Raw genomic sequence first — 166866 nt, 5'->3', positions numbered from 1 at the left:
CGTGAGGCCAAAAAGAACCGGAAGCGCTTACTTTGTAGCGCAGCCCGCCCTCAAACCTCAGTAGTGTTCGTTGCCGTTCGTGTCAGCGTTGCTGTCCCTTCCGGCGCCCCGTTGCGGTGTGTGCCGCTTCGGTGAGGCGGTATTTACGGATCACTCCCGGGAGTCGCAAGTGCCTTTTTCGAAAAACTGTCACTTTTCTCGAAAGAACAACGCAACACACTGAAATCGCTACGCTTTCAACACCGCCGCAAATGCACCCAATTCACACCAAACCAGCCCAGGGAAGAATCTTGCGCAAATCACCCGCCCTCGCGAAACCTCCTGAGGACCCTGCCCCAAGGGCAGCACCCCAAACCGCCCGAGTCACCAGCGAAACGTACGGAATCGAACAGCCATCAAAGCGATGAAGACGCCGAGCCAAGACTAGGCTCAGGGCCTATTGGTCGGCATGCATCCCTTGGGGCGGCCTCCTCCTGAGGGCAGGACACCTGACCCACGCGCGGCATGACATTCCTGCCGCGCGCGCCGTTTGGGTCAATCGGCCAGCCTGATCGGCCCGCGCTCGGGATAGAGGTCGCCGGGGCCGGGGTTTGCCACGGGGCTGCGTCCTCCGAGATGCGTCATGATCCCCCACACCGCATTGAGCGACGTCTGCACCGCGCCTTCGACCCAGGCGGGGGTCCAGCTCACACCATCACCGGCGAGGAATACGCCCTTCTGACTCGCGGCCATGCCTTGCTGCATGAAGTGGCCGTAGATGCGGTGGTTGTAGCGATAGTGGCCCGGCAGCGCGCCCTTGAAGGCTCCGAGGAAGTTTTCGTCCGCCTCCCAGCTCACGCAGATCGGCTGGCCGCGGATATGCGAGGCGATGTCGATGCCGGGGTAGATTTTGCCCAGCGCCTGCAGCGACAGTTCGACCCGGCGCTCCGCACTAAGCGGCAGCACCTTGAGCGCGTCGCTCATCCAAGCGTAGCTGAGACAGATCACACCGGGCCGGTCGGGTCCGTTGTCGAAGAAATAGGTGCCGCGCGTCAGCCGGTCGGTCAGCGTCATCGACATCAGCGGCTCGCCGGTTTCCGGATCGATGTCGTTCCAGAACGGCCGGTCGGTCATGACGAAGGTTTTCGCGGCCTGCATGTAGCGGGTCCGGTCGAGCGCCATCCACATCTTCTGATCGAACAGATCCTCTTCGGTCTCGATGGCCGTCGTCAGCAGGTGCGTCTGGCAGGTCGCGAGCACCGCCGCATAGTCGTCCTCGTTGCCCCATTGGTCCCGAAGCCGGATCATCTCGCCTTCGCGGCTCAGGGCGGTGGCGCGGCTGCGCGTCGCGCCGCCATGCAGGCTCGCGAGCGTCGAACCCTCCGGCCAATGCGCGCAGACAGGCGCCGCGTTCCAGAGGCGATGCAGGACAGTTTCCACCCCGCCCACGATGTAGCGCTGATCGTCGTCGAGCCCGAGCAGGTTCACCCGCAGGATTTCCAGCATCGAGTTCGGGAAGTCCGAATCCCAGCCGCCGGTTCCGAAGCCGACCTGACCGAAAATCTCCCGGTGCGAGAAATCGAGCTTCTGGAACGCATCCGAATGGGCCACGAAATCGTAGAAGGTGCGCTCATCCCAGTCTTGGACGAGCGGATCCCAGATCGCCTTGATGGCCTCGATGTCCTTGGCGCGCACCGCGGCTTGCAGGTCTGGAAAAGCCGCCTGACTGCGCAGCGCTTCGTCATAGGCCTCTGCAATCTGATGGTATTGCTCGGGCAGGTCCTCGAGGCTGCGGGCGAAATGCCGTTGGCCTTCGAGCTCGATGACGGTCGACCCGGCGGCGGGCGTCAGCGGGTTGGGAAAGGGTCGGCTCTCGCATCCGACGAGATCGACATAGTGGTAGAACCCACGCGAGGAGACGGGGAAGCGCATCCCGCCAAGCTCCGCCACGACCCCATTCGTTCCTTCGAAACTCTGCGAACGTAGCCGCCCGCCGAACTGAGAGGACTCGTAGACAACGGGCCGCAGTCCCAGCTTCATCAATTCGTAGGCCGCGATCACCCCGGCCGCTCCGGCGCCGATGATGGCGACAGGCGCGCCAAGCATGTCTTTGGGAATAGTGCCGAGACCCGCGGGATGACTGATCCAGTCCTCATAGGAAAAGGGGAAATCCGGTCCAAAGGCTGTCAATTGCTGCATAGCTGTCTCCTGCTCCGCCAGTCGTCACCGCAACCCGATGGATGCGGTAAAGAAGACCTCTACGAGAATATCAGGGTCTGCAAGCAGGCATTCCGCGGGCGCTCGGGCCGGCGGGTTGACCAGATCGATCCGGCCTTTCAAGCCCGAGTCACCGGAGCGAAATCCGCGACGGCTCTCACCCGGGAGGCGCCATCGGGCCGGCGGCTTCCGTCGCCGCGATGTATCCCGGCTGCGCTCGCAGCGCCGCCCAATAGGCCGCGGCCTTCGGATGATCCGCGAGCAGGTCGAACCGCGCCAACAAGGCAATGACATAGGACATCTGGATATCGGCCAGCATCGCCTTGTCGCCGAACAGCAGAGGCCCCGTACCGATCGCCCGTGCGATGAAATTGAGATGGGCATCAAGCGCCGCCTGCGCCTGAGCGGGGACCGGCTTGTCGCGAAAGGCTGGCAAAATCGCTTGCAGCACGACCTCGGCGAAGGAGCTCTCGACGTAATCGAGGAGCTCCTCGTGCTGCCAGAATTCCGGAGTGCCCCGCGGCGGTGTGTGGGTCTCGTCGCCGTATTTCGCGACGAGGTAGCGAAGGATCGTCGCGGACTCCGCGAGTATCCGATTGCCGTCCTCGATCACCGGAGACTTGCCCAAGGGGTGAACCCGGGACAGGGCCTCCGGCGCGCGAAAATTCTCGGTGCGCTGATAATCGACCCGGTGGCAAGGCTCGCCAAGATCGGCGAGCAGCCACAGCACCCGGGTCGCGCGGGAATAGTGCAGAGCGTGAAGCGTGATCATGGCAGGAACACCGCTTTTGCGTTGACGAATTCCTTCATGCCGAAGCCGCCATGCTCGCGTCCGTAACCGGAATCCTTGACCCCGCCGAAGGGCATGTTCGGATCGGCGGTCCCGAAGGAGTTGATCCGGACCATCCCGGTGTCGAAGTGATCGCGGGCGAGTTTGAGGGCGCGGTCTTCATCCTTGCTGAAGATCCCGCCGCCAAGGCCATAGCGGCTATCATTGGCGATGCGCATCGCATCCTCGTCATCCTTGGCGCGGATCACCGCAGCGACGGGACCGAAGATTTCGTCATCATAGGCGGGCATGCCGGGGACCACGTCGACCAGCACCGTCGCGGGGTAATAGGCGCCGGTGCCGCCCGGGGCCTCGCCACCGCAAAGAGCCTTTGCACCCTTGGCGAGGCTCTGCTCCACCTGCTCCTTCACGGTTTCGAACTGATCCTCGCTGGACAGCGGACCAAGCTGGGTGTCGTCTTTCGTGGGATCGCCCATCTTCACGCCTTTCATCTGCTCCACAAAGGCCTCGACAAAGGCGTCATAAACCTTGTCCGCCACGACAAAGCGCTTCGCCGACACACAGGTTTCGCCGTTGTTATACAGCCGCCCCATCAGCGAGAATTTCACCGCCGTTGCGATATCGGCATCTTCCAACACGAGATAGGCGTCGTTGGAGCCCAGCTCGAGCACGGTCTTCTTCAGCGCCTTCGACGCCACGCTGCCCACATGCCGACCCGCGCCATCGCTCCCGGTCAGGGTCACACCGCGCACCAGCGGATGCTCGATCAGATTGTCGCTGGTCTCGTGGTCGATCAGGATGACCTGGAACAGATCCTCCGGCAGCCCAGCCTCGATGCACAGCTCGCGCAGGCGCAGCCCGGAGCCGGTGCAGATGCTCGCATGTTTGAGCACGCAGGCATTCCCCGCTATCAGGTTCGCCGCCAATACGCGCACCGGCTGATAGAGCGGGAAGTTCCACGGCTGGATCGAGTAGATCACGCCAATCGGCTGATAAGTGACCACACCACGCGATCCCTTCGCGCCATGGGTGCGTTCCTCGTCGGCCAGCGCATCTGGCCCGTTCTTCGCGGTATATTCGAAGATCGCGGCGCAGATCTCGACCTCGGCCTTGCCGTCCTTCAACAGCTTTCCGGTCTCGCGCGTCATGAGCTCGGCCAGCTCTTCCGCATTCTCGCGGAGCGTCGCGGCGATCTTGGTCAGGTAGGGCGCGCGTTCGGAATGGGACAGCTTACGCCACTCCAGAAAAGCGGACTGCGCGGCCTCGAGTTTCTCGACGGCCTCCTGCTCGGACATCAGCGGATAGGTCTGGATCGTCTCGCCCGTCGCAGGGTTGGTGGTGGTGATCGTGGACATGAGAACTCCTTCGATTTCACCAGGGCAACTTGCACCGCAGTCGAGGAGTTCCAGCGCCCGCGTCGGTAACGCGGCGTCTTTCGGCCCGCGAAACGGTCACTGCTGACCACGAAAACTTGTCCCTAGCCCGGTCTTGTCGCTCTCACCCGGGGCCAAGCATTTGAAGACCCCGGAAAAGACGCAGCGGAACGTAGCCGCGCGCCTTTTCGCTGCACGCTTTGCGGTCGCCTCGAACGCAGGGCGCTCTATCTGGCAATGCAAGCGCGCCCTCGGAAACCCCCGGGCGTGAACCAACCTATTCCCGACGACATTCAAATCTGGAGATCGACATGGCGACCACTGGCAAGCAACTGTTCACGACGCTGGAGGCAGACGGTACGCTCACCGTCGCGATCGAGGACGTGGACTTCCCCGATCCGACCGGCAATCAGGTCCTCGTGAAGATGGAAGCGGCTCCGATCAATCCGTCGGACCTCGCCATCCTCGTCGGCGCGGCGGATATGGAGAACGCGGAATATTCCCCCGGCAAATTCGTGGCCAAGATGCCCGAGCCGTTCAACGCGGGTTCGAAAGCGCGGCACGGCCTTAAGCTACCCGCCGGGAACGAGGGCGCGGGCACCGTGGTCGCGACCGGTGACAGCGACGCGGCCAAGGCGCTGATGGGGCAACGCGTGTCCTGCGTGCCGGGCAACGCCTACAGCCAATATTGCACCGCCGACGCGCAGATGTGCCTGCCGCTGGGCGATCACTCCTCCGAGGAGGGCGCGAGCGCCTTCGTCAATCCGATGACCGCGCTGGGGTTCGCCGAGAACGCCAAGATGGATAAGCAGGACGCGATCCTGCACACGGTCGGGGCGTCGAACCTTGGCCAGATGCTGACCCGTATCTGTCAGGAGGACGGGCTCGGCCTCGTCAATATCGTGCGCAAGGACGATCAGGTCGATCTGCTCCAGAAGATCGGCTCCACCCATGTCGTGAACTCGTCGCAGGATGACTTCATGCAAAAACTCAGCGCCGCGATCGACGACACCGGCGCGTTCTACGGCTTCGATCCGATCGGCGGCGGCCACGCGGTCGACAACGCGTTCAAGGCGATGGAGCAGGTCGCAGTAAGCCGGATGACGGAATACTCGCGCTACGGCTCGAACCAGCCCAAGCGGATGTTCATCTACGGTCGGCTCGACACCGGCCCGACGACGCTTTCCCCGAGCTACGGCTTCGGCTGGACGCTCTCGGGCTGGCTGCTGTTCCCGTTCCTGCAAGCGGCGGGGCAAGAGACCGTTGGCCGCATGCGCAAGCGCGTGCGTGACAATCTCACGACCACCTTCGCCAGCCATTACAAGACGCGCGTCAATCTCAACGAGATGCTGACGAAGGAAGCCGTGACCGACTACCGGAAGATGAAGACCGGAGAGAAATACCTCGTGACCCCCTGGTCCTGATGATGCATCGCCGAAGTGGCCCGGATCCGATCCGGGCCGCTTCGGCCTCGGACAACCGGCAGTCGCAGGGTCAAACCATGGTCAGCTCACGCTCCACCCGTGTCGGCGCGGCGGCAAAAGCAGCCTGATGCAGAACGCAGTCTCTGCGAGGATCGTCAGCCCGTATGCCGGGGCGAAAGCCGCCGAGAGGTCGGGGGCGAGAAACCGGATCCCGCTGCCAATCAGATAGACCAGACCGGCCAGCGCGAGCCCCACCCCGAAAGCTTTCGCGAAGAGGCCCGAGCGCCAGACCAGAACGCCCATCATCAGACTGTTCACACCGAAGAAGACCAGCCCGAGATCGTAGCCATGGCCATGCAGGTCGAGAAAGATCAGCGCCAGCGACTGGGCGTCGGCCAGATCATGTGCGTTTGACAGAAGCAGCCAGGCCGTCTGCAAGGCCATCAGATTTGCCGCGATGAGGACGGCCTGAATCAGCCGAAACACCATAGCCGATAGGGCAAGACCCGGAGCGACGTTGCGGAAAATCAGATAAAGCAAGACGGCAAGGCCCGCATCGCTCAGCGCCATCACCAGATCGGCGATGATCGCCAGCCGGAACTGGCCCGGTGCCGCCAGTATCGCTGCGGCCGTGCCCGCGGCATCTGAAAGGTCGATCAGCGGAGCGCGCAGGCCAAGCTCCGCGCCGAGCCCCATGACGATGATGATGAGGTAAAGCAGCCCGGCGAGGCGCGACTTTCGGATCAGGTCGTCGGTCAGGGAAAGTTGGGCCACGCGGAAGCTCCTCCGTTGATTGACGCTCACGCCGCTCTCGATTGCGCCACGTGCGACGGGCGGAAGCTATTGGCAACGCGCGGACGGTTCGCGCGCTGCCCTGCCCAGACCGAGATCAGAACGATAGCCGCGCCGCTCATCTGGAGCAACGACAGGCCCTGCCCCAGCCAGAGCCAGCCGAGGGAGACCGCCGTGACCGGGCTCATCATCCCCAGCATCGAGACCGCGCCGGGCTCGAGACGGGCGATGCCTCGGAACCAGATCGCATAGGTCGCGCCCGCCCCGATCAGGCCAAGCCAGATCAGACCTGACAGGTTCAGCGCGGTCAGCGGCGGCAGGGACGGTTCGACGATCAAGGCCACTGGCACCAAAATCAACCCGCCCGCCGTCAGTTGCCAGCCGGTGAAACTCAGCGCCGAGACAGGTGGCTGCCATTTGCGGCTGAGCACGGTGCCCGCCGCCATCGACGCGGCCCCGCCAATACCGGCGATGACACCGACAGGATCGAGCGCGGCCTCGGGCCCCAGCAGCAGAAGCGCGACGCCCAGCACGCCTGTCGCCGCAGCGATCAACGCACCGGCGCGCACCGGCGTGCCAAGCCAGCCGCGCGCCATGAGGATGACCATCATCGCCTGAAACGAGCCGAGCGTCGCCGCGACCCCGCCGGGCAGGCGATAGGCCGCCACGAAGAGAAGGCTCCAGAACAGGGCGAAGTTCAGGCCTCCAAGGAGGAAAGTGCGACCAAGCCATGCACGCGGCGGCAGCGACCGCGTGAGCGCGACCAGCAACAGCCCCGCAGGCAAGGCGCGCAAGGCCGCAAGCGTAATGGGGTACCCAGCGGGCAGCGCCTCGGTGGTGACGAGATAGGTGCTCCCCCAGATAGCCGGGGCGAGCGCCGTGAGGAAAATATCGGTAGTGCGTGACATCGGGTGACTCGTATTCAGGGGCAAGCGAGAGAGAGAAGACGGGGCCTTGGAACGGTATCGGCGGGCGGCGTCAGGGCCCTTCCGAATGCCTCACCTCATGGAAACCCTCCTCCGGCGTGGGTTCGACGAAATGGCGGGTGAACTGACGAAACTGGGTTTCGGAAACCTCGAACGGGTGATCCCCGCGATGATTGCGCGCCTGCAACCGCGCCAGGCACATAGCATCGGACACGTCGAGCACATGAAGCTGATGCGCCGCATCGGTCTGGTCGAGGATACCGCGTAGCCAGTCCCGTTGCGTGACGGTATTCGCCGGGAAATCGAGGACCACCGAAAGCCCCGCATTCAGCAGTTTCACGACATGCGGCGCGACGACCCGCCGGAGCCTCGAAGAATAGTCGACGTAATCGGACGGTGACCGCAACGCATCGGCGAAAAGCACATGGAGCCACTCGTCCTCGGCGATGAGTACCGTTCCGGGCGCACGCACCAAGCGTGCCGCCAGAGTGGATTTGCCAGAGGCGATCTTGCCGCACAGCATGTAGAGGGTCGGAGATGGATAGGTCATTTTGGCGCCTTCGGTCGGGTCGCTCAGCGGAAGTGGCGCGGCGAGAGACAGGGGCGCTCGGGCCAAGGCTCGAGCCCGATATCGCGCATCAGATAGGGCGAGAGATCGCGCGGCACGCGTCGCGGGTGGAAGCGCCGAAGCCGGAGACCACGGAAGAACAAACGGATCTTCATCAGGGGCATTCCTCAGGCGACGAGTTTCAGGGAACTGCGCAGCTGTGCCGCGAGGTCGTCGCGCGTCCCGTTCACGAGCCGCGCGCCCGTTTCCCGGACGATCAGCGCAGGAATGGAGCGGACCTGAAGCGCGCGGGCGCGTTGACGATCGGCTTCGACGGCCTCCGCCGTGGCCGGATCGTCGAACGCCTCTGCGAAGGCCGCTGCCTCGAACCCGAGGCTTCGCGCGACATCGCGCACGATAACCGGATCGGCGATGTTCCGGGCCTCGGTGAGATGCGCGCGCTGCAGCCGGTCGAACATCTCCCAATGGGCGTCCTGCCCGCCCAGCGCCTCTGCGGCCTTGCATCCGAGCGCGGCGGTCATCCCGTGCGGATAGTCGAAATCAGCGGCCCGCATGGCCTCGATATCGACAAGCTCTGGCCGATCGCTGACCTCTCTACAGACCGTCCAATGCCCGAGGATGGTCTCGCGGGCGGATTCGGGTGAGCCCCAGCGCGCGGCCATTTCGGCGCGATCTGCCTGCAGGACGAATGTGCGATGCCGGATGTCGAGATCGAACTCGGCGGCGAGGCTGCGCATCCGCGACGAGATATTGAAACACCAGCAGCAGACCACGTCGTGAAAGAAATCGATGGTGAGCTTGGGCATCATGCGGCCTCCTCGTTCAGAGCGGCCCCTGCCAGCCGCGCCGCGATTCGTGCGACATGAGCGCCCTGAAACCGTGCACCCGCGAGATCGGTTTCGGTCGGTGTCCGTGATCCGTCCGCTCCGGCGATCGTGCCAGCGCCGTAGGGCGCACCGCCGACGATTCCGTCCGCCCTCGTCTGATCGGCGAAAGTGTAGGGCATCCCGGCGATGAGCATCCCGAAATGCTGCAGCGGGATCTGCGTGGAAAGCAGCGTCGCCTCGTGCCCGCCATGCTGCGAGCCGGTCGAGGTGAACACGGCGGCAACCTTGCCGACCAGCGCATTGCGCGCCCAGAGTCCGCCCGCCTGATCGAGGAAGGACTTCATCTGCCCGGCCATCATCCCGAACAGCGTGGGCGTGCCGAAGATGATCGCATCATAGGCTTCGAGATCGGCGGGGCTGGCGACGGGCGTATCGTCTGCGGCGAAGCCAGCCTTCTGCCGGATGTCGTCAGGCAGGGTTTCGGGAACGCGGCGCAGATCGACATGCGTGCCGGGCACGCTGCGTGCGCCCTCCGCCTCGGCTTGGGCGAGCGCACGGACATGGCCGTAGCTGGAGTAATAGAGAACGAGAACGCGGGTCATTTGATCCTCTCAGGGCATGGGTTTCATTGCCTGAGAAGATCGCGGATCAGCCGCGCCGGAATAAGCGGCCGACGCGCAAATCACTCTTTACGCCGGTTGAAGAATGTCAGGGCGCCATCGCCGCCCGCAGGTGATCGAGAAACGCCGTCACTTTCGCATCCATGCCCAGCCGCGAGGCGGTCACGGCGAAAATCTCCGGCGCGGGCAGTTCCCACTCGGGCAGGACGCGCACCAGATCGCCGCGCCTCTCTGGCTCGTTCGAGACGAAATCCGGTAAGGTGCCGATGCCTTGCCCCGCGATCAGCAGATCCCGTAGCACGAGGCTGTTGCCCACGCGAATGGCGGGATCGAGATCGAGGCTGATCGCGCCCTCCGGCCCGTGCAGCGCCCATTTCGTCAGATGGTCGGCCAGCAGGAAGCCGGTGACCCTGTGCCCCGCGATGTCCTCCGGTCGCTCGGGACTGCCAGCCTGCGCGAGATAGGCAGGCGAAGCGAAGATGCGCTGCCGCATCGTGCCGATCTTGCGCGCGACCAGAGCCGAGTCCGGCATCGCCGGTCGGATGCGGATCGAGACATCGAACCCGCCCTCCACCATGTCGACCACTCGGTCATCGAGCGAGAGCGACAGCCGCAGATCGGGATGCGCCTCCAGAAACTCCGGCAGGATCGGGGAGATTACCGTCTGCCCGAAAGAGCTCGAGGCGTTCACTTTCAGATGCCCGCGCACAGCCCCGGCCCCGTCGCGGATACGCGTCTCGACCGAGGTCACCGCGTCGAGGATGCCGCTCGCCTCGTCGTAGTAGACACGCCCGGCATCGGTCAGAGACATCGAGCGCGTCGTGCGTGTCAGCAGTGAGCTCCCGAGGCTTTCTTCCAGCAGCTTGATCTCGCGGCTCAAAAGCGCGGGCGACACCCCGAGATCCTCCGCCGCGCGCGCGAAACTGCCGCGCTCGACAATGCGGCGGAAGGCTTGCATGACGGAAAGCTTGTCCATTTCGGAAAACCCTCGGGGCGATCAGGTAGCGCTCCGAATAGCACGAATTTCGCGACACGCGAACGCCCTCGCAGAAAGCGGTCGCAAGCGCCGCCGCTGCAGGGCGCATCGCGGGAGACGAAGGCGACCTTCACGACCGCGGCCCAAAACTGCGACCGGAGGGCGCGCTCACTCGGCGGGCCGCTCCTCCAGATCCAGCCGCATCGTGGCCATGCCCTGACGCCGCGACAGCTCCTCATAACCAGCCGAGAGATAGGCGTTGTGGGCTGGCGCGTTGTCGACTTCCACCTTCAAGGTCAGGGTCAGCGCCCCGAGGTCGCGCGCCGCCTGCTCCACATGGCTCGTCAGCTCCGCAGCGGCGCCACCGCGTGCCTCTTCGACGAGATAGACATAGGTCAGGTGCCGCACTTCCGGCCCGACACCCTCACGCAGCGCGAAGAAACCCACGTCTCGCCCCGCGGCATCCTGCAGGTAGAAGGAAACATCCTCGCGGTCTCCGAGCCACTTCTGATGCCATTCCATCTCGTCGAACGGGACTTTCGCATTGGGATTGAGCAGCGGGATTTCGGCGTCCGAAAGCATTGCTGCCAAGGGTGCCAGATCGCGGTCGCGGTTGCGGCGCAGGGTAAGTGCCATATGTCCTTCCTTCGGCTGGGCCCGGCACGTGCGCCGAGGGTCCTCATGAAAGGTCGCGTGCCTGACACAAAAGTCCAGTCCGGGTCAACCGGAGGGGCCCCGCAACTGCGTCCATGTCCACGGTGCGGGCAGGCCCGAGCGGCGGGCCAGCAGATAGCGGCGCTCGGATATTCACTATTTCGGAGCTTTGGAGAATAATCGAGCGAGCTTTGTGAGGGGTGTGGGGACGGCACAACAAAGCTCGCTCGATACCCCGCGGCTCAGGTCAGGCGTGTTTGCGGCCGGTGACCATGGCTCTCGCGAGGTGTTCGGGATGGGAGTGGCCCGCGAGGTGCACGCCTCCCAAATGTAGGACACTCAAATCGAGTGTCAGGTGGGCGGTGGCGAATCTCGCCACCAGCCCGCAGTATCCGAAGCGGACGAAAGGGCCTCAGACCCGCCTGGCCGCTCCTTCGCTCATCAGTCCAGCTCGGAGCCGATGATCTCGCCCGACACCGGGTCGAGCTTCAGCTCAAGCCGACGACCGTCGCGATCGCGAACCTTGGCTTCGTAGCTGTAGCGCTCCATCTCCATCTTGCTGATCTGGTAGCCCTCGGCACGCAGGTCGCTGGCGACCTCGTCCATCTTCTTCCACTGCTCGCGCGCCTGATTCATGTTGCGAACTTCCTCGCGGTAGTTCGACGGCATGCCATATTCGCCCTCGGACTCGCCATTGCGATACGAGTTGCGATATTCGTTCCGGTATTCGTAGGTCTCGCGGTTCTGGGACTTGGTCTGCGTGGCATTCTTCTGCGGCAGCATGACCTGACCGCCCGACTGCCCGCCGCCGCCATTCCCATTGCCACCAGGACCCTGCGCCTGTGCGGCACCGAGGCTGAATGCGCCGACAGCGGCACCGAGGGCGGCGGTGAAGAGAAGAGTGCGTTTCATCTTTAACTCCTGTGATCGGATAGGGGCGAGTTGCCCGGATGAGACGACATTGGCAGATTCACTCTGACGCCGTACTGACGGGCTTTGTCAGCGTTCTGTCAGCTTGTTTGCGCTAGGAAAGCCGCATGAAAACGCTCACGACCCTCCTCCTTCTTTCGCTGGCCATGGCCACGCCCGCCCTCGCCGATCGCGCGGGCGGCGGCGGCGGCTCGGGCCGAGGCGGCTCGGATCACGACCGGGCGCGCAGCGCGGTCGAGCGCGAAGAGATTCTGCCGCTGTCGAAAATCCTCGGCGGTGTGCGCAACCGTTTCGGCGGCCGCGTCATCAAGCTGGATCTCGAATCGGATGACGGTCACTATGTCTACGAACTCAAGCTGATCACCCCGGAAGGCCGGATCATCGAGCTTGAGGTTGACGCGGCGACCGGTTTGCCGATTGGTGGTCCCGAAGACAGCGAGCGCGACGAGGACAAGTAATGCGCGTATTGGCGGTCGAGGACGACCAGAGGATCGCGGCGGATCTCAAGGCTGCGCTCGAGGCGGCGGGATTTCTCGTCGAGACCTGCGCGGACGGGCTCGATGCGTGGTTTCTGGGCGATACCGAAGATTACGACCTCGTCATTCTCGATCTGGGCCTGCCGAAGATGGACGGGCTGAGCATCCTCAAGAAATGGCGCGCCAATGATCGCGAGATGCCGGTGCTGGTGCTGACCGCGCGCGGCGCCTGGACCGAGCGGGTCGAAGGCATCGACGCGGGCGCGGATGACTACCTGCCCAAACCGTTCCGCATGGAAGAGCTGGTCGCCCGTGCGCGCGCCCTGATCCGGCGCTCGGCGGGGCGGGCCTCGGCGAACCAGAGTGTGGGCGATTTGACGCTCGACGCGAACCGGATGAGCGTGTCGATCCGCGGCGTGCCGATAGCGGCGACGGCGCTGGAATTCCGGCTGCTCTCCTACCTGATGCTGCATCGCGACCGCGTCGTGCCGCCGACCGAACTGCTCGAACATCTCTACGGCGATGACGACTCGCGCGAGGCCAATGCGCTGGAGGCGCTCGTGGCGCGGCTGCGCCGTAAGCTGGGCCCCGGCGTGATCGGCACGCGGCGCGGCTTTGGCTATTTCCTCGAAGGCGGCGGCGCGTGATGCGGTTGTCGCTGCGCCTCCGGCTCGCGCTCGGCGGCGCGCTCGCGGTGGTGCTGGCGCTGGCGATTGCCTCCGCCGCGCTGACGGCACTGTTTGCCGCCCACGTTCAGCGCCGGGCCGAGGCCGAACTGTCGGTGCAGCTCGATCAGGTCGTGGCGGCGCTCGGACGCGATGCCGACGGGAGGCTGGCGCTGCAGACGCCGCCCGCCGATCCGCGGTTCGACCAGCCTCTGAGCGGGCTTTATTGGCAGATCGACCTCGGCGACACGCTGCTGCGGTCGCGCTCGCTTTGGGATTACGCGCTGCCGCTACCGCCCGATGAGCTGCCCGACGGACATATCCACGTGCATCGTCTTCCCGACCAGACAGGCGACACCCTTCTGACGCTGGAGCGCAGCGTGACCCTGCCGCCCTCGCTGGGCGAGGGCCGAGTGCGCGCGGCGGTCGCGCTGACGACGACCGATCTGGATCAGGCGCGCAGCGATTTTCTCAAGGAACTGCTGCCCTATAATGCGATCCTCGCCGCTGCCCTGATCGTCGCCGGATGGGTTCAACTGTTCTTCGGCCTGCGCCCCCTGTCGGAAGTCGGGCGGCGCGTGCTCGCCGTGCGCTCGGGCGAACAGCGCCGCCTCGGCAGCGATTTCCCGAAAGAGGTGCAGCCCCTCGCCAATGAGGTCGACGCGCTGATCGACGCCCGCGAGGCCGAGCTGGACCGCGCGCGCCACCGCGCCGCCGATCTCGCGCACGGGTTCAAGACCCCGCTGCAGGCGCTGATGGGCGAGGCCGACCGGCTGCGCCAGACCGGCCAGACCGAGCCTGCCGCCGCCATCGAGGAGATCGCCGAAGCGATGCGCCGCCATGTCGATCGCGAACTGACGCGGTCGCGCCTCGCGGGACGCGTCGTGAAAGACAAGGCCACGGTGGCCCCTGTCGTGCAGCAGATTGTCTCGGTGATCCGGCGCACCCCCACGGGCAGCGCGGTGGAATGGAACATCGCCGTGCCCGAGGATCTGCAGGTGACGCTCGACGCCAGTGATCTTGCCGAAGCCTTGGGCGCGCTGATCGAGAATGCCAGCCGCCACGCCACGTCGCAGGTCACGATCCGCGCAAGCCGACGCGCGGAAATGATCGCCATCGACGTGCAGGACGACGGCCCCGGCATCTCGGCGGACCGCATCGAGCATCTTCAGAAACGCGGCGCGCGCGCCGATGAAAGCGGTCATGGTTTGGGACTGTCGATCAGCGCCGAGATCGCGCAGGCCGTCGGCGGTACGCTGAGCATCGCGAATGCCGAGACCGGGCTGCGTGTAACCCTGATCCTGCCCGACGCCCGCGCTGGCGTTCCCGGGACGCGTCTCTCCTGAACACCTGAAACGGGCATCATCCTCACGCATCGTTTATGAGCGATGTCCTGCCCACATATTCAAGTTTTGGAACATGAATCGATCGCGACGCATTTCTCCGGCAATCCCGAGCTGACGGAAATTCGGAGGCAAATGACATGACCATGCGTTTTGAACAGATCCTTGCGGAAGGGATCGCCCAGTGTTCCTACCTCTTGGGCGACACCGGCAGCGGCACCGCCGCCGTCGTCGACCCCCGCCCGGATTGCGATATCTATATCGAGCGCGCCAAGGCGCTCGGCCTGACGATCACCCATGTGTTTGAGACCCATATCCACGCCGACTTCCTGTCGGGCGCGCGCGAATTGGTGGACCGGCTGGATGGCACGCCCAGGCTTTGCGTCAGCGTCGAGGGCGGCGCCGAATATGACTTCGCACATGAGGGCATCCGCGATGGCGACACGTTCACCTTCGGCCAGCTCACGCTCGAAACGCGGCACACGCCGGGGCACACGCCCGAACACGTCTCCTTCCTGCTCTACGAGAAGGAGAATGACGACCCGTGGGGCGTGCTCAGCGGCGATTCCTTCTTCGTGGATTCGGTCGGTCGGCCCGACCTCTTGGGCGACGACAAGACCGAGGAACTGACCGAGGCGCTCTTCCGCACGACGCAGGAATTCTACATGCAGCTGCCCGATGGCGTTCTGGTCTACCCCTGCCACGGCGCGGGCTCGGCCTGCGGGCCGAATATCGGCGACCGGATGTCTACGAGCATCGCCTATGAGAAAGCCCATAATAAATATGTCCAGATCACCGATCTGCAGGCCTTCAAGGACGAGATGACGAAGGACGCCCCGCCGGTGCCCACGCATTACCCGCGCCTCAAGAAGGTCAATGCGGCGGGCCCCGAGGTGATGCACGGATTGCCGCGCTGCATCGGCAAGACGCCGGAGGAGTTCGAGGCGCTCATCGCCAAGAATGACGTGCAGCTCGTCGATCTCCGCGACATGCTCGCCTTCGGCGGCGGCTTTATCGAAGGGTCGCTCAATATCGGGCTGCAGCCGATCCTGTCGGTCTGGGCGGGCTGGATACTCGATCCCGACAAACCCATTGCCTTAGTGAGTGAAAAAGCTGCCGACATCGACGAGGCCGTGCTGCGTCTCTGGCGCGTGGGTTTCACGAAATTCGCGGGCTACCTGAACGGCGGCATCGCCGCGTGGCGCACCTCCGGGCGACCGCTTGCGCATATCCCGCAGGTCACGGTGCAGGCGCTGAAGGGCAGCGATCTGACCCCGCTCGACGTGCGCAAGAATGAGGAGTGGGACGGCGGCCATATCCCCGGCGCCATCCACCACTTCCTCGGCACGCTCGAAGACGAGATGGACCAACTCGACCGATCGACCGACTATGCGGTCTATTGTCAGGGCGGCTACCGTGCCAGCGTCGCCGCGAGCCTGCTGCACCGCGCCGGGTTCAAGAACGTCTCCGCCGTGCCGGGCAGCTTCGGCGCATGGTCCGCGCAGGACTACCCGGTCGAAACCTGAACCGCTTTCAACTCAAGGAGCCAACACCATGAGCTACACCATCGATAAACGCCTCACCAACACCACGCTGGAAGAGGCCGACACCCGGACCCGCGAGGCCCTCAAGGAACAAGGCTTCGGCGTGCTCACCGAGATCGACGTGCAGGGCACGATGAAGAAGAAGCTCGACGAGGACATGCCCGGCTACCTGATCCTCGGCGCCTGCAATCCGAAGATGGCGCATCAGGCGATCCAGCTGGAGCCGAATGTCGGCGCGATGCTGCCCTGCAACGTCATTCTGCGGCAGGATGGTTCGGACATCCTCGTCTGCGCGATCGATCCGGAGGCCTCGATGACGGCGATCGACAATCCGCAGCTGAAATCGGTCGCGGGCGAAGTGCGCGACATGCTGGCAAAGGCGATTGAAGCCCTTTGAGTTGGAATGCCCCCGGCAGCGAGGCCTCCTCCGCTGCCGGGGGACCCGCGCGCGCCTCCCGCGCAGCCCTTGCATTCGAGAGCCGTTTTGCGGGATATCACGGCCCGACGACCTCCCAAGCGAGGTCCCGTTAAGCGAAGGCCAGAATGTCCCAGACCGATCGTCTCAAGACCGACTGTTCGCAATGCGCAGCCCTGTGCTGCCTGGTGCTGGCGTTCGACAAGGGCAAGGATTTCGCCTTCAGCAAGAACCCCGGCGAGCCCTGTCGGCACCTCTGTGGGCACGATTGCTCGATCCACGACAAGCTGACGCAGGAAGGCATGGCGGGCTGCGTCGCCTATGACTGCCTCGGCTCGGGCAACCGTGTCGTCCAGGAGGTCTTCGGCGGGCAAACCTGGCAGAGCGAGCCGCGCCTGATGCCGGTTATGATGGAAGCCTTCTCCGCCATGCGCGAGGTCCATAAGCGGATCGACCTGCTGCGCGCCGCCGAGACCCTGTCGCTGGATGCGAGCGACGAGCGCAAACGGCACGACTTCCTCGACCATCTCGAACAGCACGAATGGACCCATCCCGAACTGACTCAATTCGAGTTCGGACTGGCGCTGGAAATCGACCTCTTCTTCCACAGCCTCAGCACGTAACGCGCCCCTGCGCCTCGATGCGCCGGCGTCACGCTGAAGCGCTCAACTCTCCGCCAGAGCCGACAAATTTTGACTGCCTGACGAAGCTGTGATCTGATCCGGATTGGGCGACGCGCCCGATCTATCTCAAGAGGCCGAGCGTGCAGCCTGCCTTTCGCACCGAAGCATTGTCGAAGACCTACGGCGAAGGTCCTGCCGCGGTTCACGCGCTCCGAGAGGTGACGCTCGAAATTCCGCGCAGCGAGGTCGTCGTGCTGCTGGGCCCCTCGGGCAGCGGCAAATCCACCTTCCTCAACATCATCGGCGGGCTCGACAGGCCAAGCTCGGGTCAGGCGTGGTTCGGCGATCAGAACCTGACCGAAATGTCCGACCGCGCGCTGACGCAATATCGGCGCAGCCATGTCGGCTTCGTCTTCCAGTTCTACAACCTGATGCCCAGCCTCACCGCGCGCGAGAATGTCGATCTGGTGACCGAGATTTCGCATGACCCGATGGATGCGGGCGAGGCGCTGCGGCTGGTGGGGCTGGAGGAACGGCTCGACCACTTCCCGGCGCAGATGTCGGGCGGCGAGCAGCAGCGCGTCGCCATCGCGCGCGCCATCGCGAAGCGCCCGGCGGTGCTGTTTTGCGACGAGCCGACCGGGGCGCTCGACAGCACGACGGGGCGGCGCGTGCTGCAGGTGCTCAACGATGTGAACCGCGAGCTGGGCACGACCGTGCTGATCGTCACCCATGCGGCGGCGACGGCGGCGATGGCGCATCGCGTGCTGCATTTCACCGATGGCCAGCTGCGCGAGACGATCGTCAACGAGACCCGCGCCGATCCTGCCGAGATCGAATGGTGAGCCGATGGTCCTGACCGTCCTCCATCGCAAGCTGTTCCGCGACCTCTGGCGCATCCGGGCGCAGGCGCTCGCGATCTCGGCGGTCGTCGCTCTGGGCGTGATGGTGCAGGTGATGATGGCGGGGCTGACCGATACGCTCACCGTCACCCGCGACGCCTATTTCGAGCGGCACCGGCTGGCGCAGGTTTTCGAGCCGCTCACCCGCGCGCCCAGCTCGATGATGGAACAGGTCAACGCCATTCCCGGCGTGCTGGCCGCCGAAGGCCGGATCAGCGGCTTCGGTCGGATCGATGCGGATGGCGGCGAGCCGGTGCAGGCGCGCATCCTGTCGCTGCCCGGCCCGGCGGGGCTCAACGGCATCCTAATGACGGCGGGACGCAAGCCCATCGCCGGGCGCAGCGACGAGGTCGTGCTGCTCGACACATTCGCAGCCGCCCGCGGGATCGCGCTTGGCGACACGCTCGGCGTCACGGTCGAAGGCCGCCACCAAAAACTGCAGGTCGTCGGTTTCGCCCGCGCGCCGGAGTTTCTGTTCATGCCCGCGCCGGGCGAATTCTTCCCGACCGATGGCCGCTTCGCCGTGATCTGGATGGAGCGCAAGGCCGCTGCCGCCGTGCTCGATCTCGACGGCGCGTTCAACGAGGTGCTGGCGCTCACCACGCGCGAGCGGCCCCGCAAGGCGGTGCTCGCCGATCTCGACCGGCTGATGGCGCCCTATGGCGGCGGCGCGGGCTATGTGCAGGACCAGCAGACCTCGGCGCGCTTCATCGAGGAAGAACTCAAAGGCCTGCGCCAGTCGCGGGTGTTTCTGCCGCCGATCTTCCTCGCCGTTGCGGCCTTCCTGCTCAACGTCACGATCACCCGGATCGTGCAGGCCGAGCGGCGCGAGATCGGGTTGATGAAAGCCTTCGGCCATAGCGGCGCGGAGATCGCCGGGCACTACCTCGAAATGGCACTGATGATCGCCTTCGCCGGCGCGCTGCTCGGATCGGCACTGGGCGTGATGCTCGGGCGCTCGATCACCGGGCTCTACATGGAATTCTACAAATTCCCCTATCTCGTCTTCTCGATGCATCCCGGTCCCTTCGCCGGGGGGCTCGCCTTCTCGCTGATCGCCGCCGCGCTCGGTGCGGCGATTGCGCTGCGCACGGTGTTCCGCCTGACGCCCGCCGAGGCGATGCGCCCGCCTGCCCCGCCGGATTTCACCCATGGCCGCGTCGGCTTCCTCGCGATCGTCACGAGTTTCTTCGACCAGCCGGGACGGATGATCCTGCGCCAGATCACGCGGCAACCGGTGCGCAGCCTCGGCACCGTCGCGGGCGTGGCCGCGGGGCTCGCGCTGAACATGGCGATGCTGATGATCTATTCGGGCTTCGATCACACGATGGATGTCACCTTCGGCTTTGCCGACCGCTCGGATGCGACGGTGAGCTTCATCCACCCCGTCTCGCGCGATGTGACGCATGAGATTGCGCACCTGCCCGGCGTGCTGGAGGCCGAGCCGACGCGCTATGTGCCGGTCCTCTTCCGCAACGGCGTCATCACCCATCGCGGCGAACTGACCGGCCTGTCCGAGGATGCGCAGCTCAACCGCGCGCTGCGGCCCGATCTGGAGCCGATCGCCTTGCCCGCGCAGGGCGTCGTGATCTCGCGGGGGCTCGCGGATGTGCTGAAACTTCAGCCGGGCGAAAACCTCACCGCCGAAGTCACCGAAGGCCGCAAGCGGACCCTGTCACTGCCAGTCGCGGCGATCTCCGACACCCTGCTGGGCGCTCCGGCCTATATGCGCCTCGACTCGCTGACCCGGGCCGTGGGCGAGGCGGACCGGATCACCTCGGTCTCGATCCGCACCGAAGGCGCCCCGTCGCCGGAGCTTCTGCACGAGCTGCGCGAGCGCCCCAAGGTCGCGGGCGTCTCGATCAAATCCGACAGCCTGGCGGCGTTCCGGGAAATCGCCGACGAGGGCGCGGGCCAGATGCGCTTCGTCTTCGGCGCGATCGCCTTCGTGCTGAGCTTCGGCATCGTCTACAACGCCGCGCGCAACGCATTCGCCGAACGCGCGCATGAACTGGCGAGCCTGCGCGTCCTTGGCTTCACCCGCGGAGAGGTGACGCTGATCCTGGCCGGGGAGATTACCCTGCTGGTCGCCTGCGCGCTCCCGGTCGGCATCTGGTTCGGCTGGACGCTTGCCAAGTTGATCGCACGCGTTTTCTCCAATGAACTCTACCGGGTCAGCGTCAGCTTCGATCTGCCCAGCATCGCAACGGCGGTGCTGGTCGTGGTCTCGGCGACACTGGCCTCGATCCTGATGTTGCGCCGCGCGCTGGATCGGTTGAACATGATTTCGGCGCTCAAGGCGAGGGACTGACCCGTGACACCAAAACCCCGGACCAGATGGCTCATTCTCATCCTGATCGGCCTGATCGCGGCGGGCGCAATTGCCGCGCTGCTTTGGCCGCAGCCGCAGACCGTCGACATGGGCGAGGTCACGCGCGGCCCCATGAAGCTCGTCATCGAGGATGATGGCCGGACCCGCGTGAGCGAAAGCTACACGGTCTCGACCCCGGTCAGCGGCAGGCTGCAGCGGCTCGATATCCATGTCGGCGATCATGTCGTCGCGAACGAGACGGTCGTCGCCCGGATGCGCCCTGCCCTGCCCGCCGTGCTGGATGCGCGCAGCCGGGCGCAGGCGGAGGCCGCGCTGGCCGAGGCCCAAGCCGCGCTGAGTGCGGCCGAAGGCGATTACCGCGCCGCCGTCGCGATGCGCGAACAGGCCGATAGCGATCTCGCGCGGTCGCAGCGGCTCGCGCTCTCCGGCACGATCAGCCAGTCGAAACTGGACCGCGATCAGATCAATGCCGACTACGCCGCCGCGCAGGAAGCCGCCGCGAAAGCCGCCATCGCGATGCGCGAGGCGGCGCTGGCCTCGGCGAAATCCGTGCTGCAGAACGATGCCGCCGCGAACAACAGCGACGGGGTCGAGCCGATCCCGCTTTATGCGCCCGCGACCGGAACGGTGCTACAAATCCTGCAGGAAAACGAGACCGTGCTGTCCGCGGGCTCCCCGATCATGGAGATCGGCGACATCTCGGAGGGGCTCGAAGTGGTGGCCGATCTTCTCTCGCGCGACGCGGTGCGCGTGCGCCTCGGCGATCCGGTGGAGATCACCGATTGGGGCGGGCCGGATGTGCTCGAGTGCAAGGTGGTCCGCATCGATCCATCGGGCACGACGAAGGTCTCCGCCCTGGGCGTCGAGGAGCAACGCGTTGGCGTGGTCATCGCCTTCACCGGCGATGCCGCGCAGCGGGCGGGGCTGGGCCACGGCTTTCAGGTGACCGCCCGGATCGTGGTCTGGCAGAACCCCGACGCGCTGCGGGTGCCGTCGAGCGCCCTGTTCCGGCGCGGCACCGGGTGGGCCGTTTTCAAGGTCGAGGACGGGCGCGCGCGGGAGGTGAACGTGAAAATCGGGACCGACAATGGCACCTATGCCGAGCTTCAGGACGGCCTCAGCGAGGGCGACAAGGTCGTACTCTATCCGGTCGAGACGCTGGAAGACGGCGCACCGGTGGAGGCCCGATCGGGTGGGTGAGGTGCGCCTCACGCCCCGCCCCAACCACCTCGCGAGGAATCACGAAGCCGCACGAAAAGCGCACCAACCGATCAAAAATGCTTGGGGCGACGCTCAAAAAACCATCACTTGAGAGTTTTTTGCGCCCAATTGCCATGCGGGGCGCAATCCGGGCGGCTTTTGCCCCCTCTCCACCTTTGGAAACGCACCAAGGTCATGCCCGAATGAGGATGCAGGGCGCTTAGGGTTCCGTTGCCGACAAGGCAGGTCTGGTCCGAGAAGTGCCACCCACGCGGCAAATTCCGTGCGGGCACACGGCGGGCCAAAATCCCGGGAGATTACTGCGCAGGTCTGACCCGCGCCTCATCTCTTGTTCCGCCAGCGGGTCGGCCTCTACGCCATACAAAGGCGGGACGCATGCCAACGGGGAAGACCATGACCAGAACGAAATTCCTGTCCGCCACGGCCCTCAGCTTGGGCGTTCTCGCCGCCTCTCTCTCGCCCGCGATGGCCGAGCAGAAAACCGATTTCAAACTCGCATGGTCGATCTATGCCGGCTGGATGCCCTGGGGCTATCTGGACAGCTCGGGGATCATGGACAAATGGGCCGAGAAATACGGCATCACGGTCGATATCGTTCAGATCAACGACTACGTGGAATCGATCAACCAATACACCGCGGGCGGCTTCGATGGCGTCTCCGCGACGAACATGGACACGCTCTCGATCCCGTCGGGCGGCGGCGTCGACACGACCGCGCTGATCGTCGGCGACTATTCCGACGGCAATGACGCGATCATCTCGAAGAAAGCGACCTCGATCGAGGAGCTGAAGGACACCAAGGTGAACCTCGTCGAGCTGTCGGTTTCGCATTACCTGCTGGCGCGCGCGCTCGATAAAGCCGGGCTGGCCGAGAAGGATCTGGCCGGTGTCGTGAACACCTCCGACGCCGACATGATCGCCGCCTTCGCGACCCCCGAGGTCGAGACCGTCGTGACGTGGAACCCGCTGGTGTCGGAAATCCTCGATTCCAACCCCGATGCGAACAAGCTCTTCGACAGCTCGCAGATCCCGGGCGAGATCCTCGATCTGATGGTGGTGAATACCGAGACGCTCAAGGACAATCCCGATTTCGGCAAGGCCGTGGTCGGCGCCTGGTATGAGGTCATGTCGAAGATGGCCGCAGGCGACGAAGAGGCCCTGACCGCGATGGCCGAGGCTGCCGGCACCGATCTCGAAGGCTACAAGGCGCAGCTCGCCGCGACGGCGATGTTCTACGATCCGGCCAAGGCGGTCGAGCAGGCTTCGAGCGCAGAGATGCCCGAGACCATGACCACGGTCGCGAACTTCCTGTTCGACAAGGGCATCCTTGGTGTCGATGCACCCTCGGCCGATTTCGTGGGCGTCGAATATCCTGACGGCAAAGTCACGGGCGACGAAGCCAATGTGAAGCTGCGCTTCGACACGACCTACATGCAGATGGCGGCCGACGGCGCGCTTTGATCTGACTTGCCCGGCCTTCGGGCCGGGCCCTTTTCCGACAATTGCCGAAAGCGCCCATGCGTTTGCTCAACCGACATCCGACCCGGCCCACCGGCATCCTGCTGGCCGCGCTGCCCTTCGTGGCAGTGCTCATCGCCTATTGGATCGGCTCGGAAATCCGGCTCGCGGCGAACCCGCAAGACAAGCTTCTGCCCGCGCCCGAGACCATCATGAACACCGCCGGGCGGCTCTTCACCGAGCCGAACAAGCGTACCGGCGAAATCCTCCTCTGGGCCGATACTTTCGCGAGCCTGCGGCGTCTGGCCTTCGGGGTCGGCATCGGGGCGCTGATCTCGCTGACGGTCGGGGTGGGGATCGGGTTGCTGCCTTACGTGCGACGCGGATTGTCGAGCTTCGTCGCGGTGCTCTCGATGGTGCCGCCGCTGGCGCTGCTGCCGATCCTCTTCATCGTTTTCGGGTTGGGTGAGACCTCGAAAATCGTGCTGATCGTCATCGGCATCACGCCCTTCCTGATCCGCGATCTCTCGCAGCGGGTGCTCGACATTCCACACGAGGAGATCGTGAAGGCGCAGACGCTGGGCGCCTCCACATGGGTCATCGCGCTGCGTGTGGTGCTGCCGCAAATCCTGCCGCGCCTGATCGCGGCCATCCGCCTGTCACTCGGCGCGGCTTGGCTGTTCCTGATCGCCGCAGAAGCCGTCGCGGCCGAGGTCGGCCTTGGCTACCGCATCTTCCTCGTCCGGCGTTACCTCGCGATGGATATCATCCTGACCTACGTCATCTGGATCACGCTGCTCGCCTTCCTGATCGACTTTGCGCTCAAGACGCTCTCGCGCAAAGCCTTCCCGTGGCTGGGAGGTGGGCTATGAGCTTCGTCACCGTCCGCGATGTCTTCCAGGAATACGACGGTCGTCCGATCATCGAACGCGTCAATCTCGACGTGGCCGAGGGCGAGTTCGTCTCGATCGTCGGCGCATCCGGCTGCGGCAAATCCACCTTCCTGCGGCTTCTGCTGGCCGACGAGACGCCCACGCGCGGGCGCATCACCGTCGATGGCGGCACGCCTGCTCGCGAACCGGGGCGCGAGCGCGGCGTGGTGTTTCAGAAATACTCGGTCTTCCCGCATATGAACGTGCGCGACAACATCGTCGCCGCCGAGAGTTTCCCGAAAGGCTGGGGCTGGTTTCGCGGCGCGAAGCTGCGCGAGGCCCGGGCGCGCGCCGATGAGGTTCTCGAACGGATCGGGCTGGCCCATGTGGCGAAGAACTACCCCTCGACGCTGTCGGGCGGGATGCAGCAACGCCTCGCCATCGGGCAGGCGCTGCACGCACGCCCGCGCATCCTGCTGCTCGACGAGCCCTTCGGCGCGCTCGACCCGGGCACGCGGCTCTCGATGCACGAATTCCTAACGCAGCTGCGCGCCGAGACCAGCATGACCGTCTTCATGGTCACGCATGATCTGGGCGAGGGCTTCAAGCTGGGCGACCGCGTTCTCGTGTTCGACAAGACCCGCTGGGATCCGGATTATCCCGAACGTTACGGCGCGACGATCACCTATGATTTCGACGCCCGCGATCACGGCATTCCGTATCAGCACATCCTCGACAAGATCCCCTCTCTGGCCGCGCAAAGCGACCCTGCACCCGCGCCGGACTGAGATCAAAGTTTCACCGCGCGCGCCGCTGGGCCCCGCGCGCGGGCCGCCGCCAAGGTCCAGACAGCCTGCCCCGATCCGGGGCTTCGATAGATTGGAGACAGAGATGTTCCATGACCTGCCAGGCGGGCGATCGCGCCCGCACCACCCGCAAGCGGCCATCGCGGCGCATGCTCTGCGCGAGCGCCGCCAGCACCACCCGGACCTGACCAAGCTCGCCGGCTGGAAGGCGATGCGCAAAGAGGCGGAACTCCCCGAGGGCCGCTGGGACGAGGAACGCCGCTGGGCGCTGCGCATGGGTCTGACCGGCGCGGACAGCATCGAGGACAAGTCGATCCCGACCTTCGCGCGCGGCGAGCTGCCCCATTACGCGGGCATCAACACTTTCCTGAAGGCGCCCTATGCCGAGGACGTGCTGGAGGTCTCGCACTACGACGCGACCGTGCTGGGCATCCCCTTCGACGGCGGCACCACCTACCGCGCCGGCACCCGCTTCGGACCGCAGGGCGTGCGCAAGATCTCCGCGCTCTACACGCCTTACAACTACGAGATCGGCGTCGACCTGCGCGAGCAGATGACGCTCTGCGATGCGGGCGACGTGTTCACCATCCCGGCGAATATCGAGAAGAGCTTCGACCAGATCAGCCGCGCGGTCAGCCACGTCTTCTCCTCGGGCTCGCTCCCGATCATGATCGGCGGCGACCACTCGATCGGCTTCCCTTGTGTGCGCGGTATCGCGGAATGCACCTCGAAGAAGATCGGCATCGTCCATTTCGACCGCCATGCCGACATTCAGGAAAAAGACCTCGACGAGCGGATGCACACCACGCCGTGGTTCCACTCGACCAACCTGCCCAACGTGCCCGCGAAGAACCTCGTGCAGATCGGCATCGGCGGCTGGCAGGTCCCGCGCGAGGCGGTGAAGGTCGCGCGCGAGCGTGAGACCAACATCATCACCATGGGCGACATGGAGAAGATGGGCATCGACAAGACGATCGAGATGGCGCTGGAGATGGCGTGGGACGGGGTCGACATGGTCTACATGTCCTTCGACATCGACTCCATCGACTGCGGCTTCGTGCCCGGCACCGGCTGGCCCGAACCGGGCGGCTTCCTGCCGCGCGAAGCGCTGGCGCTGGCCTCCGGCATCGCCGCCGAAGGCATCTGCGGGATGGAACTGGTCGAGGTCGCGCCGCCCTACGACGTGTCCGACATCACCGCGCTGATGGGCACGCGGGTGATCGTGGACGTGCTGGGCTCGCTGGTGGCCAATGGCAAACTCGGCGCGCATCGCAAGCATATCGACAAGCCCGTTTCGCTGCCCCATGGCGAATTCGAGGGCAAGCGCTGGTCGAATTCCGAACCGCATAAGGTGGGCTGAGCCATGCCGCACGATCACGCCCCCCACGGGCACCATCACCACCACGATCACGGGCACAGCCACGGGCATTCCCATGACCACGCGCATCACGGGCATGGTCACAACCACGCCCATGGCGAGCATCTGCACAGCCACATGCATCATGAGGACGAGGCGGCGGACCTGCAGGTTCTGGCCACCCAGTTCATCGACGGCTTCATGCAGGCCTCCGACAAGACGAGCTATCTCAAGCTCGCGGGCGTTCCCTTCGAGCGTCCTTCGTCCACGGGGCCGAAATCGCTGAAACTCGTGGATGTGGAGTTGAAGACCGAATGGCAGGTGGGCACCGCCTCGCCCTCCTTCGGTTCGCGCGAACTTTCCTACCTTCCGTTCCCGGGCGAGATGGTCCGCGAACGCACCAACATGTCGCTGATCTACGTGTCGATGGACGAGAAATCCGTCCTCGACATCCGCGACTTCCTGACCCAACGCAAGAAAGAGATCGACCAATGAAGACCAGCTTCGCAACGCTTCTGGGCGCAACGCTCGCCACCCCCGCGCTCGCGCATTCCGGCACGCAATTCCACACGCACGGTGTCGAGCCGATGCTGATTGTCGGCGTCGCCGCCCTCGCGGTCTATGGCATCGTCGAATTCGTCAGATCGCGCCGCTGATTTTTCGAAACGACCTTACAAGGCGCCTCGATGGGCGCCTTGTTCACTCCGGCTCCCCGAGCCCCGCGAGCTTGCGCATATGCCAGGCCAGCGCCTGATTTGAGCTGAGCACCGGCATCCCGAGCTCCGCTTTCAGCTCCGGCAAAATCCGCCGCGTACGCAGGTTGGTGCAGGACAGGAAAATGCCGTCCAGCTTGGCCTGCCCCGCAAGGCTCCGCGCGGCCTCCGCGATCGAGGCCGGATCGATCCGCGCCACCCGCGCCTCCACCTCCTCACCGAAAGACAGCGTCGCGGGCACGGTGATCCCTTCAGCGACGAAGGCCGCCCGCAGAGGCTCCGCGACCGAGGCGACATAGGGCGAGACAATCCCCACCCGCTCCAACCCCAGATCTGAGATCGCCGCCAGCGCGGCGCTCAGCGGATCGGTCACATGCCGCGTGGTGACGCCCGCCATGACATTCGCCCGTACCTCGTCCGGCCCGATCAGCGCCGCGCCAGAGGTGCAGCCATAGCCCACCACATCGAACTTCGCCGCAGGCGGCAGCAGCGCCGCCGCGCCGCTCAAAGCGCGCTCCATCTCGGCGATACTCGACGGTGTCAGATCGTCGCCGGAAAAGACGCGCGTGACATGCATCCGCGCGTCACCCGGCGGGATGTAGCGGTGGAATTCGTCCTCGATGGTCTCGTCCACACGTAGCACGATCAGCCCCATCGTGGGCGCGGCGTCTTCGCGAAGACGATAGGGGAAATCGGCCATCAGCTCAGCTCCGGCAGGGTTTCGGGGGCGCGCGGCGACAGCAGTTCCGCCCCGGTCGCACGCAGGACGATGTTTTCCTCATGGACCAACAGGCGGCGCGGGCCATCCGCAGTCTCGACCCACGCGCCGGGTTCCAGCGTCAGCACCATGCCCTCGCGCAGCTCCGTGTCGTCGCGCGGAGTGAAGGACGGCCATTCCGTCAGCGTGACCCCCAGCCCGTGGCCCAGACGCCCACCGCCCGCCGTGACACCACGCGCCGCCAGCCCTTCGACAAGCAGACGATGCGCATCATGCGCCCGCATCCCGGGCCGTAGCTCCGCCATCACCGCCTCGGTCACCTCCCAGAGCGCGGCATGGGTGCGCCGCACCGTCTCCGACGCCGGACCGACCGAGAAATTACGATCGAAATCGCAGAAATACCCGTCGCGCACCGCGCCGGTATCCAGCATCAGCACATCGCCGGTTTGCAGCGGCTCGGGCCCGGCGGGCGAGATCACATCGTCATAGCCCGACGGCCCCGCCGCCCCGGCGACATAGCTGACCCAGTCGGCCCCCTCCTCCAGAAGCGCCGATTGGAAGGCGCGGAAGATGCCGTCGAGCGGGCGCCCCGGCCCCGCGAATTCCGGCACACGGGCGAAGGCGCGGCCCGCGATGGCGCAGGCCGTGCGGATCTTCTCGATCTCGGCCGCGCTCTTGATTTCGCGCACCCGCTGGATCGCGGCGGTGCCGTCGATGAAGCGCCGCGGCGCGATACGCTCCCCGAGCCGCGCGTAATCCGCCAGCGGCATCCGCAGCTGCGTCTCCAACCCCATCGGCACCCCGATCCGCGCGCTCTCGGGCAGCAGATCGCAGAGCGTCTCGGCAAGCAGGCTCACCCCGTCATCCTCAGGGTCGGGCGCATCCCAAGTGCGAACCTGCGTCATCCATGTGCGGCCCATCAGTTCCGCCCCGATGGAGGGGATCACCGCGACCGGCGCACCGCTGGCCGGAACGATCACGAACCACGGGCGCGCGGGGCTTTCCCAGAACCGGGTCAGGAAGCCCGTGACGTAGAAGATATCCGCAGCCGAGGTCAGGAACAGCGCATCCAGACCCTGTGCGCTCATCTCGGCCTGTAGGCGGCCGACGCGGGCGCGAAACTCCTCCGCCGGGAAGATGAGCGAGCGCTCAGCCATCTTCCGGGCCTTCGCTGAGGATCGCGAGAACTCGCGCCTCCGGTCCCAGCGACAGTCTGGCAAGCAAAGCCGCCAGCCCGGCCCCGCCCGAAGGCGTCGTGGCCAGCCCGTGCGCTGCGAGGACATCCACGCCGGACTGCGCCTCGGCTTCGGTGATCGTGGCGAAGCGATCCGCATCGCGCGACAGCCCGGCCAGCGCCACCATCGAAGGCGTCTTGCAATCGAGCCGCCCCATCGCGGAGACCGGCCCTTCCGTGCTCACCAGATGGCCTGCGCGAATGCTCTCGATCAGCGCAGGCGCCGCATCGGGTTCGACCACGATGATCTCAGGCCCGTCGCCCCAAGCGAGCCGCGCATGGGCGGCCACGGCGGTCGCGAGACCGCCCACCCCGGCCTGCAAAAGAATATGCGTCGGCGGCGCGTCGATCTGCGCGACGGCCTCGGCGGCAAGCTGGGTGTAGCCCTCCATCACCCGCAGCGGCAGATCGACATAGCCCTCCCACGAGCTGTCCGACAGAAGCGTCCAGCCATTCTCCGCGGCGGCTGTCTCGGCGGCCTCCATGCTCGCTTGATACTCCGCGCCAGCCCGCACGACCTCGGCCCCGCGTGCCTCCAACCGTGCGGCGAAGGCGGCGGGCACGGTCTCGGCCAGATAGATGATCGCGCGGGCCCCGAAAATCCGCGCGCCTGCCGCGACCGAGAGACCGTGGTTGCCTGCACTGGCCGCGACATAGGTCTCACCGGAGAGGGCCGTTTGCAGGTCACCACCCTCGGCGCGCGCCGCCGCCTCCCGGGCGATCGCATGGACCGCGCCCAGCGCCTTGAAGCTGCCGAGCCCCATGCGCTCACGCTCGTCCTTGATCCAGACCTCGCTCACCCCGGCAAGCTGCGCAATCTCGGGCGCCGCACGCAGCGGGGTCTCGCGATGTGCCGGACATTGGGCGAGCAGGCTGGCCACGCCCGACGCATCCGCGATGGGCTGGATGCCATCCGGGTCGAGCCCGTCACCGCGCCAGGGATTGTCTATGATGATCGGCATTTCGGCCCCTCGCTGCGATGGAAGCAGGCCCATAAGGCAACGAGACGTCCGCGCACGCAATGACCTTTTCAGAAAGGCCATTGCGCGAAATCGTGAGGCGCGTCAGTCGGCCTCTTTCACCGCCGAGAGGAATTGCTGCGTGCGCTCTTTCTGCGGGTTGCCGAACAGATCCTCGGGGGCGCCCTGCTCTTCGATCTTGCCGTCGAAGAAGAAGCAGACCCGGTCCGAGATGTCCTTCGCGAAGCCCATCTGGTGCGTCACCATCAGCATCGTCAGATTGTGCTTCTCCACCAGCGACCGGATCACGTTGGTCACCTCGCCGATCACCTCCGGGTCGAGCGCGGAGGTCACCTCGTCAAACAGCATCACCTTGGGGCGCATCGCCAGCGCCCGCGCGATTGCGACGCGCTGCTGCTGACCGCCCGAAAGCCGCGAGGGATGCTGGTCGCGCTTGTCGGACATGCCCACGAGCTCCAGCAGTTCCTCGGCCCGTTCGCGCGCCTCGGCCTTCTTCATGCCCAGCACCTGCACCGGGCCTTCCATGCAATTCTCCAGCGCGGTCATATGCGGGAAGAGGTTGAAATGCTGGAAGCACATGCCGATCTGGCTGCGCGCCTTGCGCAGATATTTGCGGTCCGCGGGCACCAGCTTGCCGTTTTTCTCCATATGAGTCAGCGGCTTGCCGTCCACGTAGATCACGCCCTCGTTGATCGTCTCGAGCGTCATCAGCATCCGCAGCACGGTCGTCTTGCCCGAGCCGGAGGGGCCGATGATCGTGACCATTTCCCCCTCGGCCACGTCGAGATCGAGCTGGTCGAGCACCACCAGATCGCCATAGCGCTTGGTGACTTTCAGGAACCGCACCATCGGCACATTGTCGCCCGTCAGTTCGAGCGGATAGTTCGAAAGGTCTTCCATCATTTCAATCCGAGTTTACGCCGCACGCGATCCTCGAAGACGCGGATCAGGGCAGCGGTGGGAAGCGAGATGGCGAGGAAGATGACCCCCACCAGCGTATAGGGTTCGAGATAGCGATAGCTCGACGAGCCGATCGCATTCGCGGTGTGCATCAGTTCGGCCACCCCGATCACCGAGAGCATCGGCGTGTCCTTGAAGATCCCCACGAGGTAATTGCCCATCCCCGCCAGCGCGGGCGGAATGGCCTGCGGGATGACGATGCGCCAATAGGTGTCGCGGGTCGACATGTTCAGCGCGGTGCAGGCCTCCCATTGGCCTTTCGGCACCGCGTCGAGACCGCCGCGATAGACCTCCGACAGATAGGCCGAATAGTGCAGACCGATCGCGATCATGCCCGCCGTCCACGGCCCCAGCTTCAGGCCGAATTGCGGGCCGACGTAATAGACGAAGAAGATTTGCAGGATCAGCGGCGTCGAGCGGATGAACTCGATGAATTCGCGCACGACCTTGGTCAGCACCCAGTAGGGCGTGCGTTGGGCGAGCGCGAAGATCATGCCCAGCACCACCGCGATCGCATAGCCGAAGCCAGCCGCCATCAGCGTGTTGAGCGTCGCATGCAGCAGCTTGGGCAGGATTTCCCAGGTGAATTCCCAATTCCAGTTGAACCCCATGGATCAGGCCCTCCCCAGCTTGCGCCGCATGACCAGCTCCAGCCAGCGCATGAACGGCGTCACGATGAAGCGCGCGAAGACGTAGTAGATGATCAGCGCGGTGCCGAAGGTCTGCGCCGACAGGAAGGTGGAGCCGTTGATCTGCTTCGCTTCGAACATCAGGTCCGACACGGAGATCAGCGCAACCAGCGCGGTGTTCTTCAGCAGTTCGATCAGCAGGTTGCCCCAAGGCGGCAGCATATTGACGAAAGCCTGCGGCAGGATGATCCGCCACATCCGCCTCATCGGGCTCATCGACAGCGCATAGGCCGCCTCCCATTGCCCTTTCGGCACGGATTGGATGCCACCGCGCACCAGCTCGGCGCCGTATGCCCCGAGGTTCATCCCCACCGCGACGAAACCTGCGGTGAATTTCGGCAGCGTCAATCCGAACAGCGGCAGCACGAAGAAGATCCAATACAACTGGACCAGCAGCGAGGTGCCGCGGAAAATTTCGATATAGACGACGGCGATGCCCCGGATCAGCCCGTTGCGCGAGAGCTTCATCAGCCCGGCAACAAGCGCGATGACGATCGCCAGGGCGGACGCCAGGAAGAACTGCCCCGCCGTCACGAGCGTGCCGTCCCAGAAGCGCGGCCCGTATTCTTTCAAAAATTCTATGTAACTCATTCCCGTCCCGCCCCGGCGGTGAATGTCAAAATGGACGGGCCATGCGCTGGCCCGTCCATGTCTTCAGCAGCTGCGCTTAGCGCATCTCGCAGACTTCTGCGGCGGTCTTGTCGCCCGGCAGGTTGCCTTTCGAGTAGCCGTACTCGCCGACCGCTTTCATCATCGCATCCGAACCGAGATACTTCTTCTGGGCTTCATTGAACTTGTCGACGAAGTCCTGATCCGCCTTGCGGAAGCCGATGCCGACCCAGTTCTGGGTCCATTCGGGAAGCTGGCTCACATCCGACACTTCAACCGAACCGTCCGATTGCTTGGCGAGGTTCTGCGCGGTGAAATAGGTCACGCCACCTGCATCCGCACGACCCGCTTTCACGGCGGCGAGGATTTCGGTCGGGCCCGGCACGGTCATGACATTGCTGTCTTCGATTCCGCCCTTGGCTGCGGATTCCACCTGGTTGTAGCCCGCACCCGTCACGAAGGTCGCGCCAGCCTTGGCGACCTGCTCGTAGTTGTTCAGGTCCTTCGGGTTGCCCTTCGGCACGATGAACGCATCGCCCACCTTCGCCATCGGCTCCGAGAACGCGACGTTCTGGCAGCGCGAGTTGAGGATGTAGAGACCGCCGGTGACCATGTCGAAGCGGTTCGCGTTGAGGCCCGGGATCAGCCCGCCCCAATCGGTCACGACGGGGGTGATGTTGTCATAACCCATCTCGTGGAGCACACCCAGAACATAGGCGTTCACGAAGCCCAGCGGCTTGTTGTCTTCGCCCGGATAGGCCCACGGAACTTCGTTCGCAAAGCCGATGCGGATCGGCTCGCCCGAATTGATACGGTCCATCAGGGGTCCGGCCAGTGCGGCGGTGGCGCTCATGGCGAGGCCCATACCGGCAGCGGCGACAGATTTCCAAATCGATTTCATGCGTCTCTCCTGTTGGCTCTTGTTTATGGAAAGCCGAAAGCCTTCCACGCTTGATGTACACAACACCTATGAGATTTCCCGGAGTGTCAAGCCGATCACATTGATTATACTAGGTTGTCATGCAGATATCGTGTGCTCGAAGTGGGCTGCGCGCAAATGTTGTGCACCAATGCTGGAGCTTTGAGGAGGGAAGCGGCGCGCGCCTGCACCTGCGCCGGCCCTCACTGCCGCCTCGCGCGGTTTACGCTGCGCAATGAAACTCCGTATGTGCGGACAAAATCCGCCTTGGGCAGCTGATACGAAGCAGATTGACCTGCGCGCCGCCGCCGCCGATCATGGCCCTCGCGCGAAGAGACAGCAAAACCCTATGCAAGAGACACCCCTGATCCCCCGGCAAACCGACCCGGAGCGGCTGCGCGCCCGCGACCGCTACGACCTGATCCACGACGAAGTTCGCAGCCGCATCTGCCTGCTCGACTACCCGCCCGGCATGCGCCTGTCGGAGACCGCGCTGGCCTCCGAATTCGGCATCTCGCGAACGCCGCTGCGCCGCGTTCTGGCGCGTCTCGAGGATGAAGGGATGCTGCGCTCGATGCATGGGGTCGGCACCTTCGTCACCGATGTCGATTACACCGAACTAGGACAGGTTTTCCGGCTGCGTCGCGAACTCGCGGTGCTGCAGACGACCCTCGATCCGGTGCCGCCCAGCGCCGCGCTGATCGCCCGTTTCGTCACGCTGCAGGAGCGCGGTCGCGCCCTTGCCGACGCGCCCACCGCCCGCGCCTTCTCGGAGCTCGACCGCGACACGTTCCTCGGCCTGCTGGAGCTGACCGCGAATGCGCCGCTCCGGGCGATGTCGGCGGCGCTGTATTTCCGCACGGCCCGGATCTGGCTGCAGCAGGTCACCGCCTCGCAGATCGACCTGATGCAGGAGATCGAGATCTACAATGACGAGCTGCGCGACATCCTGCGCGCCTTGCGGCTCGGCGATCTCGATGCGCTCGGCCATATGCGGCGCGGCCATATCTCCATGAGCTTCGCGCGGATGCCCGTCCTGATCAAAGCGCCCTAGCGGACGACTGGGGCCGCAGCCCCCACGACCGGGTTTACCCCGCGCGCGGCTCTCGAACGCACACGGTTTGTTCAAGGAACTGCGGCGCGGCGGGTCCGTTCGATCACTGAGAGGGATGTGATTGTCTCCGGGGGCGACGCCCGGAGGCGCCGACGAAGGACATGCATTCCATGACCGATCTCACCCACCCTTCCGCCGACCGATCCGCGAAGACCACGCCCGATCCGGACAGCCCGCCGCTGCGCTTTCTCGAAGGGCGCCGGGGCTATCTCCCGATTGGCGATTACGCGGTGATCGGGGACACGCGCACGGCGGCGCTGGTGGCCCGCGACGGCGCGATCGACTGGCTCTGCGGCCCCGATTTCGACGGCGATCCGGTCTTCGGGCGGCTGCTCGACCAGTTTCGCGGCGGGACGTTCTACGTTGGCCCGGTGCCGGATGCAGCTCGCCCAAGCGCGGCGAAACGCGCCTATGAAGACCACGGCCCGATCCTGACCACGACCCACCCGACCGAGGGCGGCCAACTCAAAGTCACCGACTTCATGAACCTCCCGGACTCGCTCGAAGAGGCGGCGAGTTTCGGGCGCTCCGTCGTGCGGCTGATCGAGGCGCAGGAAGGCGCGGCGGAGGTCGAAATCTGCATCGCCCCACGCTGCGATTACGCGCTGAACACCCCCGATTTCATCCGCCGCGGCCCAGGCAGCTGGCAATTCACGCAAGACGGCGACATCGTCCTGATCGACAGCTCCATCGAGTTGGAGATCGAAGGCTCGGGCCGGCTCAACGGGCGTGGCACCCTCGCCGCCGGAGAAGAAGGCTACGTCACCCTCACGATCACCCAAGGCGGCCACGGTCACGTCGGGGGAATGGACGCGGCCCACAAGGCGCTCGCCGCGACCCGCGAGGCATGGCGCAAGCGGCAGTCCAAGACGGATTTCGGCGACGGGCCGTTCTCCGGGGCGCTCAAACGCTCGCTGATGGTGCTGCAGCTGCTGATCCACGCCCCCACCGGCGCCGTGATCGCCGCGCCGACGATGGGCCTGCCGGAGGTGGTCGGCGGTATCCGCAATTACGACTATCGCTATTGCTGGCTGCGCGATGCTTACTTCGTGCTGCATGCCTTTCTCGATCAGGGTCTGACCGGAGAGGCCGACGCCTTCTTCCGCTGGCTGATGGCGGCCACGCGCGAAACGGCGCCAGAGCTGGGCACGCTCTACACGGTGCGGGGCGACAGCGACGTCTCGCTGCACAGGCTGCAGACGGTCGAGGGCTATCGCCGCTCGGCCCCGGTGCAATTTGGCAACGGCGCTGCGACGCAACTGCAACTCGACGCTTACGGCTCGATGATCATGGCCGCGCGCGCCTATGTCGAAGCGGGCGGCGAATTGCATCCCGGCGAGGGTATCCGGCTTGTGAATTTCGCCGATGTCGTGGTCTCGCAATGGACCCGCCCCGATAACGGCATCTGGGAAATGCCCGACCCACGCCGCCATCATACCTATTCCAAGGCGATGTGCTGGGGCGCGCTGAATGCCGTCATCGCGCTGGTCGAACGCGGCGTGATCGATGCCGACACGAAGCTCTGGAAGGCCGAGCGCGCCGCGATCGAGGCGCTGATCCGGGAAGAAGCCTGGAATGAAGCGATCGGCGCCTTCACCGGCGCGATTGGCGAGGACTGGCTCGATGCGAGCGTTCTGCTGATGCCGCGCATCGGGGTGATCGCCGCGGACGATCCGAAGATGGCCGCGACCTACACCGCGATCCGCGAGCGGCTCGGCACGGGCGTCCATCTGCGGCGCTACGACCTGCGGGAAGACGGGCTGCCTGGCGTCGAGGGGTATTTCAACGCCTGCGGCTTCTGGGCGGCGGATTACCTCGTGCGGGCGGGGCGGATCGACGATGCGAAGACCCAGATCGAGGGGATGCTGAAAGCCATGACCGATCTTGGCCTGATGGCGGAGGAACACGACCCGGAGACCGGCGCGCAGTTGGGCAACTTCCCGCAAGGCCTGTCCCACGCGGGGATGATCGCGGCGATCACCGCCTATCGTTCGGCCGTGAAGGGCTGATCGCCTTCACAAAAAGCCGCACGACCCGCATGTGAAAAAAAGGCAGCCCCGATCCCCGGAGCCGCCTTTTTCATGTGTTTCGCCTGATCCCGCCGTTAGGCCGCAAGCGTCTCCGTGGAGGAGAAGAACATCGCTTGGCTGACCGCCGACTGCACTTGGCTTTCGGTGTAGGGCTTGGTGATCAGGAAGGCGGGTTCCGGCCGCTCGCCGGTCAGCAGACGCTCCGGGAAGGCCGTGATGAAGACTACGGGAAGTTCGTTGCCGAACTGTGCGAGAATGTCGTTCACCGCATCGATCCCCGAGGAATTATCCGCCAGCTGAATGTCGGCAAGGATCAGGTCGGGCTTGTCGGTCGAAGCAAGCTCCACCGCTTCGGTCCGGGTCCGGGCGATACCGGTGATCTGGTGCCCCATATCCTCGACGATGGCACGAATATCCATCGCGATGATGGCCTCGTCCTCGATGATCATCACCTTGCCCGCGACGGAGGTTTCCATCTCGCGGATCGCGATGTCGATCAGTTCCTTCGCCTCGTCGGTGTCGACCTGCATGATCGTGCCGATCTCCTCGACGCGGAAACCCTCGATCGAGTGCAGCAGAAGCGCCTCGCGCGTGTTCGGCGTCAGCGTCGACATGTGATCCTGCGCGCGTGCCGACAGCCGGTTGTCCGGCTCGCCCAGCGGTGCGCCCGCGGAGGCCCAGACCAGATGGAAGGCGTGGAACAATGCGAGCTTCGGATCGTTATTCTCGAAAGGCGAAGTGTCTTCGAGGATAGCCTCGAGCGTAGCCGCGGCGTATCTGTCGCCGCTGTCCTGGCTGCCGGTAAGGGCTCGGGCGTAGCGCCGCAGATACGGCAGGTTGGCTCCGATGGTGCCGGCGATGTCTTCGGACATGAAAACCCCCTTTTGCGTTTTTTCGGGAACCAAACTCTCTGGCCCCGCGTTCGGTTCCGTGCAAAATGAGTGGGATCGAAACCGGATGTATAGTGATATGGCAGACGAAAAGCCTAAGTCCAGTATCAGGGACCAGATCAATCAAAACCTGAAGAAGGTTTATGAGGAGGCGCTTCAGGAAGAAGTGCCAGATCGGTTCAAAGACTTGCTGGCGCAACTCAAGGCGAAGGAGGGCGAAAAATGACTTCGTCCTCCAAAGCCAACTCGTCTACCGAAGCCCGCGATCCGCGTGAGGAACTGCCCGATCATCTCGGGGCCCTGCGCGCCTTCGCCCTGTCGCTGACCCGGAATTCGGCCTCTGCCGACGACCTCGTGCAGGACACGATCGTCAAGGCATGGTCGAATATCGAGAAATTCGAGCGCGGCACGAACCTGCGTGCGTGGCTCTTCACGATCCTGCGCAATACCTTCTACTCGGACCGCCGAAAGCGTAAGCGCGAGGTTGCAGACCCCGAGGGTATCCACGCGGCTTCGCTCTACGAGAAACCTGCGCATGACGGACGTCTCGCGATGAACGATTTCGTCGTGGCCTTCGATCAGCTCAGCCCCGAACACCGCGAGGTTCTGACCCTCGTCGGCGCATCGGGCTTCTCCTACGAAGAAGCCGCCGGAATGATGGGCGTCGCAGTCGGGACGGTGAAAAGTCGTGCCAACCGAGCCCGCGCCCGGCTTGCGGAGATGCTCGGGCTGGAAGAAGGTGAAGACATTCTGTCCGGCTCGGATCGAAATTCGCTGGCCGTGATGGGCAAATCCGGAGTTGCCGCCGCATGAATTCGGAAGCCGCGAAAGCGGCAGACGACGAGCACTACAGTGACCACGCCCCGTTTCAAGCTCGGAAACGGGGCGTCATTCCCTTTTTTGACGGGCTTGGCGTGCGTCTGGCCTTCATGCTGGCGGTCGCGCTCTTCCCCCTTCTGATCATCGCCGTGCTGCAATCGACCTCGGTCGTTCGCGAAGCGCAGGCGCGCTCCGAGGCTGCCCTGATGGGCGAGACGATGCGCGCCGTCGCAGGCGAGACGCGGGTGATCCAGCACGCGCAGGATGCAGCCCGCGTCCTTGCCAGCACCGTCCAACCGCTCGTCGGTAGTGACGAGGCCTGCTCGAACTGGATGCGGCAAATCTCGGGCGCTTTCCCCGAGTTCTCGCTGGTCGCCTTCATTCCCGACAGCGGCAAGATGAGCTGCTCGAACTCGGGCAAGAGTTACGATTTCAAAGGTCAGGACATCTTCGAGAGGATGATGACCGCGGATCGCACCAGCTTCTACGTCAATCGCGATGCGCCGGTGTCGGGCACCTCGGTGCTGGGCGTGGCCCATCCCGTCTACAACGCGGCCGGCGATCATATCGGGATCATCGCGATCTCGATGAGCCACTCCTCGCTTTCGCTGGCGAAGGACGGACCGAAGCTCGCCGATGACCGGCCGCTGGTGATCATGACCTTCGACCGGGAGGGCACGATCCTGACCTCCTCGGACGGGCTGGCGAACACGCAGTCGCACCTGCCCGTCGACCGCTCGCTGAAACTGCTGGCGGGCAATGGCGCGGTGACCTTTTCGGGAGATTCCAACCGCGGCATAGAGCGGGTCTACTCCGTCGTCGAACTCGTCCCCGACCAACTCTACGCACTCGGCAGCTGGCCCGCACAGGCGGCCTCCGCGCTGAGCCCCTTCGCCGATATCTCGCCGGTGCTGTTCCCCGCGCTGATGTGGATGGCGAGCCTGCTGGTCGCCTATTTCGCGATGCAGAAACTGGTCATCGGCCATGTCCGCAAACTGTCGAGCGCGATCACCAGCTTCGCCACCGGCAGCCGGATCGTGGGCAATCTCAACCTCTCGACCGCCCCCTCGGAAATCCGCGACCTCGCCGAAGCCTATGACCGGATGACCGAGACCATCCTGCATGACGAGGCCGAACTCGAAGACATGGTGCACCACAAGGAAGTGCTGCTCCGCGAGGTCCACCACCGGGTGAAGAACAACCTCCAGCTCATCGCCTCGATCATCAACATGCAGATGCGGCAGGCGCGCACGCCCGAAGCCAAGGGGCTGATGAAATCGCTGCAGGAGCGGGTCATCTCGCTCGCGACGATCCACCGCGGCCTCTACCAGACCTCCGGGCTCACCGATATCCGCGCGCAGGAGCTGCTGCCCGATATCGTGCGCCAGATCACCCGTCTCGCGACTGGGCCGGGCCGCCATGTCTCGGTCGACTGCCATATCGACGACATTCACCTGACGCCCGATCAGGCCGTGCCGCTCTCGCTTCTACTGACCGAAGCTATGACCAACGCGATGAAATACGCCTCCGCCCGCGATGGCGAACCGAAACTCGATATCTCGCTTACCAAGCTCGAAGGGATGCAGGCGCGTCTCAGCGTGCGCAACACCGTCGATAAGGACGCCCCGCCGCTGGAGGCTGTGGACGGCACCGGGCTGGGATCGCAACTGGTCAACGCCTTCGTGCAACAGCTCTCCGGCACGATCGAGATCGAGACCACAGACGACGAGTACCTGCTCAATGCGGACTTCACATTGCGCCCCCTGGTCGAGAGCGAATTGCGTCACGAAGAGCGCTTGAAATCTCGGAAACACGAAACAGTTTCTGAAGAGAGCAATTGAGTGAGATACCTGCCGCGGCGACCTCTGGTCACCTTCGCGGCCGTTCAGAAAAAACGAGCCGCATGGAACGTCTTAAACAAGCCGGAGTTCACGCCGAGAGCCGCGTAAGACTGCTTTTGACAGCAGCCGAGGCTTACCCTGTGCTCGAGGATGCTTTCCTCGACTCGCGTCATTCTATCCACGCCTCCTTCCGCGTCTTCGACCTCAACACGAAGCTGAAATCGGATCGCGGGCGCGCCATCGGCGCGACCTGGTTCGACCTGATCATCCACCTGCTGAAACGTGGCGTGGCGATGCAGATCGACCTGACCGACTTCGACCCCTGCGCCAAGCCCGAGCTGCACCGCATGACGTGGTCGTCGATCCGCATGTTCTGCGCCGCGCGCGAACTGGCCGGGCCGAACGCCAATCTGCGGCTGCGCGCACTGATGCACCCGGCGCAATCGGGCATCCTGCCGCGCACGATCTTCTGGCCCTATGTCTATTACAAGCTCGGCAACCACGCGAGCTGGCTCAACGGGATGGACGAGGCCAAGCGGCTGACGGCGATGCGCGACATGCCGGGGCTGCGGGAATATCTCAAGGCCGGATCGGACAAGAAAATTCACCGCAAGTTCCGCGGCGCGCCGCCGAAACTGTTCCCGGCGACGCATCACCAGAAGCTTGCCGTGTTCGACGACAAGAAGCTCTATATCGGCGGGCTGGATCTCGACAATCGCCGCTTCGACACGCCCGTGCACGAGCGCGACGGCGAGATGACTTGGCACGATGTGCAGCTGATGATGACCGGCCCCGTGGTCGCCGAGGCGAAGGCCCATCTGGAGACGTTCCACGAAAGCTGCGCCGGCGACAAACTCGCAAAACCGCCGCGCCGCCTGCTCCGCACGATTTCGCAGCGGCGCAAATTCGCGACCTTCCGGATCGGGCCGAAGCTCTATCGGACCGAGATCGAGAACGCGCATGAGATGCTGATCGCGCGCGCGCAGAAGCTGATCTATCTCGAAAGCCAGTTCTTCCGCTCGCGCAACCTCGCAAATCATCTGGCCCGCGCCGCGCGCGAGAACCCCAATCTCAACCTGATCCTGATGCTGCCCGCCGTGCCCGAGACGCTGATGCTGGCCGACCGCCCGACCAGCGACGTGCGCTATGGCGAGTATCTTCAGGTCCGCGCGCTGGATACGATCCGGGAAGCCTTCGGCAGCCGCCTGTTCATCGGCTGCCCGGCGGAGCCGCGCCTCGCCGCTCCCGACGATGACGGGGCGATGCGCACCGGTGGCGCGCCGCTGATCTACGTCCATGCGAAAGTCTCGATCTTCGACGAGGACGCGGCGCTGATCACCTCCGCGAACCTCAACGGCCGGTCGCTGCACTGGGACAGCGAGGCGGGCGTCTATCTACGCCGCAACGACGGCATCCCGGCCATGCGCCGTCGCCTGATGCGCCATTGGCTGCCGCCCGCGCCGGAAGAGGCGTTCTTCGACCCGACGCGCGCGGTCTCGGCCTGGACCGAACTCGCACGCGAGAACGGCACCAAAGCCCCCGAGGACCGGGAAGGCTTCGTGCTCCCCTACGACATGGAAGCCGCGCGCAAAATTGCGCGCAAGCTGCCATTCATTCCCGAAGAGATGGTCTGATCCGCACTGGCGGATCGCGGGCCACGTCGCCTCATCTGGGGCGGGCCGCGCCGGATCAGTTCTGTTTTCAGTTGGTTTCGAGCTTCTGCTCCGCCTCGGATTTCGGATCCGGCAGGCTGTCGGTCAGCACCAACGCCCAGAGCAGCAGCGGAATCGCCACGATCCCGCCCAGCGGCCCCCAGAGCCAGATCCCGAAGGTCAGCGACAGGAAGACCAGAAGCGGATTGAGCCGCATCTGCCGCCCGATCGCGGCCGGAGTCACGAATTGCGCCTCGGTCGCGTTGAGCATGACGTAGATCAGCGGCGGCAGGATCACCCGGATCCCGTCAAACGTGGCCACGCCCGCAAATCCCAGCGCAATAATCAGCGCCGCGGGGCCGAGATACAGGATGTAGTTGATCAGGAAGGCCACCAGCCCCCAGAGCGGCGCATTCGGCAGCCCGATCAGCTGCATCGCGACGCCCACCGCCAGCCCGAGGCCGGCATTCACCACGGTGATCGTGAGGAAATAATGCGACACCCGCGTCTCCGCCTTGCGCAGCCGCGCAGCCGTCGCGCCGCGGCTCGCCGGCTCCGCAAGATGCTTTGCGATCCAGTTGTAAATCTCGGTCCGCGAGAGCTGGAAAAAGAACAGCGCCCCGATATAGATCAGCCCCTGCGCAATGATGGCCGGGGCGAGCATGACGAGATCCTTGGCGTCCGGCACGGCGCTCTTGTCGCCATTGCCACCGCCATCCTGCGCGGCATCCTTTGCCGGCGTGATCGCATCGCTCACCTCCTTCGAGGCGTCCTGAATGCCTTGGAACATGTGGCGCATGTGAATGATGGTGGAGCGCATGTCGTCCATCACCTTCGGCGCCTGACGCATCAGCTCCGCGATCACCGGCTGGATCACGAGAACCAGCAGCACGGCGATCATCAGAGAAATAACGAGCGAGGTAAGTGCCCCCCAGACAGGCGACAGACCTCTTTTCTCCCATGCATCGGAAATTGGTGAAAGCACGATCCCAACGACGAGCGCGAGCACGACGGGGGCGAGCAAGCTTTCCACCTGGCTAAGCGCAGCCACGACAGCGATTACAGCGATCGCGATCATGGCGATGCGCGACAGGGTCTCCAGGCGATGCATTTCGAGAATTACTTCCCTCTTGGGTTTCGCGAGCTAACGCCGCTGGAGCCCCCGCAGTTCCCGAGTTTTTGCGCCCTCACCCACAGGAACATCGCCCCCGGCGAAACGTTGATGGACGACGCCGAGACCCGCGTCTTCATCTTGAAAGGAGCGACGCCATGAATTGGGATCAGATTAAAGGCAGCTGGAAAGAAATGAAGGGCAAGGCCCGCGAGAACTGGGGCGAGTTGACCGACGACGAGCTTGAGGAGGCCGCAGGCCATCGCGAGCAGATGGTCGGCCTGATCCAGAAGAAATACGGCAAGACGAAAGAGGACGCCGAGCGCGAAGTCGACACCTGGTCGAGCTCGGTCTGAGCTTCGGAATTAGACCCTATTCCAGCGTAAAACAGCATAAACCGGCGTCGCAGAGATTGCGGCGCCGGTTCTCTTTTGCGGGTCGGTCACGCGCAGCGAGCGCCATGAGCCACCAAGCAAAAAGGCCGGGCGCGAGGCCCGGCCTTTTCCAATCAGGTCCACCGATCGGATCAGTGGGTGGTTTTCGGCGCCGACGAGGACGTCGGGTTGGTCGAGGACGCGCTCGACGTGGACGAGGAGGAGGAGGAGGAGGAGGAATGGTTCGCCTTCACCTTCTCGGCCGCCTCGTGAGTCTTCGCCTCAGCCTTGGACGCGACCTCTTCGGCCTTGGACTTCGCGGCATCCTTGGCCTCTTGGGCCCCGGCGCGCACTTCCTCTTCGCCTTTCTGCAGCGACTGGCCGACATCACGCAGCGCGCGGTTGGCTTCCTGAGCAAGCTGGCGCGAGAGGCGGTCGATCAGCTGCTCGCCTGCGGCCATCGCCTGATCGCCGAAGTCGCGTGCAGCACTGCGCGCCTCGTCACCCGCCGAGCTCATCACCGAACGTGCGGTCCGCTTCAGCTCGTCGGTGAACTGGTCGGCAACCTTTCCCGCGCGGCGCTTCTCGTCGCGGTAGAGGCGCTCGGCCTCGTCGAACAGACGGTTCGCCCGCGGGCCGAAGCTGCGGCGGCTGACATTGACGTCCGGCTTGGGCACCGCGTTGAAGATCGCGGCACCGATGGCGAAGCCGATAGCGGCGGCGATCAGCGGGTGATCCTTGACCATCTGCTTGCTCGTCGACCCGGCTTGGGTCGCACCGTCCTGCAGGCGAATCCGGGCGGAATAGGCTCTTTCACGGGCCCGCACCACGCGGTCGCGCGCATCTTCGTTGAGGTCGCTCAGACCCGAGGACAGCGAGTTGCGCAGGTCGCTCGCGAACTTCTGCATCACCTCGGAGCGCTCCTTGACGAAGTCGCGCGCCTTGTCGGTCGAGCTGCGCTGTTCGGCCTCGAGATCTTCGAGACGCACCGACGCATCGTGGCGCAGCGTGTCGATCTCGTCGATCCAGCCATCGGCGCCCGCTTCGCTCGGCATCACGAGCGGATCGGCATCGGCGACCAGATTTTCTTCCTCGACGGTGGCGGAGTTGCGCTGGCGCAGCAGGAACCATGCGATACCGGCACCCGCGAGGGCGAAGGCCACGGGGTTCTTGCGCACGGCCTGTTCGGCACTGCGCGCAGCCGGCGCCGCGTAGTCGCGCACGACTTGCGACACTTGATCGGAGAGATAGTCCGGCGCGATGCGGCCGGTCAGATCGCCGAGCGTCGATGCGAGATCGGCACGGTCCTGGCGCAGACGGTTCTCGATTTCCTCAATGGTTTTCTTCTCGGTCATTTGAAGCTCTCCTTAAGCGCCTGCGCGTCAGCAGACAGGTTTTCCTTGAGACGGGTGGGTGGGCTCGACACTTTGCGCAGCTTCGACGCGGCAATGAGCGCCGCGATGATGCCGAGGATCAGAAGCACCACGCCGACGATCAACGTCGCGGGGCCCCGGTCGAGGCCGGCCCATTCCAGCCCGTAGATGGCGGATTGCGTCAGGGGGAAGATCGCACCGAGCGCGAAAACCAGGGCGACCGCGCCGAGAATGACGGCATTGCGCGCAAGACCCGCCCGATGGGCAGCTTCGGCGCGCACCAATTCCGCCTCGGTCCGTGCGATCTCGCGCGTCTGCTCGATCACCCGGTTCAGCAAATCGGTCACCGTTCCCCGGCCCTCGTGGCCGTCAGGTTCTTCGGTCTCGTGGTAACTCATCGACCTCTCCCAAACATGTCACGGCCTCTTGCCGCGATTTCTGTGGTTCCAACGCGGGTTGGGGAATGCGGTTCCTTGAGGCTCTCCGCAGCCGCCCCCCTTGATTTCGTCACTTCGAGGCGCGCGGCCCGGCCACCAGCCAGATCAGGAAACCGATCAGCGGCAGGAAGAAGACGAGAAGCGCCCAGAGCACTTTCTTGCCGGTGCTGGAATTCGACCCGACGATCGAGACCAGCGCCCAGATATCAAGTGCGAGAAGTAAGATACCCCAAAAGCCGCCGAGGCCCGTCATATTCATTTCCATGTCCCCATCTCCCTTTTTCGTGAGGTTGTGAATCGCCGCCCAAACGCCGGAAAGCGCACGATGTTCCGCGGATTTACTGACTCAGGGTAATGGAACTTTCGGGAAAACGGCACGTTTGGATGTCATGAAAGCGCAGCACTCAGCGCTAATGTACGCAACATCCGAAGGAGAATACCCATGCTTGGTTGGGCTCTGACCTTTCTCGTTATCGCGCTGATTGCCGCGGCGCTCGGTTTTGGCGGCATCGCAGGCGCATCTGCCGGGATCGCACAGATCCTCTTCGTGGTCTTCCTGATCCTGTTCGTGGTGGCCATGGTCGCCCGGGCGGTAAAAGGCAAACCGCCGGTATAACTGCGAAGACGCTAGGAATTTTCGAGGCCGCTCCCGTCGGGGCGGCCTTTTTCATGTGTCGGGGGCGGTCTTGGCGCGCGCCTGCGCCAGCATCGCATCCAGATTGTCTGCGACGACCCGGGAAATCTGCGAAGCCTCCGCCGCGCCGATCTCCGACCATCCCATCTTGCGGCGCACGACCTCCGCGCCAAGCCGGAAATAAAGCACTTGCCCGATCATCGCGAAAACCCGCAGCGCGCTCTCCGCATCGTCCTCCGAGGTTCCGCTCGCCCGTGCCCCCAGCGCCAGCAGACGCCCATGCACGATCGAGATCAGGCGATCATAGAAAATATCGAGCGTCTCGCCGCCTTCGGTCACTTCGCGCATCACGAAGCCGATCATCGAGGCCGCATCCGGCTGCGTAAGGATGCGCGAGATCATCGCCTCCATCAGCGCCTTGAGCTCCGCCTCCGCCGCCTCGGGCGACAGCGCCTCCGGGGGGCCAAGAGGCCGCATCACCTCTTCCATGCGCCGCACGAATTCCAGCGCACAGGCGCGGCGCAGCCCTTCCTTGCCTTGGAAATGGTAGGATATCGCGGCGACATTCGCGCCCGCCGCCTCGGCCAGTTCCCGCGTCGAGGTGGCCGCGAACCCTTTCGTCCCGAACAGGCGCATCCCGGCTTCGATCAGGGCGCGCGCGGTGCCATCGCGGGCTTGCGGCTGTGTCTGGGTCATCGGCGCATCACGTCTGGAGAGGAAATCTGCCGCCAACATGCGCGGCGACGCCCGAAAAAAGCAAGCCGCACGGGCGACCCATGCGGCTTGGCTTTACGTGTCTCGTAGGAAGCTTTGGCCCGATCAGAACGGGAAGCTCACCCGGCGGGTCAGCATCAGCGAGACCGAGCTTTGCTCGCGCGAGCCTTGCTGCACGATCGGGCTGTCCGCCGCATCGCCCTGCAGGCGATCGTAGTTCAGCTTGCCCTCGACCGCCCAGTCATTCCCGAGCTGGTAGGTCGCCGACAGTTCCAGACCGGTCGAGACGAGGCCGCCATCGGGCGAATAGGCCGCCAGACCGCTCGCCGTGGATTCCGACGGGCTGATGCCGAAATAGGTGCGGTTGTAGAGGCCCGAGCCATAGAAGACGCGCGGACCGATGCTCAGCTTGAAATTGTCGGTCTTGATCGGCTTCCAGTCGGCGCCGATTTCGGCGACCACGGCGTTATGCCCGACCACGCCGTAGCGCATATCGGCAAAGGCGCCCCATTGCGGCGCCTGATAGCCAAGCCCGAGCCCCAGTTCGAGCGAGGTGGTGACATCGTCGAGACCCGCGATCTCCGAATAATCGCTGGAATTACGACCGCCGACGAGGCGGAAGGAGCCATGCACGTTCGGGCCCAGCTTTTCGTAATTCGGATCATCCGAGCCGAACCGCATCCCCTGCAGCGTGAAGCTGTTGAGCTTCACCTTCGCGGTGGGGCTGGTGTCGTAATGATCCGCGCCGAAATAGGACGGGGCATAGCGTGCGCCCGCGCCGATGGTGAAGGTCACGCCACTTTCTGCCTGCGCGCTCGCGGCGGTGCAGACAGCAGCGACCGCGATTGCGGCGCTTGCGGAAAGTTGGCGGATGACTTTTGCCATGATGGCGCTCCCGAAAAAATGTACCGATTTGCGCAAACACTGCCAATTGGCGGCGAAAAACGCAATCGGCTGGCGCAGATTGGTTCAGATTAGCGGCGCTTATACCACGGCTGGGCGATTTCCTCGATCCCTGTGGGCTGATCCTGCTCCACTTCACGCCAGACTGTGCCGTCCACCGGGGCGACCGTCGCATCGCGTCCTTGGGTGAAACTCTGGTCGCGCACGATCATCCGGTAGGCCGCATTCAGTGCATCGGCACGCTCCGGCGTGGGCAGGATCAGCGGGCCGATATCCTCGGCCAAAGCCGCCTCTTTCTCGGGCGGCAGCTTGCCCGCCTCCAGCCAATCCTCGATGAGCTCGGCATTGGCGCGGAACTCGTCCCCTGCCCCGTTGGTCTTCAGGTAATGGGCGTAATCGCCGCTGCCATCGGCGCGCACTCGGTCGGGCGTGCCAGCCAGCCCCTTCTGCGTCCAGTGATACCAGCCGCCGCGATAAGCCTCCTTGCCCAGCTTGCGCGCGAAGGCGAAGGTGGAATCGTCGTTCACGCCCAGCGTGCCATGACAGCCGACGCAGAACACGGTTTCCTCGAAGCTCTGCGGGCGCAGATCGCCCGTCGCATCCTCGATGAACCCCTGCAGCCGCCAGCCGAACGTGTTGGGGACACCGGTTTCGGAACTGCCGAAGAACTGCTTGGTCCGGTCGGGAAAGGCGCTGTCTTCCTTCAACTCGGCCAGCGCGGTCTCTTCCAGATCGGCATAGCTCTCCCAATCCGTCTTGACCATGTAGCGCAGCTCTTTCAGCCGCGCCGCCAGTTCGATGCCCTCGGGCGTCGGGTCGATATAGCGCACCGAATGCACGAATTCCGTGCCCTTGGGATAAAGCCCGGCGGCAAGCTGAGCACCTTCGGCACCCGCGCGCCCGGCCCAATGCATCGTGATCCCACCGAGCGGCGCGAAGGCGAATTTCACCGCCTCCGCCCGCCCCATCACCCCGTCGCGGTCCAGATCGAGGCCCATCGCGGCCTCATCAGTGGGCTCGATCGCGACATCGGCACGGGTGATCAGCGCCTGCACGATCGCGAGGTTGGTCTTGTAGATGGTGACATCCTCGCCCCCCTCAGCGGTCTGACGAAACGCCTCCGGCAGACGGATCATCACGTCATCGGTCGAGCCATTGGTCGGCCAGAACGTGCCGGGCAGCGGCTGATAGGCAAAGGCGCGCCAGCCGGTCAGGCTGCCATCGGGTCTGCGGTCGAACCCCTCGTCGTCGAAGGCGAATTGCACGTCGGGGATATAGCCGTCCCATTCGCCATTGTCGTTCACGTCCCAGGCCGCAGGCGGATCGGCGAGCCTCGTAGCCAAGGCGATCCCGCCCGCCGCATCGTGGTAATTGTCCTGCCGCACATAGGCGCGGATCTCGGCACTGTCGGTCGCGGCCACCTCGGCGCGGCGATCCACGAAGAGGTTGCGCCACGGGTTCTCGAGCGCCGGGCCCGGAAACGCATATTCGGTTTGCAGATCGGCATCGCGCACATAATTGGGATGACGCGGATAGGTGTGACAGGTCTGGCAGGGGTTATGCACCTCGCCCGCCGTGTCTTCCGTCTTGGTATAGCATTGCGGAGGAATATAGGCCGTCGGATTGTCCAGCACCGTGGTCTTCAGATCGACCGCCCCCGCCATCGTGGTCGTGCTCAGCAGCGCCAAAATCGAAATCCGCAGCATGCGTCAGTCCTCAGTCTTGAAAGAAAAGGCGAGGCCCGGGTCTCCGCCGGGCCTCGCCAGAAATGTCTCGCGAGCGCCCGTTACTGGGTCTTCGCGGTGGCATCCATCTGCGGGAACGGACCGACGTAACCCACATAGGCACGCGCCTGCGCCGGGTCGGTCAGCTTGTCTTCGTCGCTCTCGCCATAGGGGTGCTGGATGACCGCCATCAGGTAGCCGTGGCCGTTGACGTTCGGGTACCAGTAGGTCGAGGTGGTTTCCGAACCGTAGGGCGTCGACACGATGCGGGTCAGCTCCTTGGTGTCGGTGTTCATCGCCCAGATCGCGTCGTTCTGGTGGCCCGAACCGGTGTCTTCACCGATGATCAGCGTGTTGTAGCCCGGGATGTAGGTGATGTTGTCCGGGTTCGCGATGCCATTGATATCGCAGCTGTTCAGCTCGGCCGTGTCGCCGCACATGTCATGGGCCGGATCGCAGCTTGCGTCCTGTGCTTTGACCTTGTGCTCTTCGGTGAGCGGCTTGCCCGAGATCAGACCCATCATCTTCGTCGCGGTGAACTTGTCGTCCAGCGAGAGCGAGTAGACCGTGCCGCACTTGTTCTTCGGCAGCTTGATCGCGTTCATCCCGCCCAGATCCTGCTTGGCACCGTCTTCCATGCCCTTCTCGACAGCCGACATCGACAGATACATCTGATGCTTGTCGGCATCGTAGGTGATGCCTTCCATCTTGCGGAACTCGGTCGTGGCGCCCTTCATCGAAGCGTAGCGACGGGTTTCCAGACGCGAGGCAATCGCATCCATGCCGTCCTTGACCTTCAGACACTCGGGATTGCCTTCGGCGTTCGAAGCAGAGAACCCGTCGGCGCAGGAACCGTCTTCGCCCATCTCGGCGGTCTCGAAGAGATCCGAGAACTGGGTGCCGGCTTCGATCGCCTTCTGGATCGTCGCATCGTCGGCATGGCCCAGATCGACCCATTCCAGATCGGCCGCGCCGCCATTTTCTGCCGAGGTCTGGTTCCACTTGGCCGCGTACAGCGTCCCGGCGCTCAGGTCGCCTGCGGTGTCGGCTTCAAAGCGGAACAGGCCCACATTGGTGCCGTCATCCGAGATATAGGCGGTTTTCTGGTCGGGCATGACATAGGCCAGCTCGACAGCCACGCGGCCCATCGCGAAATGCTTGTCAGCCTTGGCCGAGCCGTCTTCCGAGACGGTGATCTCGGTCGGGTAGCCATAGCGATAGGGCTTATACGCGTCGCGGAACTGCTCGAGGCTCATGCCCTCGGGGTTCACGCCCGCATAGCGCACCATCGGGAAGTCGTAATCGTCGATCTCGTCGAGCGAGGTCGCCGCTTCGATCGCGCGCGCATCGGCCGGGTATTCTTCCGAGCCCAGATGGGTCTCCCACGGCGTCACGGACCCCGCGCAGGGCACCCAGAGACCGTGATATTCGGAAAAGTCGATCGGCTTGGTGGAGACCAGCTTCAGGTTGCCGTCCGCATCCTGCTCGACTTCGCTGAGATACATCGCACCGGGGCGCGATTCAAAATGCGTCACCGAATAAAGCTTGTCGCCCTGGCGGAGGAGCGAGGTGAAATCGGCGGAATCCGAGATATGCTCGGAGCCGTCGGCCGACTTGACCGGGTTGCCGTCCTTGTCGGTCAGCAGGGCGAAGGTGTTGTCACCGATCTTGTCGCCCGAGCGCGCCATCACGTGATAGCCGATCTTGTAGTCCTTGCCGTCGATGGTGACCGTGTCGGAGGCGATAGCCTGACGTTTGGCGGCGTCGTCCTTGGCGAAAGGAACGGGCGAGAAAGAGATGTCACCGGCATGCGCCGCAAACGGCAGCACAGCGATAGCGGTGGCTTGGAGGAGGGTCGTACGAAGCGACATGGCTGATCCCTTGGCTAGTTGCGTTCACGACGCTCCTAACGGCGAAGTGATTCCCTTTTGTGACAATCTGGCGCTTTCGTGATCCTGGCCTCGACCACGGGCGGAGGGCCCGCGTGGCTCGGCCCGCACTGACATCAGCGGTCGCTAAAAATAGACCCTATTCCAGCATGATTTTGTGTTTTCGGCCCTGGCTGGCACAGGCACGATCCTGCCCGCGCGACGCCAAGCGCCTGAGACGCAACAGCTTTCAGCAAAGCGCGGGCGCCGCGTTGCGATCACGCGGGGCTTGAGCAATGGTGAATGAAACGAGGAGTAGCGCGTGAGAGAAACGGCGAAATTCGCGGTCAGCCTGTTCGGGCGGCTGTTCCAATCGAATATCACCCTCGTGTCAGCGGGGGTCGCCTTCTATTCCATGCTCGCGATCTTCCCCGGCATCTCCGCAACCATCGCGCTCTGGAGCGCGTTTGCCGATCCGACCGTGATCCGCACCTATCTCAACGTGGCGGATGATTTCATTCCGCCCGAAGCCTATGCGCTGATCAACGACCAGATCCAGAACTGGCTGATCGGGCCGCGCGCGACAATCGGGCTCGGCGTAATGTTCTCTGCCGCCGTGACCCTGTTCTCGGCCCGCGCGGGCGTCGCCGCGCTGGTGCTCAGCCTCAACGTGATCCACGGCACCCGGCCTCGGGCTACGATCTGGAGCTTCATCATGGGCTACCTGATGACGATCGCGCTGGTCGGCGTGATGCTGGCCGCGATGGCGACGGTCGTCGTCGTGCCCGTCGTCATCAACTTCCTGCCCTTCCACGAATATTCCAAGATTCTGCTCTCGGGTCTGCCTTGGGCGGCGATGCTTTTGCTGATGCTGACCGCGCTCGGAATTCTCTATCGCTACGGGCCCAATACCGAGGGCAAGCGCGATCCGATCCTGACGCTCGGCGCGGTGCTGGCGACGGCGCTCTGGGGGCTCAGCTCGATCGGGCTGACCTTCTACCTGTCGAATTTCGGCAATTACAACAAGATCTACGGCTCGATCGGGGCGGTGATCGCGCTTCTCGTCTGGCTCTATCTCAGCGCCTTTTCGGTGCTGATGGGGGCCGCGCTGAACGCCGAGCTCGCCGCCTTTCGCAAGCGTCGCGCGCAAGAGAAACTCCGCGACGCGATTGAGGGCGACGACGAGGCTAAGGCCAAGGAAGCATCCTCGTCATAAGTTTCACTTATTTCCGGGCGCGGAAATGAAGTGAAACTTATGGATCAGTAGTTCTTCTCGAAATAGAGGCCGACCCCGCTCTTGCCGTCAGAGCCGACGGTGCCGCGCGCGGTGAGGCTCTTGGTCACATCCAGATTGAGGTTGATCTGCGAGGTGCCGTCGCCGCCCACCGTGACATCGGTATAGATATTGTCCGAAAGGTATTTCCCGACCTTGAGCTGGGTATTGCCCTGCGCATCGGTCGAGACGTCGAAATCATCCAGCCCGAAATTCTTCCGCAGCTTGCCGATGATCCCTTCGCCGCCCTTGCCCGCGAGCGTCGCGACTGCCGAGGCCAACTGCGCCGCCTGCAAGGGCGAGAGATTGTCGATGGACCGCCCGAAGATCAGCCGCGCCAGAACCTCGTCCTGCGGCAGGTCGGGCGAGGACGCGAACGTCACCAGCGGCGCATTCGCCTGCCCCTGAATGTTGATCGAGATCGTGTAATCTTCCTGCGTCGTCGTCGCGGTGAAGTCGATATAGGGTACCAGCGCGCCTTGCAGCGCGATCCGGCCCTGATCGAGCGTGAAGCGCTGGCCCAGAATGTCGAGCCGACCGCGCACAAGCGAGAACTGCCCGATCGGGATCACGTTCGCCGTGGTGCCGGTGATCCTCAGCGAACCGCCAAGCTCCGCATCCAGACCCCGGCCGCGCACGAAGATGCCGCGTTCGGAGGCGATGGTGACATCGAGCGGGAACGACGGACCGGAGGCCTTCGCACCACCGCTCGCATCGCTCTGGCCATTGTTCAGCAGGCTCGCACGCTTCAGCGTCTCGCGCACCGCACCGCTCTCGCCGACATGCTGGATCCCGTCGGGGACCGAAGCCCCGCCGCCGACGCCCGAGGAGGGCACCCGCAATTCGGTATCGCTCAGCGTGATGCGCCCGGCGATTTTCGCACCGCCGGTCAGCGGCCCGTCCATCGTGATCGTGCCCGAGGCGCGCGTGTCATACAGCTCGGGATCCTTCAGCCGCGCGCGGTCGAAACGGATCGTCAGATTGCCGTTATAGGGCGCGGAGAGGTTGATCGGGCCGTTGACGGTGATTTGCCCGCCCGTGCCCAGCCGCCCGGTCACGCCAAGCTGCGCGCTGCCATTCGAAAGCTGCACGCGCGTGTCGACGTTTTCCAGAACCATGCCGAGATTGGGCGCGACAACCTTCGCGCCATTCGACGTCACCGTGCCCGACAGTGCCGCGAGCCCCGGTTTGCCGTTCATCCGCAGATCGAAGCTAAGCGGGCCCTGGACCGAGCGCGGCTCGATGAAGCTGTTGGCGAGCGCGGTCTGCGCCTGCCCGGTGATCGAGAGATCGGCATCGGCGAAATTCGTCGCCATGCGCCCCGAGACCTTCGCGTCCAAGCCGCCCGGCCCGGTGCCCGAGAGGTTCAGATTATACCCAGAGCCATCCTCGGTGACCGTGCCCGACACCGTCACCGGTCCCGGGAAGCCCGGCGCGAGCAGCGCGGCATTGGCGAGGCGCGCGTTCAGGTCGACCTTGCGCGAGGTCTCGCCCGCGGTCCCCTTGGCGGAGACGTCGAGCTGCGGGTTCTTCAGGTCGAGGTTCTGCACTTCGACCGCGCCGTTCGCATATTTGGCCTGCAGCGAGAGGTTCGTCGTGCCCGCCAGCAACTTGTTCGCCTCGGCCTGACCCACGGCGAGGGATTTACCGGTGCCGTCGAGCGTCAGCCCATAGGTCGCGCCATCCATCGTCGCCGTCGCGTCGGCCACGAGCGTGCCGCCATATTTCGCGCCCAGCACCGACAGGTCCTTGGTGTCGAGATGAGCGGTCACCTTGCCCTTGTCGCCGTCGAGATTGCCCTGCGCTTGCAGCTCGCCCGCTGCGGTTTTCACGTCGAGCGAGTCGAGCGTCATGCTGGCATCGCTGCGCGAGCCCGAGACCGAAATCTCCGACCGTCCGGCCAGCGCGCGGTCCACCTCGGGGATGCCGATCGCGAGGGAATTGCCGGTGCCTTTGAGCGTCACGCCATAGGTGCCACCATTCAGCGTCACGGTCGCATCGGCGGCCAACTTGCCGCCATATTGATCGCCCAGCAGCGACAGGTCATTGGTGTCGAGCGTGGCGGTCAGTTTGCCGTTCTCGCTCGCCAGATCGCCCTGCGCCTGAAGCGTGCCGGCGCTTGTCTGCACGTTGAGCGAATCCAGCGTCAGCCCGGTCTCGTCCCGCTTGGCCGAGATCGCGATTTCCGACCGGCCCGCCAGCGCACGATCCGCCTGCGGCTGGTCGATCGAGATGTCCTGACCGACGAGGTTGAGATTGGCGTCGAAGGCACCGCTGAGAACGGTGTATTTCCCCGCGACCGTCATCCGCGCCGACCCGCCGAGATCACGCCCCGCCAGACCCGACAGCATCGAGAGGTTCGAATGGTCGACCTGCGCCGCGCCCTCAATGGTGACGCCCTCGCTGATATTGTCGATCGTGAGGTTCGAATTCAGGCTGTAACCGGTGCCTTTCAGCGCCAGTTGCGACAGGCGCAGCGGCTTGTCCTGCTGCCACGAGAACACGGTGCGCAGGGTGACGGCGCTGCCCGCGGCGGCGCTCAGCTTCGGATCGGACAGCTCCAGCCCGTTGATGCCCAAGAGCACGGTACCCCCCGCAGAGGGCGGCGAAGCCTGCCGGATGCGGCCCGAACCCGAGAGGTTCGCGGTCAGCATCTTGGTGCCATCCTCGCGACGCAGCTGGTTCAGACGGCCCGTCAGCTTCCAGCCATCGCCTTCGGCCTTGTCATAAGAGAGATCGAGCGTGCCCGATTGCACATAGGTTTTCGGCCCCGAGATCGGCAGCAGCACCTCTTGGCCATCGCCGAGGCCGAGCTTGGCGGTGAGGTCGAATTTCACCGGCATGTTGTTGGCGCCGGTCTGCGCCGAGCCGTTCAGCTGCAGCGCGCGCGATTTCAGATCGAGCGTATTGAGCGTCGTCTGCCCCGAGGCCGTGCGCGTGCCATCCGCGACCAGCGCGACCTCGTTGCCGAAGAATTCGTGGTAATCGGGCGGCAGGAGCGGACGGATATCGCCGCCCAGCGCGACGGAGAAGGTCGTGACCTTGTCGCTGCCTTCGGGTGCGCCCTCGGGCAGTTTGCTGCCCACCGAGACCTGCCCCGCCAGACGCTGCTGACCTTCGGTGCTCAGCACGATATCGGCGGTGAAATCGTCGAGCGGGCCCTTGCCCGAAACGGCGAGCGTCATCGCCGGATTGCCCGGCAGGCCGATCTTCTGCACGATGATCCCGTTCTTGCCCTCGTCCACCAGCAGGTCGAGGCCCAGTTCGCGCGTGGCGTTTTCGTAGGATGCGGTAAGGGAGAACTGGCCCTTCTTGTTGTCGATCCGGGCGATGTCGAGCTTGGCATTGCCCTCGCCGCCTGCGAGCGACATCGAACCAGAGACTTTGACCGTCGCCTCTTGCCCGAGGATCGGCTGGCCGAGGATCACCTTCTGCGCGTCGATCTTGCCGATCTTCACCGAGACCGGTAGATCGGGAAGCTGGAACGGCTTGGCCTCGGGGCTGGGGGCGGTCGAGCTGCCCTCGGAGGTCGGTAGGCGCGGCAGGTCGATCTCGGCGGCGGAAAGCTCGTCGATCTCGATCTTGCCGGTCAGCAGAGCCGTGCGGTTCCACTGGAGCGCGCCGTCCTTGATCGTGATCCACGCGCCGTCCTTGTCGGAGATCGTCAGCTGATCGAAGGTCGCCCGCGAACTGAGCGCCCCCGAGAATCCGTCGAGCCGCACAGTGCGCCCGGCGCCCGAGAGGTTATCCTCGATCAACCCAGTCAGATAAGAGCGGTCGCGCTGCGTCTGCTCGTCGGTCGCGGCCCCTGCCCCGTCCGCGGTCTGCGGCGCGCTGTCCTGCGCGGTGGCGACCAGCGGCGTGAGGCAGAAGGCGAGAAGGATAGCGAAACGTTTCATCAGAAAGCCTGCCCGATACCGATATAGAGTTGCGCCCCCGATCCGGTGCCGCCCGAGACCGGGAAGCCGACGTCGAGGCGGATAGGGCCGATGCCCGTCTTGTAGCGCAGGCCGAGACCCGCGCCTGCCTGCGAGCCCGAGTCGCCGCCGCCCGCGATATAGCCGTAGTCGTAAAAGGCGACCGCGCCGATCTTGTCGGTGATGCCGATGCGGGCTTCGCCCTGGAAGCCCACGAATTCAGTGCCGCCGGTTTTCAGCGTGCCGCCGTCGAGCACTTCGACGCCGAGCGACTGGTAGGGCTGGCCGCGCACGGTGCCGCCGCCGCCCGAGTAGAACAGGTAGTCGCGCGGGGTTTCCTCGAGATCGGAGCCATAGACCCCGCCAAGCTGCACGCGGCCCGCGAGCACGAAGCGATCGTTCTGTCCGAAGCCCCGATAGGCGCGCAGATCGCCCGTGACCTGAGCCCCGGTGCCGGTATCGCCGCCAATCCCCACGAAGGGCGTCACGCCCGCCTGAATGAAATAGCCCTTGGTCGGATCGAGCTTGTTGTCGCGATCGTCCCAGGTGAGTTTCGTCGGCAGATAGACCTGACGGAAATAGGTTTGCCCCGAGTCGTCGGTCACCTTGGACCAGCCGTAATTGATCGAGACGTCGCCGGTCAGCTTGTCGTTGAAGATCCGCGTCAGACCGAAGCCGATATCGAAGGCGTTCTCGGTGTAATCCTCTTCGTTCTTCTGGCTGATCTCGGTCGTGATGTAGGCGCTGGTTTCCGGGTTGAAGGTCGCCGGGCGGTCGATCCGCGCGCCGATCGAGTAATCCGTGCCGCCCGTCGCGCCGCCGATGCCGGAGATGCCCGCATCGACGCGGAAGCGTTCGCCGCCGCCGAAGAGGTTGCGGTGCAGCCAGTAGCCGTTGAGGCCGAGCCCGTCGCTGGTGCTGAGTTCCGCGCCGAGGCCGATCTTGCGTTTCTTCTGCTCGACCACGGCGAGGTTCACATCGAGGCTGTCATCGGGGTTGAGCGTCTTCGCCTCGGTGATCGCGACCGAAGAGAAAATCCCGGTGCGCTGCAGTCGCGACTGAACCTGATCGAGTTTCTTCGGATCATAGACCTCGCCGGTGGGAAAACCCGCGATCTCGCGCAGGCGTTTCGTGCGCAGGCGCTTGTTGCCGGAGGTCTCGAGCCGCCCGAAGGTCACCAGCGGCCCCGGTGCCAGACGCACGTCGGAGGCCAGCTGATTGGCGCGGTGATCCGCGACGATGTTCTGATAGGAGACTTCCGCCTTGGCATGGCCCGCATCGCGCCAGCCGGTCGTCGCCGCGCTTGCGGCATCGACGATCACGCCCGATTTCGCGACCGCACCGACCTTGTAGCCCTCGGGCAGATTGGTTTTCGGCGCGACCGGAGCGATATCGGCACGCGAGAAGGTAAACTCGGGGCCCGGCGTCACGGTCACGGTGACGTTGTTCACCGTGGAAGGCGCATCGAGCGGCGGAATCGTGGCGGCCTCGCGCCCGTCGAGCTTGATCGACACGACGCCGGAATACCGCCCCTCGGCGAACAGCGCCGAGACGATGCGGTTATAGTCGGCGCGCGCCTCGGAGAGCACGTCCTGCGCGTCCTTGCTGTCGTCATCTGCGGATTGCACCAGAAGCGATGCGCCCTTGATCGCTTTGCTCAGATCGTCCGACGCGCCGGGAGTATTAAACTTTAACGAATATGCGAGTGCCGGGGTCGCGAGGATCGCAAGCGCCGCCACGCTCAAATGAAAAACTCGGATGGTCTTCGGTCCCATTACTCATGCCCCCGCCCAATCGAGAGCAGAGTTACAGGTAAGCGATGCGAAAGCTAGGGCAAGCGCGGAATTCCGCGTAGCAATTTAAGGCAATCGGCAGAAATCCCCGCCGATCAACAGATCAGGGCGGGCAGGATGCGGGAGATATGCTCATGCATGTAAAACCGGAGCCAACGCGAGAACCGATCGGGATAGCGCCGCACCTCGGCCCCGAGGTCGTAAAGACCGATCCAGCGGGTCTCCGAGACCAGTTCGGGATCGGGGGTCACGGTGAGGCCGCGCTGCGCATAGGCGATGTAGATATCGGTTACTTCGTGCTCGACCAGCCCGTCGCCGATATCCATCCGATATTCGATGCGGTCGGCATGGGCAGGATAGAGCCCTTCGATGCCCAGCTCCTCACGCAGTCGCCGCAGCGCGCAGGTCTCAGGACGCTCCCCCCAATCGGGGTGACTACAGCAGGTATTCGACCAGAGACCGGGGGATTGCAGGCAGTTTTCCGAGCGCTTCTGCAGAAGGAGCTTTTCGCCATCCATGACGAAAATGGAAACCGCCCGGTGGCGGATCCCTTCGCGATGCGCATCCATCACGTCGACAGGGGCGAGCGTGCCCTCGATCCATGCCTGTATCTGGCCCATGATACCTCTTCTGAATCCGATGATCCTGCCCGGGTCGCGGACGGGATCACCGTTACAAAATGGGTCCGTGACAGGCCAGAGTCACGGTGTCAGCTTGTCCCTGAGGCACGATGCCGCGCCTCAGGCCAGCTTGACGAATCAGACCGTCGTGGGCGCCTCGGTCTGCTGACGACGCGCCAGTTCATTGCGATACAGCGCGACGAAATCGACGATCTCTAGGTTGAAGGGCGGGAAGCCACCGTCGCGGGTCACATCCGAAACGATGCGACGCACGAAGGGGAACAGCTGGCGAGGACATTCGATCAGCAGGAACGGATGAAGCTGATCTTCCGGCACGCCCTCGACGTGGAAGATGCCGCCGTAATCGAGCTCGAGCAGATAGAGCGTCGCGCCGTCCGACTTGTTGTTCGCGGTGATCTTGAACTTGGTGATCACCTCGTATTGATGCTCGGCGTTGCGCTTCTTGGCATCGAGCGACACCTGCACCTGCATCTCGGGCTGGATGTCGCTGGTCTGCACGCCTTTCGTGGCGACATTGTTCTCGAAGGACATGTCGCGCGTGAATTGCGCGAGGATGTTGATACGCAGCCCTTGTTGCTCTTGCTGCGGATCCGCGGCGCCGTTGGTCTCGCCATTTGCTTCGTCAGTCATCGACCTCTCCCAAAATTATTTGTGCGAGGTTTAGCACCGGCAGAAAGAAGCCTCAATTCTCAATGAAGCGTCCAGCCGGACGGCCCGCCCGAGGGCTTGCCGTTGGGATCGTCGCGATGGGTCATCTCCTCGACCTCTTCGGCATCGAGGATCTCCGGATCGCGCGGACGGTTCGGAGGTTCGCGGCGCGGATCGTATTGGGTCGTTGTCCGGTACGCGCCGCCCATCTCGAATCGCTGCACCTTCACCCGGCTCGCCGCGGCTTTCATCACCCAGTCGCGAATCCCGGGGATCAGCAGCAGGATCCCGACCGTGTCGGTAAAGAAGCCCGGAGTCAGCAGCAGCACCCCGGCCACGAGGATCATCGCGCCATGTGCCAGCGGCCGCGACGGGTCGCTCAATTCATTGAGAGAGCTGCGCAGATCGTTGAGCGCACGCGCCCCTTCCCGGCGTACCAGCGATGTGCCGACGATCGCGGTCAGCAACACGATCCCCAGCGTCGGCCACAGGCCGATGAGCCCGCCCACTTGAATGAACAGACCGATCTCGATCAGCGGCACGGCCAGAAAGGCCAGAAAGATCCACATGGCATCCTCTTTTATCGCGTCTCCGGGCAAGCTGCGCCGGTGGACTTGAACTAGTTGACGCCTTACATAAGTAGCCATTGACCTAGAAACAAACATGAAGCCAAACACAGGGGTCTCGATGTCCGGTGCCGTCATTCAGCTTATCGTCCTCGCGGCGATTGCGATCTTCCTGATTTTCAAGCTGAAAAGCGTGCTCGGGACCCGTGAGGGCTATGAAAAGCCGATCGCGCCCGAAACGCCTGACACGCCGACGCCGAAGCGCGATTTCGACGTGATCGAAGGCGGTCCCGATCACGATATCATCGACAATGTGCCCGAGGGCTCGACGGCCGCCGTCGCGCTTGCCGCGATGAAACGCGTCGAGCCGAGCTTCTCGGTCTCGGAATTCCTGCAAGGGGCGCGCGGCGCCTACGAGATGATCCTGATGGCTTTCGAGACCGGCGATCTGGAAAAGGTCCGCCCCTTCCTGTCCGCCGAGGTCTACGAGGCCTTCGAGGGTGCCGTGGAAGCGCGCAAGGAGAAGGGTCTCGACGTTCAGGCGGAATTCCTCGGCCTGCGCGAGTTGGTGCTGAGCAATGCCGACTTCGACCACTCAACGAAGGAAGCCGAAGTGACCGTGCGCTTCGGGGCCGAGATCATTTCGGTCGCGCGCGATGCCGCCGGAGAGGTGGTCGAGGGCGATCCCAAGTCGCCGCGCAAGCAGCGTGACATCTGGACCTTCGCACGCACGATGGGTGCGAATGACCCGAACTGGCAGCTCGTCGCCACGGGCGGCTGAAGCCGGTGGCGCTGTCCTTCGCCGATATTCCCGGCTGGACCCGGGACGATCACGCCGCCGCTTGGGCGGCGTTTTGCGTTACGGCCGATCTCTATGGGATGGACACCGCCGGGCTGGACGATGCCAGAACCGCTTTCGAGACCTATTTCGCCCCCTATGAAATCGCCCCCGAGGGGGCCGCGCATTTCACCGGATATTACGAACCCGAACTGCCCGGTGCGCGGCGGAAATCCGACCGCTTCGCCTGGCCGCTTTATGCGAAACCCGCTGAAATAGGGTCTAATTCGCCGTGGCATACCCGCGCCGAGATCGAGGCGGGCGATTTGCTGGCGGGGCACGAACTGGTCTGGCTGGAGAGCCCGATCGAGGCCTATCTCGCGCAGGTGCAGGGCTCGCTACGGGTGCGGCTTGAGGACGGCGGCAGCCTGCGGCTGGGCTTCGACGGCAAGAACGGGCATCCCTATCGCTCCATCGGCAAGGAGCTGATCGCGCGCGGCGCAGCCCCGGCCGAGGAGATGACGCCCGAGTTCATCCGAAGCTGGGCCGCCGCAAACCCCGATCAGCTGCAAGGGTTGCTCGATCACAACCCCTCTTTCGTGTTCTTCCGAGTGTTGGATATCCCAGGTGACACCGGCCCCCTGGGCGCGATGGGACGTCCGGTAAGCGCGGGGCGCAGCCTCGCCGTGGACCCCGAGGTCGTGCCGCTGGGCAGCCCGGTCTGGATCGACTGCCCCGGCTTCGGGCAGCGCCTGATGGTGGCGCAGGACGTGGGCTCTGCGATCAAGGGCGCGGGGCGCGGTGATCTCTTCATTGGCACCGGTGACGAGGCCGGGCGCATCGCAGGCGCGATCAACGCCAAAGGCCGGATGATCGGCTTGCGGAGGCGCGCATGAGCCGCAAACGCAAACTCAGCCCCGAGGAACGCGCGCTGTGGGATCGCGTAGCGTCGACCACGGAGAATTACCGTCCGAAAAAGGCCGATCCCGCCGAATTAGAGTCTTTTCTGGCGCCCAAACCCAAGCCGAAAACGAGGGCCGAGGGGCTGCGCAGTTTCGAGATGGGTCAGCACGCGAAACCCTCGCCGGGCCGTCACGATCTTGCCCCGGAGCCGGGCGAGCATCTCGCGCGACAGCCCGTCACGATGGACCGCAAGGCGCATAAGGCGATGACGCGCGGCAAGCTGAAGCCCGAAGGCGTGCTCGATCTGCACGGTCTGACGCTGGCCGAGGCGCATCCTGAACTGATCCGCTTCATCCTGAATTCGCAAAGCCACGGCAAGCGGCTAGTGCTTGTGATCACAGGCAAGGGCAAGCGCGGTGACGATGACGGTCCGATCCCGCGGCGTGTCGGCGTGCTGCGTCATCAGGTCCCGCAATGGCTGCGGATGATGCCGCTCGCGCCCGCCGTCATGCAGATCAACGAAGCGCATCTGAAACATGGCGGCGCGGGCGCCTATTACGTCTATCTGCGCCGAATCCGCTAACCGCCCGAGATCGGCGCGAGGATGATCTGCGTCGTATTCTCGACCGTCAGCACCACCGCATCGCCCAGCCCCGTGCGCCCGAACTGCTCGACCTCGAGCACCTCGGCCACTTTCTGCGCGCTGTCGAGCAACCGGATCAGCGCTGGCGAGGTGACGACGTTGAAATGCCCGTCGCCGGTGTTGAAGGCCGAAACATTGATCAGCGTCACCTTGTAATGCGCGATACTTGAGACGTTTTCCAGATTGCCCAGCCGGTCGCGCTTGCCCGACAGCCGTGCCGATAGCTGAAGCGCGCGATCCTTCGCGGAGGTGAAGATAATGAACGGCTGCGGCAGCGCGCCGATCGCGTCGGCCTGTGTCTTGAACACGTCCACCGCGATATCCGGCGAGATCAGGACCACCCCGGAAATCGTCGAAAATCGACCCTGTTTCTGCGTAATCGCCTCCTGACGCAGCACCTCCATCACCAGTTCCGCGCCCAGCGAATGCCCCACGATCAGGATGCGTTTCGCCCCCGCCGCGTTCAGATCGTCGATCAATTTCTCCAGCCCGTCGCGCGCGAAGAGCACCGAATCCCGGTCATAGGCATAGCCCAGCACATTCGCCCGCGACGGCCAGGAATAATGCACCAGCACGCCGGGCAGATCGAAATCCGCGCCCATCTGCGCCATCCGGTAGAGGCCCTCGGCGAAGGAGTTGTTGAAACCGTGGACGAACAGCACCGCCTGCCCGTCATGTTTGCGCAGCGCCGTGCGCAGCTCCGACTGGAACGCAGGGCGCTCCATGTCGATCTCGGATTGCGAGACGAGGAACTGCTTGTCCGGGTCGACCGGCGAGGTGTCGGTCATCGGATAGGCGATCTCGGCCACCTCGCGGTCCGGCGGCGTGGCGACGTCGAAGCGCGCGAGCCGCAGCTGCTGACTGCGTGCGGTGCCGAAGGGCTGCCCGGTCTGCGGATCGGGCGCCCGGGTCGAGCCCACGAAAATCGAGCGCGCATCGGCGACCGGGTGATCGAGATAGGCAAGCCGCCCACGCGGTGCGCAGGCGGCCAAGCTCAGCATCAAGATTACGATCAGAAACCGCACCATCGCCCGCGCCTCGCATCCCTCCCGCAGGAGGATAACAGAGCGCGCGCGAGGTGCCAGTGCCCTAGAGGACGTAGCGGCTCAGATCGGTGTCGCGGGTCAGATCGCCCAGCTCGTTCTCGACGAACTCCGCATCGACGGTGACGCTTTGTCCGCCACGGTCGGGCGCGGTGAAGGACAGCTCCTCGAACACGCGTTCCATAACGGTATAGAGCCTTCTCGCGCCGATATTCTCGACCGATTGGTTGACCTCCGCCGCGATCCGGGCGAGCGCCGCGATACCGTCCTCGGTGAACGCGACCTCGACCTCTTCGGTCTTCATCAGCGCCTGATATTGCCGGGTCAGCGCGTTGTCGGTCTCCGACAGGATGCGGGTGAAGTCCTGCTCGGTCAGCGCCTGCAGCTCCACGCGGATCGGCAGACGGCCCTGCAGTTCGGGCAGCAGGTCCGAGGGCTTCGCGATGTGGAACGCGCCCGAGGCTATGAACAGGATATGGTCGGTCTTCACCGGGCCGAGCTTGGTCGACACGGTCGTGCCTTCGATCAGCGGCAGCAGGTCGCGCTGCACGCCCTCGCGCGAGACGTCGGCCCCGCGCGCATCCGAGCGCGCCGTGACCTTGTCGATCTCGTCGATGAAGACCATGCCGGAATGCTGCACGGCCTCGAGGGCCGCGGTCTTCACCGTTTCGTCGTCCAGAAGCTTGTCGGCCTCTTCCGAGATCAGCGTCTCGTAGCTCTCCGAGACGGTCATCTTGCGCCGCGTGGTGCGGTTTCCGCCGAAGGCTTTGAACAGGTCCTGAAGACCCTGCATCTGCTGTTCCATGCCCGGCTGACCGCCCATCATCCCGAGCGGCATGCCGCCGGACTGATCGGCCACGTCGAGTTCGATGATCTTGTCGTCGAGCTCGCCATCGCGCAGCTTCTTGCGGAACATCTCGCGGGTGCTTTCGCGCGCATCGGTGCCGGCGAGCGCGGCGATCACGCGATCCTCGGCGGCCTGATGCGCCTTCGCCTTCACCTCTTCGCGCATATATTCGCGGGTCTGGACCATCGCGACATCGGCCAGATCGCGGATGATCTGCTCCACGTCACGCCCGACATAGCCGACTTCGGTGAACTTCGTGGCCTCGACCTTCAGGAAGGGCGCGCGGGCGAGCTTTGCCAGACGGCGCGAGATCTCGGTCTTGCCGACGCCGGTCGGGCCGATCATCAGGATGTTCTTCGGATAGACCTCTTCGCGCAGATCGTCGGGCAGCTGCTGACGGCGCCAACGGTTGCGCAGCGCAACGGCGACGGCGCGCTTGGCGTCCTTCTGGCCGATGATGAAACGGTCGAGTTCCGAGACGATTTCGCGGGGGGTCAGATCGGTCATGGATTACTCCGTGGCATAGGGCGGCAGGCGGTGCTTGCCGGGAAAATTGGGAAGCGCGCGCATCAGGCGCGTGCGCAGCTCGGTCCAGAACGAGCCGAGCGCGGTGAGAAAGAGGCCGATCAGGATCAGCGTGATCCACCAGCTGCGCGGATCGGCGGCGTCGCCGAACGCGTAGAAGCTGAGAAAGATCATGTAGCCGATCCCGGCCGTGAAGAAGGAGCGCCGGTCGATGATCAGCGCCAACGCGGCAAAGACGGCCAACGTGGCGAGCAGCAGCACATAGCCCGTCCCCGGCCCCATCTTGTAGAAGGTCAGCGCGAGCGTATTCACCAGCGCAGGCGCCGCCAGAACGTGCAGCCAGAAGCCTGAGGCCGATTGCCGACCCAGGCGATGCGGGTCGCGCATGTCGAACCAGACGCCGCCTGCGAGTGCCAGAAGCCCGAAGATGAGCATCGCGAGCGACAGCGCCGAGCCGTTCGACAGATCGAACAGATCGACCGTCTGAGAGATCGGCGCTTCGGGGTCGAAGCCTTTCGCGAAGGACAAAAGCAGGCCCAGCCCGCATAGCCCCACAAGGAACATCGAGAACGGCACCCGGTAGCGCAGGAACCACGCAATCAGCGCGACCGCGGTCGCGACCAGCGCAAGGTCGAAGTTGGGCGCCTCGGCGATGAAGCGCATCCCGAGGATCGGAATGCCGAGGAAGTTCGCCAGCACCGCCCCGCCCAGCGTGAGAGTCAGCAGGATCGAGGGCAGCACCATGCGGCGCTTGCGGGTGAAATACTCGCCCAGAAGCGCAATCAGCGGGATCAGCATCGCGTAACCCAGCTTGCCGCCCGCGAAGAGCAGGAAGCCGAACGACCCGGTGATCAGGATGCCAAGACCCACGGTCACGAAGATCTCGGCGAAACCTTTGAACAGCTCGAAGGGTTCGTCCTCGGCGGGCAAAGCCGCGCGACCGGCGAGACGGTTGCTCGCCAGCGCCATCACGGACGCGGCCTGCGCCTCGTTGATATGGCCAGCCGCGACCGCCGCGCGCAGATCGTCGCGCGTCAGCTCAGCCACCGATGCTCTCCACCGTCAGATTGCCGTTGGTGTAGACGCAGATGTCGGAGGCAATCGCCATTGCCTTGCGCGCGACCGCCTCGGCGTCGAGATCGGTTTCCATCAGCCCGCGCGCCGCGGCGAGGGCGAAATTCCCGCCCGAGCCGATCGCGGCGATGCCGTGTTCCGGCTCCAGCACGTCGCCCGCGCCGGTCAGGACGTAAAGATCATTGCCGTCGGTCACGATCAGCATCGCTTCGAGATTGCGCAGGTATTTGTCCATGCGCCAATCCTTCGCCAGCTCCACGCAGCCGCGCATCAGCTGACCGGGCGAAGCTTCGAGCTTCTTCTCGAGCCGCTCCAGCAGGGTGAACGCATCCGCGGTCGAGCCTGCAAAGCCCGCCACGATGTCGTGACCGCCGGGGCTCAGGCGGCGCACCTTGCGCGCCGAACCTTTGATGACGGTCTGGCCAAGGCTGACCTGCCCGTCGCCCGCGACCACCACTTTACCACCCTTGCGGATGCCGATGATCGTTGTGCCGTGCCAGCCCGGGAATTTCTCTTCGGCCATGTTAGTCCTCCGTTTGCGCCAAAGATATGTAACCCGCAGGCCGGGGCTGCAACCCCGCTTGCCGGTGCGTGAGCCTGCGGCTAGCGTCACCGCATGAGCGCGCAGCACCTTTCGATCTATCTCGATGACTGGATTCTGGGGCAGGTCCGGGCCGGCGAACACAATTTCTTCAAGCGGCTGATCGGGGCGGTGGAGGCGGCGGATTGGACCGTCAGCCTGCATCAGACAGGCCCCGAGGCGCGCGCAGCGGCCCCTGCCCGCGAAGGCTATGCGCTTTACCGGATGGAGCCGCCGACCCATGCGCGGGCGTTGACCTGCCGACGGACCTATGTCGGCGCGTTCTGGCATGTCGAGGCGGAGGCGGAGCGATGGGATTGGCCGGTCGCGCAGGCTGCGTTTGATGCCGATGAGGTGGACGGAGAGGCCGCGGCGCAATTCTTCTTTTCCACGCGGAACAGGCTCTATCCCGGCGTAAAACCGTCCGATGAGGAGGATCTGGCCTTCGTTCCGCTACAGGGGCGGCTGCTGGATCACCGCTCGTTCCAGTCGGTGAGCCCGGTGCAGATGATCGAAGAGGTGCTGGCCCGACATTCCGGTCCGGTCGTGGCGACGCTGCACCCGAACGAGGATTACACAGCGCGCGAAATCGAGGCGCTGGAGGCGATTGCAGCCCGCAACCCGCGCTTTCGCTTCCAGTCCGGTGGCTCGCCTGAGCTGCTGCGCCGCTGCCGCTTCGTCGCGACGCAAAACAGCGCACTCGCCCTCGAAGGGTTCTTCCTGCGCAAACCGGCGATCCTGTTCGGCCTGTCGGATTTCCACCATATCGCCGGATTCGTGCCACGCGACGGGATCGACGCCGCTTTCGCCAAACTGCGCGAGACCCCGCCGGTGGCGCGCTACCTCTATTGGTTCCTGCAGCTGCAATCGCTCAACGCAGGCCGTCCCGAATTCGAAGAGCGCCTGCGCGCGCGGCTACGCCATTTCGGCTGGCCGATATGAAAAAAGGCGCCCAAAGGCGCCCTTTTCCGTCAAACCTAATCCGCAGATCAGATCGATTCGTTGATCCAGCTTTGCAGCGCCGCTTTCGGGGCCGCGCCGATCTTGTTCGAGACGACCTCGCCATCCTTGAACAGGAACAGGGCGGGGATGCCACGAACGCCCAGCGTCGCCGGGCTGTCGGGGTTCTCGTCGACGTTCACTTTCACGACCTTGATCTTGCCCGACATTTCCTGGGCAATCTCTTCGAGCGACGGGCCGATCATGCGGCAGGGGCCGCACCATTCAGCCCAGAAATCCACCACGACGGGAACGTCGGACTTGCGCACTTCTTCGTCGAAAGTGGCGTCGGTAACAGCAACGGTAGCCATGTCAGCCTCCTGAATATTGGGTCGGCAAGGAAGGTAAGTTCCGCCCCCGTCGACGTCAAGATACAGTGGGCGTGCGCAAGCTCCCGTCTAGCTGTGCATCTGCGAGCGGCATGATCGTTCCGTCCTGTGTCCACAGGATCGCGCAGGTGATGCTGCGTCCGGGGTGAATTTGCCGCAGTGCCGCGCGATAGGCGGCCATCTGTCGCACGATCCCCTCGGGCACCTGATCGGGCGACGTCGGAACGATGCGGTTGGATTTGTAATCGAGGATGTGAACGCCTTCGGCATCGATCCGCAGACGGTCGATGAAGCCGTGAATCCGCTGGCCGCCGAATTCCTCCAGCGCGGCGGTGATCTCGACCTCCGCCAGACAGTCCGGACCCAGCCACGCCGCCATGCCCGGCGCTTCGAGAACGCGGGTCGCTTCGGCCAAAACAGGCTCTATTTCACCCGGAAGCAGCGCATCCTCGCCCTCGGACAGCAAGAGTTCGGCAAGGTCTTCCCACTGGTCGCGCGGCCGTTCCGGCAGATGTTCGAGAAGCCGGTGCAGGTTGCGCCCGTGACGCAGCGCCTCGTCTTCGTCCATCATCTCGCCATCGCCGAACAGAGCCTTCGCCCCGCCCAGATCGGAGGGCGAAAGCGGACGCGGCGGGGGTTCGACGGCGGCTGCGGGCGTGAGGCTCCATGCGGGCAGATCCAGTCGCGTGACCTCCTCTGCGGCTGCCGGGGCGCGCGCGTTTTCCGGCCATGCGCCGGTCGCGTGGCGTGGAAACTCGCCCAGCTCCTGCAACGGCTTGGAAAGGCCCGTGACGTCCTCGGTCCCGGCAGCTTCGAGGCCCGATTTCATCCGGCTATACCAAGTCTCGTCGCCCTCACCGACCTCGCCCGCTGCCGCCACGATCAGCCATTTCTCCGCCCGCGTCATCGCGACGTAGAGAAGCCGCTGCGCCTCTTCCGCCCGGGCGGTCGTCTCTTTTCCTGCGGCGGAAAGCTGGGCCTCCGGCGCGTCCGGCGCGGGCTGCCGAAGCCCCGCGACGCCATTGTCCAAACGCAGGATTTTAGGCGGATTAGGCTCTTTTTTCTTCGCCGTATCGGGCAGGATGACGATCGGCGCCTCCAACCCTTTCGAGCCGTGGACCGTCATCACCCGGATCGCGCGCCCTGCCCCGTCCAACTGCCGTTTCACCTGCACGTCATCGGCATCGAGCCAACCGAGGAACCCGGTCAGACTGGGCACTTCGTTACGCTCGAACGCCAGCGCCTGCGAGATCAACTCGTCGATACCGTCTTCCGCCTCGGGCCCGAGCCGCGCCAGAAGTCGCTCGCGCCCGCCATGCCGGGTCAGCAGGCGCTCGATCAACTCGAATGGCCGCAGGAAATCCGAGTGATCGCGCAGATCTTTCAGCATCTCCTGCGTATCGGGCCGCATCTCGCCACGGCGGAGCGCCTCCCAGAGATAGCCCTTCCGGGGCTGCGCGAGTTGGTAAAGCTCCTGCTCGGACCAGTTCAGAAGCGGCGAGCGCAACGCCTCCGCCAGCGACAGATCGTCCTCCGGCGTCGCGAGGAAGCTCAGCAGCGAGCGGATGTCACGCACCGCAAGCTCCGCCCCGAGCTTCAGGCGATCCGCCCCCGCCACCGCGAGACCGATCGACTTGCAGGCGCGAATGATCTCGGAAAACAGCTCCGACCGCCGCCGCACGAGGATCAGGAAATCGCCCTCATGCACCGGGCGCGCGCCGCCGGGCGCCTCGTGATCGGGGATTTGCACGCCTTGCGCGATCATCGCGGAAATCTCGGTGGCGATCATGCGAGACAGCTGCGAAATCGCCGATTCAGCGCTCGTCAGATCAACCGGGCTCTCCCAATCGTCCTCGTCATCCGTCTTCACCGATTCGATCGCAGGCCACAGATCGACGCGGCCCGGAAGCGCCTCGTGGAAGGCGATATGCGAGGGCGCCCCGCCCAGGCCCTGCTCGGCCCCGCGCGCAAAAGCGAGGTCGACGGAGCGAAGCACGGCTGCGGACGAACGGAAGGAGTGCTCCAGTTCCAGCGGAGAGAGCGCGCGGCCGATATCCGCGAATTTCCGGGCGAAATGGGCCCGCATTTCTTCGAATTGCTGAAGATCGGCCCCCTGGAAGGAATAGATCGACTGCTTGCGGTCGCCCACCACGAACAGCGTGCGCTCGCCCTTATGCGCGCCTTCGCCGGAGGTGAATTCCTCGGCGATCCGCTCGATCACCCGCCATTGCCGGGGGCTGGTGTCCTGCGCCTCATCGACAAGGATATGGTCGATCCCGCCATCGAGGCGGAACAGCACCCATTGCGCCACCGACGGCTCATCCAGGAGCGCCGCCGCCCGGTCGATCAGATCGTCGAAATCGAGCCAGCCGCGCGCGGCCTTATAGGCGTCGAGCCGCGGCAGGAAGACCTGCGCAAAGCGGTGCAACGCATGGGCGCGCTTGGCCGCGACGAAGGCGAGGCGGCGGGGGCGGTTCTCGGAGACGCGCTCGGACAGATCGGACAGCGCGGCCATCGTGCCGTCGCCCAGCGATTTGGCGAGCGCCTTGGTGGCGACCTTGTCGAGCTTGGGCTGATAAGGCGGTCCGTCCTTCGGTTTCTTGACGCAAAGCACGTCTTCCAAGGCCTGCACAGCGTCCAGATCGCGGGTGCGCGCCGCCGCCAGACCTGCGCCGACGCGCTGATCGTTCTTGGAGCTTGCAAGGAACGCAGGCGCGACCTCGCGGATCATTTTCAGATCGCCGTCGTCGAAGACCTCAGATAGCAGCGCCTCTTCGGTCATGTCCCGCGGCAGATCGTAGGCTTCCAGCAGATCGGACAAGCCCAGATCGCCTGCGAAACCGACCCTATTCCTGCTTATATCGGCTGCGAGGGCCGTCAGGTCCTCACCGGAATAGACGCCGAGCAACGCATCGAGCCGGTCGCAATCCGAGCCGGTCGCGATCTCCTCGAGGATATCCTCGCGCATCAATTCCCCAGCGCGGTCGTCCATCTCGGAAAAGCCCGGCGAGACTTTCGCCTCGAGCGGGAAGCGGCGCAGCAACCCCGCACAGAAGGCGTGGATCGTCTGGATCTTCAGCCCGCCCGGTGTCTCGATCGCCTTGGCGAACAGCCGTCGCGCTTTCGCCAGATCCTCGGCAGAGAGCGCCTCATCGGCACCGAGCGCCCTTAGCTTCTCGCGCAGCTTCGCCTCGTCCATCATCGCCCAGCCGCCCAGCAGCCCAAGCAGTCGGTTCTGCATCTCCGCCGCGGCGGCCTTGGTGTAGGTCAGGCACAGGATGCGTTGAGGCTCTGTTCCCGCCAAAAGCATGCGCGCGACGCGGTCGGTGAGCACCTTGGTCTTGCCCGAGCCCGCATTCGCGGCGAGCCAGACCGAGCTGTCCGGTTGCGAGGCCTGATGCTGTCTGAGGCTGGCCGGATGGGTCATGACACGTCCTCCCCCTCGGCCTCATCGGTGACATCCCATTCCCCGAAGCGCGAGACCTGATCGTAATCCGTCCGGGCGCGCGCTTTTTGCGGAGCGCGGCGCGCGGTGAAGCCCTGCGTAGGCTCGAAATAGCGCGCGATCAGCTTGCGGAATTTCTCCCAACTCTCCTCGGGCGTCTCGCTGCGATCACCGGATTTACCCTTGATCTGCGTGGTGGCGCCGTCGCCGCCGAGCCGCACATAGGACATGCCCGCGACCTCGCGCGGCCCGATCGCCTCGAAGGCCCCGCGCCCGACCATCGCGGCCTCCAGAAGCATCTGTTTGTTGAAGGCCATCACCTCCCGCTCGGAAGGCGGCGTGCCGGTCTTGTAATCGTAGATCCATGCGCGCCCGTCTTCGAGAATGTCGATCCGGTCGGGCTTTGCGGTGAGCGTGAAAAGCGGGTTTTGCAGTGAAACAGAGCCTTTTTTCTCCACCACCATCGGCTCGCCCTGCGCGCGACGCTCGGCCTCGGCCCGGCAGAAAGTCTCGGCGATCCCTCGGACCCTTGCGAGCCAGATGCGCTGCGCACTGGGCCACGGAATTTCCCGGAGCATCACCTCCTCGGCGATCTCCATCAGACGCGCCTGGGCTGCGTCGATGGTGGCGGTCTCGTCATAGGTCTTCACGAAGGTTTCGACGATCTGGTGCAGGACCTGCCCACGCAGCAACGCGTCGGGTTCGGGGCGCAGCGGATCGAGGGCGCGCAGCTTCAGGATGCGCTTCGCGTAGATGTCATAGGGGTCGCGGATCAGGGTCTCGATCGCGGTGACCGGCAGTTCGCGCGGGCGAACATCGACCGGCGGGCGCGGCGACGGGCGTTTGGCGGGCTCAAGCGTGATCCGCGGCGTCTCGAGCGCATCCGCCAGATCGAGCCAGCGTTTACCGCGTCCGCGCATCTCGGCCAGCGCCTCGGTGCCGCCTTGATCGGGCAGGCCGTCCACGAGGTTCAAGAGACGATTGAGCCAGCGCGACGGGATCGTCTGCGCCTCCGCGTCGCGTGCGCAACGCGACAGGATCACCTGCGGCCCGGCAACCGCCTGCTGGAAGTCATGCGCCGAGAGGCCGACCTGCCGTTCGGGCAGTAATAGACCCGATTCCAGCCGCATTTGACGGCTGAACCACGGGTCGGGCGCAGGAGCTTCGGGCCAGCTTCCCTCGTTCAACCCGCCACAGATCACCAGCTCGGCACCCTGCGCGCGCGCTTCCAGCGTCCCCCAGATCGCGATCAGCGGATGCGCGGCGAGCGTCTGCCGCACGAGCCCGCTCTGAAGGTGCCGGTTAACCAGATCGGCGTAATCGAGCGCGCCGAGATGCCCGCCGAATCCGGACTGGCTGCGCAGGTCTTCCATCAAGCGACGCGCCTCGCGACCCGCCGCCTCGCGCCATAGCTCGCTGGTCTCGGTCGCAGCACTGGGTCCGGCGGCGACCCGTTCGGCTAGCCGGAAGTGCTGTTCCACGTGATCTGACAGCGCGGCCGCCGGCGGAGCCGCGAAATCCTCGAGAATATCGCAGAGCCACTGCGCCCAGGATGCCCGTGATTCAGGGTCTTTTTCAGCCCATTTCGTGAGACTTTCGCGATCCGGGAACGCGGGCCCATAGCGGCGCAGGCGCAGTTCCAGCTCGCGCGTATTGCGCAGATGCGGCCCGCGCTCCTCCTCGCCGGTCGCGGTCAGCGGATGTTTCAGCAGCGCGATCAGATCAGCGATCCCGACCGGACGCGCCCGCATCGCCGCGATCTGCCGCAGGAACCGGCCCGGCGCGGTCTGCTGCAGCGGTTGGCCCGCACTGTCGTCCGGCACGATCCCCCACCGGTCGAGCGCCGCCGACACGCGGCGCGCCAGAAGACGATCGGGCGTGATCAGAGCCGAACTGACGCCCCGCTCGACCGCATCGCGCAGCGCGAGCGCAATCGACAGCGCCTCGTGGCGCGGATCCCGCGCTTCGATCAGCGATAGACCCTTGCAGGCTGGCACGAGCGGCCCCAGCCCAGCGCCTTCGCGCCGCCATTGATCGGTAACCGGCGCCGGCCGCAGCGCCAGCGAAAGGAGGCGGTTGCGGCCCGGGTCCGGCGCCGTGACCTGGTCCCAATCGACGACGTCTTCCGCCGAAAGCCCGAGCTTGTCGAACAAGCTGCGATAGCGAAACTGCGGGTGGTCTTCGAGCGGAAACGGGCCGGAATAGAGACTATCCCACGCCGCCTGCGTCATGTCGCGGTCGAAGCCGGGAAGAACGATCGACCCGTTTTCCAACCGCGCGACAGCCTGCATGAAAAGCGAGGTCGCCCCGTGCGAACCGGTGGACCCTGCGACGATCACCGGATCCGCGGGCGGGCTTTCGCGCCAACGCTCGATCACCGCTTCCACGACCATCCGCTGGCGGCTCTCGCGGTCCAGCTCGGCGTCGTTGTCGAAATAACGCGCGATAATGCGGATGAAGCGCAGGCTCTCCTGCCAGTGGCGGGCGTGGGTCTCGGTCAGCTCCAGTTGGTCGAGATCGTCGATATGGACGCCCTCGCTCTGCATCTCGGCGAGGAGTGAATACAGGCTCTCAGCCAGCGCGAATTGGCTCGCGCCCGCCTCTAATTCGGGCATGGCGCGGGTGAGTTGTTCGACGAACTGGGCCAGTTCGAGCTTGCGGCGCAGCGGGGGCACGGGTAGCGGCAGACCCGCGAGCGGATCGGCCCCGAGATCGCTCACCAGCAGGAGCCGCGGCAGATAGAGCGCGCCGCTTTCGAGAAAGACCTCCCGCACGCGGCGACGCATCCGCCCGGAGTTCAGATAGAGCGTGACCCGGGCCAGCGCCTCGGGCGGCTGATCGGCAAAGCGCGCGCGCAGGCCCGCAACCAAGGCGCGGGGAAAATCGACGCCCGGCGGGAGGGCGTAGACGGAGGCGATGTCCTCACTCATCGAGCATCGCCTCGGCCAAAGGAATGGATTCGGGACGCCCGACATCGCACCACCCCCCGTCATGCACGAGGCTGAAGACACGCCCCGCCGCGATCATCTCGTCCCATAGGATGTTCAGCGAGAAGCTCCGCTCAGAAATAGACCCTATTCCAGCGGGATTTAGCATCTGCGCTCCCGTATAGACATAACCCGGCCCGCGCGTCAGGCGGCCGGTCTCGTCCATCGTGAAATCGCCCGCGCCCGCATGTCCGCGCGCATTTTCGGGCCTCACCAGCATCAGAAGCGCCGACATCTCGTCGGGCCGCCACGCCTCGCGCAGCCGGGCCACGGGGTTCTCGCCACTCCAGACCGCATCGGTGTTGAGCGTCATCACGGGCCCCTCGCCCAGCAGCGGCAGCGCCTTACGCAGCCCGCCGCCGGTTTCCAGAATCTCGTCGCGCTCGTCCGAGATCGCGACGTCCTGCCCGGCCAGATGCGCGACCACCTGATCGGCGAGGTAATGCACATTGGCCACGAGCCGCCGCGCCCCGCCCGCCCGGGCAAGATCGAGCGCGTGATCGATCAGGGGACGCCCGGCGACCTCGATCATCGGTTTGGGCCGGGTTTGCGTCAGCGCGCCCATGCGCGTGCCGAAACCGGCGGCGAAGAGCATCAAGGCGTCGGGCTGGTCGGGCATTTTTGTCTCAAATCAGCAATCAAATTCGGGTCGGGTGCAGGATAGGCGGCGTGGAACAGCTCCGCCAGATCGGCAAGCGCGGGATCGGCGAGGTTACGCGAGATATAGCCGTAAACGCGGGGCATATACTCAAGATATTGGGGTTTCCCGTCGCGAATGGTCAACCGCGCGAATATCCCGAGGATCCGCAGCGCGCGTTGCAGGCCAAGCAGACCGTAGGCGAGGCGGAACGTGGTCGGATCGGTCTTGGTCAGCGCACAGTAATGGGCGATCTCGGCTGTCTCGACCTGCGGGCTCACATCGCGGCGCGCGTCCTGCAGCGCGGAGACCAGATCATATGCGGGATGGGCGCGCAGCGCGTCCTGGTAGTCGAGAAGCCCGAGGCGGCGCAGGCCCGGACGATCCAGCAGAATGATGTTCTCCGCGTGGAAATCGCGCAGGCATAGAACCGGCTTCCACGCCGGAAAAGTGTCGAATTTTTTGGCGATCGCCTTCTGGAGCGCATCCGCGGCAGACCGGTCCGTGCAGGGGTAGAACTCGGGCACCAAATCCAGCAGGTCGGCGAGCGCAGCGCCATCCAGCAGCGGGAGATCCTCGGGCGGCGCGTGACGGGGAAGATCGGCGAGGAATTCGGTGATCAGAGCATAAAGCGCAGGCTCGTTCTCGGGCGTCGCGTCGAGGTGAAGAGCCGCGAGCGCGTCGCCGAAGTCTTCGAGCAGCAGCAGCAGCCCCGCCGCCTCGTCGCGCGCGAGTACCTGCGGCGTGGAAAAACCGGCCTCGGCGAGCCAATCGCCGATGCGGGTGAAGCGGGCGATCTCGGCCCCGTCGGGCGCTTTCATCAATACGGCGCGATCTGCGCCGCGGGTCAGGCGTTCGTAGCTGCGGGCGGAGGCATCTCCGGCGAGCGGGCGGCGGCTGGCGTCGTGCCACCCGGCGGCGGTGAGGAAGCTTTGAATCTCGGCTTCGTCAGCCATCCCACGCCTCCAGAACCTGCCGCGAAAGAGGCGTATTCGTCTCGAAACAGACCCTTCGCGCCGCGCCCTCTTCGGTTTGCTCGAAACGCAGCCGTAGGGCCCCTTTCGGCGCAGCGGACCCGAGCCGGTCGGGCCATTCGATCAGGCAAATCGCGTTGTCGAAGGCCGCATCCAGCCCGAGCTCGAGAACCTCGTCGGGATCGGTGAGCCGATAGAGATCGGCATGCCAGATTTCGCAATCGGCCTCGTAGGTCTGGACCAGCGTGAAGGTCGGCGAGGGCACATGCTCGGCCACGCCGAGCCGCGTCTGGATCAGGGCGCGCGCGAAATGGGTTTTCCCGGCGCCGATCTGACCGTCGAGCAGCAGCACATCGCCCGGCCCGGCGAATTCGGCAAAGAGCGCGCCAAGCCGCTCCGTCGCCTCGGGATCGGGGAGATCGAGGCAGGGTATTTCGCTGGAAACGGGGGCGTGCGTCGGCGCGGGCATGGCTCGGTTCTAGCGCGCCGATCGCCCCTTTGCCAAGCGGCTAGCCTTGCTGCGCGACGGTGGTGCCCGTCTGACGTGGCGGCGGCTTGCCGGCGGTGTCCCGAGCGGAGAAACGCAGGAGGAACGCCCCGCCCGAAAGCGTCTCGAGCTGGCAGGTCACATGCCGTCCGTCGAGCAGGGTGATCTCTTCGGTCAGGTTCTCGCGCGCGCCAATTTCCCGGGCGAGATTTTGCAGCCACGACCAGAAGGCGCTGGGTTCGGCGCGCGCCTGCCATTGCTTCACCGCGTCGAGCAGGGTCACCCGGCCCAGCGTCGCCTCCGGCTCGACCCCCCAGAGCGCGCCATAGGCGGCATTCGCCATCGCCAATTCGCCCGAGGGGCGGAACACCGCGATCGCGTCGCCGACCCGGTCGAACACCTCCTGAGACATCTCGATTTCACCACGAAACTGCCGGGTTAGAGACGTTTCCGACGAAATATCCTCGAACAGGAACGCCACTGCGCCATCGGGATGGGGGCGTCCGGTGACGCGATAGGTCTGCCCGCCGGGCAGGTTCCAGGTCTCGGCGTGAAACCCCGAGGCGGCGGCCTGCTCCAGCTCGGTCATTTCCTGCCGCCAGCTTCGGTAATCCTTCGGCTCGGGCATCATCTTGGTTTCGCGCAGCCTGTCGAGAAAGGCGTAGAGCGTCGGGCGCGTGGCGAGGAGTTCCGGCCCGAGCTGCAGAAGATCGCTCAGCGCGGGATTGAACAGCCGAAGCTGCCGGTCCCGGTCGAAAATCGCAAGCCCGATCGGCAGGTCGGCGAAGGTCTTGGTCAGGGTCTGGACGAAATCGCGCAACGCCTTCTCGGCCCGCACGGCGGCGTCGGCGGGGAGGGCGAAATGCAGCGTGCCGCTTTCGAGAACGACGGAGTGGCAGTCGAACCATGTCGCGGCCTCGGTGTCGCTCCGCGCGGCGGGGCCAATCTCCAGACGATGCGGCCCGCCCCCGTCGAATGCGTCGGGCGGCAGCGTGAACAGGCTCGGCAGCGGCCATCCAAACCCCTCTTCGCCCACATCGAAAGCCCCTGCACGCAGGAGATAGGCTCTGTTTGCCCAGCTCAGCTCACCCCCCTTCTCGGTCCGCCAGATCAGAACCGGCGACCGGTCGAGCGTCGTGCGCATCATCTCCAATTCGTCTTCCATCGCGCGGAAAGAGAGACTGTCGATGCGCTGGCCCTGCCCCTCCCCTTCGGGATCGACGAGGGTGATCCGCGCCAGACCGTTGAAGTTCTCGACGGTGAGACGGAGCCGGGGCTTGTCGGTGGCACTCGCAACCTCGGTCATCTCGAGCTGTCCGAGATCAGCGAGCTGGCCGATGCGGGACTGAAATTCGGGAAAGCGCGGCGCGGCGAACGCGGTGAAGCGCGTCCAATCGCTCGCCCCGATAGGCATCGATTCCAGCAAGCGCCGCGCGGGGGGCGTTGCATCCACAAGCGCCTCGTCATCGAACAGGAAGGCCACCTCCTCGATGTCCTCTCGCGCAGCGGGGATCAGCCTGCGCCCGGGCGACCGCCCCACGGCGAGCCATGTCAGCAGCAACGCGACCAAGGCCGCGCCCACCGAGGTAAGCGCGATCATTGTCGCCTCAAGCCATGCAGTCGTCATGTCTTTCGGCCTTTCAAACCTGTCCCCAGGCCGAGGGTGCGGAAGATTCGTTAACTCAGCGTTAACTTCGCTCGGGGAGCGGCAAGAGAGGTGAAGGCGATCAGACCGCGATCGGCTGGTTCAGCCCAAGACCCGCATCGTCCCGCGCAAGAAGGCGCGACGCAGGCCAGACGACCTCCACAACCGCACCGGAGCGCGCGGGCGCTGCGGCGCCGGGCGCGAAAGGCGCGTCGCCATTCGAGAAGGTGAGCCGCCCACCGGTTCGCTCGATCAGGGTTTTTGCGATGAAAACCCCGAGCCCCATCCCCTCATAGCCCTTGCGCTCCGCCGCATTCGCACGCGGTTGCAGGAAGGGATCGCCGATCCGGTTGAGCACGCTCGTCGGATAGCCTTTGCCGTCATCGCTGATCCGCACGGTGATCTCTTCATCGTCCCATTCCGCCTCGACCCAGACCGTGGAGTGCGCGAAATCGACGGCGTTCTGAATGAAATTGCGCAGCGCGTGGATCAGTTCGGGATAGCGGTAGATCGTCGGCTGACGCTCCAGACCCTCGACGATGGGATGGGCATCAAAGTGAATTTCGATCCCGCGCTCCATATGCGGGTCCGCCGCTTCGCGCAGAACGGCGACGATGGGCGCTGTCCGCATATGCAGGTCGTCTTTCCCGACCCGGCCCATCGAATGGAGGATGTCGCGACACCGATTGGCCTGCTCGCGGATCAAGAGCGCATCGTCGCGAAGATCGGGGCTGTCTTCGAGCTCGTCGGCCAGCTCCGAACTCACCAGCTTGATCGTGGCAAGCGGCGTGCCCAGCTCATGCGCCGCCGCCGCGACGACCCCGCCCAGATCGGTCAGCTTCTGCTCGCGCGTCAGGGCCAGCTGGGTCGCGCGCAACGCGTCGCCCATGGAGCGCACTTCGCTCGCCACCTTATGTGCATAGGCACCGAGGAAGGCCACGCCGATGATGATCGACAGCCAGTAGCCGAATTCGAACACGTCGGGCACCGCGATCACCTCGCCGGTCTTGCTGACCAGCGGCAGATAGACCACGGCGACGATCGAGATCATCACCATCGTCGCGAGCCCCAGCAGGATCGTCGCAGACCGCTCCAGCGCGGTGGCCGCTATCGTGACCGGCACGAGAATGAGCAGCGCGAAGGGGTTGTTCATCCCACCCGTGATCGACAGCAGCAGTGCGAGCTGGGCCATGTCGAACATCAGCGTCGCCGCCGCCTCGGGCTGGGTGAGGCGCTTAGTGTCGGGAAACAGGAAAATCGCCACGAAATTGGCTGCGATTGCCGCCGCGACCGTGGCGAGGCACAGCGCCAGATCCAGCGCGATATCATAGACGAAATAGGCGACGAAGATCGCGCCGAGCTGACCGACAATCGCGGTCCAGCGCAGGAAGATCAGCGTCCGGAGGCGCACCCAGTCGTGGTGAATCTCGGCCGGGCCGGGTTGGGCCTCGAGGCGTTGAGCCATGTCGTCTCCCGCGTCCAAAGCGCACATCGCCGGAATTGGCGGCATGAAAGCATTGATAATCGGCGCCCGCCGCGCGATCAATGCAGCCGTGAGAGGAGTGACAATATGAACCGTATTGCGAAAATTTCCGCCGCCGCCGCGACCGCGATCGTGGTCATCGGCCTCGGCGTCACCTGGTTCGCCGCGACCCGCAGCAATGACGACGATATTTTCGCGCAGTGCCGGCAAAGCGTCGTCGCAGGCGGCGCGGGCGAAATCGGCGGTCCATTCACTCTGACCGACGAGAACGGCAAGGAAGTGACGAATACGGATGTCATCACCGAGCCGAGCATTCTCTATTTCGGCTATACTTACTGCCCGGATGTCTGCCCGCTCGACAGCGCGCGCAATGCCGAAGCCGTAAGCCTTCTCGAAAAGCGCGGCTATTCGGTGACGCCGGTCTTCATTTCGGTCGATTCCGCACGCGACACCCCCGAGCTCCTGAAGGAATTCACCGATCTCATGCATCCGAAAATGATCGGGCTGACCGGCACGCCGGAGCAGATCAAGAAGGTCTCGCAGGAATACCGCACCTATTTCAAAGTGCAGGATCCGGGCGACCCCTACACGCTGATCGATCACTCGACCCAAAGCTATCTGGTCTTCCCGGACACCGGCTTCGCGGAATACTACAACCGCGACACCACGCCCGAGCAGATGGCCGACAGCGTCGCCTGTTTCGTCGACGCGTGGAAAAAGGCCAATCCCGACGGCGCAGCCGGAAATTGACCGAGCAGGCGCAACAGCTTAAAACAAATCCAAGCGTCAAACTCGGCGAGAGGGAGTTACGATAATGGCTGAAGACATCAGCGCCGATATCGGGTCGGACAAATCGCTTCTGATCGTCGATGATGATCTCCCGTTTCTCACGCGGCTGGCCCGCGCGATGGAGAAACGCGGCTTCGAGACCCAGACCGCCGAAACGGTCGCTGCAGGGCGCGCCATCGTGCAATCGAACCCGCCCGCCTACGCGGTGATCGATCTGCGGCTCGAGGATGGCAACGGGCTCGACGTGGTCGAGGCGCTGCGCGAAAAGCGCGCCGATGCGCGGATCGTGGTGCTGACCGGGTATGGGGCCATCGCGACCGCGGTGGCTGCCGTGAAAATGGGCGCGACCGATTATATCGCGAAACCCGCCGATGCCACCGACGTCACAAATGCGCTATTGGCGAAAGGCGAAGTCGCCCCGCCGCCGCCGGAAAACCCGATGAGCGCGGATCGCGTGCGCTGGGAACATATTCAACGGGTGTACGAACTTTGCGACCGGAATGTTTCGGAAACCGCGCGCCGCCTGAATATGCATCGCCGGACCCTTCAGCGGATTTTGGCTAAGAGAAGCCCAAGGTGACGCTTTGGTTAGGTTGTTAATTAATTAACCATTCTATTTAATGCTCCGGATATCCAATTCGGAGCTTTAAAATGAATCTCGATGATATGTCCCTCGACGAGCTGAAAGCTCTTCGTAAGCAAGTCGACAAGGCGATCTCCGGCTACGAGGATCGCAAGAAGAAAGAAGCGATCGATCAGCTTGAGCGCGCGGCCCGCGATATGGGTTATTCGCTGGCGGAACTGACCGGGTCGGGCTCGGCCAAGCCGCGCCGCACCGTGCCGCCGAAATATGCCAATCCGGACGATGCCAGCGAAACCTGGACCGGTCGTGGCCGCAAGCCGCGCTGGGTTCAAGCCGCGCTTGATAATGGTAAATCGCTCGACGATCTGAAGATCTGAGAAACAGATAAGTATTTTTGAATACGAGTGCCTGCCGAAATGGCAGACACTCGTATTACAGTTCTGCCAAAAGCGCTTCGTGGCGTGCGGTATAATCCGTGCGCACCTCCGACGGCGGTCGCAGATGTATTTTGAAGGTTTCGGCATATTCGGGCGCGAGCTTTCCGAAAACCTTGTCGGCCTCGACCTTGGAAAACCCGGCAATCTGTTCCGCTTCGAGTCGGGCGGAGACGATATCCGCCTTTTTGATCGCACGCTTGATTCGCACCGGAAGCGCAGCGGGTAGACCAAAGCGTATATGCACCGCCGCGATCAGCCGATCATCGAGCGTGCCATAGCCTTCGCCAATCGCCGCCTTCACCGGGCTGATCATATCGCCCAGCACATATTCCGGCGCGTCATGCAAAAGCGCCGCCAATTTCCATTTCGCGGCGATTTTCGGATTCTGATGGCAGAAAATCTGCTCTACCAGCAGCGAATGCTCGGCCACGGAATAGGGCCAGTCACCGAAAGTCTGTCCGTTCCAGCGCGCCACGAAAGCCAGACCATGCGCGATATCCTCGATCTCGATATCGACGGGCGTCGGGTCCAGCAGGTCGAGCCTGCGTCCCGAAAGCATCCTTTGCCAAGCGCGTTTCATGTGATCACCGTATAGTCGTCGGGAAAGCGCGCGAGATAGCGCGCCATTTTGTTTCTGTTGATGAGATGTCGAACCAGCATTTTCGTCATCAGCTTGCTGCCCGGTCCGGGCCCGTCGGGAATATCGAAGCGCCGTTCCGGGAAATGGACGGCGCAGAAATGGCGCAAAGCCCGCCCGAAGCGCGGCGGCAGGGTTTCCGGTCGCGCCTTCCATGGCTTCGACGGGCCGATGAAATGCACGATATGCGCGCTGACCATCGCCTCATGCAGCCGCGAGGCCGGGGTATATTGCCAGTTCCACATCGGGCTGAGCTCCGCCCAGTTGCGGTACAGAACGCAATTGAGAAGCGTCTGATCGTTCCGGCGCAGGCGGGCACCGTTCTTTTCCCCGAAGCTCAGCGCCGCGTCGAGAATGCCTTGGGCATTCCAGTTCGCCACATCGATCAGCAGCACGCCGGAATTGAAATAGGCGGCATTCTCTAGATCGAAATCCTTGAAATCCTCCGGCATCCGCGACGGCGTCCGCCATTGCGGATTATCCCGCACTGCCGCGACCGGCTTCTCCCCGAGGTCGACTGTCAGCAGCCGCGAGAGATCGCCACTTTCCACATGAATATCGGCATCCAGATAGAGAATGCGGTCATAATCATCTGCGAAAATCTGCGGCAGCATCAGCCGCATATACATGGCCGAACTGCGCCCGCGATCCGTCGAGAACCCCGAGAATATCAACTCGGGATCGAAACTGCACAGCCGCAGGTTCAACCCGTCGAGCGACGCCGGAAGCGTCACCGGCTCGGCGCTGACGATGCAGATATCGAAATCCCGATCCGGGTGAAGCTGCGCGATCTGTCCCGCCGCATGTGCGGCATAAGGCAGGTAAGCGTCATCGCAGCAAAACGCGATCGCAGAGCGGTGCTGCGCAGGTTTCGAACAGGCCAGATTGATCTCCATTCGCCCCCCTCATGCAGCGCGTATCTGTGACTAGCCAAAGCCATTGCAGCTGTAAACGCCACAGATTGAGGAACATTTTCGCGCGGAGTGTGTTCTTGGGTTGACACGGAGAGAAAAAGGGGACGCCAAAATGCAGACCTCGAAAACTACGTTCTTTGCCGCCGGGATCGCGATTATCTCGATCCCCGCAACCATTGCCATCGCCGCCGTACGCAGCGACGAGGCTGTGACACCTGCCCCGCAAGCTGAATCGGCGCGGCAGGTCATGCTGGATGGCTATGAGGGCGACGGTCGCCCGATGGAAGATATTCCGTCCGAAATTCCTTATGGCGATCTGTCGGCCTTCGACAACGTCACGGCGATCGGCGAGGCGCAAAGCCCCGATCAGCCCTATTGCGACAACCGCGCGAAGCTCGTGGACTCGCTCAATCACGACTTCGCGGAAAAGCCCGCGATGACGAAACAGCTTGGCGATCACCGGAAGGTCGAGCTTTACGCCTCGAGCATTATGGGCACTTGGACTGCGGTCTATACCCGCGCCGACAACGTCTCCTGCATCGTGTCCTCGGGCACCGATTGGAAGCGTGGCAACAATCCGGTGGCGCTCTTGCATCGCGAAGGGATTCTTCCCGCAACCTGATCGTGATCGGCCTTCATTGCCGCTTTACGGTCCCAGTGCTACATAGCTTCCAAATTCAGATTGGGAGCCGCACATGGCCGATTACGTCATCAAGGATATCGCTCTGGCCGACTACGGCCGGAAAGAGCTCGACATCGCCGAAACCGAAATGCCGGGCCTGATGGCCTGCCGCGCGGAATTCGGGGAAAGCAAACCGCTCAAAGGCGCACGCATCGCGGGGTCGCTGCACATGACCGTGCAGACCGCGGTGCTGATCGAAACGCTCAAGGTGCTTGGCGCCGATGTGCGTTGGGCCTCGTGCAACATCTTCTCGACGCAGGATCACGCGGCCGCGGCGATCGCGGCGGGCGGCACGCCCGTTTTCGCGATCAAGGGCGAGACGCTCGCGGAATACTGGTCCTACACCGACCAGATCTTCCAGTTCGAGGAAGGCACCTGCAACATGATCCTCGACGATGGCGGGGATGCGACGCTCTATATCCTCCTCGGCGCGCGCGTCGAGAATGGCGAGACCGACCTGATTGATGTCCCTACCTCGGAGGAGGAAGAGGCGCTGTTCGCCCAGATCAAGAAGCGCCTCGCGGCCAGCCCCGGCTGGTTCACCAAGCAGCGCGACGCGATCAAGGGCGTCTCGGAAGAGACCACCACCGGCGTGCATCGCCTTTACGATCTGCACAAGAAGGGCCTGCTGCCCTTCCCGGCGATCAACGTGAACGACTCCGTCACCAAGTCGAAATTCGACAACAAATACGGCTGTAAAGAAAGCCTCGTGGACGGCATCCGCCGCGCCACCGACACGATGATGGCTGGCAAGGTCGCCGTCGTCTGCGGCTATGGCGATGTGGGCAAAGGCTCCGCCGCTTCGCTTCGCGGCGCAGGCGCCCGCGTGAAAGTCACCGAAGTCGATCCGATCTGCGCGCTGCAAGCCGCGATGGACGGGTTCGAGGTTGTCGTTCTGGAAGACGTCGTCGACAGCGCCGACATCTTCATCACCACCACCGGCAACAAGGACGTCATCCGGATCGAGCATATGCGCGAGATGAAGGATATGGCGATCGTCGGGAACATCGGCCATTTCGACAATGAAATTCAGGTCGCGAACCTGAAGAACCACAAATGGACCAACATCAAGGATCAGGTGGACATGATCGAGATGCCTTCGGGCTCGCGCATCATCCTGCTATCGGAAGGCCGCCTGCTGAACCTCGGCAACGCCACCGGCCACCCGAGCTTCGTGATGTCGGCGTCGTTCACCAATCAGGTGCTGGCGCAGATCGAGCTGTGGACCAAGGGCGAAGACTATGCGCCGGGCGTCTACATCCTGCCCAAGCATCTCGACGAAAAGGTCGCCCGCCTGCATCTGGAGCGGATCGGCGTGAAGCTGACCCAGCTCAAGCCCGATCAGGCGGAGTATATCGGCGTCACGGTCGAAGGGCCCTTCAAGCCCGAGCATTACCGCTACTGACCCGATCGCATAGCGATTTCAAAGGCCGCGCCACAGGGTGCGGCCTTTTTACGTGCAACGCAGGCCATGATCGGTTTTCCTCGGGACAGGAGGAGAGCGATGACACCCGAAGACCTTGCCGCGCGGTTCAAACCGCAATTGGAGGCGGAACTGGCCGAGCTGCGCAGCGCATCGCAGGATACCGCGCAGACCCGCAAACCCGTCGAGCTGGACCAGCAAAGCGTCGGGCGGCTGTCGCGAATGGATGCGCTGCAGAACCAGGCGATGGCCAATGCGGTCGATGGCCGCCGTCAGCACCGGATCACCGCGATAGAGGCCGCGCTCCAGCGCATCGCGGAAGACGAATTCGGCTATTGCGAGAGCTGCGGCGAGCCAATCCCGGAGAAGCGTCTCGAACTCGACCCGACCTTCACGCAATGCGTCTCCTGTCGCGGCGGTGGCTGAGGCGCGAGAGGTCCCGGGATTTACGCTTTGTAATTTCACTATCTCGGCTTACCCTGCGGCTGCCTTCATTTCTGGGCAGAGCAACCTGATAGGTGGGACACATGGGTAAAAGAGACGAGCTGATTGAAAAATACGCCGAGGATCTGAAATCCAAATGCGGCATGACCCCGGACATGGATCTTCTGACCAAGGTAACGATCGGCTGCGGGCCCTCGATCTACAATGCGGATTCTTCGACCGTCGCGGCGACGGACAAGGCAGAGCTTGAGACCGTGAAGGACAACTTCCTCGTCAAAAAGCTTGGCCTCTCGGACAGCCCCGCGCTGATGGATGCGATCGACAGCGTGATCGAGACCTATGGCCGGTCCGAGCGCAACAAATATCGCGCCGTGATTTATTATATGCTCACCAAGCATTTCGGCAAAGAAAGCGTCTACGCCTGATCGCGAGCACCTCGCGCAGCGTATGACGACCCACGGCCCGGCCTGTCCGGGCCGTTCGCTTTAGCGGATCAGCGCCTTGATCCCGGCGACATGCGAAGCCCGCGCGCCCAGCGCGTCGGCGGCCAGCGTCTCGACCGTCTCGTCCAGCGCCTCGCGCGGCACGATCCGGTCGATCAGCCCCCAGCTCAGCGCCTCTTCGGCTTCGATCTTCTGCCCCGCCATCAGGACCATCTTCGCCCGCGCGGGTCCCACCAGCGCGACCATGCGCGCGGGGTCCGAGGGCTGCGGCAGGAAGCCGAGCTTCATCACCGGATAGAAGAACTTCGCGCCCGGCACGGCTATGCGCAGATCGCAGGCCAGCGCCATCCCCATCGCGCCCCCGGCCAGCGTGCCGTTGAGCGCCGCGATCGTCAGGCAGGGCAGCGAAGCGATCGCGCCCGAAAGCCGCTCCCAGACCGGATCGGTCGCCAGCGTACCGGATTTCGCCTCGTCCAGATCGGCCCCGGCGGAGAAGACCTTGCCATTCCCGCTCAGCACGAAAGCCCGCGCCTCTTCGCGCCCCGCACGTTCGGCCAGATCGGCGATCTCGTTCAGCATCGCGCCGGTCAGCGAATTGGCTTTTTCCGGCCGGTCTATGGTCACACGCCACAGCCCGTTCTCGATCGCGTGGCGGATCATTCCCAGCCTCCTCACAACTCCCGTGAAACCCGTCTAGCAGCCCCGGGAAGGCTTGACCATCGGCCTGACCCAAAGGAGGATGGCGCGACTTGGTTCTCAGTGGAAAGGTACCCCTCTCATGGCATGGCTCAAAACCGTCGGTTCCGGCGCCGTTGTGGTTTCGCTGCTGTCCACCACGGCCTCTTTTGCGGATGTGACCGCGGAGCAGGTCTGGCAGGCGTGGCAATCCGAATACCAGACCTACGGCTATGAGGTGATGGTCGGGAGCCAGAACCGCGAGGGCGACACGCTCACCGTCTCCGACGTGAAGATGGTGCGTAATGTCGACAACATGAGCCTCACGCTCGACGTGCCGGAACTGAAGCTGCGCGATCTTGGCGACGGCACGGTGGAGACCGTCTTCCCCGAAACCATGACCGGCGACATGACCGGCAAGCCGGGCACCGACACGTCTGACATCGCCATGAAGATGACGATGACCCAGACGGACAGCAAGGTCATCGTCTCCGGGTCGCCGGGCGATCTGACCTACGATATCGACGCGCCGAAGATGACGATGGATCTTGATCAGACCGTCACCGCCGAGGGGCAGGACGTGCCGGTCAAAATGTACTTCTCGCTGGAGAACACCAAGGGCAATTACCACGTTGTCGACGGCGACATGCATTCGGTCGATTCCAAGATGTCCATCGGAACGCTGGACCTGACCGCGTCGGGTGCCGATCCCGAGGGCACCGGCACGTTCAACATGAACGGCCAGATGAACGACCTCGCCTATGAAGGAACGTTCGCGATGCCCAAGGGCATCGACTCCGAGAAGCTCGACGAAGCGCTCAATGCCGGGGCTAACCTCAATCTTGCGATGACCTATGCCGGCTCGAACTGGACGGTGAGTGCCGACGGTCCCGACGGCAAGGTCGATCAGAAGTCTACCGATCAGGGCGGCAAGCTCGATATCGCGATGTCGAAGGACGGCCTGTCCTTCGGTGGCCAGAGCAATTCCAGCCATATCGAGATGACGACGCCCGAACTGCCCTTCCCGATCACCGCGGATATCCAGTCGGCGGACATGACCTTCGCGATGCCGGTCGCGAAATCCGATGAGGCGCAGGATTACAAGGCGATGATCGGCCTCAACGGCGTCACGGTCTCCGACAATATCTGGGCCATGTTCGACCCGAACGGCGATCTGCCGCATGACCCGGCGACGCTGCAGGTCGATCTCTCGGGCAAGATGAAACTCTCCGAGGACCTGTTCAGCCCGGCCGCCGCCGCGATGGACGCACCGCCGATGCAGGTCGACACCGTAGACATCAACAACATCAAGCTGTCGATGGTCGGCGCCGATCTGAACGGCAAAGGCGCGCTCGAGCTGAAGAATGGCGGGCCGATGCCGATGCCCACGGGCAAGATCGACCTGACGCTGACCGGAGCTAACGCGCTGATGGACAAGCTGGTTGCGATGGGGCTCGTGCCGCAGGATCAGATCATGTTCGGGCGGATGATGCTCGGCCTCTACGCCAAGCCCACGGGCGACGATGCCTACGAGTCGCAGGTCGAGTTCCAGGATGGCGGGGAAATCCTCGTCAACGGCCAACGCGTCCAGTAAAGACTGAAACCCACGGCGAGAAGCCGTCCGGGTCTCCGGGCGGCTTTCGTTATTCTCACGAGGTGTAAATTGACCAAGCCCTCCCTCTCCGATCTGACCCAGTCGCTGCTCGAGGCTGCTAAGCGCGCAGGTGCGCCTGCCGCCGATGCCATTGCGGTCGATGGGCGCTCGGTTGCGATCGATGTCCGCGAAGGCCGTCTCGAACAGGCCGAGCGGTCGGAGGGCGTCGAGATCGGGCTGCGTGTCCTTCTCGGCGGCAAACAGGCCTGCGTGTCCGCTTCCGATATTTCTACCCGCACCTTCGAGGAAATGGCGCAGCGCGCGATTGCGATGGCCCGCGAAGCGCCGGAAGATCCGTTCATCGGGCTCGCCGATCCGTCGCAACTGACCGACCGCCGAGATGCGGACGGCATGGAATTGGCCGATCCGAGCGCCGAGCCCTCCGCCGAGGCGCTGCAAAGTGACGCGCTAGAGGCCGAGGCCGCAGCGCTTGGCGTCGACGGCGTCGCCCAGGTGCAATCCGCCTCCGCCGCCTATTCCTATCGGCGCGTACATGTCGCGGCCTCCAATGGTTTCGCAGGCGGTTACGATCGCAGCTCGCGCGTCGTCTCTGCCGTCGCGATTTCCGGCGAGGGGCTGGGGATGGAGCGCGACTGGGCTGCCGAGAGCCGTATCTTCCAGTCCGATCTACCCAGCGCGCAAGAAATCGGGCGTCTGGCCGGCGAACGCGCCGCCGCCCGCGCCAATCCGCGCCGCCCGAAAACCGGTGCCTATCCGGTGCTGATCGACGAACGCGTCTCGGGCAGCCTGATCGGGCATCTTCTGTCGGCGGTGAACGGGCAAGCGATCTGCCGTGGGGCTTCGTGGCTGCGCGACGCGTTGGACGAACAAGTTCTGCCCGAAGGCCTGTCGCTGATCGAGGAGCCGCATCGCAAGCGCGTCTCCGGCTCGCGCCCCTTCGACGCCGAGGGTCTGGCCACCGCGCGCCGCGCCATCGTCGAGAATGGTGTGCTGAAAAGCTGGACGCTCGACCTCGCCTGCGCGCGCAAGCTGGGGCTGCAATCGACCGCGAATGCCAGCCGCGGCACCTCTTCGCCGCCCTCGCCCGGCATCGGCAACGTGACCCTGACCCAAGGCGACAAGACGCGCGAGGAACTGATGGCCGAGATGGGCACCGGGCTTCTCGTGACCTCTTTCATCGGGGCCACGATCAATCCCAATACGGGCGATTATTCGCGCGGGGCCTCGGGTTATTGGGTGGAAAACGGCGAACCGGTCTATCCGGTCAATGAATGCACAATCGCGGGCAACCTGCGCGATATGCTCCGCAGCATCCGGCCCGCGAATGACGCGCGGATGCATCTGAGCCATATCGTGCCCTCGCTTCTCCTCGAAGGAATGACGCTTGCCGGAGACTGATCTTCCCCTTCTGATCGAGACCGCGAAAGAGGCCGGTGCGCTTGCCCTGAAATACTGGAAAAAGGCACCCGAAGCCTGGGACAAAGGCGACGGGGCCGGTCCGGTCTCGGAGGCCGATCTGGCGGTGAACGCGCTGCTGGAAGAGCGCCTGCGCGGCGCCCGGCCCGATTACGGCTGGCTGTCGGAGGAGAGCACGGACGATCCGGCGCGTCTCGAGGCGCGCTCGACCTTCATCGTCGATCCGATCGACGGCACGCGCGCCTTCCTCGCCCATGATGGCGGCTTCGCCCATGCGCTCGCCGTGGTGCGCGACGGCGCGGTCGTGGCGGGCGTGGTCCATCTACCGGTTCACGATCTGACCTATTCCGCGACAATCGACGGTCCGGCCTGCCTGAACGGGGAGCCCCTGCGGCCCGGCACGCAAGAAGCGCTCACGGGCGCGACGGTCCTGACTTCGAAACTTTCCGACAATCCGAGCTTCTGGCGGCACGCCCAGCCGGATTACCATCGCCATTTCCGCTCGTCGCTGGCTTGGCGGCTGTGCCTGGTGGCGGAAGGCCGGTTCGATGCGACGATTTCGCTGCGTCCGGCATGGGAGTGGGACATCGCCGCGGCGAGCCTGATCGCGCAACGCGCGGGGCTTCTGGCAACGGATCGCAACGGCCGCACGCTGCGGTTCAACCGCTCGCCACCACAATCGAGCGGGCTGGTCGTCGCCAACCCGACCCTGCATGAGAAATTCATCGAAAATCTGGCGTTTTGGCCGGATTAGGGTCTACCAGCGCAGCACGCGCGTCCCGAGCAAAGCCCCCACGAGCATCACCACGACGATCCCGACCCCGTACCAGGTGACGTAAAACAGTGGGCTGTCCTCGGTGCAGTGCAGGGCGTAAATCGCGGTGCCCATGCCTCCGGCGGCAAGCCCCGCCAGCGCCCCGGCCTGAGCCGGCCGCGTCACCGCCCCTTTGCGCAAGCTGATAAGGAGCGCACCTAACGCCGGGAGGGACAGCATCGGCACGGAGATCAGGCAGGGCAGGATCGTCTCGCCCTCGAAATCCGCCATGCGCTGACCGTCAGGCGTGGTCAGGTAGGCATAGCCCAAAAGCGCCGCCCCGATCGCGGGGAAAATCCACAGCCACCCGGTCGATACCTTCGCCGTGGGCCGCCCGAGGCGCACCGCCATTGGGGTTACGAGCACGGCCAAGACTAGCGGCAGGTAGAATTTCGGGGCGATTTCCGGCGTCATAAGGGTCTGTTCCAGCGGAAAACGCAGCCCATAGACCGAAATCACGAACAGTGCCGACAGCAGAAGCGCTGGCACGAGCCAGCGGCCAAGCACCTGCTTCGGGTGCGGATCGGGCAACGTGTCTTGTTGCAATACGGATATCAGGTCTTCGGTTTTCATATCTCGATCAGCCTCTCGCGAAGCGCGGCCAGTTTTTTCAACGAACGATGCAACATCACGCGCACCGCTCCCTCACTCATATCTAACGCATCGCCGGTTTCCGCGATGCTTTTCCCTTCGAGCCCGATAGCGCGCACCAGCTGCGCGGCGCGGGGCTCGAGATGGGTCAAAAACGTCTCTATATCGGCCTTTTCCGTGGGATCGGCCTCTGGAGCGGCGGGCAGCATCTCGGCGAAATCCTCCACCGGCAGATGGATACGTCGCCCCCGCTTCCGAAACGCGTCGACCACCTTGTGCCGGGCGATCGCGTAGCACCACGGCGCCGCCGGTTCATCCTCGCGCCACGTGTGACGCTTCAGATGGATGGCGAGCAACACCTCCTGCACGACATCCTCGCAATCGGCCTCGGACAGACCGGCACCGCGTGCCCGCACGACAGACCGCAACACAGGGGTCACGGCCTGCAGGAACAGACCGTAGGCGCGCTTGTCGCCCGCATTCGCAGCCCGCAGGAGCTGCGACCAATCTGCTCGCCGATCATGCATCATCGCCATCCCTTCGTTTGCGATCATGCCTTCGTTACAGCCCGATAGAAAAACTTTTTTCGTTCACGCTGGCGTGAGGTGCGTAACGCCAGCGTGACCTCTCGCGAAAGGTGATCAGGACCGCAACGGTCCCAACCAATCAGGGAGACTACCATGAAGACCGAAACCACCCTTGGCTTTGCAACTGCTCTGACCTGCGCGATGGGGCTGGCCAGCGCCGCCCATGCCGAAGATCAGGCGATGGAGAAATGCTACGGCGTCGCGATGGCCGGGCAGAACGATTGCGCCGCCGGACCCGGCACCACCTGCGCCGGCACCGCGACGATGGATTATCAGGGCAACGCCTGGAAACTCGTCCCGGCAGGCACCTGCACCGAGATCGAGACGCCGCACGGCATGGGCTCGCTCGAACCCAAGGAGATGTGATCCCAAGCGGGGCGTGCGGACGGCGCGCGCCCCGTTTTCTCACCGATGGAGGCTGCCATGACACTCCCACGCAAAGCGGGCCTCGGCTTCAAGCCAGAGCACTTTCCCGCCATAACAGAGACGAAACCGGATCTCGGTTTCTTCGAAATCCACGCGGAAAACTATATGGGCGCAGGCGGGATGCCGCATGCGATGCTGGAACGGTTGCGCGCGGATTATGCGCTTTCGGTGCATGGCGTGGGCCTCTCGATCGGCGGGCCCGATCCGCTGGATCGCGACCACCTCGCGCGGCTCAAGCTACTGTGCGCTCGATACGACCCCGAGAGCTTCTCGGAACACCTCGCCTGGGCGAGCCATGGCGGCGTCTGGATGCACGATCTGCTGCCCCTGCCCTACACGGCGGAGACGCTGGCGCTGATCTGCGATCACGTCGATGAGGTGCAAGAGCATCTCGGCCGCCGGATACTGCTGGAAAATCCGGCGACCTATGTGCTCTTCGACGATTCCGACATCCCCGAGACCGAATTTCTGACCGAGATCAGTCAGCGCACCGGCTGCGGATTGCTGCTCGATGTGAACAATGTCTTCGTGTCCTGCGTGAACCACCGGCAGGATCCGCGCGCCTATCTGGAGGCGTTCCCGCTGAACCGTGTCGGCGAGATCCATCTGGCGGGCCATGAAGAGGAAGAGCTGCCCTCCGGGCCCCTGCTGATCGACAGCCACGGGCGCGAAGTCGCGGAGCCGGTTTGGGCGCTTTACGCCGAAACAGTCTCTAAAACCGGGCCGCTGCCGAGCCTTATCGAGTGGGACAATGACGTGCCGGACTTCGCCACCTTGATGGCCGAGGCCAAGCGTGCGTCGATGATCCTGTCGGGTGACCACCATGCCCTCGCATCGTGACTTCGCCCGCGGTTTCCGCGAGGGCCTGGTCGGAGGGCCCGCGCCGCAAAACGCCACCGCCCAAGACCCCGCCGAGATCGAGCGCCGTTTCGACGTTTATCGCAACAACGTGGCGCATGGGCTGACACAGGCCCTCGCGCGGCATTTCCCGGCGATCGAACGGCTTCTTGGCGCGGATTGCTTCCGGGGGCTCGCCCGGGCCTATATCGCCGAGCATCCGCCGCGCACGCCCATCCTGACCGATTGGGGCGGCGCGTTTCCGGCCTATCTGGCGGATGAACCTTCGCTGCAATCGCTGAGCTATTTGCCCGACGTCGCCCGCGTCGAATGGGCGCGCAGCCGGGCTTATCACGCCGCGGATTCAGAGCCTATTGCGCCGGAACGCCTGCAAGAGACGGCGACACGCGCGGGTACTCACCTGTGCCTCGATCTGCATCCGTCGGTGCAGATACTTCAGCTGCTGACGCCCGCGGGTTCGATCTGGGCCTCGCAACAACCGGGTGGTCCCGCTCCACCGCGGGCGAAGGAGTGGAGACCGGAGACGCTGCTGATTGCGCGGCGCGGGATTTCTCATGTGATCACGTCCGTCGTTCGTAGCTCGACCGGCCGCTTCGTCTCGGCCCTCTGTGCAGGTGAAACCGTCGCCCGCGCGCAAGACCGGGCCGGAGCGGATTTTGACCTCAATGCAGCGCTTCTGCTGCTGGTGGAAAATGCGCTGATCGTCGGCGCGGGCATCGAAACAGGAGAGGAGTCATGACCGATACGATCGAGATGAAAACGCCAAAACAGGGTCTATTCCGGCTGTATCATCGGTTCTCCGATGTAGCCCAGCGCTTCCCGGAGGAGATTGTTCTGATCGGAGCGCGGCTCTTTTCGGCTATAGTGTTCTGGATGTCCGGGCGGACCAAGGTGGAGGGGTTCATGATCAAGGATTCCACCTTCACCCTCTTTCAATACGAATACGACCTGCCCGTCATTCCGCATGAATGGGCGGCGGTACTCGCAACCTTCGCGGAGCATTTCTTCCCATTGCTGCTGATCTTCGGCCTTGGCAGCCGACTCGCGGCGCTGGCGCTTCTGACGATGACGCTGGTGATCCAGATCTTCGTCTATCCCGGCGCGTGGGTCACGCATGGGCTTTGGGCCATCGCGCTTTTGACGGTTCTGATGAAGGGCCCCGGGCGGCTTTCTCTCGATAAGCTCATCGGATTGGAACGCTGAGCCTTGCTCTCCCCGCCTGCACGATTATGTGTGAGCGCAAAGGAGAGCCGATGCGCGAAAGCGACGATATCGAAGCCGCAATGGGCCGCGCCGAGAGCGACGGCCACGGCCACCTGCCCGACCCGGCGAATACGCGGCTTTTGCGCGATGCGCTCGCGCAATTCGCGACCGGCGTGACCGTGGTGACCGCTTGCGCGCATGAAGACGCGGCAGAGCCCGTCGGGATGACGGTGAACAGCTTCGCCTCGGTCTCGCTCGATCCGGCGCTGATCCTATGGTCGGCGGCGCGTTCTTCGTTCCGACATGTGCATTTTACCGCGACACCCACTTTTGCCGTGCATGTGCTGCGCTACGATCAGGAGGCGCTGGCCAAGCGGTTCACGAAGCGCGGCGAAGGGTTCGACGGTCTGTCCTACCGGCTGAACGCGTCGGGCGTTCCGCTGATCGACGACACGCTCGCCCGGTTCGAATGCGTGACCGAGGCGCGCCACGATGGCGGGGATCACACGATCATCATCGGTCGCGTCACCCGCTTCGTGAAAGGCGCCGGGACCGATCCGCTGCTTTTCGCAGGCGGTCAGTTCGGGCGCTTCCTTCCCGACCAGCGCAGCTGATCACTCTCTCGACGTATCAGCGCAACTGAGCGATCTGCCGCGCGAGCATCGTCACTGCCGCGCTGTTCGCTTTTGCGATGGCCTGCGGCTCCTGAGAGCCGATCGGCACCGTGAAGTCGAACCGCCGCACCGTGTCTCCGCTGCGCTCATAGCCATTCGCCGAGACGAAATAGACGCCCGCAACATGCAGCAGCCCATCGGCGCCTGGCAGCATCTGTTCGATCCGGACCTCGATCTTGCGCGAGGGCGGATCGGCGAGCGGCCAAGGCTCGGAAATCACGGTGGCCCCAGAGAGGGACGAGATTTGCCGCGCGAGCGCCAGCGTCACCGACCGCGCCGGATCATCCGCCCAGAGGTTGTCCGGGTTCGACCGCAGCGCCCCGTCCGCAGTCTGGAATGCGATCTCCTGCCCGCCCGCATAGTCAGGCAACGACACTTCCCGCAGCTCGGCCCGGCCCAGCCGGTTCGGCAGCGCCTTCTCGGCGGTGGGCGGGTCAATTGGATAGCGCGCGATCTTCTCGGGATCAGAACACGCCGCGAGGCCCAGGAGGCATAGCGGGATCAGGCTTAGAGCTTTCATCGTCATCTCCTGTCAGCGGCCCAGAATGAAGGACTGCGGATTGCGTTCGATCATACGCGCGAGCGAGCCGATATTCGAGATCGCCCGACGCAACTCGCGCAAGGTGCTAAGGGTTTCGTTCGAGAAGTTGGAGCCACGGCCATAGGTCGCGACCAGAGCCCCCGCCTGATCGACGAGCGATTGCAGCTTCTGTGTCAGTTCCGGCAGCTGGTCCGAGGCTTTCGACACCGAATCCGCCGCGTTCTGCGCCGCATCGAGCGTCTGGTTCAGCTTGTCGGCCGCATTCGCTTCCTTCAGCTGGGTCAGGATCGCGGCGGTTTGCTCGAGCGTGTCGTTGAGCGATTGCGGTAGGTCCTGCGTGCCGGGCTTGTTCAGAAGCTGGTCGATACTGGCGAGGATCGTGTCGAGTTTATCGCCCACATCCTTGAGCGGCATATCTGCGATGGCCGTCGCGGCGCGATCTGCGGAAGAGAGCGTCTCGTCGAGACCCGAGATTTCCTCGAGCACGGAGGACGCGGCCTCCGTCACACGGTCGAGTGCAGCCACGGTCTTATCCGCGGCATCCTTCTTGTTCAGCTCGGTCGTGAAGGTCTTGAGCTGCTCCAGCAGGCCGGACAACTCGCCCGGAACTTTCCGGGTTTCTTCACTCTCGGCCACGGCCGAAATCGAATCCAATGTGCGGATCGCGGAGCTCATCACCTCCTCGATCGGCAGCCCTTCGATCCGCTTGAAGACGCCCTGCGCCGATTTCGAGAGATCATTCTCGGCCGCAGGCGCGGTCGGGAGCGTCGGATAGGGTTTGGCGTCGAGATTCATCTCGGCGTCTGGCAGATCGGGCACATCGGTCAGTTCAATGACCGTCGTTCCGCCGAGAAGCCCGATATTCGCGATCCGCGCTCGCAGGCCGCTTTGAATCTCGCCCTGCAGGAACTGGGTCACGGCCTCTTCCCCGGCGTCGCGGGACAGGCCGAGCCGGTCCGGCGACAGCGCGATCGTCAGCTGTTGCTGCGCATAGCTCTGGCCGGTGCTGTCCTTGCGGATCTTGATCGCAAGCCCGGTAACTTCGCCCGCCTCGACGCCCCGGAACTGCACTTTCGAGCCGACTTCGAGCCCTTGCACGGGGTCGTCGAAGAGCAGCGTGTATTTCGGCGGGTCGACCACGTCCGACTGGAAGACCGAGTTTTCCGCCGTGTCCTTGCCGTCGTAGAGACGGAAGGCGTGTTCATTCTCGACAATCCCGCCACCGCTGGTGAACGTGTCGAATTCCACCCCGCCCTGCACAAGCGTCGCGAGCGAGCGCACGTCGAGGCTGAGACCGGAGGTGTCGAATTTCACGGAGAAGCCCGACGTGTCCCAGAACCGGGTCTGGGTCGTCAGCTGTTTATTATACGGGGCTTCGATGAACGCATCCACGATCACGCCGGACCCGTCATCGTCGAGCCGCAGGTTCTGCAGATGGCCCACCGTCAGCCCATGATAGAGCACCGGCGCCCCATCGACGATCCCGCCCGCATCCTTCGCGCGCAACTCAATGATGGTGCCCTTGGTCGGATCGGGGGAGATCGGCGGCTTGTCGAGACCCTGAAACATGCTCTGCTGGCCGTTGGGCTTATTGTTCCAGAAGCCCTCGATATAGGTGCCCGACAGCACCGTCCCGAGGTTCTGAATACCACGCGCCGACACTTCGGGGCGGACCAGCCAGAATTTCGCATCCTGATCGACGAACGGCGCAACTTCGTTGTCGATGCGCACGCCGAGCTGCACCTGCTCCAGATCGGGGGTGAACGAGACGCTCTCCACCTTGCCGACATCGACATCGCGGAACTTGAGCGGCGTGCCGATCTCGACCCCGGTCGCATCCTTGAAGTTGATATGGATGAGCATCCCGCGATCCGAGACCGTCTTCCATGCGACGCCGAGCGTGATCAGCAAGGCGATCAACGGCACGATCCAGACGACGGAAAGCCGCGTCCAGATCGGGCGCGGAGCGTTGGAGGTTTCCAGCTCGGCCGGGCCGGTCTCGGGGGTGTCGTTCATGAACTCACTCTGTCAGGGCCGCGCCAGATCAGGCGCGGGTCGAAGCTTTGGGCGGATAGCATGGTGAATGCAACCGAGAGGGCAAAAGACGCGGCGGCAGGACCGGGATGGATCGAGGCCACGAACCCAAGCTGCACCAGTGCGGAGAGGATCGCCACGACGAAGACGTCGATCATCGACCAGCGCCCGATGAATTCCACCACCTCGTAGAGATGCAGATGCGGAGGGCCGCCTTTGCGGCGCTCGTTTCCGACCGCGAGGGCGAGATAGGCAATCGCGATGAATTTCCCGATCGGGATCATCACCGAGGCGCCGAAGATGATCAGCGCCACGCCGTAATTGTGATGGCGCCACAGCTCCATCGCGCCGCCGACGATGGTGTTTTTCTGCTCATGGCCCAGCGTCGCCGTGACCAGCATCGGATAGAGATTGGCGGGGATGTAGAAGATCAGCCCCGCGATCCACCACGCCCAGACGCGCTGCAGCCCGCTCTTGTCGACCTTGTGCAACGTCGCGCCGCAGCGTTCGCAATGCGCATGATCCGGGGTCCAGACCCGACCGCAGCGGGTGCAGCCGATCAATCCGGCATCGGTGGCGGTCAGCACGTTCATTTTCGTTCGATTGCGTCCCATATCGTCCATTTGCTGACAAAGGAGTTCTTGAGCGCGATCACGATGATGAGAACGCAGAAAGCCCAGAAAGCGGGGCCGAGCGACACCTTGGCGAGACCCCCAAGTTTCACCAGCGCCACCGCCGTGCCGATGATGAATATCTCCGCCATCGCCCAAGGCTGGCTTTCCTCGGCGAGGCGAAACATCGTCGCGGCATGTTTCCAGGCGGGTTTGCCATTGGCGAGCGGCCAGAGCGTGTAGATCAGCGCGGCAAACCGGAAGATCGGAAGCGCCACGATCATCGACAGCACGAAGAAGGCCAGAGGCGCGATCCAGCCGTCGGAAAACGCCATCGCGACACCGAAGATGGAGCTCTCGTGGCTCAGCCCGCGCGTCGAAATCTCGAGGAAGGGAAAGAAGATCGCTCCGATCATCAGGATCATCCCGGTGAAGGAAAAGGCGATGACATGCAGAAACGATCTCTCGCGCGGCGAGATCAGCACCGTTCCACAGCGAACACAGGTCGCCCGCTTGCCATCGGGCAGATGCGTCGCGCGATAGAGCGCGTCGCATTGCGGACAGGCAATCAGGTCGGCCGGGTCAACTGTCATTGTGTTCGGGTGCCCATTCATCTGCCAAATCTAGCGATTGCCCGCGCCACGACAAGGGAAGAGGCCAATGGCTCGCATTTTATCCGTCAATCGCCTGTTAACACGCACCTACTATACCGGACGCGGGTGAAAAGAGGTGGTGGAATGAGCAACCGCGACAACGCGGCGCCAATCATCATCAAGCGTAAGAAGGTTGTCGCAGGCGACGGGCACCACGGTGGGGCGTGGAAAGTGGCCTATGCCGATTTCGTCACTGCGATGATGGCCTTCTTCATGCTGATGTGGTTGCTGAACGCGACAACCGAGAAACAACGCAAGGGCATCGCGGATTACTTCAATCCGACGATCCCGATCAACCGCATCTCCGGTGGCGGCGAAGGCGCTTTCGGCGGGGATTCCGTCTTCTCAGAGGACCAGATTGCACAGAGCGGCACCGGTGCCGTCTCGCAACGCCCGACCGAAGAGCGTCAGGCCCGCGGCGAAAACTCCGCCGAGGACAAGCAGGACAACGATACCGCCCGTTTGAACGAGATGGCCCGCGCGATCGAGCAAGCGTTGATGGGCGTCGGCGGCGAGTCGATGGTGAGCGAGCAGCTCGCGCGTCATATCGTGACACGCGTGACCGACGAGGGTCTGATCATCGAGATTTCCGACCTGCCCGACGCGCCGCTTTTCGTCGACGACACAGCCAAGCCGCAACCGGTTCTCCCCGATCTGGCGAAAATCCTGACGCGGGTCTTCTCGCTCGTCTCGAACAATGTCGCGATCAACGGCTACACGAGATCCTACCCGAAAATGCTGGCCCATGACCCGGTCTGGGAGCTTTCCGCCACACGCGCTCAGGCGATGCGGACATTGCTGGACGGCGCCGGTTTTCCGGCCGAGCGGATGCAGCGCGTCAGCGGCTTCGCCGATCGCAAGCCCAAGGTCGAGCGTGCGATGGACCTGCGCAACAACCGTATCGAAGTGATCGTGCTGCGCAATGGCCGGTGAGGCGCGTCTTAGCGAAGCGGTAACCACGGTTCGAAAAAGCTGGACCTGTTAGGGCGATCTTAAACACCCGGGCGCAAAGGTAGGAAGAACTTCGGACGCAGCAGCAGAAAGGCGCATCCATGTCCATTTCTTCCTCGCTCAATGCGGGCGTGGCCGGCTTGGCCGCGAATGCCACACGTCTTGCCACGATCTCGGACAATATCGCGAATTCGAGTACATACGGCTACAAGCGCGCCGTCACCGAATTCGAAAGCATGGTGATCAATCAGGCCGCGAAGACTGGCTCCTATTCGGCTGGCGGTGTCCGTGCCTCCACGAGTCGCCTCATCGAAGAGAGAGGCTCGCTGGTCTCCACCTCGAACGCGCTCGACATTGCGGTTTCCGGACGCGGTATGCTGCCCGTCATGACGGCCGTGGCGCTCGATAACTCGACGGGCGACGAACCTTTGAAGATGACCACGACCGGCGCGTTTCGCACCGATGTCGACGGGACACTGATGACGGAATCCGGGCTCGTTCTGCTCGGTTGGCCCGCCAGTGCCGATGGAACCATCCCGACCTTCGCGCGCGACACGATGTCCGGGATGGAGCCGGTGGTGATCAACGCCAACCAGACGGCAGGCGACCCCACAACGACGCTTAATCTCGGGGTCAACCTACCCGCGACAGATACAGAAGCCGGGTCAGCCGGTGACACGCAACCACTTTCCGTCGAGTATTTCGGAAATCTCGGAACATCCGAAACCCTGGACATCACGTTCCACCCCACGGTCCCGGCCAGCGGCGCATCGAACGAATGGGCAATGGTCATCCGCGACAGCGCTACGGTCGATGACCCGGGCACCCCCGCGACCGATGAAAGCGTCATCGGTCGCTATGTCCTGACCTTCGACGACAGCCGTAGCAGCGGCGGCACGCTCGCCTCGGTCAACGTTATCGCGGGTGGCGCCTACGATGCCTCGACCGGCACGCTGGATCTCTCTGTCGCCGGCGGTCCGCTGAGCGTCACCATCGGTAAGATCGGCGACACCAACGGATTGACGCAGCTCTCCGACAGTTTCTCGCCGACATCGATCACGAAGGACGGCTCGCCCGTCGGCAACCTCACGGCCGTCGAAATCGATGAGGATGGCTACATCAAAGCGACCTACGACACCGGCTTCATCCGCACGGTCTATCAAATCCCCCTCGTGGATGTTCCCAATCAGAACGGCCTGATCGCGCTCGACAATCAGATCTTCGAAGTTTCCTCAAACTCCGGCTCTTTCTTCCTCTGGAATGCCGGTGACGGTCCGACCGGGTCGATCGAAGGCTACGCTCGCGAAGGCTCGACGGTCGACGTCGCAGAGGAACTGACCAACCTAATCCAGACGCAGCGCGCCTACTCGTCCAACGCCAAGGTAATCCAGACGGTCGACGAGATGCTGCAGGAAACCACCAATATCAAACGCTGATCCTGATCGGATCGGCGACGGGAGGTCGCGATGGGAATCTCGCAAACGCTATCCAATGCCTTGTCGGGCCTCACCGCGGCCTCTCGCATGGCCGAGGTCGTCGCCTCCAATACCGCCAACGCGCTCACCGACGGCTACGCGCGCCGCGAGATTTCACTCGGCGCGCAGGTCGTCGGCCAGCAAGGTGCCGGAGTTCGCGTGCTCAGCGTCGACCGCATCGTCAACGAAACCCTCCGCAGCGATCTCCGCCTCTCCGATGCTGCGGCCCAAAACGCATCGCTGCGCGGCGACTTTCTTTCAACCTTCGAAGCTCGCATCGGCACGCCGGAGGATGCGAGCTCCTTATCCTCAAAATTCGCAGAGCTCGAAGCCTCGCTCGTCGAAGCTGGCAGCCGCGCAGAAAGCGAAACCCGCCTGTCCACAGTGCTGAGCGCCGCCCTCGAGGTAACCGGGCACCTGAATACGCTCTCCGCAGAATTGCAGGACAGCCGGATGGACGCAGACCGGAAAATCGCGACGCAGGTCGACGCCCTAAACAGCGCACTCGCGCAGGTCGATGAACTCAACGCATCGATCCTGGCCGGAAAGGCCGCAGGCCATGATACCAATGCGCTCAAGGACCAACGTCAAACGCTGGTCGACCGGATTTCCAGCATCGTCCCAACCCGCCAAGTCCCGCGCGAAAACGATCAAATTGCACTCTTCACCACAGGCGGTGCCGTCCTTCTCGAAGGCAACCCAATGGAAATCGGGTTCACGGCGTGCGGAATCATTACGCCGGACATGACCCACGACGGAGGGGTTCTCTCAGGCCTAACGCTCAACGGAAACGCCGTCTCAAGTGACGATAACGGGTTCTTCGGCGGCGGCACGCTTGGCGCCCTTTTCGCCATCCGTGATACGCTCGCTCCAGGCCTGCAGGTTCAGATCGACGCTCTCTCCCGCAACCTGATCGAGAGGGTCAGCGACCCGGCGGTCGACCCAACACTCAGCGGCGGCGCAGCCGGTCTCTTTACAGATGGCGGGGGCCCGCTCGACCCGCTCAACGAAACAGGCCTCGCCGGTCGGATCGTCATCAACCCGCTCGCGGACCCTGCACAAGGAGGCTCGCTCTCGCTGCTGCGTGACGGGTTCGGCGCATCTACCCCTGGCCCCGTGAGCAACGCAGAAAATCTTTTCTCACTCGCCTCAGCGTTAAAAACCGCGTCCGCACCCGCGTCCGGAAATTTTGGCCCGTCGCTCCATTCAAGCGCAGAGCTTTTCGCAAACTTCTTGTCCCAAGTTACGAGCGATCGCCAAAGCAACGAGGCGACTCAAACCTATGCAACGGCCCATTACGACACATTGAAAGAGCAGGCCCTCGCCGAGGGTGTCAATACTGATCATGAAATGCAGAAACTTCTGCAAATTGAAGAACTTTACAGCGCCAATGCACGCGTCATCCAAACCGTCGATGCGCTGATCAAACAGCTTCTGGAGATTTAAGATGAACTATCTCTCTGTTGGGGACATGGCGCTGAATTTCCAGATGCGACGCCACAATGCAGCGCTGGATACAAAACTGGCGACCCTTACCCAAGAAGTGACGTCTGGTATCAAATCCGATCTCGGCGCCGCCGTATCCGGCGACTTCGGCGCGCTCTCCGCGATTGATCGGAGCCTGAGATTGTTCGACGCATTTGACCTCGCCACTACCGAGGCGAGCCAATATGCAGACGCGATGCAACGCAGCCTCGAGCGGATCGGAAATCTCGACGATGGCATCAGTACGGCCCTCATGTCCGCCGCAACCACCTCCAGCAAGATTATGATCGACGCGACCGTCGCGTCGGCAGCCGAAAAGTTCGACACGCTGATCTCAACGCTCAACACAAGTTCTGTCGGACGCTATATATTTGCGGGCGATCAAGGAGATACGACCCCGCTGCCCGATGCCGAAACGATTATCACGTCCCTGTCTGCGGAGATTTCAGGGGCGACGAATGCGACGGATGTACTCGCGACCCTCGATACGTGGTTCGCCGACCCAAGCGGTTTCAGCGCAACCTCCTATCAAGGTGGCGAAGCCAGGGGCAAATTCTACATCTCAGAGGGCGAAACCGCCGCGATCAATGTCACCGCAAATGACCCACGCGTCAAAGATGCGATCAAGGGCTACGCCATAGGCACGCTTTTGGACCGAGGTTTGTTCGACGGTGACTTGGCCCAGCGAAGTGCGCTTGCGAAGGAAGCGGGCGAGAGAATTCACTCGGGATCTCTCGCAACTGTCGAACTCGCCGCGGAAGTCGGTTCGTTCGAAGGCAAAGTCGCCTCGGCAGCCACGCGAAACGATACTGAACGCGCCAGCCTTGAAATTGCACGGACGAAACTCATCGGCGCCGACCCGTACGCCTCGGCAACCGCGCTCGAAGCGGTACGCTCCCAGATCGAGACGCTCTATCTTCTGACAAGTCGGCTCTCCAACCTCTCGATGACGGATTACATGTGATGTGGCGCTGGTTGCTAGTTGCCCTCGTTTTCCTTCCGCAGATCGCTCTTTGCGCCCCGATCCGCATTAAGGATCTGGTCGAATTCGACGGAGTGCGCGGGAACGATCTCGTCGGCTATGGTCTGGTGGTTGGATTGAACGGCACGGGCGACGGGTTACGTAACGCTCCCTTTACCGAAGAGATCATGTCGAACATGCTCGAACGGCTCGGCGTTAACGTTACCGGGGAACAATTTCGACCGAAGAACGTCGCCGCCGTGATGATCACGGCGAGCCTGCCACCCTTCGCGCGCGCCGGAAGCCAAATCGACATCACCGTCTCCGCGATTGGTGACGCCAAGAGCCTTCTTGGCGGCACCCTCGTGATGACCCCTTTGAAAGCGGCAGATGGCGAAATCTATGCGGTCGCGCAAGGAGCGATCATTGCCGGCGGCGCTGTGGCACAAGGTAACGCCGCTTCGGTGACTCAAGGCGTACCAACCTCAGGAAACATTCCATCCGGCGCGCGCGTCGAGCGCGAAATCGCCTTCGAGATTAACGACCTCAATACGGTGCGCCTCGCGCTGCGCACGCCCGACTTCACCACTGCAAGCCGAATTGAAACCGCCATTAACCGCGAATACGGTCGGCGCGTCGCGGAAATGCTCGACGGCGGTACAGTTGCTTTGAACATTCGTGAGACCCGCGCGCGCTCGGTCGCGCATGCGATTGGCCGGGTAGAGAATCTCAGTGTCGAACCGGAACAGCGCGCCCGGGTCGTGGTCGACCAGCGTTCGGGTACGATCGTCATGGGGGAAGACGTGCGGATTTCGCGCGTTGCCGTCAGCCAGGGGAACCTGACCCTCAAAGTGGAGGAGAGCCCCCTCGTGGTGCAACCCAACCCGTTTTCGCAAGGAGATACGGTTGTCGTCCCCAGATCGCAGGCGACTCTCACAGAAGAGCCAGGCATTCGCATGGCCGAAGTCCCACAGGGCAGCTCGCTAGCGGAATTGGTCGCGGGGCTCAACGCGCTCGGCGTTAGCCCGCGCGACATGATCGACATCCTCAAGAGCATCAATGCCGCGGGCGCGTTGCATGCAGAATTTGTCGTGAATTGACCTGAAGCCTCGAGAACGACTGCCCTGAAACAAGCGAAGCGGAACCTTGCGGTTCCGCCTCTGCGCCTGAACTTTCAGGAAGTGGTGCCGGTGATAGGACTCGAACCTACGACCCCATCATTACGAATGACGTGCTCTACCAGCTGAGCTACACCGGCACTGTGGCGGGCGATTACCATGCTCTTTCGGGGATGTGTAGCCCCAAAATGATCAAGCTGTCGCAGTTCCGCTTTGCGTCTCCTTCGATGCACTTGCAGCCTCGCCTTCCTCCTTCGGCGGATCGACGATTTCCGCGTCCTGAATGGGGGCGTCTTCGGCTTCATCTTCTTTCTTGGGCGAGGGTTCGGCACTCGGCTTGCCCACGATCAAGGGCAGCATCTCTGCCCCATGCGGCAGCGGCGACTGCGCCTGTTGCGGCTCGCGCCAGCTGAGCGTGTCAAAGCCACCGCAATTGTCACAGATCGGCGTCCATTCGGACTGAATGTTCTGACATTTGTCGCAGCACCATTGCGGACCGCGCGGTGCAGTCAGGGCCCGGGCCAACCACCCGCGCACGACGACATCCTCCGCCCCTTCACCGCGCTCGACCGCCGCCATGATCGTCAGCGACCGGGCTGTCGGATGAGTCTCGACGAGGTCGCCCAGCGCCCGGCGCGCCGCCGGGAAATCTTCGGCCGCGATGTTCAGTTCCGCTTTCAGAAGGCGGGTTTCCTCATGATCGGGACGGCTCGAAAGCAGCTTCGAGAATCGCTTCAGCCGTGCTTCCGGCGTCTCATCCGGGGTAATCTCCGCGAAAGCGGTCGCAAGATCCGGATGCGGCCGCACTTCCCAAGCCTTGCGCAGTATGCGCTCCGCCGCACCTTTCTTGCCCTTGTCGATATAGGCGCGGGCCGCCATGACGACAGCAGGCACCAGATCGGGCGACGCTTTGGCGGCCGAAATCGCAGCTTCACGTGCCTCGACGCTCGCGCCTTCCTGCCAGACGCCCTTTGCCTCTTGCAGCGCGAGGACAGCATCGCGGCGCTTATGCACGTCACGCGGCAATTCGCCCTGACGCATCTTCGCCTGCAAAATCTCCCGCGCGCCTTTCCAGTCGCCCGTTTCGGTCTGCAGACCCAGAAGCGTATCCTGAACTTCACGGTGGCGCGGCTTGATCGCATAGGCCTTCTGCGCGAGCTTCAGCGCCGTTTCGGTATCGCCCTCTTCAAGCTTCTGGCGCAGCAGCCCGCGAATCCCCACGAACCGCGTGCGGTCATCGGCGAGGAGCCGTTTGTAAACTTCGGTCGCTTTCTTCGAGTCGCCCGAGGCTTCCGCCGCCTGCGCGGTGAGAAGGTTGGTCAGCTCCGGACGTTGCAGATAGCGCTCGGCCTTCGCCGCTTTCGACATGGCAAGCTTGCCCTCGCCGGATGCGGCCGCGAGCAGCCCTTCGGAGAGAGCCTGATAGCCTTTGCGTTCGCGATGCCGGTCGAAATAGCGGGTGATCGCGGTTTCGTCGCCCGCAAGGAAGCGCAGGAAGGCGACAACTAGACCGACGACTCGGATCACAATCCAGATCGCGATGAAAAGGATGATCGCCGCGATCACCGCCTGCAGCGGGCCCAAGGTGAATTCCATGCCAAGCGTCGTGATCCGCAGACCGCCCGTCATCTCGGCGAGATGCGCGAGGCCTAGGGTCGCCGCGGCGACGACAATCAGAAACAGCGCGATTTTGATGAATGACCAGATCATGTCTGTCTCCTTATTGCGTCGCGCCAAGCTGGTTGGCCGCGTCGAGCGCAGCCACCCGTGCTTTCGCCTGGTTCACCCAGTCGGACATCGCCTCCTGCGCGGGGTCGGACAGTTTCGCGATCTCGTCGAGCGCCTCGGACAAAGCCCCCCGGTCGACATCGGCCTGCGCACGCGACAGGACCGCATCTGCGCTATCGCCCTCTTTCGGCGCGACCGAGCGCGCCCCGGTCTGAGCTAGAAGGAAGGCGCCGACGCGATCGCTGATCGAGCCACCCGTCTCGGTGCGGCGCGCCGACTGAAGCGCGGCCCGCGCGGCGTCTGGGAAGCTCGATTGCAGCGACTGCAGGCTCGGAATGTCGCCATTGAGCGCCGCCGGGATTTCGACACCTGCGTCACGCAGATCGGCCAGCGGCGCATCGAGCGAGGTGCCCGCATCCAGCGCCGCTTTCACGCGCGCCGCCGCAGCCTGCGTCATCGCCGCCTTGGCGGCCGCCTCGCTTTGCGATTTCAGGTTCTGCGCCTGCGCTTCGGCTTCTTTGATCCGGGCTTCGGCGGCTTTCGCGGCTGCTTCGATCTCGGCTTGCGCCGCACTGCCGCCAGTGTCGGTCTGCAGCGACGCGATCTGAGATTTCAGATCCTCCAGCGCGGATTTGTTCGCCCGGATATCCGCGTTGACCTGATCGAGTGCGCCTTGAACGCCCGACAGATCCGGCGCGGGCGGCTGCGACGATTTCAGGGTCGCAATCTCTTCGGAAAGTTGGCCGATTTGCTTCGATTGGTCATCGAGCTTGGCTTGAATGGCCGCCTCGTCCACCGGGGCCGGCGCGGTCGGCAGCCATCCGGAAAGTTGCGGCGGCAGATTGGGGATCGCCCAGATCGCGACGCCTGCGCCGATCACAGCCGCAATCACACCGCCCAGGAAAGCGGACCCGAACCCGCCGCGCTTTTCGATCACCGGCTGGGGCGAGGTGCTCGCCTTTACCGTATCGCTTTTCGGCGGGGTCTTGTCGGTGGTCGTGGCGCTGCTGGTCGTCGCGGCGCTCGCAGGCTTCACGGCCTGCGCTTTATCTTCCGATGCGCCGCTTGCGGTCGACTTCTTCGGCTCGGTCTCCGGTTTTGCACTGGTCGTGGCCGGGGTCGAGGTCGTCTCGGCCTTCGCAGTCGCAGAACCAGACTTCGGTGCCGGATCGGATTTTGCAGGGGTCTCCGCCTTGGTTGCCGGTGTGGAGGTCGGCTTGGCGGTTCCGCTCGGGCTCTTGGAGGTATCCGCTTTGGTCGCTGGCGCGGAAGTGGAGGACGATTTCGCAGGCGTGCTCGATTTCGATGCCGCAGCGGGCTTGCTGGACCTAGCCGCGCTCGACTTGTCCGTCGCTTCGGGCGTCGTCGGGGCCTTGCTATCCTTCGGGGTTTGCGAAGAGGTTGCGTCGGATTTGGTCTCGGACTCGGTCGTCGGTTTCGCGTCTTCCGGCTTGCTCGTATCGGAAGATTTCCCGGTTGTCCGTTTCGCCATCGTCTAAGCCCTCCACTGCCGCACCAAATTGCGCGCTCACATCAACTTAGAAGTCAGTCCGCGACTGCTCAACCCGCCTTTTGCCTTTGCAGCAAGACGGCAAGCGCATCGAGCATCCCTTGCGCATCGGGATGCGGGGCAACTTCCAGATGGCACAAGCTAGCGCTTTTGAGGCGAGACGCCACTGCCTCGCTCATGGCTGCGACAAAGAGCGGCGGCTTAGGCGCATCGGGCATAGAATTTAGGAAGCGATCCGCCGCGTTTGGCGAGAAAATCGGCACTAAAACAGGGCGCGATGCGCGCAGTATCGCCTGCGCTTCCTCGCTCATTGGGCGTGAGACCTGGCGGTAAATGATCGCGGATTCAGTCTCTATTCCGGCGGAATTCAGCCGGTTTTCGAGATCGAATGCGACCTGCGCTCCCCGAAGAAAGAGCAGTTTTCCGCCGAGCTCCCGCTGCGCGATCATTTCGCTCAACGCCTCCGCATCGCCCGGTCCAGAGATCGCATCGAACCCGGCCTCCCGCGCTGCCTGCGCCGTACGCTGTCCCACGCAATAGGCGCGGCGGCCCTGTCCCTGAGCCAGTCGCTGGAAAGCAGCCACGGCATTTTGCGAGGTGAAGATCGCAGTCTGAAACTCGGGGATCTGTACGTCCAGCGCCTCAATCTCCGTGAGTGGAGACATAACGACGGGCCAATCCTGCCCAAACCTGTTGCGGAATGCCTCGACGAATCCCTCTGACGCGACGGCGGGTCGCGTGACGAGGAGAATCGGTCTCTCAGGCTGGCTGTCCATCCACCGCCCCGGGATTGTGCGAACGCTTCCCCGGTGTTACCTGCGTTGGATAACCCACGCAACAGGCGCCCCGATGACCGATACGCTGACCTTTCTCGGGCTGGAATCGAGCTGCGACGATACGGCAGCGGCGATCGTGCGCCTGACGGATGGCCAGCCGGAGATCCTCTCGAGCGTCGTCGCCGGGCAGACCGATCTGCATGCGGCCTTTGGCGGCGTGGTCCCCGAAATCGCCGCGCGCGCCCATGCCGAGAAGCTCGATCTCTGCGTCGAAGAGGCGCTGGAAGAGGCCGGGCTTGGGCTCGAGGCGCTCGACGGGATCGCGGTGACGGCGGGACCGGGGCTGATCGGCGGGGTGATGTCGGGCGTGATGTGCGCCAAGGGTCTCGCCGCCGGGGCGGGTCTGCCGCTCGTCGGTGTGAACCACTTGGCGGGCCATGCGCTGACCCCGCGCCTGACCGATGGGCTCGCTTTTCCCTATCTGATGCTGCTCGTTTCCGGCGGTCACTGCCAGTTTCTGATCGCGAAAGGGCCGGAAGATTTCTCGCGGCTCGGCGGCACGATCGACGACGCGCCGGGCGAGGCCTTCGACAAGGCGGCGAAGCTGATGGCTCTGCCCCAGCCCGGCGGACCCTCCGTCGAGGCCGAGGCACGCAAGGGCGATCCCAAGGCTTTTGCCTTCCCGCGGCCCCTTCTGGATCGGCCGGGTTGCGATATGTCCTTCTCCGGGTTGAAGACCGCTCTGCTGCGCGCCCGCGATCAGGTGGTGGCAGGGCATGGCGGGCTGCCGCGCCAGATCCGCGCCGATCTTTGCGCCGGTTTTCAGCAGGCGATCGCGGATGTCCTGATCGAGAAATCACGGCGCGCCTTGGCGGAATACCTGAAACTCGCACCCGCCAACCCCGGCTTCGCGGTCGCAGGCGGTGTCGCGGCAAATCAGGCCATTCGGGCTGGATTAGAGACTGTTTCACGTGAAATGGGCGCGGATTTCGTGGCCCCGCCCTTGAAGCTTTGCACCGATAACGCGGCGATGATCGCATGGGCCGGGATCGAGAGATTCCGCAGTGGCGCGCAAGACGGGATGGACCTGACCGCCCGCCCCCGCTGGCCACTGGATCGCAGCGCCGCGCCGCTTCTCGGATCGGGAAAGAAGGGGGCCAAGGCATGAGTATTTCGGTCCTGGGCGCGGGCGCTTTCGGCACGGCGATGGCGGTGACGCTGTCGCAAAACGGGCCGGTGACCCTTTGGGCGCGCGATGCCGAGCATGTGCAGGCCATGCGTGAGAACGGTGAGAACGCGCGCCGCCTTCCGGGTGTCAAACTGCCCGAAAACGTCACTGTTTCGGCGGAAATCGCGGATGCGCTGCAGGCTGAGACGCTGCTTCTCGCGATGCCGATGCAGAAGATGGCCGGGTTTCTCGATACGCATTCCAACACGCTTACGGGCAAGACCCTCGTCTCCTGCTCCAAGGGGATTGACCTGTCCACCGGCCAGGGGCCGACGGCCCTGATCCGCGCGAAAGTCCCGGGGGCGCGGGCTGCGGTACTGACCGGGCCAAGCTTTGCCGGAGATATTGCGCGCGGCCTGCCGACTGCCCTGACGCTTGCCTGCGCAGATCATTCCGAGGAGCTGCAGGCCGAGCTGTCGACACCGACGCTGCGGCTGTATCGCACGACCGACACGACGGGGGCGGAACTCGGCGGCGCGCTAAAGAACGTCTACGCGATCGCAGCGGGTACCGTAATCGGCGCGGGGCTTGGCGATTCCGCGCGCGCCGCGCTGATGACCCGCGGTTTCGCAGAGATGCTGCGGATCGCGACGGAATTGGGCGCCCGGCCCGAGACGCTGTCGGGCCTGTCCGGCTTCGGCGATCTGGTGCTGACCTGCACCTCGACGCAATCGCGCAATTTCCGGCTCGGCTGCGCGATCGGCTCGGGCGAAGTCTTCGACCCCTCGATCACCGTCGAGGGGGCCGCGACCGCGCAGGCCCTGAACAAGCTGGCCCATGCGCGCGGGCTGGAAATTCCGGTGGCCGCGATGGTTATGGCGCTTACCGAACAGTCAATCAGCGTGGATGAGGCGATGCAGGCTCTGCTCGCCCGCCCCTTGAAGGAGGAATGAGATGTATTTTGCCGTGATCTGCCGCGACAAGCCCGGCGCTCTGCAAACCCGGATGGACAACCGCGAAAAGCACCTCGCCTATATCGAAGAAACCGGCGTGGTCTTCATGGCAGGCCCGTTTATCGAGAATGACCAGATGGTCGGCTCGCTCGTGATCGTGGAGGCCGAGAGCCTCGAGGCCGCACAGGACTGGGCCGCGAACGATCCCTACGCGAAGGCGGGGCTGTTCGAGGATGTGCAGGTCAAGGCGTGGAAAAAGGTGATCGGCTGATGCGGTACTGGCTGTTCAAATCGGAACCCAACAAGTTTTCCTGGGACGATCTGGTCGCCAAGGGCGATGCGGGCGAGGAATGGGACGGCATCCGCAACTATCTCGCGCGTAACAACATGCGCGAGATGAAGATCGGCGATCGCGGCCTGTTCTACCATTCGAATATCGGCAAGGAGGTCGTCGGCATCTGCGAGGTCGTGGCCGAGAGCCATCCGGATTCCACGACCGACGATCCGCGCTGGGATTGCGTGGACCTCAAGGCGGTGCGGCCGTTTACCAAGCCGGTCACGCTGGCCGATGTGAAAGGTGAGCCGCGCCTGTCGGAGATGTCGCTTGTGACCTCGATGCGGCTGTCGGTTCAGCCGGTCACCGAAGAGGAATGGAAGATCGTCTGCGAAATGGGCGAGACCGATCCGACTTGAACCGGATAAAACAGGAGGGTTCCGGCACCCCAGCCAGAACCCTCCTTCACCCACGTGCACCCCTACGCACCACACGTGAAACTAAATCTCGGGTCTGGCCATCCTGGCCTCTGCCTTATCCGTATATACAAAGATGCGGTCGCGCAAATGGCATCTACAGACAATATTCCTTAAATTCAGGACGTTAACGGAAAACTCACGCCGAAAACGCGTGATTGCCATAGCGCGCCGCCGCGCTAATCTAGAGGCATGCAGCCAGTCATTCTCGTAGCCCATGGATCTCCGTCCGAGCCTGAAACTCAGGAGAAGGCTCTGATTTCCTTGGCCAATAAGGTCTCGGAAGAGTTGCCCGGGCGCAAGATAGACGCCGCGACCCTTGCAAAGCCGGGATCGTTGGAGGCTGCCTTGGCGCGGCACGATAATCCGGTGATCTACCCGTATTTCATGGCGCAAGGCTGGTTCACCAAGACCGAACTTCCACGGCGGCTGGCGGCGGCGGGCTCGCACGCGCGCCAGTTGGAACCGTTTGGCGTCGATCCTGCGCTGCCCGATCTGCTGACCAGAGTGATCTTCGAGGCGCGCGCCTCGGAGGATATTCCCGCCGACTCGCCCCTGATTCTCGTGGCGCACGGGTCGAAAATATCGCGAAAATCGCGTAATTCGGTTTATGACATGGCCGAAACCTTGGGCCGCAATCCCGCGATGCCGGAGATTCATGTGGCCCTGATCGAAGAGCCCCCGTTCCTCGAAGACGTGGCCCGCGCGCACCCGGATGGCGTGTGTCTGCCCTTCTTCGCGCTGCGGGCGGGACATGTGACAGGCGATATTCCTGAGGCCTTGCAAGCAGCTAGCTATCGGGGGCACCTTTTGCCTGAAATCGGGGCCCATCGTGAGGTTCCCGTCCTGATTGCACAGGCGGTTTCGCGGGCCTGATCACGAACCTTCACGGACTCGTAGATTGTCACATAGCTGTTACATAATGTTTGCATAAGCGTCACCGAAGACCCCTAGGACCGCGCTGAGGCCACTCGACGGCCCAAATTTGAGAACACTGGGAGTGATCTATGAAATCGTTCAACCTCGCCGCCTCCGCGATCGCGATCGTTGCCGCTTCGGGCACCGCCGCTTTCGCGCGTGACAACATCCAGGTCGCCGGTTCCTCGACCGTGCTGCCCTACGCCTCCATCGTCGCCGAAGCTTTCGGTGAAAACTTCGATTACCCGACCCCGGTCGTGGAATCGGGCGGCTCCTCGGCTGGCCTGAAGCGCTTCTGCGAAGGCGTTGGCGAAAACACGATCGACGTCGCGAACGCTTCGCGCAAGATCAAGGACAAAGAAGTCGCGACCTGCGCCGACAACGGCGTCACCGACATCATGGAAGTCCGCATCGGCTATGACGGCATCGTCTTTGCTTCGCAAAAAGACGGCCCGGCCTTCAACGCTTTCACCCCCTCGGACATCTTCAACGCGCTCGGCGCGAAAGTCCTGAAGGACGGCGAAATCGTCGACAACGGCTACGCCAAGTGGAACGAGTTCAACTCCGACCTGCCGGATGCCGACATCATCGCCTTCATCCCGGGCACCAAGCACGGCACCCGTGAAGTCTTCGAAGAGAAGGTTCTGGAAGCTGGCTGTGAAGCGACCGGCGCGAAAGAAGCCTTCATCGCTTCGGGCATGGACGAAAAAGCAGCCGGCAAGGCCTGCATGGAAGTCCGCACCGACGGTAAAGCGGTCGACATCGACGGCGACTACACCGAGACCCTCGCCCGCATCGGCTCCAACCCGAACGGCATCGGCGTCTTTGGTCTGGCGTTCTACGAGAACAACACCGACAAGCTGAAAGTCGCGACCATGTCGGGCGTCGAGCCCTCGACCGAGACCATCGCTTCGGGCGAGTACCCGGTGTCGCGTCCGCTCTACTTCTACGTCAAGAAAGCGCATATCGGCGTGATCCCCGGCCTGAAAGAATACGCTGAGTTCTTCGTCTCCGACGAGATCGCTGGCCCCGACGGCCCGCTCGCTCAGTACGGCCTCGTTGCTGACCCGGAACTGGCCAAGACCCAGGACGCCGTGTCGAACGAAGTGACCATGGGTTCGGGCTCGTAATCGAGACCGCTATCTTCAGGGGGCGGCATATTTCGCTGCCCCCTTTTTCCTTTTTGGTTATTTTCAACTGGTGGGGCTGAAATGCCTGTTTTGTGGATCGTTGTGATCGTGGTCGTGCTGGCAGTCGTCGGCTTCGTGATGGGCCGTATGCGTGCGCTGCATTCGGCAGGCGAAGACCGACGGTCTCTGCACAGCCTGCCGAATTACTACGGCTTCAACGTCGCGATGTTCACCGCCGTGCCGGCGCTTCTGCTGCTGCTGGTCTGGATGGTGGCGCAGCCGCTGATCGTGAATGCCCGCGTCTCCGCCGAGATCCCCGAGGCGCTGCTGGATGGCTCGAACATGAGCCTCGTGATGTCCGATGTCCGGCGCGTCGCGGATGGTCTCGACACCGCAATTGCCCAAGGCGCGCTGAGCGCACGGCAAGCCGCGAATATCGATCTGCAAACCACGGACCTGCGCGAGGTTCTCGGCTCGGTCGGTGTCGCGCTCGGCTCCAGTGTCGATCCGGCGACGCTGAACGCGGCGCAGACCTATCGCGGCATGACCTCGACGGGCGATCTGGCGATGACGGTACTGGTCCTGCTGGCAGCCATCGCGGGCTTTGCCTTCGCCTACCTGCGCACGAACAAGGATTTCCGCGCCCGCAACACGGTGGAGAAAGGCGTGCGCGTTCTGCTGATCGCCGCGGCCTCCATCGCGATCCTGACGACGATCGGTATCGTTCTGTCGCTGGTCTTCAACACGATCGAGTTCTTCCGTCTCTATCCGATCTCCGACTTCTTCTTCGGCACGACCTGGTCGCCGAGCTTCGGGGGCGGGTCGGAGCTGGGTATCCTGCCGCTTCTCTGGGGCACGCTCTACATCTCGCTCGTGGCGCTTCTGGTCGCAGTGCCGATCGGGCTGTTCGCCGCCGTCTACCTGTCGGAATACGCGACCAAATCGGTGCGCGGCGTCGTGAAACCGCTGCTCGAAGTGCTCGCCGGTATCCCGACCATCGTTTACGGCCTTTTCGCGCTGCTGACCGTGGGCCCGTTCCTGCTGTCGATCTTCGGCGCGAATGGTCCGACCGCGGCGATGGCCGATGGTGGCTGGATGCATGCGGGCACGGCGGTGATGACCGCGGGTCTGGTGATGGGCATCATGCTGATCCCCTTCGTCTCCTCGCTGTCCGATGACATCATCAACGCGGTGCCGCAAAGTTTGCGCGACGGCTCCTATGGCCTCGGCGCGACGAAATCCGAAACGATCAAGCAGGTTATCCTGCCCGCAGCCCTGCCCGGCATCGTCGGCGCGGTGCTTCTCGCGACCTCGCGCGCCATTGGCGAGACGATGATCGTGGTGCTGGGCGCAGGCGCCGCCGCGCGGCTCAGCATGAACCCGTTCGACGCCATGACCACCGTCACCGCCAAGATCGTCTCGCAGCTGACCGGTGACGCCGATTTCGCCTCCCCCGAGGCGCTGGTCGCCTTCGCACTCGGCATGACGCTGTTCGTCCTGACGCTCGGGCTCAACATCTTCGCGCTCTACATCGTGCGCAAATACCGGGAGCAATACGAATGAGTGATGCGACCCAACACGGCGCAGGCCAACCCGCGACGCGTTCGCTGCATCATCTCGATGCGCGCACGAAACGCCGCAACGCCTCCGAGAAACGCTTCAAGGCACTCGGCATCGGCGCGATCGGGATCGGTCTCGCGTTCCTCGTGATCCTGCTGGTGACGATCGTCTCCAACGGCGCGACCGCGTTTCAGCAGACCTTTGTCGAGGTGCCGGTCTATCTGGACGCCGCGAAGCTTGACAAGAAGGGCAACCGCGATCCGGAGGATCTGAAGAAGGCGACGACCTTCACCTACAAGCCGCTGATCGAGAAAGCTCTGCTCGACGCGGTGGAGAAATCCGGCGCGACGACCGATCTCGCCAAGGCGAAGGACATGAAGAACCTGATCTCGGCCTCGGCTGCGAGCCAGGTGCGCGACGCGGTCCTCGCCGACCCGTCGCTGATCGGCACGACGGTGGATTTCAAGATCCTCGCCTCGTCGCGGGTGGACAGCTACCTCAAGGGCCGCGTGCATCGCGACGAGATCGCCAAGGACAAGAACATCACCGTGGCGCAGCTCGACCTCGTCGATCAGCTTCGCGACGCGGGCATCATCCACAAAGGTTTCAACTGGGCCTTCATCTTCGGCGCCGACGCCTCCGACAGCCGCGCCGAGCAGGCCGGGATCGGAATCTCGATGCTGGGCTCGTTCTACATGATGCTGGTGGTGCTGGTGCTGGCCCTGCCGATCGGGGTCGCTGCCTCGATTTATCTCGAAGAGTTCGCACCGAAGAACCGTATCACCGACCTGATCGAAGTGAACATCTCGAACCTCGCAGCGGTGCCGTCGATCGTCTTCGGTATCCTCGGCCTCGCGGTCTTCATCCAGTTCGCGCATCTGCCGCAATCGGCCCCGCTGGTCGGTGGCCTCGTGCTGACGCTGATGACCCTGCCGACGATCATCATCTCGACCCGTGCCGCGCTGAAAGCCGTGCCGCCCTCGATCCGCGACGCCGCTCTCGGTGTGGGTGCCTCAAAAATGCAATCGGTCTTCCACCACGTTCTGCCGCTGGCGATGCCCGGCATCCTGACCGGCACGATCATCGGTCTGGCGCAGGCTCTGGGCGAGACCGCGCCGCTCCTGCTGATCGGGATGGTGGGCTATATCGCGACCAACTCGCCGGACGGGTTCCTCGACGGCTTCGTCTCGCCCAACTCGGCCATGCCCGCGCAGATCTACGAATGGGCCAAGCGCGCCGACCCGGCATTTTACGAACGCGCCTGGGGAGGTATCATCATTCTGCTGATCTTCCTTCTGGGCATGAACATCATCGCCATCATCCTGCGCCGCAAATTCGAGCGTCGCTGGTAAGGGAGCGCGAGAAACATGGAAGACATGAGCCTGACGGAGAGAGCCGTGACCACTGACGACATCAAGATCACCGCACGCAACGTGCAGGTCCATTACGGCGACACCCACGCGATCAAGGACGTCGATGTCGATATTCTCGACAAGACCGTCACCGCGTTCATCGGCCCCTCGGGCTGCGGGAAGTCGACCTTCCTGCGCTGCCTGAACCGGATGAACGACACGATCGATATCTGCCGCGTCGAGGGCGACATCAAACTCGACGGCGAAGACATCTACGACAAGCGCGTCGATCCGGTGCAGCTGCGCGCCAAGGTCGGCATGGTGTTCCAGAAGCCGAACCCCTTTCCGAAGTCGATCTACGACAACGTGGCCTATGGGCCGAAAATCCACGGCCTGACGAAGAACAAGGCCGAGCTGGATCAGGTGGTCGAGGACTCGCTGCGCAAGGCCGCGCTGTGGAACGAGGTGAAAGATCGCCTGCACGCGCCCGGCACCGGGCTTTCGGGCGGTCAGCAACAGCGCCTGTGCATCGCGCGCGCCGTGGCGACCTCGCCGGAAGTGCTGCTGATGGACGAGCCCTGCTCGGCGCTCGACCCGATCGCGACCGCGCAGGTCGAGGAGCTGATCGACGAGCTTCGCGCGAATTTCTCGGTAGTGATCGTGACGCACTCGATGCAGCAGGCCGCACGCGTCAGTCAGAAGACCGCGTTCTTCCACCTCGGGAACCTCGTCGAATACGACGACACGGACAAGATTTTCACCAACCCGTCCGACAGCCGGACGGAAAGCTACATTACCGGCCGGATCGGCTGAGGAGGCAAATAATCATGAGCGAGCACATTCTTTCCGCCTTCGACCGCGACCTTGAGGCGGTGCAGGCATTGGTCGTCAAAATGGGCGGCCTCGTCGAGGAGCAGATCCTCGAAAGCGCCCGCGCCCTCGAAGTGCGCGATCTCGAACTGGCCGAGCAGATCCGGGCCCGTGACCGTGCCGTCGACGAGCTGGAAGAGAAGATCAACGAAGAAGCCGCGCGCCTGATCGCCCTGCGGGCCCCCGCCGCGCGCGACCTGCGCATGGCGCTTTCTGTCATCAAGATTTCTGCCAGCCTCGAACGAGTCGGCGATTACGCCAAAAACATCGCCAAGCGCACGCAGGTTCTGTCCGACGGGCCGCAGATCAGCGGCACCGCGACCGCGATCCGCCGCATGGCGGGCACGACGGAGGCGATGCTGAAAGACGCGCTCGACGCCTATATCCAGCGCGACCCGAAACTGGCCGCCGATGTGCGCGAGCGCGATCTCGAAGTGGACCAGATGTATAACGCGCTGTTCCGCGAATTCCTGACCTACATGATGGAAGACCCGCGCAACATCACGCCCTGCATGCACCTGCATTTCATCGCCAAGAACATCGAGCGGATGGGCGACCATGCGACGACGATCGCCGAGCAGGTGATCTACCTCGTGACCGGCGAAATGCCGGAAGACGCGCGCCCGAAAAGCTCGAGCGTAATGTGACGGAGACCTGAGAAATGTCGCCAGCTCAACAACCCTGCGTCCTTGTGGTTGAAGACGAAAACGCCCAGCGCGAAGTTCTCAGCTACAACCTCGAAGCCGAAGGGTTTCGCGTCGTGATGGCCGAGAACGGCGACGAGGGCCTCTTGTTCCTGAAGGAAGAGAAGCCCGATCTGATCGTGCTGGATTGGATGCTGCCCAATGTCTCGGGCATCGAGATTTGTCGCCGCGTGAAGGCCAATTCCGAGACCCGCAACATTCCTGTCATCATGCTCTCGGCGCGCTCCGAAGAGGTGGACCGGGTGCGGGGCCTCGAGACCGGCGCGGACGACTACGTCGTGAAACCCTATTCGGTCGTCGAGCTGATGGCGCGCGTCCGCACCCAGCTGCGACGCACGCGGCCCGCGACGATGGGCGAGCGGCTGAGCTTCGAGGACATCATCCTAGATGCCGAGGAACACCGCGTTTTCCGCAACGGCCAGCCGCTGAAACTCGGTCCGACCGAGTTCCGGCTGCTCTCGACGATGATGGAAAAACCTGGCCGCGTCTGGACCCGCGATCAACTGCTCGACCGGGTCTGGGGCCGCGACATCTATGTCGACACCCGCACCATCGACGTCCATGTCGGGCGGCTGCGCAAGGCGCTGATGGCCAATGGCGGGGATGATCCGGTGCGCACGGTGCGCGGCACGGGCTACGCGCTGGGATAAAGCGAAACAGGCGCGCGGATCACCGCGCGCCTTTTCAATTCAGTCCTTCAGGCACAGCTTGCACGAGGCAAGCGCCGCCATGTTGAGGATGTCGTTCACCGTCGACGTGGTCGAGCACAGCTGCACCGCGTGGCTCGTCCCGGTCAGGATCGGGCCGATCACGGTCGCGCCCGCCATCTCCTGCATCAGTTTCACAGAAATCGAGGCCGAATGGCGTGCCGGCACGACGAGAATGTTGGCGGGGCCGGTCAGACGGCAGAACGGGTAGTTCTTCATCTGATCCATGTTGAGCGCCACATCGACGGTCATCTCGCCATCATATTCGAAATCCGCCCCGCGCGCGTCGAGCACCTTCGGCGCGACATGCATCTTCGTGGCGCGTTCCGAGACCGGATAGCCGAAGGTCGAGAAGGAACAGAAGGCCACGCGCGGCTCGAGGCCCAGACCCCGCGCCACATGCGCGCCCGCCGTCGCGATATCGGCCAGATCGTTCTCGTCGGGCCATTCATGCACCAGCGTATCGCCGATCAGCACCACGCGACCCTTGTTCAGCAGGGCAGTGATCCCGACCGCCCCATCCGAGGGCTTGGCGTCGATCACCTTGTTGATCAGCTCCAGCACATGGGCCGATTTCCGGGTCGCACCCGTGACCATTGCATCACCATGCCCATGCACCAGCATCAGCGCCGCGAAGACATGCCGGTCGCGCGTCGCCAGCTTATGCGCATCCTCGCGGTCCACACCCTGCCGTTGCAGGCGCTTATACAGGAAGTCCTTGTAGGTCTCGGTATGCTTGGAATTCGCGGCATTCACCACGCGCAGTTCGCGATAGGCATCGCCCAAACCTGCCGTTTCCAGCTTTTCCTTCACATCCTGCTCGCGACCCACGACCAGCGCCTCGCCCATGCCGGAGCGCTGATAGGCCACGGCGGCGCGCAGCACCCGCTCGTCATCGCCCTCGGCAAAGATCATCTTCGCCTGCGCCTGACGCGCACGGCTCTGGATGCCCTGCAGGATCGACGCGGTCGGGTCCATCCGCGCTTTCAGGCTTTGGGCATAGCCCTCCATGTCGATGATCGGACGGCGCGCAACGCCGGTATCCATCCCGGCCTTCGCGACCGCCGGCGGGATCACGTGGATCAGCCGTGGGTCGAAAGGCGTCGGAATGATGTAATCGCGCCCGAAGCTGAGCTTGCGCCCATAGGCCATCGCGACCTCGTCGGGCACATCCTCGCGGGCAAGCTCCGCCAGAGCGTTGGCGCAGGCGATCTTCATCTCGTCATTGATCGCGCGGGCATGGATGTCGAGCGCGCCGCGGAACAGGTAGGGGAAGCCGAGGACGTTGTTCACCTGGTTCGGATAGTCCGACCGCCCCGTCGCCACGATCGCATCCGGGCGCACCGATTGCGCCTCTTCCGGCGTGATCTCCGGGTCCGGATTCGCCATCGCGAAAATCACCGGATTGTCGGCCATCGACTGCACCATCTCGGGCGTCACCGCGCCCTTGGCCGACACGCCAAGGAACACATCCGCGCCTTCCATCGCCTCGTCCAGCGAGCGCGCATCCGTCACCGCCGCATGGGCAGATTTCCACTGGTTCATGCCCTCGGTACGACCTTGATAGATCACACCCTTGGTGTCGCACATGATGCAATTGTCGTGCTTCGCGCCCATCGCCTTCACGAGCTCCAGACAGGCGATGCCCGCAGCGCCCGCGCCGTTCAGCACGATCTTGCAGTCCTCGATCTTCTTGCCCGACAGCTCCAGCGCGTTGATCAACCCCGCCGCACAGATCACCGCCGTGCCGTGCTGATCGTCGTGGAACACCGGGATGTCCATCAACTCCTTGAGCCGCTGCTCGATGATGAAACATTCCGGCGCCTTGATATCCTCGAGGTTGATCCCCCCGAAGGTCGGCCCCATCAGTTTCACCGCGTTGATGATCTCGTCGGCATCCTCGGTATCGAGCTCGATATCGATCGCGTTCACGTCGGCGAACCGCTTGAAGAGGACCGCCTTGCCCTCCATCACCGGTTTCGAAGCCAGCGCCCCGAGATTGCCAAGCCCCAGAATGGCCGAGCCGTTCGAGATCACGGCGACCATGTTTCCCTTCACGGTGTAATCGTAGGCCAGCTCGGGGTTTTCCGCGATCGCCTCCACCGGCACGGCAACGCCGGGGCTGTAGGCTAGCGACAGATCGCGCTGCGATGTCATGGGCTTCGACGCGGTGATGTCGTATTTCCCCGGATGCGGGTCGAGGTGATAGGCCAACGCCTCTTCGGGCGTGATACGGTTCTTGCTGGGCATTGGGCCGGTGCTCCTCCTGCAGGTCCGAACCCGTTTAACGTCCCGTGATCCGTCACTCAACGGAATTGCGCCCGAATCCGGGGTTTTGTAGGGTCGCGCGACCAGCAAATGGGGGGGCACATGGCCAAGCCGACCGTCACACCGATGATGGAACAGTATCTGGGGATCAAGGAGGCCAATCCGGGCGCGCTCCTGTTCTATCGGATGGGTGATTTCTACGAGATGTTCTTTCAGGACGCGGTGGATGCCGCGTCCGCCCTCGACATTGCGCTGACCAAGCGCGGACAGCATCTGGGCGAGGACATCGCGATGTGCGGCGTTCCCGTGCACGCGGCTGAGGGCTATCTGCTAACGCTGATCCGCAAAGGCTTCCGCGTGGCCATTGCCGAGCAGATGGAAGACCCGGCCGAGGCGAAGAAGCGCGGCTCGAAATCCGTCGTGAAACGCGATGTGGTGCGGTTGGTCACGCCCGGCACGCTGACCGAGGAAAGCCTGCTGGAGGCGCGTCGCCACAACTTCCTCGCCGCTTGGGCGGAAGTTCGCGACGAGGCCGCGATCGCCTGGGTCGATATCTCCACCGGCGAGTTCCGCGTGACGCCCTGCCCGTTGTCGCGGCTGGGCCCCGAGCTTGCCCGGCTTGCGCCACGTGAAGTGCTGGTCAGCGAGGCCAAAGAGGCCGATTGCGCCGAAATAGTCTCTGATATGCGGGCCGCGATGACGCCCTTGTCCCGTGCGAGCTTCGACAGTCAGGCCGCCGAGACGCGGCTTCTGTCGCTCTATTCGATCGGATCGCTCGACGCGTTCGGCAGCTTCACCCGCGCCGAGATGGCCGCGATGGGCGCGATCGTCGATTACCTCGAGATCACGCAGAAAGGGAAACTGCCCCTGCTTCGCCGTCCCGTGCATGAAGACAGCGGCGCGGCGATGCAGATCGACGCCGCCACGCGCCGCAATCTGGAACTGACGCAGGCTCTGTCGGGCGGACGCGAGGGCTCGCTCCTCAACGCGATCGACCGCACCGTGACGGCGGGCGGGGCACGGCTTCTCGAACGCCGGATCTCCGCCCCGTCCCGGAACCTGACCGAGATCCACGCACGGCACGATTCTGTCCGTTTTCTGCTGGAACAGGGTCGATTTGCAGAAGATATCCGCGCCGACCTGAAGCGCTGCCCTGATATGGATCGCGCGCTGTCACGCCTCGCCCTCGACCGCGGCGGCCCGCGCGACATGGCCGCGATCCGCAACGGGCTGGAGCAGGCCGAGCGGATTGCCGAAGCCGTGGCGAACGTCGCGGCCCCGCCGCTGCTCGCCGAGGCTGCGAAAGCCCTTATGGGCCATGACGATCTCACCGCCCTTCTGGATGCGGCGCTTATCGCGGAACCGCCGCTTCTCGCGCGCGATGGCGGTTTCATCGCGACGGGTTACGACGAGGATCTAGACCAGACGCGCCAGCTGCGTGACGAAGGCCGCGGCGTGATCGCGAAGATGCAGGCGGAATATATAGAGGCCACCGGAATCAATTCGCTGAAGATCAAGCACAACAACGTGCTGGGCTATTTCATCGAAACCACGGCCACCCATGCCGAGAAGATGCTCGCCCCGCCGCTGTCGGAACGCTTCATCCACCGTCAGACCACCGCGAACCAGGTGCGTTTCACGACCGTCGAACTGAGCGAAATCGAAACCCGGATTCTCAATGCCGGGAACCATGCGTTGGAGATCGAAAAAAGGCTCTATTCCAGCCTAAGACAGGCCATTCTCGACCGCGCAGGCCCAATCAACGAAGCCTCGCGCGCGCTTGCCGAAATCGACCTCTCCAGCGCTTTCGCGACGCTGGCCCGCAACGAAGACTGGGCAGAACCCACCGTCGATGACAGCCACGCCTTCGAGATTGAGGGCGGGCGGCATCCGGTCGTCGAAGCCTCGCTGAAGAAATCCGGCGAGCCTTTCATCGCGAATGACTGCGAACTGACCGAGGGCGCGACCCCCGCGATCTGGCTGCTCACCGGTCCGAACATGGCCGGTAAATCGACCTTCCTGCGGCAGAACGCCCTGATCGCGCTTCTCGCCCAGGCGGGCAGCTTCGTTCCGGCGAAATCCGCCCATATCGGTCTTGTGTCTCAGCTCTTCAGCCGTGTCGGCGCGGCGGACGATCTGGCACGAGGCCGGTCGACCTTCATGGTCGAGATGGTCGAAACTGCCGCGATCCTCAATCAGGCCGACGACCGCGCTCTGGTGATCCTCGACGAGATCGGCCGCGGCACCGCGACCTATGACGGGCTCTCGATCGCCTGGGCGGTCATGGAGCATCTGCACGCGTCCAACCGCTGCCGGGCCCTCTTCGCGACCCATTACCACGAGATGACCGCGCTGTCGGCCAAGCTGGACGGCGTCGAGAATGCGACCGTCGCGGTGAAGGAGTGGGAAGGCGAGGTGATCTTCCTGCACGAAGTTCGCAAAGGCGCCGCCGACCGCTCCTACGGGGTTCAGGTCGCGCGCCTCGCCGGGCTTCCGCATTCCGTCGTGGAACGCGCCCGGATCGTGCTCGATGCGCTGGAGAAGGGCGAACGCGAAGGTGGCGGCAAGAAACAGGCGGTGATCGACGATCTGCCGCTGTTTTCAGTGTCTAACACACCGCAACCGGCCGCCGCGCCAGCAGGTCCGTCAGAATTGGAAGAGCGGCTGAAAGCCCTCATTCCAGACGACATGACACCGAAAGACGCGCTCGACGCCCTTTACGAGCTTCGCGCGCTTCTCACGGAGTGATCTTCGTTTTGGGGAAAATATCCCGGGGGTCTGGGGGCAGCGCCCCCAGCCTGTCCGATCAGGATTTCGGAGTGGAGCTGACGCCCACTTTCGCCGGCCGCAGAAGCCGGTCGTGGATCATGAAGCCGTTCTCCATGACCTGAATGATGTCGCCGGCCTTGGTGCCGGGCGCGGGCGCTTCGAACATCGCCTCATGCATCTGCGGGTCGAATTTCTCGCCGACCTCGGGCGCCACCGTGGTGATGCCGTGACGGGCGAACACGTTCAGCAATTCGCGCTGGGTCAGTTCGACCCCTTCGAGGAACGGCCCGGCCTGCGAACGCACGTCCTCATTCGCGGCTTCGAGCGCACGCGAGAGCGCGTCGAACACGGGCAGCATGTCGCGCGCCAGACGCGTCCCACCGTAATTCGAGGCTTCCTGACGCTCTTTGTCGGCACGTTTGCGCGCATTCTCGGCATCTGCCAGCGCGCGCATGAATCGGTCGCGATAATCGTCGCGCTCGGCACGCAATGCCTCGAGCTCGTCTTCCTCATGGGACAGCACATCCTCGAAGCTCTCGTCGATATGCGCCTGATCCTCGGCAATCTCGTCTTTTTTCTCGCTCATGCCATTCATCCTTTGCCCTGGCCGGAGATCATCCGCCCGACCAGTTGCGCTGTGTAGTCCACGATCGGCACGATGCGCCCGTAGTTGAGCCGGGTCGGCCCAATCACGCCCACCGCACCAATGATCTTTCGGTCAGCGTTCATATATGGAGAGACAACCAAAGAGGAACCCGAAAGAGAGAAAAGTTTGTTCTCAGAGCCAATAAAAATACGCACGCCCTCGCCATCCTCGGCGAGATCGAGGAATTCGGCGATGTCACGTTTCCGTTCGAGATCATCGAACAGAGAGCGGATGCGGTCGAGATCATCTTCGGAGCCCAAAAGATTGGCACGACCGCGCACGATCAGCCGCTCGTAGCGCTCGCCCTTGTTCTCCCAGGCTGCCAACCCGCTGTCGATCAGTTCGGTCGCGAGCGAATCGATTTCGGTGCGATGGTTCGCGATCTGGCGCGCAATGTGACCGCGCAGTTCCGACAGGGTCTTCCCCTCCGCCATCGCGTTGAGGAAATTCGCCGCCTCCCGCATCGAGGACGGCGTCTGGCCCAGTGGCGGTGTGAAGACGCGGTTTTCAACCTGACCGTCCGCGAAGACGAGCACCACCAGCGCCCGGTCGGGCGAGAGCGAGACGAATTCGATGTGCCGGATCGGGGCTTCGTGTTTCGGCGTCAGAACGAGGCTCGCGCCCTGTGTCATTCCCGAAAGCGCGCTCGAAACCCGGTCCAACAAAGACCCTACATCGCCTGAATTCGCGCCCATCGTGGCATCCAGCGCGGCGCGGTCTTCGTCACCGAGATGGTTCACCTCCATCACCCCATCGACGAACAGCCGCAGACCCGTCTGGGTCGGAACACGTCCGGCCGAGACATGAGGGCTATCCAGAAGTCCGAGATATTCGAGGTCCTGCATCACGTTGCGGATCGTCGCCGCGGACAGCTTCTCGTTCATCTCTCGGGTCAGGCTCCGCGAGCCCACGGGACCGCCAGTCGTGAGATAGCCTTCGACCACCCGGCGAAACACTTCGCGGGAGCGGTCGTTCAGTTCGGAAAGAATATCGTTCTGGTCACTCATCGCGCTTCATCCCTGCTGACTTAAAGCCGCGCGAAGCCGAAGGTCAATCACGGCACGGGGGTTGCATCGCTGCGCATGGGCGATCAAATGGGGTGAATTCATTAGAAAGGTCCCCACGATGCGCCCATCCGGCAGAGAGTTAAGTGAACTTCGCCCGATTTCAATCGAGACCGGGGTTACGAAACACGCAGAAGGGTCTTGCCTGATCAAAATGGGCGACACCCACGTGCTGTGCACCGCCACGATCGAAGACCGCGCGCCGTCTTTCCTCAAAGGCTCTGGCCTTGGTTGGGTGACGGCAGAATACGGCATGCTGCCGCGCGCGACCAACACGCGCAACCGTCGCGAGGCCGCGGCGGGCAAGCAAGGCGGAAGAACCATTGAAATTCAACGGCTTATCGGTCGTGCGCTGCGCGCTGGCGTTGATCGTTCGGCGCTTGGCGAACGTCAAATCGTCGTCGATTGCGATGTGATCCAAGCCGATGGCGGCACGCGCTGCGCCTCGATCACCGGCGGTTGGGTCGCGCTGCGTCTCGCCACGAACAAGCTGCTGAAATCGGGCGCTTGCACTTCGGATCCGTTGCTCGACCACGTCGCAGCTCTCTCCTGCGGCATTTATGCGGGCCAGCCGGTCGCCGATCTCGACTATGCCGAGGATAGCGAAGCGGGCACTGACGGGAATTTCATCATGACCGGGCGCGGCAAGTTGATCGAAGTGCAGATGTCGGCAGAAGGTGCGACCTTCTCGCGCGAACAGATGGATCGGCTTCTCGATCTAGCCGAGGAAGGTGCGGCGAAGCTTGTCGAAATGCAGAAAGCCGCAGTCGAATGAGAAGCTTCACCGAAAAGAAGCTGCTGGTTGCGACCCATAACGCCGGAAAGCTCGAGGAGATCAAAGCGATCCTCGCGCCTTTCGGCGTCGAGGTCGTCGGCGCGAAGGAGATGAACCTCCCCGAGCCGGAAGAAACCGAGAGCACCTTCGTCGGCAACGCGCGGATCAAGGCCCATGCGGCGGCGAAAGCGACCGGCCTGCCCGCCTTGGCGGACGATTCCGGCATCGAAGTCGACTGTCTCGACGGTGCGCCGGGCGTTTACACGGCCGATTGGGCGACCACGCCGAACGGGCGCGACTTCACCATGGCGATGGAAAAAACCTGGAAAGCCTGCGACGAGATCGAAGCGGAGCTGCCGCGGACCGCGCGCTTCCGCTCCACCCTGGTTCTCGCCTGGCCCGACGGGCATGACGAGGTGTTCGACGGCCGTGTCGAAGGTCAGCTGGTTTGGCCGATGCGCGGCGCTCTCGGGCATGGCTATGATCCGATGTTCCAGCCCGATGGTTTTGAGCTGACCTTCGCGGAGATGGATCCCGCGCAAAAGAACGAGATTTCGCACCGTGCGGATGCTTTCCGCAAGTTCGTGACGATTTTCGACGCGCAATGACCGAGGATTGGCGGCACGGAGGGTTCGGCCTCTACCTTCACTGGCCGTTTTGTGCCGCCAAATGCCCCTATTGCGACTTCAATTCCCATGTCGCGACCGCCATCGACCAGAAACGATGGCTCTCTGCCTATCTCAGCGAACTCGACCGTTATGCGGCACAGACGGAAGGCCGGATTCTGAACACGGTTTTCTTCGGCGGCGGCACACCCTCGCTGATGGATCCCGACATCGTCGCCGCAATCATCGAGCGCATCCGCAGAAACTGGCAAACCAGCAACGATTTCGAGATTACCCTCGAAGCGAACCCCACAAGTGTCGAATCTGGGCGGTTTAGAGCCTTTTCCGAGGCTGGCGTGAACCGCGTCTCGATGGGGATGCAGGCCCTGAATGACGAAGACCTCCGCCGTTTGGGCCGGATGCACTCGGTCGCGGAAGGCCAGAAAGCCTTCGACATCGCGCGCAAGCAATTCGAGCGTGTGAGCTTCGATCTGATCTACGCGCGCCAGCACCAGACGATCGAAGATTGGAAAGCAGAGCTGGATGAGGCGCTGAAAATGGCGGTCGACCATCTCTCGCTCTACCAGCTGACCATCGAACCCGGCACGGTTTTCGGCGCACGTCACGACGCCGGCAAGCTCCGCGGTATTCCGGAGGACGACATCTCCGCCGAAATGTATTTCGCGACGCAGGAAATCTGCGAAAAGCACGGCCTACCCGCCTATGAGATATCGAACCATGCCCGCCCGGGCGCCGAGAGCCGCCACAACCTGATTTATTGGCGTTATGGCGACTATATCGGTATCGGTCCTGGCGCGCATGGGCGCATGACCGAAAATGGTGTCCGCCACGCCACCGATACGCTCAAACAGCCCGGCGCCTGGCTTGCGCAGGTGGAAAAAACCGGTGCCGGAGAGAATGAACGCGCCGCCCTGCCCCGCGAAGAGCAGGCAATCGAGTATCTTCTCTTCGCGCTGCGCCTGTCCGAAGGGCTCGAGATGGAACGGTTCAACACGATCTCGCGTTCACCGCTCGATGAGGCGACAATGCGCCATCTTGAGGATATCGGCATGGTTGAGAGAGAGAACGGATTTCTGCGCGCGACGGATCAAGGCCGCCCGGTCTTGAACGCCATTATTCGCGATCTCATCCCCTGATGCGCATCCTCTGGCTCACGCTTGGCATCATCTCGGCCGGAATCGGGATCATCGGGCTATTTCTGCCGCTCGTCCCGACCGTTCCGTTGATGCTTCTGGCGACGTTTTGCTTCGCGCGATCCTCTGATCGTCTGCACAACTGGATCATCACCCATCCGCGCTTCGGACCGCAGATCATAGACTGGCAAGAGCGCCGCGCCATCGCGAAACGCGCGAAAATCGCGGCAACAGTGTCTGTTTTCGCGGCTTTCGGCCTGTCTTTGGTCTTCCGGTTACCGGTCGAAATCCTGGCAATTCAGGGGATCACCTTGCTCGGCGTCCTGATTTTCATCTGGACGCGCCCGAATAGCTGATCAGCCGTTGCTGAGCATCTGGCAAAGCTTGTCGAGCTCCTCCAGATCGTCGTAAGAAATCGTAATCTTGCCACCGCCGCTGCTGGTATGATCGATCGCGACCTTCATCCCGATCGTCGCGGACAGATCGCCCTCGAGCGCCCGCGTGTCAGCGTCTTTCTGGGGTTTTGGACGCGCTTTACGCTCTTCCCCGCCCTGCTGCTTCTTCGCAAGTTTCTCGACGTCGCGCACCGAAAGCGTCTTCGCGACGGCCTGTTTTGCCAGGCTGACCGGATCTTCGGCGGTGATCATCGCCCGCGCATGACCGGCAGACAACTTCCCCTCGCGCAGATAAACCTGCACTTCTTCGGGCAGTTGCAGCAGACGCATCAGATTCGCGATGTGGCTACGGCTTTTCGACAGCGCCTCGGCCAGTTTTTCCTGCGTATGCCCGAAGCGGCTCATCAACTGCTTATACGCAAGCGCCTCTTCGAGCGCATTGAGGTCGGCGCGCTGAATATTCTCGATGATCGCGACTTCCAGAACTTCCGTGTCATTGAATTCGCGAATGATGACCGGAAGCTGGTGCAGCTTGGCCATCTGCGACGCGCGCCACCGGCGTTCACCGGCCACAATCTCGTAATGATCGGGCTTCGTCGGATGTTTGCGCACGATAAGCGGCTGAATCACACCCTTCTCGCGGATCGAAGACGCCAGTTCTTCCAAAGCGGCCGGCTCGAAATCGCGACGCGGCTGATCGGGGTTCGGCTCGATCTTCTCGACCGGGACATATTGCTCCGGGCGACGCGGAGACGTCGTCGTCTCGGTCGGATTCAAATCAACATCCGCCATCAAAGCCGACAAACCACGCCCCAATCCACGCTTTTCGCGTTCTTTCGCCATTCTCACACCGCCTTTGCCAGTTCATGCCGCGACATCAATTCGCTGGCGAGATTCCGATAGGCCAACGCCCCGCGCGAACTGCTGTCGTAGCTGAGCACCGGCATCGCATAGGATGGCGCCTCAGAGACCCGCACGTTCCGTGGGATCATCGTTCGGAACACCAACTCGCCCAAAGTCGCGCGCGCATCCGCCTCCACCTGCTGCGAGAGATTGTTCCGCACGTCATACATCGTGAGGACGACGCCCTCGATTCGCAGGTTACGATTCGCGCTCAGGCGGATCTCCCGGATCGTCAGCATCAGCTGAGAAAGCCCTTCGAGCGCGAAGAATTCCGCCTGTAGCGGCACCAGGACCGAATGCGACGCCACCATCGCGTTGATTGTCAGCAAACTCAGCGAAGGCGGGCAATCGATCAAGATATAGTCGAAGCCATAGCTATCAACATCTGGATGTCGTAGTGCGTCATGCAGAAGGAAGCTGCGCTTTTCGGTCGAGACAAGCTCCATATCCGCCGAAGACAGGTCCGTCGTCGCCGGGCACAGGTAGAGACCGTCGATTTCGGTCTTGTGCAGAACCGAGGAAACTGGCGCGTCTTCGATCAACAGATCGTAGGTCGTCAGTTCGCGATCATCGGGCTCAATTCCTAGACCCGTCGATGCATTCCCCTGCGGATCGAGATCGATCAAAAGAACCTTACGCCCGGCTTCCACCAGCCCTGCAGCGAGGTTGATCGCCGTCGTCGTCTTCCCCACGCCGCCTTTCTGGTTCGCAATCGCAATGATTTTCGGTTCATTTGCGCGAATTGGATCAGACACGCTCGGCTCCGTGGATTTTCAGGACAACACTGTTTGGATCGCTGAGGCTTTCGATCGCCTCGTAGTCAAAGGACCAGCTTTCCTTCGCCTGCGCAAGTTCTTCCTGCCAGCGCGCACCCTTCGGGAAGATAGCGATGCCGGAGGGCTTCAGATGCCGCGCAGTGAATTCCAGTAGTTTCGGTAGATTTGCGAGGGCCCGGGCCGAGACGACATCGGCCTTCAGCGGGGCGATCTCTTCGATTCGTTGCGCAAGAACGCGGATATTGAGCGACAGCTCCCGCGTGACCGTCGAGAGAAAAGCCGATTTTCGCAGATCCGATTCGACCAGAATGACTTGGCGTTCTGGCGCCTTTTCCGCCGACAGAATCGCAATCACCAAACCCGGAAAGCCGCCCCCTGCCCCGAAATCCGCCCAAATCCGCGCATTTTCTGGTGCCATCGCGAATATCTGGGCCGAATCAAGGAAGTGGCGCGACCACATATCCTCCAACGTCGACTTCGCGACGAGGTTAATCGCTGGATTCCACTTTTTGAGCAGCGCCTCATAGGCAAGCAGCTTATCGAATGTTTCACGTGAAACATCGAATCGCGCGGCGAAATCCTCAGCCTCAGGCGCCGTCATGCCGAGCGTGCCCGCTTTGATTGCCGAAGGCGCGCCAAGATCAAAGTCAGCGCCGCCGGAGTCACGCCATCAACGCGCCCCGCCTGCCCCAAAGTTTTTGGCATCGCGCGCTTAAGTTTACCCTTCAGCTCATTCGAGAGCCCCTGCAGGGAATCAAAATCGAAATCTTCGGGAATTTCCCAACCCTCATCGCGCTTAAGAGAAGCCGCGTCGACCTCCTGACGCGCAACGTAATTCGCATAGAGCGCATCGATCGACAGCTGCCGCGCCGTCTCATCGGAGAGATTCTGCAGTTCCGGCAGTGCCTCTTGCAGCGCAGGCATCGTGATATCGGGGAAAGACAGCAGATCGAAAGCGGTCCGCCGCGTCCCGTCCTCGTTCACCTTGAAGCCCTTCGCCTTGGCTTCCTTAGGCGTCAGCGAGATCGACTGCAGCAGATCCCGCCCTGCCGTCAGGTCTGCGGATTTCTTTTCAAACAGAACCCGGCGCGCCTCGCCGACACAGCCGATCTCGATCCCCATCCCCGTCAAGCGCTGGTCGGCATTGTCGGCCCGCAGCGACAGACGGAACTCGGCCCGCGAGGTAAACATGCGGTAAGGTTCGGTTACTCCGCGCGAGGTCAGATCATCGATCATCACGCCGATATAGCTCGACGTCCGGCTGAAATGCACCGGCGCGCCCGACTTCGCAGAGGACGCCGCATTCAAGCCAGCGACGAGACCCTGAGCTGCGGCCTCCTCATATCCTGTGGTCCCGTTGATCTGACCCGCAAGATATAGGCCTGGCACAGCACGCAACTGCAGCGTCGCGTCCAGCGCGCGCGGATCGACATAGTCATATTCGATCGCGTAACCGGGCTGGAGGATCTTCGCCTCTTCCAACCCGAAAATCGAATGAACGTAATCTTCCTGAACATCCACCGGCAGCGAGGTGGAAATTCCGTTCGGATAGACCGTGTCGTCGTCCAGACCTTCGGGCTCGAGGAAAATCTGATGCGAGTCCTTATCCGCGAAGCGCACGACCTTGTCTTCGATCGACGGGCAATAGCGGGGCCCCACCCCGGAAATATGACCGCCATACATCGCCGAGCGGTCAAGGTTGCTCCGGATGATGTCATGCGTCCGCCCATTCGTATGGGTAATCCCGCAAGAAATCTGCCGGACCTCGGGACTCCGGTTCAGGAAGGAAAACATCACCGGGTCGTCATCGCCGGGCTGACTCTCCAGCTTGTCCCAGGCAATCGTCTTCCCATCCAGCCGCGGCGGCGTGCCCGTTTTTAGGCGCCCCATCGGCAGATCCATCGCGTAAAGCCGCTCGGCCAAGGCGCGCGAAGGCCGATCCCCGATACGGCCACCCGGACGCTGCTGGTCGCCGATATGGATCACGCCATTCAGGAAAGTCCCAGACGTCAGGATCGCCGACTGACAGCTCAGCGTCACACCATCTGCCAGCACCACACCAGTGACCCGACCGCCTTCAACGCGCAGATCGGTCACCTCCCCCTCGACCACCTCGAGGTTGGGCTGCGCCGCGGTCATACGCTGGGCTGCCTCACGGTAAAGTTTGCGATCCGCTTGAGCGCGCGGGCCTTGCACGGCGGGGCCTTTACGTCGGTTAAGAAGGCGAAACTGGATACCCGCGGCGTCGGCCAACCGCCCCATCACGCCATCCAGCGCATCTATCTCACGCACGAGATGGCCTTTTCCAAGCCCACCGATCGCCGGATTGCACGACATCACCCCGATCGCATCGGCGCGAAGTGTCACCAAAGCCACCTGCGCACCCATCCGGGCCGCCGCGTGGGCTGCCTCGGTTCCGGCGTGCCCGCCTCCGATCACGATGACGTCGTAATGTTTCACGTGAAACACTCCTTACTTTCCGATGCAGAAGCTCGAGAAAATTTCGTCCAACAGGTTCTCGACATCCACCCGACCAAGCAACGCTTCCAGCGCCCAAGCCGCCTGGCGCAGTGATTCCGCTGCCAGCTCGCTTCGGTCGGACCCGCGCAATACCTCATCTCGCGCCGATTCCAAAGCCCCGAATGCGCGCTGCATCGCAACCCTGTGCCGTTCGCGCGTCATTACGCCGGCGCCTTCGCCAAGCCCGGACAGACGTTCTTCGATCGCAGCGAGCAATTCGCCAAGCCCCGCCCCCGTTTTCCCGGAGACGTTCAGCCCATCATGCGCAGCGATATCGGCTTTGCCATGCACCACAAGATCGCCCGGCTCCGGTGCGATCAGCGGGACTTCCTCGCCGTCGAGCAGGAAAACGCGCAGATCGGATTGTCGCGCGCGGTCGAGCGCCCGTTCCACCCCGATCGCCTCGACGACATCGTCGGTTTCGCGAAGCCCAGCGGTATCGAGCAAGGTCACCGCCTGCCCGCCAATCTCCATCCGCACCTCGATGACGTCGCGCGTCGTGCCTGCGAATTCGGAGGTGATCGCCGCTTCACGCCCCGCGAGCGCGTTAAGCAAGGTTGATTTCCCGGCATTCGGCCGCCCGACAATCGCGACCTCGAACCCTTCGCGAATACGCTCCGCAGCACCAAGACGGCGCAATTCATCTCGAATTCCGGCGCTGACCGCGTCGATCAACTCCAACACCTCGGGCGAAACATCGACCGGAACTTCCTCATCCGCGAAGTCGATCGTGGCTTCGATCAACGCCCCCGCCCGGATCAGCTTTGCGCGCCAATCCTCGACCAGAGTCCCAACCGCACCCGACAGAACCTTCAATGCCTGCTTACGCTGCGCCTCAGTTTCCGCCTCGATCAGATCGGAAAGTCCTTCGACCTGCGCCAGATCGAGCCGCTCATTCTCCAACGCCCGCCGGGTGAATTCACCAGGTTCTGCAAGCCGCAACCCGTCGATCTGCCCAAGGGCGCGCAGCACGGCAGAAACCGTCGCGATCGCGCCATGGATATGCAGCTCCGCGACCTCTTCGCCGGTGAAGCTGGCGCCGCGCTCGAAACACAGCACCACTGCCTCGTCGAGTTCCTCACCCGCGAGCCGCAACCGCCGCAGCCCGGCGACGCGGGGCTCCGGCAGGGTCCCTGCCAAGTTCCGCGCCGCCTGCCACGCCAGCGGTCCCGAAATACGAATGACGGCCACGCCCGCTTTTCCGCGGGCCGTGGCCAGTGCATAGATCGTGTCCATAGCAATCCTCTTCCCTGCGGAAGATAGGACGGCCTCAGCCGTTCATCGAGTCGAAGAATTCCGAGTTCGTCTTGGTCTGCTTGAGCTTCGAAATCAGGAACTCGATCGCATCGGTCGTGCCCATCGGGTTCAGGATGCGGCGCAGAAGGTAGGTTTTCTGCAGATCCTTCTGATCGACGAGCAGTTCCTCTTTCCGGGTACCGGATTTGAGGATGTCCATCGCCGGGAAGACGCGCTTGTCCGCGACCTTGCGGTCCAGCACGATTTCCGAGTTACCGGTGCCCTTGAATTCTTCGAAGATGACCTCGTCCATCCGCGAGCCGGTATCGATCAGCGCAGTCGCGATGATGGTCAGCGAGCCGCCCTCTTCGATGTTCCGTGCCGCACCGAAGAAACGCTTCGGACGCTGCAGCGCATTTGCGTCGACACCACCGGTCAGCACCTTGCCCGAGCTCGGAACGACGGTGTTGAAGGCGCGGCCCAGACGGGTGATCGAGTCCAGCAAAATAACCACATCGCGCTTATGCTCGACCAGACGTTTCGCCTTCTCGATCACCATATCGGAGACCGCGACGTGACGCGTTGCCGGTTCGTCGAAAGTCGAAGACACGACCTCCCCCTTCACCGAGCGCTGCATGTCGGTCACTTCTTCCGGGCGTTCGTCGATCAGCAGCACGATCAGGTAACATTCCGGATGGTTCTGCTCGATCGAGGTCGCAATATTCTGCAGCAGCACCGTCTTACCGGTCCGCGGCGGCGCCACGATCAGCGAACGCTGACCCTTACCGATCGGCGCCACGAGGTCGATGATCCGGGCCGAGCGATCCTTGATCGTCGGATCCTCGATTTCCATCTTCAGACGCTCGTCAGGATAGAGCGGCGTGAGGTTGTCGAAAGCGACCTTGTGGCGCGCCTTCTCCGGCTCCTCGAAGTTGATCCGCTCAACCTTCGTTAATGCGAAATAGCGCTCGTTCTCGCCGGGGGCGCGAATCACGCCTTCGACGGTATCGCCGGTGCGCAGGCTGTGCTGGCGGATCATGTCGGGCGAGACGTAGATATCGTCGGGCCCCGGCAGATAGTTCGCCTCGGTCGAGCGCAGGAAGCCGAAGCCGTCCTGCAGCACTTCCAGCACGCCATCGCCGCCGATGACCCAGTCATCCTCGGCATGCTCCTTCAGGATCGAGAACATCATCTCGCCCTTGCGCATGGTCGAGGCGTTTTCGATCTCCCATTCTTCGGCCAGCGCCAGAAGTTCCTTCGGGCTCTTGGCTTTCAAATCGGAGAGATTGAGGCGTTCATCGCTCATCGGATCACCTGCAGCTGGCGCCTCACCGGAGCGATGGGCGCATAAATTCGTCATGTAACAGAAAAACCGTTCGACCAGGACGGCCGTGGCTTAGCGACGCAGATAAGCGCAAAGCGTCGCTGAGTCAACGAAAGTCAGAATTTCACGATCACCGAGGCGACGATAACGATCATGAAAATGGTCGGGATCTCGTTCATCATCCGGTAGTAGCGCCCGCTTCGGTTCGCCCTGCCCTCCGCGAGCGCCTTGCGTTCCTTCGCGCACCACATGTGGAACCAGGTCATGCCGAGAACGGCCGCAGCCTTCGTCCACGGCCAGATGCTCGACCAATCGACGATCCCCGGCGTGAAAACCAGCATCAGGCCAAAGAGCCAGCTCGCGATCATCCCCGGGTTCATGATGGCCTTGAGAAGAAGCCTTTCCTGATGCCGGAACAGAAGCTCCTGATCGCTGTCGCGCTCCATGCCCGCCTTGTTCAGCCCCTCGACGTGGTAAACGTAAAGTCGCGGCAAATAGAACAGGGCCGCCATCCAGGTGATGATCGCCATCACATGCAGTGCTTTGATCCACAAATACCAAGTGCTCAGGAAATCGGTCATCTCGCCTCCGGCTGACAGCTGCCATCATCTTCAAAAAAGATTCTTTAAAGAAAAGATGATGATGATGTAGGGCCTGTTGATGATGTGGATTAACACTTTATCAAGACTTTCTCCACAGGCGGAAAACATCAGGCGAGCACTAATCTTTTACTCGATGTATCTTTATTAAAATATTGATATCACGTGATTCTTTTTCAGAGAGTCACAACGTCAACCTGTGGATAACTCTTGGGAGAAAATTGTGAAATCCCCGGCATGTCCCCAACGGCTCGAATCCGAATTCCACAGGTGGACAAGTTTCGGAAATCTGCCATGAAACGTGCCGATCCGGTGGAGTAATCTGCCGATCCGCGTTATGCCCAATTCGACCCCGAGACTTCTGCGCCCGCTTATCCACAAGTTCATGAACATCCTCCTCGCCTCCGCCTCAGAAATCCGCGCGCAGCTTTTGCGCAACGCCGGCCTGTCCGTGACCGTGCAGCCCGCGCGCATCGATGAAGACATGATCCGCCGGAGTTTGGAGGCCGAAGAGGCGAAGCCGCGCGATGTGGCGGACCTGCTTGCCGAGATGAAGGCGGCTAAGCTCTCGGCGCGCCACCCCGGGGAGCTGGTGATTGGCGCGGATCAGGTTCTCGAACTCAAAGGCGCGGTTTTGTCGAAACCGGAGACGCCGGAAGATGCGAAATCGCAGCTGCGCGCCCTCTCCGGCCAGACCCACAAACTTCTTTCCGCGATGGTCGCGATCCGGGATGGCGAGCCGCTGTGGCGGCATGTCGGCGAAGTGCGGCTCACGATGCACACGCTGTCGGAGCCGTTCATTGACGATTACGTCGCCCGCAACTGGGACAGCATTCGCTGGTCGGTCGGCAGCTACAAACTCGAGGAAGAAGGCGTCCGTCTTTTCTCCCGCGTCCAAGGCGACTATTTTGCCGTCCTGGGCCTTCCCCTGATCGAATTCCTTAACTGGCTTCACGCCCGAGGAGACTTCACGACATGACGGATCATCCGCGCATTCCCCTCGCCGGCGTCATCGGATCGCCGGTCGCGCACTCGCGCTCGCCGCTCCTGTTTCGGACGTGGTTCGCCGAATACGGGATCGACGGGTTTTACATTCCGATGGATGTGGCGAGAGACGATCTGGAAACCGTGCTGCGGACATTGCCGAAAGCGGGGTTCGTCGGCACCAATGTGACGATCCCACACAAGATCCGCGCGCTCGAGATTGCCGATGTCATTTCCGATCGTGCGGCACTGATCGGGGCCGCGAACACTTTGATTTTCCGTCCAGACGGAAAGATTTACGCTGATAATACAGACGGTTACGGGTTTATCGCTAATCTTCGGCAGAATGCGCCGAACTGGGACCCCAAGTCCGGCCCGGCCGCAGTTCTGGGCGCTGGCGGCGCTGCGCGCGCCATCGTCGCCTCGCTTCTTGAAAGTGGCGCGCCGGAGATTCGTATCTCGAACCGCACTCGGGCGCGCGCAGACGCGCTGCGTCAGGAATTCGGCGCGCGTCTCGTCGTTTACGATTGGGTTCAGGCAGGCAACATGCTCGAAGATGCCGCGACCGTCGTGAACACGACCTCGCTCGGCATGGTCGGCAAATCGGAATTCCGCGTTCCGCTCGATGCGTTGCGTCCCAGCGCGACCTGCTGCGATCTCGTCTACACACCTCTTAAGACGAAATTCCTCGCCGAGGCTGAAGATGTGGGATGCACCGTGGTCGATGGGCTCGGAATGCTTCTGCATCAAGCCGTCCCCGGGTTTGAGCGCTGGTTCGGCCAGCGCCCGGAAGTGACCGAAACAGTCCGCAACGCGGTGCTCGGGGCATGAGCAATCCTTTCCTGCTCGGGCTGACCGGCTCCATCGGGATGGGAAAATCCACGACGGCTGCGATGTTTGCCGAGGCGGGAATTCCCGTGTGGGATGCCGATCGAACGGTGCACGATCTCTACGCCAAGGGTGGTGCGGCCGTTGCGCCGATTGCCGCGGCCTTCCCGTCTGCGGTCAAGGATGGAGCGGTGGACCGGGCCGAGCTGAAAAAACTGCTCGCCAGCGATAAAAAGGCTCTAACCCGCCTTGAATCGATCGTTCATCCGCTCACCACGGCTTCGCGAAGCGACTTCATCGCCGCGCATCCGGAGGCGGATCTGATGCTCCTCGATATTCCGCTTTTGTTCGAGACTGGGGCCGATGCCGCCTGCGATGCAACGCTCGTTGTCACCGCCCCGGCGGAGGTCCAGCGCGCGCGTGTTCTAGAACGGCCTGACATGACCGAGGCGCAGCTTGATTTCATTCTGTCGCGCCAGATGCCGGATGCGGAAAAGCGACGTCGCGCAACTTTCGTCATCGAAACCCTCGATCTTGAGCAGACCCGCCAAGATGTGCGAAACCTGATTACGAAGATCAGGGGTGAGCAAGATGCGTGAAATCGTTCTCGATACCGAAACCACGGGTTTCGAGCCGGGAGAAGGCGACCGGATCGTCGAGATCGGTGCGGTTGAGCTCTTCAACCACATGCCGACTGGCAACACCTATCACCAGTACATTAACCCTGAGCGGTCGATGCCGCAGGAAGCCTTTCAGGTGCACGGGCTGGGCGACGAATTCCTGTCGGACAAACCCAAATTCGCCCAGATCGGCCTCGATTTTCTGAATTTTATCGGCACGGACTCGGTCCTCGTGATCCACAATGCCAAGTTCGACATGAAATTCCTGAATGCCGAGCTTGGATGGGCCGGGATGCCGCTGATCCCGGATGATCGCGCGCTCGATACGCTGGCAATGGCGCGGCGGAGATTTCCGGGCTCGCCCGCGACGCTCGATGCGCTGTGCCGCCGCTTCAGCATCGACAACTCATCGCGGACGCTGCATGGCGCGTTGCTCGATAGTGAAATTCTGGCCGAGGTTTATCTCGAGCTGATCGGTGGTCGGCAGCCGGGCTTCGGGCTGCAACCCGTTGAAACGGGACAGAAACGTCAGGCCGGAGCCAATCAAGACTGGCGTCCCAAGCCTCGCCCCGAGCCTCTGCCCCCGCGCTTGACTGCCGAGGAGGCCGAGGCGCATGCTGCCTTCGTAGCCCAGCTCGGCGAAGCCGCGATCTGGAACCGCTACGACTGAAAACGTCGGGTTTTCTGACATAATACGCAAGTTTTCCATTTAACCGAGCGTCAACCTCCCTTAAATCGGGGGCTTCTTAGGGAGAGAGCGGGAGGACTGTCCATGCTGGACCTGACCGAAATGCGTGCCACGCTGGCCGAGACGTACGATCTTGCGCCATCCATTGAGTTGGCAGAGGAAATGCGGGACATCCACGCAAAGATGGATCGCGTTATCCCTCTGCCGGATTTCGCGCGCTACGCGCCCTATATCCGCGCGATCAATCGTCTGAAAAAAGAGAAAAACGCGGTAATTCTCGCGCATAACTACATGACGCCGGAAATCTATCACGGCGTGGCAGATGTTGTGGGTGACAGTCTTCAGCTCGCCATTGAGGCCACGAAGGTTCAGGCCGGGACGATCGTCCAATGCGGCGTGCATTTCATGGCCGAGACGTCGAAGATCCTGAACCCCGCCAAGACTGTCCTCATCCCCGATATGAAAGCCGGTTGTTCGCTGGCGGAGTCGATCACCGCCGACGGTATCGCGGAGATGCGCGCCAAATATCCCGGTGCGCCCGTGGTAAGCTACGTTAACACGACTGCCGAGGTGAAAGCGGCGTCCGATATCTGCTGCACCTCGTCCAACGCTGCGCAGATCGTGCGCGCGATGGACAGCGACACGGTCATCATGACCCCGGACCAGTATCTTGCGCAGAACGTGGCGAATGAGGTCCCCGAGAAGAATGTCGTCTGGTGGGAGGGCTCGTGCATCGTCCACGAGCAGTATACTGCCAAGGATATCAACGACTTCCGATCGATGCATCCGAATACACGGATCATCGCGCACCCCGAATGCCCGCCCGACGTCGTCGCGGCGTCGGATTTCTCGGGTTCGACCTCGGGGATCATCAACTACGTCGAAACCAACAAGCCGAAAGAGGCGATGTTGGTAACCGAATGCTCGATGGCGTCGAACATCGCCGATGCGTTGCCGGAAGTAGATTTTGTGGGTCCGTGCAACATGTGCCCCTACATGAAGAAGATCACGCTCGAAAAAATCCTGTGGTCGCTGCATACCGGGACCGAGGAAGTGATCGTCGATCCGCAGGTCGCTGAAAAGGCGCGGATCGCGGTTGAGCGGATGATCGAGCTTTCCCGGACCCTCGCGAAGTGATTGAAACGCGACGGATCATTATCGTCGGCGCCGGTCTGGGGGCGCTTTATGCGGCGCTCAGTCTTGCGCCCCGCCCCGTTCTCATCATCTCGCCGGAAACTCTGGGCGAAGGCGCATCCTCGGCCTGGGCCCAGGGCGGCGTCGCGGCCGCGATGTCGGTTGGCGACACGCCTGCCTCTCACGCACGCGACACAATGATCGCCGGAGCAGGCACTGTTTCACCGCAAATCGCGCATTTGGTGACCGAAGAAGCGCGTCAGCACATCCTTGCATTGACCGAACTCGGCACGCCTTTTGACCGCGATCCGGAGGGTGATTACGTGATGTCGCGCGAGGCGGCGCATAGCCACGCGCGCGTCGTTCGAGTGAAGGGTGATCAGGCCGGGCGCGAGATCATGCAGACGCTCGTGGCCGCGGTCCGGCAAACGCCATCGGTTCAGGTGCTCGAGGGCGTTTTGGCGACGCATTTGGAGACGGAGGACGGGCGCGTCACCGGCGTGTGGATCGAGCGTGCGTTTGAGCCCTCGGGGCCGGTGCTGATCAAAAGCCCGGCGGTCTTGCTTGCGGGCGGCGGTTCGGGTGGGCTGTTTGCCGTCACGACGAACCCGCCGCGCATTCGTGGGCAGGTGATCGGGATGGCGGCGCGCGCCGGGGCGCGGATCGCCGATCCGGAATTCGTGCAGTTCCATCCGACTGCGATCGCCAGTGGCGAAGACCCTGCCCCGCTTGCGACCGAGGCGCTGCGCGGTGAAGGCGCAACACTCGTTAACGCGGATGGCGAACGCTTCATGCTTTCGGTTCATCCCGATGCCGAGCTTGCGCCGCGCGATATCGTGGCCCGGGCTGTGTATCTGGAACGCAAAGCCGGGCGCGAGCCCGCTCTGGATACGCGCGAAGCCCTTGGAGCCGAGGTTCTGACGCGCTTTCCGGCTGTGGCCGAAGCTTGTGAAAGGGCTGGAATAGACCCTGTTTCCGGCGTGATCCCCGTCGCCCCCGCCGCGCATTATCACATGGGGGGGATCGATACCGATACCGAGGGACGCAGTTCGCTCGATCGGCTTTGGGTCTGTGGCGAGGCGTCGTCGACCGGGCTTCACGGGGCGAACCGTCTGGCGTCGAACGGGTTGTTGGAAGCCTTGGTGTTTGCGCGGATCTGCGCTGTCGGGATCGCCGCAGAACTTGGCGAGATCCCCGACGCCGAGATCGTTAACCCAGATTTCCCGGAAGGCGATGTCCCGGTGAATGAGCCAGCCGTGCAGGTATTGCGAAAAGCGATGACCGATGGCGTCGGTGTCGTGCGTGATGCGGATGGTTTGAAAGCTGCGCTTCGGGTCATTGCGAAGATCGAGGCGGAGGCTCGCACGGAAACGATGCGGAACATGACCGCCACGGCCACGTTGATTGCTGCGGCCGCCCTTGCGCGCGAAGAAAGCCGCGGGGGTCATTTCCGCTCGGATTTCCCGGAGATGAACCCGAAACTGGCGGAAAGAACGAAAATTACGCTGGAGGAGGCGCTGAGGATTCGCGCCGCTGCCTTGGAGGACTGATATGTTGCCCGATTTGCTGATCGAACCGATTGTCCGCGCCGCGCTGGTCGAAGACCTGTCTCCGATGGGCGACGCGACGACCAATGCGGTGATCCCGGCGGGCAAAACCTATTCCGCGCGGCTGAAAGCGCGCGAAGACGGCGTGGTTTCGGGAATGCAGGTCGCGGCGATGGCGTTTCGGCTGGTCGATCCCACGCTGCGCGTGTCGATCCTGATCGCTGACGGCAAACCCTGCCAAGCGGGTGAGACTTTGCTGACGGTCGACGGATCGGCGGCCTCGATCCTGATGGGGGAGCGTGTGGCGCTGAATTTCGCGGGGCGCCTCAGCGGGATCGCCACGAAAACCGCAGGCTTTGTCGCGGAAACCGACGGCACGAAGGCTCGTATCACCTGTACGCGGAAGACCACGCCGGGGCTGCGCGTTCTCGAGAAGGCCGCAGTGACCCATGGCGGCGGTTTTAACCATCGTTACGGTCTGTCCGACGCGATCCTGATCAAGGATAACCATATTGCGGCGGCTGGTGGTGTGCGCGCGGTGCTGGAGGCTGCGAAAGCGGCGCGCAGCCACATGATGCGGATCGAGCTGGAAGTCGACACGCTGCGCCAGATGGAAGAAGCGCTGAAGATCGGCGGGGCCGATGTCATCCTGCTCGACAATATGGACAGCGCGGAACTGCGTGCGGCGGTGGCGTTGAATGCGGGCCGCGTGGTTCTGGAAGCTTCGGGGAACATGACGCTCGAGCGGATCGCCGAAGTGGCGGCGACCGGTGTGGATTACATCTCTTCCGGCGCGCTCACCCATTCGGCCCGGACGCTCGATCTGGGCCTAGATTTCTGAGAATTCAGCCGAGATAGTCTCTGAATTCGGCGCGCACGGCCTCATAGACCGAGCGTTTGAAGGGCACGATATTCTCGACCAGCTCGTCGAAGGACATCCACTGCCAGACCGAAAATTCGGGATGGTCGGTCTCGATCTGCACCTGATCGTCGGAACCGAGGAAGCGCATCAGAAACCATTTCTGCTCCTGCCCGCGCCAGCGACCATTCCAGATCTTCGGCACAAGATCATGCGGCAGGTCGTAGCGCACCCAATCGGAGGTTTTCGCGACGATTTCGACGAGATCGGGGTTCACTCCGGTCTCTTCTTCCAGCTCGCGTAGGGCTGCTTCTTTCGGCTTCTCGCCCTTGTCGATCCCACCTTGCGGCATCTGCCAGGCCGGGCCGGGATTGTCGATGCGCTGGCCTGCGAAGACGAGGCCAGCGGGGTTCATCAGCACGACGCCGACATTGCGGCGGTAAGGAAGTTTAACGATCTCTTCGGGGGTCATATGAAAAAGGGGCCCGAAGGCCCCTTCCCTCAATTCTGCTGCGTGTCGGATTTGCCATCGGCGCTCGGCGCTTCGGCCTTTTGCGTCGAGGCGGCGTCAGCCTGCGTCTCGGGGGCGATGGCCGAGAGGCCTTTGATCAGGTCGATCGCGTAGGACATCTGGAAATCTTCCATCCGGCGCTTCGCGGCCTCTTCGGCTTTCGCGCGCTCGTCCTCGGCCTGCTGCTTCTCGTCCTCGGTCATCGAGTCGTTGGTGATCGCACCCTTCAGATCGGCCTCGGAGGTCATCTTGCGGGCGTTATCGCCTTCGGCAGCCGCTTTATCCTCGGATTTCGGCTGATCGGGCTGTGGCACGACCACGTCGGGGGCGATGCCCAGCGACTGGATCGAACGGCCCGACGGCGTGTAGTAGCGCGCGGTGGTCAGACGCATCGCGCCTTCGCCCTGGATCGGCATGACCGTCTGGACAGAGCCTTTACCGAAGCTCTTGGTGCCGACGACGATCGCGCGGTGATGATCCTGCAGCGCGCCGGTCACGATTTCCGACGCCGAGGCCGAGCCACCGTTGATCAGCACGACGATCGGCTTGCCGTCGGCCATATCGCCGGCGGTCGCGTTGAAGCGCTCGCTATCCTGCGGGTTCCGACCGCGGGTGGAGACGATCTCGCCCTTGTCGAGGAAGGCATCCGCCGTCTTGATCGCCTGCGTCAGCAGACCGCCGGGGTTGTTGCGCAGATCGACGATGAAGCCGTCGACCTTGTCCATACCGCCGACTTCCTTGACCTGCTCCTTGATCGAGGATTCGAGGTTCGGGAAGGTCTGGTCGTTGAACGTGGTGATGCGCAGAATGACGGTATCGCCGTCATGGCGGCCCTTCACGGCGGTCAGCTTGATCGTGTCGCGGGTCAGCGTGACGTCGAACGGATCCTGTTCGCCTTCGCGCACGATGGTCACGGTGATGTCCGAACCGACCGGTCCGCGCATCTTGTCCACCGCCTGATCGAGCGGGATACCCATCAGGGACTCGCCATCGACCGCGGTGATGAAATCGCCGGACTTGATGCCAGCCTCGGCCGCGGGCGTACCGTCCATCGGAGAGACGACTTTCACGAAGCCGTCTTCCTGCGTGACCTCGATGCCGAGACCGCCGAAGGAGCCGCGCGTCTGAACGCGCATATCGCTGTAATCGGAGGGCGGCAGGTAGCTGGAATGCGGATCGAGCGAGCTGAGCATGCCGTTGATCGCGGCTTCGATCAGCTTCTTGCTGTCCACCGGCTCAACATAGTCCTGGCGGATTTTCTCGAAAATGTCGCCGAACAGGTCCAGCTGCTGGTAGACGGTCTCGTTGCGTTTCGTTTCTTCGGCCATCAGCGGCGCCGCGACTTGCGTGGACAAAAGCGCCCCCGCGAGCGTGCCGCCAACCGCTGCCATCATGAACTTTTTCATACTCAACCCTTGTCGTCTTTTGTCTGGATGAACCACGGCGTCGGGTCCACGGGCTTACCGCCCTCTCTCAGTTCCAAATAAAGCGTCTCGCTGCGATCTGCACCAGCGCCATCTGTCGCCGCCTGCACGAATTCCTTGCCGAATTCCTTCGCTCCCGGCTGAATTCCGCCCATCAAACCGATGGGCGTGCCCTTTGGCAGCACGTCTCCGACCTCACCATAGACGGTTCCGAGGCCCGCAAGAACCAGAAGATATCCATCTGCGGGTTCGAGGACCATCACATTTCCGTAGTCGAGCAACGGACCACGGTAGCGAATTGTCGCAGCCCAGGGCGTTGTGACCAGCGAGCCCGGCTCACTTGCGATCACGAGACCGGGACGTTTGATCCCCGCGGCATCGGGCTCGTTGAAGCTCCGCAGAACCGAGCCGATCACCGGCAGGTTCAGACTGCCTTTCGCGCCCGCGAAATCGCCGCGCGGCGGGCCGATATCGTTTTCCATGTCGCTCAGGCCGGTCGCGAAGCCTTCGAGCGTGTCGGCGCTTTGCACCAGCGCGGTCAGCTCCTCGGGTTCTTCGAGATAGCGCTGCGGGAGTTTTTCGCGGCGTTCCGAGATCGCCTCGGACAGTGCGGTGCGCGCCTTCGTCACCGAAACCATCCCCGCTTCCAGCGTCTCGCGCGCGTTTTCCTGCAGCTTGCGCAGGGTCGCGATTTCCTCGAGGTGGACGCTCAGTTTCTGCGCCTCTTCCTGCAAGGCAGGCGCGACCGAAGACAGCACCATTCCCGAACGAGCCGAGCCTTCGGGCCCCGAGGGATGCAGCAGCAGAAGCGGCCCGTCGGATTGCTGCATCGTCGACATCACGGCCAGCAGCCCGCCAAGCTCTTCGCGTTTCGCGTCGAACCCCTGCTTGATCTCGCGCTCGCGGATCGCGGCCCGGCGCAAGCCGTCACGCAGCGCGCTCAGCCCTTGCTCATAGGCGTGGATCGTTTTCGTCAGCGCCGCGATGCGATCCGATTTCGACTGCGCAGCATCGAGCGCGGTGATCGCCTTGCGCAGATCGGCCGAGGCCTTGAGTGCGGCGTCGCCCGATCCTTCCGCCCAAAGCGGCCCGGTTGAGATCAGAAGAGCTGCGAGTGCGGCGCGGATCACGATACGATCAGGCTCTTTCCGGTCATTTCCTCGGGCTGCTCGATCTGCATCAGCTCCAGCAGCGTCGGCGCGAGATCCGCAAGCCGACCTTCGCGCAGCTTGGCGCCCTCCGGCCCGCCGACCAGAGAGACGGGCACGAGGTTCGTGGTATGCGCGGTATGCGGTCCGCCGGTTTCGGGGTCGATCATGGTTTCGCAATTGCCGTGATCGGCGGTGATGATCATCGCGCCGCCCGCAGCTTCCAGCGCCTCGACGACGCGGCCGATATCATGGTCGATCTCTTCCACCGCCGCGATCGCGGCTTCCAGCGAGCCGGTATGGCCGACCATGTCGGGGTTGGCGTAGTTCACGATGATCAGGTCGTACCCGGTCTCGATCGCCTCGACGAATTTGTCGGTGACTTCCGGCGCACTCATCTCGGGCTGCAGGTCGTAGGTCGCGACCTTGGGCGATTTCGGCATGTAGCGGTCTTCGCCTTCCCACGGCTCTTCCTTGCCGCCGTTGAGGAAGAAGGTCACATGCGGGTATTTCTCGGTCTCGGCGAGGTGAAACTGGCTAAGCCCTTGTTTCGAAATCCATTCGCCGAGCGTGTTGACGATCTCGCGCTTCGGATAGGCGGTCTTCATATAGGCGTTATGCTTGTCGGAATACTCGACCATCCCCAGCAGCGCCGCCCATTTCGGACGGGTCCCGGTTTCGAATTCCGAGAAGTCCGGCTCGCCGATCGCGCGCAGGATTTCACGAGCTCGGTCGGCGCGGAAATTGAGACAGAAGAACCCGTCGCCATCCTTTGCGCCGTCGTAATCGCCGATCACGGTGGGCTTGATGAACTCGTCCATTTCTTTCTTGTCGTAGCTGGCCTCTACGGCCGCGACAGGGGTGTCGGCTCCCTGCCCTTTGCCGTTGATCATCGCATCATAGGCAAGGCCCACGCGCTCCCAACGGTTGTCGCGGTCCATCGCGTAATAGCGGCCATCTACCGTGACGACCGTGCAGCCTTCGGGCAGCCGGTCGCAAAGATCGGAGACGAAGGACTTCGCGCTATCGGGTGCCACATCGCGCCCGTCGGTGATCGCGTGGATCAGGACCGGAACGCCCGCCTCCGAGACCATTTTCGCCGCGGCGAGCGTATGTTCGATATGACCATGCACACCACCATCCGAGATGACACCCATCAGATGCGCGCGCCCGCCGCTCTCTTTCATCGTGTCGATGAAGGACAGGATCGCCTCGTTCTTGAAGAAAGAACCGTCCTCGATCGCCAGATCGATCTGGCCCAGATCCATCGCCACCACCCGGCCTGCGCCGATATTGGTGTGACCGACCTCGGAATTGCCCATCTGACCGCTCGGAAGTCCGACATCGGGGCCGAAGGTCACCAGCGTCGATTTCGCCGGGTTGTTCCACAGAACGCGGTCGAGGTTCGGCGTATCGGCCAGCAGGGGCGCGTTTCCTTCGCGCTCCTTTCGCTCGCCAAAGCCATCGAGAATGCACAGGACGACGGGTTTCGGGCGGGTCATGGCGGCCTCCTAATCTGTTGCCCCCTCATACGCCTCGCAAGCCTTGGCGGCAACCGGGGGCGTGTGCGCCTCAGGCCTGGAACATGATCCGCCGGGCTTTCTTCTCGTAGCTGAGAATTTCGGTCTGTCGCGTGGCCTCGATTAGCGTCGAGAGCGCTTCGTCGGGTTTGTTCATATAGCGCCGACGCAGGTCCAGCACGACCGCGCCGCCATCCCGGATCACCCGCATCATAAGGTCGAGATAGTCGCCGATCGGATAATGGAAACCGCAGGAAATCAGACTGGTAACCAGATCGCCCGTGACCCCCTCCAAAGCATCAGGCTGCTTGACCGGGTTGAGCGTCTCGACCGCATGGGCGCCATTGTCGCGTAGAAACGCCGCCGCGGCGTCGAGCGAGGCATAGCCCGCACCGGTATCGCTCCAGAAATGGTATTGCTCCGGGGTTTCCTCGATATCGATCAAGGTCACGGCGCAATCGTAATCCTTGATCAGCAGCGCGTCGTTGAGACCCTGTCCGCAGCCGATGTCGATCACATGGGTCGGGCGGCGACCGGTTTCCTCGAGCGCCTTGCGCAGCGGGAGATACTCGGTGAAGACCTCGGCGAGCGCCCCCCGGAAAATCTCCTCGTTGCGGGCCTCGACTTCTTCCAGCGCGGGCCCCCTGTCGCCGGCTTCCCAGGCCTTGCGCGCGGTGCCGGAAATCTGGCGCGTTCGCTGGAAGCCCATCAGCATCATCGCCTCGCGCGAAATGGACGCGCCGGAAATATTCATGTCGCGAAGTGTATTCATGGAGCCTGACCTGCTGGGCATTGTTTTCGAGCGCAGCGTAACGTCGCGGAGACGCTGCGCAAGCTATTGAAAACTGCACAATCTAAAGATGTGCTGATCAGACGCGGTGATAGGGCGTGCCGGCGATGATCTGTCCGGCGCGGTAGATCTGTTCGGTCAGCATGACGCGGGCCAGCATATGCGGCCAGACCATCTTGCCGAAAGAGATCGAGAACTCGGCGCGGCTGCGCAGGGACGGGTCGATCCCGTCCGCGCCGCCGATCACGAAAGCCACATCACGCGCCTGATCGCGCCAGCCTTGCAGCTTCGTGGCAAATTCGGGCGATGAGATCAGGCTGCCGCGCTCGTCGAGCGTGACGATCACCGATCCATCAGGAATGGCGCGGCTCAGCAGGTCTGCCTCTGCGCCCTGCCCCAGGCCCTTCTTGTCTTCGACCTCGACGACGGAAGCCGGGCCGAGCCCGAAGGCGCGCCCGGATTTCTCGAAGCGTTTCAGGTAGTCGTCGATCAGCTCGCGTTCGGGCCCCTTGCGCAAGCGGCCCACCGCGCAGATCGTGATCTTCATGCAGCCGAACTCAGACGGGGGCGCCCGCGGGCATCCACATCTTTTCCAGCTGATAAAACTCGCGCACTTCCGGGCGGAAGACGTGAACGATGACGTCGGAGCTGTCGATCAGCACCCAGTCGCCCTGATCCTTGCCCTCGACTTTGCAAGCCCGGTCGAATTCGTGCTTCAGCCGCTCGGTCAGGTTCTCGGCGATGGCGCTGACCTGACGCGTGCTGCGCCCGGAACAGACAACCATATAGTCACCGATCGAGGACCGACCGCGCAGGTCGATGGTCACGATATCTTCGGCCTTGTCGTCTTCGAGGGAAGAAATGACGCGCGCGAGGATTTCTTCGCTCGTCGCTTCGGCATTGACGGCCCGTGTATTCATGGCCGCTGCCTTTGTGCCGGCATCACTCGGCACGATGGAAAGATGAGACAGGACATGGTCCTCCAGATGTTACGCACCGAAATGGCCCCGGCGCTGGACGTCCTCCGAAAATAGCATCCCGAAGGTTCAATTTCAATTTTCATGCGGCGAATTTTCGCTATGCGTTTCCGGCCCGGGTTGCAAGTCCAGTTGCGAACCTTCGAGCAAACGCACTTCGCGCTGCGGGAACGGGATCGAAATGCCGTTCGCTTTGAACGTATCCCACAATGCGAGGAACACCTGCCCGCGCACGTTCGTCAGCCCTTCGACGGGGTCCGTGATCCAGAACCGCAGAAGATAATCGACCGAACTGTCCCCGAACCCAGTCACGTGACACACGGTCGGGCGGTTCTTCAAAACGCGGTTCACCGATTGCGCGGCCTCCACCGCGAGCTTGCGCACCACGTGCGGGTCATCGTGATAGGAGGTGCCGAAGGGCAGGTCGATCCGCACGAATTCGTTGGAATGGGACCAGTTGACGACCTGCCCGGTGATCAGGTCTTCGTTCGGGATCAGGTATTCCTTGCCGTCGCGCGTAACGACAGAGACGTAGCGCGCGCCCAGCGAATTGATCCAGCCGAAAGTCTCGCCAAGGCTGATCACGTCGCCGGGCTTGATCGATTTATCCAGCAGGATGATCACGCCCGAGACGAGGTTCGACACGACTTTCTGCAGACCGAAGCCGAGGCCGACGCCGATCGCACCCGACAGAACCGCAAGCCCGGTCAGGTCGAAGCCCACCGCCTTGATCCCGATGAACAGCGCCGCGCCATAGAGCAGAACCTGCATCACCTTGATGACCAGCTCCGACATCGAGGGGCTGATATCCTCGTTGGTGCGCAGCCGCACCGAGGTCTGCCCCGAGACGATCCGCGCGACCGACAGCAGGATCGTCGTCAGCACCAGCGCCTTGAGGACGCCGTAGGCCGTGATCCGGAAATCCCCGAATTCGACCGCCGTGCCGTTCAGAAGCCGCACGGTCTCGTCCCACAGCCCGAGATAATAGAGCGTCACCCAGATCCACGCGCCCCAGCGCACGATGCGGCGCAGAAGCGCGTTGCGGATCAGTCGCGCGACGAGACCGACGACCAGCCACGCCGTGACCAGCGTTGCCACCAGCACCACGAGGAAGCGCCAGGAATAAAAGCCTTTGGTCGCCTCGAGCACGAAGACCGACGCCCAGGCGAGAAGAACGAAGAGGAAGCCGCGCAGGCGTTGCCGGAACAGGATCAGCAGCCGAAGCTGGCGGGTCGAAAGCTCACGCCTCCGCCCCCAGTCGTCGACTTTCGGGGCAAGCCAGATCCGCCCGAGATGGGCCAGCGCGAAACATGCCGCAATGATCCCGAACTGCCAGAGCCGCGAGGGCAGCACGATCGAATTGAGGAAGATTTCGATCTGCGCCCAGATCGAAGCCAATATCTTGACGATGTCCCCATTCGCGAAATCCATGAAAATGACGTTAGCCCGGTTTTGCGATCAGTCCAAACACGGACTCTTCGATTGCCTCAGAGACGGATTCGCCGTATTTAGCGCCCCATGACACTCGTTTTCGACATGGATGACCGCGCCCGCCTTCGCGAGCGCTTCTACGGCGAAAGCCGCTCGGTGCTGGCACGACTTTGATGCTCTGCGCCCGCGGGCGCATATCTGCGCCTGCTGTCCCATGTCTGACAAACGGCCGTTTTTAGGCCAGCCATCCAAAGAAAGTGAGAGCCATGTCTGCTCCGAAGACCCTCTATGACAAGATCTGGGACGCGCATGTCGTGTCCGAAGACGAAGACGGCACCAGCCTGCTCTATATCGACCGTCACCTCGTCCACGAAGTGACCTCGCCGCAAGCCTTCGAAGGGCTGCGCATCGCGGGCCGCAAGGTGCGCGCACCCGAGAAAACCATCGCCGTTCCGGATCACAACGTGCCGACCACGCTCGACCGCGCCAAGGGGATCGAGAACGAGGAAAGCCGGATCCAGGTCGACGCGCTCGACAAGAACGCCAAGGATTTCGGGGTGAACTATTACCCGGTCTCCGACGTGCGTCAGGGCATCGTCCACATCGTCGGCCCCGAACAGGGCTGGACCCTGCCGGGCATGACCGTCGTCTGCGGCGATAGCCACACCGCGACCCATGGCGCGTTCGGCGCGCTCGCCCACGGTATCGGTACCTCGGAAGTGGAGCACGTTCTGGCCACCCAGACGCTGATCCAGTCGAAGTCGAAGAACATGAAGGTCGAGATCACCGGCAAGCTGCGTCCGGGCGTCACCGCCAAGGACATCACCCTGTCGGTCATCGGCGCGACCGGCACCGCCGGCGGCACCGGCCATGTCATCGAATATTGCGGCGAAGCGATCCGCGATCTGTCGATGGAAGGCCGCATGACCGTCTGCAACATGGCGATCGAAGGCGGCGCGCGCGCTGGCCTCATCGCGCCGGACGAGAAGACCTTCGAGTATGTCAAAGGCCGGGCCCATGCTCCGAAAGGCGCGCAATGGGAAGCGGCTCTGCATTGGTGGAAGCAGCTCTACACCGATGAGGGCGCGCATTTCGACAAGGTCGTCACCATCAAGGCCGAAGAGATCGAACCCGTCGTGACCTGGGGCACCTCGCCCGAAGACGTGCTGCCGATCTCGGGCTCTGTCCCCGCGCCGGAAGACTTCAAGGGCGGCAAGGTCGAAGCGGCCAAGCGTGCGCTCGACTACATGGGCCTCGAAGCGGGCACCAAGCTGACCGACATCAAGATCGACGTGGTCTTCATCGGGTCCTGCACCAACGGCCGGATCGAGGATCTGCGCGCCGCCGCCGAAGTCGTCAAAGGTCGCAAGCTGGCCGATGGCGTCCGTGCGATGGTCGTGCCGGGCTCGGGCCTCGTGCGCGCTCAGGCGGAGGAAGAAGGTCTGGACAAGATCTTCCTCGATGCCGGTTTCGAATGGCGCATGGCGGGCTGCTCGATGTGTCTCGCGATGAACCCCGACCAGCTGGCCGAGGGTGAGCGTTGCGCGTCGACCTCGAACCGCAACTTTGAAGGGCGTCAGGGCTACAAGGGCCGCACCCATCTGATGAGCCCGGCCATGGCCGCCGCAGCTGCTGTCACCGGTCACCTGACCGATGTGCGCAAGCTGATGGAACTGGAAGACGCGTAAGGAGCGACGAGAATGGAAAAGTTCGAAAAAGTTACCGGGATCGCCGCTCCCATGCCGCTGGTCAATATCGACACCGATATGATCATCCCCAAGGGCTTCCTGAAGACGATCAAGCGCACCGGGCTCGGCGTGCATGCGTTCGACGAGATGCGCTACGACCGTCAGGGCAACGAGAACCCCGACTTCGTGCTCAACAAGCCGCAATATCGCGAAGCGCAGATCCTCGTGGTCGGCGACAACTTCGGCTGTGGCTCCTCGCGTGAGCACGCCCCGTGGGCGCTCGCCGACTTCGGTATCAAGGTGATCATTTCGACCTCCTTCGCCGACATCTTCTACAACAACTCGTTCAAGAACGGGATGCTGCCGATAGTGCTGCCGCAGGAGCAGGTCGACATGCTGATGAAGGATGCCGAGAAGGGCTCGAACGCGCGGATGACCGTCGATCTCGAGAACCAGGAGATCACGACCTCGGAAGGCGAGACGATCAAGTTCGACGTCGACGCGTTCAAGAAGCACTGCCTGCTCGAAGGTCTCGACGATATCGGTCTGACGCTGGAGAAGGCCGCGGCCATCGACACGTTCGAGACGCAGATGCATCAGGCGCGTCCCTGGGTGTAACCCAAGACGCCATCGCTACATGGAAAGCCGCTCCGATCGGGGCGGCTTTTTACATCAGAAGGGGGCGCGGGAACGCGGCGCCCGTGGTAGGGTTCATCATTTGACGTAGATCGAGAGGATGATGCGATGCGCGTTTCGACCCTGTTTCTGGTGACCGGCCTCGTGCTGATCGTTCTCGGCGTTGCGGCCATCTCGAATCCCTTCGCGACCTCGCTGGCCCTGACCACCTTCGTCGGCATCTTGTTCCTGATCGCCGGGGTGGTGCAGGCGTGGCTCGCCTTCAACGACCGCGACGGGGCGCATCGGGCGTGGCATGCGCTGATCGCACTTCTCAACATCGTCGTCGGCGTCTGGCTGATGGCGGATCCGATGTCGGGTACAGTGTCGCTCGCGGCGGTGGTCGGCGTGCTCTTCCTGCTGATGGGCGCGCTGCGCTTGCTCATCGGTCTGCGTCTTGGCGGGCCGCGCCTGCGGTGGATGCTGGTCCTGTCGGGCGCGGTTTCGATCCTGATCGGCGTGCTGATCTTCTCCGCGTTCGACCAGATCGCGACGCAAATCCTTGGACTATTGCTAGGAATCCAGCTCTTGGCGGATGGTGTCGGGCTTGCCGCACTTGGCTTTGCCAATCGCGACTCCTGAGGGTTTTTGAGGCGCTAACCCCTTGATCCACAAAATATGGTTTCGCCTCCTAGGTTGCCACATTTTTGCACCTTTGTTGATGCAATGTCGCACCAGGTCTTCCAAGAAAATGCCTTAATGCGGCACAGAGTCTGAAAACACTATTTGCTTGGATCGGGAACTTGGGCAAAATCATGGCAAGTTTGAGGCAGCGCGCCACAGTCGGCGCGCGTCTTGCGGGTAAAAGGATCGGCAATGTACCGCATCCGACCGCAGGGAAGGGTAGGGTAACTGTGTTCTCACGTCTCTCAGGGGCGCTTGTTCGCGCGATCCTCGTCGCGGTGGTGATCTGCACCCCCGCGCTCATTCTGCCCGATACCAGTAGTGACACCGCACAGATCGTGGCGCTTATGGCGCTGTTCGGTTTCGCGCTGACCCTTTTCGAATATGCTTCCGTTTATCCCGGCCTGATCGAGTTCCGCGATGCGCCGCCCTTCAACCGCATCCGCTTCATGTCGCTGTTCCTGACGGTTCTGCTGCTCTCGCTGGCGGTGCAGTCGCAATATCACGCCTCGACCCTGACCCGGCTGATCGAGGTTCTCGGCACCACGGTCGCAGGCTCCATCGATGTTCCTTACAGCCCCGTTCGCCTGCTGCAACTCGCGTTGCCGGCGGATGCCTCTCTGCATCAGGTCGCGCTGGTGCGCACCGCTGCGGGCATGGCCTACCTGATCTCGCTGCTGACCCTTGGCTATTTCGTCATCGTCATGCGGATCATGGGCTGGCCGCAGGCGCATACGAAATTCAACGTCTGGGTCAATCTGCCGACTTTCGACCCGACCGCAGGCGGCGACGTGGTCGAGCGTCTGCGCCGCGATTCCTGGTTCAACATTGCGCTGGGCTTCCTTTTGCCCTTCCTTATTCCAGCGGTGCTCAAACTCGTCTCGGTCAGTTTCGTGATCGTGACGCTCGAAGTGCCCCACACGATGATCTGGATGGTGACGGCATGGGCCTTCCTTCCCGCAAGCCTGTTCATGCGCGGCATCGCGCTGGCTCGGGTCGCGCAAATGATCGAAAACAAGCGTCTCGCTTCCGGGGCGAGCGACTACTTGCCGGCCTGATCGCGGCGTTTCTGGCGCTGCCTGCCGCGGCAGAGAGCCTGCGCGTGGCGACATGGGATGCCGGGCTTTCGCGCCGGGGTCCGGGGCTTTTGCTGAAAGATATCCGCAATGACACAGCGCAGGTCGCGGCTGTGACCCGCATCGTCGACGCGATTGCGCCGGATGTGCTTTTGCTGACCGGGATCGACTGGGACCATGACGGGCAGGCGCTGGCCGCGCTGAATGAGACCTTCGCGCAGCCCTATCCGCATCTCTTCGCGCCGCGTCCGAATAGCGGATGGCCGAGCGGGGGGGATTTAGACGGTAACGGCAAGCTTGGGGAAGCGCGCGATGCCCAAGGTTACGGACGGTTTCCGGGGCAGGGCGGTCTGGCGCTACTGTCGCGCTACCCGATTGAGGCCGACCGCGCGCGCGACTTCTCCGCGATGCTGTGGAAGGACCTACCCGATGGGCAAAGCGCAGGGGCGGAGCTGTCGCCGGAGGCGCTGGAGGTGCAGCGTCTCAGCTCCACCGCGCATTGGGATGTACCGCTCAAACTGCCCTCGGGCGCGCAGCTGCACCTTCTGGCCTTCGCCGCGACGCCACCGGTTTTCGACGGGCCAGAGGATCGCAACGGACGCCGCAATCGCGACGAGATCGCCTTCTGGCTCCGGTATCTGGATGGGGAGCTCGAAGCGCTGCCGCCCGGGGCGCCGGTGATCCTGCTAGGCGACGCCAATCTCGATCCGAAAGACGGGGAGGGGCGGCGTGATGCGCTCGATCTGCTGCTGAACGGCCCGCATTTGCAAGACCCGCAGCCGCGCAGCGATGGCGCAACGCAAGCGGCCGATCCCGCGCATCAGGGCGATCCGGGCCTCGATACCGCCGATTACGACGGGCCGGGCAACCTGCGGCTCGATTACGTTCTGCCGTCGACCGACTTGAGGGTGACGGGGGCGGGCGTCGTCTGGCCGAAGCCGGGCGCGCCCTTGGCGAAGGCGGCCGCAGCCGCCTCGCGTCACAAGATGGTGTGGCTCGATATCGCGTTGCCCTGATCAGGAACGACCTTGAGGCCCCGGATATAGAGATGCTCGAACACCACGCGCTGCAGCGTCTTCGGCGTGAATTCCGGGAAGCGCGCGTGAAAATCGGTGCCGTCGATCTCGTGGCTCATGTCGAACAGGTAGCGCATCTCGCGCAGCTCGCGCGCAAGCTCCCATGCGGGCGAGGCAAGCAGTAGCGCCGTCCACGGGAATTTCTTGATCGAGATGTCGCGCCCCATCTGACTCGAGAATTCCTCGGCCAGTTCGCGCGCGGAGAACCGCGTGCCGGGAAACCCGAGATCGAGCAGGCCGGGCGTGTGATCTTCGGTCTCGGCCAGTTGCACGGCGATCCGGGTCATATCCTCGAGATCGGCATAGACGCGCTGCGCATCGGGCTTGCCGAGCGCGGTGATCTTACCCTTGCGCAAATCCTTCAGCATCACCCGGTTCATCAGCGTGTCGGGCGACTCGGCATTCAGGAAATCGCCGCCGCGCAGGATCGCGACCGAACGACCTTCTTCGGCATGGGCGCGATAGCGCGCCTCCATCTCGGCGCGGATCTTGCCCTTGCGGGTGCAGGCGTGATGCGGGGTCGCGGCGCTCCACGGAGACGGCTCGCGCCCGTAGACATAGACGTTGCCGGGCACCATCACCGAGGCCCCGCTGTCGCGCGAGGCGGCCAGAACCTGCTTGGTGATCTGGGGGATCTGGTTTGCCCAGTCGTGGTAATTCGGCGGGTTCATCGCATTCACGATCCACCGCGCGCCGCGCGCTGCGATCGCCATGTCGGTGCCCCGGCGATAGCGATCGACGTCCCAGCCAGCGGCCCTGAAGGACCGTGCCGCAGCAGATCCGAACAAACCGCCCATTCCCAGGATCAGTACCCTGCGATTCATTTCGCCCTCATGTGTCGTCTGCCTGCTCTAAACTCTAGCATGCGCTCATACGCGTGCGGGGGCCACTCGCCAACCACCTGATCCGCAAAAGCCCGCCGAAGCCTCGGCAACCGCTTGCCGATCGTCCAGACACGGTTTCGCGACCTGTGCCGCTTGACCAAGGGGCGGGCAGGGGATACGCCCTTCGAGACCCTGTTTTCTTGGGAGATTATCCTCATGTCCAACCCCTCCATCCTCATCCTGCCCGGCGACGGGATCGGCCCCGAAGTCATGGCCGAGGTTCGCAAAGTCATCGACTGGTACGGTGCCAAGCGCGATCTCGCCTTCGATGTCAGCGAAGACCTCGTGGGCGGTGCGGCCTATGACAAGCACGGGGTTCCGCTGGCCGATGAGACGATGGCGAAGGCGCAGGAAGTGGACGCGGTTCTGCTGGGCGCCGTGGGTGGTCCGAAATACGACGTGCTCGACTTCTCGGTGAAGCCCGAGCGCGGCCTGCTGCGTCTGCGCAAGGAGATGGACCTGTTTGCCAACCTGCGCCCCGCGCAATGCTTCGACGCGCTGGCGGATTTCTCCTCGCTGAAGAAGGACGTGGTTGCAGGCCTCGACATCATGATCGTGCGCGAGCTGACCTCGGGCGTCTATTTCGGTGAGCCGCGCGGCATCTTCGAAGAAGGCAACGAGCGCGTCGGCATCAACACCCAGCGCTACACCGAGTCCGAAATCGAGCGCGCCGCCCGCGCCGCTTTCGAGCTGGCGATGAAGCGCAACAAGAAGCTCTGCTCGATGGAGAAAGCCAACGTGATGGAGTCGGGTATCCTCTGGCGCGAGGTCGTGACCCGCGTCGGCGAGGAATACCCGGAAGTCGAACTGAGCCACATGTATGCCGACAATGGCGCGATGCAGCTCGTGCGCGCGCCCAAGCAGTTCGACGTGATCGTCACCGACAACCTGTTCGGCGATATCCTGTCCGACTGCGCGGCGATGCTGACCGGTTCGCTCGGGATGCTGCCCTCCGCGTCGCTCGGCGCGCCGATGGCGAACGGTCGCCCGAAAGCGATGTACGAGCCCGTGCACGGTTCGGCCCCCGACATTGCGGGGCAGGGCAAGGCCAACCCGATCGCCTGTATCCTCAGCTTCGCGATGGCGCTGCGCTACAGCTTCGATCAGGGCGACGAGGCGACCCGTCTGGAAACCGCGATCGAGAAAGTGCTGGCCGATGGCGTGCGCACCGCAGACCTGATGGGCCCCGAAGGCGGCACCCCGGTCTCGACCTCCGAGATGGGCGACAAGATCATCGAAGCGCTCGACGCCTCGCTCTGATCCACGAGACAAGTTTTGTGAAAGGCGCGGGCGCAAGCTCGCGCCTTTTTCATGCCGCGGCCTTGCAACTCCCGAACATCCGCTCAAGATGTGAGCGATAACACCGGGAGCCCCCCATGCCCGATTTCGGCGGAAAATCAAACGCACGCGGTGCGTCGCTCGGCCTGACCTCGATGGCGATTTTCGCCACGCATGACGTCATCATCAAACATCTGGGTCAGACCTATTCGCCGGTTCAGATCGTGTTCTTCGCGGCGCTCCTGTCTTTCCCGCTGCTCTCGGTCATCCTGCTCAACGACAAGCGCGGGGGAAGCTTGCGCCCGGTTCATCCCGGCTGGGTCGTCGGTCGGGTCTTTACCACCGTCGTCACCGGGCTCTGCGCTTTCTACGCCTTCTCGACCCTGCCGCTCGCGCAGGTCTATCCGCTCCTCTTTGCGATGCCGCTGCTGGTCACTGTCTTCTCGATCCCGATCCTGGGCGAGAAGGTCGGCATTCACCGCTGGGCTGCGGTTATCCTCGGCCTCATCGGCGTGGTGATCGTGGTGCGCCCCGGTCAGGCGGATCTCGCACCGGGCCACTTTGCGGCGATGACGGCAGCAGTCACCGGTTCGCTGGCCTCGGTGATCGTACGTAAGATCGGCTCGGAGGAGCGCTCCGTCGTGCTGCTGCTTTCGCCGCTTCTGGGCAATGTGATCGTCATGGCGATCCTTCTGCCCTTTGTCTGGCAGCCGCTTCAGATCGGAGATCTGGGCCTCATGGCGGTGATCGCGATCTTCGGCCTGACCGCCTCCTTCCTGCAAATCCTCGCCTATCGCGCGGGCGAGGCCGCCATCGTCGCGCCGATGCAATATTCGCAAATCCTCTGGGCGGTCTTCTACGGCTGGATCATCTTCCACGAGAGCGTGGACATCCCGACGCTTGTCGGGGCAGGCGTGGTGATCCTGTCTGGCATCTACATCGTCATTCGCGAGACCCGTGTCTCCGAGAACCAGCCGGTGCTGCGCACAAGGGGCCGCTCGGAAACCGTCACCGCCCCGCGATCGTCGCTTCTGGGTCGCGTTTTGGGCCTTCGTGCACGCAATTCAAGAAGCTGACTCAGACCCCCTTGCAAAACCCTGCACAAGCGGCTAATTCCCCGCCCACGGTCGGAGCGTAGCGCAGCCTGGTAGCGCACCTGCTTCGGGAGCAGGGGGTCGGAGGTTCGAATCCTCTCGCTCCGACCATTTTCCCGATTTCCCCTGATTTCTTGGCATGCAGCGATGTCGCTGGCCTTTCGGGCCGTGCTTTGGCACAACTTTCCCGAAGCAATGAAGGCAGGGCGAATGCAGGTCGAACCAACTCCACTCAGCGGCGTTCTTGTGATCACCCCGAAGCGATTCGGCGATCACCGCGGATTTTTCTCCGAGAGCTATTCGACGAAGCGATTTGCCGAGGCCGGGATCGAGATCGAGTTTGTGCAGGACAACCATTCGGTCTCGGAGGCGGTGGGCACGGTGCGCGGGTTGCATTTTCAGGCCCCGCCCCATGCGCAGGCGAAGCTGGTGCGCTGCGGGCGCGGGCGGCTCTGGGATGTCGCGGTCGATATCCGCAAAGGCAGCCCGAGCTACGGCCAGTGGTTCGGCACCGAGCTGAGCTTCGAGAACGGCAAGCAGCTTCTGATCCCGGCGGGCTTCGCGCATGGGTTCGTCACGCTCGAGCCGGGGACAGAAATCGTCTACAAATGCTCGGATTACTACGCGCCCGAGTGTGAAGGCGCGATCCGCTGGGACGACCCGGATCTGGGCATAGATTGGCCGCTTTCCGCAGGGATAGAACCTGTTTTGTCCGGCAAGGACGCCGAGGCACCGCTTTTCTCGGGGTTCGACAGCCCCTTCAAATGGGAGGGCGCAGCATGAAGATCCTCGTCACCGGCGGTGCCGGATTCATCGGCTCCGCAGTCGTCCGTCTCGCCGTCTCGCGCGGCCATGAGGTGGTGAACCTCGACGCGCTGACCTATGCCGCCTGCCTTGAGAACGTCGCGCCCGTCGCGGACAGCCCGCTCTATGCGTTCGAGCAGGCCGATATTCGCGACCCCGAGGCGCTGACGGCGATCTTCACCCGTCACAAGCCCGATGCGGTGATGCATCTCGCGGCCGAAAGCCATGTCGACCGTTCGATCGACGGCCCCGGCGCCTTCATCGAGACGAACGTGATGGGCACCTACAACATGCTGCAAGCGGCGCGCAGCTTTTGGGAGGGTGAAGGTCGTCCCGAGAGCTTCCGGTTCCACCACATCTCGACCGACGAGGTATATGGCACGCTCGGGGCCACGGGCCAGTTCACCGAAGAGACGCCCTACGCGCCGAACAGTCCCTATTCCGCCTCGAAAGCGGGCTCGGACCATCTCGTGCGCGCCTGGCATGAGACCTATGGGCTGCCAGTGGTGCTCACCAATTGCTCGAACAATTACGGCCCCTATCACTTCCCGGAAAAGCTGATCCCGGTGGTGATCCTGAACGCGCTCGCGGGCAAGCCGCTGCCGATCTATGGCGACGGTTCGAACGTGCGCGACTGGCTCTATGTCGAGGATCACGCCGATGCGCTGCTTCTGGTGCTGGAGAAGGGCGCTTTGGGTCGCAGCTACAATATCGGGGGTGAGAACGAGCGGTCGAACCTCGAACTGGTCCAGACGATCTGCACCATTCTCGACAAGCTGCGTCCGGGCGACGCGCCCTATGCCGATCTGATCACCTTCGTCACCGATCGCCCCGGCCACGATGCGCGCTACGCGATCGACCCGACCCGCATCCGCGAGGAGTTGGGCTGGCGGCCGAGCGTGACGGTGGAGGAAGGGCTCGAGCGCACCGTGCGCTGGTATCTCGAGAACGAAGACTGGTGGCGCCCGCTATTGGAGCGGCACGGCGTCGGCGAAAGGCTGGGCAAGGCATGATCCTCGTCTTTGGACAGACTGGTCAGGTCGCGCAGGAGCTGCAGCGCCTCGTGCCCGATGCGGAGTTTTTAGGCCGGAATAGGGTCGATTTGCGTGATCCCGGCGCCGCAGCTGAGGCGATCCGAGAGGCGAAGCCTGAGGCCGTGATCAACGCCGCCGCCTATACGGCTGTCGACAAGGCCGAAGAAGAAGAGGCGCTCGCTCAAACCGTTAACGGTGACGCGCCCGCCGCGATTGCCAAGGCGTGCCGCGACCTTGGCATCCCGCTCATTCACATCTCTACCGATTACGTCTTCGACGGCTCGGGCGACGCGCCGTTCAAGCCCACCGATCCGACCGGTCCGCTGGGCGCCTATGGCCGCACCAAGCTCGCAGGCGAAGACGCGATCCGGGCGACGGGCGGCGCCTTCGCCATTCTGCGCACCAGTTGGGTCTTCTCGTCCCATGGCGGGAATTTCGTGAAGACGATGCTGCGCCTGTCGGAAAGCCGCGATCGCCTGACGATCGTCGCCGACCAGATCGGCGGGCCAACGCCGGCCAAGGCGATCGCCGAGGCCTGCCTGACCATCGCAAAGGAATTGCAGCGCACGCCCGAAAAAAGCGGCGTTTACCATTTCTCAGGCTCTCCCGATGTAAGCTGGGCAGGCTTCGCGCGGGAGATCTTCGCGCGGGCCGGGCGCGGCGTGACGGTGGAGGACATCCCCACCGCCGATTATCCGACGCCCGCGAAACGGCCGCTCAATTCGCGGCTCGACTGCAGCGATCTGGCCGTTTTCGGCCTGAATAGACCCGATTGGAGATCGGGATTGGACGACGTTTTGACCGAATTGGGGGCGATATGATGCGCAAGGGGATCATTCTGGCAGGCGGCTCGGGCACGCGGCTCTATCCGATCACGATGGGCGTCTCGAAGCAGCTTCTGCCGGTCTATGACAAGCCGATGATTTACTATCCGCTGACGACGCTGATGCTTGCCGGCATCCGCGAGATCGCGGTGATCACGACGCCGCATGATCAGGAGCAGTTCATCCGCACGCTCGGCGATGGCAGCCAGTGGGGGCTGAGCCTGACCTATATCACCCAGCCCTCGCCCGACGGTCTGGCGCAGGCCTATCTGCTGGCCGAAGAGTTCCTCGCGGGCAGCCCTTCGGCGATGGTTCTGGGCGACAACATCTTCTTCGGCGCGGGTCTCGGCGAGATCCTGAAAGCGGCGAATGCGACCGCATCGGGTGGCACCGTCTTCGGCTATCGCGTCCGCGATCCCGAACGCTACGGCGTGGTGGATTTCGATGAGAGTGGCAAAGTGCGTGCGATTATCGAGAAGCCCGAAGTGCCGCCCTCGCAATTCGCGGTCACGGGTCTCTATTTCCTCGACGAGACCGCGCCGGACCGTGCCAAGACGATCACGCCGTCCGCCCGCGGCGAGTTGGAGATCACCTCGCTTTTGGAAACCTATCTGCATGACGGCGCGCTCTCGGTCACGCAGATGGGCCGCGGCTTTGCCTGGCTCGACACCGGGACGCATGGCAGCTTGCTCGACGCAGGGAATTTCGTCCGCACGTTGGAGGAGCGGCAGGGGCTGCAAAGCGGCTCGCCGGATGAAATCGCCTACGAGAAGGGCTGGATCAGTGCAGACGCACTCGTCGACCGGGCAAAGAAATTCGGCAAGAACAGCTATGGCGAGTATTTGCTGCGCCTGATCGAGTAAGCGACCGTGGCGCGGGTGACGATCCTGATGGCGACACGCGATCCGGGTCCGGAGCTGCGCGATCAACTGGAAAGCCTCGCGGCGCAAACCCATCGGGATTGGCGGCTGATCGTCGGGGACGACAGCCGAAGCGACGTCGCCCAAGACGTCTTGGCGGAATTCGCGCGCAGCCATGACGTGAAGGTTGTGGCAGGACCGCGGACCGGCGCGGGAGGGAATTTCCTGTCTCTGCTGCGGGGGATCGACAGCGCGCAGCAGGATTACATCGCCTTTTGTGATCAGGATGATGTCTGGCTACCGGAACGGCTCGCGCGCGGGATTTCGAGTTTGGGCGAGGGGGAAGCTGCGCTTTATTGCAGCCGGACTTGGGTCTGCAACGCTGATCTGGAAGACCAGCATCTCTCCGTCCGACACACTCGCCCGCCGTCTTTCCGTAATGCACTGGTGCAGAATATCGCGGCGGGAAACACCATTCTCCTGAACGCGGCAGGGGCCGAACTGGCCATTTCTGCGGCGCGCGAACTGCAAGTTGCGCCGCGCCATGACTGGTGGCTTTATCAGCTGTTCACAGGGTGCGGCGCGCGGGTCATCTATGATGCGAAGCCCACGCTGCTCTACCGCCAACACGGGGGCAACGCGGAAGGGGCGAACAATACACTGCGCGCCAAGCTCTCTCGACTCGGGCGCATGCTGTCCGGCGATTGGCGGTGCTGGATCGACGATCAATGTGCAGCTCTCACTGCATCGGCGCATCGGTTCACGCCCGGGAACCGGGCCGTTTTCGATCGCTTCAAGAGGATGCGCGACGCGGGGTTTCCGGCCCGTCTGAAAGAATTAGCCCGGCTGAGGCTCTATCGCCAAAGCCGGGCGGCTACGCTTGCCCTTTGGATCGGGGCCGTGTTTCGGCGGATTTAGGGTCTTAAATCCGGAAGATCGGCTGCAACAAGCGCGGCAGAAGCCCTTTGAACTTCAGCGGTGCATCGGTCGCGGCGAGGCAGATGCAGACATCCTCCATCCCCGCGATCGGCGTGTGATCGAGATCGTCATTCGCCACTTCCACATCGCCGACGCCAAAGCGCCCGGTCTCGTCCGAGAAGGACCCCTGCAGCACCAGCGTCAGTTCCAGCCCGCCATGCGTGTGATCCGGCACCGCCATCCCCGGCGGAATATAGAGAAGCCGGGCCGACCCCTCTTTATCCTCGCTCAGGATCGCTTGCTTGATGCCGCCGCCCAAGGCCCGCCAGCGCGGGCTGTCGGCGCCCATCGCCTCGACCACGGCCCCCGGATAGATCCCGGCGCGCGCGGGTTGCTCAGCGACGATCACATCGTCGTCGTCCAACCCGTCAAACACACGTCGCCGCAAATCGTCGCTGGGGGCCATGCCTTTCAGGTCATCCAGAACCAGCCCGCCCGCCAGTTCCTCTGCTTCGAGCCGTGCGCGACACTCGTCGCACTGGCTCACATGCGCCGCCACGACCAGCGAAAACGCATGACCGAGCGAGCCGGTCGCGTAGGACCGAACCAACCAATCGGGCAAATGATGCGTAATCTCGGTCATTCTTCTCTCAGATCCCTTAACTCGTGTCTAAGCTTCTCCAGCGCCAGCCGGATCCGCGATTTAATCGTCCCAAGGGCGAGACCTGTCGCCTCGCGTATTTCAGCCTGTGTGAGTTCCCCCACATAGGCCCGCTCGATGATCTCGCGCTGCGCTTCCGGCAGCGCCTCGATCGCTTGACGCAGCTGCGCCGCTTCCTGTTCCAGCCCGATCGCCGCATCGGCCTCGCGGGTTTCCCGCGTCTCGGCCTCGGCGATCAGCTCGTCTGGAACGGGCCGGGGCCGTCTTCGGATCACATCAATCTGCCGATTGCGCGCAATCCGGTAAATCCATGCCGAGGCGCGTGCCCGCGTCTCGTCGTAAAGATGCGCCTTCCGCCAGATCGTGAGCATCACGTCCTGAACCACATCCTCCGCCGCTGCCTGCGTCATGCCGGACCGTACCAGCATCCCCTTCAGTCGCGGCGAGAAGTGATCGTAAAGCCGCGCGAAGGCCAGTTTGTCACGCTTGTCACGAACGGCCACGAGCCAATCGGTCTGCTCGCAAGCCGCCTCGGGCGTCGGTTTCGCTGATTTCTTGTCGTCCATTCTCTTCCCGGCAAAGGCCTGACCCGCCGCGATTGGCGGGGTCCCTGTGGTGTCGAAGTTGATGGTCGCATCTCTCAGCATGTGACCGATACGCAGCTTATGAGATAGCGGTTCACATGCGATGCGAAAAAACTTCTGATCCAAACGGTAATATGCACCGTTACGCCTTCAAGAGTTTGGGAGAATTCGAATGTCATTTGATGCCCTGCATCCACATGCGCAACGCATCGCGATCATCGGATCCGGGATTTCCGGTCTGGCGGCGGCGTGGCAACTCGCTCCGCATAATCGCGTCACTATCTATGAGGCGGAGACGCGGCTTGGGGGGCATTCGCGCACAATCACGGCGGGGCGCAACGGCGATCAGCCGGTCGATACCGGGTTTATCGTGTTCAATTACGCGAATTACCCGCATCTGACGCGCCTGTTCTCCGAACTCGACGTGCCGGTCGAGAAATCCGACATGAGCTTTGGCGTGACGATCGATCAGGGCCGGATCGAATATGCTTTGCGCGACCTGAACAGTCTCGTTGCACAGAAGCGGAACCTCGCGCGGCCGGGCTTTCTGCGGATGGTCGCGGATATCGCAAAGTTCAACGCGAAGGCTGTTTCGGTTGCGCAAAGCGACGACGTGACGATCGATGGTCTGCTGGACGAGCTGAAGCTGGGCGAGTGGTTTCGGCGCTATTACCTGCTGCCGATCTGTGGGGCGATCTGGTCCACGCCGGCCGATCAGATCGGCGCATTCCCCGCGAAAAGCCTCCTGCGTTTCTTCGAGAACCACGCATTGTTGTCGGCGACCGGTCAGCATCAATGGTGGACGGTCTCGGGCGGGTCGATCGAATATGTGAAGCGGCTGGAGGCCGCCTTGCGCCTGCGCGGCGTCGAATTCCGCACCGGCACCCCGGTCACCGCGATCGAGCGGCAGCGCAATTCAGTCACTATTTCGGCGGAAAAGGCCCTTCCGGATCAGTTCGACCAAGTCATCATCGCCACCCATTCCGATCAGGCGCTCAAGCTGCTGGTCAAGCCGACCCCGCAGGAACAGGCCGCGCTTTCGGCGGTCCGCTATCAGCCCAACGACGTCTATCTGCATCGCGACGCCGCGCAGATGCCGCACCGACGCGCTTGCTGGTCCAGCTGGGTCTATCAGGCGCAGACCCGCGCGAATGAGACGCGGCTTGGCGTGACCTATTGGATGAACAAGCTGCAAAACATTCGCGAGAGCGATCCGCTTTTCGTCACGCTGAACCCCGACGCGCCGATTGCCGAGGAGACGATCTACGATCACGAGGTCTTCTGGCACCCGGTCTTCGATCGCGCGGCGCTGCGGGCGCAGGGCGAAATTCAGTCGATACAGGGTCTGAATCGGACGTGGTTCGCCGGCGCGTGGCTCCGTCATGGTTTCCACGAGGATGGGTTCGCCTCGGCGGTTCGTGTCGCGCGTGAGCTTAACCGCGGGGCGCAGCCCCAGATCGATTTCGAAAAGGTGCCCGCATGAGTGGCGAGTTCTGCCCCGGTCATACGGTTCATGCGCGGCGGGGCGCGATTTCCCACCAGTTCCGCTATCACGTCGATTACGTGATGATCGATCCCGACGCGCGCGGGCCGTGGCCGCGGATTTTCTCGCGCCGTGGACGCAATCTCGCGACGGTGCATGACAAGGATTACGGCGGGGCGCCCGGACGCGGCGCGGGGGCCGAATGGGTCCGTAAACAGCTCTCGCGCCACGGTGCGCCCGAAATTACGAAGCTACGCCTACTGACCCAGCCGAAGATCCTCGGGGCGGGGTTCAACCCGGTGAATTTCTGGCTGGCCTATGATGCGCAAGACGAACTGCGCGCCGTGATCGCAGAGGTGAACAACACCTTCGGCGATCGGCACTCCTATCTTTGCGCCACCCCTAATTTCGACCCTATTTCCGCAGAAACTGAGCTTCACGCTGCGAAAATCTTCTACGTCTCCCCGTTCCAGACCATCGCCGGGGAATATCGGTTCCGCTTCGACCTCGGAGCCGAGCACATCCGCATCCGCATCGATCACCGAAATGGCGAGGAGGGCGTTGTCGCGACCCTCGCGACCCAGCGCCGCAAACTGACGTCGGCGGCGCTTCTCGGTATGGCGCTGCGCCGACCGCTTACCCCGATCCGCACGCTCGGCCTGATCTACTGGCAGGCCCTGCGACTCAAGCTCAAAGGCGCCCGTTACCTGTCGCGGCCCACACCCCCCAGCGAGGAGATCAGCCAATGATGCCTTTCCTGACCAACCGGATCCGCAGCGAATTCCTCGCGACTTGCGAGAAGATCGAGCAGGGGACGCTGCATCTGCGTCTGCCTGACGGCACCGTGCGCAGTTTCGGTCGCGGGGAGCCGCAAGCCGACATGGAAATCCGCGATTGGCAGGCCGTGGTGGCGATGGCGTCGCGCGGCGATGTCGGCCTGGGCGAGGCCTATATCGCGGGGCTGTGGGAGACTTCCTCGATCGAGGCGCTTCTCTCGCTCGCGCTTAAAAACCTCGATGTGGTCGACGGTTACGCCTATGCGGGCTTCTGGTCGAACCTGAAGTTCCGCCTGATCGACCGGCTGATGCGGGCCAATTCGCTGCGCGGGGCGTCGCGCAACATCCGGGCGCATTACGACGTGGGCAACGAGTTTTACCAGCTCTGGCTGGACGAGGGGATGAGCTATTCCTCTGCCCTTTTCGCGCCGGGGGATAACGATCTGCACCGGGCGCAGAACCGCAAGCTCGACCGCATTCTCGACCGTATGGGCGGCGGCGAGCGGGTGCTGGAAATCGGCTGCGGCTGGGGGCATTTCGCCGAACGTGCGGCCGAGCAGGGGCGTCATGTCACCGGCATCACGATCTCGCCCAGCCAGAAAGGTTACGCCGATGCGCGGCTCGACGGGCGGGCAGATATCCGGTTGCAGGACTATCGCCATACGCCGGGCAAATTCGATCATATCGTTTCGATCGAGATGATCGAAGCGGTCGGCGAGCGGTATTGGCCGAACTATTTCCAAACAGTGAAAGATCGCTTGGCGGAGGACGGCTCTGCGATGATTCAGGCCATAACAGTGTCTGATTCCTACTTTCCGAAATATCGCGAGACTTCCGATTTCATTCGGCAATACACTTTCCCGGGTGGCATGCTTCTGGCCGATGGGGTGATCCGCGATCAGGCGGCGAAGGCCGGGTTGGCGGTGAAGGAAAGCTTCGCCTTCGGGCAGGACTATGCCGAGACCTGTCGGCAATGGGCGACCCGTCTGAAAGAGCGCAGCGCGCGCGCGACCGAGCTTGGCTTCGGGCCGGAGTTCCTGCGCAACTGGTCCTATTATCTCGAAGCCTGCGCGGCGGCCTTCGCGGTCGGCCATACCGATGTGGTGCAGGTCCAACTGGCACATGCGAGGGCGTAAAATGTTGTTAAAATTGCTTGTCACCCTCGCGGTTCTGATCCTGGCGGCTGTCTTGATCCGGCACTTCTTCTTCTCCTTCCCGGCGCAAAAGTCGGCGGATTACGCGGCGGAGAGCCC

167 protein-coding genes, 2 tRNA genes and 1 riboswitch (1 of these 170 cut by a window edge) are annotated in these 166866 nt (G+C 63.4%); of the genes, 90 read left to right on the top strand and 79 right to left on the bottom strand.

Translation table 11 applies throughout. The features are described from left to right. Positions 1-534: 534 nt before the first annotated feature. From BMI88_RS19365 to BMI88_RS19355, 3 genes are all read right to left on the bottom strand, one after another. Positions 535-2178, bottom strand: a complete 1644-nt coding sequence (locus tag BMI88_RS19365) for an NAD(P)/FAD-dependent oxidoreductase (protein ID WP_078551115.1) — start codon at positions 2176-2178, stop codon at positions 535-537. Between the two features lie 175 nt (positions 2179-2353). After that, positions 2354-2968, bottom strand: coding sequence for a glutathione S-transferase (locus tag BMI88_RS19360; protein WP_078551114.1), 615 nt, complete (start codon positions 2966-2968; stop codon positions 2354-2356). After that, positions 2965-4341: an NAD-dependent succinate-semialdehyde dehydrogenase gene (locus tag BMI88_RS19355; RefSeq protein WP_078551113.1), complete on the bottom strand. Its 1377-nt coding sequence runs from the start codon at positions 4339-4341 to the stop codon at positions 2965-2967. Before BMI88_RS19355 ends, BMI88_RS19360 begins: the two co-directional genes overlap by 4 nt. 329 nt (positions 4342-4670) lie before the next feature. Between BMI88_RS19355 and BMI88_RS19350 the strand changes: the two genes are divergently transcribed. Continuing rightward, complete coding sequence (locus BMI88_RS19350; RefSeq protein ID WP_078551112.1) at positions 4671-5783, top strand: zinc-binding dehydrogenase; 1113 nt, start codon at positions 4671-4673, stop codon at positions 5781-5783. Between the two features lie 81 nt (positions 5784-5864). On the opposite strand, the gene BMI88_RS19345 is transcribed toward BMI88_RS19350, so the two are convergent. The 9 genes from BMI88_RS19345 to BMI88_RS19310 all read right to left on the bottom strand — a co-directional run bounded on the left by BMI88_RS19345 (position 5865) and on the right by BMI88_RS19310 (position 12058). Continuing rightward, entirely contained in the window at positions 5865-6557 is a 693-nt protein-coding gene (locus BMI88_RS19345; RefSeq protein WP_146673636.1) for a DUF4386 domain-containing protein, read from the bottom strand. Positions 6558-6583: 26 nt separating this feature from the next. Then, positions 6584-7483, bottom strand: a complete 900-nt coding sequence (locus tag BMI88_RS19340) for an EamA family transporter (RefSeq protein WP_078551111.1) — start codon at positions 7481-7483, stop codon at positions 6584-6586. A gap of 70 nt (positions 7484-7553) precedes the next feature. Continuing rightward, entirely contained in the window at positions 7554-8051 is a 498-nt protein-coding gene (locus BMI88_RS19335; RefSeq protein WP_078551110.1) for an ATP-binding protein, read from the bottom strand. A gap of 23 nt (positions 8052-8074) precedes the next feature. Beyond that, a complete protein-coding gene (locus BMI88_RS19810; RefSeq protein WP_168174024.1) occupies positions 8075-8224 on the bottom strand; it encodes a hypothetical protein in 150 nt (49 codons plus the stop codon). Between the two features lie 12 nt (positions 8225-8236). Continuing rightward, positions 8237-8875 carry a DsbA family protein gene (locus BMI88_RS19330; RefSeq protein WP_078551136.1) on the bottom strand — a complete coding sequence of 213 codons (639 nt, stop codon included), beginning with the start codon at positions 8873-8875 and terminating at the stop codon, positions 8237-8239. Next, the gene (gene wrbA, locus BMI88_RS19325) at positions 8875-9498 is read right to left on the bottom strand and encodes an NAD(P)H:quinone oxidoreductase (RefSeq protein WP_078551109.1); all 624 of its coding nucleotides are present in this window, start codon (positions 9496-9498) and stop codon (positions 8875-8877) included. The genes BMI88_RS19330 and wrbA overlap by 1 nt, the downstream gene beginning before the upstream one ends. 106 nt (positions 9499-9604) lie before the next feature. Then, positions 9605-10492 carry a LysR family transcriptional regulator gene (locus tag BMI88_RS19320; RefSeq protein ID WP_078551108.1) on the bottom strand — a complete coding sequence of 296 codons (888 nt, stop codon included), beginning with the start codon at positions 10490-10492 and terminating at the stop codon, positions 9605-9607. A gap of 168 nt (positions 10493-10660) precedes the next feature. After that, positions 10661-11128: a GNAT family N-acetyltransferase gene (locus tag BMI88_RS19315; protein WP_078522775.1), complete on the bottom strand. Its 468-nt coding sequence runs from the start codon at positions 11126-11128 to the stop codon at positions 10661-10663. Positions 11129-11587: 459 nt separating this feature from the next. Then, positions 11588-12058: a PepSY domain-containing protein gene (locus tag BMI88_RS19310; protein ID WP_078522774.1), complete on the bottom strand. Its 471-nt coding sequence runs from the start codon at positions 12056-12058 to the stop codon at positions 11588-11590. A gap of 125 nt (positions 12059-12183) precedes the next feature. Here BMI88_RS19310 and BMI88_RS19305 point away from each other — a divergent pair, with 125 nt between their 5' ends. The 15 genes from BMI88_RS19305 to BMI88_RS19655 all read left to right on the top strand — a co-directional run bounded on the left by BMI88_RS19305 (position 12184) and on the right by BMI88_RS19655 (position 26746). Further along, entirely contained in the window at positions 12184-12534 is a 351-nt protein-coding gene (locus BMI88_RS19305; RefSeq protein WP_246831936.1) for a PepSY domain-containing protein, read from the top strand. Then, entirely contained in the window at positions 12534-13199 is a 666-nt protein-coding gene (locus BMI88_RS19300; protein WP_078551107.1) for a response regulator transcription factor, read from the top strand. Before BMI88_RS19305 ends, BMI88_RS19300 begins: the two co-directional genes overlap by 1 nt. Next, positions 13199-14563 carry a HAMP domain-containing sensor histidine kinase gene (locus BMI88_RS19295; RefSeq protein WP_078551106.1) on the top strand — a complete coding sequence of 455 codons (1365 nt, stop codon included), beginning with the start codon at positions 13199-13201 and terminating at the stop codon, positions 14561-14563. The genes BMI88_RS19300 and BMI88_RS19295 overlap by 1 nt, the downstream gene beginning before the upstream one ends. A gap of 137 nt (positions 14564-14700) precedes the next feature. Continuing rightward, a complete protein-coding gene (locus BMI88_RS19290; protein WP_078551105.1) occupies positions 14701-16086 on the top strand; it encodes an MBL fold metallo-hydrolase in 1386 nt (461 codons plus the stop codon). Positions 16087-16114: 28 nt separating this feature from the next. After that, positions 16115-16501 (top strand): DUF302 domain-containing protein, encoded by a 387-nt coding sequence (locus BMI88_RS19285; protein WP_078551104.1) that lies wholly within the window; start codon positions 16115-16117, stop codon positions 16499-16501. Positions 16502-16647: 146 nt separating this feature from the next. Then, positions 16648-17142 carry a hypothetical protein gene (locus tag BMI88_RS19280; protein ID WP_078551103.1) on the top strand — a complete coding sequence of 165 codons (495 nt, stop codon included), beginning with the start codon at positions 16648-16650 and terminating at the stop codon, positions 17140-17142. A 140-nt stretch (positions 17143-17282) separates the two neighbouring features. Next, the gene (locus BMI88_RS19275; protein ID WP_078551102.1) at positions 17283-17987 is read left to right on the top strand and encodes an ABC transporter ATP-binding protein; all 705 of its coding nucleotides are present in this window, start codon (positions 17283-17285) and stop codon (positions 17985-17987) included. A 4-nt stretch (positions 17988-17991) separates the two neighbouring features. Further along, positions 17992-20355 (top strand): ABC transporter permease, encoded by a 2364-nt coding sequence (locus tag BMI88_RS19270; RefSeq protein WP_168174023.1) that lies wholly within the window; start codon positions 17992-17994, stop codon positions 20353-20355. A gap of 3 nt (positions 20356-20358) precedes the next feature. Further along, positions 20359-21576, top strand: coding sequence for an HlyD family efflux transporter periplasmic adaptor subunit (locus BMI88_RS19265; protein WP_078551100.1), 1218 nt, complete (start codon positions 20359-20361; stop codon positions 21574-21576). 209 nt (positions 21577-21785) lie between these two features. Continuing rightward, positions 21786-21894, top strand: a riboswitch (guanidine-I (ykkC/yxkD leader). 96 nt (positions 21895-21990) lie between these two features. Further along, positions 21991-23058 (top strand): putative urea ABC transporter substrate-binding protein, encoded by a 1068-nt coding sequence (locus BMI88_RS19260; RefSeq protein WP_078551099.1) that lies wholly within the window; start codon positions 21991-21993, stop codon positions 23056-23058. 56 nt (positions 23059-23114) lie between these two features. Continuing rightward, positions 23115-23927 carry an ABC transporter permease subunit gene (locus tag BMI88_RS19255; RefSeq protein WP_078522763.1) on the top strand — a complete coding sequence of 271 codons (813 nt, stop codon included), beginning with the start codon at positions 23115-23117 and terminating at the stop codon, positions 23925-23927. Then, positions 23924-24715, top strand: a complete 792-nt coding sequence (locus BMI88_RS19250; RefSeq protein ID WP_078551098.1) for an ABC transporter ATP-binding protein — start codon at positions 23924-23926, stop codon at positions 24713-24715. Before BMI88_RS19255 ends, BMI88_RS19250 begins: the two co-directional genes overlap by 4 nt. 103 nt (positions 24716-24818) lie before the next feature. Beyond that, positions 24819-26093: an agmatinase family protein gene (locus BMI88_RS19245; protein WP_146673635.1), complete on the top strand. Its 1275-nt coding sequence runs from the start codon at positions 24819-24821 to the stop codon at positions 26091-26093. A 3-nt stretch (positions 26094-26096) separates the two neighbouring features. Further along, entirely contained in the window at positions 26097-26585 is a 489-nt protein-coding gene (locus BMI88_RS19240; protein WP_078551097.1) for a hypothetical protein, read from the top strand. Then, positions 26582-26746 carry a peptidase M23 gene (locus BMI88_RS19655; protein ID WP_146673634.1) on the top strand — a complete coding sequence of 55 codons (165 nt, stop codon included), beginning with the start codon at positions 26582-26584 and terminating at the stop codon, positions 26744-26746. The genes BMI88_RS19240 and BMI88_RS19655 overlap by 4 nt, the downstream gene beginning before the upstream one ends. Positions 26747-26789: 43 nt before the next feature. Here BMI88_RS19655 and BMI88_RS19235 read toward each other — a convergent pair whose 3' ends face one another. The 7 genes from BMI88_RS19235 to ehuB all read right to left on the bottom strand — a co-directional run bounded on the left by BMI88_RS19235 (position 26790) and on the right by ehuB (position 32894). After that, positions 26790-27503, bottom strand: a complete 714-nt coding sequence (locus BMI88_RS19235) for an aspartate/glutamate racemase family protein (RefSeq protein ID WP_078551096.1) — start codon at positions 27501-27503, stop codon at positions 26790-26792. Beyond that, on the bottom strand, positions 27503-28678 hold the full coding sequence (locus BMI88_RS19230; protein WP_078551095.1) for a Xaa-Pro peptidase family protein: 1176 nt from the start codon (positions 28676-28678) through the stop codon (positions 27503-27505). Before BMI88_RS19230 ends, BMI88_RS19235 begins: the two co-directional genes overlap by 1 nt. Further along, a complete protein-coding gene (locus BMI88_RS19225; protein ID WP_078551094.1) occupies positions 28671-29717 on the bottom strand; it encodes a pyridoxal-phosphate dependent enzyme in 1047 nt (348 codons plus the stop codon). Before BMI88_RS19225 ends, BMI88_RS19230 begins: the two co-directional genes overlap by 8 nt. A gap of 102 nt (positions 29718-29819) precedes the next feature. Beyond that, positions 29820-30635 (bottom strand): ectoine/hydroxyectoine ABC transporter ATP-binding protein EhuA, encoded by an 816-nt coding sequence (gene ehuA, locus BMI88_RS19220; protein ID WP_078522757.1) that lies wholly within the window; start codon positions 30633-30635, stop codon positions 29820-29822. After that, positions 30635-31306, bottom strand: a complete 672-nt coding sequence (ehuD, locus tag BMI88_RS19215) for an ectoine/hydroxyectoine ABC transporter permease subunit EhuD (protein WP_078551093.1) — start codon at positions 31304-31306, stop codon at positions 30635-30637. Before ehuD ends, ehuA begins: the two co-directional genes overlap by 1 nt. Positions 31307-31309: 3 nt before the next feature. Further along, positions 31310-31975, bottom strand: coding sequence for an ectoine/hydroxyectoine ABC transporter permease subunit EhuC (gene ehuC / locus BMI88_RS19210; protein ID WP_078551092.1), 666 nt, complete (start codon positions 31973-31975; stop codon positions 31310-31312). A gap of 76 nt (positions 31976-32051) precedes the next feature. Then, positions 32052-32894 (bottom strand): ectoine/hydroxyectoine ABC transporter substrate-binding protein EhuB, encoded by an 843-nt coding sequence (gene ehuB / locus BMI88_RS19205; RefSeq protein ID WP_078551091.1) that lies wholly within the window; start codon positions 32892-32894, stop codon positions 32052-32054. Between the two features lie 367 nt (positions 32895-33261). On the opposite strand from ehuB, the gene BMI88_RS19200 reads away from it, so the two are divergent. Next, a complete protein-coding gene (locus tag BMI88_RS19200) occupies positions 33262-33966 on the top strand; it encodes a GntR family transcriptional regulator (RefSeq protein ID WP_078551090.1) in 705 nt (234 codons plus the stop codon). Positions 33967-34136: 170 nt separating this feature from the next. Beyond that, positions 34137-36035, top strand: a complete 1899-nt coding sequence (locus BMI88_RS19195; RefSeq protein WP_168174022.1) for a glycoside hydrolase family 15 protein — start codon at positions 34137-34139, stop codon at positions 36033-36035. A 95-nt stretch (positions 36036-36130) separates the two neighbouring features. Here BMI88_RS19195 and BMI88_RS19190 read toward each other — a convergent pair whose 3' ends face one another. Then, positions 36131-36928, bottom strand: coding sequence for a response regulator (locus BMI88_RS19190; RefSeq protein WP_078551088.1), 798 nt, complete (start codon positions 36926-36928; stop codon positions 36131-36133). Positions 36929-37025: 97 nt separating this feature from the next. On the opposite strand from BMI88_RS19190, the gene BMI88_RS19185 reads away from it, so the two are divergent. From BMI88_RS19185 to BMI88_RS19170, 4 genes are all read left to right on the top strand, one after another. Continuing rightward, positions 37026-37172: a NepR family anti-sigma factor gene (locus BMI88_RS19185; RefSeq protein WP_078522790.1), complete on the top strand. Its 147-nt coding sequence runs from the start codon at positions 37026-37028 to the stop codon at positions 37170-37172. Beyond that, on the top strand, positions 37169-37759 hold the full coding sequence (locus BMI88_RS19180) for an RNA polymerase sigma factor (protein WP_078522749.1): 591 nt from the start codon (positions 37169-37171) through the stop codon (positions 37757-37759). The genes BMI88_RS19185 and BMI88_RS19180 overlap by 4 nt, the downstream gene beginning before the upstream one ends. Continuing rightward, positions 37756-39606 (top strand): histidine kinase dimerization/phosphoacceptor domain -containing protein, encoded by a 1851-nt coding sequence (locus tag BMI88_RS19175; protein WP_078522748.1) that lies wholly within the window; start codon positions 37756-37758, stop codon positions 39604-39606. Before BMI88_RS19180 ends, BMI88_RS19175 begins: the two co-directional genes overlap by 4 nt. Before the next feature lie 62 nt (positions 39607-39668). Next, a complete protein-coding gene (locus tag BMI88_RS19170; RefSeq protein WP_078551087.1) occupies positions 39669-41240 on the top strand; it encodes a phospholipase D-like domain-containing protein in 1572 nt (523 codons plus the stop codon). A 67-nt stretch (positions 41241-41307) separates the two neighbouring features. Here the strand turns inward: BMI88_RS19170 and BMI88_RS19165 are convergent, their stop codons facing one another. After that, a complete protein-coding gene (locus BMI88_RS19165) occupies positions 41308-42369 on the bottom strand; it encodes an AI-2E family transporter (RefSeq protein WP_078551086.1) in 1062 nt (353 codons plus the stop codon). Between the two features lie 158 nt (positions 42370-42527). On the opposite strand from BMI88_RS19165, the gene BMI88_RS19160 reads away from it, so the two are divergent. Then, positions 42528-42725, top strand: a complete 198-nt coding sequence (locus BMI88_RS19160) for a CsbD family protein (RefSeq protein ID WP_078522745.1) — start codon at positions 42528-42530, stop codon at positions 42723-42725. A 170-nt stretch (positions 42726-42895) separates the two neighbouring features. Here BMI88_RS19160 and BMI88_RS19155 read toward each other — a convergent pair whose 3' ends face one another. The 3 genes from BMI88_RS19155 to BMI88_RS19145 all read right to left on the bottom strand — a co-directional run bounded on the left by BMI88_RS19155 (position 42896) and on the right by BMI88_RS19145 (position 44818). Beyond that, on the bottom strand, positions 42896-44098 hold the full coding sequence (locus BMI88_RS19155) for a hypothetical protein (RefSeq protein WP_078551085.1): 1203 nt from the start codon (positions 44096-44098) through the stop codon (positions 42896-42898). Continuing rightward, on the bottom strand, positions 44095-44514 hold the full coding sequence (locus tag BMI88_RS19150; protein WP_078541429.1) for a phage holin family protein: 420 nt from the start codon (positions 44512-44514) through the stop codon (positions 44095-44097). The genes BMI88_RS19155 and BMI88_RS19150 overlap by 4 nt, the downstream gene beginning before the upstream one ends. A 109-nt stretch (positions 44515-44623) precedes the next feature. Further along, positions 44624-44818, bottom strand: a complete 195-nt coding sequence (locus tag BMI88_RS19145; RefSeq protein WP_093477206.1) for a PLD nuclease N-terminal domain-containing protein — start codon at positions 44816-44818, stop codon at positions 44624-44626. A 177-nt stretch (positions 44819-44995) separates the two neighbouring features. Between BMI88_RS19145 and BMI88_RS19140 the strand changes: the two genes are divergently transcribed. Then, positions 44996-45169, top strand: a complete 174-nt coding sequence (locus tag BMI88_RS19140) for a DUF1328 domain-containing protein (RefSeq protein ID WP_075776656.1) — start codon at positions 44996-44998, stop codon at positions 45167-45169. A gap of 51 nt (positions 45170-45220) precedes the next feature. Here BMI88_RS19140 and BMI88_RS19135 read toward each other — a convergent pair whose 3' ends face one another. The 4 genes from BMI88_RS19135 to BMI88_RS19120 all read right to left on the bottom strand — a co-directional run bounded on the left by BMI88_RS19135 (position 45221) and on the right by BMI88_RS19120 (position 50399). After that, positions 45221-45883: a CerR family C-terminal domain-containing protein gene (locus tag BMI88_RS19135; RefSeq protein ID WP_168174021.1), complete on the bottom strand. Its 663-nt coding sequence runs from the start codon at positions 45881-45883 to the stop codon at positions 45221-45223. 123 nt (positions 45884-46006) lie between these two features. Further along, positions 46007-46786, bottom strand: a complete 780-nt coding sequence (locus BMI88_RS19130) for a MipA/OmpV family protein (protein WP_078522741.1) — start codon at positions 46784-46786, stop codon at positions 46007-46009. Between the two features lie 89 nt (positions 46787-46875). Further along, positions 46876-48510, bottom strand: a complete 1635-nt coding sequence (locus BMI88_RS19125) for a hypothetical protein (protein ID WP_078551083.1) — start codon at positions 48508-48510, stop codon at positions 46876-46878. A gap of 80 nt (positions 48511-48590) precedes the next feature. Beyond that, positions 48591-50399, bottom strand: coding sequence for an alkaline phosphatase PhoX (locus tag BMI88_RS19120; protein WP_078551082.1), 1809 nt, complete (start codon positions 50397-50399; stop codon positions 48591-48593). Positions 50400-50718: 319 nt separating this feature from the next. On the opposite strand from BMI88_RS19120, the gene BMI88_RS19115 reads away from it, so the two are divergent. After that, on the top strand, positions 50719-51612 hold the full coding sequence (locus BMI88_RS19115) for a YihY/virulence factor BrkB family protein (protein ID WP_078522738.1): 894 nt from the start codon (positions 50719-50721) through the stop codon (positions 51610-51612). Positions 51613-51656: 44 nt separating this feature from the next. Here the strand turns inward: BMI88_RS19115 and BMI88_RS19110 are convergent, their stop codons facing one another. From BMI88_RS19110 to BMI88_RS19090, 5 genes are all read right to left on the bottom strand, one after another. Continuing rightward, on the bottom strand, positions 51657-55568 hold the full coding sequence (locus tag BMI88_RS19110; RefSeq protein ID WP_078551081.1) for a translocation/assembly module TamB domain-containing protein: 3912 nt from the start codon (positions 55566-55568) through the stop codon (positions 51657-51659). Beyond that, the gene (locus BMI88_RS19105) at positions 55568-57361 is read right to left on the bottom strand and encodes an autotransporter assembly complex family protein (protein ID WP_078551080.1); all 1794 of its coding nucleotides are present in this window, start codon (positions 57359-57361) and stop codon (positions 55568-55570) included. The genes BMI88_RS19110 and BMI88_RS19105 overlap by 1 nt, the downstream gene beginning before the upstream one ends. Before the next feature lie 113 nt (positions 57362-57474). Beyond that, positions 57475-58002, bottom strand: coding sequence for an NUDIX domain-containing protein (locus BMI88_RS19100; RefSeq protein WP_146673633.1), 528 nt, complete (start codon positions 58000-58002; stop codon positions 57475-57477). A gap of 135 nt (positions 58003-58137) precedes the next feature. After that, positions 58138-58650: a protein-export chaperone SecB gene (gene secB, locus BMI88_RS19095; protein ID WP_078551078.1), complete on the bottom strand. Its 513-nt coding sequence runs from the start codon at positions 58648-58650 to the stop codon at positions 58138-58140. Between the two features lie 59 nt (positions 58651-58709). Then, complete coding sequence (locus tag BMI88_RS19090) at positions 58710-59237, bottom strand: FxsA family protein (protein ID WP_078551077.1); 528 nt, start codon at positions 59235-59237, stop codon at positions 58710-58712. Between the two features lie 118 nt (positions 59238-59355). On the opposite strand from BMI88_RS19090, the gene BMI88_RS19085 reads away from it, so the two are divergent. The 3 genes from BMI88_RS19085 to BMI88_RS19075 are packed head-to-tail and all read left to right on the top strand — an operon-like array spanning position 59356 to position 61498. Then, positions 59356-60015, top strand: coding sequence for a Tim44/TimA family putative adaptor protein (locus BMI88_RS19085; protein WP_078522789.1), 660 nt, complete (start codon positions 59356-59358; stop codon positions 60013-60015). Between the two features lie 5 nt (positions 60016-60020). Further along, positions 60021-60908: an MltA domain-containing protein gene (locus BMI88_RS19080; protein ID WP_246831935.1), complete on the top strand. Its 888-nt coding sequence runs from the start codon at positions 60021-60023 to the stop codon at positions 60906-60908. Continuing rightward, complete coding sequence (locus BMI88_RS19075; protein ID WP_078551076.1) at positions 60905-61498, top strand: Smr/MutS family protein; 594 nt, start codon at positions 60905-60907, stop codon at positions 61496-61498. Before BMI88_RS19080 ends, BMI88_RS19075 begins: the two co-directional genes overlap by 4 nt. Here BMI88_RS19075 and BMI88_RS19070 read toward each other — a convergent pair. The 4 genes from BMI88_RS19070 to hslV form a co-directional block, all read right to left on the bottom strand. Then, a complete protein-coding gene (locus BMI88_RS19070) occupies positions 61495-62586 on the bottom strand; it encodes an alpha/beta fold hydrolase (RefSeq protein ID WP_078551075.1) in 1092 nt (363 codons plus the stop codon). The two genes, BMI88_RS19075 and BMI88_RS19070, sit on opposite strands and share 4 nt — an antisense overlap. Positions 62587-62647: 61 nt before the next feature. Further along, entirely contained in the window at positions 62648-63955 is a 1308-nt protein-coding gene (hslU, locus tag BMI88_RS19065) for an ATP-dependent protease ATPase subunit HslU (RefSeq protein ID WP_078551074.1), read from the bottom strand. Between the two features lie 3 nt (positions 63956-63958). Next, positions 63959-65020 carry a hypothetical protein gene (locus BMI88_RS19060; RefSeq protein ID WP_078551073.1) on the bottom strand — a complete coding sequence of 354 codons (1062 nt, stop codon included), beginning with the start codon at positions 65018-65020 and terminating at the stop codon, positions 63959-63961. Continuing rightward, on the bottom strand, positions 65013-65570 hold the full coding sequence (gene hslV / locus BMI88_RS19055; protein ID WP_078551072.1) for an ATP-dependent protease subunit HslV: 558 nt from the start codon (positions 65568-65570) through the stop codon (positions 65013-65015). Before hslV ends, BMI88_RS19060 begins: the two co-directional genes overlap by 8 nt. 93 nt (positions 65571-65663) lie before the next feature. On the opposite strand from hslV, the gene BMI88_RS19050 reads away from it, so the two are divergent. Further along, positions 65664-66569: a hypothetical protein gene (locus BMI88_RS19050; protein ID WP_078551071.1), complete on the top strand. Its 906-nt coding sequence runs from the start codon at positions 65664-65666 to the stop codon at positions 66567-66569. A 47-nt stretch (positions 66570-66616) separates the two neighbouring features. Here the strand turns inward: BMI88_RS19050 and trxA are convergent, their stop codons facing one another. From trxA to BMI88_RS19010, 8 genes are all read right to left on the bottom strand, one after another. Beyond that, positions 66617-66937: a thioredoxin gene (gene trxA / locus BMI88_RS19045; RefSeq protein WP_078522726.1), complete on the bottom strand. Its 321-nt coding sequence runs from the start codon at positions 66935-66937 to the stop codon at positions 66617-66619. 55 nt (positions 66938-66992) lie between these two features. Further along, positions 66993-70382, bottom strand: a complete 3390-nt coding sequence (gene addA / locus BMI88_RS19040) for a double-strand break repair helicase AddA (protein WP_078551070.1) — start codon at positions 70380-70382, stop codon at positions 66993-66995. Further along, positions 70379-73330, bottom strand: coding sequence for a double-strand break repair protein AddB (gene addB, locus BMI88_RS19035; protein ID WP_078551069.1), 2952 nt, complete (start codon positions 73328-73330; stop codon positions 70379-70381). Before addB ends, addA begins: the two co-directional genes overlap by 4 nt. Continuing rightward, positions 73323-74006: a nucleotidyltransferase family protein gene (locus BMI88_RS19030; RefSeq protein ID WP_078551068.1), complete on the bottom strand. Its 684-nt coding sequence runs from the start codon at positions 74004-74006 to the stop codon at positions 73323-73325. Before BMI88_RS19030 ends, addB begins: the two co-directional genes overlap by 8 nt. Further along, positions 73982-74980: a phosphotransferase gene (locus tag BMI88_RS19025; RefSeq protein WP_078551067.1), complete on the bottom strand. Its 999-nt coding sequence runs from the start codon at positions 74978-74980 to the stop codon at positions 73982-73984. Before BMI88_RS19025 ends, BMI88_RS19030 begins: the two co-directional genes overlap by 25 nt. Then, positions 74973-75467 (bottom strand): tRNA (adenosine(37)-N6)-threonylcarbamoyltransferase complex ATPase subunit type 1 TsaE, encoded by a 495-nt coding sequence (gene tsaE / locus BMI88_RS19020; protein ID WP_078551066.1) that lies wholly within the window; start codon positions 75465-75467, stop codon positions 74973-74975. The genes BMI88_RS19025 and tsaE overlap by 8 nt, the downstream gene beginning before the upstream one ends. Before the next feature lie 40 nt (positions 75468-75507). Beyond that, positions 75508-77085, bottom strand: coding sequence for a PAS-domain containing protein (locus BMI88_RS19015; RefSeq protein ID WP_168174020.1), 1578 nt, complete (start codon positions 77083-77085; stop codon positions 75508-75510). A gap of 127 nt (positions 77086-77212) precedes the next feature. Next, entirely contained in the window at positions 77213-78595 is a 1383-nt protein-coding gene (locus BMI88_RS19010) for a sensor histidine kinase RegB (protein ID WP_078551064.1), read from the bottom strand. A 105-nt stretch (positions 78596-78700) separates the two neighbouring features. Between BMI88_RS19010 and BMI88_RS19005 the strand changes: the two genes are divergently transcribed. The 3 genes from BMI88_RS19005 (at position 78701) to BMI88_RS18995 (ending at position 80362) form a co-directional block, all read left to right on the top strand. Next, positions 78701-79363 carry an SCO family protein gene (locus BMI88_RS19005; RefSeq protein ID WP_078551063.1) on the top strand — a complete coding sequence of 221 codons (663 nt, stop codon included), beginning with the start codon at positions 78701-78703 and terminating at the stop codon, positions 79361-79363. A gap of 64 nt (positions 79364-79427) precedes the next feature. Then, the gene (locus tag BMI88_RS19000; RefSeq protein ID WP_078522717.1) at positions 79428-79982 is read left to right on the top strand and encodes an ActR/PrrA/RegA family redox response regulator transcription factor; all 555 of its coding nucleotides are present in this window, start codon (positions 79428-79430) and stop codon (positions 79980-79982) included. A 71-nt stretch (positions 79983-80053) separates the two neighbouring features. Beyond that, positions 80054-80362 (top strand): H-NS histone family protein, encoded by a 309-nt coding sequence (locus BMI88_RS18995; protein ID WP_078541453.1) that lies wholly within the window; start codon positions 80054-80056, stop codon positions 80360-80362. Between the two features lie 55 nt (positions 80363-80417). On the opposite strand, the gene BMI88_RS18990 is transcribed toward BMI88_RS18995, so the two are convergent. Both BMI88_RS18990 and BMI88_RS18985 read right to left on the bottom strand, forming a co-directional pair. Beyond that, a complete protein-coding gene (locus BMI88_RS18990; RefSeq protein WP_078551062.1) occupies positions 80418-81002 on the bottom strand; it encodes a hypothetical protein in 585 nt (194 codons plus the stop codon). Next, positions 80999-81955: a glycosyltransferase family 8 protein gene (locus BMI88_RS18985; protein WP_246831934.1), complete on the bottom strand. Its 957-nt coding sequence runs from the start codon at positions 81953-81955 to the stop codon at positions 80999-81001. Before BMI88_RS18985 ends, BMI88_RS18990 begins: the two co-directional genes overlap by 4 nt. Before the next feature lie 130 nt (positions 81956-82085). On the opposite strand from BMI88_RS18985, the gene BMI88_RS18980 reads away from it, so the two are divergent. From BMI88_RS18980 to BMI88_RS18965, 4 genes are all read left to right on the top strand, one after another. After that, entirely contained in the window at positions 82086-82595 is a 510-nt protein-coding gene (locus BMI88_RS18980; protein ID WP_078551061.1) for a hypothetical protein, read from the top strand. Positions 82596-82668: 73 nt separating this feature from the next. Then, positions 82669-84060 carry an adenosylhomocysteinase gene (gene ahcY / locus BMI88_RS18975; protein ID WP_078551060.1) on the top strand — a complete coding sequence of 464 codons (1392 nt, stop codon included), beginning with the start codon at positions 82669-82671 and terminating at the stop codon, positions 84058-84060. Positions 84061-84159: 99 nt separating this feature from the next. Further along, positions 84160-84504, top strand: coding sequence for a TraR/DksA family transcriptional regulator (locus BMI88_RS18970; RefSeq protein WP_078551059.1), 345 nt, complete (start codon positions 84160-84162; stop codon positions 84502-84504). A 101-nt stretch (positions 84505-84605) separates the two neighbouring features. Beyond that, positions 84606-84947 (top strand): DUF2853 family protein, encoded by a 342-nt coding sequence (locus tag BMI88_RS18965; RefSeq protein ID WP_078522711.1) that lies wholly within the window; start codon positions 84606-84608, stop codon positions 84945-84947. Positions 84948-85007: 60 nt separating this feature from the next. Here BMI88_RS18965 and BMI88_RS18960 read toward each other — a convergent pair whose 3' ends face one another. After that, on the bottom strand, positions 85008-85625 hold the full coding sequence (locus tag BMI88_RS18960) for an enoyl-CoA hydratase/isomerase family protein (protein ID WP_078551058.1): 618 nt from the start codon (positions 85623-85625) through the stop codon (positions 85008-85010). A gap of 118 nt (positions 85626-85743) precedes the next feature. Between BMI88_RS18960 and BMI88_RS18955 the strand changes: the two genes are divergently transcribed. From BMI88_RS18955 to BMI88_RS18945, 3 genes are all read left to right on the top strand, one after another. Then, the gene (locus BMI88_RS18955) at positions 85744-87234 is read left to right on the top strand and encodes a DUF2125 domain-containing protein (protein WP_168174019.1); all 1491 of its coding nucleotides are present in this window, start codon (positions 85744-85746) and stop codon (positions 87232-87234) included. 69 nt (positions 87235-87303) lie between these two features. Beyond that, positions 87304-88653 (top strand): metallopeptidase TldD-related protein, encoded by a 1350-nt coding sequence (locus tag BMI88_RS18950; protein WP_078551056.1) that lies wholly within the window; start codon positions 87304-87306, stop codon positions 88651-88653. Further along, positions 88640-89425: a 3'(2'),5'-bisphosphate nucleotidase CysQ gene (locus tag BMI88_RS18945; RefSeq protein WP_078551055.1), complete on the top strand. Its 786-nt coding sequence runs from the start codon at positions 88640-88642 to the stop codon at positions 89423-89425. The genes BMI88_RS18950 and BMI88_RS18945 overlap by 14 nt, the downstream gene beginning before the upstream one ends. A gap of 3 nt (positions 89426-89428) precedes the next feature. Here the strand turns inward: BMI88_RS18945 and BMI88_RS18940 are convergent, their stop codons facing one another. Both BMI88_RS18940 and BMI88_RS18935 read right to left on the bottom strand, forming a co-directional pair. Continuing rightward, positions 89429-90058, bottom strand: coding sequence for a DUF1109 domain-containing protein (locus BMI88_RS18940; RefSeq protein WP_078551054.1), 630 nt, complete (start codon positions 90056-90058; stop codon positions 89429-89431). Beyond that, entirely contained in the window at positions 90055-90630 is a 576-nt protein-coding gene (locus BMI88_RS18935) for a sigma-70 family RNA polymerase sigma factor (RefSeq protein ID WP_232621676.1), read from the bottom strand. The genes BMI88_RS18940 and BMI88_RS18935 overlap by 4 nt, the downstream gene beginning before the upstream one ends. 126 nt (positions 90631-90756) lie before the next feature. Here BMI88_RS18935 and BMI88_RS18930 point away from each other — a divergent pair, with 126 nt between their 5' ends. From BMI88_RS18930 to BMI88_RS18910, 5 genes are all read left to right on the top strand, one after another. Continuing rightward, positions 90757-91029 (top strand): DUF2282 domain-containing protein, encoded by a 273-nt coding sequence (locus BMI88_RS18930; protein ID WP_078522705.1) that lies wholly within the window; start codon positions 90757-90759, stop codon positions 91027-91029. 57 nt (positions 91030-91086) lie between these two features. Next, positions 91087-91929 carry a DUF692 domain-containing protein gene (locus tag BMI88_RS18925; RefSeq protein ID WP_146673632.1) on the top strand — a complete coding sequence of 281 codons (843 nt, stop codon included), beginning with the start codon at positions 91087-91089 and terminating at the stop codon, positions 91927-91929. Then, positions 91913-92686, top strand: a complete 774-nt coding sequence (locus BMI88_RS18920) for a DNA-binding domain-containing protein (RefSeq protein ID WP_078551052.1) — start codon at positions 91913-91915, stop codon at positions 92684-92686. Before BMI88_RS18925 ends, BMI88_RS18920 begins: the two co-directional genes overlap by 17 nt. Beyond that, a complete protein-coding gene (locus tag BMI88_RS18915) occupies positions 92683-93150 on the top strand; it encodes a DoxX family protein (RefSeq protein WP_078551051.1) in 468 nt (155 codons plus the stop codon). The genes BMI88_RS18920 and BMI88_RS18915 overlap by 4 nt, the downstream gene beginning before the upstream one ends. An 80-nt stretch (positions 93151-93230) precedes the next feature. Continuing rightward, positions 93231-93764: a flavin reductase family protein gene (locus BMI88_RS18910; RefSeq protein WP_078551132.1), complete on the top strand. Its 534-nt coding sequence runs from the start codon at positions 93231-93233 to the stop codon at positions 93762-93764. Between the two features lie 16 nt (positions 93765-93780). Here BMI88_RS18910 and BMI88_RS18905 read toward each other — a convergent pair whose 3' ends face one another. From BMI88_RS18905 to BMI88_RS18890, 4 genes are read right to left on the bottom strand one after another with little or no spacing between them, the layout of a single operon-like run. Next, a complete protein-coding gene (locus BMI88_RS18905) occupies positions 93781-94344 on the bottom strand; it encodes a PqiC family protein (protein WP_168174018.1) in 564 nt (187 codons plus the stop codon). Between the two features lie 12 nt (positions 94345-94356). Continuing rightward, entirely contained in the window at positions 94357-96381 is a 2025-nt protein-coding gene (locus BMI88_RS18900) for an MlaD family protein (protein WP_078551049.1), read from the bottom strand. Further along, a complete protein-coding gene (locus BMI88_RS18895; protein ID WP_244176661.1) occupies positions 96378-96992 on the bottom strand; it encodes a paraquat-inducible protein A in 615 nt (204 codons plus the stop codon). Before BMI88_RS18895 ends, BMI88_RS18900 begins: the two co-directional genes overlap by 4 nt. After that, positions 96989-97603 carry a paraquat-inducible protein A gene (locus BMI88_RS18890; protein WP_244176662.1) on the bottom strand — a complete coding sequence of 205 codons (615 nt, stop codon included), beginning with the start codon at positions 97601-97603 and terminating at the stop codon, positions 96989-96991. The genes BMI88_RS18895 and BMI88_RS18890 overlap by 4 nt, the downstream gene beginning before the upstream one ends. Positions 97604-97747: 144 nt before the next feature. Between BMI88_RS18890 and BMI88_RS18885 the strand changes: the two genes are divergently transcribed. From BMI88_RS18885 to BMI88_RS18865, 5 genes are all read left to right on the top strand, one after another. Continuing rightward, the gene (locus BMI88_RS18885) at positions 97748-98596 is read left to right on the top strand and encodes a flagellar motor protein MotB (protein WP_078551047.1); all 849 of its coding nucleotides are present in this window, start codon (positions 97748-97750) and stop codon (positions 98594-98596) included. Between the two features lie 119 nt (positions 98597-98715). After that, a complete protein-coding gene (locus tag BMI88_RS18880; protein WP_078551046.1) occupies positions 98716-100050 on the top strand; it encodes a flagellar hook-basal body complex protein in 1335 nt (444 codons plus the stop codon). 30 nt (positions 100051-100080) lie between these two features. Beyond that, positions 100081-101535, top strand: coding sequence for a flagellar hook-associated protein FlgK (gene flgK, locus BMI88_RS18875; protein WP_078551045.1), 1455 nt, complete (start codon positions 100081-100083; stop codon positions 101533-101535). A gap of 1 nt (position 101536) precedes the next feature. After that, positions 101537-102538, top strand: coding sequence for a flagellin (locus BMI88_RS18870; protein ID WP_078551044.1), 1002 nt, complete (start codon positions 101537-101539; stop codon positions 102536-102538). Further along, entirely contained in the window at positions 102538-103635 is a 1098-nt protein-coding gene (locus tag BMI88_RS18865) for a flagellar basal body P-ring protein FlgI (RefSeq protein ID WP_078551043.1), read from the top strand. The genes BMI88_RS18870 and BMI88_RS18865 overlap by 1 nt, the downstream gene beginning before the upstream one ends. Positions 103636-103717: 82 nt before the next feature. On the opposite strand, the gene BMI88_RS18860 is transcribed toward BMI88_RS18865, so the two are convergent. The 3 genes from BMI88_RS18860 to BMI88_RS18850 all read right to left on the bottom strand — a co-directional run bounded on the left by BMI88_RS18860 (position 103718) and on the right by BMI88_RS18850 (position 106417). Then, positions 103718-103793, bottom strand: a tRNA-Thr gene (locus tag BMI88_RS18860). A 52-nt stretch (positions 103794-103845) separates the two neighbouring features. Beyond that, entirely contained in the window at positions 103846-105363 is a 1518-nt protein-coding gene (locus tag BMI88_RS18855) for a heme biosynthesis HemY N-terminal domain-containing protein (RefSeq protein WP_078541476.1), read from the bottom strand. A gap of 10 nt (positions 105364-105373) precedes the next feature. Further along, positions 105374-106417, bottom strand: a complete 1044-nt coding sequence (locus BMI88_RS18850) for a hypothetical protein (RefSeq protein WP_078551042.1) — start codon at positions 106415-106417, stop codon at positions 105374-105376. Here BMI88_RS18850 and BMI88_RS18845 point away from each other — a divergent pair. After that, positions 106368-106880, top strand: a complete 513-nt coding sequence (locus BMI88_RS18845; RefSeq protein ID WP_146673629.1) for a hypothetical protein — start codon at positions 106368-106370, stop codon at positions 106878-106880. The genes BMI88_RS18850 and BMI88_RS18845 overlap by 50 nt on opposite strands. A 61-nt stretch (positions 106881-106941) precedes the next feature. Here BMI88_RS18845 and BMI88_RS18840 read toward each other — a convergent pair whose 3' ends face one another. Then, positions 106942-107667, bottom strand: coding sequence for a uroporphyrinogen-III synthase (locus tag BMI88_RS18840; RefSeq protein WP_078551040.1), 726 nt, complete (start codon positions 107665-107667; stop codon positions 106942-106944). 73 nt (positions 107668-107740) lie between these two features. On the opposite strand from BMI88_RS18840, the gene tsaD reads away from it, so the two are divergent. From tsaD to phoB, 11 genes are all read left to right on the top strand, one after another. Beyond that, positions 107741-108835 carry a tRNA (adenosine(37)-N6)-threonylcarbamoyltransferase complex transferase subunit TsaD gene (gene tsaD / locus BMI88_RS18835; RefSeq protein ID WP_078551039.1) on the top strand — a complete coding sequence of 365 codons (1095 nt, stop codon included), beginning with the start codon at positions 107741-107743 and terminating at the stop codon, positions 108833-108835. Next, complete coding sequence (locus BMI88_RS18830; RefSeq protein ID WP_078551038.1) at positions 108832-109788, top strand: NAD(P)H-dependent glycerol-3-phosphate dehydrogenase; 957 nt, start codon at positions 108832-108834, stop codon at positions 109786-109788. The genes tsaD and BMI88_RS18830 overlap by 4 nt, the downstream gene beginning before the upstream one ends. A 1-nt stretch (position 109789) precedes the next feature. Beyond that, a complete protein-coding gene (locus tag BMI88_RS18825; RefSeq protein WP_078551037.1) occupies positions 109790-110059 on the top strand; it encodes a YciI family protein in 270 nt (89 codons plus the stop codon). Then, positions 110059-110481 (top strand): EVE domain-containing protein, encoded by a 423-nt coding sequence (locus tag BMI88_RS18820; RefSeq protein ID WP_078522684.1) that lies wholly within the window; start codon positions 110059-110061, stop codon positions 110479-110481. Before BMI88_RS18825 ends, BMI88_RS18820 begins: the two co-directional genes overlap by 1 nt. Before the next feature lie 249 nt (positions 110482-110730). Continuing rightward, on the top strand, positions 110731-111414 hold the full coding sequence (locus tag BMI88_RS18815) for a CbiX/SirB N-terminal domain-containing protein (RefSeq protein WP_078551036.1): 684 nt from the start codon (positions 110731-110733) through the stop codon (positions 111412-111414). A 131-nt stretch (positions 111415-111545) separates the two neighbouring features. After that, entirely contained in the window at positions 111546-112586 is a 1041-nt protein-coding gene (locus BMI88_RS18810) for a substrate-binding domain-containing protein (RefSeq protein WP_078551035.1), read from the top strand. A gap of 81 nt (positions 112587-112667) precedes the next feature. After that, positions 112668-114149, top strand: a complete 1482-nt coding sequence (pstC, locus tag BMI88_RS18805; protein ID WP_078551034.1) for a phosphate ABC transporter permease subunit PstC — start codon at positions 112668-112670, stop codon at positions 114147-114149. Beyond that, the gene (gene pstA, locus BMI88_RS18800; RefSeq protein ID WP_078551033.1) at positions 114146-115498 is read left to right on the top strand and encodes a phosphate ABC transporter permease PstA; all 1353 of its coding nucleotides are present in this window, start codon (positions 114146-114148) and stop codon (positions 115496-115498) included. The genes pstC and pstA overlap by 4 nt, the downstream gene beginning before the upstream one ends. Before the next feature lie 15 nt (positions 115499-115513). Continuing rightward, positions 115514-116311: a phosphate ABC transporter ATP-binding protein PstB gene (gene pstB, locus BMI88_RS18795; RefSeq protein ID WP_078522679.1), complete on the top strand. Its 798-nt coding sequence runs from the start codon at positions 115514-115516 to the stop codon at positions 116309-116311. A gap of 14 nt (positions 116312-116325) precedes the next feature. Further along, a complete protein-coding gene (gene phoU / locus BMI88_RS18790) occupies positions 116326-117015 on the top strand; it encodes a phosphate signaling complex protein PhoU (protein ID WP_152844554.1) in 690 nt (229 codons plus the stop codon). Positions 117016-117029: 14 nt separating this feature from the next. Next, the gene (gene phoB, locus BMI88_RS18785; protein ID WP_078522678.1) at positions 117030-117722 is read left to right on the top strand and encodes a phosphate regulon transcriptional regulator PhoB; all 693 of its coding nucleotides are present in this window, start codon (positions 117030-117032) and stop codon (positions 117720-117722) included. 39 nt (positions 117723-117761) lie between these two features. On the opposite strand, the gene BMI88_RS18780 is transcribed toward phoB, so the two are convergent. After that, positions 117762-120029 (bottom strand): NADP-dependent malic enzyme, encoded by a 2268-nt coding sequence (locus BMI88_RS18780; protein WP_078551032.1) that lies wholly within the window; start codon positions 120027-120029, stop codon positions 117762-117764. Between the two features lie 120 nt (positions 120030-120149). On the opposite strand from BMI88_RS18780, the gene mutS reads away from it, so the two are divergent. Further along, entirely contained in the window at positions 120150-122795 is a 2646-nt protein-coding gene (mutS, locus tag BMI88_RS18775; protein ID WP_078551031.1) for a DNA mismatch repair protein MutS, read from the top strand. 58 nt (positions 122796-122853) lie between these two features. Here mutS and BMI88_RS18770 read toward each other — a convergent pair whose 3' ends face one another. Both BMI88_RS18770 and hrcA read right to left on the bottom strand, forming a co-directional pair. Continuing rightward, a complete protein-coding gene (locus BMI88_RS18770) occupies positions 122854-123402 on the bottom strand; it encodes a nucleotide exchange factor GrpE (protein ID WP_078522675.1) in 549 nt (182 codons plus the stop codon). 5 nt (positions 123403-123407) lie between these two features. Beyond that, a complete protein-coding gene (gene hrcA, locus BMI88_RS18765) occupies positions 123408-124469 on the bottom strand; it encodes a heat-inducible transcriptional repressor HrcA (RefSeq protein WP_078551030.1) in 1062 nt (353 codons plus the stop codon). A 118-nt stretch (positions 124470-124587) separates the two neighbouring features. Here hrcA and rph point away from each other — a divergent pair, with 118 nt between their 5' ends. Genes rph through BMI88_RS18745 form a run of 4 tightly spaced genes read left to right on the top strand, consistent with a single transcriptional unit; the run spans position 124588 to position 127416 of the window. After that, entirely contained in the window at positions 124588-125301 is a 714-nt protein-coding gene (rph, locus tag BMI88_RS18760; protein WP_078551029.1) for a ribonuclease PH, read from the top strand. Then, the gene (gene rdgB, locus BMI88_RS18755; protein ID WP_078551028.1) at positions 125298-125909 is read left to right on the top strand and encodes an RdgB/HAM1 family non-canonical purine NTP pyrophosphatase; all 612 of its coding nucleotides are present in this window, start codon (positions 125298-125300) and stop codon (positions 125907-125909) included. Before rph ends, rdgB begins: the two co-directional genes overlap by 4 nt. Then, the gene (gene hemW / locus BMI88_RS18750) at positions 125906-127063 is read left to right on the top strand and encodes a radical SAM family heme chaperone HemW (RefSeq protein WP_078551027.1); all 1158 of its coding nucleotides are present in this window, start codon (positions 125906-125908) and stop codon (positions 127061-127063) included. Before rdgB ends, hemW begins: the two co-directional genes overlap by 4 nt. Further along, positions 127063-127416 (top strand): YbaN family protein, encoded by a 354-nt coding sequence (locus tag BMI88_RS18745; protein ID WP_078551026.1) that lies wholly within the window; start codon positions 127063-127065, stop codon positions 127414-127416. Before hemW ends, BMI88_RS18745 begins: the two co-directional genes overlap by 1 nt. On the opposite strand, the gene BMI88_RS18740 is transcribed toward BMI88_RS18745, so the two are convergent. From BMI88_RS18740 to BMI88_RS18710, 7 genes are all read right to left on the bottom strand, one after another. Continuing rightward, positions 127417-128298 (bottom strand): ParB/RepB/Spo0J family partition protein, encoded by an 882-nt coding sequence (locus BMI88_RS18740; protein WP_078551025.1) that lies wholly within the window; start codon positions 128296-128298, stop codon positions 127417-127419. It abuts the gene before it with no gap. A gap of 2 nt (positions 128299-128300) precedes the next feature. Beyond that, entirely contained in the window at positions 128301-129113 is an 813-nt protein-coding gene (locus tag BMI88_RS18735) for an AAA family ATPase (protein ID WP_078522668.1), read from the bottom strand. Then, entirely contained in the window at positions 129106-129735 is a 630-nt protein-coding gene (rsmG, locus tag BMI88_RS18730; protein ID WP_078551024.1) for a 16S rRNA (guanine(527)-N(7))-methyltransferase RsmG, read from the bottom strand. Before rsmG ends, BMI88_RS18735 begins: the two co-directional genes overlap by 8 nt. Beyond that, complete coding sequence (gene mnmG / locus BMI88_RS18725; protein WP_078551131.1) at positions 129732-131594, bottom strand: tRNA uridine-5-carboxymethylaminomethyl(34) synthesis enzyme MnmG; 1863 nt, start codon at positions 131592-131594, stop codon at positions 129732-129734. The genes rsmG and mnmG overlap by 4 nt, the downstream gene beginning before the upstream one ends. A gap of 12 nt (positions 131595-131606) precedes the next feature. Continuing rightward, on the bottom strand, positions 131607-132890 hold the full coding sequence (gene mnmE / locus BMI88_RS18720) for a tRNA uridine-5-carboxymethylaminomethyl(34) synthesis GTPase MnmE (protein ID WP_078551023.1): 1284 nt from the start codon (positions 132888-132890) through the stop codon (positions 131607-131609). 34 nt (positions 132891-132924) lie between these two features. Next, on the bottom strand, positions 132925-134196 hold the full coding sequence (rho, locus tag BMI88_RS18715) for a transcription termination factor Rho (RefSeq protein WP_078522665.1): 1272 nt from the start codon (positions 134194-134196) through the stop codon (positions 132925-132927). Between the two features lie 134 nt (positions 134197-134330). After that, positions 134331-134795, bottom strand: coding sequence for a CopD family protein (locus BMI88_RS18710; RefSeq protein WP_078541497.1), 465 nt, complete (start codon positions 134793-134795; stop codon positions 134331-134333). A 355-nt stretch (positions 134796-135150) separates the two neighbouring features. On the opposite strand from BMI88_RS18710, the gene BMI88_RS18705 reads away from it, so the two are divergent. From BMI88_RS18705 to nadC, 7 genes are all read left to right on the top strand, one after another. Continuing rightward, positions 135151-135792 carry a Maf family protein gene (locus BMI88_RS18705; protein ID WP_246831932.1) on the top strand — a complete coding sequence of 214 codons (642 nt, stop codon included), beginning with the start codon at positions 135151-135153 and terminating at the stop codon, positions 135790-135792. After that, on the top strand, positions 135789-136628 hold the full coding sequence (locus BMI88_RS18700; protein ID WP_078551021.1) for a shikimate dehydrogenase: 840 nt from the start codon (positions 135789-135791) through the stop codon (positions 136626-136628). The genes BMI88_RS18705 and BMI88_RS18700 overlap by 4 nt, the downstream gene beginning before the upstream one ends. Then, positions 136625-137224, top strand: a complete 600-nt coding sequence (gene coaE / locus BMI88_RS18695) for a dephospho-CoA kinase (protein ID WP_078551020.1) — start codon at positions 136625-136627, stop codon at positions 137222-137224. The genes BMI88_RS18700 and coaE overlap by 4 nt, the downstream gene beginning before the upstream one ends. Beyond that, positions 137217-137915, top strand: a complete 699-nt coding sequence (gene dnaQ / locus BMI88_RS18690) for a DNA polymerase III subunit epsilon (RefSeq protein ID WP_078541749.1) — start codon at positions 137217-137219, stop codon at positions 137913-137915. Before coaE ends, dnaQ begins: the two co-directional genes overlap by 8 nt. Positions 137916-138017: 102 nt before the next feature. Then, positions 138018-139070, top strand: coding sequence for a quinolinate synthase NadA (gene nadA, locus BMI88_RS18685; protein WP_078551019.1), 1053 nt, complete (start codon positions 138018-138020; stop codon positions 139068-139070). Beyond that, on the top strand, positions 139067-140617 hold the full coding sequence (locus BMI88_RS18680; protein WP_078551018.1) for an L-aspartate oxidase: 1551 nt from the start codon (positions 139067-139069) through the stop codon (positions 140615-140617). The genes nadA and BMI88_RS18680 overlap by 4 nt, the downstream gene beginning before the upstream one ends. A 1-nt stretch (position 140618) precedes the next feature. Next, positions 140619-141455: a carboxylating nicotinate-nucleotide diphosphorylase gene (nadC, locus tag BMI88_RS18675; RefSeq protein ID WP_078551017.1), complete on the top strand. Its 837-nt coding sequence runs from the start codon at positions 140619-140621 to the stop codon at positions 141453-141455. 4 nt (positions 141456-141459) lie between these two features. On the opposite strand, the gene BMI88_RS18670 is transcribed toward nadC, so the two are convergent. From BMI88_RS18670 to BMI88_RS18635, 8 genes are all read right to left on the bottom strand, one after another. Next, on the bottom strand, positions 141460-141945 hold the full coding sequence (locus tag BMI88_RS18670) for an RNA pyrophosphohydrolase (RefSeq protein ID WP_078551016.1): 486 nt from the start codon (positions 141943-141945) through the stop codon (positions 141460-141462). Between the two features lie 29 nt (positions 141946-141974). Beyond that, positions 141975-143390 (bottom strand): S41 family peptidase, encoded by a 1416-nt coding sequence (locus tag BMI88_RS18665; RefSeq protein ID WP_078551015.1) that lies wholly within the window; start codon positions 143388-143390, stop codon positions 141975-141977. 2 nt (positions 143391-143392) lie between these two features. Next, positions 143393-144538 (bottom strand): peptidoglycan DD-metalloendopeptidase family protein, encoded by a 1146-nt coding sequence (locus BMI88_RS18660; protein ID WP_078551014.1) that lies wholly within the window; start codon positions 144536-144538, stop codon positions 143393-143395. Beyond that, complete coding sequence (gene gpmI, locus BMI88_RS18655) at positions 144535-146058, bottom strand: 2,3-bisphosphoglycerate-independent phosphoglycerate mutase (protein ID WP_078551013.1); 1524 nt, start codon at positions 146056-146058, stop codon at positions 144535-144537. The genes BMI88_RS18660 and gpmI overlap by 4 nt, the downstream gene beginning before the upstream one ends. 70 nt (positions 146059-146128) lie before the next feature. Next, complete coding sequence (locus BMI88_RS18650) at positions 146129-146848, bottom strand: class I SAM-dependent methyltransferase (RefSeq protein ID WP_078551012.1); 720 nt, start codon at positions 146846-146848, stop codon at positions 146129-146131. A gap of 97 nt (positions 146849-146945) precedes the next feature. Beyond that, a complete protein-coding gene (gene rlmH, locus BMI88_RS18645) occupies positions 146946-147413 on the bottom strand; it encodes a 23S rRNA (pseudouridine(1915)-N(3))-methyltransferase RlmH (RefSeq protein WP_078522651.1) in 468 nt (155 codons plus the stop codon). A gap of 10 nt (positions 147414-147423) precedes the next feature. After that, positions 147424-147786, bottom strand: coding sequence for a ribosome silencing factor (gene rsfS, locus BMI88_RS18640; protein WP_075776745.1), 363 nt, complete (start codon positions 147784-147786; stop codon positions 147424-147426). Between the two features lie 132 nt (positions 147787-147918). Further along, positions 147919-149274 (bottom strand): mechanosensitive ion channel domain-containing protein, encoded by a 1356-nt coding sequence (locus BMI88_RS18635; protein WP_078551011.1) that lies wholly within the window; start codon positions 149272-149274, stop codon positions 147919-147921. A 266-nt stretch (positions 149275-149540) separates the two neighbouring features. Here BMI88_RS18635 and leuC point away from each other — a divergent pair, with 266 nt between their 5' ends. The 5 genes from leuC to BMI88_RS18610 all read left to right on the top strand — a co-directional run bounded on the left by leuC (position 149541) and on the right by BMI88_RS18610 (position 154353). Beyond that, positions 149541-150962, top strand: a complete 1422-nt coding sequence (gene leuC / locus BMI88_RS18630; RefSeq protein ID WP_078541511.1) for a 3-isopropylmalate dehydratase large subunit — start codon at positions 149541-149543, stop codon at positions 150960-150962. 12 nt (positions 150963-150974) lie between these two features. Then, the gene (gene leuD / locus BMI88_RS18625) at positions 150975-151580 is read left to right on the top strand and encodes a 3-isopropylmalate dehydratase small subunit (RefSeq protein WP_078551010.1); all 606 of its coding nucleotides are present in this window, start codon (positions 150975-150977) and stop codon (positions 151578-151580) included. A 126-nt stretch (positions 151581-151706) separates the two neighbouring features. Beyond that, positions 151707-152219 carry a DUF308 domain-containing protein gene (locus tag BMI88_RS18620; RefSeq protein ID WP_078551009.1) on the top strand — a complete coding sequence of 171 codons (513 nt, stop codon included), beginning with the start codon at positions 151707-151709 and terminating at the stop codon, positions 152217-152219. Between the two features lie 272 nt (positions 152220-152491). After that, positions 152492-153319 (top strand): hypothetical protein, encoded by an 828-nt coding sequence (locus BMI88_RS18615; protein ID WP_143594777.1) that lies wholly within the window; start codon positions 152492-152494, stop codon positions 153317-153319. 44 nt (positions 153320-153363) lie between these two features. After that, positions 153364-154353: an endonuclease/exonuclease/phosphatase family protein gene (locus BMI88_RS18610; RefSeq protein ID WP_348638901.1), complete on the top strand. Its 990-nt coding sequence runs from the start codon at positions 153364-153366 to the stop codon at positions 154351-154353. On the opposite strand, the gene BMI88_RS18605 is transcribed toward BMI88_RS18610, so the two are convergent. Further along, positions 154317-155237, bottom strand: coding sequence for a hypothetical protein (locus BMI88_RS18605; RefSeq protein ID WP_078551007.1), 921 nt, complete (start codon positions 155235-155237; stop codon positions 154317-154319). The genes BMI88_RS18610 and BMI88_RS18605 overlap by 37 nt on opposite strands. 216 nt (positions 155238-155453) lie before the next feature. Here BMI88_RS18605 and leuB point away from each other — a divergent pair, with 216 nt between their 5' ends. From leuB to BMI88_RS18560, 8 genes are all read left to right on the top strand, one after another. After that, the gene (gene leuB, locus BMI88_RS18595) at positions 155454-156557 is read left to right on the top strand and encodes a 3-isopropylmalate dehydrogenase (RefSeq protein WP_078541515.1); all 1104 of its coding nucleotides are present in this window, start codon (positions 155454-155456) and stop codon (positions 156555-156557) included. Between the two features lie 116 nt (positions 156558-156673). Then, positions 156674-157651 carry a DMT family transporter gene (locus BMI88_RS18590; RefSeq protein WP_078522643.1) on the top strand — a complete coding sequence of 326 codons (978 nt, stop codon included), beginning with the start codon at positions 156674-156676 and terminating at the stop codon, positions 157649-157651. Between the two features lie 52 nt (positions 157652-157703). Further along, positions 157704-157780 (top strand) — tRNA-Pro (locus BMI88_RS18585). Positions 157781-157879: 99 nt separating this feature from the next. Then, positions 157880-158452 (top strand): dTDP-4-dehydrorhamnose 3,5-epimerase, encoded by a 573-nt coding sequence (gene rfbC / locus BMI88_RS18580; RefSeq protein ID WP_078551005.1) that lies wholly within the window; start codon positions 157880-157882, stop codon positions 158450-158452. Continuing rightward, the gene (gene rfbB / locus BMI88_RS18575) at positions 158449-159486 is read left to right on the top strand and encodes a dTDP-glucose 4,6-dehydratase (protein WP_078551004.1); all 1038 of its coding nucleotides are present in this window, start codon (positions 158449-158451) and stop codon (positions 159484-159486) included. Before rfbC ends, rfbB begins: the two co-directional genes overlap by 4 nt. Then, positions 159483-160328 carry a dTDP-4-dehydrorhamnose reductase gene (gene rfbD, locus BMI88_RS18570; protein WP_078551003.1) on the top strand — a complete coding sequence of 282 codons (846 nt, stop codon included), beginning with the start codon at positions 159483-159485 and terminating at the stop codon, positions 160326-160328. The genes rfbB and rfbD overlap by 4 nt, the downstream gene beginning before the upstream one ends. Then, a complete protein-coding gene (rfbA, locus tag BMI88_RS18565; protein WP_246831931.1) occupies positions 160328-161194 on the top strand; it encodes a glucose-1-phosphate thymidylyltransferase RfbA in 867 nt (288 codons plus the stop codon). The genes rfbD and rfbA overlap by 1 nt, the downstream gene beginning before the upstream one ends. A gap of 6 nt (positions 161195-161200) precedes the next feature. After that, positions 161201-162109 (top strand): glycosyltransferase, encoded by a 909-nt coding sequence (locus BMI88_RS18560; protein ID WP_348638900.1) that lies wholly within the window; start codon positions 161201-161203, stop codon positions 162107-162109. Between the two features lie 4 nt (positions 162110-162113). On the opposite strand, the gene BMI88_RS18555 is transcribed toward BMI88_RS18560, so the two are convergent. Both BMI88_RS18555 and BMI88_RS18550 read right to left on the bottom strand, forming a co-directional pair. Beyond that, a complete protein-coding gene (locus BMI88_RS18555) occupies positions 162114-162752 on the bottom strand; it encodes a ChrR family anti-sigma-E factor (RefSeq protein ID WP_078551001.1) in 639 nt (212 codons plus the stop codon). Then, positions 162749-163336 (bottom strand): sigma-70 family RNA polymerase sigma factor, encoded by a 588-nt coding sequence (locus BMI88_RS18550; protein WP_078551000.1) that lies wholly within the window; start codon positions 163334-163336, stop codon positions 162749-162751. Before BMI88_RS18550 ends, BMI88_RS18555 begins: the two co-directional genes overlap by 4 nt. A gap of 190 nt (positions 163337-163526) precedes the next feature. On the opposite strand from BMI88_RS18550, the gene BMI88_RS18545 reads away from it, so the two are divergent. The 4 genes in view from BMI88_RS18545 to BMI88_RS18530 are tightly spaced (at most 1 nt apart) and all read left to right on the top strand, a layout consistent with a single transcriptional unit that may run on beyond the window. Continuing rightward, positions 163527-164837 (top strand): FAD-dependent oxidoreductase, encoded by a 1311-nt coding sequence (locus tag BMI88_RS18545; protein WP_078550999.1) that lies wholly within the window; start codon positions 163527-163529, stop codon positions 164835-164837. Continuing rightward, complete coding sequence (locus BMI88_RS18540; RefSeq protein ID WP_078550998.1) at positions 164834-165586, top strand: DUF1365 domain-containing protein; 753 nt, start codon at positions 164834-164836, stop codon at positions 165584-165586. The genes BMI88_RS18545 and BMI88_RS18540 overlap by 4 nt, the downstream gene beginning before the upstream one ends. After that, complete coding sequence (locus BMI88_RS18535) at positions 165586-166749, top strand: cyclopropane-fatty-acyl-phospholipid synthase family protein (protein WP_078551129.1); 1164 nt, start codon at positions 165586-165588, stop codon at positions 166747-166749. The genes BMI88_RS18540 and BMI88_RS18535 overlap by 1 nt, the downstream gene beginning before the upstream one ends. A gap of 1 nt (position 166750) precedes the next feature. Next, positions 166751-166866: the beginning of a DUF3833 domain-containing protein gene (locus tag BMI88_RS18530; RefSeq protein WP_078550997.1), read on the top strand. The gene runs 451 nt beyond the window's last position; the window shows 116 of its 567 coding nt (coding positions 1-116); it begins with the start codon at positions 166751-166753; the stop codon falls past the right edge of the window.

The sequence above is a fragment of the Thioclava sp. F36-6 genome (genome assembly GCF_002020305.1).
Lineage (GTDB): Bacteria > Pseudomonadota > Alphaproteobacteria > Rhodobacterales > Rhodobacteraceae > Thioclava > Thioclava sediminum.
This window is presented reverse-complemented; position numbering and strand designations above follow the sequence as displayed.

Excerpts from the sequence above, each read along its gene's own strand:
- BMI88_RS19015 (WP_168174020.1), bottom strand. The coding sequence starts at position 77,085 with ATGATCGCGCTTACCTCGGTGGGCGCGGCCTTGGTCGCGTTGCTGCTG.
- dnaQ (WP_078541749.1), top strand. The coding sequence starts at position 137,217 with ATGCGTGAAATCGTTCTCGATACCGAAACCACGGGTTTCGAGCCGGGA.
- BMI88_RS19360 (WP_078551114.1), bottom strand. The coding sequence starts at position 2,968 with ATGATCACGCTTCACGCTCTGCACTATTCCCGCGCGACCCGGGTGCTG.
- phoB (WP_078522678.1), top strand. The coding sequence starts at position 117,030 with ATGTCGCCAGCTCAACAACCCTGCGTCCTTGTGGTTGAAGACGAAAAC.
- BMI88_RS19085 (WP_078522789.1), top strand. The coding sequence starts at position 59,356 with ATGTCCGGTGCCGTCATTCAGCTTATCGTCCTCGCGGCGATTGCGATC.
- nadA (WP_078551019.1), top strand. The coding sequence starts at position 138,018 with ATGCTGGACCTGACCGAAATGCGTGCCACGCTGGCCGAGACGTACGAT.
- coaE (WP_078551020.1), top strand. The coding sequence starts at position 136,625 with ATGAGCAATCCTTTCCTGCTCGGGCTGACCGGCTCCATCGGGATGGGA.
- BMI88_RS19200 (WP_078551090.1), top strand. The coding sequence starts at position 33,262 with ATGCAAGAGACACCCCTGATCCCCCGGCAAACCGACCCGGAGCGGCTG.
- BMI88_RS19180 (WP_078522749.1), top strand. The coding sequence starts at position 37,169 with ATGACTTCGTCCTCCAAAGCCAACTCGTCTACCGAAGCCCGCGATCCG.
- BMI88_RS18700 (WP_078551021.1), top strand. The coding sequence starts at position 135,789 with ATGACGGATCATCCGCGCATTCCCCTCGCCGGCGTCATCGGATCGCCG.
- BMI88_RS19150 (WP_078541429.1), bottom strand. The coding sequence starts at position 44,514 with ATGAGTTACCACGAGACCGAAGAACCTGACGGCCACGAGGGCCGGGGA.
- BMI88_RS19195 (WP_168174022.1), top strand. The coding sequence starts at position 34,137 with ATGACCGATCTCACCCACCCTTCCGCCGACCGATCCGCGAAGACCACG.
- BMI88_RS18830 (WP_078551038.1), top strand. The coding sequence starts at position 108,832 with ATGAGTATTTCGGTCCTGGGCGCGGGCGCTTTCGGCACGGCGATGGCG.
- BMI88_RS18670 (WP_078551016.1), bottom strand. The coding sequence starts at position 141,945 with ATGACCCCCGAAGAGATCGTTAAACTTCCTTACCGCCGCAATGTCGGC.
- BMI88_RS19140 (WP_075776656.1), top strand. The coding sequence starts at position 44,996 with ATGCTTGGTTGGGCTCTGACCTTTCTCGTTATCGCGCTGATTGCCGCG.
- BMI88_RS19025 (WP_078551067.1), bottom strand. The coding sequence starts at position 74,980 with ATGGCTGACGAAGCCGAGATTCAAAGCTTCCTCACCGCCGCCGGGTGG.
- BMI88_RS19240 (WP_078551097.1), top strand. The coding sequence starts at position 26,097 with ATGCCGCACGATCACGCCCCCCACGGGCACCATCACCACCACGATCAC.
- BMI88_RS18855 (WP_078541476.1), bottom strand. The coding sequence starts at position 105,363 with ATGATCTGGTCATTCATCAAAATCGCGCTGTTTCTGATTGTCGTCGCC.
- BMI88_RS19000 (WP_078522717.1), top strand. The coding sequence starts at position 79,428 with ATGGCTGAAGACATCAGCGCCGATATCGGGTCGGACAAATCGCTTCTG.
- BMI88_RS18915 (WP_078551051.1), top strand. The coding sequence starts at position 92,683 with ATGACCGATACGATCGAGATGAAAACGCCAAAACAGGGTCTATTCCGG.
- flgK (WP_078551045.1), top strand. The coding sequence starts at position 100,081 with ATGGGAATCTCGCAAACGCTATCCAATGCCTTGTCGGGCCTCACCGCG.
- BMI88_RS18885 (WP_078551047.1), top strand. The coding sequence starts at position 97,748 with ATGAGCAACCGCGACAACGCGGCGCCAATCATCATCAAGCGTAAGAAG.
- BMI88_RS19120 (WP_078551082.1), bottom strand. The coding sequence starts at position 50,399 with ATGTCGCTTCGTACGACCCTCCTCCAAGCCACCGCTATCGCTGTGCTG.
- BMI88_RS19160 (WP_078522745.1), top strand. The coding sequence starts at position 42,528 with ATGAATTGGGATCAGATTAAAGGCAGCTGGAAAGAAATGAAGGGCAAG.
- BMI88_RS19165 (WP_078551086.1), bottom strand. The coding sequence starts at position 42,369 with ATGCATCGCCTGGAGACCCTGTCGCGCATCGCCATGATCGCGATCGCT.
- secB (WP_078551078.1), bottom strand. The coding sequence starts at position 58,650 with ATGACTGACGAAGCAAATGGCGAGACCAACGGCGCCGCGGATCCGCAG.
- BMI88_RS18920 (WP_078551052.1), top strand. The coding sequence starts at position 91,913 with ATGCCCTCGCATCGTGACTTCGCCCGCGGTTTCCGCGAGGGCCTGGTC.
- BMI88_RS18590 (WP_078522643.1), top strand. The coding sequence starts at position 156,674 with ATGCCCGATTTCGGCGGAAAATCAAACGCACGCGGTGCGTCGCTCGGC.
- BMI88_RS18960 (WP_078551058.1), bottom strand. The coding sequence starts at position 85,625 with ATGATCCGCCACGCGATCGAGAACGGGCTGTGGCGTGTGACCATAGAC.
- tsaE (WP_078551066.1), bottom strand. The coding sequence starts at position 75,467 with ATGCCCGCGCCGACGCACGCCCCCGTTTCCAGCGAAATACCCTGCCTC.
- BMI88_RS19125 (WP_078551083.1), bottom strand. The coding sequence starts at position 48,510 with ATGCTGCGGATTTCGATTTTGGCGCTGCTGAGCACGACCACGATGGCG.
- BMI88_RS19810 (WP_168174024.1), bottom strand. The coding sequence starts at position 8,224 with ATGAAGATCCGTTTGTTCTTCCGTGGTCTCCGGCTTCGGCGCTTCCAC.
- BMI88_RS19365 (WP_078551115.1), bottom strand. The coding sequence starts at position 2,178 with ATGCAGCAATTGACAGCCTTTGGACCGGATTTCCCCTTTTCCTATGAG.
- BMI88_RS19030 (WP_078551068.1), bottom strand. The coding sequence starts at position 74,006 with ATGCCCGACCAGCCCGACGCCTTGATGCTCTTCGCCGCCGGTTTCGGC.
- BMI88_RS18705 (WP_246831932.1), top strand. The coding sequence starts at position 135,151 with ATGCCCAATTCGACCCCGAGACTTCTGCGCCCGCTTATCCACAAGTTC.
- BMI88_RS18965 (WP_078522711.1), top strand. The coding sequence starts at position 84,606 with ATGGGTAAAAGAGACGAGCTGATTGAAAAATACGCCGAGGATCTGAAA.
- BMI88_RS18555 (WP_078551001.1), bottom strand. The coding sequence starts at position 162,752 with ATGACCGAGATTACGCATCATTTGCCCGATTGGTTGGTTCGGTCCTAC.
- pstC (WP_078551034.1), top strand. The coding sequence starts at position 112,668 with ATGCCTGTTTTGTGGATCGTTGTGATCGTGGTCGTGCTGGCAGTCGTC.
- BMI88_RS18895 (WP_244176661.1), bottom strand. The coding sequence starts at position 96,992 with ATGAACGTGCTGACCGCCACCGATGCCGGATTGATCGGCTGCACCCGC.
- BMI88_RS18825 (WP_078551037.1), top strand. The coding sequence starts at position 109,790 with ATGTATTTTGCCGTGATCTGCCGCGACAAGCCCGGCGCTCTGCAAACC.
- BMI88_RS19295 (WP_078551106.1), top strand. The coding sequence starts at position 13,199 with ATGCGGTTGTCGCTGCGCCTCCGGCTCGCGCTCGGCGGCGCGCTCGCG.
- wrbA (WP_078551109.1), bottom strand. The coding sequence starts at position 9,498 with ATGACCCGCGTTCTCGTTCTCTATTACTCCAGCTACGGCCATGTCCGT.
- BMI88_RS18935 (WP_232621676.1), bottom strand. The coding sequence starts at position 90,630 with ATGATCGCAAACGAAGGGATGGCGATGATGCATGATCGGCGAGCAGAT.
- BMI88_RS18780 (WP_078551032.1), bottom strand. The coding sequence starts at position 120,029 with ATGCCCAGCAAGAACCGTATCACGCCCGAAGAGGCGTTGGCCTATCAC.
- BMI88_RS19250 (WP_078551098.1), top strand. The coding sequence starts at position 23,924 with ATGAGCTTCGTCACCGTCCGCGATGTCTTCCAGGAATACGACGGTCGT.
- BMI88_RS19145 (WP_093477206.1), bottom strand. The coding sequence starts at position 44,818 with ATGGAAATGAATATGACGGGCCTCGGCGGCTTTTGGGGTATCTTACTT.
- BMI88_RS19280 (WP_078551103.1), top strand. The coding sequence starts at position 16,648 with ATGTCCCAGACCGATCGTCTCAAGACCGACTGTTCGCAATGCGCAGCC.
- leuB (WP_078541515.1), top strand. The coding sequence starts at position 155,454 with ATGTCCAACCCCTCCATCCTCATCCTGCCCGGCGACGGGATCGGCCCC.
- BMI88_RS19655 (WP_146673634.1), top strand. The coding sequence starts at position 26,582 with ATGAAGACCAGCTTCGCAACGCTTCTGGGCGCAACGCTCGCCACCCCC.
- hemW (WP_078551027.1), top strand. The coding sequence starts at position 125,906 with ATGACCGAGGATTGGCGGCACGGAGGGTTCGGCCTCTACCTTCACTGG.
- BMI88_RS18815 (WP_078551036.1), top strand. The coding sequence starts at position 110,731 with ATGCAGCCAGTCATTCTCGTAGCCCATGGATCTCCGTCCGAGCCTGAA.
- hslU (WP_078551074.1), bottom strand. The coding sequence starts at position 63,955 with ATGACCGATCTGACCCCCCGCGAAATCGTCTCGGAACTCGACCGTTTC.
- BMI88_RS19230 (WP_078551095.1), bottom strand. The coding sequence starts at position 28,678 with ATGGCTGAGCGCTCGCTCATCTTCCCGGCGGAGGAGTTTCGCGCCCGC.
- BMI88_RS19130 (WP_078522741.1), bottom strand. The coding sequence starts at position 46,786 with ATGGCAAAAGTCATCCGCCAACTTTCCGCAAGCGCCGCAATCGCGGTC.
- trxA (WP_078522726.1), bottom strand. The coding sequence starts at position 66,937 with ATGGCTACCGTTGCTGTTACCGACGCCACTTTCGACGAAGAAGTGCGC.
- BMI88_RS18710 (WP_078541497.1), bottom strand. The coding sequence starts at position 134,795 with ATGACCGATTTCCTGAGCACTTGGTATTTGTGGATCAAAGCACTGCAT.
- BMI88_RS18665 (WP_078551015.1), bottom strand. The coding sequence starts at position 143,390 with ATGAAAAAGTTCATGATGGCAGCGGTTGGCGGCACGCTCGCGGGGGCG.
- BMI88_RS18940 (WP_078551054.1), bottom strand. The coding sequence starts at position 90,058 with ATGAAAACCGAAGACCTGATATCCGTATTGCAACAAGACACGTTGCCC.
- BMI88_RS19245 (WP_146673635.1), top strand. The coding sequence starts at position 24,819 with ATGTTCCATGACCTGCCAGGCGGGCGATCGCGCCCGCACCACCCGCAA.
- rsmG (WP_078551024.1), bottom strand. The coding sequence starts at position 129,735 with ATGACGGCGCCTGAGGCTGAGGATTTCGCCGCGCGATTCGATGTTTCA.
- BMI88_RS18880 (WP_078551046.1), top strand. The coding sequence starts at position 98,716 with ATGTCCATTTCTTCCTCGCTCAATGCGGGCGTGGCCGGCTTGGCCGCG.
- pstA (WP_078551033.1), top strand. The coding sequence starts at position 114,146 with ATGAGTGATGCGACCCAACACGGCGCAGGCCAACCCGCGACGCGTTCG.
- addB (WP_078551069.1), bottom strand. The coding sequence starts at position 73,330 with ATGAGTGAGGACATCGCCTCCGTCTACGCCCTCCCGCCGGGCGTCGAT.
- ehuD (WP_078551093.1), bottom strand. The coding sequence starts at position 31,306 with ATGGGGTTCAACTGGAATTGGGAATTCACCTGGGAAATCCTGCCCAAG.
- BMI88_RS19290 (WP_078551105.1), top strand. The coding sequence starts at position 14,701 with ATGACCATGCGTTTTGAACAGATCCTTGCGGAAGGGATCGCCCAGTGT.
- rho (WP_078522665.1), bottom strand. The coding sequence starts at position 134,196 with ATGAGCGATGAACGCCTCAATCTCTCCGATTTGAAAGCCAAGAGCCCG.
- BMI88_RS19185 (WP_078522790.1), top strand. The coding sequence starts at position 37,026 with ATGGCAGACGAAAAGCCTAAGTCCAGTATCAGGGACCAGATCAATCAA.
- leuC (WP_078541511.1), top strand. The coding sequence starts at position 149,541 with ATGTCTGCTCCGAAGACCCTCTATGACAAGATCTGGGACGCGCATGTC.
- BMI88_RS18900 (WP_078551049.1), bottom strand. The coding sequence starts at position 96,381 with ATGAACGACACCCCCGAGACCGGCCCGGCCGAGCTGGAAACCTCCAAC.
- BMI88_RS18540 (WP_078550998.1), top strand. The coding sequence starts at position 164,834 with ATGAGTGGCGAGTTCTGCCCCGGTCATACGGTTCATGCGCGGCGGGGC.
- addA (WP_078551070.1), bottom strand. The coding sequence starts at position 70,382 with ATGACCCATCCGGCCAGCCTCAGACAGCATCAGGCCTCGCAACCGGAC.
- BMI88_RS19310 (WP_078522774.1), bottom strand. The coding sequence starts at position 12,058 with ATGAAACGCACTCTTCTCTTCACCGCCGCCCTCGGTGCCGCTGTCGGC.
- BMI88_RS19335 (WP_078551110.1), bottom strand. The coding sequence starts at position 8,051 with ATGACCTATCCATCTCCGACCCTCTACATGCTGTGCGGCAAGATCGCC.
- BMI88_RS19105 (WP_078551080.1), bottom strand. The coding sequence starts at position 57,361 with ATGGGACCGAAGACCATCCGAGTTTTTCATTTGAGCGTGGCGGCGCTT.
- BMI88_RS18890 (WP_244176662.1), bottom strand. The coding sequence starts at position 97,603 with ATGACAGTTGACCCGGCCGACCTGATTGCCTGTCCGCAATGCGACGCG.
- rfbC (WP_078551005.1), top strand. The coding sequence starts at position 157,880 with ATGCAGGTCGAACCAACTCCACTCAGCGGCGTTCTTGTGATCACCCCG.
- BMI88_RS18905 (WP_168174018.1), bottom strand. The coding sequence starts at position 94,344 with ATGAAAGCTCTAAGCCTGATCCCGCTATGCCTCCTGGGCCTCGCGGCG.
- BMI88_RS19260 (WP_078551099.1), top strand. The coding sequence starts at position 21,991 with ATGACCAGAACGAAATTCCTGTCCGCCACGGCCCTCAGCTTGGGCGTT.
- mutS (WP_078551031.1), top strand. The coding sequence starts at position 120,150 with ATGGCCAAGCCGACCGTCACACCGATGATGGAACAGTATCTGGGGATC.
- BMI88_RS19330 (WP_078551136.1), bottom strand. The coding sequence starts at position 8,875 with ATGCCCAAGCTCACCATCGATTTCTTTCACGACGTGGTCTGCTGCTGG.
- BMI88_RS18620 (WP_078551009.1), top strand. The coding sequence starts at position 151,707 with ATGCGCGTTTCGACCCTGTTTCTGGTGACCGGCCTCGTGCTGATCGTT.
- hrcA (WP_078551030.1), bottom strand. The coding sequence starts at position 124,469 with ATGAGTGACCAGAACGATATTCTTTCCGAACTGAACGACCGCTCCCGC.
- ehuB (WP_078551091.1), bottom strand. The coding sequence starts at position 32,894 with ATGAAATCGATTTGGAAATCTGTCGCCGCTGCCGGTATGGGCCTCGCC.
- rfbB (WP_078551004.1), top strand. The coding sequence starts at position 158,449 with ATGAAGATCCTCGTCACCGGCGGTGCCGGATTCATCGGCTCCGCAGTC.
- rfbA (WP_246831931.1), top strand. The coding sequence starts at position 160,328 with ATGCGCAAGGGGATCATTCTGGCAGGCGGCTCGGGCACGCGGCTCTAT.
- BMI88_RS18865 (WP_078551043.1), top strand. The coding sequence starts at position 102,538 with ATGTGGCGCTGGTTGCTAGTTGCCCTCGTTTTCCTTCCGCAGATCGCT.
- rph (WP_078551029.1), top strand. The coding sequence starts at position 124,588 with ATGCGCCCATCCGGCAGAGAGTTAAGTGAACTTCGCCCGATTTCAATC.
- BMI88_RS19090 (WP_078551077.1), bottom strand. The coding sequence starts at position 59,237 with ATGTGGATCTTTCTGGCCTTTCTGGCCGTGCCGCTGATCGAGATCGGT.
- nadC (WP_078551017.1), top strand. The coding sequence starts at position 140,619 with ATGTTGCCCGATTTGCTGATCGAACCGATTGTCCGCGCCGCGCTGGTC.
- BMI88_RS18650 (WP_078551012.1), bottom strand. The coding sequence starts at position 146,848 with ATGAATACACTTCGCGACATGAATATTTCCGGCGCGTCCATTTCGCGC.
- gpmI (WP_078551013.1), bottom strand. The coding sequence starts at position 146,058 with ATGACCCGCCCGAAACCCGTCGTCCTGTGCATTCTCGATGGCTTTGGC.
- BMI88_RS19010 (WP_078551064.1), bottom strand. The coding sequence starts at position 78,595 with ATGGCTCAACGCCTCGAGGCCCAACCCGGCCCGGCCGAGATTCACCAC.
- rfbD (WP_078551003.1), top strand. The coding sequence starts at position 159,483 with ATGATCCTCGTCTTTGGACAGACTGGTCAGGTCGCGCAGGAGCTGCAG.
- mnmE (WP_078551023.1), bottom strand. The coding sequence starts at position 132,890 with ATGGACACGATCTATGCACTGGCCACGGCCCGCGGAAAAGCGGGCGTG.
- BMI88_RS18980 (WP_078551061.1), top strand. The coding sequence starts at position 82,086 with ATGCAGACCTCGAAAACTACGTTCTTTGCCGCCGGGATCGCGATTATC.
- ahcY (WP_078551060.1), top strand. The coding sequence starts at position 82,669 with ATGGCCGATTACGTCATCAAGGATATCGCTCTGGCCGACTACGGCCGG.
- hslV (WP_078551072.1), bottom strand. The coding sequence starts at position 65,570 with ATGGCCGAAGAGAAATTCCCGGGCTGGCACGGCACAACGATCATCGGC.
- BMI88_RS19110 (WP_078551081.1), bottom strand. The coding sequence starts at position 55,568 with ATGAAACGTTTCGCTATCCTTCTCGCCTTCTGCCTCACGCCGCTGGTC.
- BMI88_RS18955 (WP_168174019.1), top strand. The coding sequence starts at position 85,744 with ATGGCATGGCTCAAAACCGTCGGTTCCGGCGCCGTTGTGGTTTCGCTG.
- BMI88_RS18605 (WP_078551007.1), bottom strand. The coding sequence starts at position 155,237 with ATGAATCGCAGGGTACTGATCCTGGGAATGGGCGGTTTGTTCGGATCT.
- BMI88_RS18770 (WP_078522675.1), bottom strand. The coding sequence starts at position 123,402 with ATGAGCGAGAAAAAAGACGAGATTGCCGAGGATCAGGCGCATATCGAC.
- BMI88_RS19050 (WP_078551071.1), top strand. The coding sequence starts at position 65,664 with ATGAGCGCGCAGCACCTTTCGATCTATCTCGATGACTGGATTCTGGGG.
- leuD (WP_078551010.1), top strand. The coding sequence starts at position 150,975 with ATGGAAAAGTTCGAAAAAGTTACCGGGATCGCCGCTCCCATGCCGCTG.
- BMI88_RS19135 (WP_168174021.1), bottom strand. The coding sequence starts at position 45,883 with ATGACCCAGACACAGCCGCAAGCCCGCGATGGCACCGCGCGCGCCCTG.
- BMI88_RS18925 (WP_146673632.1), top strand. The coding sequence starts at position 91,087 with ATGACACTCCCACGCAAAGCGGGCCTCGGCTTCAAGCCAGAGCACTTT.
- BMI88_RS18930 (WP_078522705.1), top strand. The coding sequence starts at position 90,757 with ATGAAGACCGAAACCACCCTTGGCTTTGCAACTGCTCTGACCTGCGCG.
- BMI88_RS18810 (WP_078551035.1), top strand. The coding sequence starts at position 111,546 with ATGAAATCGTTCAACCTCGCCGCCTCCGCGATCGCGATCGTTGCCGCT.
- BMI88_RS19175 (WP_078522748.1), top strand. The coding sequence starts at position 37,756 with ATGAATTCGGAAGCCGCGAAAGCGGCAGACGACGAGCACTACAGTGAC.
- BMI88_RS19070 (WP_078551075.1), bottom strand. The coding sequence starts at position 62,586 with ATGGTGCGGTTTCTGATCGTAATCTTGATGCTGAGCTTGGCCGCCTGC.
- BMI88_RS19300 (WP_078551107.1), top strand. The coding sequence starts at position 12,534 with ATGCGCGTATTGGCGGTCGAGGACGACCAGAGGATCGCGGCGGATCTC.
- BMI88_RS19355 (WP_078551113.1), bottom strand. The coding sequence starts at position 4,341 with ATGTCCACGATCACCACCACCAACCCTGCGACGGGCGAGACGATCCAG.
- BMI88_RS19075 (WP_078551076.1), top strand. The coding sequence starts at position 60,905 with ATGAGCCGCAAACGCAAACTCAGCCCCGAGGAACGCGCGCTGTGGGAT.
- BMI88_RS19170 (WP_078551087.1), top strand. The coding sequence starts at position 39,669 with ATGGAACGTCTTAAACAAGCCGGAGTTCACGCCGAGAGCCGCGTAAGA.
- BMI88_RS18535 (WP_078551129.1), top strand. The coding sequence starts at position 165,586 with ATGCCTTTCCTGACCAACCGGATCCGCAGCGAATTCCTCGCGACTTGC.
- BMI88_RS18990 (WP_078551062.1), bottom strand. The coding sequence starts at position 81,002 with ATGAAACGCGCTTGGCAAAGGATGCTTTCGGGACGCAGGCTCGACCTG.
- rsfS (WP_075776745.1), bottom strand. The coding sequence starts at position 147,786 with ATGAATACACGGGCCGTCAATGCCGAAGCGACGAGCGAAGAAATCCTC.
- tsaD (WP_078551039.1), top strand. The coding sequence starts at position 107,741 with ATGACCGATACGCTGACCTTTCTCGGGCTGGAATCGAGCTGCGACGAT.
- BMI88_RS18745 (WP_078551026.1), top strand. The coding sequence starts at position 127,063 with ATGCGCATCCTCTGGCTCACGCTTGGCATCATCTCGGCCGGAATCGGG.
- BMI88_RS18550 (WP_078551000.1), bottom strand. The coding sequence starts at position 163,336 with ATGGACGACAAGAAATCAGCGAAACCGACGCCCGAGGCGGCTTGCGAG.
- BMI88_RS19235 (WP_078551096.1), bottom strand. The coding sequence starts at position 27,503 with ATGGCCGATTTCCCCTATCGTCTTCGCGAAGACGCCGCGCCCACGATG.
- rlmH (WP_078522651.1), bottom strand. The coding sequence starts at position 147,413 with ATGAAGATCACGATCTGCGCGGTGGGCCGCTTGCGCAAGGGGCCCGAA.
- BMI88_RS18740 (WP_078551025.1), bottom strand. The coding sequence starts at position 128,298 with ATGGCGAAAGAACGCGAAAAGCGTGGATTGGGGCGTGGTTTGTCGGCT.
- ehuA (WP_078522757.1), bottom strand. The coding sequence starts at position 30,635 with ATGGAAGACCTTTCGAACTATCCGCTCGAACTGACGGGCGACAATGTG.
- BMI88_RS19315 (WP_078522775.1), bottom strand. The coding sequence starts at position 11,128 with ATGGCACTTACCCTGCGCCGCAACCGCGACCGCGATCTGGCACCCTTG.
- BMI88_RS19320 (WP_078551108.1), bottom strand. The coding sequence starts at position 10,492 with ATGGACAAGCTTTCCGTCATGCAAGCCTTCCGCCGCATTGTCGAGCGC.
- BMI88_RS19305 (WP_246831936.1), top strand. The coding sequence starts at position 12,184 with ATGAAAACGCTCACGACCCTCCTCCTTCTTTCGCTGGCCATGGCCACG.
- BMI88_RS19155 (WP_078551085.1), bottom strand. The coding sequence starts at position 44,098 with ATGACCGAGAAGAAAACCATTGAGGAAATCGAGAACCGTCTGCGCCAG.
- BMI88_RS19225 (WP_078551094.1), bottom strand. The coding sequence starts at position 29,717 with ATGCCGATCATCATAGACAATCCCTGGCGCGGTGACGGGCTCGACCCG.
- BMI88_RS19005 (WP_078551063.1), top strand. The coding sequence starts at position 78,701 with ATGAACCGTATTGCGAAAATTTCCGCCGCCGCCGCGACCGCGATCGTG.
- BMI88_RS18970 (WP_078551059.1), top strand. The coding sequence starts at position 84,160 with ATGACACCCGAAGACCTTGCCGCGCGGTTCAAACCGCAATTGGAGGCG.
- phoU (WP_152844554.1), top strand. The coding sequence starts at position 116,326 with ATGAGCGAGCACATTCTTTCCGCCTTCGACCGCGACCTTGAGGCGGTG.
- BMI88_RS18870 (WP_078551044.1), top strand. The coding sequence starts at position 101,537 with ATGAACTATCTCTCTGTTGGGGACATGGCGCTGAATTTCCAGATGCGA.
- BMI88_RS18840 (WP_078551040.1), bottom strand. The coding sequence starts at position 107,667 with ATGGACAGCCAGCCTGAGAGACCGATTCTCCTCGTCACGCGACCCGCC.
- BMI88_RS19285 (WP_078551104.1), top strand. The coding sequence starts at position 16,115 with ATGAGCTACACCATCGATAAACGCCTCACCAACACCACGCTGGAAGAG.
- BMI88_RS19340 (WP_078551111.1), bottom strand. The coding sequence starts at position 7,483 with ATGTCACGCACTACCGATATTTTCCTCACGGCGCTCGCCCCGGCTATC.
- BMI88_RS19270 (WP_168174023.1), top strand. The coding sequence starts at position 17,992 with ATGGTCCTGACCGTCCTCCATCGCAAGCTGTTCCGCGACCTCTGGCGC.
- BMI88_RS18995 (WP_078541453.1), top strand. The coding sequence starts at position 80,054 with ATGAATCTCGATGATATGTCCCTCGACGAGCTGAAAGCTCTTCGTAAG.
- BMI88_RS18820 (WP_078522684.1), top strand. The coding sequence starts at position 110,059 with ATGCGGTACTGGCTGTTCAAATCGGAACCCAACAAGTTTTCCTGGGAC.
- pstB (WP_078522679.1), top strand. The coding sequence starts at position 115,514 with ATGGAAGACATGAGCCTGACGGAGAGAGCCGTGACCACTGACGACATC.
- BMI88_RS19255 (WP_078522763.1), top strand. The coding sequence starts at position 23,115 with ATGCGTTTGCTCAACCGACATCCGACCCGGCCCACCGGCATCCTGCTG.
- BMI88_RS18985 (WP_246831934.1), bottom strand. The coding sequence starts at position 81,955 with ATGGAGATCAATCTGGCCTGTTCGAAACCTGCGCAGCACCGCTCTGCG.
- BMI88_RS18910 (WP_078551132.1), top strand. The coding sequence starts at position 93,231 with ATGGGCCGCGCCGAGAGCGACGGCCACGGCCACCTGCCCGACCCGGCG.
- BMI88_RS19190 (WP_078551088.1), bottom strand. The coding sequence starts at position 36,928 with ATGTCCGAAGACATCGCCGGCACCATCGGAGCCAACCTGCCGTATCTG.
- rdgB (WP_078551028.1), top strand. The coding sequence starts at position 125,298 with ATGAGAAGCTTCACCGAAAAGAAGCTGCTGGTTGCGACCCATAACGCC.
- BMI88_RS18545 (WP_078550999.1), top strand. The coding sequence starts at position 163,527 with ATGTCATTTGATGCCCTGCATCCACATGCGCAACGCATCGCGATCATC.
- ehuC (WP_078551092.1), bottom strand. The coding sequence starts at position 31,975 with ATGAGTTACATAGAATTTTTGAAAGAATACGGGCCGCGCTTCTGGGAC.
- BMI88_RS19350 (WP_078551112.1), top strand. The coding sequence starts at position 4,671 with ATGGCGACCACTGGCAAGCAACTGTTCACGACGCTGGAGGCAGACGGT.
- BMI88_RS18635 (WP_078551011.1), bottom strand. The coding sequence starts at position 149,274 with ATGGATTTCGCGAATGGGGACATCGTCAAGATATTGGCTTCGATCTGG.